At 45.0% G+C, this 230,686-nt stretch carries 192 protein-coding genes, 5 tRNA genes, 1 other RNA gene and 1 riboswitch (2 of these 199 only partly in view); of the genes, 155 read left to right on the top strand and 43 right to left on the bottom strand.

From position 1 onward, the window contains the following. Both EP13_RS04540 and galU read left to right on the top strand, forming a co-directional pair. Nucleotides 1-411: the 3' portion of a glycosyltransferase family 2 protein gene (locus EP13_RS04540; RefSeq protein WP_044056251.1), read on the top strand. It extends 447 nt beyond the left edge of the window; the window shows 411 of its 858 coding nt (coding positions 448-858); the start codon falls outside the window, past its left edge; the stop codon is at nucleotides 409-411. Nucleotides 412-757: 346 nt separating this feature from the next. Further along, on the top strand, nucleotides 758-1,651 hold the full coding sequence (galU, locus tag EP13_RS04545) for a UTP--glucose-1-phosphate uridylyltransferase GalU (RefSeq protein ID WP_044056252.1): 894 nt from the start codon (nucleotides 758-760) through the stop codon (nucleotides 1,649-1,651). 36 nt (nucleotides 1,652-1,687) lie between these two features. On the opposite strand, the gene EP13_RS04550 is transcribed toward galU, so the two are convergent. From EP13_RS04550 to queF, 7 genes are all read right to left on the bottom strand, one after another. After that, complete coding sequence (locus tag EP13_RS04550; protein WP_044056253.1) at nucleotides 1,688-2,002, bottom strand: ComEA family DNA-binding protein; 315 nt, start codon at nucleotides 2,000-2,002, stop codon at nucleotides 1,688-1,690. 162 nt (nucleotides 2,003-2,164) lie between these two features. After that, nucleotides 2,165-3,172: an isocitrate dehydrogenase gene (locus EP13_RS04555; RefSeq protein ID WP_044056254.1), complete on the bottom strand. Its 1,008-nt coding sequence runs from the start codon at nucleotides 3,170-3,172 to the stop codon at nucleotides 2,165-2,167. Between the two features lie 193 nt (nucleotides 3,173-3,365). Next, a complete protein-coding gene (locus tag EP13_RS04560; RefSeq protein ID WP_052364286.1) occupies nucleotides 3,366-5,000 on the bottom strand; it encodes an HDOD domain-containing protein in 1,635 nt (544 codons plus the stop codon). Nucleotides 5,001-5,004: 4 nt separating this feature from the next. Then, nucleotides 5,005-5,379, bottom strand: a complete 375-nt coding sequence (locus EP13_RS04565) for a DUF3192 domain-containing protein (protein WP_044056255.1) — start codon at nucleotides 5,377-5,379, stop codon at nucleotides 5,005-5,007. A gap of 154 nt (nucleotides 5,380-5,533) precedes the next feature. Further along, entirely contained in the window at nucleotides 5,534-6,895 is a 1,362-nt protein-coding gene (ppnN, locus tag EP13_RS04570; RefSeq protein ID WP_044056256.1) for a nucleotide 5'-monophosphate nucleosidase PpnN, read from the bottom strand. Nucleotides 6,896-6,906: 11 nt separating this feature from the next. Then, nucleotides 6,907-8,415 (bottom strand): GGDEF domain-containing protein, encoded by a 1,509-nt coding sequence (locus EP13_RS04575; RefSeq protein WP_044056257.1) that lies wholly within the window; start codon nucleotides 8,413-8,415, stop codon nucleotides 6,907-6,909. 53 nt (nucleotides 8,416-8,468) lie between these two features. Continuing rightward, nucleotides 8,469-9,320: an NADPH-dependent 7-cyano-7-deazaguanine reductase QueF gene (queF, locus tag EP13_RS04580; protein ID WP_044056258.1), complete on the bottom strand. Its 852-nt coding sequence runs from the start codon at nucleotides 9,318-9,320 to the stop codon at nucleotides 8,469-8,471. A 104-nt stretch (nucleotides 9,321-9,424) separates the two neighbouring features. Here queF and syd point away from each other — a divergent pair, with 104 nt between their 5' ends. Then, nucleotides 9,425-9,964, top strand: coding sequence for a SecY-interacting protein (syd, locus tag EP13_RS04585; RefSeq protein WP_044056259.1), 540 nt, complete (start codon nucleotides 9,425-9,427; stop codon nucleotides 9,962-9,964). Between the two features lie 19 nt (nucleotides 9,965-9,983). Here the strand turns inward: syd and EP13_RS04590 are convergent, their stop codons facing one another. Further along, on the bottom strand, nucleotides 9,984-10,274 hold the full coding sequence (locus EP13_RS04590) for a hypothetical protein (protein WP_052364287.1): 291 nt from the start codon (nucleotides 10,272-10,274) through the stop codon (nucleotides 9,984-9,986). Between the two features lie 178 nt (nucleotides 10,275-10,452). Between EP13_RS04590 and EP13_RS04595 the strand changes: the two genes are divergently transcribed. Both EP13_RS04595 and EP13_RS04600 read left to right on the top strand, forming a co-directional pair. Further along, a complete protein-coding gene (locus EP13_RS04595; RefSeq protein WP_044056260.1) occupies nucleotides 10,453-10,818 on the top strand; it encodes a DUF3192 domain-containing protein in 366 nt (121 codons plus the stop codon). Nucleotides 10,819-10,909: 91 nt separating this feature from the next. Next, nucleotides 10,910-11,578 (top strand): hypothetical protein, encoded by a 669-nt coding sequence (locus EP13_RS04600; RefSeq protein ID WP_044056261.1) that lies wholly within the window; start codon nucleotides 10,910-10,912, stop codon nucleotides 11,576-11,578. 195 nt (nucleotides 11,579-11,773) lie between these two features. Here EP13_RS04600 and EP13_RS04605 read toward each other — a convergent pair whose 3' ends face one another. From EP13_RS04605 to EP13_RS04625, 4 genes are all read right to left on the bottom strand, one after another. Continuing rightward, on the bottom strand, nucleotides 11,774-12,250 hold the full coding sequence (locus EP13_RS04605) for a hypothetical protein (RefSeq protein ID WP_044056262.1): 477 nt from the start codon (nucleotides 12,248-12,250) through the stop codon (nucleotides 11,774-11,776). A 238-nt stretch (nucleotides 12,251-12,488) separates the two neighbouring features. After that, nucleotides 12,489-14,633 (bottom strand): TonB-dependent siderophore receptor, encoded by a 2,145-nt coding sequence (locus tag EP13_RS04610; RefSeq protein WP_044056263.1) that lies wholly within the window; start codon nucleotides 14,631-14,633, stop codon nucleotides 12,489-12,491. A gap of 1,183 nt (nucleotides 14,634-15,816) precedes the next feature. Next, on the bottom strand, nucleotides 15,817-16,122 hold the full coding sequence (locus tag EP13_RS04620) for a DUF3301 domain-containing protein (RefSeq protein ID WP_044056265.1): 306 nt from the start codon (nucleotides 16,120-16,122) through the stop codon (nucleotides 15,817-15,819). 5 nt (nucleotides 16,123-16,127) lie between these two features. Continuing rightward, nucleotides 16,128-17,171, bottom strand: a complete 1,044-nt coding sequence (locus EP13_RS04625; RefSeq protein WP_044056266.1) for a DUF3549 family protein — start codon at nucleotides 17,169-17,171, stop codon at nucleotides 16,128-16,130. Between the two features lie 177 nt (nucleotides 17,172-17,348). Between EP13_RS04625 and EP13_RS04630 the strand changes: the two genes are divergently transcribed. The 3 genes from EP13_RS04630 to EP13_RS04640 are packed head-to-tail and all read left to right on the top strand — an operon-like array spanning nucleotide 17,349 to nucleotide 18,943. After that, the gene (locus EP13_RS04630) at nucleotides 17,349-17,681 is read left to right on the top strand and encodes a YqcC family protein (RefSeq protein WP_044056267.1); all 333 of its coding nucleotides are present in this window, start codon (nucleotides 17,349-17,351) and stop codon (nucleotides 17,679-17,681) included. Nucleotide 17,682: 1 nt separating this feature from the next. After that, a complete protein-coding gene (locus tag EP13_RS04635) occupies nucleotides 17,683-18,465 on the top strand; it encodes a pseudouridine synthase (protein WP_081869436.1) in 783 nt (260 codons plus the stop codon). Nucleotides 18,466-18,490: 25 nt separating this feature from the next. Next, nucleotides 18,491-18,943: a flavodoxin domain-containing protein gene (locus EP13_RS04640; RefSeq protein ID WP_044056268.1), complete on the top strand. Its 453-nt coding sequence runs from the start codon at nucleotides 18,491-18,493 to the stop codon at nucleotides 18,941-18,943. Between the two features lie 142 nt (nucleotides 18,944-19,085). Here EP13_RS04640 and dapD read toward each other — a convergent pair whose 3' ends face one another. The 3 genes from dapD to map form a co-directional block, all read right to left on the bottom strand. After that, nucleotides 19,086-19,910 carry a 2,3,4,5-tetrahydropyridine-2,6-dicarboxylate N-succinyltransferase gene (gene dapD, locus EP13_RS04645; RefSeq protein WP_044056269.1) on the bottom strand — a complete coding sequence of 275 codons (825 nt, stop codon included), beginning with the start codon at nucleotides 19,908-19,910 and terminating at the stop codon, nucleotides 19,086-19,088. After that, nucleotides 19,907-22,558 (bottom strand): [protein-PII] uridylyltransferase, encoded by a 2,652-nt coding sequence (gene glnD / locus EP13_RS04650; RefSeq protein ID WP_044056270.1) that lies wholly within the window; start codon nucleotides 22,556-22,558, stop codon nucleotides 19,907-19,909. The genes dapD and glnD overlap by 4 nt, the downstream gene beginning before the upstream one ends. A gap of 260 nt (nucleotides 22,559-22,818) precedes the next feature. Next, on the bottom strand, nucleotides 22,819-23,625 hold the full coding sequence (map, locus tag EP13_RS04655; RefSeq protein WP_081869559.1) for a type I methionyl aminopeptidase: 807 nt from the start codon (nucleotides 23,623-23,625) through the stop codon (nucleotides 22,819-22,821). Nucleotides 23,626-23,994: 369 nt separating this feature from the next. Between map and rpsB the strand changes: the two genes are divergently transcribed. The 17 genes from rpsB to tilS all read left to right on the top strand — a co-directional run bounded on the left by rpsB (nucleotide 23,995) and on the right by tilS (nucleotide 43,547). Beyond that, nucleotides 23,995-24,726, top strand: a complete 732-nt coding sequence (gene rpsB, locus EP13_RS04660) for a 30S ribosomal protein S2 (RefSeq protein WP_044056271.1) — start codon at nucleotides 23,995-23,997, stop codon at nucleotides 24,724-24,726. 123 nt (nucleotides 24,727-24,849) lie between these two features. Continuing rightward, a complete protein-coding gene (gene tsf, locus EP13_RS04665) occupies nucleotides 24,850-25,722 on the top strand; it encodes a translation elongation factor Ts (RefSeq protein ID WP_044056272.1) in 873 nt (290 codons plus the stop codon). A gap of 192 nt (nucleotides 25,723-25,914) precedes the next feature. Next, nucleotides 25,915-26,652 (top strand): UMP kinase, encoded by a 738-nt coding sequence (gene pyrH / locus EP13_RS04670; protein ID WP_044056273.1) that lies wholly within the window; start codon nucleotides 25,915-25,917, stop codon nucleotides 26,650-26,652. A gap of 24 nt (nucleotides 26,653-26,676) precedes the next feature. Then, nucleotides 26,677-27,234, top strand: coding sequence for a ribosome recycling factor (gene frr / locus EP13_RS04675; protein ID WP_044056274.1), 558 nt, complete (start codon nucleotides 26,677-26,679; stop codon nucleotides 27,232-27,234). 8 nt (nucleotides 27,235-27,242) lie between these two features. Further along, a complete protein-coding gene (uppS, locus tag EP13_RS04680) occupies nucleotides 27,243-28,025 on the top strand; it encodes a polyprenyl diphosphate synthase (RefSeq protein ID WP_044056275.1) in 783 nt (260 codons plus the stop codon). 54 nt (nucleotides 28,026-28,079) lie between these two features. Beyond that, nucleotides 28,080-28,943: a phosphatidate cytidylyltransferase gene (locus tag EP13_RS04685; protein WP_044056276.1), complete on the top strand. Its 864-nt coding sequence runs from the start codon at nucleotides 28,080-28,082 to the stop codon at nucleotides 28,941-28,943. Next, complete coding sequence (ispC, locus tag EP13_RS04690) at nucleotides 28,943-30,130, top strand: 1-deoxy-D-xylulose-5-phosphate reductoisomerase (protein WP_044056277.1); 1,188 nt, start codon at nucleotides 28,943-28,945, stop codon at nucleotides 30,128-30,130. Before EP13_RS04685 ends, ispC begins: the two co-directional genes overlap by 1 nt. Further along, on the top strand, nucleotides 30,124-31,476 hold the full coding sequence (rseP, locus tag EP13_RS04695) for a sigma E protease regulator RseP (RefSeq protein ID WP_044056278.1): 1,353 nt from the start codon (nucleotides 30,124-30,126) through the stop codon (nucleotides 31,474-31,476). The genes ispC and rseP overlap by 7 nt, the downstream gene beginning before the upstream one ends. Before the next feature lie 59 nt (nucleotides 31,477-31,535). Next, nucleotides 31,536-34,013: an outer membrane protein assembly factor BamA gene (bamA, locus tag EP13_RS04700; protein WP_044056279.1), complete on the top strand. Its 2,478-nt coding sequence runs from the start codon at nucleotides 31,536-31,538 to the stop codon at nucleotides 34,011-34,013. Between the two features lie 62 nt (nucleotides 34,014-34,075). Continuing rightward, the gene (locus EP13_RS04705; protein ID WP_044056280.1) at nucleotides 34,076-34,591 is read left to right on the top strand and encodes an OmpH family outer membrane protein; all 516 of its coding nucleotides are present in this window, start codon (nucleotides 34,076-34,078) and stop codon (nucleotides 34,589-34,591) included. Nucleotides 34,592-34,766: 175 nt separating this feature from the next. Continuing rightward, nucleotides 34,767-35,216: a 3-hydroxyacyl-ACP dehydratase FabZ gene (fabZ, locus tag EP13_RS04710; RefSeq protein ID WP_044056281.1), complete on the top strand. Its 450-nt coding sequence runs from the start codon at nucleotides 34,767-34,769 to the stop codon at nucleotides 35,214-35,216. Nucleotide 35,217: 1 nt separating this feature from the next. Then, nucleotides 35,218-35,988, top strand: a complete 771-nt coding sequence (lpxA, locus tag EP13_RS04715) for an acyl-ACP--UDP-N-acetylglucosamine O-acyltransferase (protein WP_044056282.1) — start codon at nucleotides 35,218-35,220, stop codon at nucleotides 35,986-35,988. A 1-nt stretch (nucleotide 35,989) separates the two neighbouring features. After that, nucleotides 35,990-37,138, top strand: a complete 1,149-nt coding sequence (gene lpxB, locus EP13_RS04720; protein WP_044056283.1) for a lipid-A-disaccharide synthase — start codon at nucleotides 35,990-35,992, stop codon at nucleotides 37,136-37,138. After that, on the top strand, nucleotides 37,131-37,703 hold the full coding sequence (rnhB, locus tag EP13_RS04725; RefSeq protein WP_044056284.1) for a ribonuclease HII: 573 nt from the start codon (nucleotides 37,131-37,133) through the stop codon (nucleotides 37,701-37,703). The genes lpxB and rnhB overlap by 8 nt, the downstream gene beginning before the upstream one ends. A 3-nt stretch (nucleotides 37,704-37,706) precedes the next feature. Further along, on the top strand, nucleotides 37,707-41,171 hold the full coding sequence (dnaE, locus tag EP13_RS04730) for a DNA polymerase III subunit alpha (RefSeq protein WP_081869437.1): 3,465 nt from the start codon (nucleotides 37,707-37,709) through the stop codon (nucleotides 41,169-41,171). A gap of 68 nt (nucleotides 41,172-41,239) precedes the next feature. Continuing rightward, nucleotides 41,240-42,196: an acetyl-CoA carboxylase carboxyl transferase subunit alpha gene (gene accA, locus EP13_RS04735; RefSeq protein WP_044056286.1), complete on the top strand. Its 957-nt coding sequence runs from the start codon at nucleotides 41,240-41,242 to the stop codon at nucleotides 42,194-42,196. Nucleotides 42,197-42,218: 22 nt separating this feature from the next. Beyond that, a complete protein-coding gene (gene tilS / locus EP13_RS04740) occupies nucleotides 42,219-43,547 on the top strand; it encodes a tRNA lysidine(34) synthetase TilS (protein ID WP_044056287.1) in 1,329 nt (442 codons plus the stop codon). Between the two features lie 125 nt (nucleotides 43,548-43,672). On the opposite strand, the gene EP13_RS04745 is transcribed toward tilS, so the two are convergent. Next, nucleotides 43,673-44,581, bottom strand: a complete 909-nt coding sequence (locus EP13_RS04745) for a GGDEF domain-containing protein (RefSeq protein WP_044056288.1) — start codon at nucleotides 44,579-44,581, stop codon at nucleotides 43,673-43,675. A 193-nt stretch (nucleotides 44,582-44,774) separates the two neighbouring features. Here EP13_RS04745 and EP13_RS04750 point away from each other — a divergent pair, with 193 nt between their 5' ends. Continuing rightward, the gene (locus EP13_RS04750) at nucleotides 44,775-46,709 is read left to right on the top strand and encodes a monovalent cation:proton antiporter family protein (RefSeq protein ID WP_044058749.1); all 1,935 of its coding nucleotides are present in this window, start codon (nucleotides 44,775-44,777) and stop codon (nucleotides 46,707-46,709) included. Nucleotide 46,710: 1 nt separating this feature from the next. Here EP13_RS04750 and EP13_RS04755 read toward each other — a convergent pair whose 3' ends face one another. Next, nucleotides 46,711-46,944, bottom strand: a complete 234-nt coding sequence (locus tag EP13_RS04755; protein ID WP_044056289.1) for a hypothetical protein — start codon at nucleotides 46,942-46,944, stop codon at nucleotides 46,711-46,713. A 347-nt stretch (nucleotides 46,945-47,291) separates the two neighbouring features. On the opposite strand from EP13_RS04755, the gene tadA reads away from it, so the two are divergent. Beyond that, on the top strand, nucleotides 47,292-47,834 hold the full coding sequence (tadA, locus tag EP13_RS04760; protein WP_044056290.1) for a tRNA adenosine(34) deaminase TadA: 543 nt from the start codon (nucleotides 47,292-47,294) through the stop codon (nucleotides 47,832-47,834). 241 nt (nucleotides 47,835-48,075) lie between these two features. On the opposite strand, the gene mltF is transcribed toward tadA, so the two are convergent. Continuing rightward, nucleotides 48,076-49,443 carry a membrane-bound lytic murein transglycosylase MltF gene (gene mltF / locus EP13_RS04765; RefSeq protein WP_044058750.1) on the bottom strand — a complete coding sequence of 456 codons (1,368 nt, stop codon included), beginning with the start codon at nucleotides 49,441-49,443 and terminating at the stop codon, nucleotides 48,076-48,078. A gap of 177 nt (nucleotides 49,444-49,620) precedes the next feature. Between mltF and purL the strand changes: the two genes are divergently transcribed. Together purL and EP13_RS19290 are read left to right on the top strand one after the other, a co-directional pair. After that, the gene (gene purL / locus EP13_RS04770) at nucleotides 49,621-53,508 is read left to right on the top strand and encodes a phosphoribosylformylglycinamidine synthase (protein ID WP_044056291.1); all 3,888 of its coding nucleotides are present in this window, start codon (nucleotides 49,621-49,623) and stop codon (nucleotides 53,506-53,508) included. Nucleotides 53,509-53,730: 222 nt separating this feature from the next. Further along, a complete protein-coding gene (locus tag EP13_RS19290) occupies nucleotides 53,731-53,871 on the top strand; it encodes a hypothetical protein (RefSeq protein WP_172655499.1) in 141 nt (46 codons plus the stop codon). 90 nt (nucleotides 53,872-53,961) lie between these two features. Here EP13_RS19290 and smrA read toward each other — a convergent pair whose 3' ends face one another. The 3 genes from smrA to EP13_RS04785 all read right to left on the bottom strand — a co-directional run bounded on the left by smrA (nucleotide 53,962) and on the right by EP13_RS04785 (nucleotide 70,669). Further along, complete coding sequence (gene smrA, locus EP13_RS04775) at nucleotides 53,962-54,549, bottom strand: DNA endonuclease SmrA (RefSeq protein WP_044056292.1); 588 nt, start codon at nucleotides 54,547-54,549, stop codon at nucleotides 53,962-53,964. Between the two features lie 307 nt (nucleotides 54,550-54,856). Then, a tRNA-Arg gene (locus tag EP13_RS04780) sits at nucleotides 54,857-54,931 on the bottom strand. A gap of 216 nt (nucleotides 54,932-55,147) precedes the next feature. Further along, entirely contained in the window at nucleotides 55,148-70,669 is a 15,522-nt protein-coding gene (locus EP13_RS04785) for a beta strand repeat-containing protein (protein WP_044056293.1), read from the bottom strand. A 248-nt stretch (nucleotides 70,670-70,917) separates the two neighbouring features. Between EP13_RS04785 and EP13_RS04790 the strand changes: the two genes are divergently transcribed. From EP13_RS04790 to EP13_RS04805, 4 genes are read left to right on the top strand one after another with little or no spacing between them, the layout of a single operon-like run. Beyond that, entirely contained in the window at nucleotides 70,918-72,855 is a 1,938-nt protein-coding gene (locus tag EP13_RS04790) for a TolC family outer membrane protein (protein ID WP_156026729.1), read from the top strand. 11 nt (nucleotides 72,856-72,866) lie between these two features. Then, nucleotides 72,867-75,026 carry a type I secretion system permease/ATPase gene (locus EP13_RS04795; RefSeq protein WP_408605300.1) on the top strand — a complete coding sequence of 720 codons (2,160 nt, stop codon included), beginning with the start codon at nucleotides 72,867-72,869 and terminating at the stop codon, nucleotides 75,024-75,026. Then, the gene (locus EP13_RS04800; protein ID WP_044056294.1) at nucleotides 75,026-76,387 is read left to right on the top strand and encodes an HlyD family type I secretion periplasmic adaptor subunit; all 1,362 of its coding nucleotides are present in this window, start codon (nucleotides 75,026-75,028) and stop codon (nucleotides 76,385-76,387) included. The genes EP13_RS04795 and EP13_RS04800 overlap by 1 nt, the downstream gene beginning before the upstream one ends. Continuing rightward, nucleotides 76,388-76,987: a response regulator transcription factor gene (locus tag EP13_RS04805; RefSeq protein WP_044056295.1), complete on the top strand. Its 600-nt coding sequence runs from the start codon at nucleotides 76,388-76,390 to the stop codon at nucleotides 76,985-76,987. Here the strand turns inward: EP13_RS04805 and EP13_RS04810 are convergent. The 3 genes from EP13_RS04810 to EP13_RS04820 form a co-directional block, all read right to left on the bottom strand. Continuing rightward, on the bottom strand, nucleotides 76,962-78,899 hold the full coding sequence (locus tag EP13_RS04810; RefSeq protein WP_044056296.1) for a bifunctional diguanylate cyclase/phosphodiesterase: 1,938 nt from the start codon (nucleotides 78,897-78,899) through the stop codon (nucleotides 76,962-76,964). The two genes, EP13_RS04805 and EP13_RS04810, sit on opposite strands and share 26 nt — an antisense overlap. Before the next feature lie 7 nt (nucleotides 78,900-78,906). Beyond that, nucleotides 78,907-79,419 (bottom strand): transglutaminase-like cysteine peptidase, encoded by a 513-nt coding sequence (locus EP13_RS04815; protein WP_231497921.1) that lies wholly within the window; start codon nucleotides 79,417-79,419, stop codon nucleotides 78,907-78,909. Between the two features lie 323 nt (nucleotides 79,420-79,742). Continuing rightward, nucleotides 79,743-80,876 (bottom strand): flagellar assembly protein T N-terminal domain-containing protein, encoded by a 1,134-nt coding sequence (locus tag EP13_RS04820; protein WP_052364288.1) that lies wholly within the window; start codon nucleotides 80,874-80,876, stop codon nucleotides 79,743-79,745. Between the two features lie 514 nt (nucleotides 80,877-81,390). On the opposite strand from EP13_RS04820, the gene EP13_RS04825 reads away from it, so the two are divergent. Beyond that, nucleotides 81,391-81,846: an LPP20 family lipoprotein gene (locus EP13_RS04825; protein WP_044058753.1), complete on the top strand. Its 456-nt coding sequence runs from the start codon at nucleotides 81,391-81,393 to the stop codon at nucleotides 81,844-81,846. A gap of 92 nt (nucleotides 81,847-81,938) precedes the next feature. On the opposite strand, the gene flgN is transcribed toward EP13_RS04825, so the two are convergent. The 3 genes from flgN to flgA form a co-directional block, all read right to left on the bottom strand. Beyond that, nucleotides 81,939-82,370 carry a flagellar protein FlgN gene (gene flgN / locus EP13_RS04830; RefSeq protein WP_044056299.1) on the bottom strand — a complete coding sequence of 144 codons (432 nt, stop codon included), beginning with the start codon at nucleotides 82,368-82,370 and terminating at the stop codon, nucleotides 81,939-81,941. 32 nt (nucleotides 82,371-82,402) lie between these two features. After that, a complete protein-coding gene (gene flgM, locus EP13_RS04835) occupies nucleotides 82,403-82,732 on the bottom strand; it encodes a flagellar biosynthesis anti-sigma factor FlgM (protein ID WP_044056300.1) in 330 nt (109 codons plus the stop codon). 103 nt (nucleotides 82,733-82,835) lie between these two features. After that, nucleotides 82,836-83,555 (bottom strand): flagellar basal body P-ring formation chaperone FlgA, encoded by a 720-nt coding sequence (flgA, locus tag EP13_RS04840; protein WP_081869439.1) that lies wholly within the window; start codon nucleotides 83,553-83,555, stop codon nucleotides 82,836-82,838. A gap of 207 nt (nucleotides 83,556-83,762) precedes the next feature. Here flgA and EP13_RS04845 point away from each other — a divergent pair, with 207 nt between their 5' ends. The 13 genes from EP13_RS04845 (at nucleotide 83,763) to flgL (ending at nucleotide 96,434) form a co-directional block, all read left to right on the top strand. Beyond that, nucleotides 83,763-84,692, top strand: coding sequence for a chemotaxis protein CheV (locus EP13_RS04845; protein WP_044056301.1), 930 nt, complete (start codon nucleotides 83,763-83,765; stop codon nucleotides 84,690-84,692). A 15-nt stretch (nucleotides 84,693-84,707) separates the two neighbouring features. After that, the gene (locus EP13_RS04850; protein ID WP_044056302.1) at nucleotides 84,708-85,538 is read left to right on the top strand and encodes a CheR family methyltransferase; all 831 of its coding nucleotides are present in this window, start codon (nucleotides 84,708-84,710) and stop codon (nucleotides 85,536-85,538) included. A 172-nt stretch (nucleotides 85,539-85,710) separates the two neighbouring features. Continuing rightward, complete coding sequence (gene flgB / locus EP13_RS04855; protein WP_044056303.1) at nucleotides 85,711-86,142, top strand: flagellar basal body rod protein FlgB; 432 nt, start codon at nucleotides 85,711-85,713, stop codon at nucleotides 86,140-86,142. 2 nt (nucleotides 86,143-86,144) lie between these two features. Beyond that, nucleotides 86,145-86,567: a flagellar basal body rod protein FlgC gene (flgC, locus tag EP13_RS04860; protein WP_044056304.1), complete on the top strand. Its 423-nt coding sequence runs from the start codon at nucleotides 86,145-86,147 to the stop codon at nucleotides 86,565-86,567. A 30-nt stretch (nucleotides 86,568-86,597) separates the two neighbouring features. After that, nucleotides 86,598-87,284, top strand: a complete 687-nt coding sequence (locus EP13_RS04865; protein WP_044056305.1) for a flagellar hook assembly protein FlgD — start codon at nucleotides 86,598-86,600, stop codon at nucleotides 87,282-87,284. 14 nt (nucleotides 87,285-87,298) lie between these two features. Continuing rightward, a complete protein-coding gene (gene flgE / locus EP13_RS04870) occupies nucleotides 87,299-88,678 on the top strand; it encodes a flagellar hook protein FlgE (protein ID WP_044056306.1) in 1,380 nt (459 codons plus the stop codon). A gap of 121 nt (nucleotides 88,679-88,799) precedes the next feature. Further along, the gene (locus EP13_RS04875; RefSeq protein WP_044056307.1) at nucleotides 88,800-89,543 is read left to right on the top strand and encodes a flagellar basal body rod protein FlgF; all 744 of its coding nucleotides are present in this window, start codon (nucleotides 88,800-88,802) and stop codon (nucleotides 89,541-89,543) included. Nucleotides 89,544-89,590: 47 nt separating this feature from the next. Then, nucleotides 89,591-90,379 (top strand): flagellar basal-body rod protein FlgG, encoded by a 789-nt coding sequence (gene flgG / locus EP13_RS04880; protein ID WP_044056308.1) that lies wholly within the window; start codon nucleotides 89,591-89,593, stop codon nucleotides 90,377-90,379. 11 nt (nucleotides 90,380-90,390) lie between these two features. Continuing rightward, entirely contained in the window at nucleotides 90,391-91,074 is a 684-nt protein-coding gene (flgH, locus tag EP13_RS04885; RefSeq protein ID WP_044056309.1) for a flagellar basal body L-ring protein FlgH, read from the top strand. Nucleotides 91,075-91,092: 18 nt separating this feature from the next. Next, nucleotides 91,093-92,205, top strand: a complete 1,113-nt coding sequence (locus EP13_RS04890; RefSeq protein WP_044056310.1) for a flagellar basal body P-ring protein FlgI — start codon at nucleotides 91,093-91,095, stop codon at nucleotides 92,203-92,205. Beyond that, complete coding sequence (flgJ, locus tag EP13_RS04895; protein WP_044056311.1) at nucleotides 92,205-93,155, top strand: flagellar assembly peptidoglycan hydrolase FlgJ; 951 nt, start codon at nucleotides 92,205-92,207, stop codon at nucleotides 93,153-93,155. The genes EP13_RS04890 and flgJ overlap by 1 nt, the downstream gene beginning before the upstream one ends. A 15-nt stretch (nucleotides 93,156-93,170) precedes the next feature. After that, on the top strand, nucleotides 93,171-95,204 hold the full coding sequence (gene flgK, locus EP13_RS04900; RefSeq protein WP_044056312.1) for a flagellar hook-associated protein FlgK: 2,034 nt from the start codon (nucleotides 93,171-93,173) through the stop codon (nucleotides 95,202-95,204). Between the two features lie 6 nt (nucleotides 95,205-95,210). After that, nucleotides 95,211-96,434, top strand: coding sequence for a flagellar hook-associated protein FlgL (flgL, locus tag EP13_RS04905; protein WP_044056313.1), 1,224 nt, complete (start codon nucleotides 95,211-95,213; stop codon nucleotides 96,432-96,434). 32 nt (nucleotides 96,435-96,466) lie between these two features. Here flgL and EP13_RS04910 read toward each other — a convergent pair whose 3' ends face one another. Then, nucleotides 96,467-97,438, bottom strand: a complete 972-nt coding sequence (locus EP13_RS04910) for a hypothetical protein (RefSeq protein ID WP_044056314.1) — start codon at nucleotides 97,436-97,438, stop codon at nucleotides 96,467-96,469. A gap of 227 nt (nucleotides 97,439-97,665) precedes the next feature. On the opposite strand from EP13_RS04910, the gene EP13_RS04915 reads away from it, so the two are divergent. The 67 genes from EP13_RS04915 (at nucleotide 97,666) to ppnP (ending at nucleotide 171,876) form a co-directional block, all read left to right on the top strand. Continuing rightward, a complete protein-coding gene (locus EP13_RS04915) occupies nucleotides 97,666-98,517 on the top strand; it encodes a flagellin N-terminal helical domain-containing protein (RefSeq protein WP_044056315.1) in 852 nt (283 codons plus the stop codon). Between the two features lie 638 nt (nucleotides 98,518-99,155). Further along, nucleotides 99,156-100,001, top strand: coding sequence for a flagellin N-terminal helical domain-containing protein (locus tag EP13_RS04920; RefSeq protein ID WP_044056316.1), 846 nt, complete (start codon nucleotides 99,156-99,158; stop codon nucleotides 99,999-100,001). A gap of 767 nt (nucleotides 100,002-100,768) precedes the next feature. After that, nucleotides 100,769-101,608: a flagellin N-terminal helical domain-containing protein gene (locus EP13_RS04925; protein ID WP_044056317.1), complete on the top strand. Its 840-nt coding sequence runs from the start codon at nucleotides 100,769-100,771 to the stop codon at nucleotides 101,606-101,608. Between the two features lie 92 nt (nucleotides 101,609-101,700). Continuing rightward, entirely contained in the window at nucleotides 101,701-102,192 is a 492-nt protein-coding gene (locus EP13_RS04930; RefSeq protein WP_052364289.1) for a flagellar protein FlaG, read from the top strand. 11 nt (nucleotides 102,193-102,203) lie between these two features. Next, entirely contained in the window at nucleotides 102,204-103,637 is a 1,434-nt protein-coding gene (fliD, locus tag EP13_RS04935; RefSeq protein ID WP_044056318.1) for a flagellar filament capping protein FliD, read from the top strand. A gap of 19 nt (nucleotides 103,638-103,656) precedes the next feature. After that, nucleotides 103,657-104,085, top strand: a complete 429-nt coding sequence (gene fliS, locus EP13_RS04940) for a flagellar export chaperone FliS (protein ID WP_044056319.1) — start codon at nucleotides 103,657-103,659, stop codon at nucleotides 104,083-104,085. Further along, nucleotides 104,082-104,393, top strand: a complete 312-nt coding sequence (locus tag EP13_RS04945; protein ID WP_044056320.1) for a hypothetical protein — start codon at nucleotides 104,082-104,084, stop codon at nucleotides 104,391-104,393. The genes fliS and EP13_RS04945 overlap by 4 nt, the downstream gene beginning before the upstream one ends. A gap of 107 nt (nucleotides 104,394-104,500) precedes the next feature. Then, a complete protein-coding gene (gene pseB / locus EP13_RS04950) occupies nucleotides 104,501-105,505 on the top strand; it encodes a UDP-N-acetylglucosamine 4,6-dehydratase (inverting) (protein ID WP_044056321.1) in 1,005 nt (334 codons plus the stop codon). Then, a complete protein-coding gene (pseC, locus tag EP13_RS04955) occupies nucleotides 105,502-106,647 on the top strand; it encodes a UDP-4-amino-4,6-dideoxy-N-acetyl-beta-L-altrosamine transaminase (protein ID WP_044056322.1) in 1,146 nt (381 codons plus the stop codon). Before pseB ends, pseC begins: the two co-directional genes overlap by 4 nt. Beyond that, complete coding sequence (pseF, locus tag EP13_RS04960) at nucleotides 106,644-107,348, top strand: pseudaminic acid cytidylyltransferase (protein WP_044056323.1); 705 nt, start codon at nucleotides 106,644-106,646, stop codon at nucleotides 107,346-107,348. Before pseC ends, pseF begins: the two co-directional genes overlap by 4 nt. Then, entirely contained in the window at nucleotides 107,341-108,411 is a 1,071-nt protein-coding gene (gene pseI, locus EP13_RS04965; RefSeq protein WP_044058756.1) for a pseudaminic acid synthase, read from the top strand. Before pseF ends, pseI begins: the two co-directional genes overlap by 8 nt. Continuing rightward, nucleotides 108,408-109,421 (top strand): UDP-2,4-diacetamido-2,4,6-trideoxy-beta-L-altropyranose hydrolase, encoded by a 1,014-nt coding sequence (gene pseG, locus EP13_RS04970; protein ID WP_044056324.1) that lies wholly within the window; start codon nucleotides 108,408-108,410, stop codon nucleotides 109,419-109,421. Before pseI ends, pseG begins: the two co-directional genes overlap by 4 nt. Before the next feature lie 26 nt (nucleotides 109,422-109,447). Beyond that, nucleotides 109,448-110,014, top strand: a complete 567-nt coding sequence (locus EP13_RS04975; RefSeq protein WP_044056325.1) for a GNAT family N-acetyltransferase — start codon at nucleotides 109,448-109,450, stop codon at nucleotides 110,012-110,014. Between the two features lie 12 nt (nucleotides 110,015-110,026). Further along, nucleotides 110,027-110,275, top strand: a complete 249-nt coding sequence (locus tag EP13_RS04980) for an acyl carrier protein (RefSeq protein ID WP_044056326.1) — start codon at nucleotides 110,027-110,029, stop codon at nucleotides 110,273-110,275. Then, on the top strand, nucleotides 110,253-111,017 hold the full coding sequence (locus tag EP13_RS04985) for an SDR family NAD(P)-dependent oxidoreductase (RefSeq protein ID WP_052364290.1): 765 nt from the start codon (nucleotides 110,253-110,255) through the stop codon (nucleotides 111,015-111,017). The genes EP13_RS04980 and EP13_RS04985 overlap by 23 nt, the downstream gene beginning before the upstream one ends. Next, the gene (locus tag EP13_RS04990; protein ID WP_052364291.1) at nucleotides 111,014-112,516 is read left to right on the top strand and encodes an AMP-binding protein; all 1,503 of its coding nucleotides are present in this window, start codon (nucleotides 111,014-111,016) and stop codon (nucleotides 112,514-112,516) included. Before EP13_RS04985 ends, EP13_RS04990 begins: the two co-directional genes overlap by 4 nt. 1 nt (nucleotide 112,517) lies before the next feature. After that, the gene (locus EP13_RS04995; RefSeq protein ID WP_044056327.1) at nucleotides 112,518-113,588 is read left to right on the top strand and encodes a LuxE/PaaK family acyltransferase; all 1,071 of its coding nucleotides are present in this window, start codon (nucleotides 112,518-112,520) and stop codon (nucleotides 113,586-113,588) included. After that, nucleotides 113,572-114,750: an acyl-CoA reductase gene (locus EP13_RS05000; protein ID WP_044056328.1), complete on the top strand. Its 1,179-nt coding sequence runs from the start codon at nucleotides 113,572-113,574 to the stop codon at nucleotides 114,748-114,750. The genes EP13_RS04995 and EP13_RS05000 overlap by 17 nt, the downstream gene beginning before the upstream one ends. Before the next feature lie 25 nt (nucleotides 114,751-114,775). Beyond that, nucleotides 114,776-118,381 (top strand): motility associated factor glycosyltransferase family protein, encoded by a 3,606-nt coding sequence (locus EP13_RS05005; RefSeq protein ID WP_052364292.1) that lies wholly within the window; start codon nucleotides 114,776-114,778, stop codon nucleotides 118,379-118,381. A gap of 274 nt (nucleotides 118,382-118,655) precedes the next feature. Then, nucleotides 118,656-120,335: a sulfatase-like hydrolase/transferase gene (locus EP13_RS05010; protein WP_044056329.1), complete on the top strand. Its 1,680-nt coding sequence runs from the start codon at nucleotides 118,656-118,658 to the stop codon at nucleotides 120,333-120,335. Nucleotides 120,336-120,437: 102 nt separating this feature from the next. Continuing rightward, nucleotides 120,438-121,574 carry a glycosyltransferase family 8 protein gene (locus EP13_RS05015; protein WP_044056330.1) on the top strand — a complete coding sequence of 379 codons (1,137 nt, stop codon included), beginning with the start codon at nucleotides 120,438-120,440 and terminating at the stop codon, nucleotides 121,572-121,574. 11 nt (nucleotides 121,575-121,585) lie between these two features. After that, the gene (locus EP13_RS05020) at nucleotides 121,586-122,719 is read left to right on the top strand and encodes a glycosyltransferase family 2 protein (protein ID WP_044056331.1); all 1,134 of its coding nucleotides are present in this window, start codon (nucleotides 121,586-121,588) and stop codon (nucleotides 122,717-122,719) included. Nucleotides 122,720-122,765: 46 nt separating this feature from the next. Next, a complete protein-coding gene (locus tag EP13_RS05025; protein WP_231497923.1) occupies nucleotides 122,766-123,896 on the top strand; it encodes a sulfotransferase family protein in 1,131 nt (376 codons plus the stop codon). A gap of 82 nt (nucleotides 123,897-123,978) precedes the next feature. Beyond that, on the top strand, nucleotides 123,979-126,081 hold the full coding sequence (locus EP13_RS05030; RefSeq protein ID WP_044056332.1) for a DegT/DnrJ/EryC1/StrS family aminotransferase: 2,103 nt from the start codon (nucleotides 123,979-123,981) through the stop codon (nucleotides 126,079-126,081). A gap of 75 nt (nucleotides 126,082-126,156) precedes the next feature. After that, nucleotides 126,157-127,164: an aspartate aminotransferase family protein gene (locus EP13_RS05035; protein ID WP_044056333.1), complete on the top strand. Its 1,008-nt coding sequence runs from the start codon at nucleotides 126,157-126,159 to the stop codon at nucleotides 127,162-127,164. Nucleotides 127,165-127,194: 30 nt separating this feature from the next. Next, nucleotides 127,195-127,893 (top strand): methyltransferase domain-containing protein, encoded by a 699-nt coding sequence (locus EP13_RS05040; protein ID WP_044056334.1) that lies wholly within the window; start codon nucleotides 127,195-127,197, stop codon nucleotides 127,891-127,893. A gap of 6 nt (nucleotides 127,894-127,899) precedes the next feature. After that, nucleotides 127,900-128,715, top strand: a complete 816-nt coding sequence (locus EP13_RS05045) for a sulfotransferase family protein (protein ID WP_044056335.1) — start codon at nucleotides 127,900-127,902, stop codon at nucleotides 128,713-128,715. 9 nt (nucleotides 128,716-128,724) lie between these two features. Next, nucleotides 128,725-129,936 carry an aminotransferase class I/II-fold pyridoxal phosphate-dependent enzyme gene (locus EP13_RS05050; protein WP_044056336.1) on the top strand — a complete coding sequence of 404 codons (1,212 nt, stop codon included), beginning with the start codon at nucleotides 128,725-128,727 and terminating at the stop codon, nucleotides 129,934-129,936. Continuing rightward, nucleotides 129,929-131,095: a DegT/DnrJ/EryC1/StrS family aminotransferase gene (locus EP13_RS05055; protein WP_044056337.1), complete on the top strand. Its 1,167-nt coding sequence runs from the start codon at nucleotides 129,929-129,931 to the stop codon at nucleotides 131,093-131,095. Before EP13_RS05050 ends, EP13_RS05055 begins: the two co-directional genes overlap by 8 nt. Nucleotides 131,096-131,097: 2 nt before the next feature. Then, the gene (locus EP13_RS05060) at nucleotides 131,098-131,841 is read left to right on the top strand and encodes a WbqC family protein (protein WP_231497924.1); all 744 of its coding nucleotides are present in this window, start codon (nucleotides 131,098-131,100) and stop codon (nucleotides 131,839-131,841) included. A gap of 175 nt (nucleotides 131,842-132,016) precedes the next feature. Continuing rightward, complete coding sequence (locus EP13_RS05065) at nucleotides 132,017-132,811, top strand: flagellin N-terminal helical domain-containing protein (RefSeq protein ID WP_081869441.1); 795 nt, start codon at nucleotides 132,017-132,019, stop codon at nucleotides 132,809-132,811. 153 nt (nucleotides 132,812-132,964) lie between these two features. Continuing rightward, complete coding sequence (locus EP13_RS05070; protein ID WP_044056339.1) at nucleotides 132,965-134,419, top strand: sigma-54 dependent transcriptional regulator; 1,455 nt, start codon at nucleotides 132,965-132,967, stop codon at nucleotides 134,417-134,419. A gap of 131 nt (nucleotides 134,420-134,550) precedes the next feature. Then, nucleotides 134,551-135,711: a sensor histidine kinase gene (locus tag EP13_RS05075; protein ID WP_044056340.1), complete on the top strand. Its 1,161-nt coding sequence runs from the start codon at nucleotides 134,551-134,553 to the stop codon at nucleotides 135,709-135,711. Between the two features lie 18 nt (nucleotides 135,712-135,729). Next, the gene (locus EP13_RS05080; RefSeq protein ID WP_044056341.1) at nucleotides 135,730-137,067 is read left to right on the top strand and encodes a sigma-54-dependent transcriptional regulator; all 1,338 of its coding nucleotides are present in this window, start codon (nucleotides 135,730-135,732) and stop codon (nucleotides 137,065-137,067) included. A gap of 319 nt (nucleotides 137,068-137,386) precedes the next feature. Then, a complete protein-coding gene (fliE, locus tag EP13_RS05085) occupies nucleotides 137,387-137,716 on the top strand; it encodes a flagellar hook-basal body complex protein FliE (protein WP_044056342.1) in 330 nt (109 codons plus the stop codon). Between the two features lie 12 nt (nucleotides 137,717-137,728). Beyond that, nucleotides 137,729-139,423 carry a flagellar basal-body MS-ring/collar protein FliF gene (gene fliF, locus EP13_RS05090; RefSeq protein ID WP_044056343.1) on the top strand — a complete coding sequence of 565 codons (1,695 nt, stop codon included), beginning with the start codon at nucleotides 137,729-137,731 and terminating at the stop codon, nucleotides 139,421-139,423. A gap of 13 nt (nucleotides 139,424-139,436) precedes the next feature. Continuing rightward, the gene (gene fliG / locus EP13_RS05095) at nucleotides 139,437-140,477 is read left to right on the top strand and encodes a flagellar motor switch protein FliG (RefSeq protein ID WP_044056344.1); all 1,041 of its coding nucleotides are present in this window, start codon (nucleotides 139,437-139,439) and stop codon (nucleotides 140,475-140,477) included. A 45-nt stretch (nucleotides 140,478-140,522) separates the two neighbouring features. Beyond that, nucleotides 140,523-141,305 (top strand): flagellar assembly protein FliH, encoded by a 783-nt coding sequence (fliH, locus tag EP13_RS05100; RefSeq protein WP_044056345.1) that lies wholly within the window; start codon nucleotides 140,523-140,525, stop codon nucleotides 141,303-141,305. Beyond that, nucleotides 141,298-142,632, top strand: coding sequence for a flagellar protein export ATPase FliI (gene fliI, locus EP13_RS05105; protein WP_044056346.1), 1,335 nt, complete (start codon nucleotides 141,298-141,300; stop codon nucleotides 142,630-142,632). Before fliH ends, fliI begins: the two co-directional genes overlap by 8 nt. A 7-nt stretch (nucleotides 142,633-142,639) precedes the next feature. After that, nucleotides 142,640-143,086 carry a flagellar export protein FliJ gene (gene fliJ, locus EP13_RS05110; protein ID WP_044056347.1) on the top strand — a complete coding sequence of 149 codons (447 nt, stop codon included), beginning with the start codon at nucleotides 142,640-142,642 and terminating at the stop codon, nucleotides 143,084-143,086. Between the two features lie 257 nt (nucleotides 143,087-143,343). Then, nucleotides 143,344-145,584 (top strand): flagellar hook-length control protein FliK, encoded by a 2,241-nt coding sequence (locus EP13_RS18860; protein WP_052364293.1) that lies wholly within the window; start codon nucleotides 143,344-143,346, stop codon nucleotides 145,582-145,584. Between the two features lie 124 nt (nucleotides 145,585-145,708). Next, complete coding sequence (gene fliL / locus EP13_RS05120; protein ID WP_044056348.1) at nucleotides 145,709-146,248, top strand: flagellar basal body-associated protein FliL; 540 nt, start codon at nucleotides 145,709-145,711, stop codon at nucleotides 146,246-146,248. 13 nt (nucleotides 146,249-146,261) lie between these two features. After that, nucleotides 146,262-147,320 (top strand): flagellar motor switch protein FliM, encoded by a 1,059-nt coding sequence (gene fliM / locus EP13_RS05125; protein WP_044056349.1) that lies wholly within the window; start codon nucleotides 146,262-146,264, stop codon nucleotides 147,318-147,320. 17 nt (nucleotides 147,321-147,337) lie between these two features. Beyond that, complete coding sequence (gene fliN / locus EP13_RS05130; protein ID WP_044056350.1) at nucleotides 147,338-147,739, top strand: flagellar motor switch protein FliN; 402 nt, start codon at nucleotides 147,338-147,340, stop codon at nucleotides 147,737-147,739. A gap of 28 nt (nucleotides 147,740-147,767) precedes the next feature. Then, nucleotides 147,768-148,187 carry a flagellar biosynthetic protein FliO gene (gene fliO, locus EP13_RS05135; RefSeq protein ID WP_044056351.1) on the top strand — a complete coding sequence of 140 codons (420 nt, stop codon included), beginning with the start codon at nucleotides 147,768-147,770 and terminating at the stop codon, nucleotides 148,185-148,187. Further along, nucleotides 148,180-148,938 carry a flagellar type III secretion system pore protein FliP gene (gene fliP, locus EP13_RS05140; RefSeq protein ID WP_044056352.1) on the top strand — a complete coding sequence of 253 codons (759 nt, stop codon included), beginning with the start codon at nucleotides 148,180-148,182 and terminating at the stop codon, nucleotides 148,936-148,938. Before fliO ends, fliP begins: the two co-directional genes overlap by 8 nt. 8 nt (nucleotides 148,939-148,946) lie before the next feature. Continuing rightward, a complete protein-coding gene (gene fliQ / locus EP13_RS05145) occupies nucleotides 148,947-149,216 on the top strand; it encodes a flagellar biosynthesis protein FliQ (protein WP_013785095.1) in 270 nt (89 codons plus the stop codon). Nucleotide 149,217: 1 nt separating this feature from the next. Then, a complete protein-coding gene (fliR, locus tag EP13_RS05150) occupies nucleotides 149,218-149,997 on the top strand; it encodes a flagellar biosynthetic protein FliR (protein ID WP_044056353.1) in 780 nt (259 codons plus the stop codon). 50 nt (nucleotides 149,998-150,047) lie between these two features. Then, nucleotides 150,048-151,172 (top strand): flagellar biosynthesis protein FlhB, encoded by a 1,125-nt coding sequence (gene flhB, locus EP13_RS05155; RefSeq protein WP_044056354.1) that lies wholly within the window; start codon nucleotides 150,048-150,050, stop codon nucleotides 151,170-151,172. Between the two features lie 97 nt (nucleotides 151,173-151,269). Further along, the gene (flhA, locus tag EP13_RS05160) at nucleotides 151,270-153,369 is read left to right on the top strand and encodes a flagellar biosynthesis protein FlhA (RefSeq protein ID WP_044056355.1); all 2,100 of its coding nucleotides are present in this window, start codon (nucleotides 151,270-151,272) and stop codon (nucleotides 153,367-153,369) included. A gap of 29 nt (nucleotides 153,370-153,398) precedes the next feature. Next, nucleotides 153,399-154,808, top strand: a complete 1,410-nt coding sequence (gene flhF / locus EP13_RS05165) for a flagellar biosynthesis protein FlhF (RefSeq protein ID WP_044056356.1) — start codon at nucleotides 153,399-153,401, stop codon at nucleotides 154,806-154,808. Next, complete coding sequence (locus EP13_RS05170; protein WP_044056357.1) at nucleotides 154,805-155,671, top strand: MinD/ParA family ATP-binding protein; 867 nt, start codon at nucleotides 154,805-154,807, stop codon at nucleotides 155,669-155,671. Before flhF ends, EP13_RS05170 begins: the two co-directional genes overlap by 4 nt. Next, complete coding sequence (locus EP13_RS05175; protein WP_044056358.1) at nucleotides 155,668-156,399, top strand: RNA polymerase sigma factor FliA; 732 nt, start codon at nucleotides 155,668-155,670, stop codon at nucleotides 156,397-156,399. Before EP13_RS05170 ends, EP13_RS05175 begins: the two co-directional genes overlap by 4 nt. A 36-nt stretch (nucleotides 156,400-156,435) precedes the next feature. Next, a complete protein-coding gene (cheY, locus tag EP13_RS05180) occupies nucleotides 156,436-156,819 on the top strand; it encodes a chemotaxis response regulator CheY (RefSeq protein WP_012517682.1) in 384 nt (127 codons plus the stop codon). 34 nt (nucleotides 156,820-156,853) lie between these two features. After that, nucleotides 156,854-157,609: a protein phosphatase CheZ gene (locus EP13_RS05185; RefSeq protein ID WP_044056359.1), complete on the top strand. Its 756-nt coding sequence runs from the start codon at nucleotides 156,854-156,856 to the stop codon at nucleotides 157,607-157,609. A gap of 12 nt (nucleotides 157,610-157,621) precedes the next feature. Then, nucleotides 157,622-159,844, top strand: a complete 2,223-nt coding sequence (locus tag EP13_RS05190) for a chemotaxis protein CheA (RefSeq protein ID WP_044056360.1) — start codon at nucleotides 157,622-157,624, stop codon at nucleotides 159,842-159,844. A gap of 30 nt (nucleotides 159,845-159,874) precedes the next feature. Then, nucleotides 159,875-161,005: a protein-glutamate methylesterase/protein-glutamine glutaminase gene (locus EP13_RS05195; RefSeq protein ID WP_044056361.1), complete on the top strand. Its 1,131-nt coding sequence runs from the start codon at nucleotides 159,875-159,877 to the stop codon at nucleotides 161,003-161,005. Nucleotides 161,006-161,040: 35 nt separating this feature from the next. Further along, nucleotides 161,041-161,805: a ParA family protein gene (locus tag EP13_RS05200; protein ID WP_044056362.1), complete on the top strand. Its 765-nt coding sequence runs from the start codon at nucleotides 161,041-161,043 to the stop codon at nucleotides 161,803-161,805. A gap of 6 nt (nucleotides 161,806-161,811) precedes the next feature. After that, nucleotides 161,812-162,660 carry a chemotaxis protein CheW gene (locus EP13_RS05205; RefSeq protein ID WP_044056363.1) on the top strand — a complete coding sequence of 283 codons (849 nt, stop codon included), beginning with the start codon at nucleotides 161,812-161,814 and terminating at the stop codon, nucleotides 162,658-162,660. A gap of 16 nt (nucleotides 162,661-162,676) precedes the next feature. Then, nucleotides 162,677-163,168: a chemotaxis protein CheW gene (locus EP13_RS05210; protein ID WP_044056364.1), complete on the top strand. Its 492-nt coding sequence runs from the start codon at nucleotides 162,677-162,679 to the stop codon at nucleotides 163,166-163,168. A gap of 37 nt (nucleotides 163,169-163,205) precedes the next feature. Further along, a complete protein-coding gene (locus EP13_RS05215; protein ID WP_231497925.1) occupies nucleotides 163,206-163,694 on the top strand; it encodes a DUF2802 domain-containing protein in 489 nt (162 codons plus the stop codon). A gap of 88 nt (nucleotides 163,695-163,782) precedes the next feature. Then, nucleotides 163,783-164,721, top strand: a complete 939-nt coding sequence (gene metA / locus EP13_RS05220) for a homoserine O-acetyltransferase MetA (protein WP_044056365.1) — start codon at nucleotides 163,783-163,785, stop codon at nucleotides 164,719-164,721. A gap of 3 nt (nucleotides 164,722-164,724) precedes the next feature. Further along, nucleotides 164,725-165,795 carry a homocysteine S-methyltransferase family protein gene (locus tag EP13_RS19030; RefSeq protein WP_081869442.1) on the top strand — a complete coding sequence of 357 codons (1,071 nt, stop codon included), beginning with the start codon at nucleotides 164,725-164,727 and terminating at the stop codon, nucleotides 165,793-165,795. A gap of 8 nt (nucleotides 165,796-165,803) precedes the next feature. Then, on the top strand, nucleotides 165,804-168,428 hold the full coding sequence (gene metH, locus EP13_RS05225) for a methionine synthase (RefSeq protein WP_081869443.1): 2,625 nt from the start codon (nucleotides 165,804-165,806) through the stop codon (nucleotides 168,426-168,428). Nucleotides 168,429-168,447: 19 nt separating this feature from the next. Then, nucleotides 168,448-169,044 (top strand): DUF938 domain-containing protein, encoded by a 597-nt coding sequence (locus EP13_RS05230; protein WP_044056366.1) that lies wholly within the window; start codon nucleotides 168,448-168,450, stop codon nucleotides 169,042-169,044. A gap of 351 nt (nucleotides 169,045-169,395) precedes the next feature. Further along, a complete protein-coding gene (locus EP13_RS05235; RefSeq protein WP_044056367.1) occupies nucleotides 169,396-171,417 on the top strand; it encodes a methyl-accepting chemotaxis protein in 2,022 nt (673 codons plus the stop codon). Between the two features lie 174 nt (nucleotides 171,418-171,591). Further along, nucleotides 171,592-171,876, top strand: coding sequence for a pyrimidine/purine nucleoside phosphorylase (gene ppnP / locus EP13_RS05240; RefSeq protein WP_044056368.1), 285 nt, complete (start codon nucleotides 171,592-171,594; stop codon nucleotides 171,874-171,876). A gap of 53 nt (nucleotides 171,877-171,929) precedes the next feature. Here ppnP and EP13_RS05245 read toward each other — a convergent pair whose 3' ends face one another. Together EP13_RS05245 and EP13_RS05250 are read right to left on the bottom strand one after the other, a co-directional pair. Further along, nucleotides 171,930-172,811, bottom strand: coding sequence for a LysR family transcriptional regulator (locus EP13_RS05245; RefSeq protein WP_044056369.1), 882 nt, complete (start codon nucleotides 172,809-172,811; stop codon nucleotides 171,930-171,932). A gap of 103 nt (nucleotides 172,812-172,914) precedes the next feature. Next, nucleotides 172,915-173,865 carry a hydrogen peroxide-inducible genes activator gene (locus EP13_RS05250; RefSeq protein ID WP_044056370.1) on the bottom strand — a complete coding sequence of 317 codons (951 nt, stop codon included), beginning with the start codon at nucleotides 173,863-173,865 and terminating at the stop codon, nucleotides 172,915-172,917. A 140-nt stretch (nucleotides 173,866-174,005) separates the two neighbouring features. Between EP13_RS05250 and EP13_RS05255 the strand changes: the two genes are divergently transcribed. Continuing rightward, nucleotides 174,006-174,659, top strand: a complete 654-nt coding sequence (locus EP13_RS05255; RefSeq protein ID WP_044056371.1) for a carbonic anhydrase — start codon at nucleotides 174,006-174,008, stop codon at nucleotides 174,657-174,659. A gap of 11 nt (nucleotides 174,660-174,670) precedes the next feature. After that, on the top strand, nucleotides 174,671-176,308 hold the full coding sequence (locus EP13_RS05260; protein WP_044056372.1) for a SulP family inorganic anion transporter: 1,638 nt from the start codon (nucleotides 174,671-174,673) through the stop codon (nucleotides 176,306-176,308). Nucleotides 176,309-176,417: 109 nt separating this feature from the next. On the opposite strand, the gene EP13_RS05265 is transcribed toward EP13_RS05260, so the two are convergent. Next, nucleotides 176,418-178,508, bottom strand: a complete 2,091-nt coding sequence (locus tag EP13_RS05265; protein WP_044056373.1) for a M13 family metallopeptidase — start codon at nucleotides 178,506-178,508, stop codon at nucleotides 176,418-176,420. Then, entirely contained in the window at nucleotides 178,505-179,740 is a 1,236-nt protein-coding gene (locus EP13_RS05270) for a GNAT family N-acetyltransferase (protein ID WP_231497926.1), read from the bottom strand. Before EP13_RS05270 ends, EP13_RS05265 begins: the two co-directional genes overlap by 4 nt. A 98-nt stretch (nucleotides 179,741-179,838) precedes the next feature. Here EP13_RS05270 and EP13_RS05275 point away from each other — a divergent pair, with 98 nt between their 5' ends. The 9 genes from EP13_RS05275 (at nucleotide 179,839) to EP13_RS05315 (ending at nucleotide 187,532) form a co-directional block, all read left to right on the top strand. Further along, nucleotides 179,839-180,288, top strand: coding sequence for a regulatory protein RecX (locus EP13_RS05275; RefSeq protein ID WP_044056374.1), 450 nt, complete (start codon nucleotides 179,839-179,841; stop codon nucleotides 180,286-180,288). A 184-nt stretch (nucleotides 180,289-180,472) separates the two neighbouring features. Then, entirely contained in the window at nucleotides 180,473-183,070 is a 2,598-nt protein-coding gene (gene alaS, locus EP13_RS05280) for an alanine--tRNA ligase (RefSeq protein ID WP_044056375.1), read from the top strand. 133 nt (nucleotides 183,071-183,203) lie between these two features. Continuing rightward, the gene (gene csrA / locus EP13_RS05285) at nucleotides 183,204-183,395 is read left to right on the top strand and encodes a carbon storage regulator CsrA (protein WP_044056376.1); all 192 of its coding nucleotides are present in this window, start codon (nucleotides 183,204-183,206) and stop codon (nucleotides 183,393-183,395) included. Nucleotides 183,396-183,695: 300 nt separating this feature from the next. Continuing rightward, nucleotides 183,696-183,786 (top strand) — tRNA-Ser (locus EP13_RS05290). A 37-nt stretch (nucleotides 183,787-183,823) separates the two neighbouring features. Beyond that, nucleotides 183,824-183,900 (top strand) — tRNA-Arg (locus tag EP13_RS05295). Between the two features lie 53 nt (nucleotides 183,901-183,953). After that, nucleotides 183,954-184,030: transfer RNA gene (locus EP13_RS05300), tRNA-Arg, on the top strand. 302 nt (nucleotides 184,031-184,332) lie between these two features. Next, nucleotides 184,333-184,593: an OadG family protein gene (locus EP13_RS05305; RefSeq protein ID WP_044056377.1), complete on the top strand. Its 261-nt coding sequence runs from the start codon at nucleotides 184,333-184,335 to the stop codon at nucleotides 184,591-184,593. Nucleotides 184,594-184,607: 14 nt separating this feature from the next. Further along, a complete protein-coding gene (gene oadA, locus EP13_RS05310; protein ID WP_044056378.1) occupies nucleotides 184,608-186,398 on the top strand; it encodes a sodium-extruding oxaloacetate decarboxylase subunit alpha in 1,791 nt (596 codons plus the stop codon). Nucleotides 186,399-186,401: 3 nt separating this feature from the next. Continuing rightward, entirely contained in the window at nucleotides 186,402-187,532 is a 1,131-nt protein-coding gene (locus tag EP13_RS05315; protein WP_044056379.1) for a sodium ion-translocating decarboxylase subunit beta, read from the top strand. Between the two features lie 140 nt (nucleotides 187,533-187,672). On the opposite strand, the gene EP13_RS05320 is transcribed toward EP13_RS05315, so the two are convergent. The 6 genes from EP13_RS05320 to pspF are packed head-to-tail and all read right to left on the bottom strand — an operon-like array spanning nucleotide 187,673 to nucleotide 194,128. Continuing rightward, nucleotides 187,673-188,482 carry an ATP-binding cassette domain-containing protein gene (locus EP13_RS05320; RefSeq protein ID WP_044056380.1) on the bottom strand — a complete coding sequence of 270 codons (810 nt, stop codon included), beginning with the start codon at nucleotides 188,480-188,482 and terminating at the stop codon, nucleotides 187,673-187,675. After that, the gene (locus EP13_RS05325; protein WP_044056381.1) at nucleotides 188,479-189,474 is read right to left on the bottom strand and encodes a peptide ABC transporter ATP-binding protein; all 996 of its coding nucleotides are present in this window, start codon (nucleotides 189,472-189,474) and stop codon (nucleotides 188,479-188,481) included. Before EP13_RS05325 ends, EP13_RS05320 begins: the two co-directional genes overlap by 4 nt. Before the next feature lies 1 nt (nucleotide 189,475). Further along, a complete protein-coding gene (locus EP13_RS05330; protein ID WP_044056382.1) occupies nucleotides 189,476-190,369 on the bottom strand; it encodes an ABC transporter permease subunit in 894 nt (297 codons plus the stop codon). Continuing rightward, a complete protein-coding gene (locus EP13_RS05335; protein ID WP_044056383.1) occupies nucleotides 190,356-191,387 on the bottom strand; it encodes an ABC transporter permease in 1,032 nt (343 codons plus the stop codon). Before EP13_RS05335 ends, EP13_RS05330 begins: the two co-directional genes overlap by 14 nt. Beyond that, complete coding sequence (locus EP13_RS05340; RefSeq protein WP_044056384.1) at nucleotides 191,384-193,006, bottom strand: ABC transporter substrate-binding protein; 1,623 nt, start codon at nucleotides 193,004-193,006, stop codon at nucleotides 191,384-191,386. Before EP13_RS05340 ends, EP13_RS05335 begins: the two co-directional genes overlap by 4 nt. A 3-nt stretch (nucleotides 193,007-193,009) precedes the next feature. Beyond that, nucleotides 193,010-194,128, bottom strand: a complete 1,119-nt coding sequence (gene pspF, locus EP13_RS05345) for a phage shock protein operon transcriptional activator (RefSeq protein ID WP_044056385.1) — start codon at nucleotides 194,126-194,128, stop codon at nucleotides 193,010-193,012. A 199-nt stretch (nucleotides 194,129-194,327) separates the two neighbouring features. Between pspF and pspA the strand changes: the two genes are divergently transcribed. From pspA to maiA, 7 genes are all read left to right on the top strand, one after another. Beyond that, nucleotides 194,328-195,011, top strand: coding sequence for a phage shock protein PspA (gene pspA, locus EP13_RS05350; protein ID WP_044056386.1), 684 nt, complete (start codon nucleotides 194,328-194,330; stop codon nucleotides 195,009-195,011). Nucleotides 195,012-195,084: 73 nt separating this feature from the next. Continuing rightward, nucleotides 195,085-195,324 (top strand): envelope stress response membrane protein PspB, encoded by a 240-nt coding sequence (gene pspB, locus EP13_RS05355; protein ID WP_044056387.1) that lies wholly within the window; start codon nucleotides 195,085-195,087, stop codon nucleotides 195,322-195,324. Continuing rightward, on the top strand, nucleotides 195,321-195,767 hold the full coding sequence (gene pspC / locus EP13_RS05360) for an envelope stress response membrane protein PspC (RefSeq protein ID WP_044056388.1): 447 nt from the start codon (nucleotides 195,321-195,323) through the stop codon (nucleotides 195,765-195,767). Before pspB ends, pspC begins: the two co-directional genes overlap by 4 nt. 185 nt (nucleotides 195,768-195,952) lie before the next feature. Next, the gene (gene phhA, locus EP13_RS05365) at nucleotides 195,953-196,753 is read left to right on the top strand and encodes a phenylalanine 4-monooxygenase (protein ID WP_044056389.1); all 801 of its coding nucleotides are present in this window, start codon (nucleotides 195,953-195,955) and stop codon (nucleotides 196,751-196,753) included. Between the two features lie 183 nt (nucleotides 196,754-196,936). After that, a complete protein-coding gene (gene tyrR, locus EP13_RS05370; protein ID WP_044056390.1) occupies nucleotides 196,937-198,493 on the top strand; it encodes a transcriptional regulator TyrR in 1,557 nt (518 codons plus the stop codon). 259 nt (nucleotides 198,494-198,752) lie between these two features. Beyond that, nucleotides 198,753-199,763, top strand: a complete 1,011-nt coding sequence (locus EP13_RS05375; protein ID WP_044056392.1) for a fumarylacetoacetate hydrolase family protein — start codon at nucleotides 198,753-198,755, stop codon at nucleotides 199,761-199,763. Nucleotides 199,764-199,849: 86 nt separating this feature from the next. After that, nucleotides 199,850-200,506, top strand: a complete 657-nt coding sequence (gene maiA / locus EP13_RS05380) for a maleylacetoacetate isomerase (protein ID WP_044056394.1) — start codon at nucleotides 199,850-199,852, stop codon at nucleotides 200,504-200,506. Nucleotides 200,507-200,558: 52 nt separating this feature from the next. Here the strand turns inward: maiA and EP13_RS05385 are convergent, their stop codons facing one another. Continuing rightward, complete coding sequence (locus EP13_RS05385) at nucleotides 200,559-201,026, bottom strand: Lrp/AsnC family transcriptional regulator (protein ID WP_044056395.1); 468 nt, start codon at nucleotides 201,024-201,026, stop codon at nucleotides 200,559-200,561. A 193-nt stretch (nucleotides 201,027-201,219) separates the two neighbouring features. Between EP13_RS05385 and EP13_RS05390 the strand changes: the two genes are divergently transcribed. Both EP13_RS05390 and ffs read left to right on the top strand, forming a co-directional pair. After that, the gene (locus tag EP13_RS05390) at nucleotides 201,220-202,278 is read left to right on the top strand and encodes a Glu/Leu/Phe/Val dehydrogenase dimerization domain-containing protein (protein WP_044056397.1); all 1,059 of its coding nucleotides are present in this window, start codon (nucleotides 201,220-201,222) and stop codon (nucleotides 202,276-202,278) included. A gap of 114 nt (nucleotides 202,279-202,392) precedes the next feature. Beyond that, nucleotides 202,393-202,489, top strand: an RNA gene (gene ffs / locus EP13_RS19035) — signal recognition particle sRNA small type. A 23-nt stretch (nucleotides 202,490-202,512) separates the two neighbouring features. Here the strand turns inward: ffs and EP13_RS05395 are convergent. Next, complete coding sequence (locus EP13_RS05395; RefSeq protein WP_044056398.1) at nucleotides 202,513-202,806, bottom strand: late competence development ComFB family protein; 294 nt, start codon at nucleotides 202,804-202,806, stop codon at nucleotides 202,513-202,515. Nucleotides 202,807-203,354: 548 nt separating this feature from the next. Here EP13_RS05395 and EP13_RS05400 point away from each other — a divergent pair. From EP13_RS05400 to EP13_RS05435, 8 genes are all read left to right on the top strand, one after another. Further along, a complete protein-coding gene (locus tag EP13_RS05400) occupies nucleotides 203,355-206,300 on the top strand; it encodes a TonB-dependent receptor (RefSeq protein WP_044058765.1) in 2,946 nt (981 codons plus the stop codon). 312 nt (nucleotides 206,301-206,612) lie between these two features. Continuing rightward, nucleotides 206,613-209,684 carry a TonB-dependent receptor domain-containing protein gene (locus tag EP13_RS05405; RefSeq protein WP_044056399.1) on the top strand — a complete coding sequence of 1,024 codons (3,072 nt, stop codon included), beginning with the start codon at nucleotides 206,613-206,615 and terminating at the stop codon, nucleotides 209,682-209,684. A gap of 597 nt (nucleotides 209,685-210,281) precedes the next feature. Further along, on the top strand, nucleotides 210,282-211,043 hold the full coding sequence (locus EP13_RS05410) for a DUF3450 domain-containing protein (protein WP_044056400.1): 762 nt from the start codon (nucleotides 210,282-210,284) through the stop codon (nucleotides 211,041-211,043). A gap of 6 nt (nucleotides 211,044-211,049) precedes the next feature. Then, complete coding sequence (locus tag EP13_RS05415; protein ID WP_044056401.1) at nucleotides 211,050-212,408, top strand: MotA/TolQ/ExbB proton channel family protein; 1,359 nt, start codon at nucleotides 211,050-211,052, stop codon at nucleotides 212,406-212,408. Between the two features lies 1 nt (nucleotide 212,409). Next, nucleotides 212,410-212,934: a MotA/TolQ/ExbB proton channel family protein gene (locus EP13_RS05420; protein WP_044056402.1), complete on the top strand. Its 525-nt coding sequence runs from the start codon at nucleotides 212,410-212,412 to the stop codon at nucleotides 212,932-212,934. 11 nt (nucleotides 212,935-212,945) lie between these two features. Beyond that, complete coding sequence (locus tag EP13_RS05425; protein ID WP_044056403.1) at nucleotides 212,946-213,344, top strand: ExbD/TolR family protein; 399 nt, start codon at nucleotides 212,946-212,948, stop codon at nucleotides 213,342-213,344. 1 nt (nucleotide 213,345) lies between these two features. Then, entirely contained in the window at nucleotides 213,346-213,957 is a 612-nt protein-coding gene (locus EP13_RS05430; protein ID WP_044056404.1) for an energy transducer TonB, read from the top strand. 2 nt (nucleotides 213,958-213,959) lie between these two features. Continuing rightward, the gene (locus EP13_RS05435; protein WP_081869444.1) at nucleotides 213,960-215,225 is read left to right on the top strand and encodes a tetratricopeptide repeat protein; all 1,266 of its coding nucleotides are present in this window, start codon (nucleotides 213,960-213,962) and stop codon (nucleotides 215,223-215,225) included. A 69-nt stretch (nucleotides 215,226-215,294) separates the two neighbouring features. Here the strand turns inward: EP13_RS05435 and EP13_RS05440 are convergent, their stop codons facing one another. Beyond that, complete coding sequence (locus EP13_RS05440; RefSeq protein ID WP_081869445.1) at nucleotides 215,295-217,466, bottom strand: GNAT family N-acetyltransferase; 2,172 nt, start codon at nucleotides 217,464-217,466, stop codon at nucleotides 215,295-215,297. Between the two features lie 59 nt (nucleotides 217,467-217,525). Between EP13_RS05440 and EP13_RS05445 the strand changes: the two genes are divergently transcribed. The 10 genes from EP13_RS05445 (at nucleotide 217,526) to EP13_RS05490 (ending at nucleotide 224,872) form a co-directional block, all read left to right on the top strand. After that, entirely contained in the window at nucleotides 217,526-217,948 is a 423-nt protein-coding gene (locus EP13_RS05445) for an acyl-CoA thioesterase (protein WP_044056406.1), read from the top strand. 160 nt (nucleotides 217,949-218,108) lie between these two features. Further along, nucleotides 218,109-218,214: riboswitch (TPP riboswitch) on the top strand. A 54-nt stretch (nucleotides 218,215-218,268) separates the two neighbouring features. Next, nucleotides 218,269-220,365, top strand: coding sequence for a TonB-dependent receptor (locus EP13_RS05450; RefSeq protein ID WP_044056407.1), 2,097 nt, complete (start codon nucleotides 218,269-218,271; stop codon nucleotides 220,363-220,365). A 19-nt stretch (nucleotides 220,366-220,384) separates the two neighbouring features. Next, nucleotides 220,385-220,648: a hypothetical protein gene (locus tag EP13_RS05455; RefSeq protein WP_044056408.1), complete on the top strand. Its 264-nt coding sequence runs from the start codon at nucleotides 220,385-220,387 to the stop codon at nucleotides 220,646-220,648. Further along, nucleotides 220,648-221,295, top strand: a complete 648-nt coding sequence (pnuC, locus tag EP13_RS05460; protein WP_044056410.1) for a nicotinamide riboside transporter PnuC — start codon at nucleotides 220,648-220,650, stop codon at nucleotides 221,293-221,295. Before EP13_RS05455 ends, pnuC begins: the two co-directional genes overlap by 1 nt. After that, on the top strand, nucleotides 221,252-222,064 hold the full coding sequence (locus EP13_RS05465; protein ID WP_044056411.1) for a phosphotransferase: 813 nt from the start codon (nucleotides 221,252-221,254) through the stop codon (nucleotides 222,062-222,064). Before pnuC ends, EP13_RS05465 begins: the two co-directional genes overlap by 44 nt. Nucleotides 222,065-222,182: 118 nt before the next feature. Further along, nucleotides 222,183-222,259 (top strand) — tRNA-Trp (locus EP13_RS05470). 226 nt (nucleotides 222,260-222,485) lie between these two features. Continuing rightward, complete coding sequence (locus EP13_RS05475) at nucleotides 222,486-222,992, top strand: hypothetical protein (protein WP_044056412.1); 507 nt, start codon at nucleotides 222,486-222,488, stop codon at nucleotides 222,990-222,992. Nucleotides 222,993-222,995: 3 nt separating this feature from the next. After that, nucleotides 222,996-223,460, top strand: coding sequence for a ribosomal protein S18-alanine N-acetyltransferase (gene rimI / locus EP13_RS05480; RefSeq protein ID WP_044056413.1), 465 nt, complete (start codon nucleotides 222,996-222,998; stop codon nucleotides 223,458-223,460). 19 nt (nucleotides 223,461-223,479) lie between these two features. After that, nucleotides 223,480-223,776 (top strand): 2OG-Fe(II) oxygenase family protein, encoded by a 297-nt coding sequence (locus EP13_RS05485; protein WP_044056414.1) that lies wholly within the window; start codon nucleotides 223,480-223,482, stop codon nucleotides 223,774-223,776. 175 nt (nucleotides 223,777-223,951) lie between these two features. Continuing rightward, nucleotides 223,952-224,872, top strand: a complete 921-nt coding sequence (locus tag EP13_RS05490) for a DMT family transporter (protein ID WP_044056415.1) — start codon at nucleotides 223,952-223,954, stop codon at nucleotides 224,870-224,872. An 8-nt stretch (nucleotides 224,873-224,880) separates the two neighbouring features. On the opposite strand, the gene EP13_RS05495 is transcribed toward EP13_RS05490, so the two are convergent. Further along, on the bottom strand, nucleotides 224,881-225,777 hold the full coding sequence (locus EP13_RS05495; protein WP_044056416.1) for a LysR family transcriptional regulator: 897 nt from the start codon (nucleotides 225,775-225,777) through the stop codon (nucleotides 224,881-224,883). 169 nt (nucleotides 225,778-225,946) lie between these two features. Between EP13_RS05495 and EP13_RS05500 the strand changes: the two genes are divergently transcribed. Then, nucleotides 225,947-227,113: an MFS transporter gene (locus EP13_RS05500; RefSeq protein WP_044056417.1), complete on the top strand. Its 1,167-nt coding sequence runs from the start codon at nucleotides 225,947-225,949 to the stop codon at nucleotides 227,111-227,113. A 42-nt stretch (nucleotides 227,114-227,155) separates the two neighbouring features. Next, the gene (locus EP13_RS05505; protein ID WP_332309694.1) at nucleotides 227,156-227,392 is read left to right on the top strand and encodes an aldo/keto reductase; all 237 of its coding nucleotides are present in this window, start codon (nucleotides 227,156-227,158) and stop codon (nucleotides 227,390-227,392) included. Here the strand turns inward: EP13_RS05505 and EP13_RS05510 are convergent. After that, the gene (locus tag EP13_RS05510) at nucleotides 227,389-229,149 is read right to left on the bottom strand and encodes a GGDEF domain-containing protein (protein WP_081869446.1); all 1,761 of its coding nucleotides are present in this window, start codon (nucleotides 229,147-229,149) and stop codon (nucleotides 227,389-227,391) included. The two genes, EP13_RS05505 and EP13_RS05510, sit on opposite strands and share 4 nt — an antisense overlap. A 328-nt stretch (nucleotides 229,150-229,477) precedes the next feature. On the opposite strand from EP13_RS05510, the gene prfC reads away from it, so the two are divergent. Further along, a protein-coding gene (prfC, locus tag EP13_RS05515) for a peptide chain release factor 3 (protein ID WP_044056420.1) crosses the window boundary here: on the top strand, nucleotides 229,478-230,686 show its 5' portion. 381 nt of this gene lie beyond the right edge of the window; 1,209 of the gene's 1,590 nt are visible here — the first part of the coding sequence; its start codon is at nucleotides 229,478-229,480; the stop codon falls past the right edge of the window.

The following is a 230,686-nucleotide window of genomic DNA, read 5'->3' on the forward strand; positions in this document are numbered from 1 at the left end:
TTGCTTTCCCAACAAGCGTTTCATGAGGTAGGAGAAAAAGAAAGCGATTTATTTATTGATGGCGTTGATCACGAGTGGTGCTGGCGCGCCAAAGAGAGAGGCTGGCGCGTTTATCAATCCTTATCGGTATGTATGCCCCATCGGCAAGGCGACGATAGAGTTAGAATTGCAGGTGTAACCTTTAAAAAGGGCGCGCCTATACGCTTGTATTATCAAATGCGGAACCTACTAGTATTATCTCGTCGACCCTATGTTCCATTGTATTGGAAGTTTCGTCATTTAACCGCAATACCGTTGCGATATCTTGTGAACCGCTATTGTTTCGAAAATGGAAAACGTCGCGGGCAATTGATGAGAAAAGGGTTGTACGACGGGATTCGAGCTAAAAAAGGGAAAGTTGTCAGCCCATAATAGTGCTTTGAGGAATAACTGGCGTTTATTCTGGTGCGAGTGTTATAAATTGGTGCAAGTCGCTGTACATGGCTTGTTCAAATTTCCATCAGGTGATAGCGTAGATGTTAGTCAGGTATGTGCAATTCGTCGCTTAGTTGTAGCGTCAAAGTTTGCACAACTAGTTATTAAAGCTTATGTTTTTATAAGTTTGTTATATAAACCCTGTGGTTTACCAAGTAAACCAAACGGAAGTAGAAAACGTATCGGTTAACGCTAAAGCATACAATGGAATATGGATTGCATACTGCATTATTGCATTAAATTGCGATTAGCTGAGGTTATAAGTAAAAAGGACACGATAAATATGAGTCAGGTAAAAAAAGCCGTCATTCCTGTAGCGGGATTAGGAACCCGTATGTTACCCGCCACAAAAGCAATTCCTAAGGAAATGCTTCCTGTGGTAGATAAGCCACTTATTCAGTACGTAGTAAGTGAGTGTGTAGCGGCAGGGCTTAAGGAAATTATACTGGTTACCCACGCAAGTAAAAACAGTATAGAAAACCACTTCGATACCTCGTTTGAGCTAGAAGCTACACTGGAAAAGCGTGTTAAACGTCAATTACTTGAAGAAGTACAATCTATTTGCCCTAAAGATGTGACTATTATGCATATTCGACAGGGCGTCGCGAACGGTTTAGGTCACGCTGTATTGTGTGCTCGCCCACTCATTGGAGATGCACCTTTTGCTGTTGTCCTTCCTGACGTAATCATTGATGACGCTGCCAGCGACCCTAAAAAGGATAACTTGGCAGATATGGTGGCTAAATTTAACACTAGCCGTGTCAGCCAAGTGATGGTTGAACAAGTACCTGAAGAAGACGTGACTAAGTTTGGTATTGCGGATCTTGATGGCGCGGATATTCAACAAGGTGAATCGGCAAAAATTCATAAGATGGTTGAAAAACCAGAACTTGAAGATGCTCCTTCAGATCTTGCTATCGTTGGTCGCTACGTGTTGTCTGAGAAGATTTGGGATCTACTTGAGTTTACCCCTCCTGGAGCAGGTGGTGAGGTTCAATTGACCGATGCTATCGATGCATTAATGAAGATTGAACAGGTTGACGCCTATTACATGAAAGGTAAGAGTCATGATTGTGGTAGTAAACTTGGCTATATGAAAGCCAACGTTGAATACGCACTCAGACATCCTACTCTTTCGGGTGAATTCAAAGAGTACCTTTCTGGTTTAGGCCTTTAAAGTTATAAAGAAAAACGCGCCAACTGGCGCGTTTTTTTATCTAGCGACGACGACACGACTCTCAATCTTCATTAGCATCTTTTCACCAATGCCTTTTACTTGTGTCAGTTCTGCTACTTCAACGAAGGGCCCCTTTTCATTTCGATAAGCAATAATGGCTTCGGCTTTCGCTACACCTACGCCTGGTAGGGTTTGAAGTTCAGATAAACTCGCTGTATTCAGATCAATTCGTTGCTGTGCCGCAGCTGAATTAGATGGGGTTGCTGCAGGCGTGTTTTCATTAGCGCTGGTCATCGCTGGCGTAAGTGTAACAGCAGCAACAAGCGCAATACTGGCTAAGTATTTTTTCATGTCTATTCCTTTTAAAGTTTATGTACACTGTTGTACATATTTGATGTTACGCCTTAGGGAAGAGATGAGTAGTCCAGTTTTTGGCCAGTATTGATATCTACCGTTTTAAATTACACGCACAAAAAAAGCGGGCACTGCCCGCTTTTTAACCCTAACTAAGACTTATAGTCTGTCTAGTAGGGCTTGAGTAAATTCTGTGGTACCAGCTTCACCACCAAGATCGCGAGTAGTGCGGTCACCTGTTTCAATAACATCTTTAAGTGCGGCACGAATTTTTTCAGCTTTGTCACCCATGTTGAGGTATTCAAGCATTTGCGCAGCTGCCAATATAACTGACGTTGGGTTCGCTAAGTTTTTGCCAGCGATATCAGGAGCAGAACCGTGTACCGCTTCAAATATTGCGCAGTCTTCGCCTATGTTTGCACCTGGTGCCATACCTAAGCCACCCACAAGACCAGCACATAAGTCTGACAAGATGTCACCAAACAGATTTGTAGTGACGATTACGTCAAACTGGTGAGGGTTCATCACAAGTTGCATACAGGTGTTATCTACAATCATTTCCGTAGATTCGATGTCAGGGTAACGCTCACCCACTTCACGAGCCACTTTCAAGAACAAACCAGAAGTAGATTTAAGAATGTTTGCTTTGTGAACCGCTGTTACTTTTTTACGACCTTCGCGACGTGCAAGTTCGTAAGCAAAAGTGACGATTTTTTCAGCACCATCACGGGTGATCTTACTCATGGCTTCGGCTTCGTTACCATCTTCAGATACCACTTGACCTAGACCAGAGTACATCCCTTGCGTGTTTTCACGTACAGTAATAATGTCGATATCTTCGTAGCGCGCTTTGGTGCCTTTGAACGACAACACTGGGCGAAGGTTAGCGTAAAGCTTAAATTGTTTACGTAGGCTTACGTTAATTGATGTAAAACCCTCACCTACAGGCGTGGTTAGTGGCCCTTTGAGTGCGACCTTGTTTTTTGCAATAAGATCAAGAGTTTCTTGGGGTAGAAGCTCGCCGTGTTCTTCTAGTGCTACTAAACCTGCATCGGCATAATCATAGGCGAAATCACAGCCAACCTTATCTAGAATTTTTGTGGTTGCATCAATGATGTCCGGGCCAATGCCGTCACCGCGAATGACCGTAATGCGTTGCTGAGTCATGTTGAGGGATCCTCTGGTAATTCTGTTGTCAAAATCGTTAGGTTTTAAAATGTAGTCTGGCGAGGAAAATGCGCCAAAAAATGCGAGCTTCTACCTTAATTATGTGTTTCATAGTAGGGAACGTGCGTTGAAGCGCGCTAAAGCCCGCGTATTTTATACGATAGCAAGCTTAAGTTATAGCCATTCGTTACGATTAATTTAGTTCAGTCAGGGGAAAAGGGCAAAAAAGGTAGTCGCTCAACCTATTCAGTAATAATGTGATATCAGCCTGGCTTAACGATAATGTGCGTAATAACGCCGACTTGGTGTTTTCACTGTCTTCATCGGGATGTGGTAAGGGGAATAGCGCCTCCCTGGCAAGGCCAAACGCCAACTGAATAATAGCATGCTCTTTCTTTAATGAGTTAGGTACATCGTGGTGTCGTTTACCTGCATTATGGATTAACGCTCGCCATGTCGCACCTTGGTGCCAATTTGCGGCCAATTCTCCCGCCACAGTGTGCCAAGGCACCTGAGCTTTCACTTTAAATGTGCGGTGTATTTGAAAGTAATGGCTATCGCTCACGGGCAACTGACTTGCCACTTTTAACCCTGGTAGAGTAAACAATGGCGCGCACACAAATGTCGTGAGTAGGGACGCAGATTGAGGCGTAAGCTTCGTATCGCTTAAGGCTACTAGCTGTGATGCTATGGCACAGCTTAAATGGGTAAACTGTTTGCTAATACTTAATAAAGGGTAGGTGTGTTGCGTGAGCCGTTCCATCAATGCAAACTGAATCAACATGTCTCCCACTCTTTCTAAGCCGTATGTGAGTATGGCTTGTTTAAGGTGGGTAACAGGCAGACGTAAGCGGTTATCTTGGCTAGCCGTAGACATGAGAAAGTGACTAAACGCGGGAGTACGCTCGACTTGTTCGCACAAGGCATTGATATCTATGTCGGCTTTTTGCAAGGTATCGATAATCGTTAAAAGGGCCAATGGCGGCTTCTGAATGGCGTAGGCACCGGCAAAAAAGGGCCCGCCGCCACGCACAGTACGTTCAAGTTCACATGCACGATGTAAGGCGATAAATTGGCTAAAGTCTACGTGCACATGTCGGGGGCGAAGTACTTCTTCTTTAGCTACCCACATTGCTTCTTTTTCTTCAGGAAGGCTGGGTACTGAAATCAGCACATGCGCCTTTTGTAAGTCGACCACGACGGCAGGGTGTGCCTTATAATAAACACGGCTTCCAGGTAATGGGGTATCCATTATCAGCAGTGGCACGTTTAACATATGACGATCATTGGTTGGCAATAACGGCGTTAAATAGCTTATAAGTGTTTGCGCAGTGTGTTTTTCAATTGCGTAGGTAAACACAGATGCTAACAGTGCAAAACGCTGCAAACTGTTTAATTTTACGCTAGCAATATGCTTCAGTGCTTGAGAGTTAAACAATACTTTTTGCAATGACAGAATATGTCGCCATAGCGTGAGATGGTTATCAAATAAAAAGCGTACAAAGGCTTTTTTCTCAGACTTTGATTGGCCACTTTGTTGCCAATAGTAAGCGGCTACATGTGCAGCGACAATGTGTTGTAGAAAATGATCGTTAAAATGGTTAAGTTTTGCAAACGCCGTTAATGTGAATAAGTGCCTAGCGAAGGGTGAAATGTCTAGTTGGGGATACTCAAGCACGGCCAGCGCTAAAGCAGCGTTATTCTCAACAAACGTGAGTAGCGCTTTTGACTTTTTTAAACAAGCATTAACCAGCTCTTGTGGCGTGTGGGCATCATTAACAGGGGAAGCGAGGGTAGCCGCTATATCATGAATTGGCGTGTCATCCATCAATTTAGCTTTGCTGGTAACTTAAGTAAGCGCCTTCGCCCCAAGCGATAAGTTTATCGTTTTCAAATAACAAAGGGGTACATTCATCTTGTGTTGTTAGGCCATCAGCACGAACATGCTGAGTTCTAAAGAACATCACCTGAATAGCGGTATTACCCTGTTTTTTGGCTTCGGTAATATCTGGAGAGCCAAGTAAAGCCAGCACCTCTTCTCGTGTACTTCCTAGTTTTAGCTTTGTAATTTGCACGCGGTTGTATTCTTCGCGGTCTTGCCAATCCATGTTTTCAGGTTTGTCTGGATAAAATGCAATCACGATAAATACAAAGGTAGCGTATAGCGCTACACCTGCGAGAATAAGTCGAATTACTTTGGCGTTCATAACCCTAATTTCTTATATTTAATGCAATTTATTGATGGAGCAACGCAATATTGATACACGATGAGTCGAATTACTATCATACGCCGACGGATGCGGATAGTGTACCGCAAATTAATTAAGAACAATAAATAGTAAACGTAACTAAATGCTTCATTTACTCCGACTTTACCACGTAGCAAGGCTCATAGGCACTGCCCGGTAACTTCATTCTGTGCTGGGCAACAAAAGACTCTAGTAAGGTGTCTATACGCCGCATAAGTTCAGCTTCGCCGGTTAAGGAGAAGGGGCCTTGTGCTTTAATTTGGGCAATGCCCTCTGCTTTTACGTTACCGGCCACTATGCCAGAAAATGCTTGGCGCAACGCCACTGCAAGCTCTCCCGGGCTTTGTTGGTGGTGCAAGGCCAGTTGTGACATGGAAGCATGTGTGGGTATAAATGGGCGTTGAAATGCCGCCTCTATTCTAAGTGACCAGTTAAAGCTAAACGCATCGCCCATGGCGACGCGATATTCTCGAACTTTTTCAAATCCCCCACGCATGCAGCGGGCGACTTCTTCAGGATCATCAATAATGATTTGATATTTAGCCTGCGCCGCCTTCCCTAATGTGGCTCCAACAAAGTCATCAATGGCTTCGAAATATTCCTCAGAGCCTGCAGGGCCGGTAAGAATGAGAGGGAAAGGTTGCTGTGCATTATTTTCATTAAGCAAGATGCCAAGCACATAAAGGAGTTCTTCGGCTGTACCTACGCCTCCAGGAAATATAACAATACCATGGGCAAGACGCACAAATGCTTCCAGTCGCTTCTCTATATCAGGCATGATGATTAGTTCGTTTACAATCGCATTGGGGGGCTCGGCGGCAATAATACTAGGCTCTGAAATACCGATATAACGCCCATTTTTATACCTTTGCTTTGCATGCCCGATTGTGGCACCTTTCATTGGGCCTTTCATTGCGCCTGGGCCACACCCAGTGCATATATTCATTTCCCTTAAACCCAGTTGATAGCCCACCTCTTTTGTATATTTATATTCGGTTTGGTTGATGGAGTGACCTCCCCAGCATACAACGGTATTGAGGTTGTCATTGCCTTCTAGGGCATTTGAATGCCGAAGCATATCGAATACCATATCGGTGATGCTATCGCCATCAGCGGGGGCATTTTGCTTTAAAAAGGCGTACTTATTTCCCATGTAAAGAAGATCACGCAGCACGGCAAAAATATGTTCGTGCACCCCCTGCATTAACTCTCCATCAACAAAAGCCACGTCGGGTGGATTGACTAACTCTATTTTCACCCCCCGCTCTCGGCGAACAAGTTTTATATTGAAATCTTTATAAGGGGCGAAAAGGGCTTCGAAGTTGTCTTCATCAACGCCGCTATTTAGCACGGCTAAGCAGCAATTTTTGAACAAATGAAAAAGTTGACTGTGGGCAGTATCTTGAAGTTGAGATACTTCTATTTGAGAAAGCTGGCTCATCCAGCCAACGGGATTGAGTTGCACTTTTTTCATACGTCTACTTCCTAATCGGTGACAACCTGGTTTCGGCCCTCGCGTTTTGCTTGGTATAAATAGTTGTCGGCACGGTCAAACACCTGCTCTGGGGTATCGCCCTTTTTAAACAGGCTTGCCCCAAAAGAGGCGGTAATGGTGACTTTCTCTTGCTTAAACTTAAATGGGAGCTCTGATAGAGCTTGACGCATCTTCTCAAGCCCATCTTTTACTTCTTTCATGGTGTTTCTTGGCAGGAGTAAAACAAATTCTTCACCGCCCCAGCGCGCAATAAATGCATCTTTTGAAAGGTGCTGCTTCAGATGCCTTCCCACTACTTGCAAGGTTTTATCACCAGCAGCGTGGCCAAATCGGTCATTAATTGATTTGAAATGGTCTATGTCAATAATGGCGACGGCTAAATCTTCACTGGTATCTTGCCATTTTTGAAAGGCTTTACTTAGCTTATCATTATAAGCTTGGCGATTAGGCAACCGGGTTAATGGATCGGTTTGGCTCAAAGAGAGCTGCTCTGCTAACTTCTTTTTATAAATATTGGTTTGCTGCTGCAATTGCTCAATGCGAGATTGCATCGAACCCAGTAAATTCATCAATTGCTCTTGGCCTGCGGTATCGGCCTGAATCTGCTGATTAAGTGTTTGCGCGATATTTTGAACACAGTATTGAGTTTGCTCTTTTAAAGTGTCGAAAGACTCGCTGTGATTAACCGCTTCTTCGATAGTTTCTATGTGAGATTGCAATACCGCGTTACCGGCTTGTCGCTGTTTGAACTGGCTGCGGCTGTCCTCCATACTCACTTGGATTTCATTGCCTACTTTTGCCAACGAGTTGTGTAAGCTTTGAATAACTTTGCCCGTTAAGCTGGCTTCGGACATGGCATCTTGTACTATCATACGAAGCACAATCACACAGCTTTTCAGCAATTCGTCTTCATCCATGCCAGACGATAGCTTATTTTTTATATCTAGCAACTTTACGTCGTTAGGCATTTTTTGCGCATAGCTATCTAGCAGTTGATTTAACTCTTCTAGAATTGATTTGTATAAAGGGTTGGCAGGGTCAGCATTGTCTGCCGTAGTAGGGGTGTTAAGCGCATCAGGAAATTGACCGGTTAACGCACTGTGATGTAAATCTAATGCTTGCTGAAAAAGCGGATAAATACTGAACAAATCGCCCACGGGTTGATGCAAGGTGATCAATTGCTTTGTGGCATTTTGCTTAAGCGCTTCATTTTCAAACACCACTTTTTGTAACACTTTTATGGATTTTTCGAGTCGCGCAATAGCATCCGCATTGTATTTCTTAACCGTAATCTCCTGACTTTGAAGCGCACGGTTTAGCTTGTTTATACTTACAGTTGCCAATGTGAAGTTCGGGGTGCCCGATAGGTGCCCTCGCAAGGTTTGCAATTCTTTATCGAGGTCGTCAGAAAGACCTTCATAAAACGCCGACAATCGAACAATAAATTGTGATAGTAGGGTACTGTGCTGTTTATAGCTTTGTAATTGTTTAGCGTCCATAAGTGCGATTTCACAACCTTAAATGAAAATAACCTTGCGCCGGATTTGTATTTTTACTGACGAGCTTGTCTAAAATTTGGGTATGGTGCTTCAAAGTTAGAGCGAAACGGATTGATATCTAAACCGCCCCGCCGAGTATATCGAGCACATACAGTTAACTTATCTACCTCACAATGGGCGAGAATGTCACAAAATATTCGTTCGACACATTGTTCATGAAATTCATTGTGTTGCCTGAAGCTTATCAGATACTTTAATAAGCCTTCACGGTTTATTGCCTTTCCTTGGTAGCGAATGATGACACTTGCCCAGTCAGGTTGACTTGTAATTAAGCAGTTGGATTTCAATAAGTGAGACACTAAGCTTTCTTCCACATTCTTATCTGACTGTGATAAAAACGCGGTGTTGGGCGAGTACTCATTTATTTCAACATCAAGGTCATCTAATAACTCCCCTTCAAACTCTTTAAATGAGAGAGAAGCAAATTGCGAGGGCAAAACTAGCGCAACATCAACCTCACTGCCAGCACATGCAGATAAATCAGACTGAATGACATCTTTAACTGCATTTGCGTTTTCAAACTTACTTTGATTAAAGCTGTTCAGGTAGAGTTTAAATGACTTCGATTCAATCAGGTTAGGCGAAGTAATAGGTACACGGCATTCAAGTATCGCCACTTGAGGCTTTCCTTTCGGCGTTAGCCAGGAAAGTTCGTAGCCTGTCCAAGTATCATTTCCGCTGAAAGGCAAGTTAAGCGGATTCAACGATAGCGTATCTCTGCTTAGGCTTCTTGGCACACCCTGAAGTAAGTCAGGGTTGTAATGAAATTCGTATTCAACTTGCTTTCCCAAAGACAAGCCATCAGGAGCAGAAACAGTTAAGTTATCTTTTACGTTGTCGGTCATATGAGCCTTGATATGAATAGTTTATACGCATTCGTTGCTTACTTGACTTAAGCAACGATATCTATAGTGTAACGCAAAAATCGCCGTTTAATGTGATAAAGCCAGTGACAATCGATAATCAATTAGACCAATTTATATCTAGCTTCATTTCCTATCATCAGCAAAATAAGGGCGGGCTAACCATTCCTTATGACAGCAGCTGGCCGTCAACCTGCTATCAAGCCACAGGCCGCGAAGGTGAGGCCGTTCCCTGGTTACCGCAAAAGCGCGACACCACTGCTACTTTTGGTAACGTTGAAGAAGCGCTAGGGATCACCCTAAATAAGGCGTATTGCCAATTCTTTAGCCGTTACTTCAGCGACAATTTGCCCGCAGTAGCGCCCCAAGGAAATTGCGAACTACTGCAAGTATGGAATAGCGATGACTTTACGCGCCTACAACAAAATCTAATAGGCCACCTGCTGATGAAACAAAGGTTAAGGCAGGCACCCACGTTATTTTTTGCCCTTACCGATGAAGACGATTTTATACTTAGCCTACTTAACGATACAGGCGAGGTGGTCTTAGAACAGGTAGGTAAACCACCTAAAGAGGTTATTGCAGCTAGCTTAGGTGATTTCTTAGCGTTGTTAACCCCTCGCTAGTAGGTAAGGCATAAGGCAACTATTTTTCTGATAATTGTTGTATTGTCTCAAGTAATTTTTCAACGGTTTTTTCTAAAGCCTGAACTCTTTTCGTTAAGGATGCTATCGTTTCTTTCGGCTTTTCTGTAACTTGTTTAGAGGCTGTTCCATTCGCCGCATTAAAGCGTTTGATGGCTTCGATAGCTTGCGTGACTGACACTTTAAAAGGGGCTCTGGCGCGCAAAAGGCCCACAGAGGGCGGCGTTCCTGATTCAGCCATTTGCTGACACACAATCATGAGTTGTTGAAGGTTGTTTTCTTGCATGTTCATGTATATCCAGTTGTCTAATTTGCTAATTTTTAGTTTTTTTCGCCATAGTGTAGCGCTTTTGAAGGCTGGCTTAAAGTTGAAACTATTTATATATCAGTGCCTTAGAAGTTGGCCTTGAAATTGATTAAGGGCTTACAGTATTTCAAGAATAAGAACCTATCACAAAAAAGGAACACACATGAAATTAATACTACTTTCAGCCATCGTGGCATCATCAGCTTTGTTATCTGGATGCGTAGTCTCTGTAGGAGGAGATAGTGACAGTCACTACGGCGCCAATTGGGAAGATCGCGAGTATAACAATCGCCAGCACATCGCTAAATTAGAAACCGGTACTACCTATGAGCAGGTACTGCGAAAAATGGGCGTGGCTGACTTTACAGAGCTATTTGAAAAACAAGATGGCACGTATCGTGTGCTTTACTACAGAACCCAGAAAACCATGGGAGATGGAATAACAACAAAAGATGAGTGCACGCCCTTGGTCTTCATCAATGGCAGCTTGGCAGGTTGGGGTGACAGTGCGTTTAGCATGATTCATTAAGCTTGTTAAATATTTGTTAACTTTGGCAAGGTAATCCCGTACAGTAGAAAATCAAGTAAAGCGATTTCAATGGTTTTCTCAGGAGGCGGGTATGAATACTGCAACAGCATCATTGGCACCAAAAAAAGAAGAGATTAAAGCAATACATTTATCGGTAGACGATTTAAAAATTGCCGCATCCATTTTATTTAATGCCTATGTAGATGACCCGCTTTTTGTTGATATTTTCCAAGCTGAAAAAGAAGGCTACGAAAGTCGGCTCCGTTCAGCCATTCGTGAAGAGCTCAATGCTTTTTGGGTGGCTGAACAACCAATGATTGGACTATTCCACGAATCACGATTGCTCTCAGTAGCCTGTTTAACTGGGCCAGATGCAGCCTTTGGAGCAGGAAGATACTGGCATTGGCGATTGCGCATGCTGCTTACCGCAGGCCTTTTTGGTACCAAGCAGATGTTAGAAAAAGAAGAGAAAGTACGCAATTTAGTACCCGCCGAAAACTTCCACATGTTGAGCCCCGCCGAAAACGTCCACAGGGGGAGCGGGAGGGCGGGGCATCCTAAGGAGCAGCACGCCGGCGGAGGCCATATTTTGCTTGGCGCCATCGACAGTATTGTGAACGAAGATGTTTCTAGCGAAGGTGTTGCTGTGTTTGTCACCGTACCCAAACATAAGCTTTTCTTTAGCGATGATAACTACAGTGTAGTGGGTGAACTATGTTTGTCGCATGTGAAGGGCGAGGTGATGTTTAGGAAGCGGTGATTTTTAAAAACTGTTCACCACACAATATCATGCATATGGCTCGTTAATACAAAATGAAGCGGTGAAATTTACTGATTAGTGAAACTCTAAAGATAGACGGGGTAAACTGGGCTATTGTCCACTTGCTCTAAATAACACAGGCAAAAAATAAATATGCCTGCCCTATTAGGTTAGTTTAGCTTTTAAAGCGGATAATTAAACCGTGCTTTCTTGGCACAAGCTTAAATCACGGGTAAGTTGAGCGTTAATCGGGCGTTTTAGTTCCGCCGTTTTAACTTCAGAGATAATCTCACTTGAATCTTTTTCTTCAATCCAAACTTTTACAATACCGTCATTAATTTCTCTGTTAATTCGATAGTCTTTCCCTGCGTCTAATTCAAGCTTAAAGTTGACAAGCGCTTCTCGCTCTGTTGAGGGTAATCTGCGCTCATATGATACGGCACGAACCCACAGATTGTGTTCACCGCTGTCATAGTGTCTAGCGGGTTGCCACTCAGTTGGACGCTGTCTAAAACACATTAAATAGGCGTAGTCGTTGTTGAACGCCTTGTCTTGTTCAAAATTCTCGAATCGAAATTGTGAATCTTCTTGCTTAGCCTGTGTTGACATGGTGCTGCAGCCTGACACTGCTATTAATCCGAGCAGCGTACATAATAAATGACTAACTTTCATAAACATCCCTCTTAAATTATCTAGCACTCAAAACACGATATAGTTAACAATTATATCGTCGCTTAAATAAACAATAGCGGGGAACTAAGCTACTTGTCAAAAGATTGTAGGAAAATCCTTTAAAGCAGCCAAAGATTAATTGCTTTCTCCATAATCGAACCGCTTGTATTTCAATAAAACAGCAAAAAAGACAGGCAAAAAATAAACATGCCTGTCTCATTGCGTTTATGAACAATACTTAGAAGTCAACTTTTACCTTCAATGCCACTGTGCGAGGCTCGCCAATACGTAAGTTGCCTCCTCCATAAGAGTCGCCTACAGCCCAATATTCTTCGTCAAGAAGGTTGTCTACTGATCCAATTAAAGTAACGGCGTGATTGTCTATCTGCGTGGCATAACTCACACCACCGTATATAAGCGTATAAGACGGAACTTCCCAAGCATTAGCCGCATTAAGCGCCGCTTCACCATGGAATTTTCCGCCTAAGTTAAGGGTTAGGCCTGGAATCGCTTCTACATTGTAATTGGTCTGTAACGTGAACTGTTGGTCGGGTGCACCCGCTACATCGTTTCCTTGGTTGGATGTGGTTTTATCATATTCGGCGTCTAAGAACATAGCATCACCGTAGATGGAAAGATTTTGCGTAATTTCGTAAGCACCACTAAATTCAATTCCTTGATAAAGTGTCACACCTTCTTGAATAAGGTAGTTTTCTTCGGTGACTAAGGTTGCGCCTTGCTCAATTTCAAAAACCGCGGCGCTGAGTGACCAACCCTCTCCTGATGTTTTTACCCCTAATTCATACTGCGAGCTTTCAAGTGGCTCGAGTAATTCATTGGCATTGGCATATTCTTCGCCAACAGCAGATGTTTGTCCTTCAAAAGACTCTACATAGCTCGCATAGTAGGTTGTGCTGGCGCTAGGTTTGTACATTAATGCATAAGTGGGAGACATGGCTGTATCTTCGTAATCATCTTGTGACGATGAAAAATACTCACTCACTTCATGTTCAATTTCATTTGAACGAATACCTATTAACAATTCCCACTCATTGTTAAGGGCGATGAAATCGCTAATAAATACAGAGCGTTGTGTATCCACCCATGCAAGAGCTAAATCTTTTTGTAATGTAGGTACGTAGGTGGGCACATCCGCTTGTTCGTACAAATTATTGGTGGCGTAGTTGCGGGTAACTATTCGCCCATACTCACCGCCATCATTGCGGTAAGTACTTGCTTCTTGAAATGCCGCGCCCGCTACAATGTTGTGCTCTATAGCGCCGGTAGAAAAACTTCCCGTTAATACACCCTGAATTTGGTCGTAGTCAACATCAAAGTATTGCTCGTAGGTAAGTATGCTAAGGTCACCATCACTATTTAACAGGTAGTTAAGGCTCTTTATCCAACTGGTTTCATTTTTAGAGTAGTCGTAGTCTAGTTTGAGTTGCCAGTTATCATCAATGTTCCACTCTAATCCGGTTATGGCAATCATATTGGTATAGCCGTCGTATGTTCCAGGCACTGCCAAGTTTCTGCTGCCGTCTACGGTATCAGGCAATGGTTCGGCGTTGTCCATGGATACGGTAAATCTGTTCCAGGAATTTTCAACTAAGCGATCGCTGTAAATAACATCAACTGTCCACAATAAATTGTCGGTTAACGCGGCATCTAAAGCGATAGAAGCGGTTTCTCTGTCTATGCCGCCGTCATCAAGATAGGTATCGCCATCTTCTTTAACCAGGTTTACTCGCAAGCCGTAAGCATCTTCATTGCCGAATCGCGTGCTAGCATCAATATGACCACTAAATACACTGTCACTACGCCAACCTACATTGGCGCTTAGTGCATCTGACGTGGCCCTTTTCGTCACATAGTTAACAATGCCACCGGGAGCAGCCATGCCGTACATAAAACCGGTTGCCCCTTTTATTAAGGTCACTTGCTCGAAGGCTTCATAGGGCAATTCACCACTGAAGCTGTTTATCGACATACCGTTTACTTTAAAACTTTGGGTATAATCGAGTGGTAAACCCCGTACCCTTATTGTGTCACCGAACGAGCTATAAGCACTGCCGTCTACTGATACTGAAGCTTCTCGACTGAACAAGCTGTTCAGCGTATTTACTTGTCGAATTTCCATGTCTTCTAGCGAAATGACATCAACAGAAAATGGGGTGTCTTTAATCGCGCGTTTGCCTAATGCGCCACCGTCGTTTTGTTGCTCAAATTCAGTGATTTTATGTCCAACGACCGAAATGACTTCTAGCTCTTTTTCACTGGTTTCCTCTTGCGCAAATACAGTTGAATGGCCAGTGGCAGAGAGGGCGGCACAACAAGCGAGTACAAGTTTTTGCTTGTTGAACAAGGGGGGAGTGGTTTTCATGAATAGTCCTTTTAAAAAATCAAGAAAGGGAAACGAAGAAAGTGTGTCAACGTGTAGCGTAACGTTCCTTTCATGGATAACATATATCAAATGATAATCATTATCAATCGCAGTTGGGTGTGCGCAAGAAAATCCGCATAGCCACTAATTTGGTTTTGATTAGAAAATGCTTTTGAAACCTTACTATTGCTGGGCTTAATGATAATGGCGACGCTTACAGATGCTGTTTTTTGCTGTTTGTAAAGCTTTGGTAAAGGGGGGCGCAAAGGGACTCAGTGTATGTGATACTCATCGTTCCTCATGCTGGGTGAAGTTTATTCTTATCAACTTCCCATCAATCTGCGAAACATCTCCACATTTTCTACTTAATTTGTACGAAATCTCTTACAAGACTGTAAGAAAAGCCTCCTTTTTACCGCAAGACATATTTCTACTAAAGTCTAACGTCTTTGATTTATAACGATTTTTTAATTTTGCTTCATTTGGGTTCATCGATTACTTATTAAATTCCTTTAATTAGCCATAGCGCTAATTATCGAGAGGGATACTATAAACATCGTCACAGGGAAACACGACGAGTCAGGATGATTCAAGGAAGACCCAGGACAACTTAAGGATGAGAATCTCCTCACAGGAGTGAGAGTTTAAGGATAAGCAGGAAGCTACAGGATTACACCAAGGTGTAAACAAATGGAATTGCTCACGGATGATTTAAAGGACGTAATGGAATTGCACGGATGATTTCGACAGGACGTCGACACAGGAAGTAACGTCGCTGGATGCGGCATAAGGACAGTCAGGAAAACACAGGGTGTGTTTTAGGGTACAGGACGTCACCCTCAAGGAAGATAGGATATCACGCGGGATGCGTTTGTAAGGACGGTTCAGGAAGAACCTGCTGCAGCAGGATGTGCAGCGTAGCATGGAGTAAGGGAAAGGATATCAGCGGAGGCTGAAAAGGACGACCTCAGGAAGAGGATCCCTGCATGTTAAGGATAGGCAGGTTTTAAGGGATAAACGGAAAGGAACCTACGCACGGACGGGTAGCTCGCTTAGGAAGAGTGAGAGAAGAAGGAAAGGGGCGTATAAGGATTTTAATCGGGACGATTTTAGTCGCAAGGGAGCGCAGAGAGGGAAGCTCAAAATTCCACAAAAGAGGTAGCTTAGCTACCTCTTTTTTTGTTTAGTTCGCGCGATAGGGAGGCAGCGTCGTGTTTATCACAGTATTACCAACTAATGTAATCTCGCCGGTATATTTGTCTTCTCCATTTCCCGAAAACTCAAAGCGATACAGACTTAACCAATCCGGTTTTTGATATTTAAAAGTGAGTGATGTTTTTGCTCTGGCAACACTCAATAACTGCAATTGATGAGTGTCGCAATATTGCTTTATATATTTGTCAGCGGTTTCTGAAATACTTCGTATACGCCAAAACTGAAATATCACAAAGGCTAAGCACAGCCATACGGTTAATTCTAATAGCGTCATGGCATTTATTGGCCTTTTGTTTGTGTAAAAAGCTTACCTATACAAACAGAAAGTTGCTCACTTCTTTCTGGCTTTCTCAGCATGGAAAGTACCGATGTTCTTAAACTCGGAATTTGTACTAAATCCGAAAAGAAGCCAATAAATAACTCTCCGTTATAATTTTCGTTGTCGTCAGCTTTCGCCACAGCCTCAAAAAATAAATGAAGAAGTTCGTCGTTTAATTGCTGAAAATGCCGAGCAGCAACCACACTTAATATATCAAGACGTACGGAGGTATCGCGCGTAAGTAGTTTACGAAGCAGGTTACCTATTTGCGAAGTCTCATTGCCGCTGGAAAGCCCTCGTAGTGCAGCAATATTGATATCATTTTGTGTTATTACTGCGTCTAAAAAGTGTCGTTCAATTGTCGGCGGTATTGAAACGCTTTCGCACATTTCCATGAAAGACTGTTGAAAGGACACCGCATAGCTGGTGAAACCTTCTTCTATTGTCTTTGCTACCTCAGTTTGCTGCTGCAGCGAAGCTGCTAAATCGGCAATGCCTTGCAGCGGTAAGGTTTGCCAATCCACTACTGATGGCGCTTTAATATAAGCCAAAACTTGTTCATAACTGCTACTTAAAGGTAGCGATAGTTGCTGGCGTACTTTCGCATTAAACTGGGCTAACTGTGATTGTGAGGGGACAAAAGAATAGGGATTGTCGGGCAGCGATTTTGCGTTTTCTGTATCGTCGGCAATAGATTGACCAAGCGCGTCTACAATGATTTGTAAAAAATGGTTTCGGGTAGCGGTAACCACTAAACCTTGTTCATCAATAGGTAATTTTATGAACCATATATAATGTTGATTAGAGGCGCGTTTATTCCAAAAAACAATGCCAAACCAAGCATGCTTTTGGCGAGGGAACGGGGGAATATGTAGGCCATTTTCAATGTTTAGGAAGGTTTGACTCTCAAGGGGTTCTATTCTGCGCCCTAAATCGAACACTAAATATTCAGTGCCAGCCTGCAAGAGGAATTCGCTGATAGAGTTAATTTGCTTTGCATCCATTGGAAGCCTTCTCATTAGTCATTGAAAAAGTAGGGCGCAGAGTTTATCACAGATATTGCACACGCTTACAAGCCCCTTAAAAATTCCGCCAATAGCCTTAATTTGGTATACTTACAACGTTACTTTTACACCGTGTTTAGTAAGTGACACCTTATTATTGTGACATTCGGAGTGTGCATGTCATCTGTTTATGAATTTGAGTTACAACTCGACGCATTAGAACACGCGATCAAACAATGTGGTGTATGGCCCACGGTAAAGCCAAGCCAACTTGCACTAGCAAGTCAGCAGCCGTTCGCTGTGGATACTATGGACTTCGTTAGCTGGCTGGTGTTTATTTTTCTTAAAAAGTGCAGGGCGCTGGTGGCGCAGAAACAGTTGCCACCACCTATGGCAGTAGCGCCAGCAGCCCAGGTGGCGTTATCTTCTTGTGAGAAAGCTATCATTGAAATACTAACATCACTAGACGCACTCACACACGGCCTCTCGCCGACCACCGGAAAAGAATAAAATGAATTCGGATTTATCTGCTCGCCTACATACAGAAGGTGCTTCAGATTTCTTTACGCAGCCCCCGTTATCGGTGCTATATCAAGATGAGCATATCGTCGCAATAGACAAGCCTCCGGGTTTATTGGTGCACCGAAGCCCTATTGATAAAAAGGAAACACGTTTTGCTGTTCAGACTTTGCGTGATCAGTTAGGAAAGCATGTGTTTCCTGCTCACCGGCTAGATCGCCCTACGTCAGGGGTACTGTTGTTTACTTTTGATGGTAAAACGGCTGCAAAACTGGGTGAACAGATGATGTCTAAGCGGGTGTATAAAGAATATCACGCGATTGTGAGAGGCTTTATGTATGGCTGCGGTATGGTGGACTACCCGTTAAAATACCGATTCGACAAGATAGCAGATAAGCATCGTCGGCAGCAGCAAGCGCCACAGCCAGCAAGTACATTCTATCAAGTCAGGAAGAGATTCGAGCTTCCTTATGCGGTAGGTAAATACCAATCGGCGCGCTACTCTTTAATCACATTAAACCCCACCACAGGCAGAAAGCATCAGCTTCGTCGTCACTTAGTGCATTTACGCCACCCTATCATTGGCGACACAACACATGGTGATGGCAAGCAAAATAAATTTGTTCAACGTGAGTTTAATTTTCATAATTTGGCCTTAAGTTGTACTCAAATGGGGTTTTATCACCCCGTAAGTGGGAAGTGGATGACTGTGTCTGCTAATATGCATACCAATATGGTGAATACTTTAAATCGATGGCGCGAATACGAGTTATAAAGCGCTAGTAAAATACGGGGAAGTAATGGCAACATTAAAAATTATCGCGGGTACCGTTTATGGGAACGCGCAACATGTCGCAGAACAGGTTGAAGAAAATCTGGCTGAACAAGGTGTGGATTGTGAGCTAGAAAGCGACCCTTCTGTCAGTGATTTCACCGATGCGGATGCAATTTTAGTGATTACCTCTACCACGGGTCAGGGTGATATTCCACCAAATTTGGAATTCGTATTTTCCGATTTAAAAGATGAGTTCCCAATGCTAACGAACAAACCTTTTGCCGTTGCAGCGTTAGGGGATAGTGGTTATGGTGAAAGTTTTTGTGGTGCTGGCCATCAGATTTTTGACTTACTAAAAGAACTTCAGGGCAAGCCCGCTGCAGATTTGTTAAAAGTAGATGCAATGGAAACCCTCGAGCCAGAAAAAGACGTGGTGGAGTGGGTAAACAGTATTAAAGCCACGCTTGTGGGCGAGTAATTTAAAAATACTGGTTAGCAAGCCACTCTTTTTATAGGCATACGAAGTCAATGTATTAAAAAGGGCGCTTCAATCTTTACGATGAAGCGCCCTTTTCTGTGCTGTAGATATTGCTTCTATGCGAAACAATATTTGTTGTCTTTTATTCTACGCCACGTAGCAAAGCATTGATGCCTACTTTAGCACGGGTTTTAGCGTCAACTTTCTTAACGATGATGGCCGCGTAAAGGCTGTACTTGCCATCAGCGCTAGGTAGGTTACCCGGTACCACAACAGAGCCTGCTGGTACACGGCCATAGTGAACTTCGCCAGTTTCACGGTCGTAAATGCGAGTGCTCTGGCCAATGTAAACGCCCATTGATATTACCGCACCTTCTTCCACAATAACGCCTTCAACAATTTCAGAACGTGCACCGATAAAGCAGTTGTCTTCAATAATTGTTGGGTTTGCTTGAAGAGGTTCTAGTACGCCACCAATGCCGACACCGCCAGATAGGTGAACGTTTTTACCAATTTGTGCACATGAGCCTACGGTAGCCCATGTATCCACCATGGTACCCTCGTCAACAAATGCGCCGATATTGACATAAGAAGGCATGACTACCGCGTTTTTACCTACGAAGGTACCTGTGCGCACTGCGGCAGGAGGAACAATACGTACACCATCAGCGGCAAATTCAGCCGCAGTGTAGTCGGTATATTTCAAAGGAACCTTGTCATAAAACTTGCTTTCGGCACCTTCAATAACGTCGTTATTGTGTAAACGGAAAAACAATAACACCGCTTTTTTTAGCCATTGGTGCACGACCCATTCGCCAGCAATTTTTTCTGCTACGCGGGCTTTACCTGTATTCAGTAAAGCGATGGCGTCGGCCACTGCCTGTTTTACGTCATCTGGCGCGGCAGAAGGGCTGATGCTATCGCGATTTTCGAAGGCGTCTTCAATGATGGCTTTCAATTCATTCATGGTATTGTGATATCTTCAAGTTGGTCGAGTTTAAACAGAAGCCGTTTTTTCAGGCTGACCTGTTGTTCTTGGGTTAATGCTTTGCCAGCGTCGTTGCTGACAATGAAAATGTCTTCGGCACGTTCACCGATTGTAGCAATTTTAGCAAGTTTAAGGGTGACGTTCGTATCTACAAACGCATGCCCAATTTTAGCTAATATGCCGGGGGCGTCCAGTGCTTCTAGCTCAACTAAGGTGGCATCTTCTCCTATACTAAAGAATCGCACCTTAGTTGGCACATCCAATTGTTTCATTTGCCGAGGTAATTTGCGTTTATTTTCATGCGCCCGGCCAGGCTTTTCAAGTTGTTCAGACACGGCAGTTTCAAGAGAGGCAATTCTCGAACTCGATGATAGGCGAGAGCCGTCATTTTCTAAAACAAGCATGCTATCAAACACGTAACCATCACGTGTTACCGTGACGTGGGCATCGTGAATGGAACAGTTACGACTATCTAACACCGAGGCAACCTGTGCAAACAATGCCTTACGATCTTTGCCATAAATAAATATCTCAGTGCCGCCTTTGGCACTGTTATCGTTGGCTTTAACCAACAGCCCTTCATGATCAGGCGTAAGCCATTCATCTTGGGCCTTTATAATTTCATCGGTATGCCAAGCAATCTGTGTTGGCTTAAAGCGAACGAAATAATCATCGTCAAAGCGAGACCACAAGGTGTCGATAGACGTAGGGTTAGTCGCCCGTTCTTGTAAAATTTGCCGCGCTTGATGCTTATGGGTTGCTACCCGTTCATTCAATGTCACCTGACATTGTAGCCCGTTGTCTAAGGCTTTCTGTGTCATAAGATACAGCTCGCGCAACAGTGACGCCTTCCAATCATTCCATAAATTATCATTGGTGGCGCGAATATCTGCCAATGTCAGGGTATATAATAAGTTTAGGTGATTATGACTACGAACAGCACTGGCGAACTCGCTAATCACTTCCGGATCGTAAATATCTCTACGTTGTGCAACAACCGACATAAGCAGGTGGTTCTCAACTAACCAGGCTATCATTGCAGCGTCATCATCCGGCACATTGTGTCGTTTACAGAAGTTAGCAACATCTACAGCGCCCAGCGTAGAGTGGTCGCCATTTCGGCCTTTGGCTATGTCGTGAAAAATGGCCGCAATGTAAAGGACTTCGGGCTTATCTAAATGACGACATATTCTTCCGCACCGTGGAAAGTCTTTATTTTCTTTCGAGAAAAAGTAATTTACGTGCTTAACAAGGCGATGTGTGTGTTCATCAACCGTGTAGGCATGAAATAAATCAAACTGCATCATGCCTACGATGGCATCCCATTCAGGTAAGTACGCCTGTAAAATGCCGTAGTGGTGCATCACATCCCATGCGTAATTGAAGAAGTCGGGTTGCCTGAGCAGGTGCATGAGTTTTTCACGACTTTCTGGTCTGTCTACAAAGTAACTATCTTCAAATGCTCTATGGGCATTACGAAGTTGGCGAATACAGGTAGTAGACAGCCCTTGTACTTCTGGGGTGTTGGTGATCACATTCAAAAAGTCGAGGATGCTCTCTGGCGACGAAAAAACATGTTCGTGCCGAGGGGAAATCATATTATCTAGCAGTTCAAAATCTTCATTGATAATGGCAGAGCGCTGCACGCTCTGATTAAGCATGTCATATTTGAATCGCTGCAAAAGCATCTGATTGAGTTCTGATACGCGAGCAATGGTACGGAAAAAGTCTCGCATCATTTTCTCGACAGACGGTTTTCCTTCCTTACCATAACCTAGCATTTCAGCTACATCGGGCTGGTAATCAAAAAGCAGTCTGTTCTCACTGCGCCCAGCGATTAAATGCAATGCGCAACGCATTTTCCACAAATGCATTCTGCAGGTAATTAATTCACTGTGTTCTTGTTCAGTAAAATAACCATGGCCAACTAAATTCCAGCCGTCATATTCTTTAAAGTGCTTCTTTGCTACCCATCCTATTGACTGGATATCTCTAAGACAGCCGGGGTTTTCTTTAATATTTGGCTCTAAGTTATAGGCGGTACCATTAAACTTAGCATGCCGATTTTTTTGTTCTTCGTATTTCGCGGTGAAAAATGCTTTACTCGTCCAAGAGTTGCGACCGTTAACTTCGTCCCAAAGCTTATCGAATACTTGCTCGCTGCCACAAAGTAATCGGCTTTCTACAAGGTTTGTCGCAATGGAAATATCGTCTTTGGCTAATTTAACGGTTTCTTTGATTGTGCGAACCGACTGACCTACGTCGAGTTTAATGTCCCACAATAGGGTGATAAACATCCCGATTTTTTCTTGGTATTCTGGTTTTAACGGACGCTTGCTAACTATCAGTAAATCGATGTCGGAATAGGGTTGAAGATGTCCACGCCCATATCCTCCCACGGCACATAAGGCCAAATCCCTATTGTTGTCTAACCCATACAATTCCCATAAATGGCATAGCAGGGCGTCAACAAACTGCGCTCGGCCTGTGACTAACTGATTGACCGCCGTGGTATCAAAAGATGCGCGGATCCAGTCGTAACTTTTTTCTACACAAGCTTTAATGGCGGGTAAGTCGTCTACCGTGGTTATGGTTTCAATTGATTTTATCAGGGATTGCAGCGTCAAAATTCACCTTCTATGCGTACGTCGTTTTGAACGCATTGAACCATATCATGAATTGAGTCAGATTCGCAGTGGGTATTTAGTGCATAGCACCGGTTAAAATGTGAATAATTATACAAAAATGTTATAGATGGTGATAATAAGGTTAAGGTGTTGCGAAGGTGTGGTGTTCAAAAGTAAGGTAAAATACGCGGCACAGGGGCGCGTCGTATTTTACCGTATTACTTACCGTATTACTTACCGTATTGCGTCACTACTGAAATTCAGTCGTGTGAGATAACGCGCTCTAGTGTTTCTTCTTCACGTAAGGTAAGCACTTCTACGCCGGTTTCAGTTACCAAAAGCGTGTGTTCCCATTGTGCGCTTAAACTTCTGTCCTTGGTGACTACCGTCCACTGGTCAGGCAATACTTTTGAGTAGCGCTTGCCGGCATTGACCATTGGCTCAATAGTAAAACACATACCGGGAACCAATTCTTCACCTGTACCCGGGCGGCCATAATGCACGATTTGAGGCTCTTCGTGGAAGCTAGCCCCAATACCATGACCACAGTATTCGCGAACAATTGAATAGTTATGCGCTTCCGCATGAGTTTGACAAATATGACCAATGTCACCCAAGCGCATACCAGGCTTCACTTCCCTAATGGCGTTGTATAGACACTCTTGTGTCACTCGCACTAAACGTTCTGCCAAAATAGAGGGTTTGCCCACGATGAACATCTTAGAGGTGTCGCCATGGTAGCCATCTTTGATGACAGTGACATCGATATTAATTATATCGCCGTCTTTTAGCTTTTTGTCAGAAGGAATGCCGTGACAAATACAGTGATTCACCGATGTACAAATAGACTTTGGAAACGGTGGGTGGCCGTAATTGAGCGGAGCTGGAATGGCTTTTTGCTCGTTCACGATATAATCATGACAAATTGTATTTAATTCGTCAGTAGTCACGCCTTTTTTTACATAGGGTGTAATCATGGTTAATACGTCGGCAGCCAGTTTTCCAGCCACACGCATTTTTTCGATTTCTTCAGGGGTTTTGATAATTGCTGACACAGCGCCTCTCAAATCGTTTTTAACTAAAGTAAGTCCCAATTTTTGTTGGGGTAAGTATAACACTAATCAAGCCTTTCTGAGTATCCTACTGAATACATGTGGTTTTTATGCGTTTTTGCTCATTAGGTTATTCGCGTGAAGGTAAGTGTATTGACGTGTTCTGGGCCACTGCTACGTATTAATCTTGGCCTGAAAACTTGAGTATTTTCGGGTGCTATGGTATAAAGCGCGCGCTCCGGCAGATTGCCTGCTAAGTGAGTATATTAATTTACTAAAACACACATATATCGACACTTGTTATCGGGGTGTTCAGGCTAGTTTGATTTAGACTGAATCGATACAAGGGATATATGGAGGCCTAACCCCAAGAGGAAATTAAAAATGGCTAATGTTTCTATGCGTGACATGCTGAAAGCCGGTGTGCATTTCGGTCACCAAACTCGTTACTGGAACCCAAAGATGAAGCCTTATATCTTTGGTGCTCGTAACAAAGTTCATATCATCAACCTTGAAAAAACAGTTCCACTGTTTAACAACGCACTTAACTACATCTCAGGTGTTGCTTCTAAAAAAGGTAAAATCCTTTTCGTAGGTACTAAGCGCGCTGCAGGTGAAGCAGTGAAAGAAGCGGCACTTAAGTGTGACCAATTCTACGTAAACAAGCGTTGGTTAGGTGGTATGTTGACTAACTGGAAAACAGTTCGTCAATCAATCAAGCGTTTGAAAGAACTTGAGCAACAAAGCCAAGACGGTACTTTCGAAAAGCTAACTAAGAAAGAAGCGCTTATGCTTCAACGTGAAATGGATAAGCTTGAAAACAGCCTTGGTGGTATCAAGGATATGGGCGGCCTTCCAGACGTAATCTTTGTTATCGACGCTGATCACGAACACATCGCGATTACTGAAGCTCGTAACCTAGGCATTCCAGTAGTGGGTGTTGTAGATACTAACTCAAACCCAGATGGTGTTGATTACATCATTCCTGGTAACGACGATGCTATCCGCGCAATCCAACTTTACTTGGACGCAGCAGCTAATGCCGTTAATCAAGGTCGCGATAGCAATCTTGAAGCACAAGCTGAGCAAGACGACTTCGTAGAAGCTGCAGAGTAATTTCTGCGAGCATACTGTCATAACACAATAATATGACAGTGCTACAATACGAAACGTATTGAGAGGGGCGGTTCCGCCCCTTTTACCTAACGAATTTTATATTTAATGCTGAGGAATTGAAAAATGGCAGTGACTGCAGCACTAGTTAAAGAACTGCGCGAACGTACTGGCGCAGGTATGCTGGATTGTAAGAAAGCCCTGGTTGAAACGGATGGTGACATTGAGCTAGCCATTGAGAACATGCGTAAATCAGGTCAAGCAAAAGCGGCTAAAAAAGCAGGTCGTATTGCAGCTGAAGGTGTGATCCTAACCAAAGTTGAAGGTGGTCGTGCGACCATGCTTGAACTAAACTGTGAAACTGATTTCGTTGCTCGTGACGAAGGTTTCCTTAAGTTCGGTAACGAATTACTAGAAGTAGCAGCAGCAAACAACATCAACGACATTGATTCTCTAAATGATGCAGAACTTAATGGCGTTAAAGTTAGCGAAGCTCGCGATACCCTAGTGGCTAAAATTGGCGAAAACATCTCTCCTCGTCGTGTTATCAACGTTGAAGGCGACACTTTAGGTGCCTACATCCACGGCGGCCGTATTGGTGTAATCTCTATCCTTTCTGGTGGTGATGAAGCATTAGCAAAAGACATTGCTATGCACGTTGCTGCGGCGAGCCCACAGTTCGTTAAGCCTGAGAACGTGCCGGCTGAAGTTGTTGAGAAAGAGAAAGAAATCCAAATCGAAATCGCTATTCAGTCTGGTAAGCCAGCTGAAATTGCTGAGAAGATGGTAGCAGGCCGCATGAAGAAGTTCACTGGCGAAGTGAGCTTAACGGGTCAGCCTTTCGTTAAAGATCCTTCAATCTCTGTTGCTGAGCTTCTTAAGAGCAACAGTGCTGACGTAATCAACTTCGTACGTTTTGAAGTTGGTGAAGGTATTGAGAAGAAAACTGAAGATTTCGCGGCAGAAGTTGCTGCGCAAATGGAAGCCGCCAAGAAATAATTGGGCGTTTGGCTTTTGCATTCTACGAATGTCAGATAAACTAAGGCACCTCTTCGGAGGTGCTTTTTTATAACTGGCACTTACAGGACCAAGATAATAAAGCATTTTCTCCTATTCTTTTCATTGTTTATTGGGATGAATGAATGATAGAAAGGCCTAGGACAAAATGGGTTTACGAGGACATATCGAATAATGAGTATCACACCTAAATCAGCATACCGACGTATATTACTAAAGCTAAGTGGTGAAGCCCTAATGGGTGAAGAAGGCTTTGGTATCGACCCAAAAGTGCTAGATAGAATGGCACAGGAAATCAAAGAATTAGTTGAACTTGGCGTGCAAGTGGGGCTTGTTATTGGCGGCGGTAATTTATTCCGTGGCGAAGGCCTAGCAAAAGCAGGTATGAATCGCGTAGTTGGCGACCATATGGGTATGCTAGCGACTGTGATGAATGGCCTGGCAATGCGTGACGCGTTGCATCGGGCTTTTGTTAACGCACGTATGATGTCGGCTATCCCACTCAATGGCGTGTGTGATGCCTACAACTGGGCTGAAGCCATAAGCTTACTTAAGTCAGGTCGAGTGGTTATCTTTTCTGCTGGTACAGGTAATCCATTCTTCACCACGGATTCAGCCGCATGTCTACGCGGTATTGAAATAGAAGCGGATGCAGTGCTTAAAGCCACCAAAGTTGACGGTGTATATAGCGACGATCCGGTTAAAAACCCAGATGCTACCTTGTATGATCAGCTTTCATATCAAGAAGTTCTTGAGAGAGAATTGAAAGTCATGGACTTGTCAGCCTTTACTCTCGCCCGTGATCACAGTCTACCCATCCGTGTATTTAACATGAACAAGCCGGGTTGCTTGAAGCGTGTTGTGATGGGAGAGAAAGAAGGCACAATTATTTGTCACGCTGACAACGGTTAATTAAGTACGATAGGATACACAATTGTGATTGATGAAATTGAATTAGATGCGCAAGAGCGCATGGAAAAAAGTCTCGTTGCACTGAAAGGGCAGTTTAGCAAAATTCGCACAGGCCGCGCGCATCCAAGTCTTTTAGATGGCATTATGGTGCCGTACTACGGAGTAGACACGCCCCTTAAGCAAGTCGCGAATGTTATTGCGGAAGACAGCCGCACGTTGGCACTTACTGTATTTGATAAAAGCGCGATTCAAGCCGTTGAAAAAGCCATAATGCAATCTGATTTGGGATTAAACCCGATGAGTGCCGGTGGTTCAATTCGCATCCCTCTTCCGCCGCTTACCGAAGAACGTCGTAAAGACCTCATTCGTGTTGTACGGAATGAAGCTGAAGGCGGGCGAGTGGCTATTCGTAATATTCGTCGCGATGCCAATGGTGACGTGAAAGACCTACTAAAAGAAAAAGAAATCAGCGAGGACGAAAGTCGCGCAGCAGAAGAAAATATTCAGTCGATAACTAACGAATTCATTAAGAAAGTCGACAGCTTGCTTGCTGATAAAGAAAAAGAATTAATGGAAGTGTAGTCAGTATTATGATTGGGAAGCGGTCAAACGCAGCCAAAACGACTGAACCAGTAGGGCCTGCAGATTCGGCAGGCCCTAAACATGTTGCTATTATCATGGATGGCAACGGTCGTTGGGCTCAAAAGAAAGGGAAAATTCGCACTTTTGGACATAAAGCTGGGGTAGAGTCAGTACGTGCAGTGGTGCGTTTTGCACGACAAACCGGCATTGAATCACTTACCTTGTTTGCCTTTTCCAGCGAGAATTGGAAACGTCCAGAAGAAGAAGTTAGCGTGCTTATGGAGCTGTTTAATCTAGTTTTAAACAGTGAAGCTAAACGCCTTCATAAAAATGGCGTACGCCTAAAAGTGATAGGCGATGTCAGCGCTTTTGACGATAAGTTGGTGGAAAAGATCCGCAAAGCGGAAGCCATGACGGCGGACAATAAGGATTTAGTGTTGAATATTGCCGCTAATTACGGTGGCCGTTGGGACATTGTTAATGCCGCTAAAACACTAGCCGAGCAGGTTAAGGCCGGCGAAATAGAGGTCGCGGACATTAACGAGCAAGCTTTTACACGTGAAACCTCCACAGCAGACCTTCCTGAATTAGATCTCCTTATCCGTACCGGCGGTGAACACCGCATCAGCAACTTTTTATTGTGGCAATGTGCCTATGCTGAGTTGTACTTTACCGACGTGCTATGGCCCGACTTCAACGAAGACGTTTTTCAATTAGCCGTAGACGATTTCAATGTTCGCCAACGCCGATTCGGGCTTACCGGTGAGCAAATCCTTACAGCCGGCAGTTAATACTATGCACGCGGGCAATAGGGCCAACCTGCACACAGGAGCCGAGAGCCAATTATGCTAAAACAACGAATAATAACCGCATTAATTTTAGCGCCATCCGCGCTTTTCGCTATTTTATACCTTCCCGTTTTTTGGTTTGAAATTGCCATTTCAGGCGTGGTGGCAATAGGTGCCTATGAATGGGCCAATATGTCAGGTATTTGCGAGCGACCTAAAAAACTCATTTTTATGGCAGTGGCATTTGCCATTTGCATTGCATTGTCACTGGCCGTGGATACCAGTTTAATATGGTATCAAGGGCAACTGCATGGCCTCTACCGACTTATTTTGGGAATAGCAGTGCTGTGGTGGGTGGTGTCTCTGCTTATGGTGCTTGCCTATCCAAAATACACTTCATTTTGGCGTAATAGCCGGGCAATTCGAACCGTTTTTGGTTTGTTAACACTTATTCCTACTTGGGTTGCTGTTATTGCGCTGCGCACCAGCCTTTACGATGTCGATCCCCTCTATGGAGCTTCGTTAATCTTTTATGTTTTAGGCATCGTGTGGGCAGCGGATATTGGCGCGTTCTTTGTAGGCGTGAAGTTTGGCCGACATAAATTGCGCCCTAATGTATCACCTGGCAAAAGCTTAGAGGGCTTGTTAGGTGGTATTGCAGCATCGTTTGCCATTATTGCTTTTGCGGCGTTGCACTATCAGGTGGAGCCTTCTCGCATTGTATTACACCTTGCTATAGGGGGGATTACAGTTGCAGTTTCAGCGCTAGGCGACCTCAACGAAAGTATGTTAAAGCGTTGCGCTGGTATTAAAGACAGCGGCCGTATTTTACCCGGGCACGGTGGGGTTTTAGATCGTATTGATAGCCTCACCGCAGCGTTTCCTGTATTTGCCTTTTGCTATGTAACTTGGATGGCATAATGCAAACCATTACTGTACTAGGTGCAACAGGGTCAATTGGTTGCAGTACGTTAGATGTTGTTAATCGACATCCTGATAAATATCGTGTGTTTGCGATTACCGGCTATGCGCAGGTAGAGTTGCTTATGAAACAAGCGCAAGCATGTGCCCCGCGATTTGTGGTGTTGGCTGATGATAATTACTTAGAACAAGCCAAGCAATACGCACTGCAGTATGGCGTAACTGCTGAAATCTTGTGTGGCGCGAAAGCACTCGAAGACGTAGCCTGCGCGGCTGAAGTTGATGCGGTTATGGCTGCCATTGTCGGGGCCGCAGGATTGCTGCCTACACTTGCGGCAGTGAAAGCGGGTAAAAAAGTACTGTTGGCAAACAAAGAAGCCTTGGTGATGTCAGGAGCGCTCTTTATTGACGCCGCCAAACAAAGCGGTGCGCAAATATTACCAATAGACAGTGAGCACAATGCTATTTTCCAATGCCTTCCAGAGAACTTTCAATATGGAAAGTTATCCGCAGCGGGTATTCAGAAAATCTTGCTTACTGGCTCTGGTGGGCCTTTTAGGCAGCGCAGTTTAGAAAGCTTCTCATCCATTACCATTGATGAGGCGAGTACCCATCCAAACTGGTCAATGGGCAGAAAGATAACCATAGATTCAGCCACAATGATGAATAAAGGGTTAGAGTTCATCGAAGCATGTTGGTTATTTGGGGCTAAGGCCAATGATATTCAGGTGGTTATTCACCCTCAAAGTATTATCCATTCTATGGTTCAATATATTGATGGGTCGGTAATTGCGCAAATGGGTAACCCAGATATGCGCACACCGATAGCTTACGGTTTGGCCCACCCTGAGAGAATTGATGCAGGTGTTGCACCTTTGGATTTTGCCGAAATGGCCAACTTTACTTTTCAGACGCCCTGCTACGAACGTTATCCAAATTTAAAGTTAGCCATACAAGCATGTGAAGAAGGGCAAGCTGCGACCACGCGTCTTAATGCGGCGAACGAGGTAGCGGTTTCTCACTTTTTAGACGGTCATATTGGGTTTTGTGATATTGCCCGTGTAAACGAAGAAACATTGAATCAAATGGAACAGGTATCAGTTTCCTCCATCCAGCAAATACTGGATCAAGACAAAGCAGCCAGAACCGTGGCGGTAGACATTATTAGAGGAAAATTTGCATGCTAAGTTTTTTATGGAGCCTAGGCGCATTCATCGTCGCTTTAGGTATCTTAGTGGCGGTACACGAATGGGGGCACTTTTACGTGGCTCGAAAATGTGGAGTCCACGTAGAACGCTTTTCAATTGGGTTTGGTAAACCGTTATGGCGACGTAAAAGTGCCTCGGGTACCGAGTACGTGATTGCCATGATACCGCTTGGCGGTTACGTGCGCATGCTAGACGGCCGGGTTGATGATGTTCCCCCTCATATGGCGGATAAAGCTTTTAATAACAAGCATGTATTAAAGCGCATGGCGATTATTGCAGCAGGTCCTGGGGTCAATTTTGTGTTTGCCTTTTTGGCGCTTTGGTTAATGTTTTTAGTGGGATTACAAACCGTAAAACCTGTGGTTCAGACAGTAAAAGCAGACACTATTGCTGCACAGGCAGGTGTGAATGATGGTGATACTTTCTTAAAAATAGGGGATCGCGACACGCCTGACTGGGAAGCGGTTAACTTAGAATTGATGTCAAAAATTGGTCATGATACCGCCAAAGTAACCCTGCAAAGTGCCGAAAATAATGAAAAAGTCGTGACATTTACACTTAGCGATTGGAACTTTGACGCAGATAACGAGTCTCCCTTAAGCAGTCTGGGGATTACCCCATTTAGGCCTTCACCAACCCTAGAGGTAGGTTTTATTGGCGAAGGCAGTGCTGCACAAGAAGCTGGAATTAAGGTAGGCGATACGTTAATAGCACTTAACGGTGAATCTTTAACCTCATGGCAAGCATTAGTTGATGTCATTGTTGAAAGTCCTGGTGAAGCAGTCATCTTTACTATTGAAAGGGATGGACAGCAGCAACAACTGCATGCAACCATAGCGCGCCGAGATACTCCGCAAGGTCAAAGTGGGTATTTAGGTGTGAGCCCTACGTTTGAGCCTTGGCCTGAAGGGTATGTGTTTACGCATCAATATGGCATAGTAGAGGCAATAGGGAAGTCACTTGATAAAACGTGGCGTCTAATGACATTGAGTGTCGATATGATAGGCAAGTTGTTAACAGGCGATGTGTCTGTTAAAAACTTAAATGGGCCTATCTCTATTGCTCAGGGAGCGGGAGTCAGTGCCGGTTATGGGTTGGCTTATTTTTTGAGCTTTCTTGCCTTAATTAGCGTGAATTTAGGCATAATTAATTTATTACCCTTGCCCATGCTTGACGGTGGTCATTTGATGTTTTTCACAGCAGAGTGGATCACTGGAAAACCTGTACCAGAAGCGGTGCAAGAATGGGGTTACAGAATAGGTGGCGTGCTTCTGTTTATGATAATGGGTATCGCTATTATGAACGATATTGCTCGCATAGCCTGATGAAAATCAGGCATTTCAAAACAGCTAATATAAAAACGCGGCCAGGAAAAGAAAAATAGATGAAGTTAAAACAGTTAGTAGCAGCCGGAGCCATTTTTTCCAGTGCTAGCTTTGCCAATGCTGCGGCGCAAAACAGTGAATTCGTCGTTGAAGATATTCGTGTAGAAGGGCTTCAACGGGTGGCACTCGGTGCAGCACTTACTTATCTGCCCGTTCAGGTAGGCGACGAGCTAAACACATTTCGGGTAACCCAACTTATCCGTTCTTTATATTCTTCAACGCATTTCGAATATGTCGAAATTGCCCGTGACGGAAATACGCTTGTTGTTCGTGTTGCTGAACGTCCAACCATCAGTAACATTATTTTTGATGGTAACGACGATATCAAAGATGAACAACTTCAAGAAAGTTTGGACGGCAATGGCGTACGCATAGGCGAGCCTCTCGATAAAACGGTTTTAACCTCAATCGAGAATGGCCTGAAAGATTTCTTCTACAGTATTGGTAAATATAATGCAGATGTCACGGCCATTATTACGCCTTTACCTCGTAACCGCGTAGATTTGAAATTGCTTTTCGAAGAAGGCGATGCTGCGAAAATTGAACAAATTAACATCGTTGGTAACGAAGTTTTCTCTGATGCAGAGTTAATGGAGCAATTCGAGTTACAGTTTGATACGCCATGGTGGGATTTCTTGTCAGAAACCCGCTATCAGCAGCAAACCTTGCAAGGAGATATGGAAACCTTGCGTAACCATTACCTCGACCGTGGTTATTTGCGTTTTAACGTAGATTCTACTCAGGTGTCAATGACGCCCGAAAAGTCAGGTATTTACGTTGCCATGAACGTCAGTGAAGGCGAGCAATATACTATTTCAGAAGTGGAATTGGTGGGTGACGTACTTGGTCACGAAGAGTATATAGAGCGAGTGTTGCCGTTAACACCCGGTGAGCTCTATAACCAAGCTGAAGTTACCTACACTGAAGAATTTATCAGTAAGTATTTAGGTCGCTTTGGTTATGCTTACCCAACTGTGACCACTGTACCTGATATAAACGACGAAGATAAAACCGTTAAGCTCACCTTATCCGTTGACCCAGGTAAGCGTATTTACGTTAACCGTATTAAATTTAATGGTAACGTGGTAACCGCTGATAGCGTGTTGCGTCAAAACGTAAGCCAAATGGAAGGTACCTGGTTATCTAATAACTTGCTTGAATCTTCTAAAAATCAGCTTTCTCGTTTAACGTACATGGAAGAAGTGGAGTTTGAAACCATTCGACTGCCCGGTGAAGAAGATTTAGTGGATGTTGACTTTAACGTGAAGGAACAGCCTTCAGGTTCATTCAACGCCGGTATTGGTTATGGTGACCGCACCAAGCTAAGCTTACAAGCGGGAATTCAACAAGATAACTTCCTAGGTACAGGTAAACGTGTGGGGTTAAACCTAAGCACTGTATCTTATCAGCGCTCTGCGCAAATCACCTATAACGACCCGTACTTCACCATTGACGGAATCAGTTTAGGTGGCTCGGTAGGTTACAGTGAATTCGACGGTTCAGACTTCAACGTTATCCAGTATAACTCTAAGCAGTGGTCTGTTGGTGCCAACATTGGTTACCCTATTAACGAATTCAACCGTATTAACTTCGGTTTAACTTACAGCAATGTAGAACTCTATAACCGTGGATACTACGAGCAAACTGAACAGTTTTATAATCAATTCTTAGATGGCGATGATCCAGATGCGGCAATTAAGTATCACAGCTATCTTGCCAGTGTAAGTTGGAGCAGAAGTACGCTAAACCGTGGCTTGTTCCCTACGGCAGGGTCTTCGCAACGTGCGTCTTTCAGTATTACTACGCCTAACTCAGACGTTAATTACTTTAAAACCTTGTTTGACGGTAAGTGGTATTTCCCGCTATCGCGCAATCAGCGTTGGTCTTTCTTAGCCCGCGTACGCTTGGGTTATGGTAACGGCTATGGTGACATTAACGGTAATGAGCAAATTCTACCGTTCACCGAGAACTTCACTGCAGGTGGTGCCGATTCACTGCGTGGGTTTGAAAACAACACAGTGGGACCTCGTGGTGTCATTCGTTCTACAAGCGGTACAATCAGTGGGCCGAATGGTGAAGTTTATCCAAACGATCCTGATGATGATTACATCACGTTGTCTAGCCGAAGCTTAGGTGGTAACGCGATGGCGCTGGGCGGCATCGAACTTATTGTACCTACGCCGTTTGTTGAAGCGGATATGGATAACTCAGTAAGAACCAGTTTGTTTGTAGATGTGGGGAACGTGTGGGATACTGAGTTCGATTACGACACGTATAAAAATTTCGAGCAAGCTTCAACGCAAAACGGAACCTTGTTGGACTATTCTGACTGGAGCCTGTATCGTAGTTCCGCCGGTATTTCGGTACAATGGATTTCACCGATGGGGCCGATGGTGTTCAGTTTCTCGAAAGCAATACAACAACGTGATGGTGACGATGCTAAATTCTTCACCTTCAATATCGGTCAGACATTCTAAATACTAAACGGGGGCCGCTTGCGGTGCGCCCAGATAAAAAGATGCATAAAAAGGAGTTCCTTTTGAAACAGTTGGTTAAACATATTGTTGCAGGCGCAATGTTGGGTAGCGCATTGGTAAGTACATCAGTTATGGCAGAGCAAAAACTTGCTGTCGTTGATGTTCAGGGCGTATTCCAAGCAATGCCTCAAGCTGCAGAGATTCAAAACGCAATTCAGGTTGAATTTAAAGATCAAATTGAAGAAGTTAATCAGCTTCAACGGGATGGTCAGTTCTACGCAGAGCGTCTACAACGTGACGCAGCAACGATGAGTGAGCAAGAGAAAAAAGATCTTGAGCAAAAGATCTTAAACGTTCGTGAAGAGCTCGCTAAAAAAGGCCAGCCTTTACAACAAAATATCCAGCGTCGTAGCAACGAAGAACGTAACAAGCTACTTGGTCTTATTAAGCAAGCTATCGATTCTGTTGCGGCTAAGCAAGGTTACGATTTAGTGCTTAATGCTGGTGCGGTTGCATTTGCAAAAGAAGAGCACGACCTATCTGAGCAAGTACTCGAGCAAGTTAGCAAAGTTAATTAATGCGCGACTACGTCGAGTAGCACACAGCTAATTTATCAGACCAACACCCGAAAGGGGTTGGTCTGATTTGTTTTTCGCGCTTAAAAGCGTATGGTTGCCGCCGTTTTAGTTTTTTAACGGTGAGCGTGATCATAAAACTGCAATTGGGTCATGCTTGCATTATAGGAGAAAGTTTTTGGCCAATTCACTCAATACCATTGAAATTCAGGAAATCATGTCGCTGTTACCACACAGATATCCTTTCCTGTTGGTTGATCGAGTTACAGATTATGTTCTGGGTGAATCAATCAAAGCGTATAAAAATATCACCATCAATGAACCTTGCTTTACGGGGCATTTCCCTGAGCAGCCAATTTTTCCTGGCGTGCTTATTTTAGAGGCTATGGCACAGGCGGCAGGTATTCTTGGTTTTAAAACCATGGGGAATAATGATCAGTTATACTTATACGCAGGAATCGATAACGCTAGGTTCAAGCGCCCTGTGGTACCCGGTGATAAACTGGAGTTTGATATTTGCTTATTGAAAGAGCGCAGAGGGATTTGGAAATTTAAAGGCACTGCAACCGTGAATAACGAATTAGCGTGCAGTGCAGAGTTTATGTGTGCAATGAGAGAGATAGCATAAGGTGATCCATCCTACTGCAGTAATTTCTGAAAACGCGAACATTGGTGACAATGTCACCATTGGGCCTTTTTGCGTCGTTGACGATAATGTCACTATAGGCGATGGCTGTATTTTAAAGTCTCATGTCGTGGTTCGTGGTCCAACTCGTATTGGCAAAAATAACAAATTTTTCCAATTTTCTTCCATTGGTGAAGATTGCCAAGACAAGAAGTATGCTGGCGAACCTACCGAACTGGTTATTGGTGACGATAATGAGTTTCGAGAAGGCGTTACGGTTCACCGTGGCACCATTCAAGATAACAGCATAACGATTATTGGCTCGCGCTGTTTGTTGATGGCAAACGCTCACGTAGCTCATGATTGCGTGTTAGGTGACGACATAATATTAGCGAACAATGTTGCTGTAGCAGGGCACGTGCACATCGACGATTTTGTTATTGTTGGCGGAGCCGTTGGTATTCATCAGTTTTGTAAAATAGGTGCTCACGCGTTCCTGGGAGCCGGTGGCATTATTTTACGCGACGTTCCGCCCTTTGTGATGGTAAGTGGTCAGAAGAACATACCGCAGGGTATTAATTCAGAAGGGCTAAAACGTCGTGGTTTTGATAAAGCCGATATTATGGCAATAAAGCGCGCTTATAAAACAATCTACCGTGAAGGCAACACGTTAGAAGATGCCATCAGTAAACTCTCCGCTCAGGAAGATAATGTTGAGGGCGTCACTGTCATGACGGCGTTTCTAAAGACAGCTGAACGCGGCATTATTCGCTAATATGGCAGGCCCATTTCGAATTGCAATGGTGGCAGGAGAGCCATCAGGTGATGTTTTGGCCGCTGGCATGGTGGCGCAGCTGAAGCGCCAGTACCCAGATGCGATTATTGAAGGTATTGGCGGTGCCCACATGCAGGCGCAAGGTTTTCATAGCTTATTTGATATGGAAACCTTGTCGGTCATGGGACTGGTCGAGGTACTGGCTCATTTACCCGCTATTTTGAAAGTCAAAAAGCAGCTGTTAGCCCACTTTGATAAGTACCCTCCTGATATTTTTGTCGGCATTGATGCGCCCGATTTTAATTTGCGCGTAGAAAAAGCGTTAAAAGCGAAAGGCATAAAAACCATACACTATGTAAGCCCTACTGTTTGGGCTTGGCGAGAAAAGCGCATTCACAAGATAGCCAAAGCCGCTAATCGTGTACTTGGCCTTTTTCCTTTCGAGCAACAGGTTTACGATAAATACCAAGTGCCCTATACCTTTGTCGGTCACACTATGGCTGATGCTATTGCCATCACGCCTAACCAGGCAGACGCTAGACACGCATTATCGTTGCCGGTTACTGGTCCACTATTAGCGGTGTTGCCGGGGTCTAGAAGAGGGGAAGTAGACACACTATTGCCGGTGTTTCTTGGGACCATCGAAGCGATTCATCGCGCACGTCCAGACATTTCGTTTGTCATACCCGCTGCAAATTCACACCGCTTTTTGCAAATTAAAGCGGCCTTACAAGAGGCTGACGACGCGCTAAATCGACTACCTATACATCTTACCGAAGGCACCTCTCGGGACGCCATGATAGCCAGTGACGTCATATTACTGGCTTCCGGTACCGCCACTCTAGAGGCCATGTTATGTAAGCGCCCCATGGTGGCTGCCTATAAACTCGCGCCGCTTACTTATAAAATAATGCAGCGCATTTATAAAGCGCCCTTTTTTACACTGCCTAACCTCTTGGCCAATGAAGCAATTATCCCAGAGTTATTACAAGACGATGTTAATGCCCACAATATGAGCGAACACCTTCTGTCTTATTTTGAAAGTGACAATAGCGCGTTGATTTCCCGTTTCACCGAACTCCACCATACGTTAAAATGTAATGCAGATAAGACAGCAGCACATGCCGTAGTGGAGGAATTACTTGCATAACCTAATTGCCGGTGTAGACGAAGTGGGACGAGGTCCTCTCGTTGGGGATGTAGTAACAGCAGCGGTAGTGTTAGACCCTGCAAAGCCTATTGAAGGGCTAACCGACTCCAAAAAGCTCAGTGAAAAAAAACGAAACGCCTTGAGTGAAGAGATTAAGGCTAAAGCGTTATATTGGAGCATTGGGCGAGCCAGTCCAGAAGAGATTGATAAATTAAACATCTTACATGCTACCATGTTAGCCATGACCAGAGCGGTAGACGCTTTAGGGGTAACACCTAACTTTGTTCGCGTGGATGGGAATCGTTTACCAGCGTGGAATTATCCTTCTGAGGCTGTAGTAAAAGGAGATAGCTTACACGCAGAAATCTCCGCCGCCTCTATCATTGCCAAAGTTGAGCGTGATAACGATATGTTGGTATTGCACGAAGCCTACCCCCAATATAATTTTGCAGGCCATAAGGGGTACCCCACAAAGGCCCATTTTGCGGCCTTAGCTGAATTTGGTGTGTTAGATTGTTATCGTAAAAGTTTTAAACCCGTTAGGGCACTAATAGAAGAGATATAAATCATGTCCTCGCCATTTATTCATTTACGTGTACATAGCGATTTTTCGATGATGGATGGGCTTAACAAAGTTAAGCCCATTTTGAATAAGGTTGCCGAGCTAAATATGCCGGCAGTCGCCATTACCGATCAAATGAATATGTGCGGGTTGGTAAAGTTTTATTCTACGGCTCATGATTTAGGTATTAAGCCCATCATTGGTACAGACTTTTGGGTCACCAATGACATCTTCGGCGATGAGCCATTTCGACTAACGTTATTAGCCATGAACAATGAAGGGTATAAGAATATCACTATTCTTATCTCTAAAGCCTATTTACGTGGCCACGTAGCGCATAAAGCGGTTATCGACCAAGCCTGGTTAGCTGAACACTCAGAAGGGGTTATTATACTTTCTGGCGGTTTACATGGCGACTTAGGTGTTGGGCTAACTAAAAATAACAAATCGATCCTCGACGCTGCATTGCAGTTTTACCAAACACACTTTGAAGACCGTTTTTATCTAGAGCTCACTCGAACCGGGCGTAATGGAGAAGAAGAGTATCTTCATCGAGCGGTGGCTTTAGCTGAACAAGAAGGTTTGCCCGTGGTGGCCACTAATGAAGTGTGCTTCATTGATAAGGCAGGCTTCGACGCCCATGAAATACGCGTGTGTATTCATGATGGTTACACACTTGACGATAATCGTCGGCCTAAGCGTTATAGCGAACAGCAGTATTTACGCAGTGCTGAGGAAATGCTTGCGCTCTTCAGTGATATTCCAGAAGCCATTGAAAATACGGTAGAAATTGCCAAGCGGTGTAATGTAACCGTACGTCTCGGAGAATACTTCTTGCCACAGTTCCCTACTGGCGGCATGACCACAGAAGACTTTTTAGTCAAAGTCTCTGAAGAAGGGCTGGAAGATAGGCTCGAATTTTTATTTCCTGATGAAAATGAAAGGAAGGAAAAGCGCCCAGCCTACGACGACCGATTACGGATAGAGCTAGAAGTTATCAACCAAATGGGATTCCCTGGCTACTTCCTCATCGTGATGGAGTTTATTCAGTGGAGTAAAGACAACGGCATTCCCGTAGGACCGGGCCGAGGCTCTGGTGCGGGCTCGCTCGTGGCCTATGCACTGAAAATTACCGACTTAGACCCACTAGAGTTTGACCTACTTTTCGAACGTTTCTTGAACCCAGAACGTGTTTCCATGCCAGATTTCGACGTAGATTTCTGTATGGACAGACGTGATGAAGTGATAGATCACGTGGCAGAATTGTATGGGCGTCAGGCGGTATCTCAAATCATTACGTTTGGTACCATGGCGGCTAAGGCTGTGGTGCGCGATGTGGGGCGGGTATTAGGTCACCCCTATGGTTTTGTTGACAGAATATCGAAACTTATCCCGCCTGACCCTGGCATGACGCTAGAAAAGGCCTTCGCGGCTGAACCCCAACTTCCCGAAGTATACGAGCAAGATGAAGAGGTTAAAGATCTCATCGATATGGCGCGTATTCTTGAAGGGGTTACACGTAATGCTGGTAAGCATGCTGGTGGGGTGGTTATTGCACCTACCACGATTACCGACTTTTCTCCGTTGTACTGCGACGATGAAGGGAAAAACCCTGTCACCCAATTTGACAAAAATGATGTTGAAACGGCTGGCTTGGTAAAATTTGACTTCTTAGGCCTTAGAACACTGACCATTATTCAGTGGGCGATCGATATGATCAAAGAAGGCAAAAATATCGATGTAGATATTGCAGCCATTCCCCTTGAAGATAAGCGAAGTTTTAAAACACTACAAAATGCAGAAACTACTGCGGTATTCCAGCTAGAATCCCGAGGGATGAAGGAGCTTATTAAGCGCCTTAAACCAGATTGCTTTGAAGATATAATCGCATTGGTAGCCCTGTTTAGACCCGGCCCACTTCAATCGGGTATGGTCGATAACTTTATCGATCGAAAGCACGGTAGAGAAGAAATTTCCTATCCTGATGCTGAATATCAGCACGAGTGCTTAAAAGAAATCCTTGAGCCCACCTACGGCATCATCTTGTATCAGGAACAGGTGATGCAGATTGCGCAGGAAATGGCTGGGTATTCCCTTGGTGGCGCTGATTTGCTGCGTCGAGCAATGGGTAAGAAAAAACCTGAAGAAATGGCGAAGCAGCGAGGGGCGTTCGCAGAAGGCTCGAAGAACAATAATATCGACCCAGATCTCGCCATGAAAATATTCGACCTAGTAGAGAAATTTGCGGGTTACGGCTTTAACAAATCTCACTCTGCCGCGTATGCGTTGGTGTCTTACCAAACGTTATGGTTGAAAGTGCATTACCCTGCGGAATTTATGGCCGCAGTAATGTCTGCCGATATGGATAACACAGACAAAATTGTTACCTTGGTGGATGAATGCGATCGTATGGGATTAGAGATCTTGCCGCCTGATTTGAATGCTGGGAAATATAAATTTACGGTAGATAGCGAAGGCCGTATTGTTTATGGCATTGGTGCAATCAAAGGGGTGGGTGAAGGCCCTATTGAAGCCATTATTGAAGCGCGTGAAACCCAAGGCGCGTTTAAGGATTTATTCGATTTTTGCGCAAAAATTGATGTTAAGCGCGTCAATAAGCGCGTATTAGAAAAGCTAGTTTTATCAGGGGCCATGGACAACTTGGGCCCTCATAGGGCAGCGCTTATGGCCACGTTACCCGAAGCGATAGCGGCGGCTGGTCAGCATGCAAAAGCAGAGTCGTTTGGTCAATCAGATATGTTTGGTTTATTAACCACCGAACCAGAAGACGTACTGCAAGCGTTTGCGGATGTACCTCAGTGGCCTGAAAAAGTGTGGCTTGAAGGGGAGAAAGACACCCTAGGTTTGTACCTTACGGGGCACCCAATCAACCAATACGCCGATGAAATTCGATATTATACCGAAGGTCGGCTGGTGGATTTAAAGCCTACGGGTAAAGATCAAATGGCCAGTGCTGTGGGTTTGGTATTGGGCGTTAGAGTAATGACCAACAAACGGGGTCGCCGCTGGGCTATTGTTACGTTAGACGATAAAAGCGCTAGAATAGACGTACGATTCTTTCCAGATATGTACGAACAGTTTGAAAGTGTACTGGAAACTGACAAAATATTGCTCATAAAGGGACAGGTCAGCTTTGATGATTTCTCTGGGGGCAATACAATCACCGCCCGTGATGTAATGGACATAGTTCAAGCACGGGAGAAAAACGCGAGAGCACTGGCCTTATATGTAGATACCCAGGTGCTTGAACAACAGAAAATGAGCCAGTTGCAATCTATTTTGCAGGCTTTTAACGGGGGTAGTTGTCCTGTTCAGTTAGCCATAACACACCCAGATGTTGAGGCAACATTGGCGTGTAGTGCTAAGTGGTATGTAACACCAGAAGATCAACTACTTCACGACCTTAAACAGTGTTTAGGGGAAAAAGCCGTATCAATCCTCTACCATTAAGGGTCAGAGTTCGATAGATTGACTATCTCGCGTTGGCACTGATGAGCGTAGTACGAATAGGACATAAAATGAGTATACAGTTTTTGGACTTTGAACAGCCAATAGCCGAACTAGAAGCAAAAATCGAAGAGCTAAGGTTGGTAAATCAAGGCGGTGAGTTTGACGTAGGCATTGAAGAAGAAATCAATAAGCTTCGCGGTAAGAGTGCTGAGCTATCAAAGAAGATTTTTTCTGACCTAGGTGCATGGCAAGTGTCTCAGCTTGCTCGTCATCCCATGCGGCCTTATACACTGGATTATATTCCGCGTATCTTCACTGAATTTGATGAATTAGCTGGCGATCGTGCATTTGCCGATGACAAGGCTATCGTCGGTGGTCCCGCCATGCTAGATGACCAGCCAGTGATGATCATAGGCCACCAAAAAGGTCGCGATACCAACGAAAAAATAAAACGTAACTTTGGTATGCCAAAGCCTGAAGGCTATCGAAAAGCGTTGAGACTCATGAAAATGGCTGAGCGTTTCAATCTACCGATTATCACCTTTATTGATACGCCTGGGGCGTATCCAGGCGTGGGTGCAGAAGAACGTGGTCAAAGTGAAGCTATTGCAAAAAATCTTTTTGAAATGGCAGAGCTAAAGGTGCCTATCATCTGTACCGTAATCGGTGAAGGTGGCTCAGGCGGCGCGTTAGCTATAGGGGTGGGCGATCGCGTGAACATGCTGCAGTACTCTACTTATTCAGTTATTTCGCCAGAAGGCTGTGCTTCAATTCTTTGGAAAAGCGCAGAAAAGGCACCTTTGGCGGCGGAAGCGATGGGGGTAAGTGCACCACAAATTAAAGAGTTAGGCTTAATCAACAGTATTGTTGAGGAGCCTCTTGGGGGTGCCCACCGTGACCACAACGGTATGGCAGCAAACCTGAAAGCGGTGCTTAAGCAGCAATTGAGTCAACTTAAAACACTTGATAATGCTTCTCTCATGGAAGAGCGTTATCAGCGACTTATGTCGTTTGGTTACTGCTAGGTATTAAGCCTTATGGCCGCCCGTGAGTAATATCGTTAATCGTATCTGCGATACGCTTCATCATCTTCTTGAGAGCGTTGAGGTAGACCCATCTCCAATTTTGACGGTGGCTTACAGTGGCGGCGTAGATTCTACGCTATTACTCCATGCGCTCGCGCACTATCGGGATCGTCACGATCTCGACGTCCACGCGGTACATGTTCACCATGGCTTAAGCGACAATGCTGATTCCTGGCTAGCGCATTGTGAACGTGAATGTCGATTTCTTGATATTCCTTTTACGGCTAACAAGGTGGATATTGAACAAACTACCCGCACCAGCTTAGAAGCCCTTGCGCGTAATGCGCGTTATGCGGCGTTGCATGATTACTGTAAGCAACACAACAGTATTTTATGCCTAGGGCAACATAGCGAAGATCAATTAGAAACGGTATTACTTCAACTTAAGCGCGGTGCTGGCCCTCAGGGATTAGCCGGTATGGGCGCGTTTCAGTGGCGTAATAAAGTGCTCACACTGCGACCCATGTTACAAGAGAGCAAACAAGACATTCTTAGTGCGGCCCAGCAGCTCAACTTAAATTGGGTAGAAGATGAATCTAACGCTGATACCCGATTCGATAGAAACTTTTTACGCAATGAAGTGTTACCTCTGTTAACTGCGCGTTGGCCTCAAATGGCAAAAACCACAGGCAGAAGTGCGGCGCTTTGTGCCGAGCAGTCGGCCTTGTTGGAAACAGAGGCGAAAACCCACCTTTCTCGCTGTGAAAGCGTTTCTGCATTTGGAACTAGTATGCTTAGTGGTAAGTACATACTATCGCTATCTGACAGCTGGAAAAGAGCCGTGATTAGGCAATGGTTCGCCTCTAAGGGCGCGCTGGCACCCAGCCAAGCTCAGTTAGTACAAGTGCTTAATATGCTAAATGCGAGAGAGGATGCTACTCCCAAAGTCACTTTTTCCTGGGGGTACGTGGCGCGCTATCAGGGAAGTCTTTACTGGGTGAATAATGCCGACGAGCGGGTTAAACGGGAATTAACTTTACCAGAAGGCAGCACACTAACGCTTGCATGGCTTAACTTACAATTACGGTTTGAAAGCAATTTTGAGGAAGAGAAGCCTTTACAGCTAGTGGTAAAAACGGATGTTAAGGGATTAAAAATCAAACCGGCAAACGCTCAGGTAAGTAAACCGCTTAAGGACTGGTACAAGTATTGGAAAATTCCTGTTTGGGAAAGAGCAAAAATTCCGGTGGTGTTCTTTAAAGAAGACGCTATTGCCTTATTGATTAACGGCGACGTGGTTCGCCTTCATCGTTGCCCAGCGTCTTTTCAACTCACTGTGGTCTCTAGTTAAACCCGTGATATAGGGTGATGCGATTCAACGCTCTTTCCAGATAAAACCGCAACAAATACGGCAAGCCATTGCCAGGTGGCAATGTCTGAACGATTCAAATGGTCGTGAGTAGTACTGAGTCCTGGTTAAGCCGCTTGATAGCTGTTTTTACCAGAATGTTTAACTTTGTATAGCGCAGTATCAGCCCGATCGAAAATTGACGCTAGGTCGTCTCCTTCTCGAAACACTGCACCACCTAAACTACAAGACACATTCATTCTCGAAAGATAGGCAGATTGATTTATTGAAAGCTGAATTCGAGACGCCGCACAGGCCAATTGTTGCTGAGTTTGGCAATCTAATACCACACAAAATTCGTCTCCACCAAAGCGGAATGCTTCGTCTTCATCACGCAGCACATTGAGTAATTGATTCGCCACCGTGACCAAGACTGTGTCTCCCTCGCGGTGACCGAAGTTATCGTTAACTTGCTTAAAGTTATCCAGGTCAATAATCAATAACGCAAACGCTTCTTCATGACGCTGTGCCCAGCCTAACTGGCGAGTAAGCGCTTCATCGAAACCGCTGCGGTTGCCTAGCCCTGTTAGCATGTCTTTCGTTGCCATTTTTCGCATTCTACGAAAGCTAAGGGCGTGAGCGAGTTGTTGATTAAATATGCTATGTAACTGTGCTAATACGTTTTGCTGTGATAATGACAGGGAGCGAGTCATATAGTAATAGGCGCTGTGTTTCTCATCTGAGGATGAATCTGTCAGCGTGTCAGTATGCAAGGGGAGTTCAATCAGCACCGCTGAAATAGGAGCGTTACCGAACACCCAGCGAGAATCAAAATCCGACAGGCTAAAACCAGTGATAGGCATAAGCCCCGATAACTGGTTAAAGTAGAGGTTACTTAACTCATCAATCTCTAACGTTGACAATAATTGACTAACGAAGTTGGATAGTTCACTAATAGATAACCCTTGCCCTGCGCTAGCCGACGGGTAAAAGTTGTCATGTTGTGTGCTATCGTAGATAGTAGTTGAGAAATCCACAGGTTCGCCCCTTGTTGCAAAACGCTTTTAAAATGCAAAATTAATTTTGCGTCAAAGCCCTGACGGTTCTGTGTTAAAACAGTGGCAATCATTGCCGTTTTTGCACTAATTAAAGGGTGATTTGCAATCTGGATGCCAAGTATTCTTCGGGAGTGTAAATTTGGGTCACGGCTTCTTAAATATAATTGCGTTAATGCTTATTGCAGTATGCAGTGTGGCAGTGTTCAAACGTATGCAGCTCCCTCCCATTCTTGCTTATTTGTTTGCAGGCGTACTTGCCGGCCCCCAATTACTTGGCCTGTACTCCCATCCGCAAGAGATGCATCTTCTCGCAGAAGTGGGCATCGTCTTTTTACTTTTTTCTCTTGGTTTGGAATTTTCCCTCCCTAAGCTACTTGCCATGCGGTCATTGGTGTTTGGAGTTGGGTTTGGGCAAATGGCTTTAACCACAGGCGTGTTCACCCTAATCCCTTACTTATTTGGCATTCCCCTTAGTGCTGCTGTCATTATTGGCGGCGCGTTAGCATTAAGCTCTACCGCGATTGTGATTAAGCAAGCCAATGAAATGGGAATATTGAATAACCGTCGAACTCAGCTCGCTATCAGTATTCTATTGTTCCAAGATTTAGCCGTGGTGCCTTTTCTCATCGCCATTCCTTTACTCGCCCAAAGTGGCGAGAACAGTATTGCGCTGGCGCTAGGCGGCGCGCTACTTAAAGGTATTTTTGTGGTGGCCTTACTTATGTCTATTGGCAAATGGGTGTTGCCCTGGGTATTTCGAGAGGTGGCGAAAACGAGAACTGACGAGCTGTTTGTCCTAACCACTATTTTGATTGCGTTGCTGGCTGGCGGGCTCACCTACTACTTTGGCTTGTCTATGGCTTTGGGGGCTTTTTTAGCAGGTATGATGTTAGGCGAAAGCCAATACAAGTATCAATTGGAAGCTGATATACGGCCTTTTAGGGATATTCTCATGGGGCTGTTCTTTATTACCGTTGGTATGCAGCTTGACCTTACTGTGCTTTGGGATGAGCTCTTCACTATTGTCTTCGGCGTTATTGGGTTAATGGCGTGTAAGGTGGTACTGGTGCGAATTTGTGCCGCCATGGTAAAGAGCGATAGTTTAGATGCATGGTCGGCAGGGTTTAAACTGTGTCAGATAGGTGAATTTAGTTTTGTTATTGCTGCGCTTGCTACTACCCATGAAGTGCTTTCCAATCAACAGTCTTCACTCATCGTCAGTATGGGGGTCATTAGTATGGCGTTAACCCCTTGGTTAATGACGAACAGTTTAGCCCTTGCTAAGAAAATCGTAACGAAACCCCTGTCTCCTGACGCTACATCGCAATTTAGCCAGCAAACGAGGTTGCAACAACACGTGGTGATCTGTGGCTTTGGTCGGGTAGGGCAGTCGGTTGCGCGTATGCTAAAAATGGAAGGCATTCCTTTTGTTGCCATCGATATCGACCCTGTGCGGGTGCAAGAAAGCCGAAATGCGGGGGAACCTGTTATTTTTGGTGACGCCAGTCAAAAAGACATTTTAACAAACGCCTCAGTGACAAGCGCGAAATTGGTACTGGTGACCTTTGACGAAGCCATAAAAGCAAAACAAGTCATTAGTGCTACTCACCAGATTTCCGCAGACTGTGACGTGATGGTGAGAACCAAACGAGATTATCAGCTAGAGAGTCTTTACAACGCGGGGGCAAATCAAGTGGTGCCTGAGCTACAAGAGGGAAGCCTAATGTTGATTTCTCAAGTATTGCATTATGCAGGCGTGCCCATGTCTCGAATTTTGAAGCGGGTACGCGCCGAACGCAAAGGGCGCTACGATCATTTGCATGGCTTTTATCCAGGGGAGACCACAGAAATCTCCTACGGAACAGAGGATAAGTTAGAATTTATTCATGCGGTTGTCGTGGCTGAAGACGCAGCCTGCATAGGGAAACGTCTTAGTGAAATTGATTTTTCACGCATGCGGGTGAAAGTAAAAGGGCTTAGACGCAGTGGAACCGAGCTGATCGATCCTAGCGGAGAGGCTGAGTTACAGCCCCACGATGTCTTGGTGATAGCAGGCAAGCCCCGACGAGTAGAACGTGCAGAAAGAAAGTTGTTAGAAGACGTTTAACTTAAGCAACTTTGTCTTTTTTCAGCGCATCAAACTGTTTGTTGAGATCATATTTTTCGTCAGTCACAATTTTCTCTAACACAGACACTCGCTCTTTTAATGCCGTAATTTCAGCCTCGTAGGCTTCATTCTGTTCGCCTTTCTTTTGCTCGTGACTTTTGCCTTTGGCGGTTTGAATAATGGCAACAATTGACCAACATACAATGCCTACAATAAAGATGGCTGTTAAATTCATAATAATCCCCTTCTATTTTGTAGCGATTGCATCGGAATCGCTACGCCCTTTATGATTTTTTCGTTACTATGACACCTAATACTACAATAGCAGGTTATCTGTGCTTGTCAGTACATTAAATGTACTGTTATTACACGCCGAAGCCTCATCGGTCAGATAAACCACCTAGTAGCCGCTGTTTACGTGATAACAGCGTAAACAACAGTGATGCATTACATTACCTTTATCCTAGAGCAAATTGTTTGCCATAAATTAAAAGTTTTATTATTCAATATCTTAGGGTTTTTTTAATAGAGTGGCGTGCATCATGTATATGAACAAAAACCAAATGATAGTTAAATTGACGAATGATTGATGAAATTAGTCACTCTTTGAGTTCAGAGGAAGATGTAAAGTGGATGACCCACGCGTTATCGCTGGCAGATAAGGCGGCGCAGATGGGGGAGGTTCCTGTGGGCGCTTGTGTGGTACAAGAAGGTATATTGGTCGGAGAGGGCTGGAATACACCAATTACTGACCATGACCCTTCAGCTCATGCAGAAATGGCCGCAATCCGCGCCGCTGCCAAGCAGGTTAAAAATTACCGTACAGTGGGTACTACCTTGTACGTGACGCTAGAGCCCTGTTCCATGTGTGCCGGTATGTTGGTTCACGCGCGTGTAGATAGAGTGGTTTTCGGTGCTTGGGATGCTAAAACTGGCGCGGCTGGCTCTGTGATGAACCTATTGCAACACCCAGCACTGAATCACCAAATTGAGGTTGTACCGGGTGTGCTTGCTGAAATGTGTGCTGAAAAACTGTCTTCATTTTTCAAACAACGTAGAGCGCAGATAAAGTTAGCTAAAAAGAATAAACAGGCGTTAGCTAAGGGTTGCGGTTCAGCTGAGTGAACATGTCACTGGTTACGTATTGCTTGCGACGTTGAAGCACCTTTTGATGTACCCGCTTCAGCATCAGGCGGCGTCTATTATTATTTTTCAATGTTATTCCTTTCTTCATAAATCTACTTCTTTTCATTAACCCTCCTTGCATCACCAATTAGGGAAAATATCGTGGCAGCATTAGCACCAACTTGCTGCGATGTTACTAAGCTTAAATGACACCAAAATGACAAGTTTCAATACGCAAGAATTAAATTTTTCCCTGTTCGTCTAACCACACCAAGCTGTCATAATATCGCCGGATGTTATCAACATACTGCAGGGCTTCATCACCTCTAGCATAGCCGTAATTGGTGGTTCTGTAGTATTTCTTCTGTTTAAGTTGTGGCAGTCGTTGCTTAACGTCTACCCACAGGTCGGGGTTACCCCCTTGGCGTTCGGTTAAAACCCTCGCATCTTCCAAGTGCCCCATCCCAATATTATACGCGGCCATGGCCATCCAGGTTCTATCAGGGTTGCCAATTCGAGCAGGAATACGGCTAAGTAAGCTGGCAAAGTAACGGGCCCCGCCCCGAATGCTTTGTTCTGGGTCTGTTCTATCCTCTACATCCCAGTCGTTCGCGGTATCCATGGTTAACATCATAAGCCCACGAACACCAGTACGTGACACAGCGTCAGGTTTCCAATGGCTTTCTTGGTAACTCATGGCTGCCAATAACCGCCAATCCAAATCTCCCGCGTATTGTTGAAACATGCTTTTGTAGCGTTTCAGTGTGGTTTCTGCCGACTTGTTAAACGCGCGGCTATCGACATAGTCAAAGGTACGGATGTGACCAAAGTATTTATCTTCTAAAACAGTGAACCATCCTGACTGGTGTACGGTGCCAAAATATTCCACCATAGCCGCTTTAATGGAATCGTCTTGTGAGCGATCTAAAGCCCATGCCATAGGCATACTGTCTTCTATCGTCATAGCTACGGCTAAGTTAGGATAACGACGACGTTGTAAGGCGAGTCGGTTACTATCGGCAAGGGTGTAGTCTAATTCGCCCTCAGCCACCTTTTGTAATAATTCTTCAGAGTCTGAATCTTCCGTTGTAATCAAGGTGGGCGCGGCGTCATCGCTCAGGCTTGTTAATAGTTGAGCTTGACTGCTGCCAGTTACCGTAACCACAGGCGCATCGAGTTCAGCCATGTCTCTAGGGCGAGAGGTGCCCGCTTGAAACACTAAGTGCTGGGAAACCGTTTGATAGGCGGGCCCATAGCTAAACCGAGACTGCAACACGTCGGTGACGGCGTCACCGGTGGCAACAATATCCAGATTGCCTTCTTCTAATTGTTCTAGCATAGCTTCGTAGCTATAAAAGGGATATAGGTCGAGGGTTACGCCTAAATAGTCGGCAAAGCCGGCGAGTAATTCATATTCAAAGCCTTGAGGACCTTCTGCACCATTATAATAAGTAGCAGGACCATAGAGGGTTCCTACTTTCACCGATCCTCTTTCTAATAATGAGGACAGCGCGTTAGGAATTTTCGGTGCTCCGCAGCTGGTAGCAAATAAACACAAAGCGATAAAAAATGTAATTTTTAATCGGTTTTTTAAGTCTTGTGACAGCATAGACCTTTTCTTGTTGTTGTTAATTGGGTGATTTTTAAAAAAAACTGCAACATACCCCGAGATGTAGGTTACCAATTCATCATATTTCATCTATAATCCGCGCCGAAATCCTCATCAATTACAGAGACAACGCGTAGCATTGATGGTCGTTGTTTCCAAACAACCAGGTAAAGCAATATGTTGGTCCTTCGAGGCGCTCCCGCACTATCCGAGTTTAACCAAACTAAACTGATTGCAAAGCTGGGTCAATCCGGCATTAAGGTGAAAAGCCTTTATAGTGAATATATTCACCTTGTAGATTCTGTAGGTGACTTGTCGTCGCAGCAAAGAGATATTCTCGATAAACTGCTGACATATGGCCCTGCTAGACAAGCGCAAACCCCATCAGGAACCTTATTTTTTGTTACTCCTCGCCCCGGCACCATCTCTCCGTGGTCTTCAAAAGCTACCGATATCGCTCACAACTGTAAATTAGATTGTATTAATCGTATTGAACGAGGTTGTGCATACTATTTAACGTTTGAGGGAAGCATTAGCGAGAGTGAGTATCAGCAAGTCGCAAGTTTCCTGCATGATCGCATGACTGAAACAGTGTTTGCACAAACACAAGATGCGCAAGCATTGTTCCTACAAGCAACGGCACAAACGTTCACATCAGTAGATGTATTGGCCAATGGTAAAGCCGCCTTGGTTGAAGCAAACCTTAAGCTAGGATTAGCCCTGGCGGATGATGAGGTAGAGTATTTGTTTGAAAGCTTTACTAAGTTGGGAAGAAATCCAACCGACGTAGAGCTTTACATGTTTGCTCAAGCAAACTCTGAGCATTGTCGTCATAAAATATTCAACGCAAGTTGGACAATAGATGGGGAAGCGCAAGAAAAATCCCTGTTCAAAATGATTAAAAACACCTACGAGTTACTGCCTGATCACGTGTACTCAGCGTACAAAGACAACGCGGCGGTAATGGAAGGGTGGCAAGCGGGAAGATTTTTCCCAAACCCGCAATCACACCAATACGAATACCATCATGAGAATATTGATATTCTTATGAAAGTTGAAACCCACAATCACCCTACTGCCATTTCTCCTTTCCCAGGTGCCGCAACAGGCTCAGGTGGTGAAATTCGCGATGAAGGCGCAACTGGACGTGGTTCGAAACCAAAAGCCGGTTTGGTAGGGTTCACGGTATCAAACTTAAGGATCCCTGGTGCAGAGCAGCCTTGGGAAAAAGAGTACGGTAAGCCTCAGCGCATTGTAAGTGCATTGGACATAATGACCGACGGACCACTTGGTGGCGCAGCCTTTAATAACGAGTTTGGTCGCCCAGCATTATTAGGTTACTTCCGTACTTATGAGCAAGAAGTCAATAGCTTTAATGGCGTTGAAGTGCGCGGTTACCATAAGCCAATTATGCTTGCTGGTGGTTTAGGGAATATTCGCCGTGATCACATCGAGAAAGGCGAAATCACCGTTGGTGCTAAGCTGATTGTGCTTGGCGGCCCTGCCATGAATATTGGTCTTGGTGGCGGTGCAGCGTCGTCTATGGCCTCTGGACAATCAAACGAAGATTTAGATTTTGCCTCGGTTCAACGTGATAACCCTGAAATGGAACGTCGTTGCCAAGAAGTCATTGATGCATGTTGGCAGTTAGGTGACAACAATCCTATTCAATTTATTCACGATGTGGGCGCGGGTGGTTTATCAAACGCCTTGCCTGAATTGGTGAATGATGGCGGTCGGGGCGGTAACTTTGAACTTCGCAAGGTGTTATCTGATGAGCCGGGCATGACGCCTCTTGAGCTTTGGTGTAACGAATCGCAAGAACGCTATGTGATGTCGGTCGCACCAGAAAATATGCCGGTTTTCGAAGCCATCTGTGCCCGTGAACGCGCGCCCTTCGCCGTAGTGGGTGAAGCGACCGCTGAGCAGCATTTAAACTTGAATGACAGCCAATTCGATAACAAACCTATCGATATGCCCCTTGATGTTTTGCTTGGCAAGCCGCCTAAAATGCATCGTGATGTGAGCTCGAGAAAAGTCAGCTCCCCCGCATTAGATGACGCAGGCATTACCCTTAGCGACGCCGCAAATCGCATATTGTCGCTACCTACGGTGGCGGAAAAAACCTTCCTGATTACCATTGGCGATCGCTCTGTAACGGGCCTTGTAAGTCGTGACCAAATGGTGGGGCCATGGCAGATACCTGTTGCTGATGTGGCGGTTACTGCTAGCGCCTTTGATACCTATCATGGTGAAGCAATGGCGATGGGGGAGCGTACTCCAGTAGCACTGCTTTCCCATGGTGCCTCGGCTCGCTTAGCGGTAGGTGAAGCGTTAACGAATATTGCGGCGGCTAATATTGGTGATATTCAGCGTATTAAGCTTTCAGCTAACTGGATGTCGGCAGCGGGACACCCTGGCGAAGATGCAGGTTTGTATGAAGCAGTTAAAGCGGTAGGTGAAGAGCTTTGTCCTGAACTTGGGCTGACGATCCCAGTGGGTAAAGATTCTATGTCAATGAAAACCGCATGGAATGAAAATGGTGAAAACAAAGCCGTAACTTCCCCCTTGTCTTTAGTTATTTCAGCATTTGGCGCGGTAAAAGATATTCGCAAAACCGTGACGCCGCAGTTACGTACCGACAAAGGCGACAGTACCTTAATACTTATCGACTTAGGTGAGGGTAAGAATCGCTTAGGGGCGAGTTGTTTAGCGCAAGTTTATTCTCAGTTAGGTGACAGCCCAGCCGATGTGGTATCGGCCACTCGCCTAAAACAGTTCTTTAATGCCATGCAGGCGCTTATCGAAAAAGGCTTGGTTCAAGCCTACCACGATCGCTCAGACGGTGGCTTATTCACCACTGTTGCAGAGATGGCATTTGCAGGTAAAACTGGCGTGAGTATCACTCTTGATACTTTAACGGGCAATGATGTCGACGTTCTGTTCAATGAAGAACTAGGCGGTGTGGTACAAGTATTAAACCAAGATATTGACGCTGTTAACGACCTTCTTACTGCCTTTGATATTGCAGATATTGCGCATGTTATAGGTACAGTAAATAGTACGGATATGATTGAATTTAGCCGGGATGGCGTGGCTGTGTTAGCAGACAGCCGGGTTGCAATGCGAACGACCTGGGCACAAACGACCTATGAAATGCAAAAGCGTCGTGATAACCCAGCTTGCGCTGAGCAAGAACACTTGGCTAAACAGGACGCGGCAGATCCAGGCTTACACGTGGCACTGACGTATGATGTTAATGAAGACATTGCGGCACCTTACATTGCCAAAGGTATAAAGCCTAAAGTTGCAATATTGCGGGAGCAAGGTGTTAACTCTCACTTAGAAATGGCGGCGGCATTTAATCGCGCAGGATTCGATGCTATCGACGTGCATATGAGTGATGTACTGGCGGGCCGAACCACCTTAGCGCAATTTGCTGGCTTGGCCGCCTGTGGCGGGTTCTCGTATGGTGATGTATTGGGTGCGGGTGAAGGTTGGGCGAAGTCTATATTGTTTAATGGTATAGCCAGAGACCAGTTTGAAGCTTTCTTTAATCGCGATGATACTTTCAGCCTCGGTGTGTGTAACGGCTGCCAAATGTTGTCGAATTTGAAGTCGCTTATCCCTGGTACCGAACATTGGCCACACTTTGTTACTAACCAGTCAGCACGCTTCGAAGCACGGGTGGCGATGGTAGAAGTGATGGAGTCAAAATCTGTCTTGTTAGCTGGAATGGCTGGCTCGCGTATGCCAATTGCGGTGTCTCATGGAGAAGGGCAAGCGGAATTTGCCAATCAGGACGCCCTCGCGCAGGTGTCTCATCAAGTGGCACTGCGTTATGTTGATAACTATGGTGCACCTACCATGCAATACCCAGCTAACCCGAATGGTTCTGTGCAGGGGATTACGGGCCTTACCTCGGCCGATGGACGCAGCACTATTATGATGCCTCACCCTGAAAGGGTGTTCAGAGCCGTGGCAAATTCTTGGCGTCCTGACGAATGGCAAGAAGATGGTGCGTGGATGCGTATATTTAGAAACGCGAGAAAATTCGTAGGCTAAAAATGAGTGATCGTTAAGGGGCGGTAAAATCGCTCCTTTTACGCATAAAACGGCGCATCTGTGTCAACTAATTGGCAAGTTGTCAAAAAAATGAACAGAGGGGCTTGTCATCTCTAAGTCACTGATCTATTGTAGTGCATGCAGGGATTGCAGATTGGTTACAGGAGGTTTTGTTGCGGGTTTATCTGGCAAAACGTCAGTATCGATAATAAGAGACGACTAATGAATCGTTCTTCAAAAGGGTTTGGCTTAACCGGAGTGGCTGTGGCTGTTGTGCTGATGTTTGTAACTGCTGTTTTTAGCACTTCAGCAAAATCTGACGAAGCTCCTTCAACGCTAAGTGTGCAGTCTTCAGTTAAGTAGTCTGAAAGTAAAATTCTAAGGGCAGTTTTCGCAAGGAAACTGCCCTTAATCAATTCTGTATCATCATGTATTCTTTACATGACAAAATCATTACCTTTTCCGGTTTTTTTCTCTATTAATCAATTTTTGTTGAGGATGTTTCTTCAGCAATACATAAGTAGCACCAAAACCACCGTGCATGGGTTGTGCGGTATGAAAGGCAATGACTTCCTCGAGTTCCCGAAGCCAATGATTAACATAGCTTTTCTTTAAGGCAGGAAATGGCTTGCTGTTTTCTCCAGTACCGTGCTGGATTAATAGCGCTCTTACCCCTTTTTCGTGGCTTGATATTATCGATTGGTAGAGTGCATCACGGCTTTGCTCAATGTTTAAAGCTTTAAGTGATAAAGTGTATTCCAACGGGTATTTTCCCATACGCAGCTTCTTAAATACCCCATCTTGGATCCCTGGTTGCTGAAAACATATAAAGTCACTCGGCGGGACAGGTTTAACCCCTTCTAAACTTAACGGGTTGGTTAGCTTTTCACGGGTTTTATTTTGCAAAGCTGCACGCTTTTGCTTTTCTGCGAGCGCTTTTTCTGGATCATGTAATAAAGCCTTATCGCCTGATGCAATAGGTTTAACATCCTGCATTTCTGCAAAAAACGAGTCGATATCGTCATTTTCGAATTGGTTCATTTGAATCCCCATACAAGCAACTACCCTTATTAATCTTGGCTAAGGCAAAAAAATCAAAAATTCCTAAATAATGTAGAGCATGTTTGCTTAGTAACCGCTGTCATTGAGTCACTGCTCTTTATACGTGAATAAGCGCGGGTTGATCTATATGAAATGAAACCCCGCTTTAAAAATATCTTTAGACCTATCAGATTATAGAGTATGCCAATTTTTGTGATGTATTTCTCTGTGGCCAGTGTGTTTCCTGGAGCACGCGGCTATTACGCCAGTATTTTTTGACTTAGCAGGGATAAAGCGAGTGTGCCTATGGCGTCCCCAGCTGGAATCGAACCAACATCTAAGCCTTAGGAGGGCCTTGTTTTATCCATTAAACTATGGGGACGTTCTGATTGTGCCCTTATTATACTGAGTTGAATGAAATACGAAACCCTTGAGGTATCAATAAGCTGGTTGGTTTCAGTGAGTTAAATGGGAATAGTACCCCCCTTGTTGGGCGCGTAAATTAACGAGATAAGCAAGCCTTCCATCTTCAAATGAGCATAAAAAAGCCCCGAAACGAAATCGTTTTGGGGCTTTTGGTTTTTCAGATGCGTCTGGATTAGATATCCGTTGGCGGAAGTTTATCAATCGCAGTTCTTAGTATTTCACTCTCAGTGCTAGAGGCTGCTCCTACATCGACGCTGCTAGATGTGGATGAGTCACTTCCCACTTCGCCGGTTCCTGATACTGACGCTAATTCGCTACTTGTGTCGAGTGTAGAAGGTTCAATTGTAGGTAGTACAAGCTCTTCCGCAGTTAGTTCAATATCTATAGCATCGATAGTGACTTCGGTGACTGGCGAGGTTTTAACGAGATCTTCTTCTGCAGGAAGGGTAATAGTATCTTCCGTTAACTTGACGATATCGGGTGTACTCTCTACCGGCTCACCGGTCATCACCAGAGAGATTGCTTCTGTTTCTGGTGTCACTAATTGTGTTTCGGTGCTTAATTCCACAGATTGAAGTGGTTGTGTAGACATATCGACCATAGTTACCGCTGCAGGTTCGTCGGTCACAGCGGCTTCTAATGTAACTGACGCTTCTATTGTTGCTGACGCGCTCACGGTTTCTGTCGATTCGCTAGACACCACTTCAGGTACGCCTTCTCCTGACGCTGTAACAAACACGTTGAATTCTGCTGTTTCAACGGTGCCGTTACCATAATCTATTCGGTAAGTGAAGGTGTCTGTTAAGGTTCCCCCAAACACTTCAAGTGTATCGTCTGGTGTGTAGGTGTACGCACCGGTCTCATCAATCTGCAATGTACCGTACTGACCAACAACGGTAGTGCCGTTGTTTGCGTTTGAGAAAGTTACTCCATCCGCTGAAACTTCGAGAGTATAGCTTGGGTCAAACAGCACGTCGTTCTGTAGCAGGTTTCCAGTTGCCGCTTGCAAGCTATCGAATACATATTGATCTAAGAAATGGACAGTGGAGCTTACGTCAACGCTCACGCCGCCGCCGATACTTACTGCACCGGTATCTACATCCATGGTTACCCGATATTCACCTGCGGTGAGGCCATAGGACGTAAAGGAGCCATTGCCATCTATGCCCAGTAAGCCGATTAGCTGATCGCTGCTAAAGGTTTCAACGGCTTCCCATGTGCCATTATTATCTCGCTCAATGGTGAGTTCGATACCAGAACCTAGAGACAGTAAGTCACCGCCATTGACATCGAGCGTAATATCCTGAACGGTATTTTCAGCAACGACTATGGTATTGCTAACGGTGTCTTCATTCGAAGGTACAACAATAGTAGCACCTAAAGCACCTACTCCTAGCGCCCACTCATACGTCAGTGCCTCTGGTTCAGATACTCCAGCTGCGGTAGCAAAATCATAAGTGAGTTCCGCGCGAGCTGTATCTCCTGATACCCCTTGTCCTGATAAGTTAAAGTCTAAGGTTGCACTAGATGTATTATAGCCGTCGGAAATCGTGTAGCTGAAGCTATCAGAGTTACCTAAACCTTGACGTACGCCGTTGGCAACATAGGTGTAGCTGCCGTCTTCGAAGATGGTTAAGTCACCATAGTCACCTTCAATGGTCACGCCGCCAGTCCCGGTACCTAGCACGGTAACGGTGCTACCATTGGTTGGCGTAACCTCAGTGACTACACCCCCTTGGGCGATACTGTCACTTACATCACCACTATTGTTGGCATCGATCACATTCCCTGATGTTGAGGTACTACCTTCAAACGCATATTCAGTCAGTGTTGATGTGACATCGGTACGTTGAAGTAACGTTAATGTATTACTCAGAAGCGCCGCTGCAAGGGCGTCGAGGACGTCGTTGGCGAATGTGGTAAGCCCTAATCCGTTTAGGCCATTGTTAATGGTATGTACTAAATCGCCTGCGCCAATAAAATCTGATGCTGCTAGCGCTGGTTCAAGAATGAAGTTACGTACAACAGAGCCTAATCCCAGCCCATTTAATACGCTGGCTTCGGTTCCATTAAGTGAAGTCTCTAGTGCATTTAGCACAGCGTCTTGGTTATTTTCACCTAGTACAACACCTTCGTTGCCTAGTTCGGATAAAGTAATTGAATTGTCGTTGTCGGTATCAAAAAGGTTCTCAAGTTTGCTTTCATCATTTCGTACCACAATAGTGTAATCACCAGCCGCAAGCCCTGAGAAGGTGGCAACTAAGGTGTCATCACCGGTTACGCCGACAAGGTTTATTGCTGCCACGTCGCCCGCTAGCGAGTTATCAGGTGTTACTGCAAAGGCAACAACGTTGCCATCAGCATCGATAACTTCAACGATGTAAGCATCAGCGACGGCAAGCAGTGCTTTTTGACTGACTTCAACCACCACTTCACCAAAGTAACCTTCGCTGACGGTGAGGGTTGTTCCCGCCATCGGCGACCCTGCTGCAGGCGAACCTTCTAGTAAGCCAAGCACTTGCTTATCGCTGTCGGTCACTGGAGCATTAACAATGGCGGTCTGTGCGCCTAACGCCATGTCGTTGCTGTCATTCTGCGCTTGTACCGTAGGGAAGTCGCTACCAGAAATAGTAATGGTGAGTGCAGCATTATCCGACGTTTCACCGTCTGACAATGTATAAGTAAACACCTCATCTTGGCCAACAGCATTGCGATTGCCATTAGCGGTATAGGTGTAGGTTCCGTCAGCGGCAATTTCTAATACACCATAGTTACCCTGTAGGGTTGTGGTACCCGTTGCGGGAACGTTTACGCTATCACCCGCCGCATTAGTAATAATGGTAACTTGAGCACCATCAAGAATGGTGTCAGCGCCAACGCCACTTAAATCACCGTCGATAAGATTGCCTTGTGCTACAGTTTCGCCAGAATAGGTGTATTCTGCCACCGTCGTGGTAATCTCGGTATCCTGCAATACCGTAAGGGTATTACTGAGTAACACATCGGCAATAACACTTAAGATATCATCAAGGAATCCCGTTAAACCAATATCGTCAAGTGGGGCGGTAAGCAAGTTAACAAGTTGACCGGCTCCTATTACCGTTGTTGTGTCGAGAAGTGTTTCTAGCACACCGGCTACCTGCGTCCCTACAGAGCCTAGAGGAATGCCCAAGATGCCGTCGTTTAGGGTGGTTTCAACCGTATTGAGTACTACCTCTTGGTTGTTTGGCCCTAGTACCACACCTGCACTGCCTAGTTCAACAAGGCTGATGTCGCCGTTTCCGTCACCATCAAGCAGTTCTTCTAGTTTGTTTTCATCATTGCGTACAACCACCGTATAGTTGCCCGCATCTACGCCAGTAAGAGAGAAAGAAATGGTTTCGTCGTTTGAAACATTGAATATTTCTAAACCGCCTACATCGACCAGTTCAGAGTCTGCACTCACACCTTGATAGACGAGTTGGCCATTTTCATCGTAAATCTCAACGATATAAGCGTCTGCAACGGCGGCAAGTGCAATTTGGTTTACCTCAATGTCTACATCGCCTACATGGTTGGGTAACACTGTGAAGGAAGCGCTGGCATCAACGCCGCCCGTGGATTCCAATAACCCAATAACTTTTACATCGCTGGTGGTTTCTGATGGGTTAACCGTCACCACAGGTTCGCCCATATCAATGTTGTTGCCATCGTTAATGGCATCAAGCGCTTGAATAACCACATTTTGGCTAGCGGTACTCGCCGTGTTACCTGCTTCGTCAGTGACGGTTGCCACTACGGCATAGGTACCCACAGGTAGCGTTGTGCCTGTTAAATCGAGGCTCCAATTGCCGCTACCATCAATGGTGAGTTCAGACGCAGTACCGAAGGTGTAGTCAGTTCCGTTAAAAGTAACCGTTAATGTAGTATCGTCTGCAAGATCAACGGTACCATTTAACGTTAGCGTGGTATCGCTGGTAATAAAGTCTCCGGACGTGCCTGAATCGTTAGAAATGCTGTCGAAAGTCACGGTTTGTCCGTCGTTATTACCATCAATGGTGGTATCCACTATCACCGAGCCTGTGTTAGTGCCAACATTATCGTCAGGATCCGTGGCGGTTACGGTGGCGGTATAAGTACCTTCGGCGAGTGCGGCTACTGCGTCGTCAGCCAGCGTCCAGGTGCCATTTTCATTGTTGGTGGCGGTGTAGTCATTCCCGTTGATGGTAACGACTACCGTAGCGGTATCATCGTCCACTGTGCCTGTCAGTGCTGGCGTTGTATCGTTGGTGGTCAAATCATTGAAGGCGACCACAGGTGCCACAGCGTCAACGGTATCAGATGCGGGGTTACTGATATTGCCAGCTTGATCAGTTGCCGTGACAGTGACTACAACTCCATCTGCTAATGGTGTATCTGGCGTTACGCTCCAATTGCCGTCGCCATCAGCGACAACGGTGAAATCTGGCGTGCCGTCTCCGTTTACATCCACATTTACCGTTGCGCCCGCTTCGGCTGTGCCGGTAATTTCAGTGCCGTTGCCCGCTTCAACGGTAGGCGCTGCTGGTGCTGTGGTATCAATTACCACTGTACCTGTGTTTGTGCCAACATTACCGTCAGGATCCGTGGCGGTTACGGTGGCTGTATAAGTACCTTCGGCGAGTGCGGCCACTGCATCATCAGCCAGCGTCCAGGTGCCATTTTCATTGTTGTTGGCGGTGTAATTTATCCCGTTGATGGTAATGACTACCGTAGCGGTATCATCGTCCACAGTGCCTGTCAGCGCTGGCGTTGTGTCGTTGGTGGTCAAATCATTAATTGCCGCTACCGGTGCTATAGCGTCAACCGTATCAGACGCAGGTGCGCTGGTATTGCCAGCGTCATCTGTGGCTGTTGCTGAAACTACAACGCCATCTGCAAGCGGGATATCTGGCGTAACGCTCCAGTTGCCATCGCCATCGGCGACAACGGTGAAGTCAGGCGTGCCGTCGCCGTCTACATCGACATTTACAGTAGCGCCTGCTTCAGCTGTGCCTGTGATCTCAGTGCCGTTACCTGCATCAACAGTGGGGGCTGTTGGTGCTGTAGTATCAATAATGCCGCCATTTTCGTTTGCGGTTGCGGTATTGCCGGCACCATCGGTCGCAGTAGCGGTAACGGAATAATTACCTTCAGACAAGGCTGCTGGCACATCAACAGTGAAGGTTCCGTTGGCTTGAACGGTTGCATCGAAGGTTTGCGTGTTGCCCGCATTGTCCGTAACGCTGATGGATACCGTACTACCTGGTGCAATATCCGTCGTCCCAGAAATCGTGGGTGTTGTGTCATTTCCTGTTCCAAGCGCGTCCAAGGTAAGGTTGGGCACCGCCGTATTAATAGTACCGCTGGTGGTATCAGACGCTGAGTTTCCTGCTGCATCGGTGGCATTAGCGGTAACATCGAAGTTACCGTCAGCCATGGCATTGGGAACGTCTGCGCTGAAATCGCCGTTGTTATCGACAATAGCCGTAAATGTCTGCTCTGCTCCTACGCTGTCAGTAACGGTAATGGTCACTGAACTTCCGGGGCTTAAATCGGTGCTGCCGGTAATGGTTGGCGTGGTGTCGTTACCTGTGCCTTGTGCATCTAGGGTGATAGTTGGTGCAGTAGTATCTACGCTGCCGTTTGTTTCAGTGGCGGTGCTTTGGTTGCCAGCGGGGTCTTGGGCAACCGCCGTGACGGTATAGCCGCCCTCAGCCATAGCGTTTGGTACATCGGCCGAGAAACTGCCATCTATTTGAACAGTGGCATCGAAGGTCTGGCTTACACCTGCGTTATCGGTAACCGTGATGGTTACCGTAGCACCTTCAGGCAGGTCAGTATTGCCTGATATGGTCGGCGTTGTATCGCTATCTGGGGCTAGTGTATCTATCGATAGTACAGGTGCTGTAGTATCAATAATGCCCGTATTATCTACGGCAGTGGTGCTGTTGTTTGCTTCATCTGTGGCTGTAGCCTCAACGCTGTAAGGCCCTTCGGCAAGCGGTGAAGGTACATCCACGGTAAAGTTTCCGTTTGCATCTACAGTGGCAGTAATCGTTTGCGCATTCCCTGCGTTGTCAGTGACGACAAGGATAACGTCGCTACCTTCTGGAAGGTTGGTGGTGCCAGATAGCGTAGGCGTAGTGTCGTTACCTTCTTCTAGCGGCGTTATGGTTAATGACGGCGCTGTGGTATCTATGACGCCTGTGTCACTGGCTGACGCTGTGTTACCCGCATTATCACTGATTGTTGCAGTTACCGTAACGTCACCCTCGGCGAGTGCGGTACCTGGCGCTATAGAGAAGGTTCCGTCTGACTGCACAATAGCACTTAACGTTTGTACATCACCTGCGCTGTCGGTCACTGTCACGGTAACTACCGACCCAGCTGGCTCGTCAGTGGTACCAGTAATAAGCGGTGTTGTGTCATTGGTTGTGTCTGCGACATCTACCGTTAGTAACGGTGAAACGGTGTCGATAATACCTGCTTCGTTATCTGTTGCACTATTGCCTGCATCATCTGTTGCAGTGACAGATACGGTGAAGCTACCTTCAGCCATTGCCGCTGGCACATCTACTGAGAATAAACCGCCTGCAGCAACAATCGCTGAAAAGACTTGGGTATTCCCTGCGCTATCGACCACGGTTAGCTGTACCGTTGCGCCTTCCGGTAAATTTGAAGTGCCCGTAATGGTAGGCGTTGCATCGTTCACACTATCAATTTCATCCAGTGTGACCACTGGCGATAGTGTATCGATAACACCTGTCTCAGTATCCGATGCCGTATTGCCAGCGCCATCAATTACCGTGGCTTCAACCGTATAATTTCCATCAGCGAGTGTAGCAGGCACTTCTACACTGAAGGTACCATCAGATTGAACCGTTGCCGATAACGTTTGTGCGTTACCCGCGCTATCGGTCACCGTGATAGATACGGTGCTTCCTTGCGGCTGGTCTGTGACCCCTGTAATAAGCGGTGTTGCATCGTTTCCTATTCCTGGGTCAGCGACGTCCACCGTAGGTGATGTGGTATCAATAACGCCGCCGGTTTCGGAGTCTGAGCCGGTATTGCCATCAGCATCTGTCACCTCTGCTTGCACTGTGTAACTGCCTTCGGCTAAATCGGAAGGAACATTTGCACTGAATGAACCGTCGTTTTGTACGGCAGCAGTAAAGGTTTGCACTGCACCTGCACTGTCAGTCACTGTTATCGTAACCGTGCTGCCAACAGGCGCGTTAGTGTTGCCCGAAATAAGAGGCGTTGCATCGTTGGTTTGACCAAGCGTATCTAGAGTGATAGTTGGCGCATTGGTGTTTATATTGCCGCTGTCACTCACTGTTGTGCTGTTTCCTGCAGCATCTGTGGCACTCACATCAACGCTATAGTTTCCATCAGCAAGTGCATCAGGCACTTCAACCGAGAAAGCGCCATCCGCATTGACTGTGGCAGTCAGGGTTTGCACATTACCACCCGCGTCGGTAACCACTAAAGTAACCGATGTACCTTCAGGTAAGTCCGTGGTACCGCTAAGTAGGGGCGTATTATCGTTGCCACTGGCTACCGGATCTAAGTTAATGGCTGGTGGTGTCGTATCCACAGTACCGTTACCATCGGCGATGATAGATTGGTTTCCAGCGTTGTCGGTCGCTGTGACCTCAACTAAATAATCACCTTCTGCTAAGTCGGCGGGGACATCAGCACTATAACCTCCACCAGCTTGTACCGTTGCGGTGAAGCTCTGGGTATTACCTTCGCTATCAGTAACGCTAATGCTAACCGTATCCCCTGGAGCGAGATCGGTGGTACCTGAAATAGTAGGCGTTGCATCGTTAGTGATATTTTGCGCATCTATTGTTAATGTGGGGGCCGCTGTATCTACATTACCATTATTGTCTGCGACCGTTGCTGAGTTACCTGCGTCGTCAGTCGCAGAGACGCTAACACTGTATGCGCCTTCAGCTAAATCTGCGGGTACATCAGCAGTATACGTACCGTCTCCTTGTACTGTCGCAGTGAAGGTTTGGGTATTACCGTCACTATCAGTAACGCTAATGCTAACCGTATCCCCTGGGGCGAGATCGGTGGTACCTGAAATAGTAGGCGTTGCATCATTAGTTAAACCCTGAGCATCAATCGTTAATACGGGGTCGGTAGTATCGATACTGCCACCGTTTTCAGTAACGGTGGCACTGTTGCCAGCGCCATCTGTTGCTGTTGCCGTAACGGTATAATCGCCTTCAGGTAACGCCACAGGCACGTCAACAGAGAAGCTTCCGCCAGGTTGAACCGTAGCATTAAAGCTTTGCGTATTGCCCGCACTATCTGTCACCGTAATCGATACCGTACGTCCCGGCGCTAAATCGGTAGTGCCAGAAATAGTCGGCGTGGTGTCGTTACCTGAAGCAAGAGGATCAAGCGATAAACTAGGTGCTGCTGAGTTTATTTCTCCATTGTTGGTATCTGTGGTTGTATTGCCCGCTGTATCAGTAGCGGTCGCCGTTACATCAAAATTACCGTCGGCAACAGGGTCGGGGACATCTGCGCTAAAGTCGCCATTAGCATCAACCGTAGCCGTGAAGGTTTGCTGTGAACCCGTGCTGTCGGTAACCGTTATCGAAACCGTGCTACCGGCAATTAGGTCGGTACTACCACTGATGGTTGGCGTGTTATCGTTGCTGATGCCTTGTGGATCTAGCGTGATTAGTGGTGCAGTAGTATCCACACTGCCGCCGTTTTCTGTGTCTGAGCCTTCATTGCCCGCTGTATCTTGCGCCGTCGCCGTGACCGTATAGTCACCCTCAGCCAATGGTGCTGGTACATTAGCTGAGAAGCTGCCGTCAGATTGTACTGTTGCTGCAAAGGTTTGCGTATTGCCTGCACTGTCTGTGACGGTCAATGTAATGATAGACCCCGCAGGTAAGTCAGCCGTACCAGTGATGGCCGGCGTGGTATTATTTTCAGGCGTTAGCTCATCAAGGGTTAATTCGGGAGCGGTGGTGTCGATAACGCCTGTGTTATCGTTTATTGTAGTACTGTTGCCCGCTTCATCAGTGGCAATGGCTTCAACGGTGTAGCCACCTTCAGGAAGTGGGTCAGTCACATCAATAGAGAAGTTTCCACTGGCGTCTACCGTAGCGTTAAGCGTTTGAATGTTGCCCGTACTGTCGGTGACAAATAGAGTCACTACGCTGCCTTCAGCTAAATCTGTCGTTCCTGTAAGCGTAGGCGTGGTGTCGTTACCTTCTCCTTGAGGCGTTAGCGTTAACGAAGGTGCCGTTGTATCGATAGTGCCTGTCTCATTCGCCGCTGCACTATTACCTGCTTCATCGGTGGCTGTTGCCGTTACATCGTAATCACCTTCTGCAAGTGCCCCGGGAACGTCTACCGTGAAATTGCCGTTTGCATCAACAAGGGCGGTAAAGGTTTGGGTATTCCCCACGCTGTCTGTGACAGAGATAGACACCACCTCACCTTGGGCCAGATCTGTGCTGCCTGTTATAGTCGGTGTGGTATCGTTATCAGAGCCTAGTGCATCAAGTGAAATAACTGGTGCAACGGTATCTACCGCGCCATTGTTGTCGCTTACCGTGGCGCTGTTTCCGTTCTCATCTGTGGCAGTAGCGGACACTGTATACTCGCCTTCTGCAAGGGAAGCAGGAACATCCGCGGTGAAATTGCCGTTGCCATCAACGAGGGCGGTGAAGCTTTGAACGTTACCTTCACTATCAGTTACCGTTAACGTGACGGTAGCACCAGTTGGAAGGTCAGTCGTCCCCGAAATGGTAGGCGTAGCGTCGCTAATTGTGCCTTGCGCGTCTAGTGTAAGCGATGGCGCGCTGGTATCTAAAGTTCCAGTGTCTGTGGTACTTGTAGTATTGCCAGCGTCATCAGTGGCGCTAACGGTAACGGTATAGCTTCCGTCTACCATGTCGTTTGGAACGTCGGCGCTGAAGTTACCGTTTATATCGACCGTGGCATTGAACGTTTGGCTGTTGCCTGCGCTATCGGTCACTGTGATCGCAATGGTACTTCCTGGGGCTAAGTCCGTATTACCTGACACGGTTGGCGTTGCATCATTACCCGTACCTTGAGGATCTAGGTTGAGTACGGGAGCCGTGGTATCTATGTTGCCGCCCGCTTCCGTTTCTGTAGTGGTGTTGCCAGCTTCGTCAGTGGCGGTAACGTCTACCGTGTAGTCGCCCTCTGGCAGTGGAGACAAGACGTCGGTGGCAAAATTACCGTCTGCATCAACAAGCGCATTAATGGTTTGTGTATCACCATTACTGTCGGTCACGGTAATAACCACAATAGCGCCTTCAGGTAAATCCGTGCTACCTGAAATCGTCGGTGTAGTGTCATTGCCTGAATCTAATGGATTGATACTAATAACAGGCGCTTGTGTATCCACGTTGCCGCCTGTTTCATTTGCGGTAGCTGAGTTGCCTTGGGCATCAGTTACCGTAGCCGAAACGGTGAAATCTCCTTCGCTAAGCGCACTAGGCACATCTGCGCTGAATGTACCGTCGTTTTGAACTGCCGCTTGGAAGCTCTGTGAGTTACCGTTTGCATCGACAACCGTGATGGTAACGAGTGTGCCAGGCGCAACGTCTGTTGTCCCTGAAATTGTTGGCGTCTCATCACTGGTTGAGCCTTGGGCACCAAGGGTTAGTAGCGGTGCTTCACTGTCTACATTGCCTGTGGTATCAACAATAGCTGTATTACCTGCACTGTCGGTTGCAGTAGCGCTAACCGTAAAGTCACCATCTTCAAGTGCGTTTGGTACGTCAACGCTAAAGTTTCCATTTGCATCGACAAGCGCATTTACCGTTTGAGAATTCCCCGCACTGTCGGTCACGACCAAGTTGACCGTGCTACCTTCAGGAAGATCAGTGGTGCCTGAAAGGGTTGGGGTGGTATCACCTGTACTTCCCGGGTTATCTAGTGTTAAAGATGGCGCGGTGGTATCGATAGTTCCACCATTATCAGAAACGGTTGTGGTATTTCCATCACCGTCGGTGGCGGTAGCGGTTACCGTGTAAGGGCCGTCTGCAAGCGGTGTTGTCACCTCGGCATTGAAGGTACTATCTGCGCCCACTGTCGCTTCAATGGTTTGCGTGTTACCCGCGTTGTCAGTCACAGTAAGTGTTACTGTGCTGCCTTCGGGCAAACTCGTAGTACCAGAAAGCGCTGGCGTGCTGTCGTTGGTTTCACCCTGTGCGTCAATCGTTAATGCAGGCGCATTAGTATTAATGTTGCCTGTTTCATTGGCAGATGCTTCATTGCCCGCTTCATCTTGTGCTGTAGCAGTGACGGTAAAGTCACCGTCTGCAAGCGCCTGTGGAACCTCTACCGTGAAGTTACCGTTTGCATCCACTAGCGTATTAATGGTTTGGGCGTTACTTGCGCTATCAACAATCGTTAGCGACACAACACTCCCTTCAGCTAAATCGCTACTTCCGGATAGGGTCGGTGTCGCATCGTTGCCTGAACCAATAGGGTCGAGAGCAAGAGATGGCGCAGTGGTATCAATGCTCCCACCGGTTTCTGTGGTGCTTGCTGTATTGCCGTTTTCATCGGTTGCTGTCGCTGTAACACTATAGTCACCTTCAGCCAAAGCACTTGGCACTTCAGCACTGAAGTTGCCGTTTTCATCTACGGTTGTTTCAAAAGTTTGTTGATTGCCCAAGCTATCGGTCACCACAATGGTTACCGTGCTACCTTGGGGTAAATCAGTGGTGCCGCTTAATGTTGGTGTAGCATCATTACTCACATCTAGTGGGTCTAGCGTTAAACTAGGTGCAGCGGTATCAATGTTACCTTGTTCCGACGCTGTATCTTGGTTACCAGCGTCGTCGGTTACCGTAGCAGTAACCGTAAAGTTACCGTCAGCAAGGTCTGCTGGCACGTCTACTGAGAAAGTTCCGTCGTTTGCGACAATTGCCTCAAAAGTTTGTGTGTTGCCAGCGCTATCAGTTACGGCTATCGAAACCGCGCTACCCGGTGCTTGATCGGTGTTACCTGAGATAGTTGGCGTGGCATCGTTAGTACTGCCTTGAGCGTCTAAGTTAACTAGGGGCGACGTTATATCAATATTTCCGCCAGTTTCTGTGGCAGTAGCGGTATTACCGCTGGCATCGGTTGCAGTGGCTGTGACGCTGTATTCGCCTTCCGCTAATGGATTGGGCACATCGACACTGAAATTACCAGAACTGTCTACCGTTGCCGTAAATGTTTGCGTATTGGCAAGCGCATCGGTTACAGAGAGTGTGACAGTGCTGCCAGTGGGTAAATCGGTAGTACCAGAAATAGTAGGCGTTGTGTCGTTGTCATCGCCTAAAGGATTCAGAGTTAGGCTTGGCGCATTACTGTCCACAGTGCCACTTTGAGACGCTGACGCACTATTGTCAGCTACGTCTGTGACGGTTGCTTCAACGGTATAGTCGCCGTCGGCGAGCGCATCAGGCACATCGGCAGTAAATTCACCGTTGGCATCCACCGTTGCGGTGAATGTTTGACTATTACCTGCGCTGTCGGTAACGGTTAGCGTAACGGTACTTCCTGCTTCCAAATCAGTAGAGCCACTTACCGTCGGCGTTGCATCGTTGCCAGCTCCAAGCGGGTCAAGCGCAATGGTGGGCGCTTGTGTATCTATGTTGCCGCCATTCTCAGTTACGGTTGCCGTGTTGCCCGCATCATCTGTCGCACTTGCTTCTACCGTATATTCGCCTTCGGTTAACGGTATGGTGACGTCAACGTTAAAGTTACCATCGTTATCAACAACCGCTTCAAGCGTTTGCGTGTTTCCGGCGCTGTCGGTGACCACCACAGACACCGTTGAACCTGGCGCTAAATCAGTAGAACCTGAAATAGTCGGTGTGGTGTCATTGCCGTCCGTTTGCGGGTTAATCGACAGAGTGGGGGCCGTAGTATCAATATTCCCACCGTTTTCTGTTACTGTAGTCGTGTTACCTGCTTCATCGGTTGCTTCTACCGTTACTTCGTAATCACCTTCAGGCAGGGCTACTTCAACATCCACAGCAAAATTGCCATTTTCATCAATAGTGGCAGTAAGAGCTTGTTCATTACCTTGGCTATCCACAATGGTAATGACCACTTCACTCCCCTCTGGTAAATCAGACGAACCTGATATAGTGGGGGTTGTATCATTGCCGGTGGTTTGCGGGTCTACAGTAATGATTGGAGGCGTAGTATCAAGCACAGTGGTTGCGCTGACGGTTGAGCTATTGCCATCACTATCTGTAACAGTAATCTCTATTTCATATTCGCCTTCTTCACTACCGGCTGGAAAATCAACGTTAAAGTTACCATTTTCGTCAGTGGTGCCTGTGATAGTCTGGCTGTTTCCGTCGCTGTCTGTAATAACAACAACAACCTCAGAATTAGGCGCGTCGCTAGAGCCGCCAATACCTTCACTACCGTTCGTCGGCGACCCCGTTTCAATAACAACCGTTGGGGCTTCGGAATTGATAACCGCGTCGATGGTAGTGGATGATGTATTTCCAGCTTCATCGGAAACGGTGGCTGTTACTGTAAAGTCTCCGTTCGCAAGTGCTTGTGGGACCTCTGCGCTGAAACTGCCATCTTCTTGAACGATTGCGGTAATTGACTGTGTGCTGCCATCGCTATGAATAATAGCTAACGTGACCTCCGAACCCGGTTCAGCATCGGTATCGCCGTTAATAACAGGCGTTTCATCGTTAGTAGAGCCGATAGGATCGAGGCTAATGATTGGCGCTGTTGTGTCTACTTCACCTGTGACTGTCGTTGTTGAGCTATTACCGGCTGGAGTGGTTACAGTAACATCTACGGTATACTCACCTTCACTGAGTTCTGCGGGCACATCTTCATTAAAGGTACCGTCTGCACCTACCGTTGTGGTAATCGTTTGTTCATTACCTTCACTGTCGGTGACAACAATGATGACCTCACTACCAGGAGGGGCATCGGTTTCACCAGATACATTTGGTGTAGTGTCGTTTGTTGGCGCAGGTTGATTTACCGTAGTTGAGGGACTGGTAGAGTCATAATCACCGCTTGTCTCGGCTTGTGCGGTATTGCCAGCGCCATCAGTAACTTCAGCGGTTACGTTGTAGGTGCCTTCGGCTACAGGGTCAGGTACTTCTACGCTAAATGTACCGTCAGCAGCTACCGTGGTGGTGAAGGTCTGCGTTACTCCCGCACTATCTGTCACCGTAAAGGTGATTGTGCTGCCTGGTACTGCATTCGTTAAACCAGAAAGTGTTGGCGTAGCATCACCGTTTATACCAGGGTCGTTTAGTGAGATCGTAGGTGCAGTAACGTCGATAGTGCCTTGCGCTTCGGTGCTTGCAGTATTGCCGGCTTCATCGGTCACACTGGCATTAACCGTAAACTCGCCTTCGGCCAATTCAGCCGGTACGTCTGCACTGTAAGTTCCGTCAGCCTGCACAATGGCGGTCACCGTTTGCGTGTTGCCCGCGCTGTCGGTAATGGTAAGGGTAACGGTACTGCCCGGCGTGGCATCGGTGGTACCGGTAAGGGTTGGCGTGGTGTCGTTATCCGAACCTGGCACATTAATAGTGATTGTTGGTACGGTGGTATCAATAACGCCGGTGGTGTCGGCGGTAGCCGTGTTGCCGGCTTCATCGGTCACACTGGCGTTAACGGTAAACTCGCCTTCGGCCAATTCAGCCGGTACGTCTGCACTGTAAGTTCCGTCAGCCTGCACAATGGCGGTCACCGTTTGCGTGTTGCCCGCGCTGTCGGTAATGGTAAGGGTAACGGTACTGCCCGGTGTGGCATCGGTGGTACCTGAAAGAGTAGGCGTGGTGTCGTTATCCGAACCTGGCGCATTGATAGTGATTGTTGGCGCGGTAGCATCAATGGTACCGGTCGTCGTATCGCTTGCGGTGTTGCCCGCGGCATCAGTCACATTGGCTTCTACGGTGAAGTCGCCATCAGCCAGTGCTTCTGGCACATCAACGGTAAAGCTACCATCATTCTCGACTAAAGCGGTGAGCGTTTGTACGTTACCCGCACTGTCGGTGATGGTAAGGATTACTGTAGAACCGGTATCGGCAGTGGTAGTTCCTGTGATAACGGGTGTATTGTCATTCGATAAGGCAAGCGTATCTAACTGTATCTCAATATCTGTGGCGAGGTCTCCACCATCAGAAAATTCACTGTTGTTGTCTACTGAAGTATTGTTCGCTGAAGCAGGTTCATAGTCGAAAGAAACGGGATCAACAGATTCGCTAATTCTATCTACTCGAACAAAATCGCTGCCACCATCAGCTCCAGTGCCACCGTCTAAACCCGCCGCCGTAGATTCTAATGATTCTAAAATGTCATCATCGCCTGCTAGGGCTTCCAGAAAGTCTTGATCTAAGCTTTCATCTTCGCCAGCATCTGCAAGCAAGGTACTGAGGTCATCGACACTGTCGTCGAATAACGCGAATTCATCGTCGCTATTCGCATTGGTGAAATCAAGCTGAAGGGGAAAGGTGACGTTCTGGCCCGACGGAATAGTATGAAGCGTGCCGTCTACACTTACAACAACCGTACTATCATCTGCAACAAGAATAGCATCACCCTCGTTGACGATAGTGCCAACTTCAAGAGGGGCGGACACGTTTGACTCGGCAGCACTGAGGGTGGCGTCGCCATTCACTTCAATAATAATTACATCGGCCATAAAACACCTATTTAAAAAATCTATTTAAAAAATCTATTTAAAAGGCTAGTTCATCACTTCAAAACCGTTACCGGACCATAGTACGGGTAGGCTTTATATTTTCGTTGTGTCCCTTTAATTGCATCCTTCTACCTTTAATATTTTCAGATAAAAAGGAATAAATCGTTTTGCGAAAGTCACTTTCTACGACTACTTTTTGTTGTATTGCCAGGCATAAATGTCGCAGAAGTCGTTTTATTAGGAGTTTTATGAGCAGCATTAGGAAGGTAGTATTAGGTGCGGGTTTTATTTTTTATTGTGGCGTAGCTGATGCACAGCAGTACGCCGTTGATACGACAACAACTGAGGCTACACTAAAAGACTATATTCAAAAGGTGGTGAATGCTAACCCTGAAGTTCAGGCTAGTTTTCGCCAACTTCAATTGGCCATTTCTGATGTGGATATTGCACGTTCTGGCTATAGGCCATCGGTGGACATCGCTGCGTCGAGTGCTTACACCACGCGTAATTACGGTCTTGATCAAGAATATGTGGGGCATACCGCAGAGATTTCTGTTACTCAAATGCTTTATGATGGCTTTTTAACAAGCAGCCAAGTAAAACGTTTTAAACAGGCGCAAGTAGTACGCTATTTTGAGCTACTTGGTGAAGTTGAACAAAAGTCCCTTGAAACCGCTTTGGCCTACATGGATGTGCAATTATTTAGAGAGTTACTCTCACTTGCTGAGCAAAATTTAATTACTCATGTGGACGTTTTCAAGCAAATAGAAGAAAGCGTCGAAGCAGGGGTTGGGCGCCGTGCCGATTTAGAGCAAATCAGTGGTCGCTTGTCGCTTGCAGAGTCTAATGTGCTGACTGAACTTTCTAATTTGCATGACGTTACTGCTCGATTTCTTCGCCTCGTGGGGGAAAAGCCAGTAGAACAATTGGCCTCTGTTTCTATTGATGGCTACGCCATGGAAGATTTATCCAGCGACATTGAGCAAACACTCCTAAATGCGTATCAAACAAATCCAAGTTTCAATGCGGCAATTTACAATATTGACGCACAAAAGTTTGCTGTAGACTCGGCAAAGAGCCGTTACCATCCGCTAGTGAATTTAACGGCGAGTTATGGTGCACAAACGCGCGATGAGGCAGCCCTTAACAACACGATCAGTGAAGCCAACATAGGCGTAAATGTTACCTATAATCTGTACAATGGTGGCGCAGATCGTGCTGCTATTCGACAAGCGTTATCTCAGGTAGATTTAGCCAGAGATTTACGTGACAAAGCCTGTATTGATATGCGCCAAACCATACAGATCGCGAAAAATGATATTGAGAACGTGTCTGAACAACTTCCCTCGTTAAATGCGCATCGGTTGTCTTCAAGCCGTGTTAAGTCAGCCTATATGGATCAATTTACTATTGGGGAGCGTTCACTCCTTGATTTGCTCGATTCCGAAAATGAGTATTATGAATCCAGTCGAGCCTATGTAGAGGCGCAGTTTACCTTAGAAAAAGCAAAAGTAAGACTGCTAGCTGCAAAAGGAAAGCTGGCTCAATCTCTCGGTGTCACAAAGGATGGCGTGCCTGATGTCATGGAAATGGCAGAACAAGAAATTCAGTATGATCCTGCCCATGTCTGCCCAGCAGTTCGCACGTCGTTAGTGGACGATCGAAACATTCTAAAACGAGACTCTGATTTAGATGGCATTATCGATTTGTGGGACGATTGCGTTAACTCATCACCTGGCGCCTTGGTTGACGATTTTGGTTGTGAAGCTTCGCAACCTGCTCCTAGCGCGGCAGATTATACATTGGAAGATGCCGAGGTGGTTGAAACCTTTAAGGTGAATATAGAGTTCGCCTCTAATTCCTCTGAAATATTACCGAATTACCAAGATGCCTTAACGAGTGTGATCGATGCGCTAGAAGCAGACGAACACACAGGGGTAATTATTCATGGACACGCTTCATTAGATGGTGATGCGGCCTACAATCAGAAACTGTCAGAAGCAAGAGCTAACGCGGTTGCGACTATGCTGATGCAAATGACAGATATTGATAATAGGCGCATAACTGCTGTGGGGTATGGAGAAACACGCCCGCTATTGAACGAAGAGTCTGATACAGCTAATGCGAGAAATCGCCGTATTGAAGCAGCCATTATTCAACTTCCCGTTGCTAGCTCGTTCAATTAATAAGGCGTTTTATGTCCCCAGATTTTGAGGAGAACAAGAACCTCGCGTATCTAGAACAGCAAGGTGGTGTGTTGATGGATTGTCTTATCACAATCTGTCAGAGCCACAATTTACAGGTTTCGCGGGTAAGTTTACTAAGTGGATTGCCTCTAGATGATGGCGCTCTGTCACCTTCAGGGTTTGAAAGAGCAGCGAAACGGGCCGGATTAGCGAGTCGTACGGTCAAGCGTGATTTAGAGGAAATCAATAGCGCGCTTTTACCCGCGGTGCTTATTTTGAAAGGCAAGCAGGCATGCGTGCTTCACGACTTCGACGGCAGGCAGGCAAAGGTTTCCTATCCTGAACTTGAGTCTGCTGCGGTTAGTGTGAGTGCCGATGACTTAAGGGCACAACATACCGGATATGTTATTTTTGCTCGGCCCACGATGGATACGTCACTCAATGCCAGTGAAATTAACAAGGCCTCGGTAGGGCACTGGCTTTGGTCGTCTATTCATTCTGCTAAGGGCTTGTATCGTGACGTTATTGTCGCGTCAATTTTCATCAGCTTACTGTCCATTGCCTTACCCTTATTTGTCATGAATGTGTATGACAGGGTTGTTCCCAATGCTGCCATGGAAACCCTTTGGGCGTTAGCGATAGGGGTACTATTTGTATTAGCCGCAGATTTATTATTAAGAATGTTGCGCCAGTACTTTGTGGAGCTCGCGGCAAGTCGGCTAGATGTCACGCTCAGTGCCAAAATAATGGAAAAAGTCCTTTCTATCGATTTAGTGAATCGGCCGGCAAAAAGCGGTGCATTCATCAATAGTTTGCAATCGTTCGAGAGCATTCGTCAGTTCTTTGGCTCGTTAACGTTAGTGGCGTTAGTGGATTTACCGTTCGCATTTATCTTCGTGGTGATTATCGCCATGATTGATTTTTATCTTATCATTCCCATTCTCTTGGGCGCGTCGGCTCTCTTAATTTATGCGCTTAAGGCGCAAAAACTGATGCGCAGTTTATCTGATGAATCTATGGAGATAAGCTCTCGCAAGAGTTCATTAGTGACTGAAAGTGTGATGGGGCTTGAAGATGTAAAAGCCTTTGGTTATCAAAGCAAAACCCAAGCTCTTTGGGAGAAGCAAACTATCTTTTTAGCCAAGGTAAATGCCAAGCTTCGCCTAGTCTCTATGTCGGTGAATAATGCAGCGCTGTGGATTCAGCAAAGTGTTGGTGTGGTTATTATTCTCACCGGTGTTTACCTTATTCTCGATGGTGCCATCACCCAAGGTGGCTTGATTGCAGCGTATCTACTATCAAGTCGTGCCATGGGACCCATTTCCCAAGCTGCTGGACTTCTCGCACAATACCACCATGCAGAAACCGCGAAAAACTCCCTCGACGATATTATGTCACTCACTAGCGAAAGTGGCGGTGATAAAGTCCGAAAGAATAGCGGTGAGCTGAAAGGGAATATCACGTTCAAGCAACTGTGTTTTCGTTATCCGGATGACAATGTGCTGGCGCTTAAAGATATTAATTTCAGCATTAAAAAGGGGGAGCGCGTTGCTATTTTAGGCAAAAATGGCTGTGGTAAATCCACGCTTAATCGAATGCTCATGGCGTTATATAAGCCTGAGTCTGGGCAAATTCTTTTAGATGGAATCGAAATACAGCAATACGATCCTATTCTTTTACGTAAAAACATGGGGTATGTCCCCCAAGATGTCAGCTTGTTCTCAGGCTCTTTGAGAGACAACATTGTACCGTCAGGTTTAAACATTGATGAAGAACGCCTTTGGGAGGTCGCTAAGCAGTGTGGTTTAGCGCAGTTAATTAATAACAGTTCAGATGGCTATAACTTGCATGTGGGGGAACGGGGAAAGTTTCTCTCTGGCGGTCAGCGACAAGCGGTGGCATTAGCACGCGCTTTGGTGCATTCCCCTGCTATTTATATTATGGATGAGCCAACATCTGCGATGGACTCTGCCATTGAAGGCCATGTGAAAGCCTCAATAGCAGAATCGGTCAAGGGGAAAACCTTCATTTTAAATACCCATAGAATGACGCTTTTAGACTTGGTTGAACGGGTTATTGTTATTGAAAACGGTAAGGTCATTGCCGACGGTAAAAAAGAAGAGGTGTTACCTCAATTTAAACCAGCAGCCATGCAGCGGAGGGCAAAATAATGTTCTCTCGTTGGAATAAGCAAATTGCGCTGCAAAAACTGGTTCGCAATTGGCTTGCCCCACCGGCGGGCCAAGATTGGGTGCTAGAAGCAGAATGGGCGCGCATCATGCAAACCCCTGTCAAAGCACGAGGATTACTCTATTGTGTTGTTGGGGTTTTGTTTTTACTTGTCGTGTGGGCGTATTTTGCCGAAATTGACGAGGTCGCCAAGGGCGACGGCAAGGTCATTCCTTCACAACAGTTACAAGTTTTGCAGTCTTATGATGGTGGGATTGTGCAGGATATTTTGGTCTCTGAAGGGCAGCAGGTTAAGCGCGGACAAGTTTTATTGCGGGTGGATCCTACTCGTTATATATCTAGCCTTGAAGAAAACACCACGCAGTTTGGGGCGTTAGCGGCGAAGGTGCAACGCCTGCGCGCATTAACCCAGGGGAGTAATCTGCGGTTTGAAGAATCACTCGCAGAGCAAGCGCCAAACATCGTTGAAAACGAGCGTAAGCTTTACAACTCAAACCTGGCTGAGTTAGATGAAGTGGCGGCAGGGTCGGACAGTCGAATTTTACAACGCCAGCAAGACGTTCAAGAAGAGCGCGCAAACTTATCTCAATATCAAAGTGTTCTTGAATTATCAAAAAAGGAACTGGCAGTTACCAAGCCTCTTCTTGCATCGGGCGCAGTGTCAGAAATAGAAATACTGCGGCTGGAGCGCCAAATTATTGAGTTGGAAGGGTCTATCGCCAAGTCAAAAGTCGCTATTGAGCGTGGACTATCGGCTATCGAAGAAGAGGTCATAAAAAAAGAAGAAAGCCGTCTTCGTCTTATCAACAAATGGAATCAAGAGCTCACCGATGCGGTGGGTGAAATGGCCACGCTTCAACAATCTCAAACCAGTCTTGAAGATGTTGTTTCTCAAGCTGAACTGCGTTCGCCCATCAATGGCACAGTTCAGCGGTTACTGATTAATACGGTGGGAGGCGTTATTACCCCTGGCAGCGCAGTGGTTGAGTTAATTCCCCAGGACGATCAATTAATTGTGGAAGCGAAAGTATCACCCAAAGATATCGCATTTATTCGTGAAGGGCAGCCCGCCATTTTAAAGTTTAGCGCCTACGATTTTACCATTTATGGTGGTATGTCTGCTGAAGTGCAACACATTAGTGCTGATGCCATCACCAACGAAAAAGATGAAACCTACTACTTGGTGCGACTAGAAACGAAGCGCAGCATTGCCGATGAAGGCTTAGAAATTTTGCCTGGTATGATCGTACAAGTTGATATCCTTACTGGAAAGAAAACAGTTTTAAACTATATTTTGTCTCCGCTTTCCAACGTCACGTCTTCAGCATTAAGGGAACGATAAATGAAGCATTTCTTATTAGGGCCTACCGAACAAAATATATCGTCTCATTACTCAGACTGGGTCACGTGTCAGCGTATTCAAGATGTTCACGCAACGCAAGGCGACATGATTTGGATTAGCACGCAGATTAACGAGTGGAAACTAGCGCTTAACCAACTTCGAGAAAAAACGTCAAATTTAGTATTAATGACCTATCGTTACCATCGCCCAGAAATGCAAACCGCACTTCTTCTGGGGGCTAGAGCATACTGCCACGCGCTAAGTAGTGCGTCGTTACTAGAGTCGGTTAGACGGGTACTAGGAGAAGGAGGTTTGTGGCTACCTAGTGAAATGTACGCCACAACACTTTCAGGCGTTTCTAAAACACTGAGCGTACATTCGGAAAACGTCCCTTTAGACACGCTGACAGCCAGGGAAAGAGATACCCTAAATGGTATTTTGAGCGGGTTGAGCAACAAAGAAATAGCGCGTCAATTGGCAATTTCTGAGCGCACAGTAAAGGAACATGTGGGTACACTATTAAATAAGATGGAGGCCAAAGATAGAATTGGCCTCTTACTGAAGTTAGGGGAGTTTAGTCATCTAAAAGATGTTCTATAATTTCAATGTGAGACACTACGCCGTCGATCCCCAATTCCACGAATAATTCTTGTGTATCTGAGCGCTTAATACCGTCCACATAAACCTTGATACCAAAGGTGTGAGCAAGCGAACAAAAGCCTCTAAGAAACGCATGGTTGGCAGAGTTTTCGTCAATGTCAGCCATGAAAGCCGAATCGATTTTAACGTAATTGAGCCCCATCTCTTGAACACGCTTAAGCTGTGAAAAGGATTCTCCCACACGCTTGAGCCCAATTTGGCAACCTATTGCTTTGAGTGTAGAACTTAATAACTCGAATTCTCGGGGGTATCGCGTTGCGGTAGATTCTCGCACCTCAATGCATAATTGCTTCGCCGCGTCGCGGTTCATATTTAATTGAAAATACAACTGCGCCAATGTTTCCTGGTTTAATAAGAACTGTTCTGAACATAAAAATGCGAATTTTGACGGTGTCTTACTGTTATTTATAGTGTTTAACAAGTGCACAAGCGTGGTAAGTTCTAGCTGGGGTAACAACCCTAAATAGCGCGCCCAGTGCGTGTAGTAACCACTTTTTCTTTGCTCCCCATCTATCTCGATACCTGCCCAGCTTTGGTAATGCACCAAGTGTCTGTCGACATCCAGCACTGGATAATTAAATGTTTCTACATCAGCGTGGTCAATCACGCTTTGCAGCATTTTTTGCCACCTCATTTCTTCTACATGGGAGGTATACACGCTAAGTGCCGATTCAATGAACGGTTCCTCCTCATCCTCAAGTTCAGCTTCATCCACCATAGCGTCAAGTCGCATCAATGCGGTGGAATAGTCATCGTCCTCACGTAATTTCACAACCGCTTGATACACTTTAGGGTCGCCTTTTTGGCATAGTTCACTAAGGCATGCACCATGAAGGGCTTCGGCAACCGTTTCAGCGTCATGTGTTTCAGTTAAAAGCACAGCTATTTCATTTTTCTGCAATCGAGCTACTCGGCTGTCGGTGAAGTGGTGGTGATGAAGATTTAAGCTCTCATTAATTTCTTTGATTAAGGACTGAAGACGTTTTTTCCGAGTTTCTGGCTTAGAGCGAAGAAACGCGTCTTTACCTCCAGAAAAGCGAATGAGAAATACGCAGTTAACGCCATCTGTATCCCGAAAGGCCAGCTGCCCTTTTAAAATAGAAATAAAGTACTCGCGATTGGCGAGCCCAGACTCTTCATCAAACTGTGTTCTAAAGCGCATCAGATCTAAACGGGAATTTTCTTCGTTCATGATACGCTCGGAATTACGAGCAAGTTGGTTCATCGCTTTAACAACCCGCTTCAATTCAAGTGTACGAGGAATGCTAAGTTGCACAAAGCGCATCTTGCTAAACAGTTCAGCTTGTTCAACCACCCCGTCGAGGGGGCGCATAATAAGTCGAAGCGCCCAAGCCCCAATAAGTCCAGCGATAAAGCCGACTATAGACAGCCCAACAATTAGGCGTAACGTCGCCCGCCACATCGCTGCTAGTGCAAATGAAGTATCTGTTTGTACAAATACGGAACCGTACTGCCCCCAACCTTCACTCACTTGCGCCATACCTACATCTACTTCCGGGGTGAATAAACGGGCAAACCATCGGGGTGTATTTTCATCTAATTGCACGGGGTGAGTATACTGCGACACAATTTTCCCGTCGCTTTTCACGAGATATATCGACGCGTAATGCCCAATATCGAACTGGGACATAATAAAAAGGTCGAGGGTGTCGTGGTCTTTTTCTAGGTTACTTAGTGTCAACGCGAGCATGCTCGCATTGTCTAAATTTTTGGCGTAAAGTTGCTCTTCGACATAACGTTTAGTGGTAAAGCCGTGAATGGTTACACTGCCTGCAATGGCAACAAAGATAACGACTATAACAGCAAGCCATAACTCTTTTGTTATTGACATAGACTCCTCAGGACGGTCTTCTAATTCCTTCTTTCTTCATGCGCTCAATCACGTTGCGCCACCTGGATAGTCTACTGGTAGAAGTTGATACTTGTTTAGATTTCCCCGGTGCCCATATACCCGCGTCATTAAAACTAAATACGGGTATTAAATCGGTACGTTCGGCACCAGGTAAAATATCGGAAACAAGGCTGTCTAACACTAAAGGGTCTGATTCGGGTGTATCGTAATAACCCAACACCATATGCGCTTGCGTCACTCGGCTTCTACCAATCTTCGCTTTAACATAGATAAGACGAAGTTTAGTACTATCGATACCTAAGTGTAGCAGAGCTACGTATTTTGCAATGGCATAATCCTCACAATCTCCGCGAGAATGACCAATTAATTCGGCTGGGGTTGCCCAATAGTCTTTTTGTTTGAATACAACGTCATCCGTTGCATATTGGATATGGGTGTCAAAAAATTGGTTGATACCTTCCAGTTGTGCGTTGACTGGCAGTCCATTTAGATTGCTCAATACAGTCTGCAACTGTTCTACGTGATTAGCTCTTTGGGCGCCGAATCTTTTTTCTACTTCCTGTTTTAAGATCGGAAACTCTATGGACAAGTGTTCCTTCACGTTTTGCCCAGTCACCATAAGAGCCAAAAATATTAATATATTTGACGCTATTACTGAAAAGGTCATGTGATTTGTTGTTTATTATTATACGAAAGTATAAGTACCATACCGAGAGTATCTACTTAAATATGTATAAATCTTTATACTTATGTATAGGTATACCACGGCCTGCTGATTAAACCAACCGTGAAATACGAAAGGGGCATGTGTTGAGTTCGGCGTTATTTTTTTATAACGAAGTCGTTCTCTTGAATGTTAATGATGACGTTAGCGTCTTTATGGCGAACTTGTGCAGAATTGCTATACGCCGATTCAACGATAAAAACTCCCGGATAAATATTATATTGTAAGTAGGTTTCGCCACGACCATCTGTAAATTGCCGTGTTTGATAAATATATAGCTCATCATTTGGCATTACGCCATTATCTCTGCCTAAAGAAACGGTGACATTTGTATTATTGGCTTGTAGCACCCTACCGGTAAGAGGTTGGCAAGAGGTGGTTTCTTCAAGGTCGACAATGAATTTTGCCACTTGCTTATCAATCGCTTTTCCGTAGGCGGTTGACCAAAACGATTGTGAGTATTCGTCTAATTCAGCAAAGCGATCAAAGGGCCAAGTATCTTGTGTTTGGTATGTTCGTTGGAATAGCTTACCGCCGTTAAGGCCATCGTAAACGGCGACATCAAAAGCGAAATAGCGGGTAGCGTCTTCATCGGCCCAAAAGGCCAACCGAGAAGGGGGTTCTCGGGTCACGCTCAGGTCGGTAATTTCCCCTACTAAAACAAATTGAGCGTCAGCCACTTTTGCTAGCTCTCTAACATTGGCGGGCAACGTAGATGGAGACCAGTAGGTAGTATAAGGTGCAATATAGGACAATTTGGCGTAAGTGCCATGAGTGTCCATCAGCGTAGCTAAGTGACGGGTAAACGCAGCAGGAAAGTCGGCGATTTGTCCATCTAAAAGGTGCTCTCTATTGGCAACAGAGAAATAGCTACTAGCAACGTGCTTGGTGTATTCACTGGCTTTACATATTTGTTCTTTTGGAAATATGTCAGCACGAATGGTAACGGTAACATAGTCGCTATGCCACACTTCATCCACAAGCTCTACTTGGTTTACTTCACCTGTGCTACTAATAGTTATATCTTCGCTTTCTAATAAGCCGTTGGTTAATTGCTGAACACTGTTTATCGATGCGCCAGCAAACAACAGGGCCTGTTTAAGCGCTTCCTCAGTGGCGGCTTTGCGGGCGCTATGTTTATCGCCCTTCATTATAATTGCCTGGCCTTTAGCTTCGTACCAAACGGCATTTACTTGCCCTACATATAATGCCAGTAGGCAAATAAGCGCCATGAATATGCAATGCGAAGACTTATTTTTCTGTGCGAACACAAGCGCCCCTCAGCTTAGTTTTATGTTGCTCTAAAGCATTTTACCTTGCGCTATTGCTCTACCCAGGCAGGGTGGTTGTTGTCCGCACGCACTGGGTGTCAAAAAAGCTTCACCACACAAGGTTACTTTCATATATAGATGAGTGTAAGCGAATAGAGTGCCAAAAATACAAAATGTGATGAAGACAGCGGTCACCATCGGTGGTTTGGTCTCATTTATTAAGTGTCAATTCACTGACTTTCACATTTAGGCGCAAACTTTGCTTTCAGTTTTAGTCACACGTGATAAAGCACGTCAACCGCTTGGCTGTCACCTTGGGTTTAACCTTATCGATGCAGTCAAACTAACTCAGTTCAGTCTATTGCGTTAGCGAGAGTGTGTCAGCGTGAATAATAGCGGTTTATCAGTCAAGTAGGACGGTCATTTTAAGGTTACCAATATGAAAATGGTGAAAAGGCGTATTAAGCATTCGGTGATGTTGCTGACATCAGTCTTGGTTAGCGCCAGTATTTTGTCTGGATGCAGCCTGTTTGTAGACAAACATGTTGAATGGGAAACCGTGGAACCGGAATCTTACCCTACACTGACGGCGGTGGGGTATGCGCCCATTGCTTCTCAGCGTGGAGAAAGCGAAACCGTTAAAATGTTGATGGCAATTAAAGCGTCAAAGTTAGAGGCGTATCGAGAGCTTGCTGAGCAAGTGTATGGGCAACGTATCGAGGGAAGTCAATCACTCTCAAGCCTTGTTGTATCAAATGAAACCTTAAAGGCGTCAGTAGAAGGCGTCATTCGCGGGGCAAAAATTATAAAAAGCTATCCGGTTGGTGAAGATACCTACGCCACAGAATTAGAATTAGACATGCAGCGGGTATACGACATTTACCTTTCAACGGCAAAACCTCGGCGAATTAAAGACATTAAATATTACTAGCCGTTAGCTTCAAGCGTCATGAGAAGAAATAGAAAAAGGGTGCAATATCAATTGCACCCTTTTTCTTTAAAGATCGAGGAGGGTGAAAAATACTAGGCGCTTACACCTGAACCTAAACGCCCACCGTTGGGCTTGCCTTTTTTGTCATAGGTTAGGGATTCTTTTGCGCGCACTTCTAACATAAGATTACGTAAGTGAGTCAGACGAAGCTGACCTTGCTCCACTGCCTTTTGGTTGACACTGGTTTTATACTTACATTCATCTAATATCTGAGCCGCCGATTGCATTAAGCTTTCTGCCTCTTCAGGCAAACTACCCGATTTTTTCTCTGCTTGATAAACGGGCTCAATTTGCCTATCTGCAGCTTGAATCGCTTCAAGTAGCTCGGCTTTTTGTTCCAGCAAACTCGTTAGTGCTTCAGCATCACGGGCACTTATCAAGTGAAGTTCCTGCTCAAGTAGTTGCGCTAATTGAGACAAGTTTTCAACTTGTTGCTGTAATGCTGAGGTAAGTGTGCTGGTCATAATCACCTAACTAAATGTTAATGCAACTGTGGTTAATCGGCGCCAAAAATCTCTGATTCAGCCTTGGCGATTTTATTGGCTAACACTTCAGGGTTAACCTTGTACTCGCCGCTTTGAATCGCTTTTTTAAGACGATCTACTTTTTCCTGATTAACAGGCGCTTCAGTACCTTTTTTCTGTACTTGATTCAATTGTTGCGCAGATTGCGTCAGCGACACCGAATCTTGACGGGGCGCACTTTGCGTCTTTGCAGCGACATCTGACGCTTGCTGTTGAGACTGTTGCGTCTGATTCTGCTGCGAAATTTTTGTATTATCAACGGGTGTTTTTGGTAACCCATTGTTTACATTGTTAATTGCCATAGTCTTTCTCCACTACCTATTCACCTCAGTATATATTATCGGCCCTTCATGCTTTTTCTTTAGGCTTTTTTGAGATGAAAATGCAGTCTTTTAAATCGCTATTTTACAAGTGTACCACGACTTCTTTCGCACTGGCGACTTCGGCTATTACCGTATTTTGACTGCTCGTGTTTGTCACCCTAATTGTATCACCAATGACACCATCTTGTTCGGCGATTCCAGCAGTCTTCACCGCCATAGTGCCAATATGGGCTTTAATGGTTATTCTGTCACCTTTACATACAAAACACAGCATATTTGATTGTATGGCTTGACCATCGACCACTCTACGTTTCATGCGGGCGCCAATTAAACTGTTCAGGTCTGTGAAGGCCGTATATCTTAGGCGCCGAATATCCACATCGGCGAGGGTTAAGTTATCGGCACCTAAAACGGTTCCTGGACTCACTGCACCAGACGTGACAACAATTTGTTTTGTTCTACTAACTTGCGCACTGGTAAAGAGATACCAATCGTTATTTTGACAACTAACACGAACAGAAATATACGACTGTTTGAGTGCTTCGTCTGATGCATAGTACTGAAACCCTGTGGGGCACTGAGGAATACTTATCCTATCGTCTATCTTCACAATACGTATGTCGATGTTAGTATCTTCGTCGCTAGGACTAAGTACTGACATTAAATATTTTTGCGCACCTTGTTGAACTTTTTCATGTAAGTCAGCAGCATTACAAGGGAATGTTGCAATGGAAAACATCATGACAAAAAGTGCATATTGCCATTGTTCTATCGTAAAAAATTTGTGTTTTAAAATATTCATGGCTACTTTTCGTGTTCAGTTACTTAGATATTGTCTATGCTTATCAGATAAGAATGCATGCAATGTTCATTCAAACGGCACAGTAAGGATAACGAAATGGCAATAAGTGTCATTTTTCTGTCGTTTGAACGGCTATTATTTAGTGATATTGTCTATTTTCAATAAGAGAAGGCAATGATCATGCCCAGAATTAAAAAGAGGTGACACATGTCGGGTATTTTGGATTCAGTTAACCAACGCACGCAGCTCGTTGGGCAAAACCGGCTAGAGTTATTATTGTTTAGGTTAAATGGCCGACAGCGCTTTGGTATCAACGTTTTTAAAGTTCGTGAAGTACTTCAGTGCCCACCTTTAACGTCGATGCCAAAGTTGAACACTTTAGTTCGTGGTGTGGCGCATATTCGTGGGCAAACTATTTCTGTCATCGACTTGAGTATGGCGACAGGGGGTCGTCGTATAGAAGACTTGTCAAACGCGTTTATTGTCATTGCAGAATATAATCGCTCCGTACAAGGTTTTTTGGTGGGGGCCGTTGAACGTATCATCAACACAAATTGGGATGCGATTATGCCACCGCCCCAAGGTACCGGCAGAGCAAGTTATCTTACTGCGGTGACAGAAGTAGAAAACGAATTGATTGAAATTCTTGATGTTGAAAAAATCTTGAATGAAATCTCACCACTGAATGCCGATGTAAGTGCTGACGTCGCCGAAGGGCTTACTACCGAAGGTAAAGAAGACAAGATTATCTTTATTGCTGACGATTCTGCCGTGGCGAGAAATCAGGTGAAGAAAGCACTGACAACCCTTGGCCTGGAAATCGAGTTAGCTAAAAATGGACTAGAAGCCTTGAACCGTTTGAAGGAAATTGCCGAAGAGTACGGTGATGTAACAAACCGAGTTGGCGTACTTGTATCGGACATTGAAATGCCAGAAATGGATGGTTACACGCTTACCGCTGAAATAAAAAATACGCCACAGTTACAGAAACTTCATGTGGTTTTGCATACGTCACTGAGTGGGGTATTCAACCAAGCTATGGTACAGAAGGTGGGAGCCGATGATTTCATTGCGAAATTCCACCCCGATGAACTGGCTACGGCAGTTCAGAAATGGCTTATGAAAGATTGTGAATAACGGAGCGGTCAGGGATTGAACAGTAAAGATGTATCCCCGGAGAGTTATCTCAAGTTTAGGCAATTCTTAGAGCAACAATGTGGCATCGTGTTAGGTGAGAACAAACAATACCTAGTTCGAAGCCGCCTTGCCTCGCTTCTCTATAAATTTAATTACCCTAGTACAGATGCACTTATTGACGTTGTGGTAAAAGGCTATGACCGGACGTTATTGCAAAGTGTTATCGATGCGATGACCACAAATGAAACGCTGTGGTTTAGAGACAGTTATCCTTTCGATCTTTTAATCAAAGATCTGTTGCCTAAATTAGCCGAAAAGTCACAAAGAATAAGAATTTGGAGTGCGGCCTGTTCGTCTGGACAAGAGCCTTATTCCATTGCCATGTCTATACTAGAGTATCAAAAACAGCGTCCAGGTGCGTTACGAGGAGGGGTAGAAATTATTGCCACTGACCTGTCCTCGGAAATGCTAGAAAAGAGCGAGCAAGGGATTTATGATGAACTGTCATTGGCGCGTGGTTTATCTCCTCAACGTCGCCAAGCTTTCTTTCAAACTCACGCAAGCGGGCAAATGCAGCTTCGCCCTGAAGTTCGCAGAATGGTGTCATTTAAAAGCTTAAACCTGCTCAGTAGCTATGCCTCATTGGGCAGATTTGATGTGGTATTTTGCCGTAACGTACTGATTTATTTCTCAGCGGAAGTAAAACAAAAGATACTGCAACAAATTGCCGCTCAATTGCAGCCAAGCGGTGTACTATTCCTTGGCGCTTCCGAATCTATCAGTGCCGCCAGTGATTTTTATGCCATGGTTAAATGCCATCCGGGGTTATATTATCAAAAGAAATAATGCCTTTAAGTTTATGATTTAAAGGTGTTTGTTTCTCTAATTTCTTGCCAGTTCCGTATCTTACCTCTCGCTCATTCTTTGAACTGGCATTTACCTTGCTAGTAAATCTTCGTTAATAGCTAATTTTGTTGTATGCGGTATACAACAGCATTTTGCAGTTAGGAGTTTTATCATGGCAATTAATCTCGACAAGCTCGTTGGGTTCCATCAATCAGCCCTGTCTATTCGTACGGATAGAATGGAAGTGATTGCTGGCAACTTAGCGAATGCGAATACGCCGGGTTACAAAGCCAAAGACATTGATTTTAATAAAGCAATGGAATCCGCCATGCAACGGTCGGAAGGCACACGTACCTTAGGCGGCAATAGCCTGCTTAAAACTCATGAAAATCACTTAGGTGGAAGCAGCACCTCTGTTGCATCAAATTTTGAAATGCAATACCGCGTACCTACGCAGCCTGATACCGGCGATGGAAATACAGTAGAAGTGCAAGCCGAAAGAAATCGCTTTCTTGACAACGGCCTTCGCTACCAAGCTAGCCTTGAGTTTCTCAACGGTAAAATCAAAGGCATGAAAAAAGCCCTTAGTTCTGGAGGCCAGTAGCCATGAGCTTATTTAATGTAATGTCAATTTCTAGCACAGGAATGGAAGCTGAAAATGTTCGCCTTAATACCACGGCAAGTAACATCGCCAACGCGAATACGGTAAGCAGCAGTTATGACCAAACCTACCGAGCACGCCACCCAGTATTTGCCACAGAGTTGCAGCAGGCTATGCAAGATCAGTCGAAGGGAGCAGGGGTATCTGTGCGTGGTATCGTTGAGAGTGATGCGCCATTGCAGGTGGAATATGCCCCTCATAATCCCATGGCGGATGCAGATGGGTATATCTACAAGCCAAATGTGAATATTGTAGAAGAAATGGCAAACATGATGTCAGCGTCTAAAGCTTATGAAACCAATGTTCAGGTTGCCGATACCACTAAACGAATCTTTCGTCGTGTATTGCAATTAGGCCAAGGGCAATAACTTGCCGGTTAGGTAATTGAGGAATCAAACGTGGATACGATTAATAACAGCGGGCTCGACACCGACCTTTATTGGCAGGAAGAAACCGTCAAGATTGCAGATGGCACTGAACAACAGTTATCGCAAGAAGACTTCTTTGCAATGCTTACAGAACAGTTAGCGAACCAAGATCCCACTGCACCCGTGGATAACGATCAAATGGTTGCGCAGATGACATCATTCACTATGGCGGATGGTATTTCGCAATTAAACGATAAGTTCGAATCGTTTGCCGCCTCCATGACGTCTAATCAGGCGCTACAAGCATCCAGCCTTATAGGACAGAACGTATTGGTTCAGGGCAATATTGGACACATGGCAGCGCAAGGTGATGGGCTTTCAGGCGTAGTTGTGAATGAGCAAACCGTTCAAAACATGAAAATAAATATTGAGAACCAGTATGGAGAGGTGATTAAAACCATAGATGCTGGAACCCAAGCCGCAGGCAATATCGCATTTGAGTGGGACGGGAAAGACACTCAGGGGAATGATATGCCTGAAGGGGATTATGTCATTACCGCAACCGGTGAAGTGGATGGTGAAAACACCCAATTGTCTACAGCAGTTAATCGTCATGTAGGCAGCGTAAGCCTGGCCGGTAGCGGACAGGGCGTCATTTTAAATTTGGCTGGTGATGTCAGTATCAATCTTGATGACGTCATTCAGATAGGCAGTTAGTAGGAGAACAACCCATGTCTTTTAATATCGCACTTAGCGGCGTAGCTGCTGCTCAAAAAGATTTAGATGTAACCGCAAACAACATTGCTAACGTTAATACCGTTGGCTTTAAAGAATCACGGGCAGAGTTCGGTGACGTGTACGCCACTTCGTTGCTCGCAGGAAGTAAAACAAAAGTGGGCGACGGTGTGTTAACCCAAGATGTTGCCCAGCAATTTTCTCAAGGTAGCTTACAGTTCACCAATACTGCACTTGATTTAGCGATAACAGGTAACGGCTTTTTTGCCACAGTGCCAGATGAAACATCCCGTGATTTCTCTTTCACACGGGCAGGTCAATTCAAATTGAATGATGACAACTATGTGGTAAACAGCAACGGTGATTTACTACTAGGCTTCCCCGTTAATTCTGATGGTACCAGCTCATCAGTGGCACTAAGTACCACTGAGCCGGTATTGATCCCAGACTCATCAGGCTCACCTGCACAAACTTCCGAAGTTGATATAAGAATGAATCTTCCGGCGAGTGATGCGGGTGTGGAAGCTGCCCAGTTTGATCCGGAAGACCCGTCTACTTACAACGCCGCGACATCAGTCACCGTGTATGATTCACTGGGTGACTCACATGTTATGACTTACTATTTTGTGAAAGATGATTCTGCCACCAACGAATGGTATGTCGCGACAGCTGTAGATGATCAACTCGTTAATTTACAAAATGAAGATGGCACCACGTCAACACCTGGTGATGTGGGTGTGCATTCATTAGGGACAGCGACGGGTAACGATGTGACTGCCGCGAAGTTAATCTTTTCTGATGGCGGTGATTTCGTTGGCATCGAAAACCCAGATGGCAGCACCAATCCTGATTACACGTTAAATACTGAAGCACTTGCCAGCGTATTATCAAACGGTGCCGATCCTACTCAAGAAATTACCATCGACTTCAACCTTGACCCCGATGAAGCCACCGTAAATGAGCCTACACAGTATGCGTCAGCGTTTGAAGTGACTTCATTAGAGCAAGATGGTTTACCAGTAGGGCGACTGACGGGGATTGATATTGGTCCGGATGGATTAGTACGTGCCACATTCTCAAACGGGACTTCAGAGCCCATTACACGTGTTGCTCTCGTGCGTTTTGCCAATGAACAAGGGTTAACTCAGCAAAGCAGCACAGAATGGAAAGAGAGTATTCTATCGGGTGAAGCACTTGCTGGGGAAGCCACAACAGGTACCTATGGTGAAATTAACTCATCAGCGCTAGAGCAGGCCAATGTTAACTTAACCACCGAGTTGATTGATATGATTATTGCCCAGCGTAATTTCCAAGCCAATTCTCGTGCCCTTGAAGTGAATAACTCTCTGAATCAAACTATCTTGAATATTCGATAAATAGTCACTCTTCAAAAAAGCCGCAGATTACTGCGGCTTTTTTATATCTTTCATTTTTTGTACATATTGGCATCGGCCTTGCAAAACCTGTGTATGGTTTAACCAGAGTCAAAAGTCAGTCATGGACAAACTTCTCTACATAGCAGCAAGCGGTGCCTCTCAAGACCTTTTAGGGACTGGGATTAGGGCAAATAACTTAGCCAATGCACAAACCACGGGTTTCCGTGCTCAGCTAGAGCAGGCAAGAGCAATGCCGGCGTACGGCGAAGGTTTGCCGACCCGCGTTTTTTCTATGACAGAAAGCCCTTCTAATAACTACGAATCAGGCCCCATGATACAAACGGGGCGTGACCTTGATGTAGCGATTCAAGGTGATGGTTGGTTTGCCGTTCAAGATGAAAATGGCCAAGAAGCCTATTCTCGTGATGGTAACTTCAAACTGGGCGACGACGGAATTTTGACAGATATCCATGACCGCGTGGTTTTGGGTGACAATGGTCCAATATTTTTGCCCGTTCCTCTAGATAATCTCAACATTGCCGCCGATGGCACTTTGTCTATGCGCCAGCTAGGCGCCCCAGCAAATGTTATTGAAGATATTGGTCGGTTGAAGCTAGTCAGCCCCAATTATGCGGATATGGAACGGGGTACCGACGGTTTATTTAGAATGGAAGACGGCACACTGGCACCCGCCAATGCGAATGTAAAAGTGATGTCGGGCATGCTTGAAGGTTCGAATGTAAACGCTGTGGAAGAGATGGTCGATATGATCAATTTACAGCGTCACTACGAGTTACAGGTAAAGGTTATGAAGCAAGCCGAGGAGTTGGATACTCGCGGCAATACCCTGCTTCGCATTTTATAATTGTTTTTTAGTGACGTTGTGGATAACTGCAACGACGGGAGGTTTATATGCACCCAGCATTGTGGATTAGTAAAACAGGTTTAGATGCTGCACAGACTGATGTTGCCGTTGTCTCTAACAACCTGGCCAACGCATCAACGGTGGGCTTTAAAAAGGACCGTGCCGTATTTGAAGATCTACTTTATCAAAACATAAACCAGCCGGGTGGTCGCTCTTCGGCGGATACTGAGCTCCCGTCAGGTTTAATGTTAGGTTCGGGCTCTAAAGTAGTGGCAACCCAAAAAGCCCATACTCAAGGGAATTTGTTGACCACCGAAAATGCCTTGGATATGTCTATCCAAGGGCGCGGGTATTTTGAAATATTACAACCTGACGGCACCATTGCATATTCTCGAAATGGTCAATTCTCATTGAATGATCAAGGTCAAATTGTGACATCGGGTGCTGGCTTCCTTTTGCAACCAGAAGTGGCTGTTCCCGAAGATGCGCAACAAATCACGATTTCACAAGATGGCGAAATTAGCGTGTCTGTGCGTGGCGAGGCTGAACCTCAAGTTCTTGGGCAAATGAATATTTCGGATTTTGTTAACCCCACAGGGTTACAGCCTATTGGTCAAAACCTGTTTGTAGAAACCGCTTCCAGTGGTGCACCTATCCAAGGCGTACCTGGCTTGCAAGGGCTGGGTTACATTTCTCAAGGTACGTTAGAAACGTCGAACGTTAACGTCACAGAAGAACTGGTAAACCTTATCGAAAGCCAGCGTTTGTACGAGATGAACTCCAAAGTGATTTCATCGGTTGACCAGATGCTTGGTCAAGTCATTCAGCAGCTATAGCAGGTAACGTGATGAAACGTATTCTGGCACTTTCTGTGGCGATAATAACTTTAGGGGGCTGTGCAAGTACAAGCCAACCTCCTGTTGAAGCGAATGATCCTTCTTTCGCTCCAGTGGTACCGGATTACCCCCGTGAGACGATTGTAGAAGACGGCTCTTTGTTTCGCTCTTATATGGCAAACAGCCTTTATTCTGATGTAACAGCGCGCAGAGTGGGTGACATCATTACCGTGGCGCTCAGCGAAAGTACGTCAGCGAGTAAATCGGCTGACACCACTACCGCGAAAGACTCTTCCGTGAATCTAGACACCATTACAGGGTTAGGCGGTCAAGCGGTGAATATTGGCGGGCAATCTATTCAATTAGGCATCGGTTCTTCCAGTGATTTTTCTGGTGATTCGGCGGCGAATCAAAGCAATAGTTTGTCGGGGGCCATTTCTGTCACCGTGGTTGATGTACTGCCGAACAATAACCTCGTTATTCGAGGCGAGAAGTGGTTAACCCTTAATCATGGTGATGAATACATTCGTCTGACTGGCATTATTCGTCCGGCGGACATTAGTCCGGAAAACGAGATCGTTTCAACCAAAGTGGCTAATGCACGGATTCAGTATTCTGGTACAGGTTCCTTTGCGCGCGCGCAAGAAAGAGGCTGGTTAACCAAGTTTTTCGATTCAACTTGGTGGCCGTTGTAAGCCAATTGGAGAGTGAGTATGCGTTTATTTATTGTTGTTCTTACCGCATTAAGCCTTTTTACGCCGCACCTAGCGAGTGGTCAGCGCATAAAAGATTTAGCCAGTATTCAAGGTGTACGAAGTAACCAATTGGTGGGTTACGGCCTGGTGGTGGGGTTACCGGGAACGGGTGAGCAAAGCCCGTTTACCGAGCAAAGCTTTCGAACCATGTTAAGTAATTTCGGTATCAGCTTAGATGCCAACACCAAACCAAAAATTAAAAATGTGGCTGCGGTTGCGGTTCACGCTGAGCTTCCGGCCTTTTCGAAACCCGGGCAAACCATTGACGTTACAGTGTCATCTGTGGGTGAAGCCAATAGTTTGCAAGGCGGAACGCTTCTTCAAACCTTCTTAAAAGGTGTGGATGGAAAAGTATATGCCGTGGCACAAGGCAGTTTGGTGGTGAGTGGTTTTGGAGCACAAGGCGGTGACGGATCACGGATTGTGGTTAATACCCCTACTGTTGGGCGTATTCCCAACGGCGCGATGGTGGAGCAATCTGTACCAAGCGGTTTCGCGAATGGCGATTCGCTTACGCTGAATTTACACCGCCCCGACTTTTCTACAGCAAAGGCTCTCGCAGATACGATCAATGAACGTTTAGGTGCACAGCCGGATAAAGGGTATGTAATAGCAACCCCCATTGATGCAGCGTCTGTACGTGTTTCTGCGCCCCGTGATGTTGGGCAGCGCGTGGGCTTTTTAGCGACACTGGAAAATTTTGAATTTACGCCGGCTGATGCGCCTGCGCGGGTAGTGATAAACAGCCGAACAGGCACTATCGTTATTGGCAGTCAAGTGCGATTACTGCCTGCTGCCATTACCCACGGTGGGTTAACCGTTACCATTGCTGAAAATCAGCAAGTTTCTCAACCCAATGCCTTTGCTGACGGAGAAACTGTGGTTACAACTCAGTCAATTATCGATGTGGATTTGGCCGATAGCCGCATGTTCAAGTTTGAGCCCGGCGTGACATTAGATCAACTGGTTAGAGCGGTGAACGAAGTGGGCGCAGCGCCGGGAGATCTTATGGCAATTTTAGAAGCCCTTAGACAAGCTGGCGCATTGCGCGGTGAATTGGTGATTATCTAATGGACGGGTTAGGGTCTAAGTCACAGCTAGACATGGCAAGAAACGTTCATGATCTCGGCAGTATTAATAAGATGCGAGAAGCTATCGCGTCAGGTGACGAGGATGTGTTGCAAGAAGCAGCACAGCAGTTTGAAGCTATTTTTGTGCAAATGATGCTGAAATCCATGCGTAAAGCGCAAGATGCACTAGCGGATGAAAACAGCCCATTTAACTCTGAACAAGTGAAGTTCTATCGTGATATGCACGATCAGCAATTGGCGGCAGACTTAACGTCAAACGGCGGCATGGGATTAGCCGATATTATTGTAAAGCAGATGGGGCATTCTGAGGACAGTTACCAGCCAGCCAGTACCATTCGAAGCGACGGTAATTTGAGTTCACTAAACAGAGGTCGAGTTGAGCAGACTGAACACGCTCAGGAAAGCGTACTTGTATCAGAGTCTAAAGGCACTCGCGCCGCAATTAAAGACAGTATGTTTGAGAGCCCAGAGGATTTTGTCAGCACTTTACAGCCCTATGCTCAAGAGGTAGCCGAAAAATATGGCTTAGACGCCAAAGCCATTATTGCACAGGCGGCGGTGGAAACAGGGTGGGGGCAGTTTGTCATACACAATTCAGATGGCACGAGTTCACATAACTTATTCGGTATTAAAGCGAATTCACAGTGGCAAGGTGATCAGGCTGTTGTTAGTACACTGGAATTTAACGGGCATATACCTGAAAAACAGAAAGCCGCGTTCCGTTCGTATTCCTCACTGGCCCATGCCATGGATGATTATGGCAAATTCATTGCTACTCAACCTCGATATAAGCAAGCGGTAGCGCACGCACAAGATGCCGGTAAATATACCCAAGCGTTGCAAGATGCGGGTTATGCCACCGACCCAGAATACGCAAACAAAATTATGTCTGTTTACCACAGTGACAGGCTCAATGGCTTAATGCCCTAAGGCGGAGGAATTCAGATGAGCGTTGATTTATTTTCTCTCGCCACCAGTGGCGTTAATGCTAGCAGTAAACTGCTTCAAACCACCAGTAACAACATAGCAAATGTTAATACGGACGGGTATGTACGCGAGCGTACAGAACTTAATAATAGCCAGGTGTTTGGCGTAGAAATTGGTAATACAGAGCGAATTATTAACGTGTTTGCGCAAAACCAATTGCGTCGTGATATCACCTTGGTAGGTGAGTTAGAATCTTACTCCTCAAAAACAACGGCCATCGACAATCTACTTGCCAGTGAAGCTAACTCTCTCTCACAAGGAATAAGTGACTATTTTGCAGCACTCCAAACCGCCGCGGATGATCCTACAAACCTAGCCTCTCGCGAACAAGTTTTGGGTAAAAGCGAATCTTTATATCAGCGAATGAAGACCATTTCTGATTACATGATAGAAAAAGAGGAAGAGCTCAATTTAGAGTTTACTTCTATGGTCAACCGAGCGAATAGCCTTATTGCTAATATTGGCGAGTTAAATAAAAATATTGTTATCGCTAAAGGAAACAGTACCAGCGATGAGCCCAGTGCATTATTAAATGAGCGTGATCAAGCTATCGATGAGTTGGCGTCGATTATGGCCATTAACGTCAATGATAGCCAAAGTCAAAATGGCGCTGTGACGATCAACCTCATTACCGGTGAATCTCTGGTCTTGGATAATGGCGCATTTAATTTATTTGAATTAAATAGCAACGGTGATGTGACATCAAAAGAGCTTAAATTAGAAACTGATTTTGGTTCAGACACCAAAGGAGATGCCTCTGTACCTGTGGTGGAAAATGATCTAGGTGGTGCGCTGGGAGGGCTATTTAGGTATAGGAATGATGTGCTTGGTCCAGCAATGCGTGACGTAGGGCAGTTATCAGTGGCATTTGCAGATGCCATGAATACCCAAAACAAATTAGGCATGGACCTAGATGGCCAGCTCGGTACTAATATTTTTGATATTCCTAGCTTCACGGCGCTTACAACGGAAACCGGCGACTTCCAAGTGACAGGGCAGCTCATTGAAGGCAAAGGCAGCGAGTTAACCGACGCAGATTATCTTATTGAAATTGATGCCGTGGACGCATCTGGCGTACCGACTTCCATTATCGTATCAATGATCAACCCAGATGGCACCGTGCAAACCGATGGTGCGGGTAATGATCTTGTCAGCACAATGGCGGTGAGTGCTGGTTACAATGAATTGCCGGGTGGAATTGAGGTGGAGTTTTCTGGCACGAGTAATTACGAAGAAGGGTTTCAGTTTTTACTTCAGCCGACGAAGAATATAGCGTCTTCAATAACGCTTGCGACTCAGCGCCCTGAAGATTTAGCGTTTGCATCACCAATACGCGCCCAGGCCGATGCAACAAATTTAGGTAGTGCAAATGTCTCAGGGGTAGAAGTGACCAATACCACGGTGGGGGACTCAGGATTTGATGGGTCGGGAGGCCTAATCAGCTCTGCGCCAGCGCAAGTTTATTTTACCGCTGAAGATACCTATGAAGTATTAGATGCAAGCGGCACAACGTTGGCAACGGTCACGGGGACAACTAACCTAAATAATTTGCTCGCTCAGGCTGGATTGACTTCGGATCCTGGCTACGACTTTAGCCTTGATGGTGTCCCAAAAGCCGGAGATAGTTTTTCTATAAGCTACAATACCGATGGTTTTAACGACAACACTAATACCCTTGCGTTGGCTTCGTTGCAAAACGACCCTCTCGTGCAAGTGAGCAGTGAGTCATCAAATACACCACGCACTTTTCAAGATGCTTATGCGTCTATGGTTGGACGAATTGGCGAAGACGCCGCCATGGCTAATGTTTCATTGGAATCTGCCGAAGCTATGAAAGTGCAATCTGAAAACTGGTTTGAATCTGTATCTGGCGTAAGCTTAGACGAGGAAGCGGCGAATTTGATTAAGTACCAGCAAAGTTATGCAGCGGCTGCGAGAATTTTATCTACGGCGCAAGAACTGTTCAACACCATATTACAGTCGGCGAGGTAAGCATTTATGCGTATATCAACAAGTCAAATCTACGATCAGAATATTCGTTCTATCATGAATAACCAAGAAGACTTGGTTAAAACTCAAGAGCAACTTGCTACCGGTAAACGCATTATTACCCCGTCAGATGATCCTGTAGGCGCTGCGAAAGTGTTGCGACTGACAGAAGAAATAGATGAGCTGGAACAATTTCAGCGTAACAACGATTTGGTGACCGGCTCTCTTGAGCAACAAGAAGCTGTACTTACAAATATAACCAACTCAATAAACCGTGCCAGAACCTTAGTTGTGCAAGCTGGGTCGGGAATATTGTCAGATCCTGATAAACGTGCGATTGGGGCTGAATTGGAACAGATTAAGCTCGAAATTTTCGATTTAATGAACACGCAAGACGCTGATGGCAATTACATCTATGCGGGTTACCAGTCTGCCAACCAGGCATTTACCTACAACCCCGCTGCGACGGGTAACGCAATAAGCTTTTCTGGGGATGCGGGAGTGAGCTTTATTCAGCTTTCCAACAGTTCCACTATACAATCTACCAGTAACGGTTATGAAGTATTTGAAAATGTATTATCCCGCTTTAAGTTCTCGGTAACCAGTGACACGGTTTCTAGTTTATCAAATGCGACTGTCTCAGAGCAGGGCACTTTCGATACTTTCTTTAACAAAAACTATGACCCTGTTACCAGTGCGAATAATGATTACCAAATTACGTTTTTAGCTTCTGGGGAAGCCCAGTTGACTAACGTAGGTACAGGTGCCGTCGTTGATACAGTGGGTTTCGAGTCTGGGAAAGCGTTTACCGTAAAAGGAATGCAGTTTACCGCTTCTGCTGTCGCTGGCGACACCATAGAGTTTTCCTTAGATGCGCCAGAGAAAAAGAGCATGGCGCAAACGCTTCATGAAGTGCAAGAAATACTCATGGATAGCACCATTGATAATAGTGCGTTACAAGAAGCTATTGCTGACTCTCTCGTCGGTTTAGACAACGGCTTAGAGAAGATTTCACTTGAGCGGGCATCCATTGGTAGTCGGCTAAATATTGCCGAGTCTACCTACGAAAGTAACTTAGACATGGAAATCGCAGCTAAATCGTCCCGTAGTGCGATTCAAGATGTGGATTATGCAGAAGCGTCCAGTGAATTTGCTAAACAAGAAACGGCACTAGAAGCCGCATTGGCGTCTTTTCCTCAAGTGTCAAACCTGTCGCTATTCAATTATATTTAATCATCCACGCTGATGCCCTGACCTGTTTTCGCTTAACAGTGCAGGGCGTTTAGACCTGATATTTCAGCTAAATAAACTCGGGTTGATTTGTCAATATGTGAGGAATAATACGACAAATAAAGGGTGTCGCCATCTATAACCATGCCGGGGTAACTGTTATCTCCACCACTTGGTAAGGTAAGCAAAACAGACAGTTGAGCCGACCCTTTTTCTAGCGACCAAATTTTCGTCGTTGAAACTTCACCATCCCAATCTCTTCCTGCCACTAGATAATGCGTTTCTGATAGTGCATACATAACTGGCCCGCCAATGTAACAACCTAAATCTTTCCAAGTCCAAGAAGTATAAGGCGGGGAGGATTCACCGAGCATCGCGGAATAAGAGTCAGCATCACGTCTCACTACTGCGGTGGCGCTGCCATTTTGAGAAAATAAAATATGACTCTCGTTGGGGTAGCCTAATTGATGGGTTGCAAGTGATAGCGCATGATCTGTGACTAAATCCATTTGTTTATTAGGGTGCCCAGCGTATAAATCTATTCTGTTTTTGCCTCGGTTATAGGCAAAGCCGTAAGCTGTGTGATTGAAAAACGTTAGGTTCCATAGCCACCAGCCCGGTTTTCCAAAAGAATGTGGGCCAGACCACGACATGCCCGTCGTAGTATGAAAACTCACCATATCCGTTGAAATACTGCCGGTAGTCGGACACTTTCGTTTCGCATAAGCGGTTAAATATAATACCTCACCATCGAAACTGAATTTAGGATCTCTTAAATCCGTGTCTGGCACCTGTAAGTGTTGATAGTGCTTTTCTTTGCTCAATAGCGAGTATTTAACAATGACGATTTGCCCATCAAGGCTGACATGATCGCATGCTTGACGATAACAACAGAAAACGGCAGTTAAATGTTTCTCGAAGGGCGACGCAATAAGATCGGTAAAGGCACAGTGCGGTGCCGGGGCGGAAATACGTTCTACACTGTTTAGAGTTAGTTTATTTTTCACTCAATATCCTTTTAAAAACGGATGCTTAGAAGATAGTAGGTGGCAAATATCATCCGCGCTACGGCAATTTTCGTAAATTTTTCTAAAGGCTTTGCTATTTACGTCGATACAAACACTGAGAGAGCCAGTTCATCAATTACCCCTCAGGTGTTGGTGACTACTAAAATGAAACGCCGGTTCACGCCGGCAGCCAGCACACGCTGGACTGAGAGTGTAGGAGAGACTTTATGTCTATGTTCGTAAATACCAATGTTTCCTCATTGAATGCCCAGCGTCAATTATTTGATGTAAGCAACTCTTTGAGCACGTCATTTGAACGTCTGTCTTCAGGCTTCCGTATCAACAGCGCTGCTGATGATGCTGCTGGTCTTCAGATTACCGATAGAATGACATCGCAAGTTCAAGGCTTAAACCAAGCCGTTCGTAACGCAAATGACGCAATATCACTGTCACAAACTGCTGAAGGTGCATTGTCTGAAACGACCACTGCGCTACAGCGTATTCGTACGTTAGCGGTACAATCACAAAACGGTATCAACAGTGATTCAGACCGTGAAGCGCTACAAAAAGAAGTGGATGCACTTCGCACAGAAATTTCACGTATCGCCACCACTACCCAATTTGCAGGTGTAGAGGTACTTTCTGGTGAATTCTCGGCGAAATTCCTGGTCGGTGCAAACTCAGGTCAAACCATATCTGTGAACCTTTCAACTCAAGCGCTAACCCGAGCAAATGTTCAGGGTTTTAGTGCAACAGGTTTAGGCCTTACTGGTACAGGTAATGACGTGTTAACCAGTGAAAATGCGTCATCAATGATGGCGTCAATTGACAACGCAATTTCTGCAATTGGTGGTTTACGCGCTGATTTAGGTGCACTACAAAACCGTTTTCAGTCAACAATTCGTAACTTAAGCAACATATCTGAGAACGTGGCAGCTGCACGCTCGCAAATCAAAGATACTGATTTTGCAACTGAGACGGCAAACTTGACTCGTAACCAGATCATTCAGCAAGCAAGTACTACTATCCTTTCTCAAGCGAATCAGCGTCCGCAATCGGCTCTCTCGCTATTAGGTTAATGCTTCAACCATGATGAGTCAGGAGGTAGTGAAATTTCCGGCTTAATTTGGCAAAAAGACCAAACTTCGTTTGGTCTTTTTTTTGTTTAAATACCTCATCTCCCCACCTTTTTTAGACTCGCCGAAAAAAATGACTAAAAATGCTAAAGGAATTCTCTTTTCTTGACGATAACAAGTACAAAGGGGAAGAACACAGTGTTTTAAACCTTTAGTGACGAAAAATTGGCATTAATTCATTGTAAAGAATATTAAAGCGTTATCTTTGTTGTGATTTTTGTCTACATAATACTATGAAATACAAAAGGTTAATTTTTAAAAATTATTTCTAAAAAGTTCTAAAGGAATAATTAGTCTTAGCCGATAAAAAGATAAGTTTGCAGGAAGTTGGTAGAGCTGCTGACAGGCGAGAATGAAGCCAGGAGGTAGTGAGAGGTTTGAGGTCTGGAACAACAAACCCACCGGCCAGCAAACGAGAAGGTAACTTCTCGGTGTAGCAATACTTTGAAGGGGGTGACCCCGCAAAGCGTCAGAAAAACATCTGACTCAATTGTTACAGCAAAACTTATACCAAAATATTTTAAAACACGCGCAAATAATAAAACCAATAGCGCAACACTCTAATCTGTTAGGAGAGTCTCATGAGTTTATTCGTAAATACCAATGTGTCATCACTGAATGCGCAAAGACAATTGTTTACTACTGGTAACAACCTTAATACCGCTTTTGAGCGTTTGTCATCTGGCTTTAGAATTAATAGTGCTGCAGACGATGCTGCTGGTCTTCAAATTACCGACCGTATGACATCGCAAATTCAGGGACTAGATCAAGCTGTTAGAAATGCAAACGACGGTATTTCACTTGCGCAAACCGCAGAAGGTGCAATGTCTGAAACGACTACCGCGCTACAACGTATTCGTACCCTAGCTATTCAATCTCAAAACGGCATTAATTCTGATGCTGACCGTGAAGCACTGCAAAAAGAAGTTGATGCGCTTCGTACTGAGATTTCACGTATAGCAACGACTACGCAGTTTGCTGGCGTTGAAGTTTTATCAGGTGCTTTCTCAGCGCGTTTCTTAGTGGGCGCAAACTCAGGTCAAACGATTTCGGTTAATCTTTCATCTCAGGCATTAGTGCGCGCTGGTGTTGATGGGTTCAGTGCGACAGGTCTTGGAATAACGACTTCTGACGTGTTAACTGAAACTAATGCCTCTGCATTGCTAACTTCCGTAGATAATGCCATCTCGGCAATTGGTGGCCTGCGTGCAGATTTAGGTGCTTTACAGAATCGTTTCCAATCAACAATCAGAAACTTAAGTAACATTTCTGAGAACGTATCAGCGGCAAGATCGCGCATTAAAGATACGGATTTTGCCACCGAAACGGCAGAGTTGAGCCGTAACCAAATCCTTCAACAGGCGAGTACAACTATACTTGCTCAGGCGAACCAGCGTCCACAAGCTGCGCTATCGCTACTAGGTTAATTTCTATTAGGCGTTTAATGGGAAGGAGTTGAGAGGCCATCCCCCAAGAAAGGTTGGCGGCCAATAAGGCCGCCCCTTTTAAGAAAATGCCGACTAACAGGACTAAGAGTGTAGAAGTGTTGGTTGAGAGGCCAGTTTATCCTACTAAGTACGCTGCCAGCCGACAGAAACTGAATTTGCTCAATCTCCTAACGTGAGCAAATTGGCCGAGATTTATGTCTCGGCCTTTTTTTGTTTTTCACCGAAACATCCCGCCAATTTCAAGCTTTCCACTGAGCAATATCGAAAGCTCAATTTTTAAATGCATGATAAATGCCAATATTAAACATATGCATTAATCACAACGCTACCAACCCCTGGGCTTTTTCTGATGACAGCCTGCCGATATTCATGAAAATTCATCATGGCCGTACCACACATGCCGAACATCAGCATAATAATAGGGTTTTCTCGTGGAATAGAAAAGACTGTGTCTATGGCTTTTACTCACCAGCAAGCCGTTTCTTGCGCCTTTTCCAACTAAAGTTTATTAAATTTTTATTGATTTAAATTATTTTAAATCAATGGGTTATGCATGCTCTTTGTTTTTCTTTCAAAAAAAATCAAAAAAAAGCTAAAGAAGTTAAAGTGTTGGCCGATACCTTTAGTTGAGGGGTAATTTAATTTACTTATTGAGAGGGATTGGTAGGGAGTAGTGACCCAGCCAATTTGAACTGGTTGGATTTAATGGTAGCACTGTCTCCATCGAATCCCTAGGAGGTAATCTAATGTCTTTATTTGTTAATACTAATGTATCAGCGCTAAACGCTCAACGTCAGCTTTTTGACGTGAATGATCGTTTAAATACATCTTTTGAAAGATTGTCATCTGGGTTTAGGATCAACAGTGCAGCAGACGATGCAGCAGGTCTTCAAATTTCAGATCGTCTTACGTCACAAGTACAGGGCTTGAACCAAGCTGTACGTAACGCGAATGACGCCATTTCTCTAACACAAACTGCCGAAGGCGCACTGGGTGAGGTAACCACAAGCCTACAACGCATTCGCCAGTTAGCGGTACAATCTCAAAACGGGATCAACAGTGACTCAGACCGTGAAGCGCTTCAAAAAGAAGTGACTGCACTACGTACTGAAATTTCTCGTATTGCGACCACCACACAGTTCGGTAACGTGAATGTACTCGACGGCAACTTCTCTGCAAAGTTTTTAGTAGGTGCTAACGAAGGCCAAACTATCTCTGTGAATTTATCGTCGACTAACCTTGGTCAAATTGGTGGTTTTAGTGCCACCGGCTTGGGAATTGTCAGTAACGATATCTCAACTGCCGACGGTGCTTCGGCGCTGCTAGGTGATGTTGATGCGGCAATTTCGGGTATTGGTGCGGTTCGTGCGGATTTAGGTGCGCTTCAAAACCGTTTCCAGTCTACCATTCGCAACTTGAGTAACATCAGCGAAAACCTATCTGCTGCACGTTCGCAAATTATGGATACAGACTTTGCCTCTGAAACGGCCGAGTTAACGCGAAATCAGATTGTTCAGCAGGCATCAATATCTGTACTAAGTCAGGCAAACCAGCGTCCACAAGCTGCGCTATCTTTGCTTGGATAAGCTATAATACAAACTAACCTTAGTTGAGATGTAACGGGTGCTTGCTGAATGGCGGGGGCCCGTTTTGTCGTTTCATAAGGGGGAATATACGTATGGATATAGTCAATAATCAAAGTGGCCAAGATTTTGCTATTAAAAGTAGTTTAAGTAATAGCAATAAAAACATATCTGTTGCGGCTGATGACGAGTCTCAAGTAAGCAAAGCTGAGCGTGACAAGCAGGCATCAGGGTCAACAGATGTTAATGAGCAGGCGTTCCAAGACAGCAAAGAATCTGAAAAAGCGGTTAAAATTCTTCAAGCTAATGGTGACACTGCCGATAACGTCACTGTAGAGAGGAATGAAATTGCCCTTGAGACGGCAATTGAAGATGTCGAATCATTCATACAAATGCAAAATCGCAATTTAGCGTTTTCCATTGATGAAGATACGGATCGCGCGGTAGTAACAGTAAGAGACTCTGATTCTGGCGACGTTATCAGACAAATACCTTCTGAAGAAGTTTTGGCGCTCGCTGAGCGTATTCAAGATTTACAGCAGGATGTTGGTACTAGTGTAGGCGTATTCATCGACAACCAGGTTTAATGAGGTGACGTATGACAATTCAGTCGTTAGGCGTAGGTTCAGGTTTAGCATTAGATGACCTAGTTCAACAGTTGCTAGAGGCCGAACGTGCGCCCAAAGATGCAAGGTTGAATGAAAAAGAAGAGCGGATTGAAGCTGAGATTTCTGGCCTAGGTCAAATCAAATCGAAGCTATCGGCGTTTGAAGACTCTGTAGATGAGTTGAGAAGTGATGCCGATATAAATGGTCGTGAGCCTACTATTAGCAACCCCTCTGAAGACGATGATGTTTTGTCAGCGGAAGCCTCAAATTCTGCACTACGGGGTAGCTACGAAATCACCGTAGAACAACTTGCCTCTGGTAGCCGAATTACAACTGATGACGGTGCGTTCACATCGTCCACCGACGCAGTCTTAAGCACAGGCGCGGGTTCGTTAACGTTTGATGTGGGTGGCAGCGATAGCTTCACTATCGACGTCACCGCAGGAATGACGCTTACCGAGCTTCGCGAAGCGATTAATAACGCAGACGACAATTTTGGTGTTACCGCGAATATTATTGATACCGGCACAAGTGCTGGCCCACGTCTTGTGTATTCTTCAAGTGAAACTGGTGAAGGTAACGACCTTGTTATTACCAACGATACAGGTGCGGCTGAACTAGACAGGCTTTCTACCACTGGCGGTACCGGAAATATTAGTGCAGCTAACATACAGTCTGCGCAAAATGCCATTGCTTACATTGATGGCATCGAAGTTCAAAGTGAATCAAACGAGTTCGAAAACACCATTCAAAACGTGTCATTTGAAGTTAATGAAGTTTCACCCAAAGATGCCAATGGTGACTTACTGGCGACCACGTTGGATATTGGCTACGACAAAGAAGGGTTAGAAGAAAAAATTCGCGCCTTTGTCGAGAATTACAATTCGTTGATTGATGAAATAGACACGCTCACTCGTTATGGTGAATCTGAACTTGAAGAAGATGGTGCGCTTGCCGGTGATTCATTGCTACGGGGTATTCAAACAACCATGGCCAATATTGTCGGGGGGAATGTTAGCGCCTCTGCTCTAGGTGGGCTATTTCAAGTGGGCATTGAATTCAACGACGATGGCAAACTTGAAATAGGCACAACCGACTTCGGCCTTGGTACTGGTGAAGACCGATTAGAAGACGCGCTAGAAGACAATTTTGATGAAATTGCGAAATTATTTACCGACGAAAACGAAGGTATAGCAACGCGATTGTATGAATTTGCTGATGAATACACTTCCTATGGAGGCCTTATCAGCTTGCGAGAGCAAACGGCCAAAGATAATCGAGAAGAGCTTTACGACGAACGAGAAACCTTAGAGCTTAGAATGCAAAGTTACGAAGATACGCTTCGTGGTAAATATTTGAATCTCGACCAAACCGTTGCGCAATTAAATCAAACGAGCTCAGCCTTGCTGGCATCGTTAGGTTAAGAATATACTGGAGTATCTTATGTCACTAAAAGGTATTAATGCCTACAAGAAGGGGAACATCAAACAGGATGTGGCAACAGCCGATCCTCACAAGTTAACCTTAATGTTATTGCAAGGCGCATTGGACCGTATAGCGTACGCTAAAGGGGCCACAGAGCGAAAAGAGTTTGCGACGAAAGCTGACTATATTTCTAAGGCCAGCGCAATTATCATGCATTTAAGAGACACCTTGGACATTAAAATTGGTGGTGAAGTGGCCGAAAATATGTTCGCTTTGTATAATTATATGCTTGAGCGGTTAGGGGATGCTCACGTCAAGAACGACTTGAAAATACTTGACGAAGTGTCTAGCCTGTTATCACCCATTCGAGACGCTTGGGTTCAAATTCCTGAAGAAGCGAAGCAGGAAGCCTTTGAAGCTCAGCGTCAAAAACGACAAGCTGTGTGAATAATTCCGTTTTAAACCATCCCTACACGCCAGCGGCGCTGCGTGATATTAATGATAAAATTACAGCGCAGCTGGCAGACATTTCAACTGCTGATTTTTCTGAAATAAACCGTCTTATAAAGGAACGTGATACGTTGATAAGGGCACACCTTAGTCAAGTGCATGGTGGCGCGAAAGAAGCGTTTGCAAATCACGAATTAGATGTAAATAATAAACTAAGGGATTTGGCGCAAAATTTGCGTGACTCAACTAAGGATGAGGTGACGCGAATAGTTCGAGGCAAGGCTGCAATAAAGAAATATAAGTAAGCTTTAACGCCCACTCGCGCAGCCATTTTTGGATTATTTTTGCGCAAGACTTAAACGTGGCGTTCTTAGATACGCTATAAAAATTAAAAGATAGTGAGAGCCTCGAAATGGCAGATTTTAATAATAAATCTATTTTAATTACTGGAGGGACTGGCTCTTTCGGTAACCAATTCGTTCGTTATTTATTAGACAATTATTCCCCCAAAAAAATTATCATTTATTCGCGCGACGAGCTTAAACAGTTTGAAATGCAACAGCGTTTTTCCCAACCATGCATGCGTTATTTTATTGGTGACGTGAGAGACAAAGAACGAATTAAAACAGCCATGAAGGACGTGGATTACGTTGTTCATGCTGCCGCACTAAAGCAAGTCCCTGCAGCAGAATATAACCCTAACGAATGTATTAAAACCAATATTAATGGTGCGCAAAACGTTATTGACGCTGCCATTTTCAATAATGTTTCTCGTATTGTGGCATTATCTACAGACAAAGCGGCAAATCCTGTGAACTTATACGGTGCGACAAAGTTAGCTTCCGATAAGTTGTTTGTCGCAGCGAATAACATCTCTGGTGCAACAGGACCGCGGTTTTCAGTAGTTCGATACGGCAACGTGGTAGGCTCAAGAGGCTCAGTGGTGCCTTTTTACAGGAAGCTGTTGCAAGAGGGGGAAAGCTCCTTGCCCGTCACACACCCTGAAATGACACGGTTTTGGATCACGCTAGACGAGGGGGTTCAGTTTGTCGTGAAAAGCTTCTCTCGTATGCAAGGTGGCGAAGTATTTGTGCCCAAAATTCCCTCAGTTCGAATCGTTGATTTGGTTGAGGCAATGAGTGGAAAGAAAGACTACCACGTCATTGGTATTCGCCCAGGTGAAAAGCTGCACGAGATCATGGTTCCAGAGGAAATGGCACATCATACTGTAGAATTTGATGACCATTTTGTTATCGCGCCTGCCATTACTTTCTTTGATAAAAATTTGGACTATTTTCACAATAAGTTAGGTGAAAAGGGCGTGCCTTCTAAAAGTAAATTTGAGTACCACTCTGGTACTAATTCACATTTCCTCAGTGTCGATGAATTAAAGGAACTCGACAAGGTAACGCTATGATACCGTATGGAAAGCATTCGATATTTCCTGAGGATATAGAGGCGGTTACAAAAGTTCTTCAAGATGGATTCTTGACCCAGGGCGAACAAACTCCCTTATTTGAAAAAGCGGTGAGCAACTATACTGGCGCGCGCTACGGGGTGGCTTGTAATAGCGGTACCTCGGGTTTACACATCGCGTGTTTAGCTGCGGGGGTAAGTAGAGGGGATTTAGTCTGGACTGTACCTAATTCATTTGCTGCGTCAGCGAACTGCGCTCGCTACTGCGGCGCCGATGTGGATTTCGTCGATATCGATCCCCTTACACGTAACCTTAGTGTTAGTGCCCTTGAGGATAAGCTTAAAGTCGCGATAAAGAACAGGCGACTCCCTAAATTACTCATCGTCGTCCACTTTGCTGGTAGCAGTTGTGATATGGCGGCCATTGCGAAGCTTACTACACCACTAGGCATTGCCTTAATTGAAGATGCGGCGCATGCTCTTGGTGGAAAAGACAGTGAAGGCAATAAGGTGGGTGCATGTAAGTACTCACTAATGAGTGTGTTAAGCTTTCATCCGGTAAAATCTATCACTAGCGCTGAAGGGGGCATGGTGGTGACGAACGATGAAAAAGTCGCTACCCTTTTATGTCGATATAGAAGCCACGGTATTTCAAGAGGCCCTCACCTTTTTGAAGAGGCACACTTGGATGAGCCTTGGTTTTATGCGCAATACGAATTAGGTTTTAATTACAGATTAAGTGATCTTCATGCGGTACTTGGGTTATCTCAGTTAAATCGTTTAGACGAATTTGTTTCGTTACGACGAGGCTTAGCGCAGCGCTACAATACGCTACTTGATTCTTTGCCTGTGAAAAAGCCAATTTTCGACGAAAACAGTGCATGGCACCTGTACATGATTGAAGTGCCAGAGCATGACCGAAAGCGGGTATTTAACCAAATGCGTGAACGGGGAGTGGGGGTTAACGTACATTATATTCCCATTCACTTACACCCTTACTATCGCAATCTAGGTTTCAAAGTCGGCCAGTTTCCAAATGCAGAGCAATACTATAGCCATGCTTTAACGCTTCCACTCTATCCTAGCCTTAAGCAGGAAGAACAACATTTTGTGGTATCCCAGTTAGAAGAGATATTACTGTGATCGTAGCCGTTATTCCCGCTAGAGGCGGCAGTAAACGCATTAAAAACAAAAATATTCGCCCGTTTGCGGGTAAACCGCTTATCTCCTATTCCTTAACCGCTGCGCAACAGGCTGCTATTTTCGATGATATTATCGTTTCCACTGATTCGGATGATATTGCAGAGGTTGCCCGTGATCACGGTGCGACCTGTATCATTAAGCGTTCCCCCACGTTGTCTGATGACTATACAGGCACAACACCCGTTGTTCGTGATGCCATTGAGCAGTATGAAAAATTGTCAGGCAGTAAGGTGACGTATGTTTGCTGCATCTATGCCACGGCGCCCTTTTTATCTTCTGATGCGCTGCTTGCTGGTTATCATCAGTTAACACAAGCTCCTGCTGCAAAATTCGCATTCTCTGTGACATCGTATGCTTTTCCTATACAGCGCGCGATAAAAATAGTCGGAGAAGGAGTTGAACCCGTGTCGCCCGAAAATATGGGCGCGCGTTCACAAGATTTAGATGAGTGCTATCATGATGCGGGTCAATTTTACTGGGGAACGAAGAGAGCCTGGTTAGACCAAGCCGGTATGTTTAAAGCGCATAGCTGCCCTGTAGTCATACCTCGCTACTTAGTTCAAGATATTGATACACATGAAGATTGGATAAGAGCCGAGCTTATGTATCGCGCTTATATAAAAGACAATGAAAATGACTAATTGGCAACACGAATCGATTAACATTGGTGGTCGGCTTGTTGGCGCAGACCACCCTCCCTTTATTATTGCTGAGTTAAGCGGCAATCATAGCCAGTCACTTGCTACTGCAAGAGAGATGGTGAAAGCAGCCGCCCAAAGTGGAGCCCATGCAATAAAGTTACAGACTTATACTGCCGACAGTATGACGCTTGATGTCACTAGCGAAGGGTTTGTCATAGAAGAGGAAGACAGCTTATGGCATGGGGAAAACCTGTACAGTCTTTACCAGAAGGCGGCGACACCCTATGCGTGGCATAAGGAGCTTTTCGACTACGCAAATTCATTAGGTATGCTCGCGTTTAGTTCCCCCTTTGATGAAGAGGCTGTAGATTTTCTTGAAGGGCTTAACGTCCCCTGTTTTAAAATTGCATCCTTTGAATTGACCGATATTCCCTTAGTAAGAAAGGCAGCGAGTACAGGCAAGCCTCTTATCATGTCTACCGGAATGGCAAGTTTAAGTGACATTGAGCTTGCAGTGAGTACCGCTAAACGCGCGGGCTGTGATGACATTGTTTTACTGAAATGTACCAGTACTTATCCAGCAGAGCCGGCGAATACCAATTTGACGACTATTGCGCATATGTCTGACGCATTTCAATGTCCTGTGGGATTAAGCGATCACACCGCTGGCGTTGGCGCTGCGGTAGCTGCAGTGGCGTTTGGCGCGCCCGTTGTTGAAAAACATTTCGTGTTAGATAGAAACGCCGGCGGCGTAGACGCCGCGTTTTCGCTAGAGCCCCATGAATTAGAGACGTTAGTTATAGAAACACACCGTGCATGGCAAGCGCTTGGGCAGGTAACGTATGGAGGTAGCCAAGCTGAAGAAAAAGCCAAGCAATATCGACGTTCCATCTACGTGAGTGAAGACATTTTACCCGGCGATAAGCTCGGCGCACATAATTTAAAAATAGTGCGTCCAGCCTTTGGCCTTGCCCCCAAACATTGGGACACTATACAAGGAAAGTGCGCAACTAAAGCACTTGCAAAAGGTACAGCTCTCGCGTGGGAGCATATAGCGGTATGAGCGAACTTTTGTTCGTGGTGGAGGCATCTCATTCCTCTGGAATAGGCCATTTGATGCGTTGTTTAGCGCTTGCTCAAGCCGCCGAGGAGCGTGGGCTCAATAGCGTTTTTTTTGTGCCAGAATATGCGAAAAATGTCTGTAAGGCGAGACATGACTGGTGCGGTGGAATCATTATTGCCGAGCCTAATGATGACGCCACAGTGGCGCAAATAAAAGAAAAGATTGCCACTCAAAATGCGGTGGCGCTAATACTTGATGGGTACCATTTTAGTGACCAGTTTGTATCGCAATTGGCCTTATTACCTGTTCCACTTGTATTATTGGATGATATTGAGAATGGCATCTGTAAATACGCCGATGTTATTGTTAACGCCGCAGGTGAAAACCTAAAAAATCACTATCGTGTCCTCAATACGAATGCGCAATTATGTTTGGGGTCGCAATACCGATTACTTCGCAGAGAGTTTAGGCAAACGCCCGTTTTGCCTGTTTCTCAGCGAAAAAGCCTTACCATCAATTTCGGGGGTAGCGATCCTAAGCATTTTACCTTGCCGGTACTAAAAGCGATATCCGAAAGCTTAGCCAATACGCCTATTCGTGTTGTCACCGGACCAGGCTTTATACCACTAGCGTCACTTCAACACTTTATTCAGCAGAGTCCTTCGCCTATTCAGCACATTCATAATTGCCAAGATATGGCAGACGTTTGGGGTCATTCCCGCCTTACTATTGCCGCCGCAGGTGGCGCTCAATTCGAGCTGGCAGCGTGCCAGAGTCCTTCAGTTTTGGTGGTAGTCGCCGATAACCAATTGAATGCGACACGTGAAGCATCGCAACAAGGTTGGTGTGATATGTGGGATGCGCGGAAAAGTCTAGCTATCCCTCAGTTGGTTGATAAAGTGGTGACGCTTTGGAACGATGAAGCGCGTCTAGAAAAGATGCACATGTGTGCTGCGCAGTTCTCGTTCGTGACAGGTGCAGATACCTTATTAGATACGCTTAATCATTAGGTGCGATAAAGGTAAGGAGAAGCTCAATGAACAATACTATTGTCACCGGATACCAAGTCACCTTGCTGCCTATTGCGCTAGAACATCAGTCATTGCTTCGCCAATGGCGTAATAGCCCAGAAATTAAACAATGCATGTTTTCCGATGAAACCATTAGTGATGCGCAACAATTAACATGGTTTGAGCAAGTAAAAGAATGTGAAAACCAGTGGCATTGGATAGTGTCCTACAGGGGCACTTTTATCGGCTCGACAAACATTAAGGCCACGGAAGAGGGCGCCTCGGTGAATGAATCTCCTGAATTGGAGGCGGGTTTGTATATTGGCGAGGGTCGTTACAAAAATAACATACTGGCCTTCGCACCAACACTCGCCATGTATGATTATTGCTTCGAGCAATTTAATACTCAACATTTTAAAGCGAGGGTAAAAGCGACAAATTCTGCGGCAATTCATTATAATCAAAAATTAGGTTACAAGACCATTCGTACCGAAGAGCAAGGCTCTGTGTTAGAGATGTTACTGACATACAATGATTATCAAAGCAGTACAAAAATGTTAAAACAGTTTTTGTCACGCTCGAGTAAAAAATAAAAAGAGGGTAAGGTGGAAAATAAAGAGAAGCTTACTAAGGCATTTACCGAATCACTAGGCATTGAACCACAACTGGTTACTGATGAACTCACTTACAACACCATTCCTCAATGGGACTCTACGGCTCACATGGTGTTGATTGCCGAGTTGGAAAATGTGTTTGATGTGATGTTAGATACCGACGATATTATTGATTTAAGTTCGGTAGCACAGGCAAAAATCATTTTACAAAAGTACGATGACAACATTGAGTTCGCCTAACTTAGCTGACGGTTCGGTATTGATTACAGGGGCAACCGGAGGTATCGGAGAAGCCACGGTCACCCGAGCTATTACAGACGGGGCATTTGTCATCGCTTGCGGTCGCGATGCGAATAAGCTAGAGCAACTTTCCTCACAGTTTGAGGGGAACATTCACACCCTTTGTTATGATGTGACTGATGAAAAAGCCATAAGCAACGCCTTTAGAGAAGTTCAAAAAGGGGTATCCGCAAAGAAATGGCCAGCGTTGTACGGTTTAGTGAATGGTGCTGGCGTAATGTCAGAGACAGTACTCGCAATGACAAGTGCCGACGCGTTAAAGCAGCAAATGGCGGTTAATTTTTATGCGCCTTACCAACACATGCAGTTGGCCAGTCGACTGATGAGCCGACAAAAGGCGGGAAGTATCGTCAACATAGTGTCGCAGGTCGGAGAGTTAGGAAGCAGCGGTATGAGCGCCTATGCAGCAAGCAAAGCGGCGCTAACAGGGGCAACAAAATCTCTTGCTAAAGAGTTAGCGCCCATGGGAATTCGAGTAAATGCAGTGGCGCCCGGCTTTATTGATACCGCTTTAACTGCCCACTACGATGAAAAAGCGAAACAGAAAGTTTATGAGCGTGTCGTACTTCAACGAGAAGGTACAGCAAAAGAGGTAGCTAATGCAGCTATATATTTACTTTCTCATCACGCAAGCTATACCACGGGGCATGTATTACCAGTGGACGGACTATTTTGCCCGTGAAAACCCTTGAACCAGATGACAGCCCTGAGCGCGTAAACAGCCCTGAGCGCGTAAACAGCCCTGAGCGTAGAAACAGCCCTGAGCTAAAAAACAGCCCTGAGCTAAATATTCCATTCATTACTTCCCACAAAGACAGTGATGCAATTGCGCTAATGGATGACAGTGGGAGGCTCTCTTACCGTGAGTTATCGAAAGCGGTTCAACGACGGGCTCATGATTGGCAACGCATCATAAATTGCGATTCGCGACAACGCCCCCTTGTCATGTTGTTTATTGACAATAGCATGACGAGCGTCATTGATTATTTAGCCGCGTTGACTCTCGATTACGTCGTATTGTTGCTTAATCCAAATTGTACACCTGCGACAAAAGCTGAATACTCAAGTAGGTTGAGGCCTAACGTCATTATTGATGACGGTCAGTTCTCACTGCTTCATCACGAATTCCAGCAAATAGATCCCCGCCTGAGTTTACTTTTATCTACTTCCGGTAGTACGGGGGCTGGCAAATGCGTGGCCTTATCTCACCACAACATAACTGCCAATTGCGATGCAATTTTAACCTACTTGCCGATAGAGGCAGAAGATATAACGCTCGCAACACTGCCACTTAGTTATTCTTACGGATTGTCAGTGTTGCATACCCATTTAAGCATGGGGGCTACTGTATGCTTTACCCGCCATAGTGTGTTCGACAAAGGCTTTTGGAATATCGTCAAGCACCATCCCATTAGCTCGCTTTCTGGGGTGCCATCGTTTTATGAAATGTTACTACGATTACGCTTTACTACCATGGCACTGCCTCATTTACGCTACTTCACCCAAGCAGGGGGGAAACTGGCAGAATCTTGCGTAACACGTTTGGCAAAGTACGCGCACCAAATGGATAAAGCGTTTTATGTAATGTATGGCCAAACTGAAGCCACAGCACGAATGGCATATTTGTCTCCCGATAAGGTTATGTCCAAGCCCAATGCCGTAGGAAAAGCCATTGCAGGGGGGGAATTTAAGCTAGTAGGCAATACCGCCCGTCCCGGTGAAGGCGAACTTTACTATCGAGGCGACAACGTCATGTTAGGCTATGTCTCGGATGCAGCTGATTTAGATAGTTTCTTGACAGATGAGTGGCTAGCGACGGGGGATTTGGCTATACAAGATGCTGACGGCGACTATATTATTACCGGCCGTATAAAACGTATGGTTAAAGTGGCTGGCGAACGGACTAATCTTGATGTCATCGAACAGGTTTTCCTCGATACACTAGAGCAACATAGTTTACTTTCACCGGCGTGTGTTATCGGCGAAGACGATAAGCTTATTGCGGTTTATGCAGGTGAACTGTCGGGAGAACAGCGCAGTTGCGTGATTGAAAGTTTATCGACGTCTCTGTCTTTACCGAAACGTATCATCGCGCTTAATGAAGTTGAATCTTTGCCACTACTGAGCAATGGTAAAGTTGATTATGCAGGTGTTTCACAGTTGGTGATGGGAGTTATTTAGCGTGTTTTCTTACCCGCCAGAGTTATTTGACCTACCCGTATACGGTTTACCCAGTACGCAAAAGCAAGCCATGCTAAATCGTGTGATGTCGCAGCTTAGTCAGCACCATTATCAGCATTGTGAAGCGTATAGGCGATTGCTAGATAGCAGGCCTTTTGATTTTGCTTCTGCTGCACATACTGAGCAATTCCCCGTTGCAGCAAGATTGTTCAAAGATTTAGCGTTAACCAGTATTCAATCGAATGACGTCTTTCGTCAAATGCGATCTTCAGGTACCAGCGGACAGGCGTCAAAGATTACTCTTGATGGAGAGTCAGCCAAACGGCAAAGCCAAGTATTAGTGAAAATCCTGCAAAGCTGGTTGGGCAAACAGCGCCGCCCCATGTTGTTAATTGATGCACCATCGACGGTAAAAAAAGCAGGCGCGATGACAGCGAGAGCGGCGGGTCTTCAAGGTTTATCGTTTTTTGGGCGACACCACTGTTATGCATTAAACGAAAATATGGAACTGGATATTGAAAAGGTTCGCGACTTTTTTTCTAAGTACGGCAAACAGCCTGTTTTGATTTTTGGTTTTACCTTTATTGTTTGGCAGACATTTATTCAAGCATTAGCACAGCTGAACATAAATTTTGACTTTGCGGATGCTATTCTCATTCACGGCGGTGGTTGGAAGAAGATGCAAGACCAGGCGGTAACTGACGAGATATTTAAAGCATCTATTTATAAAACCTTAGGCAACGTGAGTGTTCATGATTACTATGGAATGGTAGAGCAAACTGGTACCATATACATGCAATGTGAGAAGGGGTTTCTCCATACACCCGTTTGGTCGGACGTTCTTATTCGTAGCCCACAAGACTTAAGCCTTCTCGAACACGGCGAAGCAGGGTTAATTCAAGTCAATTCTGTGTTACCTACCAGCTATCCTGGACATTGCATTTTAACAGAAGATCTGGGCACTGTTTTCGGTGAAGATGACTGTGAATGTGGACGGTTAGGAAAGTACTTCAAAGTCCATGGGCGGGTACCAAAAGCGCAAGTGAAGGGTTGCAGTGATACATTTCGTTAACTTAAATCAAGCGCAGGTTGATTGGCATATTCAACCTAGCAACAGGTTTTTCGAGGAAGCCCCGGTTTCACATGAAGATATATTTGATTCTGTTTCGGGTTTTTCTGCTTATCTTTTTAAACAAGTCGAAAGTAAACAATACCCCGAAATTGTGTCGCTAGCATTTTGGTTTCGTCACGCTCACCTCAAGCAGGTTTTGGGCGAATCTAAGAGCGACATCAGTCAAAAAAACGTGAATAGGGTATTTCATATCGCACCGGCCAACGTCGATACAGTATTTATGTATTCTTTACTGTTATCAGTGCTATGTGGCAATAAGAATATCGTCCGTATTAGTCAACGGAGTGGCGATGTCACAAAGTTTTTGGTGGCGCATCTTAGTCAATACATGAGATCGCCAAAAGGCGCTGCACTTGTCTCACTCATCAGTGTCATTGAGTATGATGCGCAACACCAACATGTCACAGAGCAACTTAGTCACTGGTGTGGCTTACGGGTGGTTTGGGGAGGAGATAGCGCGATAGCTTCCGTTTCCAAGATTGCACCCAAAACGCCACAGATATGTTTTCCAGATCGCTATTCCGTCGCCGTATTGCAATTGGACAACGAGTCTAACGTTGCTAGTATCGCCAATGCATTTTTAGCTGATTTACTGCCTTTTACCCAACAGGCGTGTTCGTCGCCTAAGGCACTTTATTGGCTTAACACGAGTAATATCAATCAAGAAAAATTTTGGCAGCAGATTGAGTTATCTTTAGCATCTGCGACACATCAATTTGGCATCAGTCACAAGGTAGAACAACATCTTCTTCTTCAGCGGTTAATCAGCAGCTTTGGAATAGCACTGGTCGACGGTTCTGGCAATAAACTTGCTACGTTTGCTCGACCAATGAATATAGGGCCCATCGCTCGGTGTAAGGTCAAAACCTTGACACCTAATGTGCTAGCGAACCATAGCGGATATGGCTTGGTGATAGAAAAAGAAATTGAATCTGTGGATGAAATTGATTGTTCGTCAAAGTTGCAAACCATAAGTTATAGAACATTGAATGAGTGGCATAGCCCGCGAGGCGAATTTAAGCGGGCGGTACCTATGGGCAAGGCGCTAGAATTTGCGCCAGTGTGGGACGGCGTGGATTTACTTCAATCCTTTAGTCAATAATAGTGTTACAAATCGAGGTAATAGGATGTTAAAGGATATCCGTATTCATCTGGCGGCAGAGGATACTGCGCAAGAGCAACTAGAACAAGCACTCTCCAAACATATTGTGGGTAATCATCGCAATAGTATTTTAGCTTTTGCTCGCCACATTCCTTCACTATTGCCTGAGGTGCAAAAGGTATCAACACAGAATATTTCACTGTTTGCGAATAAAGAGGGTGAGTTTAATATTGTCGACTATGCTACTGGAAGAACTGTCTACGGCTTACATCCACAATCTGAGATCCTCAATCAATACCAAGCAATTAAACAACACGCGCCTTTCATGGCGTTAAGTCGTGATGAAAATGACAGTGAACAAATTACGGACGAAGAGCTAGCATCAATATCAGAATTAAAGAAATTACCAAGTTATAAACAGCATATGCGTTATGCACCTCTACCTAATGATATCAATGTTATGGTCGTTATGGGTCTGGGACTTGGGTACCACATTGAAGCGCTAGTAGAGCACCATTGTATTCGTCACTTAGTTATATATGAACCAGAGTTGCAATACTTTCAATGTTCTATTCTTGCTCTCAACTGGCAGCGGCTATTGCAAACAATGGAGTCTAAGGGAACCGCTGTATATTTGCTTATTGAAAAGGATGGCCGAGACTTAGTCGAAAATATAAACGAACTGTGCCAGCAATTTGATATTGATGGTTTTTACTTCTACAAACATTACAACCACGCGATATTCGACCGAATAGATGCTAGCTTGAAGCGTAAATCCTGGTGTGACTTGTCTAAAGAGGGAATGAGTTTAGCGCCAGATAGTAACCCTAACCTCTTTCTACCAATATGGACAGAAAGTCTCGAACTGCAAAATATGCGGTCAGTAGATAAGTCGAATTTACTGTTCAAACAAAACTTAATTGCATTTAAAGAGTATTTTCCAGATATTTATCAAAAGTTCTCGGATTATACGCCCGTCTCATGGCTGCCTATAGTCGACCAACATGATGATGTTCATCTTATCCAGAAACATTCATTGATTCCTTTTGCCGGGCAATCGCCAAAATATGACGCTACAGAAAATTTCAAGCACTTTGAAAAATTTCCCCAGAAAGACGGACTCATTCTTGGATATAAAGGCAAAAAGTTAAAGCATTATAAGCATTATCAGTTTGTTGAAGAGTCTGAATCTCTGCTTCAGGGTATTTCAGAAGAAGTCGGTCAGCTACCAGAAACCGTAAAATCGTTAATTATGTTCGGCGTCGGTTTAGGTTATCAACTCGATGCACTGTATCGAGAAAAAAATGTCGGGAAGTTGTTTTTATGTGAACCGAACAAGGACTTTTTTTACGCCTCGTTATATGCCATCGATTGGCAGGCCATTTTAACGAAGGTAGATCGTGATAACTGTCGAATTTATATTAATATTGGCGATGATGGCTCGCATTTGTTTAGAGATTTATTAGATCAGTTTTACTCAGTAGGGCCCTACATACTCGCGAGTACTTATTTTTACCAGTCATACTACAATGCGCACTTAGTTGAATCGCTAGCTCAACTTCGTGAGCAGTTACAAATCGTCATTTCAATGGGCGAATATTTTGATCATTCACTCTATGGGATTTCTCATACCATTGAAGCGATAAGCCGCGGTTACCCATTATTAACACGTAACCCAGATAAAAAACTGAGTATAAGTAACAAGGAAACGCCAGTTTTCATTGTTGGCAATGGCCCATCACTGGACGATTGCATCGACGCTATTAAGGCGTCGCAAGGAAAGGCGATTGTGGTTTCATGTGGTACTGCACTTATGACGTTGTACAAAAACGACATCATTCCAGATTTTCATGCAGAAATAGAGCAGAATCGGTCCACATTTGACTGGGTGAGTCGGATTGGTGATTTTGAATTCTTACAACAAGTCAGCCTTATCAGTTGTAACGGAATTCATCCAGATACCTGTCGTTTGTTCAAAGATGTGTTTATTGCATTTAAAGCAGGCGAATCGTCGACCATCGCATCATTAAACCTCTTTGGTAGTGAGAACTATGAAGAGTTAGAATACGCGTTTCCTACGGTTTCCAACTTTGCGCTCAACCTTTTCACCGCAATGGGTTTTAACCAAATCTACTTACTGGGTGTTGACCTCGGCTTTGCCGAAAAAAACAAGCATCATTCAGTTCAATCTGGCTACTATGGGAATGATGGAAAAGAAATATATGATTACAACGAAAGGAATAACACTTCGTTTGTCGTACCGGGTAATTTCCAACAGACTGTATTTACAAAGCATGAATTTAAGGTGTCTAAAGATATATTAGAACAAACCTTATCGAGTACATCCATTGATTGTTTTAACTGTAGTAACGGAGCGCGAATCAATGGAGCGATGCCACTCAAAGTTGATGACATATTGTTAGTTAACCCTGACAATAGTGCCTTAGAAGTACTTGAAACAATCAAAAATAGAGTGTTTATTCCTATTTCTAATCATGAGACTTGTATCACACGCTTCTTCTCAAAGTTTAGGCAAGAGTTGTTATCCACAGAGTTTGATAATTTGATTGCATTGATTAACGAGCCTGTCACTTCGATTGAAGATATTAATGCACTAATTGAAAAGCAGAAGAACTTGGTTTTTCAATCCTATGGCAGTGGTTCTTCATTACTTTTCTATCTTCTTTTTGGAAGTATGAACTACTGTAATGTCATGCTGAGTAAATGCGAATTTATTAGAGATGAAAAGGCTTCTCTAACTTATGCAGAGCAGTTACTGAAACGTTGGGTGGCTTTTCTAGAGAGAGCAAACTTCGCTGGGTTAAATTTGCGTTCTAGCATGGATACAGCAGCATCGCTTGCAGGTGACAGGCAAAGAAAATATTTGAAGCTGTTCAACAGAAAAACTCTCTATGTAACCAACCTTCATCAGGATGTTGTCTTCAATCGATTAAATGCTCAGCTTTTTAGTCAAAATATTATCGATATTAAAGCCTTTGATATTAACGACGTCGAGTACTGTACGAACTACACAGACGTAAGGTTCGCGTTTTGGGTTGAGAGTCAACAGCAGGTAGACGACCTAATTGCAGCACTGAATAAAAGTACAATATCCCAAAGTCATGTGTTTTGGTTCGGAAGGGATGTAGCTCACTTAGACATCACCGCTCTGCGCTATACTAGTAGTCTTGTCTTACACCCTGAATTTATCTACGGCCGCAGTGGCGTGGAGCAAATAATAGAAGGGGAAGCGCCATTTTGGGTAGAAGAAAGGTTAGCTCATGTAGCTTTGAAATTTGATTTTACTGTCACCTATTCTCGAATTGTCGTGCCAAAATTAGGGCTTAGGAACCGAAATAGTTGTGAGCATACTCTGACAGCGTTTTATAATAAGGTAATAAGCGGAACAAGGGCGTTTACGAGCTTTCTCGACTTTGGCAGTTACTTGGTCTTTGCAACTGATGAAGAGTTAAAAGCGAATTTGATTGATATGGCTGGCAATCGAGGTGGCTTTTACAGAAAATCTGATTTGTCTATCGACCTACTATCCACTGAAATTAACGATGAGCTTATGGCATCGCTAAATCAAGCCAGCTTACTCGGCAAGATAGGTCAGCGTTATCTTCCCTAGCGTATGAGTCATTCTATGTAGAATGCAGAAGGAAAAGTAAAGTTTTTTTCACCGGCGTCGATAGCTTGTTAGATCTCGGTACGCATTCAGGCGCTGCCTTTTTTCCGTGTGTTCAGACGAACTTACAATAGCTGTTAAACTGGAGAACATGAGTTTGCTATCTCTATCGGATATATTTGGTATGAGTGTTACGTTTATCTTGTATATCGTTTTGGCGAGTAGCCTCCTTACTTTGAATAAAAGAGTCCGTGCCCGCCGCGGAGCTTTGTCCAGTGTGCTTAACTTTAACGATATAAAAATTCTTATTCTGTCGTCGCTTATTGTGAGTTGTGTTTTGGCCGCATTGCCTTGGTTTGCTGTCAAAGTAGTGATCTGTACTTTCTTCTTCCTGTATGGTGTTTTAATTTGGTTGGATGCGCTGCTATTCGTGCAATATCGTATTGAAATCAATAGGCAAAGCATGGCGTGGTTCTTCACCGGAAGTAAGGGGATTGCCAAGGGACTACCACACCTCTTTTCGTTGGTTAAGCATGCACCATGGATTATGTTGATACCGCTCTTGTGGGCAGCTACACAAGCTTTAGTGCTATCTAATCTATCGTTGTCATCAAGCGCTGTTTCAGTTGGGACTGCGCTCAATGTAACAGTAATCGCGAGTGCGATTGTTGTCGCAGTGTTGGCGCTAAGTATTTGGCAAGCAATGTGTTGCCCCACCAATCAGTTTTTCACTGCGCCCAGCCTATTGCTAAATATAGTCTCAGATGACAAGTTTGAGGGCAACGAAGATTTAGTATTGGATAAATGCCATCAGCCTTTTGTTCATCCCACTACCGATGTGGGCTATGCAAGTGACATAGCTGGGATATGTGAAGGAGCCAATATTATTTTAATCACTCTTGAGTCATTGGGAAATTACCTTCAAGACGAGGGAAAAGAAGGTATACGCTCAAGGTTGAGAGAGCGATTTAAACATCATAGTTGGAACGGGAAAAAACATTTTTGTTTATGCCCTAATACCACAGTCTCAACCAACCAAATATATACAGGGGCTTATTCTAATAACCCTTACAATAAGTTAGACAGTCTCTACCCTGGTGTAGAGCCTAAGCACTTGAAAAACCTAAAGCAACATGGTTATACGACGATGTTTTTAGACAGTGCTGATATTGAGTTATATGATTACTATAAATTGCTCGATAGGATTGGTTTTGACTATGTATGGGGAACAAATGACATGCATGGGAATGACCGAAAAGCTGATTATCGACTATGGAATATGGTCGACGCCGTCGCTGATGCCGCCCAAGATGGACCTTTCTTCCTTCATATTATTAATGACCAATCTCATATGCCCTACGAAACGGTGGATAATAAAAGGTTTAATCGTCACAAAGGTAAAGACGCAAAGTCGCAGTATATGAATGCTGTTGAGGAAGCAGACTATATTATTGATGAATTCTTGAATCGGCTTGCTGAAAAAGTAGATATGTCAAACACCCTATTAGTATTTACTGGCGATCATGGTGAATCGTTTGGTGAATATGGCTATAGTTTTCATAGTAATTCGGTTATTTATCCTCAAATGCAAGTCCCCTTTTTTCTTACTCACCCACATCTAACCTCTAAAGAAATTGAGCACTCATGTCATTTCGACCTGTTTCCCACTTTCTTTGATTTACTCGGTATTTCAACCGATTACCCACATTTAGGGGCAACGTTGGCTGATGACTCAAGAGCGTTTGCGTACTTATTTCATTCGGCAACGTTGAAAGGGAATACTCCTGCGAATTTCGGTTTCTTATTTAATGACGAGTTATTCTGGGTCGATCGCCTGTTTAATCAGGTAAAACGTGTGCAAGATGGAAAGTGCTCCTCTATCACATTGGACGAAGAACGAGAATATATTTGTTCTCTACTTCAACAGATGTTGAAACAGCGAGCGATAATGCAGTGAATGGCACAAGAGTAGATGACAATTTATTCAAGGGTTGCAGTGCGATTTTAACTAAGGTGTTGCGTTACGTCAGCAATGCCAATTTAAGGTGATGGGCATTTAATGAACTCTCCTCAAACTTTACCCATGGTATTTTGCATCGATGATAATTTTGCCCCTCATCTTGCCGCGCTATTAACGAGTATTATTGCCAATACTCAATCCGGTAACTCATTTATCTTTTATGTGTTTTCTGCTGAGTTATCTGAAGAAAATAAGATGAAACTCAAACACACCGTGGGAGAAAATCATCACATCGCGTTTAACCACATAAACGCTAAACAATTTGAAAATTCCCAAGTCAGCCAGTGTTTCTCTAGTCGTCTATCTATCGTTACGTACTTCAGAATATTAATTCCTGAAGTCCTTAAAGAGCTTCAAACAAAAGTGCTTTTCATGGATGCGGATATGATAGTGAACACTGATTTAGCGGAGTTATTTGCTATCGATCTAAATGGTCAAGTCGCAGGTGTCGTGAAAGATTCTTTGGTTGAAAAATCCACCCATGCACAAAGTTTAGGTATTGCGGCAGAATCCTATTTTAACGCGGGTCTAATCATGATGGACTTGCCTGCTTGGCGTCAAAAAGAAATTAGCCGAAAAGCCATGGAGCTGATCAATCTAGGGAAGAACTTTAAATTTAACGACCAAGATATTCTTAATATTACGTTAGAACGTAATTTGCATTTTTTTGATGATGCTTGGAATGTCCAGCAATCTAGCTTAGAACGCTTTACAGTTGTTAAAGATGCCAAGGCTATTCATTACAATGGTGCGGAAAAGCCTTGGCAATTTGCGAGTATTCATCCGTTTACGCAATTGTACCTCCATTACAAAGGGCTATCACCTTATGCAGATACACCTCTTGTCCATTTCTTGGATGAACATGACAAAAGGTTAATTGAACGTATTTTTCAAACACAGTCTACCCATATTTACATTTATGGCGCGGGACAAAAGGGGCGTAGGTTGGCCAGTTACCTGCAAACAGAAGCTCCTGAAATTAGCCTTGTTGGCATGATTGATAGCTCCCCTCAAATGACTGTTTTTAATGGGGTTCAGGTGTCTAGTACTTTACCTCGGTTGAAAAATGAAGTTATCGTCGTGGCATCTTTTGCGTATGCAGATGAAATCGTAGAGCAACTCATGCAACGTTCAGTTCCACTTAATAGAATCATTGCCTTATGTGACAGGGTGTAGGGGAAGTTTCTATGTCAAAAGCTCCCACATTATCCATCATAGTCCCTTGTTATAATCACGCACGTTTCTTACCAGAACGGCTTAAATCGATTTCTGAGCAAAGCTTTAGAGATTTCGAAATTATTCTGCTTGATGATGCTAGCACTGATAATAGTCAAAATGTGTTACGAGCTTATGCAGGTCAAGAAATGCGGGTTTCTGCAACCTTGTTTAATGACGAGAACGGTGGTTGTGTTAACGAGCAGTGGCGAAAAGGCGTTCGTATTGCTAAAGGCGACTTTATTTGGATAGCTGAGAGTGATGATGTAGCGGCCCCAGACTTTTTACAGGTGCTTTTAAAGCAATTCAAATCCTTTCCGGAAGTAGGGATGGCTTACTGCGACTCTATGATTATTGATGATTCAGGTAAACAACACGGAGGTTATGACTATTCCCACTCTGAATACCAAAATCGTTGGCAGGGGGATTTTGTACTCGACGGTAAAACCTTTATTAAAGAGCATTTGGTATTTAGAAATGTCATTCCGAATGCAAGTGCTGTTGTGTTTAAAAAGGAAAACTTAAAAGCTGCATTAAAGCAGAGCAATATGAAATATTGTGCAGACTACTATTGCTATACACGGTTGTTATCTACCTCTGCCATTGCTTATGTGTCGAAGCCGTTAAACTTTTTTCGGGCGCATATTCATACTACCCGATGGCATAGCCAACAAAGTTACGCCACGGCGGTTAGAGAAAAGAGTACTATTCTTAAAGAAATAAAGCAGTTAAATATACCGCAAAGTACTGAAAATTTAGTAAAGTCATACCGCTGGCTATTTAAGCATCGTCATAAGTTTAAACGCCTAGGCAATTTGTTTACTGAATTACGCGCGAGAGTCGACTCCACCGATAAGGTTGCGCTGTATGGGTTTAATGATATTAGTGAATACGTATTAGAGACGTTTTCTCCCCATATACAATTTTCTGTGATTATTGATAAAAAAAGATCAGTTGCTGATAAAAAGGGAATTCCTATCAAGACCCTCTCTACGTCACTACTTGCCGATATTGATGTTGTTGTTGTCTGTTCGTTTAATTTCAAAGAAGAGATGTGTTCAAACCTAAATGCACAAGGGTTCAAAGGGCGAGTTATAACGGTTTAATGCTCGTTTACCACTATAAAAATGTCCACATTTTCAAAGGTCCTGTATGTCTGAAAATCAATTAGTTGTGGTGTTAGGAATGCATAGGTCAGGGACAAGCTTAGTGGCCAGCCTCGTTGAGACCATGGGCTTTTCCTGTGGAGAACATCCCATGCAGCCGAGTAAGGACAATCCTAACGGGTATTGGGAAGATGAGTTAATCGTCGATATTAATGAAAAACTACTTCATTCTTTAGGTTATCAATGGTGTTCTCTAACTTGGCTGAATTTAGCTGACCTTAGGCAAAGCAAACTGTATGAGGTTTTGAGACGAAAAGCAGTGAGTTATCTTCAACAGTTGCTCGCTAAAAATAAAAAGGTTTCTCTTAAAGATCCCAGAATGTGTATTTTGCTGCCTTTCTGGCTGGAAGTTTTCAAAGAGCTTGATGCTGATATAAAAGTGGTGCTGGTAAAACGTCACGCACACTCCATCGCTAAGTCCCTACTGACAAGAGATCAATTTGATAACGAATATGCATCACAACTCATCTATTTGCACTGGGCGGCCGTAGCCCGCTTTTTACCTAAAACTTACCCACGTATTTTAATTAATTATGAAGAGGTTCGACGGGATGAAAATGGCATTCGAAAGTCCTTAATGTCGTTTCTTGATGTTGAATCTAGTGTGCCTTCAAATTTATTTGAAGAAAAATTGGAGCACCATGCAACTTCGTTTAATGAAGCTAGCGCCTCCGGTTTTACATGGCAACAAGATATGCTGATGGATTTTCCTAACGCCAACGTTGATGAATATAGAATCAAGTCACTGGCTACTTTTTATTACGCGTTAAATGCCGCCTATGGTAGACGCAATCATCGTCAGCACGTGATTAATGAAATTAAAAACTTTGCCGATAACTATAAAACGAAAAAAGTTATCTTGTACGGTGCGAGTGAGCTTGCCTCTATTTTGATAGGGCAGCTATCGGATGCCATTGTGTTAGCTGTGGACCATGCTGCGTCTGAAGACCATCGAATAGCGCGCTTTGGTAAGCACTTTTATGCTCCTCACTTAATTAAAGAAACAGAACATGATGTGATTGTTGTCGCAGTGACGGGGCGAAAAGACGAGCTTATTCATTTTTTGTCTGGCTACACCAGTCAACCGATTACTTTTGCAGAAGAGTGTTTGTTTTAAGTTACGGTTTAAGACTGAGTTGGTTGGAGCTAGGTTGTAAAACGTCATGTGTTCAACGCAGTCGTCAAGGCATTAATATAATATGGTGAATCCACTAATGAATTTTGAGCCTAAGTTAGAACGTTCCAATCCTGGGTATGACTGGATCCTCAAAGAAATCGCCACATTAAAACCCTTTTACTTTCTAAAGCTGAATCATGGCTTTTGGGAGAGACTCGTACAAATTCAAAAGTTAGGTTATGAGTTGGCGGATATTGACGCATTGAATTCTGAACAAATCGCTGAGATAGAGAAAGTTACTGGTGTTTCCGGCTCATATTTTGTTGAAGATGGTTTTCTTAACGAATTGTTGTACCTTTTCAAAGCATACAGACCCCAAGAAAATTCGTTTGTTTTCGTTAGCTCATTACAGCCTTGGCCTCTCTCTGACCGAGTGGAAGGGACACCAATGCAATCTTCATCTCAATGTCTCAAGCTCATTTCCGATTATGTATTTCCTGACCTAATTAGATTCTCACATAGCAATGGTTTTACGGGATATGAATTTAAAAAAGCCCTTATAGACAATGATTTGTCACGATTTTTTCAAGGAATAAATGACCGAAAAGTGATTGTGTTATGTAATCAACGCAATCGAAAAATATTTGACCATTTATCAATACAAAATTTAACGTTTATCATTGCTCATGAACGACAAGCAAGATTAAAGAGATTAGAGATATTTGACGATCTTATTGAAGAAATAGCGAATAGTGAGGGTAATCTCCCAATTGTTATTTCAATGGTGGGAGGAGCACTCGCAACCTGGCTAGGTTTTAAGTTAAATGAGCACCAAGCCAACTGCCAATATATAGACGTAGGTGCTGCTTTTTATGCGTTTGTGGAAGGTGATGCGGGTAAGCGGGGTTGGATGAAGGCCTATGCGGCGCAGCTGTCTAGTGCAATAAGTAGCATGAACCTACCACATGAGATTACGCGTCTATACGCACCAGATGGAGGCTCGTTAACTACGCAACTTATAGAACTTGCCAATTCAACTGGGGTTAACGAACCACGTAACCTCTCCCTTAACAGCGAAGACGCTAAATTTAATGGGGAGCAAGTCGGTTTCACGGAAAATAAAGCCTACGATTTTAATAGACTTAAAGACTATATCGATTTTTCGGGAAAGGCCAATTATCGAGCAAAGTGTAGGCCAGTAGTACGTTTGCTGGAAAAAGCAGTTCATTTAATGTTGAGTCTATCGCCTAGCAGATGTGTTATCGCGCTGAATAGCGAAATCTCAGCACGCTATATTGCAGCAGCGGTTAATCAGGTCGTTGCAGGTAAGCCACACATTAAATGGTTATCGTCTGAATTTAGCAATCTCTCAATGGGTTGCGGTATACCGGGGTACCCAGTCATCGCGCCCTGTGATAGCGAAGGGCGGTTAGACTTGCAGGCGTTAGGGAATATACCTACTGACACATTCGATGGTGTTATCTATACAAATGTCTTTGCTCAGCATTCAAACTGGACTGATGTATTTTCTTGGTGCAAAGCGAATGGAAAAGCCATGTTTGTGGACAATTCTACAGGTCTGTTTGACCGACCTGCCGTTAATCTGCAAGAAGATGCTCCCATTGAGGTGATATCATGTGATCACACCCAACCATGGGGGGGGAGTGAGGGTGGTTTTTTAATTTGCAACGAAGAAGAAGCATACATCGCCCGAACTCTTATTAACGATGGCGTGGGTGTTGGTGAAAATAACTTTACGATGGCTCATGTAGGCGCAAATTATCAGTTAAGTGATCTGGCGGCCAGTTCAATTCTATGTCGGTTAGAGACACTGGAGAACTGGACTTTCTTTTATCAGTCACAAGAACGCAGGGTGAAGTCTTTAATCATTGATTCAGGGCTTTCCCTTGCGCCATTGACAGGGCAAACACAGCCTCGTTCAAGTCGCGCTTTTACGCCATTTATTAGTCCAGCGCCGGTATCGATAATTGATAGCGATATGAATGCGCTTTGTCGTAAGAGTTACAAGCCGTTCAAGGCTCAGCAATCGCATTATTTTGGAAATAATAGAGCGCAGAAATTATATGATAATTTAATCTGTATTTCTAACAATCCATTTAACCGTCACATTAGCAATGAGGAATACGTGGAATTGTTAAGGTCGTCTCTAGTATTTTCACGTTGATGAGGGTGGTGTTTTTCTGAGGTTGACATATTTAATGATTTTACTTTTTTTAATTATCTTTAAGGCTATTTAATAGTGGAAAAATCACACGCTGAATTGCAAGAAATTGGAGGTTATTTTGGCTTGGATATGCCGAATTACCTCAATTTTTTTGAAGATGATTTTTTAGTTCAATCTGCAAGAGCAGCAATTAGACTAATTGTCCAAAATTCTAATAAAAACGAGGTTTATGCTCCCGCCTATGTATGTAAGTCAGTTATTGATGCACTTAACTCCACAGGATGTAACGTCAATATTTATAAGTTGAATTCAGAATTTTATCCGTTGGTAGATTATTCCCAGTCTTTTAGCAATAGTGTATTTCTATATGTTAATTACTTTGGGTTATGTCAACGTAACATTCTTCGGTTGTGCGAAAGTGTAGGTAAAGAAAATTTATTAATAGATAACAGTCAAGCTTTGTTCGCCGAAAATATGGCTAAAGCATCTGTTTATTCGCCACGGAAGTTTGTAGGATTGCCGGATGGTGGTGTCATTAAAAGTTCAACTAAGCCACGGTTTGGTGAGTTAGCGAAAGATAAGGGTTCTATGAATAGGATGCCTTATCTTTTAAAACGTTTTAGTGAATCTGCGAAATCTGGATATGAGTATTTTAATTCAGCAAGACTGTCGTTAAGTGATAGTTCACCTTTGTTAATGTCTGATCTAACGAAAGCGTTAATGAGCACATTAAATTGGTGCGAAATTAAGAAAACCCGTAAGCGTAACTTCAAAATAATGGACGATTACTTCTCTTCTTGTAATGAAATTGAACTAGATTTGAATGGGGAGTCAGCGCTGTGTTATCCACTACACATTTCGGGCGTTAACGTCAATGAAGTTAGGAATGAATTGAACCGTTTAAACGTATTCAATCCGATATATTGGCTGGATGCTAAGCCTCTGCTCAATGATGGTGATTTCGAATTTCAGTTTATGGCGCAAACTCTCTTTTTACCGATAGATCAAAGAATGGACGAAGCTCAAGTTAACTATGTTTGCAACCTTGTTAGCTTATTAATAGATAACCACAAATTTGATTAGTTCTATGTGCATGCATGAAGTTGGGTTCCAATGAAGAAAACAGAATACACCACGTTTAGTTTTGACGAGCACGCAAAGAAATGCGATGTCGATGATTTTTTGAAGCAAATGCTCAGAACCGTGAAAGGTGAGCCTATTGAGCAAGAGCAAATTTCCCTTATCATCGAAGTTATCTCAGGATCATTATCTATTGATCAGTCTGATGCACTGCTCGATTTAGCCTGTGGTAATGGTTCCTTAGCTTCCCTTCTTTTCAATGAATGTTCTTCATATAAAGGTATCGATATTTCAGCATACTTAATAGAGATAGCACGCAGCAATTTTCAAATTAGCGATTCGATAGCTTTTGAGGCGAGTCCTGCAGACGTTTATGTGAAAAATGAATCTCAACCAGAACGCTTTACTAAAGTTAACTGCTTTGGTTCCCTCCAATATCTTACAAACGAAGAGGTATCGATAGTCTTATGTAACCTATTTACGCGTTTTAGCAACGTTGAAAAGGTCTTTCTAGGTAATATGCCAGATAAAAACAGCTACCTTTCGTTTTACAAAGACAGAGAGCCAACTGAAACAGAGCTGAATGACAATAACACAGCCATCGGTAAGTGGCGGACGAAATCAGAACTAGGTCGTTTGGCAAATGAAGCAGGTTGGCAGGTAGAATTTACCGCCATGCCGGCGGATTTCTATGCTAAACATTACCGTTTTAACGCAGTTTTAACTAGGTAGTCGAGAATGGAACATGTTATTTGGATTTCTGGCATGCCACGGTCAGGAACCACTTGGTTATCGCAAATTTTTGCATCGTCACCTGACGTTAGACTCAAATTTTGCCCTTTGTTTTCTTACGAATTTAAAAATGCGCTTACAGAGCAGAGCACTGCAGAGGAGTGGCGTGAACTTTTCGCTGCTGTGTATACGAAAAAATCCGAATATCTTGATCAACATTACCTCCGGCGAGACGGCCTCGTACCTGAATTTAAAGACAAGAACCAATTTCCTTCTCACTTAGTCATCAAGTCGACGAGGTTTCATCATTTAACCGAAAAAATATTAACGCTCAATCCGGATTTACGGTTTATCCATATTGTCAGAGACCCGAGAGCCAGTATCTATTCTTGGATAAGTAACCCGTATGAGTTTCCATCTGATGCAGATGTCAGTGTTGAATGGAAAACAGGGCGATGCAGAAAGCAAGGGGTCGGTGAGTTTTGGGGCTTCGAAGATTGGTACGATACAACAAAACAGGCATTGGAAATGCAAATTAAATTCAAAGAGCGATTTGTTGTCGTCAAATATGAAGAATTAAAAAGCTCACCATTAAAGACTATCGAACAGCTTTTCAGCTTTAGTGGGCTTGAAGTAACAGAGCAAACCAGAGATTTTATCCGACTGTCACAGTCCCGAACAGCACATAATAGTAATAAAAGGTCTGTGTACAAAGATCCACAAAAAGTTGAAAGTTGGCGATCTGCATTAGATAGGAACATAGCCAATACGATTGCAGCGCAAGTTAAGAAAAGTGAACTTTCACAATTTCTTGATGGTTAAAGGTGGCGCATGAATAAAAAAACTAGCGAAGAATTAGCAGTATTTGGTGGTAGACCGATTTTTGAAGAATTTAAATCTACATCAAACTTACTCAAACCTGATGTTGAGAAGTTTTTGAACTACTCGAAAACCTTCTATGCAAAGAAGCATTACACAAATAATGGGCCTAATGTACGTTTACTAGAGTCGCGTTTGGCAAGTTTTCACAATACAAAGCATTGTGTTTCATTTTCAAGTGGTTTTTGGGCGTTAGCACTCGCGATAAAGGTACTTGCTAAACGGGGTAAAACTGAAGTTATTTTGCCATCGCTCACGTACAGACGAATGACTGATATGATTGCTTGGCTAGGCTTAACGCCACACTTTTGTGAGGTTAATGAAGAGACGCTCGCTATGTGTCCTTCCTCGGTAAAATCCTGTGTGAACGAAAATACTGCGGTTATTTTGGGAGTACATCCCATTGTTAATTGCAGTGACGTCGAATCATTAGAATTAATCGCGAATGAATGTGAGCTACCCTTGGTTTTTGATTCTGTAGAATCGGTATATGAGAGTATCGATGCTGGGAAAATAGGCGCCTTTGGGGAGGCAGAGTGCTTTTCACTGCATGCATGCAAACTATTTAACGGATTTGGCGGAGGCTATTTAACAACAAATAATAGCGAGCTAGCCAAGCAATTAAGTTCAATGAGAACGTTTGGTTTTGTGGGCCCAGATAATATTGAATATAGCCACGGTGTTAATGCAAAGCTCAATGAGATGCACGCTTGTATGGCGCTAGCAAGCTTAGATGATATAGACGCGCAAGTAGCAGATAACAAGGCAAGGTACTATCAATATCGTAAGGGCTTGGCGTCGCTTAAAGGCTTTTCGCTGCTAGAATTTGACGAGGTATTCGATTCAGGCTTTAAAAATATCGTTGCACGAATCAATGATGCTTGGCCTTTCACACGGGATGAAACTGTACGTATATTAAATGCAGAAGGCGTGTTGGCCAGAGCACATTACGACCCTCCACTACACACTAAACTCAACGACAATGAATATATTGCTTGTGACCTTTCGCTAACAGAATCTCTTGCAACACAATTTATAAATTTACCCTGTGGCCAGAAAGTAAGTTGTGATGACATTGACCAAATCGTCGATTTACTTAGTTTTATTGAAAAACATGCCGATCAGATTAAACAATTAATGCCTAGGATGACCGAACATGACTAAAGTTGAGGAGATCGTAAGCCATTTACCCATACAACCATTAGACGAACCTATCCCTGTAGGGCAATTGTACTTCCCAGACTGGTGTGATTATGAACAGGCGATGAGAGGAATCTTTGAGCGTGAGTATTATAATAATAATGGCCCGCTCGTTACGGCATTAGAAAGCCAGCTTGAAAATTTCCTCAATGTAAAACACGCTATCTGCGTTAGCAATGCAACACATGGCTTGATGATTGCGGCTCAAGCAATGGAGCTTACAGGGAAAGTGATTTTACCTGCCCATACTTTTATTGCCAGTGCACAGTCTCTGTTGTGGTGTGGCCTAACGCCCGTTTTTTGCGATGTGCAAAAAGATGGTCATCATATAGATTCTACTAAGTTAGAAGCTCTCATTACTGATGACGTTTCTGCGATTATGGCTGTGAACTTATGGGGTGGAGCCGCTGATATTGATGCATTAGAAAAAATTGCGTCCAAGCATGATATAAAGCTTTATTTCGATTCTGCACAGGCATTTGGTTGCGAGTACCAAGGCAAGAAAGTGGGTGGATTTGGAGACCTAGAAGTATTTTCACTGCACGCAACGAAAGTTTTGAGTGCCGGTGAAGGTGGGTTAATTTGCACCAATAATGATGAACTCGCAAACAAGATCCGTTCAATACGCCCTAGTTATGGCAATTTTGAGAAAGTAGCAATAGAAAAGGTGGCGAACTCAAGAATGTCTGAAGCCCAAGCTGCTGTGGCATTGTTGAATCTTAAAAGCTATAAAGATTATCAACGTAATAATGAAAACATATACAACCTCTATTCCAAACGGTTGTCTAGCATTCCTGGTATATCCATTGTTAACCCTGAAGGCGTGACCCTCTCAAATTTTCAAAGTTTAGTCTGCAGTGTGGATGAAGAAAAATTTGGATGTTCACGAGATGATTTATTGAACATTTTAAAACATTTCAGTGTGTTGGCTCGACGTTACTTTTACCCTGGGGTGCATAAAACGGTAGATTTCGAGCATTACGGTTATAAACTCCCTAATACTGATCGTTTAAGCAATGTTGCAATACAATTACCAATTGGTGCCCAAGTAGAGAAAGATGTGGTGAATTTTATTTGCGATGTCATAGCACAAACACATGAGAAGTCTCTTTGTCACGGGTAGTTATGAAAATTGGAATAATGCAGCCTTATTTTTTTCCTTACTTGGGGCATTTCGCATTAATTGATGCGGTTGACAAGTGGGTTGTTTTTGATGTTACTCAATATACTCCGAAAAGTTGGATGAATAGAAATCGGATTTTACATCCGAAATCTGGATGGAATTATGTCACCTTGCCGCTAGAAAAGTCGTCTATCAGTCTTAGTAGCTGTGACGTGTACGTGAGAGATATTGACAAGGTTAAAGCAACTATTTTGGGAAAAATTTCTCACTACAAGAAACAAGCACCATTTTATTGGCAAGTGGTTGATATCATCACGCGAACTTTTGAAAACGCTACTTCCAGTAAGCTGGTCGACATTAATGTGTCGTCATTGAAGGAGACTTGCGACTATTTAGGGGTAACGTTTGATTGGGATATTTGTTCCGAGCTCGGATTATCCTTTCCGCAAAATATGGGGCCTGGTGATTGGGCGCCGTATATCTCTGAGCAGTTAAAAGCAACAGTCTATATTAATCCAAGTAATGGGATCCCCTTGTTTGATACACATGATTTCACACAGAAGCATATTGAGCTACACGCAATGTCTTTTTCATCCTTTGAATATGAAACTGGCTCAATGGACTTTGAGAAAAACTTATCGATATTAGATGTCATGATGTGGAACTCGCCATCAACAATAAGGCAAAAGATGAAAGAACTTTCTTTAATAACGCGTATTCCTTGCTCGTCTTCATCATCTGTGTAAAGGCGAAAGGACATTTGGGTAGACTAGAGAAAAACTTAATTGGTTTATATTAGGGTTACTATAACCACAGAAATTCAATTTTCGTTGTGAGTATCACTTCTCATACTTAATATTGATTAGATGTTGTACAGCGATGTGCTATATTTACTCATAGAGTTATAAGAGGGTTGCTATTATGCAAGTCAACAACGAATCAACGTCGCTTATTGGGCAAATTCAAGAAAGGCAAAACAGTCTTTTTGAAAAACTTGCCTCTGGAAAACAAGTTAATGACGCGACTGACGGCGCGGCAGCGCAGCAGATAATCGACCGTTTAACATCGGAAGTAGAAGGCAGCCGACAAGCCGTAAGCAACGTATATGATGGTATTTCATTGGCGCAAGTAGCGGAAGGCGGCTTGAGCATCATAAACGACGATGTAAACCGTATTAGAGAGCTAACGTTGCAGTCGGGTAGTGGCATATTAAGCGATGGCGATCGTCAAGCGCTTCAATCTGAAATATCGCAACTTCAAGATAATATCAGTCAAACCATAGAGCAAACTAACTTTGCAGGTAAGCCATTATTGTCTGAAGACGGCGCACTAAGCTTTCAAGTAGGGGCAAATGCTGGCAACAGTGTTGATATCGAAACTCAGGATTTTGCGAGCCAGCTATCCAGTGTACTTTCAATCGATTTAACCTCTGGAACCAGTATTAACGACGCGTTAAGCGCGGCGGATGACGCTATTGAGTTAGTCGGTGGTGCACAAGGTGAACTAGGTGCAACACAAAACGCATTACAAAGCACTGCTCGAAATTTAACCCAAGCCAATGTTAATGCGGCGGAATCGAGAAGTCGAATTCAAGATTTAGATTTTGCACAAGCAACATCGCAACAAGCTGCTAATGATGTATTAAGTCAGTCAGCACTTACCATTCAAGCCCAAGCTAATCAGCAGGAAGGGCAGGTTTTAGCTTTGCTTAGCTAAGCGCGAGTTAATGATTTTAATCGAAAGAAGCAGGGTAACCTGCTTTTTTTATTGCTATATTTCCGAAAACACCAGTTGCGCTGTGATCTTTTGTCGTTACAATTTGCAAATGCGCTAAACTGTAAATAATAACAAAGCGTTCTCGGGGAATTAATGAAGGATATTCTGCTGGTTAGCGATAACCAGGAACTAATTCATAGTTTAGAAACCATAGTGACGTTTCTAGGTGAGTCGTGTCAGTCGCGAGGCTTTCATGAATGCGAAGATTATTTGCAAGACAGTGGCGCAGATGCTGTCTTGATTGATTACACATTGCCATCTGCGGTAAAAGCGCTTATTGCGCGCTTCCCACATATTCCTTTTGTTGTGCTTCAAAAACAAAATGGCGAGACAACTGCTGAGTGTAATTTGGTAAGTGTAGTGACGCTTCCGCTTACCTATCCTGTCTTGACGCAAGCCATTCATCGTTGCCAAGAATATTCACGCCGAAAGCCGGGGAATACACGGTCGGGTGGAGCAAAAACTCGCTTATTTCGAAGCCTCGTGGGTCAAAGCGATCAGATACAAATTGTTCGACGGTTAGTCGAGCAAGTAGCGCCCACTGAAGCCACTGTTTTGATCCTCGGGGAATCGGGGACCGGTAAAGAGGTCGTGGCGCGTAACGTTCACTTTTTGTCTGAACGAAAAGATGGGCCATTCATTCCTGTAAATTGTGGCGCAATTCCAGGCGAATTGCTGGAAAGCGAACTTTTCGGTCATGAAAAAGGCGCGTTTACTGGCGCCATCAGTGCTCGAAAGGGCCGCTTTGAGCTTGCGGAAAATGGCACGCTGTTTCTTGATGAGATTGGCGATATGCCGCTGCAAATGCAGGTAAAGTTACTTCGGGTGCTTCAAGAAAGAATGTTCGAGCGAGTGGGTGGCAGCAAACCCTTAAAGTGTAATGTTCGTATTATCGCCGCCACCCACCGAAACTTAGAAACCATGATAAAGGAAGATAAGTTTCGAGAAGACTTGTATTACAGGCTGAACGTCTTTCCCATAGACAGTCCTGCACTGCGTCAACGAAAAGACGATATCCCGCTACTCCTGCAAGAACTTAATAGTCGCATTCAAGGCGACGGTGTCGAAGGCGTACACTTTACAGAACGAGCGATTGCATCCCTGATGGAACACGATTGGGCCGGGAACGTTAGAGAGCTTTCAAACCTGGTGGAGCGCCTCAGTATTCTTTATCCCTCTCAAGTGGTTGATGTGGCAGATTTACCCGATAAATATCAATACGGCGATGTTCAAGCTTACGAACCTGATTACCCAGAAGAATTGCTTGAAAGAGACGCATTCAATGCATTATTTGCCGAGGCGGCCGCACAGGAAGTAGAAGAAGACCTTGATGAAGATGACAGTGGCTTATTGATGCGCTCTTCACTGCCCGAAGAGGGGGTGAATTTGAAAGAGTATTTATCTGAGTTAGAAATTAACTTAATTCGACAAGCATTGGAGCAACAAGATTGGGTTGTTGCCAGGGCGGCTGACAAGTTGGGTATGCGAAGAACCACCTTGGTTGAAAAGATGCGAAAGTACGATATTCAACGTGTGGAGGAAGTCTAACGTCAGGGAATTGACGTGATAAAATCAGAATAAATCAAGCTAACGTGTTGATATTTAAGGTTATAAATATTGGCACGTGTCCTGCTAAGTAAAGTCATAGAGTAAAACGTCTGCTATTTGACGAGGGCGATATGACTTACGACAGCAATATATCTACAACAGACTCATTTTTATCTTCATATGATCTAGCCCCCGTGGGCGGTACTCTTGAAGAAAGTTTTAATTCCGCCCCTGTTTCTGTGGTAAGCGCTGATGAGGTGGCATCGCTTCGTCGCCAAGCAAGTCAACTAGAACATTTACTAAAGGTTATGCCTGCTGGTGTTATTGTGCTTGATGGTAAAGGCGTAGTGAAGCAAGCCAATGATCAAGCAAAGGCATTACTGGGCGAGCCTCTCGAAGAGCAGGTTTGGCGAAATATTATCGCACGTTCATTTAAACCGAGAGCGGACGATGGCCACGAGGTATCCTTGGTGGATGGGCGTCGTGTGAAGCTGTCTATTACGCCATTGGAGAAAGAGCCGGGCCAGCTTATTGTGATAACGGACTTAACGGAAACCCGTGAGCTCCAAGCACGAGTGAGTCATATGCAGCGTTTGTCTTCACTTGGCAAAATGGTGGCCTCACTCGCACATCAGATAAGAACGCCGCTATCTGCAGCTATGCTTTATGCCTCTAACTTAACGCGTAAAAATTTACCAGAAAATGCCGGCGAACAATTTGCTCATAAACTGACAGACCGTTTAAAAGAGCTAGAAAGTCAGGTCAACGATATGTTGCTATTCGCGAAGTCGGGTGAAGAGCAAGTGGTTGCGTCTATTTCATCACAAGAACTTGAAGAGGCTATTTTGCCTACGTCGCAAACCATGGCCAGTCAGGCGGCTCAATCAATATCGGTAGAGGGGTTTAACGCTAACGTATCGGTTACCGGAAACCTTACGGCCTTGCAGGGCGCCATATTGAACCTGGTACATAATGCAAGTCAGGTGACGCCTAAAGGCCAAGCTATCTGTGTTAAAGCGCACGTTGTCAGCAACAAACTTGCTATTTCCGTTTGTGACCAGGGCCCTGGCGTTCCAGCACACTTGCAAAACAAAATTTTTGAACCCTTCTATACCACGAAAACCCATGGTACAGGTTTAGGGCTTGCCGTTGTGAAATCAGTAGTGAATGCGCATAACGGTCAACTCACGGTGTCAAATCTTGCCCATGGTGGCGCGTGTTTCACCATAGCAATCCCTTGTTCAGCCTCACAGGCGGTTCATTCTTCTGAGCACAAAACTAAGGTCGCATAAAGGCAGGAGTACTTTCTTATGGCTAAAACAACCATTCTTATCGTGGAAGACGATGCAGGCTTACGTGAAGCCTTATACGATACCTTGTTACTCGGCGATTATGATGTCGTTGATGCCGACTGCGCAGAATCGGCGTTGATGGTGCTCTCTGGGAGAAAAATAGACTTAGTGGTGAGCGATATTCAAATGGGCGAAATGAGCGGCCTCGCTTTGCTTAAAAGCATTAAAGCGAAATACCCGCAAATGCCAGTGTTACTCATGACAGCGTTTGCCACAATCAATGATGCGGTTCAAGCCATGCGAGATGGCGCGACAGATTACTTATCTAAGCCGTTCGCGCCGGAAGTGTTACTCAATTTAGTTGGGCGATATGCGCCAGCACAAAAAATTGAGTCACGCACGCCCATCGTGGCAGACCCTTCCAGTTTGCAACTACTCGCCTTATCGCGAAAAGTCGCGAAGTCTGACGCTACTGTGATGGTCATGGGGCCGAGTGGTTCGGGTAAAGAGGTGCTCTCACGCTATATTCATGACCAGTCACAGCGTGCTGATGCGCCTTTTGTGGCCATTAATTGCGCCGCTATTCCTGAAAATATGTTGGAAGCCACTTTGTTTGGCTATGAGAAAGGCGCGTTTACCGGCGCGGTTCAAGCCTGTCCTGGTAAATTCGAACAAGCGCAAAGCGGGACTTTATTGTTAGACGAGATTACAGAAATGGATTTGGCGTTGCAGGCAAAGTTGCTTCGTGTGTTGCAAGAAAGGGAAGTGGAACGCTTGGGCGGCAGAAAAAACATCAAGCTCGATGTACGGGTTATTGCTACTAGCAACCGAGACTTACGCAAAGCCGTTGAACGAGGGGAGTTTAGAGAAGATTTATATTATCGTCTTAATGTATTTCCTATTACATGGCGTCCCTTGTCTGAGCGTCCCGGTGATATTGTCCCCTTAGCCGAACATCTTATTTCGCGACATGCGGCAAATCAGAATTTGGGTACAGTAAAATTAAGTGCCGCGGCGAGAAACAAACTGTCTCAATATACGTGGCCGGGCAACGTTCGCGAATTAGAAAACGTAGTGCAAAGGGCGCTAATTCTTTGTGAAGGGGGCCTTGTTGATTCAGGCGACTTGATGATAGATATGGCGGTGCACAGCGAAATGGAAATGCAGGTTGAACCTGATGACAATAGCAAACTGGGTTCTGAACTTCGCCAGCAAGAACATCAAATTATTTTAGATACGTTAGCGCTGTGCAATGGCAAGCGTAAAGATGTGGCCGAGAAGTTGGGGATTAGCCCTAGAACCTTGCGTTACAAGCTCGCTAGAATGCGCGAAGATGGTATTGAAGTGCCTGCATAGTTAACTTCAGATATAAAAAGTTGTTTGTCAACAAGCAACTGCTTAAATGTACGACGACTGAGGTCTCGTTAGGTATTAGCCGCCTAGCGAGACTTATTCATTTCCAATCTGGCTGAGCACGACAAGCGCCACCATGAATGCGCGCTGTTGTGAAATTGGCTTCACCCTGTCATAAAATTGGCTTTCCTCTAAATTTTATATTCAATTATCTGATTTTAAATGATTTTTAAAGTTGGCTTGTTGATTGCATTTGTACTGGGCAACAGCAACATTTCGCCGCATAGCGGCAATTTTTCGACGAAATCGTGTAGGAGTGGTTATGGACGTCAAAGCCAACAGTTTGTATCAAGAAATGCAAAATATGATTGGGCAGTCTCGTCTTCAGGTTAATGAGCCCCAAACATTACCAGACATTAATCCCACAAAAGATGATTTTTCTAACATGCTTAAGCAAGCGGTAGATGGTGTAAATGGTATGCAGTTAGAATCGAAAAATGCGCAACAACGGTTCGAAATGGGCGACAACTCATTAAGTTTAGCTGAAGTTATGCTCACCAAAGAGAAAGCGGGTATTGCGTTTGAGGCAACCGTGCAAGTGAGAAATAAAGTGCTTGAAGCGTACAAGCAAATCATGAACATGCCAGTGTAGTTGGAGTAGATCATGGCTGAGGCAACAGGCACAAATTTAACCGTACCCGATCAAAGCACGGCAGGCGATGTGGAACCAGAAAATAAATCTGGATTCATGGATACCTTAGGCAACACAGACATGATGCGACAAATGGCACTTGTGGTAGTGCTTGTTATCTGTGTGGCCATTGCGGTGTTTATTTTAATTTGGGCACAAGAACCTGATTTTCGTCCTCTAGCCAAAATGGAGACCCAAGAGCTCATCGAAACGCTAGATTACATGGATGCCAACCAAATAGAGTACCGCTTAGAAGGAAACACGGTTTATGTAAGAAGCGATGAGTTTCAAAATATCCGTTTAGGTATGACGCGCCAAGGCTTAACCAATAGCAGCGATAGCGGAACCGACATTATCATGCAAGACATGGGGTTCGGTGTCAGTCAGCGGGTGGAAATGGAAAGATTAAAACACGCCCGTGAACAGCAAATTGCATCCACTATTGAAGATATGACAAGTATTCAAAAAGCCCGGGTACTTCTGGCTATGCCGAAAGAAAACGTTTTTGCGAGACGTGAAAAAAAGGCCTCAGCTACGGTAGTATTAACCGCAAAACGCGGGTCGGTTATAGCAGGTGAAGAAGTTGATGCTGTGATTGATATCGTGGCATCTGCTGTGCAGAATATGGAACCATCAAAAGTAACGGTCACCGACAGCAACGGCCGCTTACTCAACTCAGGCTCGCAAGATTCATTAAGTGCTAGAGCCCGTAAAGAATACGAAATAGAGCGTCAACGGGAACAAGAATACCTGGAAAAAATAGATGCTATTTTGATCCCCGTACTTGGCATTGGTAACTATACGGCTCAGGCAGACGTGAGCATGGACTTTACTGCCATGGAGCAAACCCAGCGCAGTTATAACCCTGACTTACCCGCCGTGCGTAGTGAAATGATTGTTGAGGAAAACAGTGTGGGCGGCGGCGTTGGCGGCATTCCTGGCGCGCTTTCCAATCAACCTCCTCTTGATTCTAATATTCCAGAGCAAGCCGGAGCTGGCAACCAACCAACCTTGCCAGGCAGAACGGCGAAAGAGTCTACCCGCAACTATGAATTAGATACCACCATTAGCCACACGAAAAAGCAAAGTGGCGTTATTCGACGTTTAAGTGTGTCGGTGGCTGTAGATTATACACAGCTGACTGGCGAAGACGGCAGTACAACCAGTGAGCCCAGAAAACAAGAAGAGCTACTCAATATTCGCCGTTTGTTGCAAGGTGGTATTGGCTTTGACGTTACCCGAGGCGACTCTCTTGAAGTAGTCAGTGTCCCGTTCACACGAATGGACAGCGGCGTTATGGAAGAGGTTCCACTATGGGAACAGCCCGGATTTTTGCCTATACTTAAGCTGGTGGTGGGTGGCCTCGTCATTATCGTGCTCATCATCTTTGTTATTCGACCCATGCTGCGTCGTTTGATTAACCCTGATGACACCAAAGAGGCAGAAGATTTTGATGCAGATGAAGGTCTAGACCTTGGTGATGAAACCATCAGCATGCTGTCTTCCGATTTCGACGAAGGTCAAGTGGGCTTCGCTGCCGACGGGTCTTTGATGCTGCCAGATTTACATAAAGATGAAGACGTATTAAAAGCGGTGCGTGCACTCGTGGCCAATGAACCAGAATTGTCAGCCCAAGTCGTTAAAGGCTGGCTGATGCAAGATGAGTAAGTGAGAGCGTATTATGGCTGAAGAACTCGCCAATGTTGAAGAACAGTCTTACGATGTAAGTAAGTTAGAGGGCGTCGAGAAGGCTGCCATATTGCTACTGAGTCTTTCAGAAGAAGACGCCGCTCAAATATTAAAGCACCTTGAACCCAAACAGGTCCAGAAGCTGGGCTCAGAGATGGCCAAGGTCGATGATATGACACAGACCAAAATTACGGCTGTGCATAAACACTTTATTGAAGAAATTCAAAACTACAGCACCATAGGCTTTCAAAGCCAAGACTTTGTGAAACGTGCCCTTACAGCGGCATTAGGTGAGGACAAAGCGGCTAATCTTATTGACCAAATTCTAATGGGCAGTGGGGCTAAAGGCTTGGATTCACTTAAATGGATGGATTCTAAGCAAGTGGCTAGCATTATTCGTAATGAGCACCCGCAAATTCAAACCATTGTGTTGTCTTATCTTGAACCTGAACAAAGCGCCGAAATTTTGGCACAGTTCCCAGAGAAAGTGCGTCTTGATTTATTAATGCGTATTGCCAACCTTGAAGAAGTTCAGCCAGCTGCACTGCAAGAATTGAACGAAATTATGGAGAAACAGTTTGCAGGTCAAGCGGGTACGCAAGCGGCCAAAATGGGCGGCTTGAAGTCTGCAGCCAATATCATGAACTACCTCGATACGGCTATTGAGGGGCAGTTAATGGATGCGATCAGAGAGCAAGACGAAGAGATGAGTCAGCAAATTCAAGACCTCATGTTTGTCTTTGATAACCTGATTGATGTTGATGACAAAGGTATTCAAGCTATCCTTCGAGAAGTTCAGCAAGATGCGCTACTTAAATCGATAAAAGGTGCTGATGAAGAGCTGAAGAATAAGATCATGAAAAATATGTCTAAACGCGCGGCAGAAATGCTTAACGATGATCTTGAGGCCTTGGGGCCAGTGCGTATTTCTGAAGTGGAAACTGCACAAAAAGAAATTCTATCGGTGGCACGTAGACTGTCTGATTCTGGCGAAATTATGCTAGGTGGCGGCGGTGGTGAAGAATTCTTGTAATACTCCCCAGTTTACGCCAATGAAGCAAACAATTTAGGTAGTCAAATGTCATCAAATAAAGGCTTTAGCGACGAGGAACTTCACGAAGCAAAGGCATGGGATTTGCCTTTTGTGGAGGATGCGCGACAGCAGCAAGACGACGGAAAAACCAACGCCCTTAACTTTCGTTCCGATTGGAAGTACGAACCCCCGGAAGAGGAAGAAGAGATTCTCCCTCCTACCGCCGATGAGATTGAGGCTATTCGCCAAGCCGCTTACGATGAAGGTTATGCAGAAGGCAAAGCCACAGGGTTTGAAGAAGGAAAGCAAGAAGGCCTTGAACAAGGCTTATCAGAAGGGCGTGAAACCGGTCACGCAGAAGGCCTTGAACAAGGCTTAGATGAGGGGCGTAGCCAAGCGCTAGCGCAAGCCGAGGTATGGCAACAGCTGGCTGAAAAGTTACATCAACCTTTGTCACAAGCGAATGATGAAACCCGCGACCAATTGGTTAAACTTGCCGTTTCGCTCGCCCGAGCTGTGTTGAAGGTAGAGGTGAGTACAAATGAGCAAGTTATTCTTCAGGCGCTGTCTGAAGGCATGAAGGCCTTACCTATCAATCAAACACGCTATCAATTGCATATGCATCCTGACGATATTGAGCTTGTTAAAGTCCATTTTGGTGATGAAACCATTGAGGATAAGGGGTGGCAGTTTTTTGAAGCGCCAGCAATGGAGCGTGGAGGCTGTGATATTACCTCTGAACATAATGCGGTTGATGTGTCTATCGAACGCCGCTGTCGTGATGTCATCGACAAATTCTTACTTAACCAAGGTTTATCTGATGACTAGCCCTTGGCATTCACACTTTGAGTCACTCGCAAAACAAGTGACTTCTCCCCCCGTTGTGGCTGCAGGTAAACTCGTAAGAGGCATAGGCTTAACTCTGGAAGCCATTGGTTGCCAACTGCCCGTTGGAAGCCAATGTTTAGTTCAAACCGTTGAAGGTGAAATTGAAGCTGAAGTTGTTGGGTTTGGGGATGACATTACTTACCTGATGCCAACAGAAGCCGTGCGTGGCATCGTGCCAGGTAGCCGTGTTATGCCGCTCAACAGGCAAAGCGGATTGCCGGTTGGAATGGAATTACTGGGGAGAGTGGTAGACGGAAACGGGCAACCTTTAGATGGCTTAGGAGAAATTCAGGCTGAAACACGGGCGCCTACGACTCGAGCGCCGATGAATCCGTTGATTCGACGGCCTATTACCCAGCCCATGGATGTGGGCGTGCGTGCCATCAATGCATTAAATACGGTGGGTGTTGGACAGCGAATGGGCTTGTTTGCAGGCAGTGGTGTGGGAAAAAGTGTGTTACTTGGCATGATGACCCGTGGTTGTGAAGCCGATGTGGTTGTGGTGGGTTTAGTCGGGGAACGGGGCCGTGAAGTTAAAGAGTTTATTCACGACATTCTGACAGAAGAAGAGCGTGCTCGGGCTGTGGTTGTCGCCGCTCCAGCGGACACTTCTCCGCTGATGCGCTTAAAAGGTTGTGAAACTGCAGTCACTATTGCCGAATATTTTCGGGATAAAGGCATGAAGGTACTGTTGCTTATCGATTCACTCACACGTTACGCCATGGCACAACGTGAAATTGCGTTAGCAGTAGGTGAGCCTCCTGCGACCAAAGGCTACCCACCTTCGGTATTTGCACGCTTGCCGGCACTGGTAGAACGTGCCGGCAATGGTAGCGAGAAACAAGGCTCTATTACGGCATTTTATACTGTGTTGACTGAAGGGGATGACCTACAAGATCCTATCGCAGATGCTGCACGGGCTATTTTAGATGGCCATGTGGTTCTATCCAGAACCCTGGCTGACAGCGGCCATTACCCCGCTATCGATATTGAAGCGTCTATTAGCCGCGTAATGCCTATGGTGACCAGTGACGAACACCAAATGATGGCGCGCCGCATTCGTCAGGTATATTCTAATTTTAAGCAGAACCAAGATTTGATCTCCATCGGTGCTTATGCGAAGGGGTCAGACCCTCGTATAGACCTCGCCATTCGTGCAGAACCCGCCATCAACGCCTTTTTGCAGCAAGGAATGAAAAATATTTTACCCTACGACGAATGCTTAGAAGGCATGAGTGCGCTAGCGAAAGGTTTGGGTAAGGGGTAGGTGATCCATGTCTAAGCAGTTAGAGCGAGTGGCTGAATTTGAGCGAGAGAAAGAGCAGCAGGCCGCGCAATTGTTTCAACAGGCACAATTGAATGTTAATCAGCAAAAGCAAAAACTCACAAGTTTAGAGCAATACCGGTTCGACTATATTAGAAATATCCAGCAAACAGGGCAAGGCGGCGTGACGGCTCAGCATTATCAGCAGCACCTCTCTTTTGTAGGAAAATTAGACAAAGCCTGTGAGCAGCAAATGAACGTGATTGCGCAGGCGAATTTAGCCGCAGATCAACGCAAGCAAGTGTGGCTGAAACAACAACAAAAAGTAAAAGCGGTAACCCTTTTGCTTGAAAAGCAGCAACGGGCTAAACAACAGAAAGAGGCCAAAGCCGAACAAGCCATGATGGATGAGTTTGCCACTCAGCGATTTTTTCGCGCCAAAAAACAAGGCTTCTAACGCTCAGTATTCCGTTGAATTCTTACTTTCTTTAACGACTTCCGCTACCTTGGAACACCCTTTGCAATAACCCTATATTAGTTAATGTCACCGATTGCATAGGTGATAATTATTCACCTTGTTACGCTATTCGCTTGCTCAGGAAGGACACAATTTAAAATTTCTATGTTGCTGATTTTATAGAAATTGTAGAAGCTTGTAATCGTGTGAGAAGGCATAGCCATTGGCATGCAATGCCAGCGTAGGATGTAAATATTATGATGCAACAAGTTGCCGCACAAAATACAGACTCTGCCGCTTTACCTTTTGCCACTAGTAAACCGGCAAAAGCCGTAGAGGCAGGTATTAGCGCTGAGTCGCGCTCGCAAAATAACCAGGCGTTCCAACAAGCTTTTGATGATGCTCGCCTCAAACGAGAAGACTTGGCACAGGAAAAAAAGCTAGCGCGAAGAGACAGCCTTGAGCAAGAACAAAACCTTGAGCGAGAAGAGAGCCTTCAGCGACAAGAAAGCCTTCAGCGAGAAGAAAACCTTCAGCGAAAAGAAAATCGCGAGCTTCAAGCGTCAACGAAAAACAATGCAGAAAACGCCAGCAAATCAAGTGCGAAACCCGAGCAAGACAAAGCTGCTAGTCATCAAGTTTCCGACGACGAAACAAAAGGCGCTCAGCAAGCAGCACTCGATGACCAAGATAACCTAGCGCAAAGCGAAAAGAGTGATGCTGCAAACCAGCCGCTTATTGACAGCACAGATGAGAGCTCTTTAATCGGCGAATTAGACAATAGCGATGTGACTCAAGACGCTAGCGAAGACTCACTTTTTTCGGGTGAAAGCGAACTCTCACCCGAAAAACCTACACCCGACGCATTGAAAGAACGGCTTCATGCACTATTAAATGGTGAAAAGCAGGAAGACACTTTCATTCGCGCAGACTTACCTGTTAAAAGTCACCTCGTCACTGATGACGAGGTGAATACCGAAAACGAGAATGCAACCCGCTGGATTGACTACGTAGACGCAGTATTAGCGGCTAAAGGCGAAGGTAAATCGGCAAACGCAGAAACAGGCGAAACTAACCCCCAGGTTGCTACTTTCGACGAGCTCCTTAACGAAGACGGCGCGATGGCAGATAACGCCTATCTCGCAGAAATGCTAGAGGCCTTGAACGCTGAAGCCTCCGCCTCGATGGCCGACGGCGATAAGCCTCATCTTTTAGGGGAAGAGGTGCTATCGATTACTCAGCAATTAATGGGTGAATTAACGCAAGACAATGATGAGGTTTCCGATGAGGCGCTTGCCACTTTAAAAGCTTTAACCGCGGTCATTCAAGACACGTCTAGTGAAAATGCCACGTGGAATACGGAACTGGACGCCTTACTTGCTCAGTTTTCCAGCGTATCAACGGATTTGAATGGCGACCCCGCTTTAACCGATGCCGAAACCCTTTCGTTGGCGTCGTTGTCTGAAGACGAAGTGTTAGTCCTTAGTTTGATGAAAGATGCCTTAGCCCAACTTCAACAGACCGATGGCGTAAAAATACCAGAATCGGCAACGGCGGATCCTAAGGCAATGGGGTCTGAGAACGAAGTGCTAACGCCAAATTTAGCGGAGTTAGAAGGAACGTGGGCCGATGAACTAACAAATATGCTCGCAAGCATGTCACCAGAAAGTGCGCAGAAAGCCACGGAAGCTATTGCGCAACGCTTGGCAGCCAGTGTACCTTCCGCCACTCAAGCGCAACAAGAAGCGATTAAAACCAGTATTGCAGCTGGTATTAATGAGTACCAACAACAAATCGCTCAGGGCAGAGAGCCAGGTATCGACTTGCAATCAATTATAGATGGTGCCGCTAACGAAGCGGGGCTCTCCAGTGCTCAAATGCAGCAGCTAAACGCACAAACAGAGGCGCAAGTTGGGCAGTTTATGCAACTGGTTAATCAAACCCAAGGCGCAGCGCATCAAGCTTTACAAAGCCAAATGATGAATGTTGACACCCAGTTGGTGGAAAATGGTCAGCTTAAAAGTGAAGCGTCAAAACAACAGCAACAATTTGAAGGGTTTGATAAGGCCGTAAACATTCACAAGCCGGAAGGGCAGCAGCAACTTAACGAAAAAATTCGTTGGATGGTTAATGCCAGAAATACCATGGCCGAAATTCGTCTTGACCCCCCAGAACTCGGTAGTATGCAAGTAAGGGTGAATGTTAGCGGAGACGCGGCAAGCGTAAGTTTTGTGGTTCAATCCCAGCAGGCAAAAGACGCGCTTGCTGATGCCATGCCACGATTAAAAGAAATGTTAGCAGAGCAAGGGCTTGAGTTGGGCGATGCCGAGGTGCGAAAAGATAATTCGTCGCAATCTGGAGAGTCTGGCCAGCAACTTGCAGGTTCAGGCAATGGTCAGCAAAATGGCGATGAAATGTCGGATGGCGCAGATGACACTCACGTGGTGGAGCAAGCGGTGACCCGGCAAGCAAAAGGTGGAATTGATTACTATGCTTAGTGTTTATAACCCGCTAATTAACGGGGAAATGCATTAAGTCCGAGAAATATACTACGAATTGGCATTGCCATTTCCGGGTGAAACTTGATAATACAAAGCCTCTTGCATTTATGACGGATTAGACATGGCTGAAGAAGAACTACAAATAGAAGAAGGTGGCAAAAAGAAAGGCAAAATGATGTTAATCATTATTGTTGCAGTTGTGCTACTTGGTGGTGGAGCGGCGGCGTACTTTCTTCTATTTTCAGGCAGTGATGAACCTGCTGCGGAGCAATTAGCTGAAGCCGATGCCCAAGCCGCACAAGCGGCTGGCGAAGCAGCGCCTTCAACGAAGGCTGAAGTGGGCACGGCATTGTATGTTGCTATGCCTCGTCCTTTCGTGTTTAACGTGCCCGGCTCAGGTCGAGATAGGTTGGTGCAAATTAAAGTGCAGTTATTAGTGCGTGGTAGCGACAACGAAGAGTTGGCAAAAACCCATATACCACTCATTGAGGGCACCTTGTTGCAAGTGTTTAGTTCGGCTAATGCAGACGACCTTGTGACGGAAGCGGGTAAAATTGAACTGCGTGAACAAGCTGTTAATGAGGTACAGAAAGTCCTCAAAGATATTGCAGGGCATGACGTTGTAGAACGTGTCTTGTTTACTGGCTTTGTCATGCAATAACAGGTAGAAGACGGTGAGTGATTTATTATCTCAAGATGAAATCGATGCCCTATTACATGGGGTAGATGATGTAGAGGAAGATGAGGTAGGCGGTACAGACGCCGACGCCTCTACCCTCGAATATGACTTCTCCTCACAGGATAGGATTGTCCGTGGGCGAATGCCTACGCTTGAGATTGTAAATGAGCGCTTTGCCCGGCATATGCGGGTGAGCTTGTTTAACATGATGCGCCGCTCCGCAGAAGTGTCGATTAACGGCATTCAAATGATAAAGTTTGGTGAGTATATACATACCTTGTTTGTACCCACCAGTTTAAACATGGTGCGTTTCCGCCCCCTGAAAGGGACCGGGCTTATCACCATGGAAGCCCGTTTAGTTTTCATTTTGGTTGATAACTTTTTTGGCGGGGATGGACGCTATCACGCCAAAATTGAGGGGCGAGAATTCACCCCTACAGAGCGCCGTATTATTCAGATGCTGCTTAAAATCATCTTTGAAGATTACAAAGAAGCATGGGCGCCCGTTATGGATGTGTCGTTTGAATATCTCGACTCTGAAGTTAACCCTGCCATGGCAAATATTGTCAGCCCCACGGAAGTCGTGGTGATTAGCTCATTTCATATTGAGTTAGACGGCGGCGGGGGAGACTTTCATGTCTCTTTGCCTTACTCCATGCTAGAGCCCATTCGAGAGCTTCTAGATGCAGGGGTACAAAGCGACAAAGAAGATACCGATTTACGTTGGAGCAAAGCGCTTCGCGATGAAATTATGGACGTAAAAGTTGCACTTACCACACACATGCTAGATGTGGATGTGCCGTTACGGGATATTATGGAATTTAAACCGGGGGATATCATTCCGGTGGAAATGCCAGAAACCATTACCGTGCTAATTGAAGACCTTCCTACTTTTAGAGCAAAGCTTGGGCGTTCACGTGACAGCTTGGCGTTGAAAATAGTGGAAAAAATTGCGCGGCCGACTTCTGTGAAGTCTGAATTACAGTTATTAACCCGCGGCGGGCGTATTATCGATAATGACGCTGAGCTGCAAGTACTCGAAGAAGACCTTTAAGGTAAGGGGAGAGTCCCATGAGTGAAGATGGTATGGACGATTGGGCTGCCGCTATGGCGGAGCAGGCTGAGTCTGAGGACGCAGAGCAGGAAAATGATGATGTTCAAGTTGCTGAACTTGACGAACTCACTGATGATGCACCCATAACTCAGGAAGAAAAAAAGAAACTCGATACGATACTGGATATTCCGGTTACCATATCGATGGAAGTCGGTCGTAGTCAAATAAGTATCCGAAATCTGCTACAGTTGAATCAGGGCTCTGTGGTGGAACTGGATCGTGTTGCCGGTGAACCATTAGATGTATTGGTAAATGGCACGTTGATTGCTCATGGTGAAGTAGTAGTGGTCAACGATAAATTCGGTATTCGATTAACGGATGTTATTAGTCAAATTGAGAGAATTAAGAAGCTCAGATAAAACTTCTTTTACATTAAGGGGTTGCGCTTTGCTGCCCCTTGTTTTTATTCAGTCAGTGGGTGCGCAAGAAACCCAATCAATCACAAATCCTACCTCGGTACTGTCAATTTTCCTCTCTTTATTAGTGGTTGTGGCGATGATATTCGCACTCGCTTACGTGGCGCGACGGTTTAATGTCGCCAGCATAGGTAACCAACATGTGAAGGTAGTGGCCAGTATGGTGGCGGGTGCGCGAGAAAAAATAATGGTGATTGAAGTAGGCGATGAGCAGCACCTGATTGGGGTGACGAGTCATACGATTACGCATTTAAGTAAACTCGACACGCCGATACCTGCCAAAGACAATATAAAAGCAGATGGCGCCGCGCGATTTAAACAAAAACTCATTGCAGCAATGGCAGGAAAAATAAATCCTGAGATTAAAAAAGGAGATAACAGGGATGCGTAGGTTATTTGCTTTATGCTTCGCGTTAGTAGGTTTAGTGGCATGGAGTGAGCCCGCTTTTGCTCAGCAGGGGATATCCGCGGTAAAAGTGGTGACAAACGCGGATGGGTCTCAAGACTACACAATGACCCTACAGGCATTATTCATCATGACGGCGCTGAGTTTAATTCCAGCCTTTATCATGATGATGACGTCGTTCACCCGCATTATTGTTGTGCTGTCTATATTGCGTCAAGCCATTGGGCTTCAACAATCACCTTCTAACCAAATACTTATCGGGGTGAGCCTTTTTTTGTCCATGTTTATTATGGCGCCGGTATTTGAGCAAGTGAATGAAAGGGCCTTGCAGCCCTATCTCAACGAAGAACTCACTAGCCTAGATGCTCTTGAACAGGCCAAGGGCCCCATGCGCGCATTTATGCTTTCGCAGACTCGGGTGAAAGATTTGGAGACCTTCGTACGCATTGCTGGGGATGAAGGTAAATATGCCGATACCAATGAAGTCCCTATGACGATTCTGATCCCCGCATTCGTAACCAGTGAACTGAAAACTGCCTTTCAAATTGGCTTTATGTTGTTCATTCCCTTTTTGATCATCGATTTAGTCGTGGCGTCAATTCTTATGGCAATGGGGATGATGATGCTATCACCTATGATCGTTTCTTTACCATTTAAGCTTATGTTGTTCGTATTGGTCGACGGCTGGAACCTAATATTCGGAACCCTTGCCACGAGTTTTGGTATGGGTGTTTAGGAGGGCTTATGTCTCCCGAGGTGTTTGTAGAGATTCTCAGAGAAGCCATGTTCATGGTAATCGTACTGGTATCGGCGGTCATTGTGCCTAGCTTAATAGTGGGGTTAGTCGTGGCGGTATTCCAAGCTGCGACTTCAATCAACGAGCAAACCATGAGCTTCCTGCCGCGTTTGTTGGTCACCCTTTTAGCATTGAGTTGGGGCGGTAACTGGCTCGTACAGAAGTTGATGGATTTTACCTTTCATATGGTAGAAATGATCCCTCAGGTTGTTGGCTAATATGGTTTTTGAGCTGTCTACCATAAACCAGTTTTTAGCGGACATGTTAATGCCCTTTATGCGCATTAGCGGGCTATTTGCCGCTATGATTGGTTTCAGTGGTAAGTCAATCCCTACGCCAGTGAAAGCTCTTTTGTCTATCATGCTCACGCTGATTATCATGCCCGTTGTTCCTCCTTCGCCAATCACCCAATTGGTGGATGTGGGCACTTTTGTGCTGGGTATTCAGCAATTAGTGATTGGATTAGCCATTGGCTTTGTTTCCATGATGGTACTGAATACATTTGTATTGGCTGGGCAGGTTATTGCGATGCAAACCGGTTTGGGGTTTGCATCAATTGTTGACCCGGTAAACGGCATTAACGTGCCGGCGGTGGGCCAGTTTTATTTGATTTTAGCCACCTTGTTGTTTTGGACCTTAGATGGCCATCTTTCTATGATTCAAATGATTGTGATGAGCTTTCATGCGTTTCCAGTGGGCGAGGCATGGTGGTCGGCAGAACAATTCCAATCTATCGCGCATTGGGGCGGGTGGATGTTTGTGTCAGCGCTCACCTTGTCGCTGGCGCCCATTGTATCGTTACTCATTGTGAACCTTGCTTTCGGTGTGATGACCAAAGCAGCCCCTCAGCTGAACATTTTCAGTATTGGCTTTTCAATTGCGCAAGTGATGGGCTTATTCATCATTTGGATTACCCTGGACAATTTCACTGCCCATTTTGAAACACAATGGTACCGTGCCGAACAGTTTATGTGTCAGCTATTGCGCATATGCCCCTAGTTGAGGGAAGTAGCATGAGTAATAAAGTAGAACAGTAGAGCTTATAGAGAATGGCAGATTCAAGCGAAAAAACAGAAGACCCCACGGGGAAAAAGCTCGAGAAAGCGCGACAGAAAGGCCAAGTGGCTCGCTCTCGCGAGCTTTCAACCACGCTTGTTCTTATTGTCAGTGCATTCATGTTCATCTTTATGGGCGGTTGGATTGCGGAAAGTTTGTTTGCGCTGACGAAACGCATGTTTGTGTTATCACGAGACGAAACATACGACACCACTCACATGTTTGCTGCGTGGGGCGAAGCCTTTACGTCCATCTCATCACCGGTGTTGCTTTATATGATAGTGGCAATGATTGCAGGCATTTATGGCTCTATCGCTCTGGGGGGCTACAACTTTACCTGGGAAGGGACCAAGCCTAAAGGTTCTAAAATGAACCCCTTAAGTGGCTTTAAGCGCATGTTTGGTACCAATGGCTTGGTTGAATTGCTGAAATCTATTGCGAAGGTGGTGGTGGTGATAGGCATGGCAATAGGTGCACTTCTTTATTTTCAAGATGAGGCACTTCATTTAGATATGGAGCTTTACCCCAGAAACATTTTTCACGCGCTTGATATGTTGCAATGGGCGTTTCTAATCCTAGCCTGCGCCATGATCCCCATCGCTATTATTGATGTGCCGTACCAGATGTATAAGCACAACGAAGAAATGAAAATGACCAAGCAGGAAGTGAAGGACGAGCACAAAAATGCGGAAGGTAACCCAATGGTGAAAAACCGCATTCGTCGTCTTCAATATCAGGCGGCAACAAGGCGGATGATGCAAGAAGTGCCTAATGCCGACGTTGTGGTCACCAACCCCACACATTATTCTGTGGCTATCAAGTATGATGAAAGTGGTTCAAGAGCCCCCGTAGTGGTTGCTAAAGGAGCGGATGAACTGGCTATGCATATCAGAAAAATTGCAACGGCCAACGATGTTCCTTTGATACCCAGCCCCATACTGACTCGCGCTATTTATTACTCCACAGAAGTGGATGATGAAGTGCCCAACGGTTTATTTATGGCGGTGGCGCAAGTGCTTGCCCATGTTTACCAGCTAAAAGCCCATCGTTCGGGCAAAGGCAAGCGACCAAAACCCCTCAATCGAGACTTACCGATTCCGCCAGAATTACGCCGATAAACGGCTAAAACCTGTGCAACAAAGATGGCACGGTAGTTGAAGTAGCTCTATTAGAAAGCAATTAAGCGTCAATTTTCTGATAGAGAGACACCACGAAATGCAGTTATCCGGTTATCTTCAGCGATTCGATAAAAATCAGCTGCAGCAATTTACCAGCGGTTTGGGCGCCCCCATTGTATTACTCGCTATCATGGGCATGGTTATTCTTCCCATGCCACCGTTTCTTCTTGACGTCTTATTTAGCTTCAATATTGCCCTTTCACTCGTCATTATCTTGGTGGCTGTACTTACCCAGAAGCCAGTAGATTTCGGCATTTTCCCTTTGGTCTTGCTTATCGCCACAGTATTGCGCTTGGCACTAAATGTAGCGTCCACGCGGGTGGTGTTGCTATATGGTCATGAAGGTGGCGATGCGGCAGGGAAGGTGATTGAAGCGTTTGGCGCTGTGGTGATTGGCGGAAATTATGCAGTGGGTGTCGTGGTCTTCGCGATTCTTCTTATCATTAACTTTAAAGTGGTGACAGCAGGGGCTGGCCGTATATCTGAAGTTAGTGCTCGCTTTACGTTAGATGCAATGCCAGGTAAGCAGATGGCAATAGATGCTGATCTAAATGCTGGGTACATCGATCAAGATCAAGCAAGACAAAGACGAGAGGAAATTACCGCTGAAGCCGACTTCTACGGTTCAATGGATGGTGCATCAAAATTCGTAAAAGGGGATGCGGTAGCCGGCCTCTTTATCATGCTTATTAATATTGTTGGTGGCTTATTTATTGGCATGATTCAACATGGTTTAAGTTTTGGAACGGCTATTGAAGTTTACACCATCCTCACTATTGGTGACGGATTAGTGGCGCAAATTCCGTCTTTATTATTGTCTGTCGCCACTGCCATTATCGTTACCCGTGAAAATGAAACCCAAGAAATGGGTAAAGAAATCCGCAGCCAGCTAGGCAACAATCAAGCGCTATATATTGCGGCGGGCGTATTGTTCGTGATGGGGATTATTCCTGGTATGCCGCATGTCGCGTTTTTAGGCTTTGCCGCCATCATAGCGGGCTTCGCCTACTGGCAAGGTGTTGTGGCGAAACGAAAAGCTGAAGAACCCAAAGTGCCAGCCAACACGAATACCGAGCAAACCGTAGCGCCTGAGGTGAAGGAACTGGGGTGGGATGATGTTCAACAGGTCGACACCATTGGTTTAGAGGTCGGCTATCGATTAATTCCTTTGGTTGATAAATCTCAAGGTGGTGAGTTACTTACCCGGATTAAAGGGGTTCGTAAAAAGTTATCTCAAGAACTGGGCTTTCTTATTCCGCCTGTGCACATTAGAGATAATCTAGACCTTGAGCCGAATACCTACACTATTGCTATGCTTGGCGTAAATATTGGCGATGCGCAAATTAGCCATGATGAAGAGCTCGCTATTAACCCAGGTCAAGTATTTGGCAAACTCGACGGTCGGGCAACGAAAGACCCTGCGTTTGGGCTTGATGCGGTTTGGATTAAACCTACTAAGCGAGAGCATGCACAAACATTGGGATATACCGTGGTTGACGCAGCCACGGTAGTCGCCACACATTTAAGCCAATTGCTGACCAACAATGCCTATCAATTATTAGGACATGAAGAGGCGCAACAGCTACTGGATATGCTCGCTAAACAACACCCTAAATTGGTTGAAGGGCTGGTGCCGGAGGTATTGCCATTAAGCACGGTAGTTAAAATTCTTCAGACCTTGTTGTTTGAAGGCGTGCCCATCCGCGATATGCGTACCATAGTGCAAACCCTCAGTGAGTATGGCCCTAGAAGCCAAGACCCAGACGTGTTGGTGTCTGCGGTGCGTATCGCGCTTAAGCGTTTAATTGTTCAAGAGATAACGCAAGGGGCGAAAGAGATACCTGTCATAACCTTGGCGCCAGAGTTGGAACAGATGTTGCACCAGTCTCTACAAGCGGGTGGTGAAGATGGCGCTGGAATTGAACCAGGACTAGCCGATAAGTTGCAGAAATCGTTGCAACAAGCTAGTCAGCAACAAGAGCTTGAGGGTGAGCCAGCAGTATTACTCACGTCAGGCATGTTGCGTCCAGTACTGTCTCGCTTCTTAAAATATTCGGTTGCAGGCCTACATGTACTTTCGTATCAAGAAGTGCCTGACGATAAACAGATAAAAATAGTCAGTTCGGTAGGTCAATAATCTGACGCTGGGTGATTGGAGAGGGTGCAATGAAAATCAGACGTTTTTTTGGCAAAGATATGCGTGAAGCATTAAGTCAGGTTAAGGCTGAGTTAGGCAGCGATGCTGTTATCATGTCTAACCGTAAAGTCGCCGATGGTATTGAGCTGGTTGCAGCCTATGACAAAGAGCCTGAAGCGAAACTGTCTGTGTCTAAACCAGCGCAAAAGGCGGCATCCACACCCCAGCAACAGCCAATGCCTAGTTTAAGCGAAATCATTGGAGATGATGGTCCAGATAGCCTAAAAGCCTTATTGGAAAAGCAGCATGGTGGAAAAAACCAGTCTGCGACTAAAGCCAGTGCTTACAAGGATGAGGCACGGCCAGTCGGCGGAAATCCACAACACGCTAACGATATAGCCTCTCACCTTGATTTTTCTGAAGCCTTTATTGATGAAGTTGAATCTACGCCAGCCGCTGATTCTTTTCCCTCCCATCAAGCGGCAAGTATTGACGACAGCAACACGCAATCTAGCGGTGAACTGGCTCAAATTAAAGAAGAGTTGGCATCGCTGCGCAATGTGTTGCAGCACCAAGTGGCCGACTTGATGGAAGCCAAGCAGCGCCGTCAGCAGCCGGTTCATCATTATTTAATACAGCGTCTTACTGATATGGGGCTAAGTCATTCTTTAGCTTCACAATTGATTAGTTATACACCAGCTCACTATAATGAACGTGATGCTTGGGTGTATCTTCTAAACCTATTGGCTAATCGCATTAATGTCACAGGTAACGATATACTTACCCAACAAGGTGCGGTTGCGTTAGTTGGGCCAACCGGTACAGGTAAGACAACCACCGTTGCTAAACTTGCTGCTCGCTATGCGCAAAAGTACGGCGCAGATTCAGTAGCAATGATTACAATAGATACCTATCGTATTGCCGCGTTCGAGCAGTTGGCGACATACGGAAAGATTATTGGTTGTACCGTGAGAAAAGCACAAAGTAGCGAAGAATTAGCGGATTTGCTTTTCCAATTACGCCACAAGCGACTAGTCTTAATTGACACCGCCGGTTTTAGTCAGCGAGATAGCCGATTAATTAAGCAAATTCAGCAATTTGAAAACGGTCAAATGCAGCCGGTGAAAAAATACTTAGTGGCGCAAGCGAATACGCAATACCCTGCTTTACAGCGTATTATTGAAGCGTACGATGGCATTGAGTTAAATGGGTGTATCTTCACGAAGCTAGATGAGTGCTACTCTTTAGGGGAAGTGCTTAGTGCTGCGGTAGAGTATCAGCTTCCAGTAAGCTATGTTACCGATGGACAGAAAGTACCAGAAGATATTAAGGTTGCTGAAGCAAAATCTTTAGTATCTGCTGCAGCAAAGCTTTATAAAAAGTATGGTTTGAATCATACTAGTAGCAATAATGTGATCAGAACAGCACGAGCAGTATGATTGACGATCAAGCGAGTAGCTTACGAAAAATGAAGCAATCACGGTTAATCAAGGTTATCGCAGTCACCGGTGGTAAAGGTGGCGTCGGTAAAACAAATATAACGCTTAACACCGCTATTGCGATGGCAAAGCAAGGAAAGCGTGTCATGGTATTGGATGCAGACTTAGGTTTGGCCAATGTTGATGTCATGCTTGGGCTTAGGGTAGAAAAGAACTTATCCCATGTGCTGTCTGGCGAATGCACCTTAGATGAGGTGTTAGTCACTGGACCACACGGAATAAAGATTGCGCCAGCCACTTCAGGTACGCAGTCTATGGCTGAGTTGTCTCCTACTGAACATGCCGGGTTAATCCGCGCGTTCAGTGAGTTACGCTCGCAAATTGATGTGCTTATTGTCGATACCGCCGCCGGTATTTCAGATATGGTGCTCAGTTTTTCAAAAGCCTCACAAGACATCATGGTGGTAGTTTGTGATGAACCAACATCACTGACCGACGCTTACGCGCTGATAAAAATACTCAACCGAGAGCACGGTGTGTTTCGCTTCAAAATTGTGGCAAACATGGTGCGTGACGTGCGCGAAGGGCAAGAGTTATTTAGTAAGTTATCAAAAGTAACCGGGCGCTTTCTTGATGTTGCCTTAGAATTAGTGGCGACAGTTCCCTTTGATGAGAACATCCGTAAAGCGGTGAGAAAGCAAACTTCTATTGTAGATGCGTACCCAAGCTCGCCCGCAGCGGTAGCTATTGGTCAGTTGGCGAATAAAGCATTGTCATGGCCTATTCCCGCGCAACCAGGTGGCCATTTAGAGTTCTTTATAGAGCAGTTGGTGTCGGATAAAGCAGTAGGAAATCAGCGTTGAATAGCAAGGCAGCCGCTTATCAACAACAAACAGATAGGTCGCAACTCGTAGAGCGTCACGCTCCACTAGTAAAACGAATAGCCCATCACTTGATGGCCCGGCTCCCTGCCAGCGTGTTGGTAGATGATCTTATCCAGTCGGGAATGATTGGCTTATTAGAAGCAGCACGAAATTTCGATGGCTCGAAAGGCGCAAGTTTTGAGACATTTGCCGGTATTCGTATTCGCGGCGCCATGCTAGATGAAATACGCAAGGGTGATTGGACACCACGTTCGGTACATAAAAATGGTCGTGCCATCACCGAGGCCATTTCATTAGTCGAAAGTGAAACAGGCAGAGACGCGCGGGATGTAGATATTGCTGCTAAGCTAAATGTCAGCATGCAAGACTATCATCAAATGCTGAATGAAGTGAATGCAGGCAAGTTGGTAGGCATTGAAGATTTAGGTGTTTCGGAAGATGTGATTTCTACCGAGCAAAATCGTGGTTCCGACGCGCCCCTAGAGGATTTGATGCAAGGTGCGTTTCAAAAAGCGTTAGCGCATGCGATTACTACCTTGCCAGAGCGAGAAGCGATAGTGCTGTCTTTATACTATGATGAAGAACTGAACCTCAGAGAAATAGGTGAAGTTCTTGATGTGAGTGAGTCAAGAGTCAGTCAAATTCACAGTCAGGCCATGTTAAAACTCAAATCACGAATGAAGTCGTGGCAAGCTGACGAAGAATAGATATTAATAACAATTAACCCCTCAGCGGAGGCTATTTTGGATAAAAGTATGAAAATTCTTGTGGTTGATGATTTTTCTACCATGAGACGTATCATAAAAAACCTGCTTAAAGATTTGGGTTTCTCCAATATCCAGGAAGCGGATGACGGCAGTACCGCCTTACCTATGCTACAGCAAGGCGATTTCGATTTTGTAGTAACCGATTGGAACATGCCAGGCATGCAAGGCATCGATCTGTTACGCGCAATTCGCGCTGACGATAAGCTTAAGCATTTGCCTGTGTTAATGGTAACAGCAGAAGCGAAAAAAGAGCAGATTGTTGCGGCAGCGCAAGCCGGTGTAAACGGTTACGTTGTTAAGCCATTCACTGCTGCTACGTTAAAAGAGAAGCTCGATAAAATTTTCGAACGTTTAGGTTGATCCAGACGCTCACCAGAGATATGAGGTTTACTGGATGTCAACACAAGTAAATGTTCCTATTACCCTTGAAGAAGCCAAACAATTGGTTGCCTATTTGGAAGAGGGTGATTCTGCTTCAGCTAATGCCATCTTAGAAGCGGCGTCAATGAAAGAGTCTATTGAGCTCTTCGCCGAGGTTGGAAAATTGACGCGCCAACTTCACGACGCGTTAAACAACTTCCAAATTGATGATCGCATCAAAAACTTGGCCAATGATGATATTCCCGATGCGCAATCGCGTCTTACCTATGTCATTGAAGAAACAGAAAAAGCCGCAAATACCACTATGGATGCCGTTGAGGCCAGCATGCCAATTGCTGAACTATTAAGTTCACGCATAAGCAGCGTGATGCCAGAGTGGAAAAAACTAATGAGCCGTCAAATCGAACTAGGCGAATTCAAAGCTTTATGTGCAGATTTAGACGAATTGTTGGAAGACGGCGCTGAACAATCAGCTAAACTTACACAGTTACTGACCGAAGTGTTAATGGCACAAGGTTATCAGGACCTGACCGGGCAAGTGATTCGCCGGGTTATAGATTTGGTTAAGGAAGTTGAAGATAGCTTAGTAAACATGCTTACTATGTTTGGTGAGCCTGAGACATCTGAACAGACGAAAACACCGGTCGAAACGGTCAAGAAGATCGATGGTGTAGAGGCGGAAGGCCCCATTATCGATGCCGACACGCGAGATGACGTTGTGTCTGGCCAAGATGATGTTGATGACCTTTTGTCTAGCTTAGGTTTTTAGGGGAGCGGGCGCATGTCGTTTGATGTTGACGAGGATATATTACAGGACTTTCTGGTTGAGGCCGGGGAGATACTTGAACAATTACAAGAACAGCTCGTTGATCTTGAAAACAATCCAGAGGATGCAGATTTATTAAATGCAATCTTTCGGGGTTACCATACTGTCAAAGGTGGAGCAGGATTTTTATCACTCACTGAGTTGGTTGAAATTTGCCACGGCGCAGAAAATGTTTTTGACGTCATGCGCAACGGTCAAAGAACCTTAACACCAGAGCTTATGGACATCATATTACAAGCCACCGATGTGGTTGTAGAGATGTTCGAAAATGTAAAATCGCGCGAGCCTCTTGTACCCGCAGACGCGAAGTTAGTCGATACACTGCATAAGTTAAGTCATCCTGAAACGCCAGGGGAGAATATCTTCGGTGACGATGACGCGTCTGCCCCGCCAGCGCCGAGTAGTGAGGCACCAGAAGAAGAGTTTGCCATTGAAGAGCCAGCGGCTCAGGAAGCTGCATCTGACGGTGGTATTGACGATATAAGCGAAGACGAATTTGAAGCACTTCTTGATGAGCTTCACGGCTCTAGTGCACCTGGCGCAGCGTCCAAAGCGGCACCAGCGCCTGCAGCGCCAACGCCAACGCCTCCAGCCGGGGGTGACGATATTACAGACGATGAATTTGAAGCACTGCTCGATGAGCTTCATGGAAAAGGTCAATTCAGTAATGAAGAGGCCGCCGAGCCGGCAAAACCCGCAGCGCAACAACCTACTGCACCAGCAGGTTCAGACGACGAAATATCTGATGATGAGTTTGAAGCACTGCTAGATCAACTTCATGGCTCAGGACAAGGGCCATCGAAGAAAGAGGAAGCTCCCTCTAAACCGGCCCCAGCGCCTGTGGACGAGAAGGCGACTCAAGCGGTACAAAAGGCGAAGCAACAGCAAGCGGCTGCATCTGCACCGAAGGCCGCGCCAGCGCCCAAAGCGCCGGCAGCTAAGGCTCCAGCAGCGAAAGAAGCCGCTAAGAAAGACGATAAAAAAGCCGCGCAAGCTCCGCCGCAAGCAGAGACAACGGTTCGGGTTGACACCAAACGCCTTGATCAAATCATGAATATGGTGGGTGAACTGGTATTGGTACGTAACCGATTGCTAAGTCTTGGTATTAATACCAATGACGAAAGCATGACAAAGGCCATCGCCAATCTCGACGTGGTTACCGGTGACTTGCAAGGTGCGGTGATGAAAACGCGCATGCAGCCCATCAAGAAAGTGTTTGGGCGTTTCCCTCGCGTTGTACGAGATTTGGCGCGAAGCCTGAAAAAAGAAATTACGCTGCAACTAGAAGGTGAAGAGACCGATTTAGATAAGAACTTAGTAGAAGCATTGGCTGATCCATTGGTTCACTTAGTTCGAAACTCGGTAGACCATGGTGTCGAAATGCCAGATGACCGTGCTGCGGCTGGTAAGCCTCGCATGGGAACAGTCAAATTGTCGGCCTCTCAAGAAGGGGACCATATCCTACTGACTATCGAAGATGATGGTAAGGGGATGGATCCTGACAAGCTAAAAGACATTGCGATAAGTCGTGGTGTACTCGACGCCGATGCCGCAGCGAGAATGTCTGACGTTGAAGCGTTTAACTTAATATTTGCGCCAGGCTTCTCCACGAAAACAGAAATCAGTGACATTTCTGGGCGTGGTGTAGGCATGGACGTAGTGAAAACCAAGATTAATCAACTGAATGGTACGGTTAACATCGACTCACAGTTGGGCAAAGGTACGCGCCTTGATATCAAGGTTCCGTTAACCTTAGCTATCCTGCCCACACTGATGATTGTCGTTGGCAAGCAAACTTTTGCTTTACCCTTAGGCGCGGTTAACGAAATCATTAATATGGACATCAAAAAGACCAATACCGTTGATGGCCAGTTAACAATGATTGTGCGCTCTAAAGCGATACCGTTGTTCTTCTTGGGTGAATGGTTAATTCGTGGCCCTAAAAATATTCATAAAGAAAAAGGTCACGTTGTCGTCGTTCAAATAGGCACGCAGCAAGTTGGTTTTGTAGTAGATGCATTGATTGGACAGGAAGAAGTCGTCATTAAACCGCTAGATGCCTTGTTACAGGGAACGCCTGGCATGGCTGGCGCTACAATCACTTCTGATGGCGGTATCGCCCTCATCCTAGACATTCCAAGTTTACTTAAACGGTACGCGCGTAAACCTTTAAAGTAGAACGACGAAACAAATAGGAAATATACATCCATGGTCTTTAAAGTCCTGGTGGTGGACGATTCGTCTTTTTATCGTCGTCGGGTTCGCGAGATACTTGACGATGATAGAGAGCTAGAAGTTGTTGGCGAAGCCAAGAATGGTCGAGAAGCCCTAGAGAAAATTGACGCGTTAGCGCCAGATGTTGTGACAATGGACGTAGAAATGCCCGTGATGGACGGGATTTCTGCCGTTAAAGCAATTATGGCCAAGCGACCACTGCCTATTTTAATGTTTTCATCTCTTACACATCATGGCGCGCAGGCGACCTTAGACGCACTTGAAGCAGGTGCTTTAGACTTTCTTCCTAAAAAGTTTGAAGATATCGCTAAGGATAGAAAAGACGCAGCTCGCATGTTATGTACTAAGGTGCGGTTAATTGCACGGCGAAGTGGGGGCTTAAGTCGGCCTTTACTCAAGCGGATAGAAACTCGCAAGCTGCCCGCCAATGCACCTAGGCAACCCTTTTTAAAGTCGTCCAGTTTATTGTCGGGTAGAAAAGAGGCTGTCACTCAGCCCACAGTATCGTCGGTAAAGGCGTCAGGTAAAAAGTACCAGTGTCTTGCTATAGGTGCCTCTACAGGCGGACCCGTAGCGCTTCAGAAAGTACTCACGCCACTGCCCGCAGATTTTCCGTACCCGATATTATTGGTTCAGCATATGCCTGGCACGTTTACTCACGCATTTGCGCAGCGGCTTAATACTCACTGCCATATTGGGGTGAAAGAGGCTGAGCATGGCGATGTGCTAAAACCTGGTGTTGCTTATTTGGCGCCAGGGGGCAAGCAGATGCTTATTGAAGGGCAAGGTGTTAAAAAGACGATTGCCATTACAGATGCGAATCCCTCTGACAAAATTAGCTACAAACCCAGCGTTGATTTAACGTTTGGAACGCTAGCAAAAGCCTATGGCGGAGACGTACTAGGTGTAATCCTGACCGGAATGGGGGCTGATGGCCGAGAGGGCTGTCGTGTATTGAAAGACAAAGGGGCGACAATATGGGCACAAGATCAAGCTTCTTGTGTGGTATATGGAATGCCGCAAGCCGTTGCAGTGGCGGGTGTCTCGGAAAAAAGTATCAATATTGACGATATGAGTACCTGTATCCAAACTGAAATGAAGTAAGTCGCGCGTTTATTAATTTTGCTAGGAATATCGTAATGAAGGTGTGGACAGTTGCAAACCAAAAAGGCGGGGTAGGGAAAACCACGACAACCGTTTCACTGGGTGGATTATTGGCACAGGCGGGGAAGCGTGTGCTTATGGTCGATACTGATCCCCACGCGTCTTTAAGTTATTATTTTGGAATCGATGCAGAAGCGCTAAGTCATTCGGTTTACGATATTTTTATTCAATCTCCAGACATATCTGCCGATAAAGTGATGGACTGTTTGTGTCCTACCAAGTTGGACAACCTATACGTATTGCCCGCGACAATGGCATTAGCTACCCTAGATAGAACCATGGGGAGCGAACAAGGTATGGGTTTAGTGCTGAAAAAGGCACTGGCCAAGGTAGAGCACGAGTTTGATGTAGTCATTATTGATTGTCCGCCTGTACTTGGGGTATTAATGGTTAACGCACTTGCAGCGTGCCATAAAGTGATTGTGCCAACGCAAACCGAGTACTTAGCATTAAAAGGTCTCGATCGCATGATTCGAACCATGGAAATTATGGGGCGCTCATTACAAAAGTCGTTTGATACTGTCATTATTCCGACCATGTTTGACAAACGTACTAATGCCGCATTGGCGTCTCGTGAACGACTCATGACCGATTACGGCGAGCGGGTTTGGACAGGTGTTGTGCCCGTTGATACTCACTTTAGAGATGCAAGTCTTGTACAGTTACCTATTTCAGTCGCGTACCCGAAAACACGTGGTGTCACGGCCTATGCAAAATTATTAGAGGTTTTGGAGAAATAACCTAGCATGAGTAAGCAGTCTCCCTTCGCGCGAGAAGACGTTATGGAAGCCTATCTAGATAGCCTTCTAAAAGAGCCTGAGGAAGATCCAGGCGATGTGACTGCGCGTACCTCTAGGTTATTAGAGCAAGCTGCTCAGCAACTCGCAGAGAGCGGGTTAAGTGCAGATGAAACATTCAGTATTGAAGAGACAACGATTAAACCAGAGGTACCGGTGGAAACCCCGCTTCCTCCTGTTGTCGAAAAAAGGGATATACCCTCTTCAGTGGAAGCCGAGGAAGGTGAAAATAGCGACGCTCAACTGATTGAAGATATCAATGAGCAGGCTTTTTCAGAGGTTTCGGCGGGTCAAGAAGGCGGAAATATACCGCCAGAGCAAAAAATTCCACTAAAGGATACTCTCGATTCTCGCTTTCAAGCGTTATTCTTTGAGGTAGCGGGTTTGACCCTCGCGGTTCCACTGACTACGCTTGGTGGAATACATCAACTTGATAAAGTGGGGCCTCTTTTTGGTAAGCCTGATTGGTTTATGGGTGTGATGATCCATCGAGAGGAAAAAATTAATGTGGTTGACAGTGCAAAGTGGGTTATGCCAGAAAAATATGACGAAAACCTCGCACAATCTCTAAACTACCGATATCTTATTATGTTAGGAGATAGCTGGTGGGGGATGGCTTGCGAAAAGCTCGTCAATACTGTCACTTTAACGAAAGCTGACGTCAAATGGCGTGAGTCTGTAGGTAAGCGTCCTTGGTTAGCGGGGATGGTAAAAGAAAAAATGTGCGCGTTAATTGACGTTAGCGAATTAATATCTATGCTTAACAAAGGCTTAGGCAGTAACGACCAGACGCCATAGTATTGGGAGCCGGTTCATGAGCGATGAAAGAACAAACAGTAATGCCACCGACAGCAACGATGAAATCCTTCAATGGGTTACTTATCGCCTAGGTGAAGAAACTTACGGTATTAACGTAATGCAAGTTCAAGAAGTATTACGTTATACCGAAATAGCGCCAGTGCCCGGCGCGCCTGATTATGTATTAGGGATCATAAACCTACGCGGAAACGTGGTTACGGTTATTGATACCCGAGCGCGTTTTGGGTTACCCCCTACGGAAATTACCGACAATACGCGGATCGTTATCATCGAGTCAGATGAGCAAGTGGTAGGTATCCTGGTCGATAGCGTGGCAGAAGTGGTTTATTTACGCTCTTCTGAAATAGATAGTGCGCCGAACGTGGGTACTGAGGAAAGTGCTAAATTTATCCAAGGTGTGAGTAACCGAGATGGTGAACTTCTCATTTTGGTAGATTTGAACAAACTCCTTAGTGATGATGAATGGGATGAGCTAAGTAGCTTATAAGCCTGTCACATTCTGCAAAGGCAGGTAACCTAGTTACTTGCCTTTTTTGTTTAATGACTTCACCAAGTTAAAAGGCCTAGCGCAAATGGAAATGCAGTTCATCGCACCGACACTTTATGAAAGTATATTGCTGGTGCTCGTTGTTGTGCTTTCATTATTAATAGTTTGGCTGTTTAAGCAAATAAGATCACTCCAGCAAGGGATCAAAAACCTAGAAGCCAAGTATGATAGCCGTTTAGAAGAAACGGTCTCTTCGGTTCGCAACTTTGCCCATCAGCAAAATGAAGAGCAAGCTCGCAACCTCGTGGTGACGCGACACATCCAAGCGTTACAAGGTAAGTTTGACGATCTTGAAAACCAACTGCGCGAAGTCAAACTACAAGATCCTTCCCTTCGCCTTTATCAACGCGCAGCTGAATTGGTGAAGCAAGGCGCCTCTATTGAAGAAATAATGGAGGCATGCGATATACCGCGTGCAGAGGCCGAAATGTTGAGTATGGTACACCGTCAACCCGCTGGCTCTTAAATTCATTTAGACGTCTAGACGTAAAGATGTTGACATCTTCCCGTGAATTGCCACAATACAGTCATTGTAAAAATGACTGGAGCTTTTCATGCCAATTCGTATTCCCGATCAACTGCCCGCTCAGGATGTGTTGCTGGGCGAAAACATTTTCACGATGGAGAGTGACAGGGCTGCAAACCAAGATATTCGCCCCCTTGAGGTAGGTATCTTGAATCTGATGCCGAATAAAATTGAAACCGAAGTGCAATTACTTCGACTGCTTTCAAATACGCCTTTGCAAATCAACGTTGATTTGATTCGAATTGATAACCAAGCCCCTAAGAATACGCCTCAATCGCACATGGATGCGTTCTACCATGACTTTTCACAAGTTGCAGATAAAAAGTATGATGGGCTTATTGTGACAGGCGCACCTCTTGCACTTTTAAACTACGAAGACGTTAACTATTGGGCGTCTATGACCACCATTTTGGAATGGGCGCAACGTCATGTTAACTCAACCTTGTATCTTTGTTGGGCAGCACACGCCGCCATGTATCATTTTCATGGGGTGATGAGGGAGCTTAAAAAAGAAAAGTTCTCTGGGGTATTTGAACATCAAGTGTTAGATCCCAATAATGAATTACTCAGAGGTTTCGACCCCACGTTTTTTGCACCGCACTCTCGTTACGGGCATATCGACACGTCAGTTTATAACAGTATTGATGGGTTAAACGTGGTGGCTTCATCTCAAGAAGTGGGGGCATACGTTGTGGCCTCTGAAGATAAGCGTATGGTATTTGTGACCGGGCATCCCGAGTACGACCCAGATACGTTGAAGGATGAGTACCTAAGAGACTTACAATCAGGGCAAACGCCGAAAGTGCCTGCGAACTATTTTCAACACGATAACCCGAATGAGCCGCCAATGGTTCGTTGGCGTTCTCACGGCAGCCTTTTATTTACAAATTGGTTAAACTATTTTGTTTATCAAACCACACCGTACGATTTAAATCAGCTTGCTGAAAAACCACAGCCAAAGAGGTAACGCGTGAGCTTACAATCTATCTCAAACAAGAAACGAGCTTTGTTAACGCAAGCAGCAGAAAAACGAATCCTTATTCTCGATGGTGCTATGGGTACCATGATTCAAGAGCATAAACTTGAAGAAGAAGACTATTGCGGAACACAATTTGCCGACTGGCATTGTGACGTGAAAGGTAACAATGATTTACTCGCAATCACTCAGCCCGACATTATTTACAACATACACTGTGCGTATTTTGAGGCGGGTGCCGACATTATTGAAACCAATACCTTTAACGCCACCACTATCGCTATGGCAGATTACGATATGCAAGCGTATTCACGTGATATTAATATTGCTGCTGCAAAAGTGGCGCGTAAAGCGGCTGACGCGTATACCGAGAAAACACCAGATAAACCACGTTTTGTTGCAGGCGTGCTTGGCCCAACTAACCGCACCGCGTCTATTTCGCCAGATGTAAACGACCCAGGCAAACGTAACGTCACGTTTGATGAATTAGTGGAGGCCTATAGTGAATCCACAGAGGCCTTAATTGAAGGTGGGGTCGACCTTATCATGCTTGAAACCATCTTTGATACGCTGAATGCGAAGGCAGCTGCCTATGCAGTAGATAGTGTATTTGAAAAGCTGAATGTCACCTTACCTGTCATGGTGTCAGGCACCATTACAGATGCATCAGGTCGAACTTTGTCGGGTCAAACTGCAGAAGCCTTTTATTATTCTATGCGACATGTAGCGCCCTTTTCCTTCGGACTAAACTGTGCTTTAGGGCCGGATTTATTGCGCCAATATGTAGACGAAATTGCTGGCGTTAGTGAGTGCTTAGTGTCGGCTCACCCGAATGCAGGTCTTCCAAACGAGTTTGGTGAATACGATATGGAAGGGGAAGAAATGGCCGCGCATATTAAAGAGTGGGCGGAATCTGGCCTAGTGAACATTGTGGGGGGCTGTTGTGGCAGCACACCAAAACATATTGCAGATATCGCCAACGCCGTTGCAGGTATAAAACCCCGAGCCGTGCCCAATATTGCGCCCAAAATGCGCCTATCAGGCCTTGAGCCATTCGTACACTAGGAGGTAATGTGAGCGCAGAATTTTCAACCTTTATTAATATTGGTGAGCGAACCAATGTGACCGGTTCAGCTCGATTTAAACGGTTAATTTTAGAAGGCGACTATGAAGTTGCTTTAGATGTCGCACGCCAGCAAGTAGAAAACGGTGCACAAATCATCGATATTAATATGGATGAGGCAATGCTCGATTCGAAGCAAGCCATGGTCACCTTCTTAAACCTCATTGCTTCTGAGCCGGATATTAGCCGTGTTCCTATTATGATTGACTCTTCGAAGTGGGAAGTCATTGAGGCGGGATTAAAATGCGTGCAGGGCAAAGCTATTGTCAACTCCATTAGTTTAAAAGAAGGTGAAGAAAGTTTCTTAGCACAGGCCAAGAAAATTAAACGATATGGCGCTGCAACAGTAGTCATGGCGTTTGATGAAAAAGGGCAAGCCGACACCCAAGCCCGTAAAATTGAAATTTGCCAACGCAGTTACAGGCTGCTTACAGAAGACATTGGCTTTCCACCTGAGGACATTATCTTCGACCCCAATATCTTTGCTGTGGCTACAGGTATAGAAGAACATGATAATTACGCAGTAGACTTTATTGAAGCCACACGTGTCATTCGCCAAACCTGTCCCCATTCTCACATTTCTGGTGGGCTATCGAATATTTCCTTCTCATTTAGAGGCAATAACCCTGTTCGAGAAGCCATGCATTCAGTATTTCTCTACCATGCCATTCGTGCAGGTATGGATATGGCTATTGTGAATGCGGGCCAATTGGAAGTTTATGATGAAATTCCAGCTGAGTTACGCGATGCGGTAGAAGACGTGATACTCAATCGAAGAAGCGACTCTACTGAAAGATTGCTTGATATTGCCCCTAATTATCAAGGTGACGGAAAAGCCGCTGCGAAAGAAGATTTAAGCTGGCGCGAACAGGATGTAAACAAACGTTTAGAGCATGCGTTAGTTAAAGGTATTACCGACTTTATTATTGATGATACCGAAGAGGCACGACAAAAAGCCGAGCGACCATTGCATGTTATTGAAGGGCCGTTGATGGACGGCATGAACGTGGTGGGTGACTTATTCGGTGAAGGTAAGATGTTTTTGCCGCAGGTGGTGAAATCAGCCCGTGTGATGAAAAAGGCCGTGGCTCATTTACAGCCCTACATTGAGGCAGAAAAATCAGATGACGCTAAAAGCAACGGCAAAATATTGCTAGCAACGGTAAAAGGGGATGTTCACGATATTGGCAAAAATATAGTGGGCGTGGTACTTCAGTGTAATAACTTTGAAGTGATCGATCTTGGCGTCATGGTCCCTGCGGCAAAAATTTTACAGGTTGCCAAAGACGAAAATGTCGACATGATAGGCCTTTCAGGGTTAATCACGCCTTCCCTCGATGAAATGGTGCATGTAGCGAAAGAAATGGAACGCCAAGGGTATGAAATTCCCCTGTTAATTGGTGGGGCTACCACCTCAAAAGCCCATACTGCGGTGAAAATCGAGCAGAACTATCATTCGCCAGTGGCTTATGTACCTAATGCCAGCCGCGCGGTAGGGGTCTGTCAAAAGCTATTGAATAAAGGCTCTCGTGATATTTACGCGAAAGAATTGGCTGCGGAATACGACAAAGTTCGGGAGCAGCACGCACGGAAAAAACCACGGAGTAAGCCGGTGACGTTAGCGCAGGCACGTGACAATGCCTATCAGCCCGATTTCTCAGTGCTGCCCGTTGCGCCTAACAAGCTAGGGGTAACACCTGTAACGGCGTCCCTATCGGTACTTAGGCACTATATTGACTGGACGCCTTTCTTCTTAACATGGTCATTGGCAGGCAAGTATCCTCGCATATTAGAAGACGAGGTTGTGGGCGAACAAGCACAGTCGTTATTTGCCGATGCTAACGCGATGCTCGATACTATTATTGCAGACAATAGCTTAGAAGCAAAAGGTGTGATAGGCCTATTTCCAGCAAACCGTGTAGGCGACGATATCGAGATTTATGCCAATGAGGAACGCGGTGAAATCAAAGCTGTGGGGCACCACCTTCGTCAGCAAACCCTTAAAGATAAGTTTGCCAATTATTGCTTAAGTGATTTTGTTGCACCTAAGTCCTCAGGTATTCGTGATTATGTGGGCGCATTTGCGGTCACGGGCGGCATTGGCGAAGACGAACTCGCGAACCAGTTTATACAAGCCGGTGACGACTACAACGGTATTATGGTAAAAGCGGTGGCCGATCGGTTGGCAGAAGCCTTTGCTGAATATCTTCATGAACGTGTTCGCAAAGAATACTGGGGGTATGCAAAGGATGAAGACTTATCTAATGAAGAGCTTATTAGAGAAAAGTATCAAGGCATACGTCCTGCGCCAGGCTATGCTGCGTGTCCAGAGCATACTGAAAAGCAAGTTATCTGGGATTTACTCGATGCTGAAAAACATACCGGCATGAAGCTCACAGAAAGTTATGCCATGTGGCCAGGGGCTTCGGTATCTGGTTGGTACTTTGCCCACCCAGAGTCAAAATATTTTGCCGTGGCAAAGATTCAGTCTGACCAAGTTGAAGACTATGCTTCCCGTAAAGGGTGGACACTGGAAGAGGCAGAAAAATGGCTGTCTCCTAATTTAAGCGATTAATCACAACAAGACATACCCAATGGAAAAACCGTTTAGCCAAGCTTGCGAAAATAATAAACGCCCAATTTTGCACGTGCTAGAACGTGCCTTTGCCAATACGAAACGCGTATTGGAAGTGGGCAGTGGGACCGGCCAGCATGCGGTTTTTTTTGCTGAGCATTTGCCACATTTGCATTGGCATTGTAGTGATCAAGCCGTTAACCATGCCGGTATCGCCGCTTGGTTAATGGCCTCTTCTGTGGATAATATTGAACCGCCAGTGTCCTTTACCGTGGGCGTGGATCACTTCCCTCAGACGGCAGGAGCCGGTTCGTTTGACGGTGTCTTTAGCGCTAATACTGCTCATATCATGCAAAAAGCAGAGATTCAGTCACTTATGTCAATGATTGCTGAAAACCTGCCCCACAAGGGCGTATTTTGCCAATATGGGCCCTTTACCCAAAACGGTGAATTCTCCTCGCAAAGTAACCTCGATTTTCATCAGTCATTATTGGCGCGAGGCTATGGGGGATATCGGGATATTGATGAGCTAAAAACGTGGGCACCTTCTCTACAACTGCAGAAAGTACATACCATGCCGGCCAATAACCTACTATTGGAATGGCACAAGAATTAGTTAACCCAGAAAAGTTACTCTATTTTTACACTTTTGTATAATTGCAAATTTTTTCTATCTATAGTTGTAAACAACGCCAATCTATTAGACAGTAGTAGATTCCAATTATTTGTGAATATTTAAGTAATTGATAACTTCATGATTAATGGATGTGGTCACGTTCGCTTTTACTCGTCATTTTATTCACCTGACAGTTTAAACGTACGACATGGCGCAATGCTGTGACGCTGTCCTCCATTCATTATCTCGCGTATAGCCGAAGAAGTTAGTTGTATTGCAGTTGGCGCCCATCTCAATGGTTTTATTCTCCTCCACTGCAAATAGTCATAAAAATAACAATGAGAAGTCGCTATGAAATCACTCTCGCTACAGAAAAAGTTTATGCTGATCGTAGGCGGTAGTATTGCCGTCATGCTGTCTATCGCCGCTACCATCTTGGTAAATATCGTTGCTGATAACACCCGTGAGCGCGTCCAACAAGACGTCAGCGCACTGGTTGCGCGAGAAGCAAATGAGGTGGAAGGTTTTTTTAACAAGTACGGAGGGGTAGCAGAAACCTTTCTTAGCAGCCCCTTTCTTAAAACCTTCTTCTATGAACATACCCAACGAGGCGGCGAAGATGGCCGCGTGAAAAACAGCGCTAAAATCTATCAACTTTTCACTAACATTAGTCATGATGACCCTGTGATTAAATCGGCGTTTTTTGGCTCAGCCCTAACCGGGGAGTACTTTTACGAAGAGGGAAGAGTTGGCGTAGATACCAGCGGACCTAATGCAGGAAATCCTGATTATGGGTATTTCACTACCAAACGACCTTGGTTCAACGCCGCCGTTGATGCTGGTCAACTTTACGTTACCCCGCCTGCCGTTGATTCACAAGATGGCAGTATCTCAGCGGTAGTACAAAAACCTGTCTACGAAAAAGGAAGGCTGATTGGGGTGGGAGGCGTCGATATTTTGATCAGCACAATAGGCAAGGTCATTGATAGCATCAGATACCAGGGGCAAGGTACGGCCTTCCTGTTAGATGAAAATCAAAATATCGTCTATTTCCCAAAACAGGGTAAAGAGTTGCCACTCAGTTCTTCGTTGGCTAACTTTGACACACTGTTTGATGAAACATCGGCATTTTCAGCTCTGGCAGGAAAAATCTCTACCGCCAGTGATGGTATGGTTGAAGTCACCTGGAAAGGGAAAGAATACGTGGCCTTTTTCCGCCATGCTAATTTAACCTCGCCTCAAATGGATTGGTCGCTGGGTATTTTGATACCGGCCAGTATCATCGATGGCCCCATTGAGGGTGCAATCACTACCGCGATTATTATTGCACTTATCATCATTGTACTGATTGCTCTGATTACTTTTATTGCTAGTGCAAAAATAACCACGCCTTTAGTCAACATGCGTTACGCAATGGCAGAAATTGCCAGAGGGGAAGGGGATTTAACCAAGCGACTCACCGTTCATAGCAATGATGAAATTGGTGCCCTTGCCCAAGAATTTAATACTTTCACAGACAAACTTCGCCATTTACTGAAAGAAACCGCGCTAAATACGCAAGCGGTGGCGGAGGCAGCGGCGCATCTACGTGATGTGTCACAAAATACCAGCGACGAAATTAATCAAGAACGCAATCAAGTTGATAACGTCTCATCTGCGGTCACCCAAATGGCGCAAACGGTGGTGGAAATTTCAAATAATGCATCACAATCAAGTATTGCCGCAACAGAAGCCGATGAGTTGGTGCAGTTAGGCAGTAATCAGGCAAAAGAGGCCATGGCGGAAATCCGTTCGTTGGCGGTATCGGTCAGTGACGGTGTTGAAGTTGTTAGTGGGTTGAGCAAGGAGTCAGATAACATTGGTGCGGTCATCGATGTGATTAACAGCATTGCAGAGCAAACAAATTTACTGGCATTAAATGCTGCCATTGAAGCGGCTAGAGCGGGTGAACAAGGCAGAGGCTTTGCCGTGGTGGCTGATGAAGTGAGGTCGTTAGCTAGTCGAACCCAAGAATCAACCACGGATATTCGCCGTATGGTGGAACGTCTGCAGAATATGGCGGAACAAACGGATGCAGTGATGAATAGTGGCAAGGCCCGTTCTGAATCTGGCGTGGAAAAAACAGAAAGAGTGGTGAATACGCTTATTGAAATTAATAGTGCAATTGGCAAGGTGCATGAGCAAAGTACTTATATTGCGCAAGCCACAGAACAACAAACGCAAGCGGCGCAAGATATTAACTCGTCGTTAGTGGCCATTACGGATTTAAGCGATAGAACCAGTGTTCACGCCCAAGAGTTAGCGGTGGAAGCGACCCAACTTAGCGGTGTATCAAGCGATTTAAAAGATTTGGTAGGGCAATTTAAAATATAGCACTGAAAAAATACCGCCCGTACCACACGTTTTTGGGAACGCCAAATAGGGAGTGCAAGGGGGAGAGGTAGTCGAATTCGCACTAAGTTAGTCTAACTTGATTTTTATAACCCCATGCACAGTAGCCTCAACTAGGTTACTGTAAAATAAAGTTTTAAAGATAAAGGATACAAGATGTCATTTTCAGTGAATCATTATTTCGATAACAAAGTTACCTCAATCGCGTTTGAATCTGCTCAGGGGCCTTGTACTTCTGGTGTCATGTCACCAGGTGAATATACCTTCGGTACCACGCAACATGAGCTAATGAAAGTGGTTGAGGGTGAGTTGGTAGTGAAGCTACCCAACAGTGATGAGTGGACGTCTTATCCTGCGGGCACAGAATTTGAGGTTGAAGCAAATGTTTCTTTTGACGTCAAAGTCTCAGTAGCGACAGCCTATTTGTGTTTTTATAGCTAGTCATTTTGCCAAGGGTACCAAGGGTACCCTTGGTTTTCCTGTTTTCACCTTGTTTATGGCTGACTTGCCAGCTGTATAAAGGCATCCACCAACTGAAAAGGATCGTCTTCTTTCCGATACCCCAAATAGAGGGTTTTTTGAACCCCCTGCTTTCCTAAAGAACGATAGGCTAAATTAGCGTAGTCCTTAGATTCCTCTATCAACCATTTAGGCAGTGCCGTTACACCACGCCCTGCGGCGACCATTTGCAAAATGATTTCTGTTGTTTCTATTTGTCTATGTTGCTTCACTGTGCGATTGGCGGGGTGTAAAAAGTGCGAAAAAATATCCAGCCGGCTTTCTTCCACAGGGTAAGTAATGAGGGTTTCATGCGCCAAATATTCTGGCTCTATTATGTCGTATTGCGTTAACGGGTGCTGGGCGTTCATGACCAACACTTGTTCGTAATCAAATACCCCTTTATAGCTAATTGAAGGAAGTTCTAATGGATCGGGAGTCAGCAAAATATCTATGTCGTACCCATGTAACGCCTGTAATCCCCCAAATGTCACCGCACGCTTTACATCCACATCGACATCAGGGTAGGCCTTTAAAAAAGGTGCCACTACTTTGAGTAACCATTCAAAACAAGGGTTACACTCCATACCAATTCGAAGTGTGCCTTGCTTTCCTTCTGCCATACGGCGTAACTGCGCCTCTGTGTGCTCAAACTGAGGCAAAACTCGCTGAGCTAAATTCAGCAAGCTTTTCCCTGCCTGCGTGAGTACAAGGCGTCTACCTTCTTTTCGCCACAAGGGCACGCCAAAATCTTTTTCTACCTTTTTCATGGCATGGCTTAATGCCGACTGTGTTAAAAACAAAGCGTTAGCCGCTTCAGTCATGGTGCCGTGTGTTTCAATTGCGCGAACAATTTTTAGGTGGTGACGGTCAATCATACATTATGAATTCTATTCATGATTTTGAGGTAAAGTTACCATCTTTTTCATTTATATAAAATGGCAAGGATACACAACCTACGGCGTGTTCTGCGCTAAGAGCCTAATCGTCTAAACCTACTATCTTTACGGCGCCCGAGAGGCGTGTCGCGATAATATGGCGAATAATTTCGCTAATTTCTCGAAAGGTTTGGCGATCGGGAGCTGTATTTCGCCAAGTTAACGCGTGTTGCCTTTCAATGGGCATACTATCAATTTCGCATACGTGTAAAGCTTCAGGGTGATGTAACTCTGAATGAATATACAAGCCAGGTAAAAAGGCCACGCCCATCCCCATCACCACCATTTGCCTTAAGGTATCTAAGCTGGTGCCTTCGTAGTCTCGTTGTAAGCTAGCCCCTATTTTGTCGCAAATGTGTTGTACCTGATGGTGAAAGTGATGACGGTCTTCAAGGGTGAGTACTTTTTCACCCCGTAATTGATGCGGCTTAACAAACGCGTTGCCTGCAAGGGGGTGATCGGAAGGAATAACAAACTTAAGGGGCTCTTTAAATAGAGGCCGGTTAATTAACTGAGAATGCTCACCCACCAGTGGCGAAAGAATAAGGTCATATTCGCCATGTAAAAGCCCATGTTGCAGTGCTTGGGGCGCGGCTTCTCGTACGTAAAATCGTAACCCAGGCTTTTGCTTGTGGAGTTCAGGCAACACGTGAGGCAGCAAGTAAGGGCCAAGAGTGGGAGGAATACCCAGACGGTACGTCACCACTTCTCCTTCGGCTAAGTCTCTTGCTGTTTCACTAAAACGCTGACTTGCCGCGAGTACTTCTTCCGCTGCGTTAAAGAGAAGCTTGCCTTGTGCTGATAACAAGGTGCCTGTGCGAGATCGCTCGAACAGCACTAAACCCAAATGGCTTTCCAGCGCATTTATTTGACTGGTGAGCGTGGGTTGGCTTATACCTAAGAAAGTAGCGGCTTGACGAAAACTTAGGTATTTCGCAACGGTTACAAAATAGCGAATTTGGTTAATTGACGGATTCTTCCCGTTAAGTTGCATGGCGGCCCTACTCTACATTCGTATACAATTGTTGGGTGATAGTATATGTCTATCACGAGTTGGTATATTAAACTATTAATCTATCAGGTGACACTGGCATGTACTTAAAATCACAATAATTACAAATATTGGAGAATATTATGGATCACGTTATATCTGGTGTGGCAAAGTTCCAAAAGGAAGTGTACCCGAACAAAAAGGCGACATTCCAAAAATTAGCAAACGGTCAGAACCCCGAAGTGCTATTTATTACGTGTTCTGACTCGCGTATCGATCCTAACCTTGTCACGCAAACCGACCCAGGTGAGCTATTTATCTGCCGAAATGCAGGTAACATTGTGCCTCCTCACAGTAATCAAACCGGTGGCATGACAGCTTCAATTGAATTCGCTGTCGCAGCACTTGGCGTATCTCACATTGTGGTTTGTGGCCATACAGACTGCGGCGCAATGAAGGGCGCTATTAAGCCTGAAGGCCTTGATGCATTACCTCACGTGAAAGAGTGGCTAGGTCATTGCCGCGTGGCAACTGACGTAGTGAAAGAGCGTTGTGGCACCCACGACTTGTCAATTGACCATCTAGAAGCGGTCACAAAAGAAAACGTTGTTCAACAGATTCAGCACCTTAGAACACATCCAGCGGTAGCGGCAAAACTGGCCACTGGGCAAGTAAAGCTGCACGGATGGGTGTACAACATTGGTAGCGGCGACGTGCTTTGTTATAACGATGAGACTGGTGAGTTCAAAGCCATGGATCAAACCGCTGCAGAAGCGCAACTTGCGCGCACTGAGTAGGAACTGATCTTATGGTTAACTTGAATTTTTCTAATTTACGCGGCGACATTACTGGCGGTTTAACCGCCGGTATTGTTGCTTTGCCTCTGGCGTTAGCCCTAGGTGTTGCATCTGGTCTTGGTCCTATTGCGGGGCTGTATGGTGCAATAGCTGTGGGTTTCTTTGCTGCCCTTTTTGGCGGCACGCCCTCTCAAATATCTGGCCCTACAGGCCCAATGGTGGTTGTATTAGCAGGCTTATTCGCCAGCTTATCGGGTGATGCTGCGCTTATTTTTACCGCGGTAATGCTCGCCGGCCTTATGCAAATTGCATTTGGCTTTTTAGGTGTGGGTCAATACATTCGATTAGTGCCTTACCCGGTCATCTCCGGCTTTATGTCAGGCATTGGTGCCATCATTATTATTCTGCAACTTGGTCGTTTACTGGGGCATGAGCCTCCGGGCGGAACAATAGGCGCGTTGAGCTACCTACCGACGGCACTTGCAGATATCAATTTTGCCACCCTTGCACTGGGCTTGGGTACCCTTGTAATTGCTTATAAATGGCCGCCTTCATTAGGTAAATATGTACCAGGCGCACTCGCTGCACTGATCATTGGTACTCTTGTTAGCCTAGTCTTGAGTGTGCCTGTTTTAGGCGCAATTCCTACGGGCTTACCTAGCTTGCATCTTCCTGTGTTTGATCAAAGCAAAGCACTACTTATATTAGAAGCCGCATTTATTCTTGCCGTGCTAGGGGCAATTGATAGCTTGCTTACCTCGTTGGTAGCAGACAACATGACGCGTACCCGTCACGACAGCAATAAAGAGCTTATTGGCCAAGGTATTGGTAATACATTTGCCGGTTTAATCGGTGGTATTGCGGGGGCTGGCGCCACAATGCGTACGGTGGTGAACATTCGTAGTGGTGGTAAATATAACCTTTCTGGCATGATACACGCACTTGTATTGCTAGCGATTGTTCTTGGGTTGAGTCCTCTTGCGGCGCAAATTCCTCATGCTGTACTGGCTGGTATCTTGGTGAAAGTTGGATTAGATATCATCGATTGGAGTTACTTAAAACGTGCCCACAAAGGTCCACGTTGGGACTTCGCACTTATGCTTACGGTTCTGGGTTTAACGGTTTTTGTTGACCTTATTACCGCTGTAGGTGTGGGGGTTGTGTTTGCTGCGTTAGCGTATGTTAAACAAATTGCGCAGTTGCAAATTGAAGAACTTAAAAAGATCCCAGAAGCGTTGAATGATCCTGAGGAAAATGCATTGCTTGAAAAGCTAAAAGATAAAGTGTCTATCTTTAGTTTTGGCGGTCCATTAAGTTTCGGTGCAGCCGCAGATGTAGGTCACCATGTTCGTGAACAAGTTAAGCCAGGTTCTAAAGTGACTATTTTAGATTTTAGTCGCGTTCCGACTATGGACGTCTCAGCTGCTATGGCGGTAGAAACCGTGACCTCTGATGCATTAGCCGCTGGCAGAAAATTGGTTATCTGTGGTGCGAATGTGGATGTGAACAAGGTACTTGAAAGCATCAATGCACACCATCCAGAAATTGTTGCTTTTGAAACGCTACACGAAGCTCTCGTATATGCAGAAAAGCAAGTAGCCGGAACTGATAGCGCTAATCACCGCTTTCAAGCCGCTACGCAATCGTAATTAATTGACGCGTTCCCTTTTTAGCCCTCGCAAGAGGGCTTTTTTATAGCATCTAAAAAAACCGCCTCTAGGGCGGTTTCTTAGTTTTACTCATGTCAATGCCATGAAGTTACCAAATACGAACACGTTCTTCTGGCGCTAAGTAAAGTGCGTCACCAGGTTGAACATTAAACGCGTCGTACCATGCATCATGGTTACGTGGTGCAAGTGCGCGATAGCGACTTGGCGCGTGAGTACCTGAGCGTAGACGATTAAGCATGCTCTGCTCGGTTTGTTTTTCACGCCAAACCTGTGCCCATGCTAAAAAGAATCGCTGGTCGCCAGTAAGGCCATCTATAACCGGTGCTTCTTCTCCATTTAGGCTGAGTTTGTAAGCGTGATAAGCCATGGCTAAACCGCCTACATCGCCAATATTCTCGCCTAGGCTATTGCGCCCATTAACAAAGTTACCTTCAATCGGTGAATACGCATTGTACTGAGCAACCAGTTTATCTGCTTTAGCTTCAAATGCGGCACGATCTGCGTCTGTCCACCAGTTACGCTGAATACCGTGGGCATCCGATTTAGAGCCTTGGTCATCAAAACCATGACCCATTTCATGCCCAATGACTGCGCCAATAGCACCGTAATTCACCGCTGGATCCGCATTTGGATCGAAAAATGGGGGTTGTAAGATAGCGGCAGGGAAAACAATTTCGTTAAATGAACTGTTGTAATACGCGTTAACACGCTGTGGAGTCATACTCCAACGTTCTCTATCAGTTTTCTCTAACTCTTTCTCAATCGATTGTTGGTGGAAGAATTCACGTAGATTTCTGACATTGCCAATAACATCATCACTTTCGATGGTCAGACCCTCAAAAGATTGCCACGTATCGGGGTAACCAATTTTAGGACGAAATGCCATTAATTTTTCTTTTGCGTTAACCTTGGTTTCTTCACTCATCCAATCTAAGTTGTCGATGCGTTGACCCAGTGCGGTACGCAGGTTTTCAACTAACTCAGCCATTTGGGTTTTAGAGCTTTCCGGGAAATACTCGTTGACGTAAATCTTACCAATAGCAAACCCTAAAGATTGCGTCCCCGACATTTGGCTTACAGCGCGTTTCCAACGAGGGCGGGGCTCTTGTTGCCCGCTTAATGTTGTGCCGTAAAAGTCAAAATTGGCGAGATAAATATCTTCTGATAACAAGCCCGCGTTATTTTTTATCGTATGGTAAGTTAAGTATGACTTCCACTTATCTAAGGCCGTGTCATTAATAATTTCAATCACCGCCTTAACAGGCTCAGGTTGGCTAATATTCAGCTCGGGGACTTTATAGCCTGTTTGAGCAAAGTAGGTATCCCAGTCAAAATTAGGATAATCATCAGACAGTTTTGCGCGCTCAATTTGATTTAGGGTTAAATCTCTGTCACGACGTTTTTCCCGTGGCCATTGCACGTTTGCAATTTCAGTTTCTAAGGCCAAGATTTCCGCTGCTTTTTTTTCCGGATTCTCAACTTTCGCAAACCCTAGCATTTGTGCGATATGCGCCTCATAGGCTTCGCGAATCTTCACAAAGCGCTCATCGTCACTTAAATAGTAGTCTCTGTCAGGAAGGCCTAAACCGCCCACACCCACACTTAATTGGTATTCATTGGGGTCTAGACGGTTGTACCACATACCGCTATTAATAGGGGAACTGGCACCAGTGAGCCAAGCATTCCCGAACACTTCAGTTAGGTCTTTTTGCGTAGAAATGTTATCAATGGTGGCAAGGACATCTGAAATTGGGCTTAAGCCTTTTTCGTTAATGGCGTCCGTGTCCATGTAGGAAACGAAAAAGTCGTGAACAAGCTTTTCTTCGTCATTCAGGGTTTCTTTTTCAAGTAGACCATCAACAATATTCTTCACCCGTTCCTCGCTTCGTTCAGCGAGCGCTGTAAAGGCACCGTAGCGGGTTTTGTCTGCAGGGAGTTCATAATTATCGTACCAAGTACCACTGGCATACATGAAGAATTCATCACCAGGTTTTATGGCTTCGTTGCGCGCACTTAAATCTACACCGAAGGAGCCGAGCTCAGCTTGATTCAACTCGGCATTTTGCGCGTCCATCATTGCCGCTTTGTCAGCAGCGCTTTTTTCTGTGTTTTCAGGTTGGCTACAACCTATTAGCCCAAGAGACGCCGCAATGGTGGCGGCAAGTAAGGTTTTCTTCATTTTATTTTCTCATTGTTGTTGTGGGTATCTGCTTCCACCGTGGTGGAAGGCGAAGACACCATTGTCGTTTTAAGTTTTGGTGCAAAATGACTGTTAAAAGGTAAAACATTTTTAGCTTGATTGAAATAATCTATGATTTGAGGTGTTTCTTGGCGTAAAAATTGTGCTACAGCGTCATGAAACGCAGGGTGAAAAAGTTGATGTGCAGACTGACAATAGATGGGTTCGAAACCTCTTAAAATTTTGTGCTCGCCTTGGGTTCCAGGATTAAATAAAGGGAGTTTTCGGTTAATGGCAAACGCAATGCCCTCAAAGTAACAGGTGGCGAAGTGTAACCCGTCTACGTCTTCTAGTGCTCCCCAATATCTGCCATACAGCCCAGTTTCATCGTAAAAAAACAATGCACTCGCGATGGGGCGCTCATGGCTACGCGCTGTGACAATCAGCATATTGTCAGCCATGCTATTGAAAAGGGCATAAAAGAAGGCTTTGTTTAAGTAGCCAAGATGGCCGCTTCTTTTCAAATAGGTCGCCTGATAGCACGCGATAAAGCAGTCAAGAATGACTGAGGATATCTCCGTGCCTGTGGCATGGGTAAAGGTAATGCCACTTTGTTGGTGGCGTTTTTGCGTTTTCCTAATTTCTTTTCTTTTTCTAGCTGTGAGCGCCGACAAAAATGCGTCGAAATTCTCATAATCATAGTTATGCCATTGAAACTGTACACTGTATCTCGTTAAAAGCTGCTGCCCGTTATCCAGTAACGGCGTGCATGCGTCATTCGGGAAAAGCCAGTGCACAGAAGATAGGCATTCGTGATGATAACCTTTAAGTGTATCTATCACTTGCTGTATTAATTGTGATGAAACTGCCACGCCCTGTTTAACGAGCACGCGAGAACCCGTCACGGGGGTAAAAGGAACGGCTGATACCCACTTGGGGTAATACTCCATTCCGTGTTGATGGTAAGCATTCGCCCAACCTTGGTCGAACACGTATTCACCATAACTATGGGTTTTTACGTAACCGGGGATAAGCGCAATAATGTCGTGGCCATCTCTAACCACAACATGAAGTGGTTGCCAACCGGTGTCAGCGGTGCAGCTTTCGCTGTTTTCCAAAGCATGTAAAAAGGCATAGCGAAGAAACGGGCCGTGGTTACTCGCCAAGGCATCCCATTGTAATTGACCTATGTCAGCTATATTTTCAACAAAACGAATATCGTAGCTCATCATTATATATATGTTTTACGCTTAATTGCGCTTCACCCTAGTGTTGAGGGTACAATACTACCAAGCTAATAAAGAAATAGAGTAGGGACATTATTAAGAAAATGTCAGACTTCGATAGAAAGTTCATTACAGACGCGATTACTCGCATGCTTGCAAGACGAGAACATAGTTTTGATGAAATTTGTCGTAAACTTTCGCAAAAGGGAATAGAAAGTGACGCCTTCATCCCCATATTGGAAGAATTCAGAGAGGCCAACATTCAATGTGATAAGCGCTTTGCCGAAAGTAGAGCAAGGGCGCTTTATCACAAAGGCGCGGGGCCGAGAAAAATTAAACTCGATTTACAACAATATGGGGTAAACGAGTATGACGCACAAAGAGCAATACAAGAGATAGAGGCCGATTGGTTTGAAGCCGCGCTTAAGGTGAAAGTGAAAAAATTTGGCGCAGGTAGAGAAACTGACTTTAAATACGCAATGAAGCAAAAGCAGTTCTTACAATACCGAGGCTTTTACAGTGAACACATAGAATTTGCTGTGAAAGGGGAGTAATTCCTATTTTCGATGTTAGCAATCGTGCTTTTATCGGGCTTTTTATGCGTGCTCTCGGTCTCTTAGGCTTAACAAAAAAGCGACAATTATGCTATTGTTGCGCACACCCGCGAGGGCAATGAATGTGATTTCTATTTGCCGATACGCATTTCTATTTAATTGAATTAAGGAAGTTAGGTTTTCAATGACATTATCAACTGCTGACTTACGCCAAAAGTTTATCGATTATTTTAAAAGTCATGGTCACCAGGCGGTGGCAAGCTCGTCTCTGGTGCCGGCAGATGATCCAACGCTTCTCTTTACTAACGCAGGCATGAACCAATTTAAAGACACGTTTTTGGGTACAGAGCAACGAAGCTACACCCGAGCGGTTTCTTCTCAGCGTTGCGTTCGGGCTGGTGGTAAACACAACGATTTAGAAAATGTAGGTTACACCGCCCGTCACCACACTTTCTTTGAAATGCTTGGTAATTTTAGTTTCGGCGATTACTTCAAAAAAGAAGCCATTGAATTTGCGTGGAATTTCCTCACTAAAGAGATTCAATTACCTAAAGAAAAGCTGCTTGTTACCGTGTATTCAGAAGATGATGAGGCGTTTGATATTTGGGAAAACCACATTGGCGTACCGAAAGAAAAAATCATTCGTATCAGTACATCTGATAACTTCTGGTCTATGGGAGATACCGGCCCATGTGGACCTTGCTCCGAGATATTTTATGATCACGGCGCGCATATTTGGGGTGGCCCTCCTGGAACACCAGAAGAAGATGGCGATCGGTTCATAGAAATATGGAACCTGGTTTTCATGCAGTATAATAAGCAAGCCGATGGCACTATGGAGCCACTGCCTAAGCCATCCATTGATACGGGGATGGGGCTAGAGCGTATATCGGCTATCTTGCAAAATGTGCACAGCAACTATGAAATTGACCTTTTCCAAAACTTAATTAAAGCCTCTGCTGATATTGTTGGAACTCAAGATTTAGAAAATAAATCTTTGCGCGTTATTGCTGACCATATTCGTTCTTGCAGCTTCCTTATTTGCGATGGTGTTATGCCGTCAAATGAAGGGCGAGGTTACGTCCTTCGCCGTATTATTCGCCGTGCCGTACGTCATGGTTATAAGATGGGTGCGCAAGATATTTTCTTCTACAAATTAGTTGAGGCGCTAAGCAAAGAAATGGGGGCAGCTTATCCTGAACTGGTTGATCAGCGACCCGTTGTTGAAAAAGTACTACGTGTAGAAGAAGAGCAGTTTAGTAAGACCTTAGCACGGGGTATGGCGATGCTTAATGATACCCTTGACGCCCTTGAAGGTGACACCATTCCTGGTGATGTGGTCTTTAAGCTTTACGATACCTATGGCTTCCCTACCGATTTAACCAATGACGTTGCCCGCGAACACGATCTTAAAATAGATGAAGCTGGTTTTGAGGCTGCAATGCAGGCTCAACGAGAACGTGCACAACAAGCCAGTAGCTTTGGTGCAGATTACAACAGCAAGTTAGCGGTTGAACATCAAACCTCATTTACGGGCTACACCGAGGTAGAAGGTGAAGCGAACGTCGTTGAGCTCATTGCCGACAACGCATTTTGTGATTCACTTGCCGATGGGCAAGAAGGCGTCGTCGTACTAGATCAAACGCCTTTTTACGCAGAAAGCGGTGGTCAATCTGGCGATAAAGGCGTGTTGCGCGTAGCGAAGGGTGAATTCATTGTCACCGACACTCAAAAAATGGGTAACGCCTTTGCTCACAAAGGAAAAGTCAAGGGCGTCATTAATAAAGGTGATAAGGCATCGGCGGCTATCGATAATAGCAACCGCGAGGCGGTGAAGAAAAATCACAGTGCCACACACCTTTTGCATGCCGCGCTAAGAGAGATCTTGGGTGAGCACGTGACGCAAAAAGGCTCGTTAGTAGAAGCGCAACGTATGCGTTTTGATTTCTCGCATTTTGAAGCCATGACCACAGAGCAAATAGCGCAAGTCGAGCGCCGTGTGAACGAAGAAGTTCGCGCGAATCATGTACTCAAAACAGAGCTTATGGAACTTGATGAGGCAAAAGCGTCGGGTGCAATGGCGTTGTTTGGTGAAAAGTATGATGAGAAAGTTCGGGTCGTGACGATGGGGCCTTTCTCTGTAGAGTTATGTGGGGGCACCCACGTGAAGAGCACCGGCGAGATTGGCTTATTTAAAATTGTCACAGAAGCGGGCATCGCATCAGGGGTTCGCCGAATAGAAGCTGTCACCGGAGAACATGCTATTGCTTATGTTCAGAAACAGCAATCTATGCTGTCTGAAGTCTCAGGGTTGCTAAAATCGGATGTACAAAATGTAGTCGAACGTATAATTTCCCTACAAAATCATACTAAAGAACTAGAAAAAGCCCTGAATTCTGCGAAACAAAAACTGGCGAGTCAGCAAGGTGCTGATATGCTTAATAGTGTGATAGAGATAAAGGGCACCAAGGTACTGATTGCCAATTTAGAAGGGGTGGAGTCTAAATCGCTGCGAAGCATGATGGACGACATAAAGAACCGAATTGGTGAAGGTATCGTAGTGTTAGGTGTGGCTGGTGATAATAAAGTCAACCTTATTGCCGGTGTAACAAAAGGGCTTACGAGCAAAGTTAAAGCTGGAGAATTGGTTAACTTTGTTGCTGCGCAAGTAGGTGGTAAAGGCGGTGGCCGTCCTGACATGGCTCAGGCTGGCGGTTCACAACCAGAGAACTTAAGTGCGGCGTTAGATTCGATTAACGCTTGGTTAGAAGATAAGCTATAATCAACGCGTAATCTGCAGTGAGTTTTTGAAGTGACACAGAAACACGGAATCACTGTTGCCCTCATCGGGTCGTGCCGATGTGTTGGCGAAGTGTTTATGGATAGGTTTAGAATTAAGGATCAGGAGCAAGCGAATGCTTATTTTGACTCGTCGAGTTGGTGAAACACTGATGGTTGGTGACGATGTGACCGTGACTGTCTTAGGTGTAAAAGGGAATCAGGTTCGAATTGGTGTGAATGCACCAAAAGAAGTTTCTGTGCACCGTGAAGAGATATATATGCGAATTCAAGCAGAAAAGGGCGGTCAGTCTGACGCTGCTGAATAAGTCATATCTTGGAACGAAAAAGGCCAGCAATGCTGGCCTTTTTTGTGTCTAACACGCTTCGCCTTATACTCGGCAAACCAAAGCATTTACGTGGGTTATTCAATTATCCTTATACGGAGGCATTTAATTAGCCATGGATTACCTATCGCCCTAAGCGCATAGGACGAATAATTCGTTTGTTCTTCGTACAAAAAATGTGTTTTTTAAACAAATCGTTTAAAATGCCAGCGTACAGTCATTTTCTTTCTAAAAAAGGTTTGACTCCGGCCAATGAATCCGTAAAATGCACCCCGCACTCAAGGAGAGGTGGGTGAGTGGCTGAAACCAGTTCCCTGCTAAGGAACCATACGCATTACGCGTATCGAGGGTTCGAATCCCTCCCTCTCCGCCATTATTCGTTGGTAGTGGCGATCAACAATTTGTTTTGCGCGTGTGTAGCTCAGCTGGATAGAGTACCTGGCTACGAACCAGGCGGTCGGAGGTTCGAATCCTTCCACACGCGCCACTTATTTTAAAGCGTCACCTTTTGGTGTAAAATCCAAAAGTATACAAGTTAACGCGTGTGTAGCTCAGCTGGATAGAGTACCTGGCTACGAACCAGGCGGTCGGAGGTTCGAATCCTTCCACACGCGCCATATAAGAAAGCCCACCTCATTGAGGTGGGTTTTTTTATATCTGCCTCTTCGTGCTTATCTTCCCTTTCTTGCTAACTTTTTACTGTCGCCCTGTATTTCTGCGTACTCAGCTGGGTCAATAGGGTGTGCTTAGTACATACCTATCAATACGGGTCTTTATTAATTCATATCGCATAAAAATATATTTAATCTATAGAAATGTGCATAAATGCCGTTAATTATTCAGTTAATTATCTTAGGGAGTTGTGTTTATTTTCTCACCATGGTACTTATTCTGCACTATTCATTAAAAGGGTTTACCCATGGATTCAGGATCAGTTTCTAACTTGCTCATAGAAGCAGGCTCACTGATGCTTATTGGAATGCTTTTTGTGTTCGCATTTTTAGGCCTACTTATCGTTGGTGTTCACCTGATTGCAAAATTTTGTGAAGCCTTTCCTGGCGAATCCGTTCAGGAATTAAAACCGCAACCTCGTCGCGCAGTACAACCTGGCGTGGATGGGAATGTTATTGCCGCTATTACTGCGGCCGTCCACACACATCGTCAAGCGAATAAAAAATAATATCAGGAGTTCTCATGTCTAAGCCACTGGCCTTAACCGAGCTAGTATTGCGTGACGCCCATCAATCGCTACTTGCCACACGTATGCGTATTGAGGATATGTTACCTATTGCTGAAAAATTAGATAAAGCTGGCTTCTGGTCAGTTGAATCGTGGGGAGGCGCAACTTTTGACGCGTGTATTCGTTATTTAGGAGAAGATCCTTGGGAGCGAATCAGGCAGTTAAAGGCGGCCATGCCCAATACCAAGCAACAAATGCTTTTACGCGGGCAAAATCTATTGGGGTATCGTCATTATGCTGACGACGTGGTGACTCGCTTTGTTGAGCGCGCTCACGAAAATGGGGTAGATGTTTTTCGAATTTTCGATGCCATGAATGACATGCGAAATCTCGAAACAGCAATAAAGGCAACAGTAGACTGCGGTGCCCATGCACAAGGAACGATTTCCTACACGGTAAGCCCTGTTCACAATCTGCAACTTTGGCTCGATATGGCTAAACAGCTGGAAGACATGGGGGTTCACTCTATTTGTGTGAAAGACATGGCTGGCCTTCTTAAGCCTTACGATTGTGAAGCCCTAATTAGTGGCCTAAAGGAAACGGTGAAGGTGCCTATTGCTATGCAGTGTCATGCAACCACCGGATTAAGTACAGCCACTTACCAGAAAGCCATTGATGCTGGTATAGATATGCTGGATACCGCTATCTCATCGATGAGTATGACCTATGGTCATACGGCAACAGAAACCATGGTGTCTATAGTAGAAGGTACCGAAAGAGATACAGGTCTCTCTTTGCCTCACCTTGAAGAAATCGCTAGTTACTTTAGGGAAGTGCGCAAAAAATACAGTAAATTTGAAGGCAGCCTCAAAGGGGTTGATGCTCGAATTTTATTGGCGCAAGTGCCAGGTGGCATGTTAACCAATATGGAAAGCCAGCTAAAAGAGCAGGGCGCTGAAGACAAGTTTGAAGAAGTATTGAAAGAAATTCCCCGTGTAAGAGAAGATCTCGGCTTTATTCCTCTGGTAACACCGACGTCGCAAATTGTGGGTACACAATCAGTATTAAATGTACTCACTGGTGAGCGCTATAAGAGTATTACGAAAGAAACGGCTGGGGTCCTTAAAGGTGAATACGGTGCGACAGCAGCGCCAGTCAATGCTGAACTTCAAGCCCGCGTGTTAGATGGCAACAGCCCAATAACATGTCGTCCAGCCGATAATATTGCGCCTGAATTAGACAGTTTAGAGAAAGAACTTACCGCACTAGCCAGTACAAAATCTATCTCATTAAGCAACGAAAAAATTGACGATATTCTCACCTATGCTCTGTTTCCTCAAATAGGCTTAAAATTTTTGGAAAACAGGGGCAATCCAGACGCCTTTGAGCCAGCGCCAGGGCAAGACGCGCCAACGCAAGTGACAGATACTTCAGCGGCCTCTCAACCTACTTCTGGTTCAGCCGCAGCGTACGACGTCAGTGTGGACGGAAAGCGTTATCATGTCCAAGTGGCACCGTCTGGTGAACTCACTCATGTTGCTCCAGCACCGGCTGCGCCACAAAATGCGTCTGCAGCAGCGCCAGCAGGTAACGAGCAGTCAATTAATGCACCGCTAGCAGGAAACGTGTTTAAAGTTCTTGTGCGTGCCGGAGACGCGGTGTCAGAAGGCGATGTGGTCATGATTATCGAAGCGATGAAAATGGAAACTGAAATTCGTTCAGCCTTTACAGGCACTGTCAGTGATGTGTGTGTGGGTGAAGGCGATAGCATCACCAGTGGTCAGCCTTTGATAATGTTGGGGTAGTGCATGGATAAGTTTTCGGTGCTGTGGGACAGCACAGCGTTAGCCCACTTTGAAAGCGGCCAGTTAATCATGATGGCGGTGGGCTTTGTACTCCTGTATTTAGCCATAGTGAAAAAATTTGAGCCTTTGCTATTAATTCCAATTGGTTTTGGTGCCTTGCTGACCAATATTCCTCTAGCCGGTTTTTCGGAAGCGGGAGGCTTGTTGCACTACATCTATAAAATAGGCATAGATACGGGGGTCTTCCCGTTGCTTATTTTTATGGGAGTGGGTGCAATGACGGACTTTGGCGCCCTCATTGCCAACCCTCGTATGTTGCTACTCGGGGCGGCCGCCCAATTTGGGATTTTTGCTACCTTGTTTGGTGCTATTGCACTTAATCTTGTCCCTGGGTTTGAATTTACCCTTAAAGATGCCAGTGCCATTGCTATAATCGGCGGCGCCGACGGGCCCACTGCGATATTTTTAGCGTCTAGGCTGGCGCCAGACCTACTCGGAGCCATTGCCGTGGCAGCCTATTCATACATGGCGCTAGTCCCCATTATTCAGCCTCCTATTATGAAGGCGCTAACGAATAAAGAAGAACGAAAAATAGAAATGGCGCAACTTCGCCCAGTGTCAAAGCGAGAGAAAATTATTTTTCCCCTTGCCGTACTGTTTCTCACTATTTTGTTTTTGCCGTCAGCGACGCCTCTCGTAGGGATGTTTTGCTTTGGTAACCTAATGAAGGAGTGTGGTGTTGTTGATAGGTTAAGCAATACCGCTCAAAACGAACTGATTAATACGGTGACCATATTTCTTGGTTTGGCTGTGGGGTCAAAACTTTCAGCCGACAAGTTTTTAACGGTAGAAACGCTCGGTATTTTGGGGTTAGGTGCGGTGGCATTCGCCATCGGAACGGCCGCAGGGGTACTGATGGCGAAACTCATGGCTAAACTAAGTAAGGAAGCCATTAACCCCCTTATTGGTGCTGCGGGCGTATCCGCTGTGCCTATGGCTGCACGAGTGGTGAATAAAGTAGGGCTAGAATCTAACCCGCATAACTTCCTTTTGATGCACGCTATGGGGCCGAATGTGGCGGGCGTACTGGGCTCGGCTGTCGCCGCGGGTATTTTACTCGCGCTAGTGGGGTAAACGAGCCAAACTTAGCACCACAGTCAGTTGGTTTTTAATGCGCACACCTAATGCGGTTTGAGTTTCTCAAACCGCATTTTTATTGCGTATATTTCGAATATTGTGTGTTCCGTTGAATTAAAGCCTAGTGCGTTAATCAGTTACTCACTGATGGTCTGTTGGGGAACCAGCGATTGATAAGCAAGCACCATTTTTTTTGTTGTAGGGTGCTTGGGCCAGCGAAATAAGGTTTCAGTTTTACCTTCTTCTACGATATTCCCGTTTTCCATGACAATCACTCTATCGGCAATATGGCGCACAATCCCTAAATTGTGACTGATAAAGATAAACGCCAATCCTAATTCTTGTTGAAGTTGCAAAATAAGATTGACCGTTTGTGAGCGAATAGATGGATCTAGCGCCGCAAAGGGTTCATCGGCGACCAGCACTTTGGGTTTAAGCATAATAGCTCGCGCCAAGGAAACGCGCTGCTGTTGGCCATCAGAAAGCATATGTCTGTAAAAGTAATAGTGTTCCCGCAGCAAACCCACTTTGGTTAAGGTTTCTTCAATTAAAGCTTTACGCTGCGTTTCAGTTAATGACGTGTTTAAACGCAAGGGTTCATCTAAGATCTTGCCCACGGGAATAGCAGGGTTCATAGACTCGCTGCTATGTTGTAATATCATTCGAATATCGTGAGTACGTTTTTTTTGCGTTTCTTGTTTATTGTACTTGGCTAAGTATTTATGACTATTAAGCACGATTTCACCAGCATCTGCGGGTATTGCTCCAACTAATAATTTAGCCAGTAACGATTTTCCCGCGCGGTTTTCACCAATAATAGCAATGGTTTCTCCACGTTTAACGGTTAACGATACCGGCCCTAATTGAAATATCTCCGGTTTTTTTAACCAGCGCTTTTTATCGTTGTGATAAAAGGTTAACCCTCTTACATCCATAATGTCTGTCATAACTTTTCCATATGTAGTGGGAAGTGACAACTGTAAGTATGGTCGTGAATCCGTCTTACACTGGGTGTAGACACACACGCCCGTTGTGCGCGTGGGCAACGTGGACCCAAACGACATCCAATCGGCAAATGCTGTAACGTAGGAATAGACCCTTCTAACGTGGGAAGCTCTGATTTGGGCGGCAAGTCTTTTCTAAAACTAGGGGCACTGTCTAAAAGCGCTTTGGTATACGGGTGCAGTGGCCGCTTTTTTAAATGTTTCATTTTTCCGGCTTCCACTGTTTGCCCAGCGTAGAGTACCGTCATTGAATGAGACATGCTTGCGATGGCTAATAAGTCATGACTCACAAATAAAATACTTAAAGAGCGGGTTTGATTTAATCGTGTGAGTAACTTCAGAATCTGTGTTTTGGTAGTGGGCTCCATGCCGCGAGTGGGATCATCTGCAATCAACAATTGAGGTTGAGACACCAACGCCATAGCAATCATGAACTTCTGCCCAATATCGCTCGGAATTTGGTGGGGGTAAGCATTGAGATAATGCTTGTGGTGTTTTATGCCCACCTTGTGCACGGTGCTAATCGCAATTTTCTTTCTGTGCTGTGCCCGTTGCCAAAACCAACTTCCTTTAACAAATTCGCTAGGAATACTTTCTTCTAGCTGTTCGCCGAGGGTGGCTGAGGGGTCTAAACTGGCTTGGGGGTTCTGGAAAACCACGGCAATTTCACGACGCATCACTTCTCGACGCTGCTGCTTAGACATACCCAGCAGGTTTTCCCCTTTCCAGCTCATTCTATCCGCTGTCAGTTGCCACTGAGCGGGAAGGGCTCCGCATATTGCCGATACAATTAAACTCTTACCAGAGCCCGACTCCCCAACAAGCGCGCGAATTTCGCCACTGCTTACTGATAAGTTTACTTTGTCTAACGCTTTGATACTGGTATCGCCACTGACCATCTCCAACGTGAGATTTTTTATATCAAGCACTGGCATATTAGTGACTCACTCTTTTTCTAAGGGCTGAGCGAAGGCCGTCACCCACGATATTTATCGACAGAACTAATAAGAATATGGTTAATCCCGGTAACGCCACGTTCCATGGCGCCAGGTAGGTTACATCAAGACCATCGGCAAGTATGGCACCCAGTTCGGGTAACGGTGACTGGGCACCTAGGTTCAAAAAACCTAGCGCTGAAATATCAATAACGGCTACCGACAATGCCAAAGTACCTTGTACAACAAGCATTTCCGTCATGTTCGGTAAAATAGAATGGACAAACAATTGCCATTTGTTTGCGCCATCTAAGCGAGACGCCAGAATATATTCTTTTTTCATTTCGGCGCGCACAAAGCTTCGTGTGCGATGAACAAACTGGGGTATCAGCGCCAATGTAATTGCCCACATGCTATTCACCAAGCCAGTTCCTAATATCGCCACAATAATAATCGCGATGAGCAACGTGGGAATGGCCATTAAGGCGTCTAAAAGGTGATTCACAATACTTGAGCGTACTCCGCGAAGCATACCGGCGAAGGTGCCAATACTCACCCCAATTAACATCGCCAATACTACCATTAAAAAGCCAGAACCTAGGGTTACTCTGCATCCATACATAATACGAGAAAATAAGTCTCTACCCAGGGCATCGGTACCGAACAAATAGGAGATAGAGCCATTGGGTTGCCAGCTTGGCGGGATCAGTAACCCATCAATGTTCTGTGCAATAGGGTCGTAGGGCGTTAGCAAAGGGGCGAATAGCGAAAAAATAACGAAAATGGCCAAGACAAATAAACCCACAATAGCGATGTGGCTTTCACGAAAGGCCAACCAGGTGCGATGCCAAGGTGACGGATGAAAGGCTTCTTCATATAAACTAAACTGAGGCACGTTCGTACTTTTCTCTGCTAGGGTCGATTATTCGGTTAAATAAATCGATTAATATAGTAAGCGATATGACAAGCGTAGATACGGCTAACATCCCTACCCGTAACGCGGGGTAATCTCTTTGGTAAATGGCTTGAATCAACCAGCTGCCAATACCCGGCCAAGAAAAGAGCGTTTCCACAATCATCGCGTTTGTTATTAAGGTGGTTATTTGAATAACCATTAAAGGAAGTATGGGAAGCAGCGCATTACGAAGCACGTGCTGGGAAAAGATTCGCCACCCAGATAATCCCCTGGAGCGCGCCGCCGCAATGTATGCCCTGTGCTTAACGTCAATCACGGAACGTCGGGTAATTCTCACCATAGAGGCTGTGGTAATGGCACCAATCGCAAAGGTTGGGATGACTAAATGAGAAAATGCATCACGAAGTGCTACACCTCTATCAATACCCTCGGCCAACAAGATATCGATAAGAATAAAACCCGTCACGGGCTCTATATCAAACAGAAGGCTGATCCTACCTGAGATAGGCGCCACTTCCAGATTTAAGCTAAAAATCAAAATTAGGATAAGTGCAAACCAATACACAGGAATGCTATAGGTTGTGATACTCAACGCATTAATGGCGTGATCTGAGGTTGAATAGCTGCGAATTCCGGCATAGTAACCAAGGGGTATACCGATAAACATTGCCATCAGTATAGCGTATGTACTTAGCTCAATTGTGGCAGGCAGGGCAATGCCAATTTCTTCTCGAAGAGAAAGGCCTGACGCTGAGCTATAGCCCCAATCACCTTGAAGAAGATTACCGAGGTAATGAACAAACTGAAAGACAATAGGCTGGTCTAAACGATATTGGCGCATCAGCGCCTCTCGTTGGATTTCATTTGCAGGCACAATGCCTGTCAGATTTTGTAGAACATCGCCAGGGAATAGGTAGGCTAGGGCAAACGACAATATTGCCAACACAAGTAGCGTTAAAATAAAGAGAATGCTGTATCGAGATAAAATTCGAATCACAGTGTTTTACTCACTCCACCAAAGCGTACACCACCAAAGGGGTTAATCTCCATTCCTTGTAGTTCCTCGCGGTACGCCTGATATCTAAAGGCGTGAGCAATGGGGACAAGAGGAAGACGTTCGTACAATAAACGATTAACTTGTTGATATATAGCACGCCTTTCTTCTATGTTGTCTGTGGCCAGTGCTTCGTCTAACAGCCTATCATAATCTTGGTTACACCACATGGCGCGATTTGTTCCTGAAGGGATGGCGCCACAACTTAAAAGGGGACGATAAAAATTATCAGGGTCGCCATTGTCTGCTGACCAACCGATAAGCACAGAGTCGTGCAAGCCCTCTCGCAAATGTCGACGGAATGTTGCCCAATCGTAACTCACAATAGTGGCCGTGACGCCCACCTCTGCGAGATAACGCTGGATAAGCTCTGCCATTTTAGCCGCGTTGGGATTGTAGGCGCGTTCAACGGGCATGGCCCAGATAGTCATGCTAAAGCCATTGGGAAACCCGGCATCAGACAGGAGTTTTCGGGCAAGTACGGGGTTATAAGCGGTATCGTCCGCGTCGCTTTGAAACGCCCAGCTTGCAGCAGGAAGCAATGTTTTTGCGCGGGTGGCACTGTCAAAATAAACCGCTTCTAACAAGGTGTTTTTATCAATGGCTGCCGCCAAGGCCCTTCTAACATCTTGATTGTCAAAGGGAGGGCGCTGGGTGTTGAAGGCCCAAAAACCAATATTAAGGCCAGGTTTTTCAGCAAGAACGAGATCTTCTTTTGCACGGATCACTTCAAGTTCGGTTTGTGCCGGAAACGCCGTTGCATCGCATTCGCCCGTCATAAGCTTTGCCAGCCTAAGTGAGCTTCTAGGCGTAATATCGTATATCAATCGCTTTGCCACAGCCTGCTCAATCCAATAATCGGGGTTTTGTTTAAAGCGAATAAAGTGGTCTTTGCGATAACTCTCGAATAAAAAAGGGCCGGTACCTATGGGATATTGGTCAATGCGATTGGGGAAGCCTTGGGCTTGTAATTGTTGGCCGTATTCGGCAGACAGAATGACTGAGAAGTCGGTGGCCAGATTGGCGAGGAAAGAGCTGTCTCTGCGTTTTAACGTAATCTCAACGCGATACCCATTTATCCTAGCCACATCCACGATATTATCGGCTAAACCTAAGCTTTCGAAATAGGGGTGCCGGCCGCCGGATACATAGTGGAAGGGATGGTTTTTATCCCGCCATCTATCAATACTAAAAATAACATCGTCTGCATTGAAATTACGTGAAGGTGTAAAATAGTCGGTAGTATGAAACTGAACATCTCTGCGTAACTGAAAAGCGTAAGTTAAGCCGTCGTCTGACACCAGCCAGCTGCTGGCTAAACTCGGAACAATGCGCCCGGTTTCTGGGTCAAAGTCGAGCAATCTATCGTAGATTTGATGGGCGGTAGCATCCGCTGTCGTACTCGATGTATCCAGTTGTGGGTTAAACGTAACGGGGTTACTTTCAGAGCAATAAATCAGACCGCTATTATAAAAGGCTTGTTCATCACGTTTGGTGCAGGCACTCAGCACCGCTAGCAAAGTGGCGATAAACGCAACGTAACCTAATGAACTAATGCGCATTGACTAACACTCCGCACTTTCTGCCGACGAATCTAATAAATTGTATTTTTTCAAATAGCCCCTTAGCTGATGGTAAGTCAAACTGAGCTTTTCCGCTGTTTTTTTCTGATTATACTGACTATCTGCCAATGCACGTTTAATCATGTCTATTTCGTGTTGTTGAGAAAGCTCTTTTAGATCTATGGGGTAGTTTGGCGCGCTTTCTCCCACATTGGTTACAGGCAGAGATGTCGTATCCTGCGTATCTGCATCGTCATTGGCAGGGGGTTGATGAGTGATTCTGGGCGCTTCATCAATGCTGCTAATTCGATCATGGGTTTTAACGCGAGATTTAGGACGGTATATAGACTCAAAAGGATCCAGAACAATTTCATGAACAGGCAGGTGAGGGTTGTTTGTGCGGTATACGGCTCGTTCTACCACATTTTTAAGTTCCCTAATATTGCCGGGCCAGTCGTACTCCATGAGTATTCGTTTGGCGCGCTCAGTAAAGCCACTAAATAATTCCATTTCGAGCTCCCTTGCCATATTGATAGCAAAGTTTTCCGCCAGCATCATAATGTCTTCTGGTCGCTCTCTTAAAGGGGGGATGGTGATAACATCGAAGGCTAAGCGGTCGAGGAGGTCAGCTCGAAATTCACCTGCGTCAGCTAACGCAGGAAGATCTTCGTTGGTTGCTGCAACTAAGCGAACATCGGTTTTCACTGTTTTGTTGCCGCCAACCCGTTCAAATTCACCATACTCCACCACGCGGAGTAGCTTTTCCTGAATTAACCCAGACGTATTTGCCAGTTCATCTAAAAACAAGGTGCCGTTATGAGCCAGCTCAAAGCGCCCTTCACGGCGTTTCGCTGCGCCGGTAAAAGCCCCCGCTTCATAGCCGAACAATTCACTTTCCAATAAGCTTTCGTTAAGTGCTGCACAGTTAAGCTTAACGTAGTTTTGATCCCAACGTTTTGACAGGAAGTGTAAACGGGCGGCCACTAGCTCTTTACCTGTCCCCCGCTCACCAATAACCAACACGGGTTTATCCAGGGGCGCTATCTGAGAAATTTGCTCTAGCACTTCTAAAAAGCTGTTGGCTTGGCCCAGCAAATTGTCTTGTTGGCGGTACCTACTCATTAATTTCCTCAATATTTAGTCATTTCGACCAATAAATAGTGTAGAGCAAAAAAAGCTGTTGTTCGAGCATTATTTAATCTGATTGAAAATTCAATTAAATTAGGGTGTTATAGTAATGACTCACATTGGCAAGCAAATTGAATACTCTTCTATAACCTATTGTTTGGTACAACCAGTTTTCGAGTAAGAGGTAATTATTATGGGTATCTTCTCGCGTTTCACTGATATTGTGAATTCAAATATTAATGCGCTGTTAGACAAAGCCGAAGATCCAGAAAAAATGGTTCGGTTGATTATTCAAGAAATGGAAGACACATTAGTTGAGGTACGTTCTGCTTCTGCTAAAACGCTGGCGAACAAAAAAGAAATTGTCAGTCAGATTAATAAGTATGAAAGTGACGTTGCCGAGTGGCAAGGAAAAGCTGAACTTGCATTAAGTAAAGATAGGGAAGATCTTGCTAGAGCGGCATTACAGGAAAAGAAAAAGTCAGCAGAAGCGGCGGAAAGTTTAAGTAAAGAGCTGTCTGTTGTTGATGAGCAAATCAGTAAGCTTCAAGATGAGATTGGTCAATTGCAAGATAAACTGGCTGATGCGAAAACGCGTCAGAAAGCTATTATTATGCGTCAGAAAACGGCCAGCTCTCGTTTAGATGTGAAGCGTACCTTGGACAGCACAAAAGTTGATAATGCCATGGGACGTTTTGAGCAATACGAGCGCAAAATTGACGATTTAGAATCGCAAGTAGACGCTTATGACCTAGGCAAAAAGACGTTAAATGATGAATTTGCGGAACTTGAGTCTGGCGATAAGATTGATGAAGAATTGGCGGCATTGAAAGCCAAAGTAAAAGGCGACAACACGTCGTCGAGTCAGTCAGAGTAAATAAAAATAAGAAAGTTAATGGTGTCTGCCCACATGATGGGCAGACCTAGATGGGTTTGTTGGAGGTTTGACAATGGATGAAGGTATCATTGCTATGCTAGTAATGCCCTTAGTCATATTTATGATTTTTGTGGCACCTATTTGGCTAATTTTACATTACCGAAGCAAAAAACAGGTTAATCAGGGGTTGAGTGCCGAAGAGCAAGCGTCGTTGCAATCGTTGGCTGAACAGGCCGAGAAAATGAGCGACCGCATTCAGACTCTTGAGGCAATTCTTGATAGTGAGGCACCTGAATGGAGGAACCGCGCATGAGACAAGGTAAACAGTTATACCGCGACACCGACAATGCGAGGATCGCAGGGGTGTGTGCCGGAATAGCGCATTATTTTGGCTTAGAAACGTGGCTGGTCAGAATTCTAACGGTTACCGGTTTCTTTTTGCTCGCTGGACCCTTTGTATTTGTTGCCTATATTGCGGGATGGTTTATTTTAGATAAGAAACCTTTGGGTGATGTAAAACATGATGAGCCGCCCACGTTTCAAGCAAGAGGCAAGGGCTGGCGTAATCAAAGCAGCAATCACGGAAGTCAAAAAGTAGAGGTGAAAACGAAGGTGTGGCAAGCAGGCGAGCCCCCTAAGCAGGCCTTTCATGATATCCGTAACCGATTCGATAGAGCGGAACAGCGCTTACGCAAAATGGAAACCTACGTAACGTCGAAAGAGTACCAATTGAATCGCGAGATAAGCCGACTGTAATCCACCCCATCATATAAAAACCACATCATTTGATGTGGTTTTTTTATGTCTTTTCAAGGGGGTATCTTGTTTTGTAAACGTAATGTTACACGTTTTGCCTTTCATTCCCGTTTCCAAAAGCTTCACCTCAAGGCCAATGTGTTTAGACTAATTGGCCTAACGTTCATGAGTGCATCGAAGTGAGTATGACAAAAGAAACGAATTACCAGTCGCGTCAACCTGACGATAAAGGCTTGATAGCCTGGTCACCAGAAGAGAACCTTGTCTGGACAGAGCTTTATGCGCGCCAACGCCCCCTAATTGAAAAGCGGGCGTGCGAGCAATATTTAAAGGGTATGGAGTTACTCAAGCTTCCCAAAGATGGCATTCCACAATTACCCGATATTGACAAGGTACTTATGGCGAACACGGGGTGGAAAACAGCCGCCGTTCCCGCGTTGATTAATTTTGGCGAGTTTTTTCGTTTGCTAGCCAATAAGCAATTTCCGGTAGCGACTTTTATTCGTACCCGGGAACAGTTTGATTATTTGCAAGAACCCGACATCTTTCATGAAGTATTTGGCCATTGCCCACTTTTAACCAACCCTGCCTTTGCTCACTTTACTCACACTTACGGCAAGCTAGGGCTAAAAGCCAGTAAAGAAGACCGCGTGTTCTTGGCGAGGTTATATTGGTTCACCGTAGAATTTGGGTTAGTGAAGTCTGGCAACGACCTGAAAATTTATGGTGGAGGCATTCTCTCATCGCCGGGAGAAACCGTGTATTCACTGGACAGTGATGTACCATTAAGACAGCCATTTACGGTTTTAGATGCGCTGAGAACACCCTATCGCATCGATATCATGCAGCCGTTATATTACATTTTGCCTTCGTTTGATCATTTGTTTGACATCGCCGAGATGGACATTATGACGTGGGTTGAAAAAGCTAAATCCCATGGGCTTTTCCCTGCGTTATTTGACACGAAAGCACGACAAGCCAGCTAGTCTTCGCACGCGGTAGTGGGGAGCCACTGCCGCTAACTTCACCTATGCTTTTATTGAGGCGGTATTGCCACTGCGGCTGTGCGCCGTATAACCGCTTTTGATTTTGCCGATTCTATTGTTATTTTTTTGTAAAAGTGTGATAGTCTGTACATATATGTTTACAATAATGATATGAATACACATATGCGCTTAGAAATTACCTGCCAAGACAGACTCGGTATTGCACAAGATGTACTGGATATACTCGTGACTCATGAGATTGACCTGCGAGGGATCGAAATAGACCCCACAGGAAAGATCTTTCTCAACTTTCCCAATATCGAATTTGCTGATTTTCAACATTTAATGCCGAAAATCAGACGTATTGATGGAATTGACGACGTTAAAACAACCTTATTCATGCCTGGGGAAAGAGAGAAAAATCAGCTTTCCGCAATTTTGAGAACCCTACCTGACCCCGTGTTTTCCATAGATGCAAAGGGGCAAATTCTGCTCTGCAATGAGGCAGTAACCTCGGGGCTAGAAATGCCAGATATCGAGGTGGTAGGCAGTGATATTGCTGACGTGGTCAAAGGCTTTAACTTTCATCGCTGGATGGAAGGAAGTGCGCCGCGCCCTCAATCTGCAAAAGTGAAGTTTATCCAGCAAGATTACCTGGCCGATATGTTACCTATTACGGTCAGTGATGGAGACAGCGGAAATATCGTGGCTGGCGCGGTTATTTTACTAAAATCTGAAATGCGGTTAGGGCAGCAATTCAGTGCTTTCCACCAATCGCCCACCGACAGTTTTGACCGTTTCGTTGTTGAGTCAGCAGTGATGCACAAGGTGGTTAATGAAGCAAAACGCATCGCCGATCTTGATGCGCCTGTCCTCATATTTGGGGAAACAGGCACAGGCAAAGAGATGATAGCCCGAGCGTGTCACCAATCTAGCCGCCGCAGTGAAGGGGCGTTTCTTGCACTTAACTGCGCCTCTTTGCCTGACAGTGTGGCAGAAACTGAACTTTTCGGGTATGCCGAAGGGGCCTTCAACCAACCTTCAGCAAAAGTTGGGCTACTTGAGCAGGCACGTGGAGGCACCTTGCTGCTCGATGAAATAGCGGATATGTCTCACCAGCTTCAAGCAAAATTATTGCGCGTATTAGAAGATGGAGAATTTCGGCGGGTAGGCGACACTCAACCGGTAAACGTAGACGTTCGCTTTATTTGTACCACATGTCGTGATTTAGGTCAGTTAGTGGAAGAAGGGCGTTTTAGAAAAGAACTGTATTACCGGCTGAACGTACTGTCGTTGGTTATGCCATCGTTAAAAGAAAGGCGACAGGATATTGTGCCACTAGCCGAGGCATTTATCGCTCAACACAGCACAAAGTTGGGGCGACGACCGGCCAAATTAAGCAAGTCGTGTGTGGAATTTCTGCAGAACTACCCGTGGCTAGGAAACGTCAGGCAATTGCAAAACGCGCTTTTTAGAGCACTATCTTTGTTAGATGGGAAAGAGATAACTAAAGAAGATATTCAGTTGCCAAGTTGCGCGCCTAGCATGACATATATTGATGAGAACTTTGATGGCAGCTTAGATGATGAAGTGAAGAAGTTCGAAAAGGACTTACTAAAACGGCTATATCCGTTTTATCCCAGTACTCGCCAGTTAGCGAAAAAGCTGGGGTTAAGCCATACTGCTATTGCAAACAAACTTAGAGAGTACGGCATCAACAAAGCGACGATTAAGCTTTGAAGGTGTCTGTTTCGTAAAGTTGACAATGCTCTCCCTCGCCTCAGCACACCCGCCTTACAGGGGGGTGTGAAGGCCAGTACGAAAGGCATCTTGTAAATCTACAGTTACGTTGTGTTTTCATTTTATTAACTCTCGTCTTCCCCTGTCTTGCCAATTAGTGGCATAAATACGCAGTAGCGGATCGCCATCACGATTGCAGCGCGTTTAGTTATCGCCAGTATTGAATGAAGCGTGAGTTAAGGTAACAGGAGAACGTAATATGAAATTAGCCAGCTATAAGAATGGGCAAAGAGACGGGGAGCTTATGATAGTGTCTCGTGATTTAGCCACTGCCTATTCTGCTGCGGGTATTGCCGACACAATGCAACAAGCACTTGATAATTGGCAACATCTCGCCCCGCAATTAGAACAACGATATGTGCAATTAAACCAAGGTGAGCTGGAGGCTTCAGCGTTCGACGAATCAAGATGTTGTTCACCTTTGCCACGCGCCTATCAGTGGGCAGACGGCAGTGCCTATGTTAACCATGTAGAGCTTGTGCGACGAGCGCGTGATGCTGAGATGCCTGAGAGTTTTTGGACCGACCCTTTAATGTATCAAGGCGGTTCAGATGATTTCATAGGGCCACGAGACGACATTATTCTCCCTAGTGACGAATGGGGAATAGACTTTGAAGGTGAAGTCGCGGTGATCACCGATGATGTTCCTATGCAATGCTCCTTGCAACAAGCGGCGGAACGTATACGCCTAGTCATGTTGGTCAATGATGTCTCGCTTCGAGGGCTTATTCCCGGTGAATTATCAAAGGGCTTCGGCTTTTTTCAATCAAAGCCGGCGTCAAGTTTCTCGCCGGTGGCTGTCACACCCGATGAACTTGAAGGGGCATGGCAAGACACCAAAGTTCACTTACCTCTGCGAACCACCTATAACGGCACTCTTTTTGGGAAACCCGATGCGGGGTCAGACATGACATTTAACTTTGCGCAGCTAGTTGCTCATGCTGCAAAAAGTAGGAACCTAGGTGCGGGGTGTATTATTGGTTCAGGGACGGTGTCTAACAAACAAGGTACTGCCCATGGGTCATCCATTGTGGAAGGAGGGCTAGGGTATTCGTGTATCGCAGAAGTGCGCATGATTGAGACCATTAGAGACGGTAAACCAAGTACCCCGTTTATGCAATTTGGCGACTTAATTCGTATAGAAATGCTCGATGGGGCAGGAAACAGCGTGTTTGGTGCCATTGAACAACAGGTAAAGCCACTGTACTAGTATTAAGTAAAACGTGGTTGGACATTCTTCATCGAATTATTGACGCACACTACGTGCAATTCCATTTTTTGCAAGGGGACCAGAGCATGAGTTTTAAGTTATATGGTTATTGGCGCTCTACCGCCACATACAGAGTTAGAATTGCACTCAATTTAAAAGGTGTTGATTATGAATATATACCGGTGCACCTTACAAGCGACGGGGGTGAGCAACATAGTGAGCGTTATAAAAAGCTTAACCCTTCGGCGTTAGTTCCTACCTTCGTTGACGATGATGAAGACATTATTCTTAACCAGTCATTGGCCATCATTGAATACCTTGATGAACGATTTCCTTCTCCCTACCCACTTATCCCTACACATAAAACAGAGCGCGCACGGGTAAGGGCGCTTGCCCAGGATATTGCTAGTGATATTCAGCCTCTTGGTAACTTGCGTGTACTTAATGCGCTAAAAGAGCATTTTAGCGCCTCGCAGGGTGACGTTTCTGAGTGGGCGGCACAATGGATAGTAAAAGGCTTTGAGGCCATTGAAGCGCGCTTACAAACTCAAGCTGGAAAGTATTGCTTTGATTTTGATATCACTATGGCCGATGTTTGCTTGGTGCCACAAGTATTTAACGCGAAGCGATTCGGCGTGGATATGAGTGCTTTTCCGTTAATCAGTAAAATTGTGAACAACTGTAATGCGTTGGACGAGTTTAAACGGGCATTGCCCGAAAACCAATCTGATAGGGTGGGGTAAGTGCTTTTGTAGCGAGGGTAACCAGCATGTATGTCGGCTTCCCCTGCTACATTTATTGCCGTTTTATGGGTAATTCCGTGGTGTTCTTAACCTGTTTTAAGGCAAAGGTAGAACTCAAGTGGTCAACAAGTGGAAGATGGGTCAGCTTGTTTTTTAACAAGTATTCATATTCTTCAATACTTTCCACGATGACTTTCAATAAGTAGTCTTTTTCACCACTGGTCGTATGACACTCGACGATTTCATCTATACCCTGTACAGCATTTTCAAAGTCGGTCAGTGAGTCTCCGTCATGATTTTTAAGTGTGACGTAGATAAATACTGAGACACCTAAATTCAGTTTTTTGCTGTTTAGTAGGGTTACCTTACCGATAATGATCCCATCAGCTTCCATGCGTTTAACCCTGCGCCAACAAGGGGTGTGAGATAATCCAACACGCTGACTCAAATCAGCCATTGAGACGGTGGCATCCTGCTGCAATACTCGCAGTATTTCACGGTCAAACTTATCTAATTTCATGCACATTTATTCCATCGTTTTTATGATAATTATTATATCGCAAAATAAATTCTAGGATAAGCATCCTAGTAAAATAGTCATCGGTATTTTTGAATTTCAGTTTATAAATGGCTTCAGTGAACATAGCAAGGCTTGTCCTCACATTGATCCGTTACACTTGGCCAATTCACCACACTAAAGTAAAAGGGACCCAATGTCAGTTTTCGATCACGCTGAATTCGATAATCACGAACATGTAGCATTTTATCATGATGAAGCATCAGGGCTCAGTGCAATTATTGCTGTACATAATACTCACTTTGGGCCTGCGTTAGGCGGCTGTCGAATGTGGCCCTATATTAATAGTACGGAAGCACTTACCGACGTGCTGAGACTATCAAAAGGCATGACCTACAAAGCCGCCATGGCAAATATTGCATTGGGCGGTGGAAAATCTGTGATCATTGGGGACCCAAGACGACAAAAGACACCCGAAATGATGGAAGCCATGGGCAAGTTTGTCGACTCACTAGGCGGGAAATATTTTACCGCCGAAGATTCAGGTATCGCGGTCACCGATTTGAAATCGATGGCAAAACATTCCGAATATATTGCTGGGGTAGATGCGCAGTATCATTATGCGGGGGAAACACCAGATGGTAATCCTGCTCCCTCTACGGCTTATGGCGTGTTTGTTGGCGTGAAAGCATCGGTAGAGCATGGTTTAAATAGAAGCCTAGAAGGCGTTACCGTAGCCATACAAGGCATGGGGCACGTAGGCTATCGCTTAGCTCAGCATCTACGCAATGCCGGAGCAAAACTCTTTGTGGCAGATATCTATCCAGAAGGGGTTGAGAAAGCGGTGAAAGAATTGGGCGCAACTGCCGTTGCACCAGAAGACATATTAAGCCTAGATGTAGATGTATTAGCACCTTGTGCGCTTGGTTCAGCAATTAATGATCAGACATTACCATTAATTAAAGCAAAAGTGATTGCGGGAGCGGCTAATAACCAGCTTGCCAGAGAAGAAATAGGCGACCTTTTGGTAGAACGCGGCATACTTTACGCCCCTGACTACGTGATAAATGCCGGTGGTATCATCGATATTTATCATCAGCGTATGGGCGCTAGTAGCAACAATGCATTGAAAACACACATCGAAGAGATTGGCGCTACGTTAAAGCTGATTTATCAGCGGGCTGAACAGGAAAATTGTGCGACGAGTCGTGTGGCAAATGCGATGGCAGAAGAACGATTTTCGAATAAGGGTTGAAAGTTACGGAGCAAATCGTCATAATGCGCCCCGCGCTTCAGACAGCAAGAATTTGCTGATTTGAATCAGGTTTCGTTTTTAATCGAAAATCCGTTTTGCGCTTCTATGGTGGGCTTTTGGTCCTCCCGCAATGATACTCTGTGAATCCGGTCAGGCCTGGAAGGGAGCAGCCGCAGCAGACGACTCATGTGCCGGGATGTGGCTGGAGGCCTGCCACCCAATACCCCCACATTATCACACCGCTGCTTTTTCTTTATCTTGTGGCTTTGTTTCCGAATTATTTAAAAACTTAATCGCTTTATCCACGGCATGGGCAACGTTCATTTCCATTTGATTGCGTTCACTTTGTGGTAGATAGAAAGCCATATCTACCTCGTAACGGATATAGCGAGGCGGTACTTGGTTTAGCGCTAAGCAGCATACATCAGCAAGGTAATCTGGGCTCTTTTCAGTATCTAAGCCTAGCTCAGTTAACCGTTCTAATACGAGATGTTCGTAATAGTTATGAATATCATCATCTAACTTCATGTTAATAGCCTTCAAAAATAGTTAGTTTTTGCTGCTACGGCTCAATGTGCCTAAACAGTCATCTCCCATATAAATGTATAGACGGTATTTCATTGATGTCGAATCGCTTTCATTAGAATTTGTATAAAAGTCACAAAATGAACCCATCCTAAAAGAAGGAAGTGACCCTTCGTATATTGATACAACGTGAAAGTCGTGACTTAATCTTACTTTTTTACTGGTCACTTAGCCCCATTGCCATGGAAATAGACTAAAAAAAGCGCAAGATGCGTCATTTTTAAAATGTCATTCATCGCAAATAGGGAACTTTTAGTCCTTATGCTTAAGTCTTATATATCATGCATTTATTGAATTATTGGTTGTTTTGTCGCCGTCATTCAACGTAAATTGTGCACTAAAAAGTTGCAAAGTGCTGTGGGTTTATGGCATTTATACTTTCGGATGAAAAGCTAAGTCCATATAAAAATCAATCGTTTAGATTATCTTTCAAAACTTTTAATAAAAAGTTAATACCTAACGAAAACACACATATATCCAGGGAGTTAAACATGCTTCAATATAAGAGAAGTGCCGCGGCATTAGCTGTAGCGCTGAGTCTTGGTGTTGCAACGCCAGCATTAGCGAATGATACTAACGGCGCCATTCAAGGTAGTGCTATCGAAATCGGTGGTGAAATCCTTTCAGGTGTTACTGTCACAATCAAAAATGTAGATACAGGCTTGACCCGTACTGCAACTACTGATGCTAACGGTAATTTCCGTTTCCCTCTTTTACCACCAGGTACGTATAACGTAGTGGCTGAAAAAGATGGTTTCCGTGAAACAATCCAAGAAAACGTGCGTGTAAGCATCAGTGGTAAAACCAACCTTGACATGAAACTGTCTAGCACTGATGTTGAGCGCATCGAAGTGACTGGTTCTACTATTGCAATGGTAGATGTAACAAGTTCAAGCACAGGTATCGTCGTAGACGCAGTAACGCTAGACCGCGTTCCTGTTCCTCGTAACCTTACTTCAGTAGCATTACTTGCTCCAGGTACAACACAAGGTGACTCGGCGTTCGGTAACCTTCCTTCAATTGGTGGTGCATCGGTTGGTGAGAATGCTTACTACATCAATGGTTTGAACATCACAAACTTCCGTACTGGTGTAGGTTCAAGCAACCCTCCATTCGACATGTATGAAACATTCGAAGTTAAGACAGGTGGTTACTCTGCAGAGTACGGTCGTGTTACTGGTGGTGTTATCAATGCTAAAACGAAAAGTGGTAGCAACGAATTTAAAGCCGGTGTAAACGTTTATTGGGAGCCAGATGCGCTTCGCGAACAGCGTAATTCTTCTCGTCGTACAACAGACGGTTTATACCGTATTGATAATACGCAAGATGAAGCCGACGTATTTGATGCTAACATTTGGGCAAGTGGTGCACTTATCGAAGACAAATTGTTCTTCTACGCACTATTTAACCCACGCTCAACTGAGCAAACTTATGCTGGTTCACAAACAAGCACTACCGGTGGTGTATTCCAAAACGTTTATGAAGAAACAGATGATGATGCGTTCTGGGTAGCAAAAATTGATTGGTACGTGACAGAAAACAACATCCTAGAAGTGACAGCGTTTTCAGATGAAGCTTCAACAGAAATCCGTCGTTACGACTCTACTGATGGCGCGTTAAGTGATACCTTTACCACAAGTTACGAAGATGAAGGTGGTTTAAACTATACGGCTAAGTGGACAAGTATCATCAATGATGACTTCTCTATCTCTGCACAGTACGGTGTAAACCAAACCGACCGTACGACACGCAGTTCATTAGATGCTAACCCAGCTGTTTACTTCCGTTATGACAGCACTGGCTCGTTCATTCCAACTAGCACCTTTGCTAACTTCTCTGTAGACCAAGGCGATGATGAACGTGAAGTATTCCGTATCGACGCTGACTGGTACTTAGACGATCACTCAATCCGCTTTGGTATCGATTCTGAGAAGCTAACGGCTTCTAACGTAACGATTAACTCAGGTGGCGCTTACTACCTTTACTATGTAGACGATAGCGATCCAGCAAACGAAGAAATCTACCAAGTTCGTCATAGAACTTATGAGGTAGGTGGTGATTTCGAATCTGAAAACTTCGCATACTACATTCAAGACCAATGGCAAGTGACTGATAACCTAGTTATCAATATGGGTGTTCGTAATGATTCATTCGAAAACTTCAATGCTAATGGCGACACTTTCGTTAAGTTAGATAACCAATGGGCACTTCGTTTAGGTGCTGTATGGGATATTAACGGCGACGGCGAGTCAAAAGCATGGGCAAGCTATGGTCGTTATTACCTACCAGTTGCGGCTAACACTAACATCCGTCTTGCGGGTGCTGAGACCTATATCCAAGAATACTATGAGTTTGAAGGCTACGCTGACGAATCTCTATTTATTCCAAACTTAACTGGCGCACAAACTCAGCCAGACGACGTATTCGCTAATGGTGAAGCTAAGTCTCCTGAAGAGCTAGTTGATAAGAACATGGATTCAATGTACTCAGATGAGTTCATCGCGGGTTACCAGTTCCAGCTTACCGACGAGTGGAGCATGGCTATCCAAGGTACTTATCGTGAACTTGCCACTACTATCGAAGACGTTGCAATCGATGCGGCGGTAATCGATTGGGCTGAAGAAAATGGTTACGGTGATGTTTCTGATATCTGGACTGGTTTCCACCAGTACGTATTAACTAACCCAGGTTCTGACATGGTTATCGGTACTACCGAATTACCAGGCACTGACGGTGAGTTAGTATACATGGACCTTTCTGCAGAGCAGCTAGGATACCCAGAGTCTGTGCGTAAATACGCTGCGGTTGACTTTACTTGGGAACGTGCTTGGGACGGTGTTTGGATGTTAAACGCAGCCTACACATGGTCACACAGCTGGGGTAACAACGAAGGTTATGTACGTTCAGATAACGGTCAGGACGATGCGGGTCTAACAACATTGTTTGACCAACCAGGGCTTCTTGATGGCGCATACGGTGACCTACCTAACGATCGTCGTCACCAAGTTAAACTATATGGTGCATACGCAGTTACAGAAGACCTAACACTTGGTGCTAACTTCCAGTTCTGGACTGGTCGACCAATTAACGCTTTTGGTTACCACCCAACAGATATTTTTGCACAAGCGTATGACTCTGAGTCATTCTACGCAGGTGGTGAGCTAGCTCCACGTGGTTCACGTGGCCGCACAAGCAGCTACTACTCACTTGATTTATCAGCATCTTACAACATCGATATTGGTGATGACCAAACTCTGATTGTACGTGCTGACATCTTTAACGTGCTTAACAACGACAAGGTCACTGAAGTTTATGAGATCTACGATGATGAATCATCGCTTGATCCATTAAACCCTGATGTAGATCCTAACTACGGTTTGCCAACGGCTTGGCAGACTCCACGTTACGTTCGTTTCAGCGTAAACTATACGTTCTAATTATTTAGAACTCCTAACAAGGAAGTGCACTCATCGCACTTCCTTGTTTTTTCATCTCAATTTGTACAAAAAAACACCTCCTCCTCCCCTTCTTTTGTTACTTCCTCGTTAATTGTAAGTAAAGATTTACAAAAAACAGAAAAAATTTGCAAAAAAATTGAACTTTTTGGGCTTGCTTTCCCCATCTCAGTTGACCGTATTCTTTTCTTGTGGTTATTATCTTAAAGAGGCTTTAAGCCTTGCTAATAATAATGTCGCTAAAAAGCGATGAATACACACACTAATACGATTAGTGGTCCAGGGAGACAATACATGTTTAATAATTCTAAACTGGCTACGTCAGTGAAGCTTGCTTGTGCATTTGGTTCAGTGATGGCCATTTCTGCTAGCAACTACGCGCTAGCTCAAGAAGAAGCAACGACAGAAAAAGATGCAGAAGAAGTAGTTGAGAAAATCCAGGTCACTGGTTCTCGTATTTCTCGCGTAGATTTAGAAGCCACCCAACCCATTAGTTACATTGACGATAGCTACATTAAAGATCGCGGTATGACTAACGCTATCACCGCGGTATTAGATTTACCGGGTGTGATTGCAGGTGTGACCCCTGAAATTGGTGGAAATACTGCTGCGAATGGCCAAGCCCTTGGCCAAAACACCATTAGCTTATACGGCTTAGGTTCACAACGTACACTTACGCTTATTAACGGTAGTCGTTTTATTTCGAGTAACTCACCAGTAGGCGGGGGCGGTGCGCCAGGTGGCCAGGTTGATGTTAACAACATTCCTGTTGCTTTGATCGACCGCGTTGAGGTAATGAAAGTGGGTGGTGCGCCAGTTTACGGTGCCGATGCCGTAGCCGGTGTGGTTAACTACATTCTGAAAAAAGACTATGAAGGCGCTGAGTTTTCATATGACTATACTTCGTTCAATGGAATAGCGGCTGACAATTCATTCCGCGCGCTTATCGGCGGTAATTTCGCTGAAGACAAAGGTAATATTGTTGTTGCCCTTGAGTACAATGAAACAGAAAATATCGCTGCTCGCGATGTGCCTGGACTCGCAAACGACTGGGGTAGCTTCACGCCAGCAGACGGTAACGGTGTTGAGAACGATGATGGCGAAGTACCAGCAAACCAAGTGTTATTGGTACCAGACCCACGTGCCGGTATCTTGTCATTCAGTGGCCTAGTAACGCCAGGTTCAACGGCAATTACTAACTTTGGTTTAGGAGCTTGGGGCGACGGTAACTTTTATCAATTCGACCCAGCCGGCTCTGGTAGCTTGGTATCTTACGATCCAGGTGTTGCTACAGGTAACGCAGTTTGGGCGTCAGGTGGTGACGGCTTAAACCTGCTAGAAACCAATACAGCGCGTGAAGGCTATGAACGTTATAACTTATCTGTTATTGCCAACTATGAGCTGGCAGAAGATTTAAACCTAGAAGTGACGGTTTTCTCAAACCGCTCTGATGCAGGAAACCAAGGTTACCAAGCACTTCAGTACAATTCAGGTGTATTCGGTGGTTCGGGTGCAGCGCTTAGCTTCAATACCTCAAACCCTTACTTAACAACTGACACTCGCACGCAACTGGAAGGTTTGCTAGGCGGAGAAGGCGATTTCTATTATCACCGTGGTTGGGTAAACTTAGGTCAACGTGAAATTATCAACGAATCGTCGGTAAACAGCTACCGTGCTGAATTAACCAGCTTCTTTGATGTGGGCGACAGAACCTTCGATTGGGCACTTTCATACCAGAAAGGTATCAGTAGTGTTTATTCACAAGATCAGGGCCTAAACATTCCTAAGTTCTTTGCTGCGTTAGATGTGGGTGTTAACCCAGAAACTGGCCAGATTGACTGCTTGTACAACTACACGGATGACTACGAAGGTGGCTTCGTTGCAGAAAATCATGGTTTGACTGATTCTGAGAACATTTTAGGTGCTCAAGGCACCTGTTCTCCGCTAAATCCGTTTGGTACTCCAACAGACGCGTCACTTGATTACATCAAATACAACGACCAAGGCCAAACGCGTATAGAGCAGTCTATTTTGGCGGGTTATTTAAGTGGTGAAATCTTCGACCTACCGGCGGGTGGTGTCGGTTTTGCAACAGGCTTCGAGCGTCGTGAAGAATACGCAGAGTTCCGTCCAGACGGCTCAGCCGAATTAGTCGGTCTATCTGATAACTCCACAGCGGGTGGTTATACAACGCAAGACGTTTATGCTGAAGCGATTATCCCTATCATTTCTAGTGACATGGATATTCCAGGGTTGCATACGTTAAGTGTTGATACGTCTTATCGTTATATTGATAACGATCGTTCAGGCGAAGATAGCATTTGGGCTGTTGGTCTAAACTATCGTCCAATTGAAGAAGTGATGGTGCGTTACAACATTACCGAAACGGTACGTGCGCCGGCAATCACAGAGCTATTCTTGCCTGTGGTTGAGTCTTCTCAGTTTGCTACCGACCCTTGTGATGCGCGTAATCTAGAAAGTGGACCTAACCCAGATGTTCGTCAAGCGAACTGTGCGGCTGAAGGTTTACCGACAGACTTTGCAAGTATTGCACAAAATGCATCTCGTCGTGGTTTCACAGGTGGTAACGATTCACTTGCGAACGAAGAAGCGAAAAGCATGAACGTGGGTATTATCTATACGCCGGGTTGGGCTGAAGGGTTAGACTTCTCATTCGACTATATCGATATTGAACTAACCAATGCAATTGTATCTTTCACGCTAACTGACATTATGAACGCGTGTTACGATGCAACAGATTATCCTAACCGTTTTTGTGACCAGTTCGAACGTGAAGCAGATGGCCAGTTACCTGCGCTTAACGCCTTTACATCTGGTTACGTGAATGCTGCACTTCGTAACTTTAAAGCGGCTGAATATACAGCAAACTACAAGAACGATTTAACAGATTACCCACTCATTGGTGACTACTTTGACGGCGATGACGGTTCGTTATCGTTCCGCTTTAGCTTCTTCAAGCTCATTCAGGACGAAATTTCGAATACGGGCTTCGATTTTACCGACGACCATGGTGAATTCGACAATCCAGACCTTATCGCAAACGGGCAAATTACTTACTCTGTAGGTGATTTAATTACCTTCTTGGATATCAATTATACTGACCGTACTTCGCGTAACGTAAATCAAACGCCGTACCAGTATATTGACCAAAATGGTAACCCGTACACGGAAATTCCATCTCGTACATTGTTCGATTTTGGTGCAGTCTATTACGTATCTGAAGAAGTTTCAGTTCGTGCATCAGTACAGAACCTGTTCGATTGGTCAGCAAGTCCTAAAGAAACTGCTGTCGGTCTGTGGTCATACGGACGTACATACAATGTTGGTTTAACCGCGCGTTTCTAATACCGCGAAATAAGCTGATTAAAAAGCCTGCATATGCAGGCTTTTTTTTTAATATTAATTTCGTTAACACAGACTTCACTTATCACATTTTGGTGCAAGTAATATAAGCCTGCTCTATTTTGGCGCGTATTAAGCCTAAAAATAAGTAATTTCTTCTTAATGGGTTTTGCATACTTATTCGCCAGTGCCGCTATTATAGAAACTCGTAGTAAAGATAACTTCGAGTCTTTTAAGCACATTTGCAAGAATGATGAGGGGTTTTTAGCGCTTTTTATTGAAAACGTTTACCTATATAAAAATGGATGAATAACGACAAAAATTGAATCGTTTAAGACACTTTTTGCCATAGTGAAAGACATTGGAATGAAAACTGCACGCTTATTGACCAAGCGGAGCAAAATCTATGTGGTGTAAACAGGCTGTTACTTGACTCCACGTTACATTCCATGTGAGTATACTACGTTCGTAGTACTGGCGATTGTCGTCGGTGCTGCATTCCTGAAACAAAATTGTAAAAGTTTTATAAGCCCCTTGCCGAGTGGTTATCATTATCGGCGAGGATTCAAATAAGAAATTTGGTTGGGAACTATGTCCAAAATGAGCAAGAGAACTCTTATTGCTTCTACTGTTATGGGTGCATTCGCACTAACAGGTAGCGCAGTCTCTGCAGATACGCTTGACGAACTTCATAAAGAAGAAGCGAAAATCCACGCGGCTGCAGCGAAATCTCAAGAAAAAATCAACACGTTGTTTGAGCAATCTCAAGAATTACTTGTTGAGTATCGTCAAACAGTAGATGAGACAGAAAACCTTAAAATCTACAATGACTATATCGCAAGCCTAGTTGCAGATCAGCAACGCGGTATTGATTCATTACAACGTCAAATCGACAGCATCGAGCAAACTAAGCAGGGCATCGTTCCTCTTATGTTCCGCATGATTGACAGCCTAGAGCAGTTTATCAAGCTTGATCGTCCTATTCATTTAGAAGAGCGTCTAGAGCGTGTTAACCGTCTTCGCGACGTTATGGCAAACTCTAACGTAACTGTATCTGAGCAGTTCCGCCAAGTTATCGAAGCATATCTTGTGGAAGTTGAATACGGCACTAAGATCGACTCATATCAAGGGACGATTGATGACGCAGGTACAGAGGTTACTGTTGACTTCTTTAACCTTGGTCGTTCAGCACTTGTCGCTCTATCTCTAGACCAATCTCATGCATGGGTTTGGAATAATGAGAGCCGCGCTTGGGAAAAACTAGGTGATGAGTATCTTTCATCAGTTGTTGATGCAGTTAAAATGGCCAATGGCGTCATTCCTGCAGACCTAATCAAACTACCTATTAGTGCAGCGGAGTAATAGTTAATGAAACCAGTATTCAAATCTCTTTTAGCCGCTGCTACGTTCGCAGTTGCAGCAACCGGAGCTCAAGCTCAGGAAGCAAAGAGCCTGAAAGAACTGCTTGAACAGGTTCAGGATAACCGTGTTTCTGAAACACGTATTAATAAACAACGTGAAGCTGAGTTCCAAGCAGCACGTGCTGATAAGCAAGCGCTTCTTCGCAAAGCGCAAAGCGAACTTAAAGCAGAGCAAGGTCGTGGTGACCGTCTTCAAAAGCAATTTTCTGACAACGAAGTCACGTTGAACGAAAAATCTGCTGAGCTAGACCAAGCTACTGGTACGCTAGGCGAAATGTTCGGTGTTGTTCGTCAAGCCGCTTCTGAAGCTTATGGCCGTGTATCAACCTCTATCGTTAGTGCACAATTCCCAGGTCGTAGCCAGTTCCTAGCTGAAATGTCTGAAGATTCTAAAGGTCTTCCAAACATTCAAGAACTTGAAGATCTATGGTTTGCGTTACAGAAAGAAATGACAGAAGGCGGTGAAGTAGTTCGCTTCACAACTGAAGTTGTTAACCTTGACGGCGGTTCATCACAGCAAGAAGTTGTTCGTATTGGTACTTTCAACCTTGTTGGTGCAGACGGTTACCTAACGTACGATGCTGAAAACGAAATTGTTCAGCCTCTAGGTCGTCAGCCAGATGGTCACTTCGTAGCGTCTGCTGAAGATCTTGTTGATGCGACGTCTGGTCTTGTTCCTTTCTATGCTGACCCTTCTCAAGGTGCAATCCTTGGTCTATTGAAGCAGAAAGCAACAATGTCTGAGCGTTATCATGCAGGTGGTCCAGTAGGTTACACCATCACTGCTATGCTAATCATCGGTCTACTTATTGGTCTTTATAAGCTAATTACGTTAACCATCGTTGGTGGCAAAATGCGTTCACAGCTTAAGAACCCAGGTAGCCCATCTGAAGGTAACCCTCTAGGTCGTATCCTAAAAGTTTACCAAGAAAACAAAACTGCTGATGCAGAAAACCTTGAGCTTAAGCTTGATGAAGCGATTCTTCGTGAACTTCCACGTATTGAAAGCGGCATTAACGTAATCAAGATTTTCGCTGCTATCGCGCCTCTACTTGGTCTACTAGGTACAGTACTTGGTATGATTGCCACCTTCCAAACAATCACATTGTTCGGTACAGGTGACCCTCGTATGATGGCAGGAAGTATCTCTATGGCTCTTGTAACTACTGCTCAGGGTATCATCGCGGCATTGCCACTGATTCTTACTCACAGCATCGTAGCTTCTCGTAGCAAGTCAATCATCCACATTCTTGATGAGCAAACTGCGGGTATCGTAGCTGCTCACTCAGAGTCGGAGAAAGCGTAATATGAATTACCTGATTGGATTATTTGAATCGGTCAGGGACTTTATCGCTACCGGCGGTGACGTGCTGTATTTCGTTGCTGCCGCGCTCTTTCTCATGTGGGTTTTAATGATTGAGCGTTACTGGTATTTAACCTCGGTCTTTCCAAAGGTGAAGAAATCTATCATCCAAAATTGGGATGCCCGAGCTGATACCACATCATGGTATGCGCATAGAATCCGTGACGCGTGGATTTCTCAAGCGTCAGATGCACTGAACGCGCGAATGCTGATTATACGTACCATTATTGCAATGTGTCCGTTAATCGGGTTACTAGGAACAGTAACCGGTATGATCGGTGTATTCGAGACAATGGCAACACAGGGCACCAGTAACGCCCGTCTAATGGCAGCTGGTATCTCTATGGCAACAATTCCTACAATGGCAGGAATGGTCGCCGCGCTATCTGGGCTGTTTATCAGTTCTCGTCTTGAAGCGAAAGTGAAGCTGGCACGAGAAGGGCTAGTTGATAGCCTGCCACATCATTAGAGAGAGAGATTATGGCTCGAAAAGTCAGAACCGAGGAAGAAGATGCACAGATCGACATGACGCCCATGTTGGACATCGTGTTTATCATGCTTATCTTCTTTATCGTTACCACTGTTTTCGTTAAAGAAGCAGGGATTGAAGTTAATAAGCCAGATGCGAGCCAGGCGATCCTTCATAAAAATGCGAATATCTTCATAGCAGTTACAGAAGATGGCAGCGTTTGGTTGGATAAACGTGAAGTGTCGCCGGACAGCGTTAGAGCGAATATTGAACGACTGCTTACCGAGCAGCCAACAGACTATGTAATCATTCAAGCTGATGTTAAAGCGAAGCATGGTTTGGTAGTTGAAATTATGGACCAAGTTAAAGCCGCTGGCGTTAACCGAGTCTCGGTAGCAGCAAGGGGTTAAGATGTTACGTATAATTGTATCTATATTGCTAGGTGCTGGTGTTGCATTTGCCCTTTTCGTATTGATGGCTAAGCTGATTGAAAACTCAGCGCGGCCAGCAGACGAAGTACCTGAAGCACCGGTAATCGATATTGTGATGCAGGAACCAGACGACCAGACGCAAACGCGTCAACGTGTTCCGCCTCCACCTCCGCCTCCGCCGCAACAGCCTCCTAAAATGGAACCTGTTGAGCCAGAAGCGGCTGAACCAGATGCAGATGGATTTAGCTTAGCTATTCCAGCTGTAGACACGGGTGGTGTTGGCGTAAACATTGGTGGTGTTGGTGCCATGCAGCGTGACGGTGACGCCACGCCTATCGTTCGTATCGATCCTAAGTATCCACCTCAAGCTGCCCGTGACGGTAGAGAAGGTTGGGTAAGATTGTCTTTCACTATCAACGAGGTTGGTGGTGTTGAAGATATCGAAGTAATCGAAGCAGAACCTAAGCGTATATTCGACCGTGAAGCACGTCGTGCTCTACGTAAGTGGAAATATAAGCCTAAGATCGTAGATGGCAAGCCGGTTAAACAGCCAGGCATGTTTGTTCAGCTAGACTTTAAACTGGAGCAATGATCATGATGAAACGTAAATTCAAAATGTCAGCCGTTGCTTTGGTGCTAGGTGCAGGTGCTGTATTCAGTGCACCTGCGGCACTAGCCCAGTCATCACCTGTTGTTTGTCCGGGTTACGAGAAGGGCAAAACAACGTTAGTGGGTGAGCGTACTGGTAAAAAAGTACAAAAAGCGTTTGAAGCTTATAATGAAGATCGCATCGATGAAGCATTAAATATTCTTTATGAAATCGATCCTTCTGAAGACTTCGACAAAGCCTATGTTGACCGTTTCATTGGTAACCTTCTTGCATCGCAAGAAGGCCAAGGCGGTAAAGCAATGGGTTACTTAGTTAGCTCAGTTGAAAACAAAGTACTTAATGACACAGAGCATTCTCAAACACTAAAATTAATTGGTGATTTGAGCATGCAGGAAACGAAGTATACTGATGCGATTAAGTGGTATAACGCATGGATGGACTTTACGTGTAAAGAAGATCCAGACGTTTATACTCGTTTAGCTCAGGCGTACTATGAGTCTGGTCAATTAGACAAAATGGTAGAGCCTGCTGATAAAGCGATTGCGCTTTATGAAAAGCCGAACAAAAACCCTTATGTGCTTAAGCTCACCTCATTCTATGAACGTAAGATGTTTGCTCAAACGGTAGAAGTTGCAGAAGAGTTAGTGCGTAACTTCCCTGAAGAGCCACGTTGGTGGACGCAGTTAGGATTTTTCTACCTTACGGTAGAGGATTACAAAAAAGGTTTATCAACCTTTGAAATTGCGTACAACGAAGGTTTTCTTAAGAAAGCGAACGAGATTAAAACACTTGCTCAGTTGTTCCAAACAAACGGTATGCCTTACAAGGCAGCTAAAATTTTGGAAAAACACGTAGCGTCAGGTTTGCTTGAAGATGATGCTGATATGATTGCTAACATTGCGAATGCATATCACCAGGCGAAGAACTACGACGACGCCGCTAGCCTATACGGAAAAGCAGCAGCGAAAAGTTCAGATCCTGAGCATTACAGAAAACAAGGCACGCTTTTGCTAGTAGCTGAAGATTATAAAGGTGCAATCAAGGCCTTAAATCAAGCGCTAGAACGTGGTGCTGAAGACCCTGAAAAGATTCACTTCACTCTAATGGAAGCGAATTTCTACGCGGGTAACTTCAAAGCGGCTTATAACCACGTGCAACAAGCTAAAAAGGATCGCTCGCTACGTCGTAACGCGTCAGCTTGGGAGCCGTACATTAAAGAAAAAGCGAAAAACCGCGGTATTAATATCTAGTTTTTGCTTTGATAGTGTCGTTAAAAGCCTCCTTAGTGGAGGCTTTTTTGTGTCTGCGGCTTAGCGTGTTTACCCGTTTGCAAATGTGGCTTCAAACAGAAGGTGCTTAGTATACTCCCTCAGCGTTTGAACAAGGGCTTTATTATTCGTACATCCAAAAATGTTCCTTAGTGATGGTTTATCTAAAGGATGTAAGTGAAATGCTAGTTGAAGAGATAACGGCAGAGCTTGCGGTGTACCTTCAGCGGAATAGGGTACAAATCTATTAAGACTGTTTTCTAGGTGCTGGAACTCAAGTGTGTTGTGTAAGCACGCCAGCGCATAAGCGCTTTGTTCAAGGCTTTTTATGCCCCGAGTAAATCCGTTTAACCGCTTTGTATATAGCGCCTTTAGCGACGTGGGGAGTTCATCTAGCGAGGTTGGGGGAACATAGTTTTCTTGCTGAAAGATACACGCAAGTAAATCAGCTAGCTTCTCAAAGCTTTTTGACACAGGTTTTATAATTAACGCACTTCTTTCGCCACTGGCTTTATTCACTTTGTCGCCCTTTTCTACACAGGTAAAACCATTGGCCTTCCAAAATTTATTGAGCCTCGTTGATTGCCCGTAGGAAGAGGTTAAGCAATCCACGTGGTGTGCGTTTGCGGCTTGTGACAACGCGCTAACCATGTGTGAGCCCAGTCCTTTGTTTTGAAAGTCGGGGTGAACTGCAATGCGATTAATACGCCAATATAGGTGGGTAGCAACATGAGCAAGGCCTGTTATTGTGGCAAGCTTTTGAGCACTTAAATGGCCTTGTGGGCGTCTTAGCCCATTGGCAATATCGACAGCCAAGGGCGCTAAACATTCGCCTCCTTCAATATGAATTACCGCTACACCCACAATAACCTTTTCCGCAAACGCTAAAAAGCAACGGGATTCGTGGCTGTCTAATAGACGCATTTGGTCATCTGGTGTGGTTTGGTAGTGTGCTAAAGAAAGTAGCTGCATTACTTGCTGTAGCGCGGGTTCCGATAATGTATGCAGCGGCTTTTCAATTACCTGAATGGCGTTAACCATGGCGCTTGTATTATGCGTATGCAAACTTTGCGCATGGCTGTTACCACTGTCAAACAAGCATAGGGTATTTGTTATTGTCTCTAAGCTATCATCTGGCACCCAACGTAGAGGTTCATTTAAGTGGTAAACAGGTACCTCCCTCTGTTGCAACTTGGGTAACAGCCTTAATACAAATCCTCTTCCACTGCCTTCATAGCCATGCAAAGTGGTGCCTAACAGCCAGTTTTCCTGGGCTGCTACACACTTTGTGAGTATAGGTATAGGGAGTGAAGCGGCTTCGTCTACCACTAATAGGTCGCAATGGTGGTTAATAAGTTTGGGGTTGTCCGTTGCCATCCACTTAAGCACCCCTCCCGTTTGTTTATCCACAAAGGTGTGCTTTTCTGTCTGCTCTAGGTGGCTATTCGCTGCTTTACAGTGCTTGAATAAGTTAGCGACATTTTGATGTACGGTACTCGTTACAAAGACGGTTTGTCCGCGTTTAAGGGTGTCAGCACATATTATGCCCATTAATGCTGATTTACCTCTCCCCCTAGGCGCAGTAATCACGGCCTTATTTTCTGTATTTTGTGACCATGCACCATAGGCCGTATGTTGCGAAGGCGTCATTACCTTGAAGAAGGCAGAATGAGGGACGTCGCTCATTTTGCTATTGTTGCCCCCGCATTGCTGTTTAATGGGGGCGAGGTATGTTTTGTTGGGACCCCATAGGGAAATGTCTTTGCTGTGGTTGATGTAGTTTATCCACCGAGAAATACCGTGGCTTACCGTGCATTCAAATCCAAAAGACACTTTTTGTGCTGGCGGGGCTAAGTGCCACGTATCGAAATTGGGGCAGCACAGAATCAGGCACCCCCCGTATCGCAGTGTACCGCTGAGAGCAAGCACATCACTGGGAGAAAAACCATGGTGGCAGTACATCACCGCCACGTCGTACTCGTTACCTAAAAGGTGCTTTCTTAAGTTACTGTTCGCTTGAGCGCTGTCGGCAAGTTCATTATAGATGATGAAGGAAATGTCGAGGTCACTCTGTGCTTTTGTCGGCCGTTGCTCGAGTTGTTTCACTTTTTCTTGGCATGCCTCAAGGGTCCCCGTAATGACCAACATCCTACGATGGGTCATTTGCCATTGTTCAGTTAGGTAAGGGGAATATAGCCAGTCGTAAACAGAATTGTACGCCATAAAGAGCTTTTTTCGGTATAATCTGCGTCTATAGTAACGATTAATGCTAAGGAATTCGAATGCGCTTTCTGTCAAGACGCTTAGTTATGCCCAATGATTTAAATTATGCTAATTCTCTGTTTGGGGGGCGAGCGCTAGAATGGATTGATGAAGAAGCGGCGATATGGGCCATTTGTCAGCTAGAGACAAACTGCCTCGTCACTAAGCATATTGGCGAAATCAGTTTTGAGTCTCCTGCATTGCAAGGGGATATTGTTGAATTTGGATTAGAAACAAAAGCCGTAGGTAGAACGTCCATTACGGTAAGCTGTTTAGTTCGCAACAAAGCCACCAAGAAAACCATTTGTTTTGCAGATGATGTGGTTTTTGTCAAAGTTGATCCTGAAACTCGCCAGCCTACAGCACATGGTAAAACGCTAGAAGGGCTTAAGGCGCAAACCGACGATGAAGTTCGTCGCCTCAATTTAAATCTCGACGAATAAAAAAGGGCGATTAAAAAGAATGTAACTTGCTTAACGTGTTTGTCGACATGATGGGACATACCGTTGTTCAACGAGTTACTGGTTAATTTTTCTGGTTGACCGAGTCTATTGAACTGGTAGACTCCCAATCATTAACGTTCCTAAGTTTTAGGTGCGTTTGTTTTATACCAAGGGGTGTCCGTTTTACGGTCTGAGATCCACATCAAGTGGGAACCCTTACACCTGATCCGGATAATACCGGCGTAGGGATGGTCGACAATACAGCCGTATCCTCTTTCGCTGAGCCCGGATCTTTTTTCTTACAAAGAACAAGAGATCCTATGTACAAGAACCTTTTTACTCTTACTCTCATTGCTAGTTCACTTTCTGCATATGCACAATCTACCGATGTGCAAAATATTGATGACGCTGACGCAAGTACTCATGACATAGAGCGCATCCTAGTAAGCGGCGATTTCAGGGAGGTAACGCTCGATCAACTCAGCGCTAGCGCAACCATATTGAATCAAGCACGTTTAAGTAGCCGTCAACCGTCTCATATTGACAGCGTATTAAATAGTGTGCCTAACGTTAACTTCAGCGCAGGGGCGTCCCGAGGCCGGTTTATTCAAATTCGGGGAATTGGTGAGCGAAGTCAGTTTGCAGAGCCTATCAACCCATCTGTCAGTTTTATTGTTGATGAGTTTGATTTCTCAGGCTTAGCGGCAGCCGGCCTTATTTTTGATACCCAGCAATTAGATGTTTACCGTGGGCCACAAGCTACACTGTATGGTACGGGCGCCTTAGCGGGTGCGGTGAAGTTATCTAGTAATAAAGTAGGTAGTGAGTCGCCCAAGTATGTTGAGGCGCGGCTAGGCAGCAAAGACAGTTATCGGGTGGAAGCGGCGGCCGGCGATGATATTAACACCGATTGGGGATATCGGGTTGCGCTGGTTCACAACCGTAGCGATGGTTTCGTAGAAAACATCTATTTAAACAGAGACGATACAAACAATATCGATGAAACTGCCATGCGCTTAAGTGTGGAGGGTAATGCCGATGAGCGAACCACACTTGCGTTCACTTACCGTTGGTACGATATCGACAATGGCTATGATGCATTTTCACTTGATAATGATAATAAGACCTTATCGGACGAACCAGGTTTTGATGAACACCAAACCCATGCGGTCAGCGCGCGCTCTACCACTCGCACTCATGCAGGTGATTTCATTCTTATTGCCACTCATGCTTCTCACAATATTGCCTATGGGTATGATGAAGATTGGACTTACACCGGTTTTCATCCGTGGGGATATACTTCGTTTGACGCCTACTACAGAGAAGTCGAAACGCAAACCGGAGAAGTGCGTTTTGTATCTTCAGAAAACGCAGCGTTATTGAATGGCAAAACCGATTGGACGATAGGCGCTTTCTACAAAGGCTCGGAAGAAGCGTTATTGCGTCAATACACCTATTTAGACGGTGACTTCAGGAGTGAATATACGCCCACCACGACCGCAATATACGGGCAGACCGACACGCGCTTAAGCGATAACTTGACACTAGTTGCTGGGTTAAGACTAGAAAACTATGACTTTGATTACGCAGATAACGACGGTTTAACGCGCGCATTCGATACCACCATGGTGGGAGGCAAGCTAGCGCTTCAATACACGCAAAATGATCATTTTTATTATGCGAGTGTTTCTAGAGGCTTTAAAGGTGCAGGCTTTAATACCGACAGCAGAGTAAGCGACGAACAACGGTTTTATGATGAGGAATATAACTGGAACTATGAAGTTGGGGTGAAAGGTCCGCTATTGAGTGATGTGTTAAGTGCCCGCGCCGCTATTTTCTATATGGACAGAACAGATACACAGATCAGTGATTTTGATGTCATTACTCGTGACGACGGTACTGCAGGCTTCGTGGATATTATCGATAATGCAGATTTAGGCACAAATAAAGGGGCAGAACTTGAACTCGTTTGGTTAGCTCTAGAAAACTGGCAACTCAATGCAAGTGTTGGATATTTGAGTGCCACCTTCGAAGGTTATACGTTGGCTGATGGCACACAAGTAAACGAGCAACGTCAAGCTCAATCTCCAAAATGGACTGCTAACCTTTATAGTGAGTATTTACTAACGGATAGTATTACTTGGCGCGTCGATGTTGATTACAAAGACACGTATCGTTTCTCTGATGGTCATGACGTCATGGCGCCATCTACCACCTTGGTCAACTCAGAACTGTTAATTGAAAACGGACCATGGCAAACATCGTTGTGGATTCAAAACGCATTCGATAGAACCTACTACACCCGAGGTTTTGGTGGATTCAGCAATGATCCAAGAGATGAGTACGCGTTTAACGAACCATACTACCAACTGGGTAATGGGCGCCAATATGGTGTCACTGTGAAATATGAATTTTAAGGTATAAAGGAGAACGAATATGCAAGTTATGGTTGAATTGTCGTTGTACCCATTAGTCAATGAGTACATACCTCCTATTCAAGCCTTTATTGACAGGCTTAATGCCTATACAGAACTTAGCGTGACCACCTGCTCAACGAGCACGCAAGTCACGGGTGAGTATAATGATGTACTGCCAATTCTAGGTAAGGAAATGCAACGTACTCATGAAGAAGTAGGGCAAGCTATTTTTGTGGCTAAGTTTCTCAACTTTGATGCCATGCAAGCAAGAAAGTCATCCTAGTGAGTGACTTTACTTCCCACTTTTTAAGTCAAATAGCCGCGACTTCACCACTAGAGTGGGTCGCTGTTCTATTAGCCATCGGGTATGTGCTGTTGGCAGCAAAACAAAATAGCTGGTGCTGGCTTTGTGCGTTTGTTAGTACCGCGATTTATACGTGGCTGTTTTGGCAAGTGACTTTACCTTTTCAATCGGCCCTCAACTTCTTCTATATGATAATGGCGGGATATGGCTATTATCAGTGGTCTAAGGGCGGTACCGACAGTTCAGAAACCAAGCCTGTGCGTTCTTGGCCGCTATGGATTCATGTCACCATTGTGCCTAGTTTACTGATAGGCGCTTGGTTGTTAACCCAGGCTGCAGCTTCGCAGTTTAACAGTGATTATTTATTGCTAGATGCGTGTATTAATGTATTAAGCGTTGTGACGACGTTTATGGTTGCGCACAAAGTGTTACAGAATTGGGTGTATTGGTTTTTCATCAATCTTGCTTCTGCCTATTTGTACTTACAAGTTGGGTATGCACTATCAGCGTGTCTGTTTTTAGGCTATGTCGGGTTTTCATTATTTGGTTACTATCAATGGCTGTTGCAATGGAAAGGGCAAAATGAACGAGAGAGACATACTGCTTCGCTTACAGAAACCACTTAAGCTTTCTACTGCCGCGACCTTACAGCGCCATCCTGCAGGGGAAGTTAACCACGTATTCCAATTGCAAGATGTTCATTTAAACGCAGCGGTAAAGTGGTTAGGTGAAGATAGCTTTAGTGGCGTTAATCGCCGCAGCCAATTTGACCTTCAACAGCAGCTAGCTGCATTGGGCGTGGCGCCTTTACCACTGTGGCTAAGTCACGACGAAACCCTGTGGGTAGAAGCCTGGGTAGAAGATACGCCGAGTACTCACAGCGCTGAACAAAGCAATCAAAATAAGGGTGAGGTTAGCCCAGCGACATTGGCCTCTGTATTGGCTTATATTCATGGCGTGTCTGTAGAGGCTGAGCCGCTTCATTTAGTGAATCGTTGGCGGCACTATATCAATGTGGCTCAACTTCCAGAAGGTAGCGAACTATTAAAGCGTGCCCAAGGGTTAGAAGCACAGGTCATCGAAAGCGAAGCTCGCCCTGGTGACAAGGTGCTATGTCATAATGATTTATTAAAAGGGCATGTGCTTTTTGCGCGTTGTCAGCCTCCCTTATTAATTGATTGGGAATATGCCGCAATGGGGAATCGGTATTTTGATCTGGCGTCCTGTTGCAGCATCAATCAGCTTTCTGAGAAAGAGAGTAAAACCCTTGTGACAGGTTATGCAAATATCCTAGGTATTAACCCTGACTATGCATTTGCACAGTACCAAACGCATCTTGCTATTGTGCACGTCACCGACAGCTTGTGGCGGTGCGCGATGAATAGAACTCGCTAGGTTTTTACTGATATAGATTGAAAAATCAACGCATTGATGGTTAATTAAGCATGAAGACAGTGAAGGCAATAAAAAGGCTTTACCTTTTTAATGCCATCCGTATAATGCACAGCGCGCTAGGGGTGTAGTTCGAATTGGTAGAACAGCGGTCTCCAAAACCGATGGTTGGGGGTTCGAGTCCCTCCACCCCTGCCACTTTTCCTTACGGTTATTTTCCATCATTCTGAAACGCCTGAAGTTATCTACTTTAATGCCGTTATCATCTTCTTTTTATCCTAGTGTTTGTTTTTATTGTCATTGCTAACTCTATTAGTGAATCAAGAAATTCCTACGTGTCATGAATAGCCATTCAACATTGCAGGTGATTCAAGTACACTTACTCGCTCACGAATAGGTTAGTCATTTTTAGTTAGGCATTTTTATGGCGTTTACTCAGTATCAACAGGCTGTGTTACAAGAAATGGGCATTCAAGTTTGGATTTCCAAAGACGCCTATTTGGATAAGTCCGCCACCGATGAGAGAAAAGCGGCAAACTCCATTTTTGGTGCTAACCCTGTAGGACCGATAGACGCGAAACCTGTTTCTCAACAGGAGAAGCAAAGTCGTTTAGCACAGCTTCGCGCGCAAGTGGAAAGCAAAGAAACGAGCCCTAAGCCCAAACCGTCTGTGACAGATTCGCCGCAACAGGGTATTCCACTTAGCGCAGAGCAAAAGCGTGATAGTGCCCAGTGGCTATCAGATCTTACCCTTGCGTGTGTGCAAATAGGCTTGTCTTCATCTCTAGTGAACATTGTCATTGATACATCATTGCGTGTTGACGCTAACGCAATTAGGTTACCTGCCTTGCCCCACAAATTAAGCGCGGCGCAAAAAAAAGCACTGTGGCACGCTTTAGTTAGCGCGAGTCAATCAAAGGGCCATGCTTAAGTAATGTCTCTTTGTCTTGTTAACGATGATACCTTAAAGCGCGATTTTGAAGCTGCGTATCACATCCACAAAAGCGTACAGGTCACTCCGTGGTCTTTTGCCACCTTTGCTGATAGCTTTAAAACGCCTTACTACGGTGTATTCGCATACGAAGATGGGCAAGTTATTGGTTATGCCATTATGCTTGAAGTCCTCGACGAAGCGACATTAATGGATATTGCTGTCGCGCAAAGTACGCGAGGAAAAGGTGTAGGAAAAGCGTTGCTAGACCTTGTAATTCGTACTTCCTGTCACCACCTAATGCGTGAAATCTGGCTGGATGTCAGAGAAAGTAATCACACCGCTATCGGGCTTTATTTATCCCGTGGTTTCGAACATATTGATATACGTAAGAACTATTACACCACCGCAACAGGTAAAGAAAACGCGTTGGTGATGAAACATCAGTGTTCGCCTAGCGCTCGTTAGCGGTTATCGAAGAGGATTTATGCAAAAGGTATTCAATAAAGCGATAGTGTCGTTTAAACGGTTTTCCATTAATGTGGTGACCTACCGTGAAGGGCATCATGTGTTGAAGCACAACGACCCCATGGGTGAAGGCCGCTACTTTAAATTCAATGTTGTGCTTAAGAAACCGCAGAAAGGCGGGCATTTTTTCGCTGAAAAAGTGATTTTTAATCTCTTTAATCGTGTCTATTTCTTCCGCCCCGATAAATACATGCATAGCGTCAGTAAAATTGAAAAAGGGCAGCGAACCTTACTGTCTATCGCCGTTTTAGTGTAGCTTGCTATAGGTGTAATGAAAAGTTGACCATTTGGTCTATAAAAAAGCATTAACTTATCGTTACACCGTTTTATTTCCTCTTAAATTCGCTTATATTGCGCCCGCTGTAACCTGGGTCTCCCGACACTGGGTTAATCCATCTTGTCTTGTTATTTTAGTTTTTCAGGTTTACACCATGTCTATCGTGTTATCAGAAGATAAAACGCAATCTACCGGCATTAAAATGCTACTAGTTGCCGTACTGTGTTTAGGGTTAAATTGGCCAGGCATGAAGGTGGGGCTGGAGATCGTGGGGCCAATATGGATGGTGTGTCTGCGGTTTTTGTTAAGCTTGCCTGTCATTGCCCTGTTTGTGCTTATCACAAAAAAACGCCTACCCCGATTGAATCGTCGCGATCGCGCTGTGGTGCTAATGGTCGCTTTCTTCCAATTTACCTTGTCTATGGGGCTGATCACCGTTTCTTTGCAGTTTATCCCAGCAGGGACAGCCAGCATTCTTATCTATACAACACCGCTTTGGATGTTGCTGATTGATACTGTTTGGTATCGTCACAAACCGCCGGCTAAACGCCTTTTATTAACCGGCGTATCTACTATAGGGTGCGGCATGATTTTAATGGCTTCTGGTCAACCTGGCGCTTGGTTGCCATTATCAGGAATGTTATTGGCATCGGCGCTTTGGGCGGTAGCTATACGCCGAGTGTCATTCCACAAATGGCAGGGCAGTGTTATTGAAGCCGTCTTTTGGCAGTTTACTTTCGCAGGCGCCCTTATGTTAGCGTTAGCGTTTGCCTTTGAGCCTATGCCTAAGTTTACGGAATATCACTGGCAAGACTGGTTATTGTTAACCTATATTGGCCCAGTGGCGACCGGTTTGGGATTTGGTTTAATGGTGGCCGCGGGGCCCAAACTTCCCCCAGACAGAATTGCACTTATTTCAACCTTAACGCCCATAGTGGGGTACGTAAGCTCAGTGGTAATACTAGGTGAAACGCTCTTATTTAGTGTTGTTGCTGGCGCAGTACTTATGATTGCGGCGCTTGTGGTCAACGGTGTGTCGCAAAAAACACTCAAAAAGGTGTTTAAGCTGAAATAGCCAGTGGCTTATAAGATTAGCCTTGGGGTTATGAAGTCTAGAAACGCGGTAATTCGCGACGACACTGCACTGTTCCTGTAATAAACCGCTTGTATCTGCTCTCTAGGGTTGGGTGAAATAATATCGTTTTCAAAAACCGGTACAAGTGCACCTTGCTGAATGTCTTTATGTATCATGAAGTGGGATAAAAAGGCGATACCTTGGCCCGCTAAACAAAGGTGGCGAATGGTTTCGCCACTGGATGCCCGCAACGCATAGTGAAGCGATTGAAGCGGTATCTTTTGCTTCAACGGCAGCTTATTCAAATTCGCTCCGTCACTAAACCCAATTAACATATGATCCGTTAAGGTAGTCGCATCACCGTTAATGGGGTGAGCGCGCAGGTAGTCGGGGCTTGCCACTAAATGTAAGCGGCTTCGACCTAATTGCTTCGCATGTAAGTTAGAGTCGTCTAATTCGCCAATGCGTATGGCAATATCGGTTTTATGTTCAAGTAGGTCGATAATACTATCGTGGCTGGTCATATCTAAGGTTATCTCGGGATACGCTTGTCGAAACTCGCCGACCAAAGGCGCAAGCTGATGCAAAACAAACGGGCTCGCTGCATCTACCCGAAGTTTGCCAGAAGGCGAATGCTTTAATAGCCGCAGCGCTTCTTCACCTTTCTCTAAAGTGTTTAGGCCATCACGGGTGTATTGAAGAAATAACTGGCCTTCTTCGGTTAATTCCAGTCTTCGAGTGGTACGATTTAGCAGGGTGACTCCCAATGTATCTTCCAATCTAGACACTGCACGACTGACCTTTGCAACTTGCTGCTCAAGTAAATTTGCAGCGCCGGAAAAGCTGCCAGTGTCTACCACGGTAACAAATGCTTCTAAATCTTCTGATTTCGTCGATACTGGCATTCCATGAACTCTTCTTTTTCATTTTCTACAAAAGTATTTTGTCATTAATGCTGTTTTTTGCAAAAGAAAATATCGTCAAACTGTGCGCACTTAATCACTAACCCTTGTCTCTGCCCGCCTATTTGCCACTTTGTGCAGGTGGAAACATTAACTTTTATGAGGAAAAACAATGCCTATTGCATTATTTGCGTTAACATTAAGTGCGTTTGCTATTGGCACGACCGAATTTGTTATTGTGGGGCTTGTCCCTACGATTGCCGCTGATCTTGGTGTGACTTTACCTAGCGCTGGTTTATTAGTGAGTCTTTATGCCGTGGGTGTGGCGGTTGGCGCCCCTGTGTTGACAGCATTAACTGGAAAATGGAACAGAAAGCACGTTCTGTTAAGCCTCATGGCACTCTTTGTAGCGGGTAATCTGCTTGCTTGGCAAGCGCCAAGCTACGAGAGTTTAATACTCGCTCGCATTCTTACCGGCCTTGCCCACGGTGTGTTCTTTTCAATTGGCTCTACCATTGCCACTAGCTTGGTCGCGAAAGAAAAAGAAGCCAGCGCCATAGCAATTATGTTTACCGGGCTTACTGTTGCCTTAGTAACAGGCGTCCCTCTTGGTACATGGATTGGTCAGAGCTTCGGCTGGCGCGCGACCTTCTTAGTGGTATCTGCTCTTGGCACGCTTGCGCTTATCGGCAGTGCATTATTAGTACCCAACAACTTAAAGCAAAGTAAACCCGCCACACTTGGTGAGCAAATGAAGGTATTGGTTCAACCTCGCTTGGTGCTGGTTTATCTCATGACAATTTTAGGGTATGGCGGTACGTTTACCGCGTTCACTTACCTCGCGCCTATATTGCAGGAAGAAGCAGGGTTTGCGCCATCAGCGATAAGCTTAATCATGTTGGTTTACGGAGCTTCGGTTGCTGTAGGAAACATTTATGGCGGTAAATTGGCCGACAAGAAGGGCCCAATCCGCGCACTAACCATTATTTTCTCAGCGCTCGCTGTCATCTTATTTGCGCTGACGTTTACCATGGGCAGTAAAGTGGCCGCAGTGATCACCGTGTTGGTATGGGGCGCCTTCGCTTTCGGAAACGTACCTGGCCTTCAAGTGTATGTAGTACAACTAGCTGAGAAGTTTACCCCCAATGCGGTTGATGTTGCCTCTGGTTTAAATATAGCGGCGTTTAACATTGGCATTGCTCTTGGCTCAATTATCGGTGGTGCTATTGTTGACGGCATGCAGTTATCTGATACCGCATGGGTCGGTGCACTTATCTCTGTCGCCGCGCTGGTGGTAACTCGCTTTAGCGGTCATTTAGACAAGCGCGCGCTGGCGTAAGCGATGAAGCGCCGATAAAATGCCACCGCTTCGGGGTTGAAACTGGTGCAAACGGGCTTATCAAAGAAGGCGACTATAAAAACGTTTGCAATAGCGCCGCTGAAGTGGGAACTGGCACACGGTTTAGTCACTATCCCATCGTCGACTAAGCGCAAGAACTTGGAAACCAATTTCAAAGCCCTTGGACTGACCCTAGACGCAGAAGATGTTGCATACATTGACGCGCTTGACTGTGGCGACCGTCAAGCTACGCCTGATTTTGCGCCCGAGTGGGACTAAAAAGCCTTTATTATCACGTTTCGCCCTTTATCCTTGGCGGTATAAAGGGCTTTATCAGCTCGCCGAAAGGCGCAAACAATATCACTGGAGCTTTCACAGAGTGTCCAGCCGAAACTTGCCCCTATTGTTCGACCTTGAAGTGCTTCAATACGTAGGGCATTAATATTCGCATGTACATCATTAAGCTGTGCTGCAAATGCATCGAGGTCATCATTAAGTGTCTTTTGATAAGCTGGATACCGTTGAACAATAGCAAACTCTTCACCACCATACCGGGCCGCAACCTGCTTATCATTATTTAAAGGGGAGAGAAGTTCAGCAATTGTTTTTAATACTTCATCGCCAATATCATGCCCGAACGTGTCATTAATGCTTTTGAAATGATCTAAGTCGATTAACGCCACGGCAAGAACCTCGTCTTCTTCATTGCCATGAGTAAACGTATTATCGACAAACAAGTCTAGTGTTCGTCGGTTCGGTAGGTTGGTAAGGCTGTCTTTTGATGCAATGTCTGCAAGTGTCTTGTTCGTGTCTTCAAGGGCTTTAGTGCGCTCTTTTACCAATGCCTCTAATTTCGATGTTTGTTCGCTCCTAAGTTTAGCCGCCCGCTTTTGTGTATCCCGTTCCCGTTGAACCACTTTCACCATGTAGTTAGCAGTTAGCGAAACCATGAACAAGCAAGTAAGTACAATGCCGGTCATAAAGGTGGCGATAGGTTCAAGATATAAATCAACGTTGAACAGGGCAATAATAGTGAGTACCAGTGTACTAAAGGTAACAGGCGCCATAGCAGCAGCAAGCCATTTTGCCCGGTCTGAGCCCCGCTTGTGCTCTACATAAATAACAATGCCCGCAGTAATAATAAAAGGGAAAAAGAGCAATACAGGTAGTCTAAGGGCTAGGTCTAACCCCAGTGTTTGCCATAGTAAAAGCCCTGCAAATGGCACGAGTAAACAGAACCGCTTAATATGTTTTGCGCCATAAACGGAGTGCCCTTCTTTTGCCAAACTTTGAAGCAAAACCCAAAAAGCACTCAGTAAGACAGCGTAAATGCTGAGGGCGTAGGAAATGTCATTAAGGTAGGGGGATGAAGGCCAAAGTATTTCAAACGCATAGCCAAAAACTCTGAAAAACCAAAAGGTCGTAGAGAAAATAAATGCCGCAAAACTTAAAAATACCCAATTTCGGCTAGTAATAAAGCCCACAAGACACAAGGCAGTAAGCAGCGCCATCGCACCGAAAAAAGCCATATCTCGCTGCAAGGTTTTTACATAGCGTTGATTAAAATACTCAGGCGTCCCTAACGTAAAGGTATACCGCAATATTTCCCCCTGCATATACCCGCGGAATTCGGTTTCACTTGATGGCGATAAAATGGAGGGGAAGTGGTAGTTAGGTGCATTCACCGGGCGTGTTGAATATGGCGAATCGTCACCGGTTTCCCACACTGACACGCCATCGGTGACCACTAAAACCTTCATAGCTGGGAAGCCAATAGAAAACCAAACCGGAACAAGCTTTTCTAATTCATTGTGAACGCTAACTTTAAAGTGAAGGTATTGGTGAGTTTGCCTTGGCAAGCGGCTAGGGTCGTCTACCCATAGTTCTTCGCCGGTTAACGTTGGTTTGTCGCTGATGGTGTAAAGTACATTGCTGTCTAGGGCAAGCTCCACTTTGGGATTTTTAAAAAATGCAGCTGCTTCTACACAATGGCTTGTAATAAGTATCATAAACATCGATACAACAACTCTCAGCATACACCTTCCCTGTACTTCGCAATTCTATTTTATTATCGGATGAATATAGCACAGTATTTACATTTTTAAGTATGAGAAAAGTACAATATGGCGATAGTACTTTATCAACGTGAGACTGGCCAAGTCGCCGACAAAGTGTCTAATTTCTTGTGGTTCGCTCTACTGTTACGCCCAGTAAAATGCTAAAATCCGCGCAATTATTTGCCAAGCCGAATCAAGCGTTTTGCTGCAACATCTTATTTGCGCGGAAAAGCATTGCTTATCCGTTATAAAACGCGCCCGTAAACCAAGCGTGAACGGGGATAATAGATAACGAAGATAAGTATTAATGTCAGATCAAAAGCTTTTAGAAGAGATTAAAAAGCGACGTACGTTCGCCATCATATCGCACCCGGATGCGGGTAAAACCACCATTACTGAAAAAGTATTGTTGTTTGGACGCGCGCTACAAACCGCCGGTACCGTGAAAGGTAAAAAGTCAGGCCAGCATGCAAAGTCAGACTGGATGGAAATGGAAAAAGAGCGTGGTATCTCGGTCACCACCTCGGTTATGCAGTTTCCCTACAGCGACCATTTGGTAAACCTGCTAGATACCCCAGGGCACGAAGATTTTTCAGAAGATACTTATCGTACGCTAACGGCCGTTGACTCCTGTTTAATGGTTATCGATGCCGCCAAAGGGGTAGAAGATAGAACCCGTAAGTTGATGGAAGTCACTCGCTTGCGCGATACCCCAATCATCACTTTTATGAACAAGCTTGACCGCGATATTCGCGACCCAATGGAGCTGCTTGATGAAGTAGAAACCGAGCTTGATATCTTGTGTGCGCCAATCACGTGGCCTATTGGCTGTGGTAAAAGCTTTAAAGGGGTTTATCACCTTCATAGGGACGAAACTATTCTGTATCAAAGTGGCCACGGCCACACCATTCAAGATGTGCGCATTATTAAGGGGCTAGACAACCCAGAGCTGGAAACGGCAGTGGGTAGCGACCTTGCCGAAACCTTGCGCGACGAGCTTGAGCTGGTGCGCGGCGCATCGAATGAGTTTGATCAAGAGCTATTCCGTGAAGGTCAGTTAACACCGGTATTCTTCGGTACAGCATTGGGGAACTTTGGTGTTGACCACATGCTTGACGGCTTGGTTGAGTGGGCGCCAGCACCACTTGGCCGCGAAACTGAAGAAGGCACTATCGAGAGCTCCGACGGCAAGTTCAGCGGTTTCGTGTTTAAGATTCAGGCTAACATGGACCCGAAACACCGTGACCGTATTGCGTTTTGTCGTATCGTGTCAGGCAAATACGAAAAGGGCATGAAAATGCGCAACAGCCGCTTAGGCAAAGACGTGCGTATTTCTGATGCATTAACCTTTTTAGCAGGTGACCGTTCTCTGCTGGAAGAAGCGTATGCTGGCGATATTATCGGCCTGCATAACCACGGTACTATCCGTATTGGCGATACTTTCACGTCAGGGGATAACTACCGCTTTACCGGTATTCCAAACTTTGCGCCCGAGCTATTTAAGCGAATTCGCTTA

This window comes from Alteromonas australica (assembly GCF_000730385.1).
GTDB lineage: Bacteria > Pseudomonadota > Gammaproteobacteria > Enterobacterales > Alteromonadaceae > Alteromonas > Alteromonas australica.

What these genes read in the sequence shown, in the direction of transcription:
- galU (WP_044056252.1), top strand. Translation starts at nt 758, where the DNA reads ATGAGTCAGGTAAAAAAAGCCGTCATTCCTGTAGCGGGATTAGGAACC.
- EP13_RS04550 (WP_044056253.1), bottom strand. Translation starts at nt 2,002, where the DNA reads ATGAAAAAATACTTAGCCAGTATTGCGCTTGTTGCTGCTGTTACACTT.
- EP13_RS04555 (WP_044056254.1), bottom strand. Translation starts at nt 3,172, where the DNA reads ATGACTCAGCAACGCATTACGGTCATTCGCGGTGACGGCATTGGCCCG.
- EP13_RS04560 (WP_052364286.1), bottom strand. Translation starts at nt 5,000, where the DNA reads ATGGATGACACGCCAATTCATGATATAGCGGCTACCCTCGCTTCCCCT.
- EP13_RS04565 (WP_044056255.1), bottom strand. Translation starts at nt 5,379, where the DNA reads ATGAACGCCAAAGTAATTCGACTTATTCTCGCAGGTGTAGCGCTATAC.
- ppnN (WP_044056256.1), bottom strand. Translation starts at nt 6,895, where the DNA reads ATGAAAAAAGTGCAACTCAATCCCGTTGGCTGGATGAGCCAGCTTTCT.
- EP13_RS04575 (WP_044056257.1), bottom strand. Translation starts at nt 8,415, where the DNA reads ATGGACGCTAAACAATTACAAAGCTATAAACAGCACAGTACCCTACTA.
- queF (WP_044056258.1), bottom strand. Translation starts at nt 9,320, where the DNA reads ATGACCGACAACGTAAAAGATAACTTAACTGTTTCTGCTCCTGATGGC.
- EP13_RS04590 (WP_052364287.1), bottom strand. Translation starts at nt 10,274, where the DNA reads ATGAACATGCAAGAAAACAACCTTCAACAACTCATGATTGTGTGTCAG.
- EP13_RS04595 (WP_044056260.1), top strand. Translation starts at nt 10,453, where the DNA reads ATGAAATTAATACTACTTTCAGCCATCGTGGCATCATCAGCTTTGTTA.
- EP13_RS04600 (WP_044056261.1), top strand. Translation starts at nt 10,910, where the DNA reads ATGAATACTGCAACAGCATCATTGGCACCAAAAAAAGAAGAGATTAAA.
- EP13_RS04605 (WP_044056262.1), bottom strand. Translation starts at nt 12,250, where the DNA reads ATGAAAGTTAGTCATTTATTATGTACGCTGCTCGGATTAATAGCAGTG.
- EP13_RS04610 (WP_044056263.1), bottom strand. Translation starts at nt 14,633, where the DNA reads ATGAAAACCACTCCCCCCTTGTTCAACAAGCAAAAACTTGTACTCGCT.
- EP13_RS04620 (WP_044056265.1), bottom strand. Translation starts at nt 16,122, where the DNA reads ATGACGCTATTAGAATTAACCGTATGGCTGTGCTTAGCCTTTGTGATA.
- EP13_RS04625 (WP_044056266.1), bottom strand. Translation starts at nt 17,171, where the DNA reads ATGGATGCAAAGCAAATTAACTCTATCAGCGAATTCCTCTTGCAGGCT.
- EP13_RS04630 (WP_044056267.1), top strand. Translation starts at nt 17,349, where the DNA reads ATGTCATCTGTTTATGAATTTGAGTTACAACTCGACGCATTAGAACAC.
- EP13_RS04635 (WP_081869436.1), top strand. Translation starts at nt 17,683, where the DNA reads ATGAATTCGGATTTATCTGCTCGCCTACATACAGAAGGTGCTTCAGAT.
- EP13_RS04640 (WP_044056268.1), top strand. Translation starts at nt 18,491, where the DNA reads ATGGCAACATTAAAAATTATCGCGGGTACCGTTTATGGGAACGCGCAA.
- dapD (WP_044056269.1), bottom strand. Translation starts at nt 19,910, where the DNA reads ATGAATGAATTGAAAGCCATCATTGAAGACGCCTTCGAAAATCGCGAT.
- rpsB (WP_044056271.1), top strand. Translation starts at nt 23,995, where the DNA reads ATGGCTAATGTTTCTATGCGTGACATGCTGAAAGCCGGTGTGCATTTC.
- tsf (WP_044056272.1), top strand. Translation starts at nt 24,850, where the DNA reads ATGGCAGTGACTGCAGCACTAGTTAAAGAACTGCGCGAACGTACTGGC.
- pyrH (WP_044056273.1), top strand. Translation starts at nt 25,915, where the DNA reads ATGAGTATCACACCTAAATCAGCATACCGACGTATATTACTAAAGCTA.
- uppS (WP_044056275.1), top strand. Translation starts at nt 27,243, where the DNA reads ATGATTGGGAAGCGGTCAAACGCAGCCAAAACGACTGAACCAGTAGGG.
- EP13_RS04685 (WP_044056276.1), top strand. Translation starts at nt 28,080, where the DNA reads ATGCTAAAACAACGAATAATAACCGCATTAATTTTAGCGCCATCCGCG.
- ispC (WP_044056277.1), top strand. Translation starts at nt 28,943, where the DNA reads ATGCAAACCATTACTGTACTAGGTGCAACAGGGTCAATTGGTTGCAGT.
- rseP (WP_044056278.1), top strand. Translation starts at nt 30,124, where the DNA reads ATGCTAAGTTTTTTATGGAGCCTAGGCGCATTCATCGTCGCTTTAGGT.
- bamA (WP_044056279.1), top strand. Translation starts at nt 31,536, where the DNA reads ATGAAGTTAAAACAGTTAGTAGCAGCCGGAGCCATTTTTTCCAGTGCT.
- lpxB (WP_044056283.1), top strand. Translation starts at nt 35,990, where the DNA reads ATGGCAGGCCCATTTCGAATTGCAATGGTGGCAGGAGAGCCATCAGGT.
- dnaE (WP_081869437.1), top strand. Translation starts at nt 37,707, where the DNA reads ATGTCCTCGCCATTTATTCATTTACGTGTACATAGCGATTTTTCGATG.
- accA (WP_044056286.1), top strand. Translation starts at nt 41,240, where the DNA reads ATGAGTATACAGTTTTTGGACTTTGAACAGCCAATAGCCGAACTAGAA.
- EP13_RS04750 (WP_044058749.1), top strand. Translation starts at nt 44,775, where the DNA reads ATGCTTATTGCAGTATGCAGTGTGGCAGTGTTCAAACGTATGCAGCTC.
- EP13_RS04755 (WP_044056289.1), bottom strand. Translation starts at nt 46,944, where the DNA reads ATGAATTTAACAGCCATCTTTATTGTAGGCATTGTATGTTGGTCAATT.
- tadA (WP_044056290.1), top strand. Translation starts at nt 47,292, where the DNA reads ATGATTGATGAAATTAGTCACTCTTTGAGTTCAGAGGAAGATGTAAAG.
- mltF (WP_044058750.1), bottom strand. Translation starts at nt 49,443, where the DNA reads ATGCTGTCACAAGACTTAAAAAACCGATTAAAAATTACATTTTTTATC.
- purL (WP_044056291.1), top strand. Translation starts at nt 49,621, where the DNA reads ATGTTGGTCCTTCGAGGCGCTCCCGCACTATCCGAGTTTAACCAAACT.
- EP13_RS19290 (WP_172655499.1), top strand. Translation starts at nt 53,731, where the DNA reads ATGAATCGTTCTTCAAAAGGGTTTGGCTTAACCGGAGTGGCTGTGGCT.
- smrA (WP_044056292.1), bottom strand. Translation starts at nt 54,549, where the DNA reads ATGAACCAATTCGAAAATGACGATATCGACTCGTTTTTTGCAGAAATG.
- EP13_RS04785 (WP_044056293.1), bottom strand. Translation starts at nt 70,669, where the DNA reads ATGGCCGATGTAATTATTATTGAAGTGAATGGCGACGCCACCCTCAGT.
- EP13_RS04790 (WP_156026729.1), top strand. Translation starts at nt 70,918, where the DNA reads ATGAGCAGCATTAGGAAGGTAGTATTAGGTGCGGGTTTTATTTTTTAT.
- EP13_RS04795 (WP_408605300.1), top strand. Translation starts at nt 72,867, where the DNA reads ATGTCCCCAGATTTTGAGGAGAACAAGAACCTCGCGTATCTAGAACAG.
- EP13_RS04800 (WP_044056294.1), top strand. Translation starts at nt 75,026, where the DNA reads ATGTTCTCTCGTTGGAATAAGCAAATTGCGCTGCAAAAACTGGTTCGC.
- EP13_RS04805 (WP_044056295.1), top strand. Translation starts at nt 76,388, where the DNA reads ATGAAGCATTTCTTATTAGGGCCTACCGAACAAAATATATCGTCTCAT.
- EP13_RS04810 (WP_044056296.1), bottom strand. Translation starts at nt 78,899, where the DNA reads ATGTCAATAACAAAAGAGTTATGGCTTGCTGTTATAGTCGTTATCTTT.
- EP13_RS04820 (WP_052364288.1), bottom strand. Translation starts at nt 80,876, where the DNA reads ATGGCGCTTATTTGCCTACTGGCATTATATGTAGGGCAAGTAAATGCC.
- EP13_RS04825 (WP_044058753.1), top strand. Translation starts at nt 81,391, where the DNA reads ATGTTGCTGACATCAGTCTTGGTTAGCGCCAGTATTTTGTCTGGATGC.
- flgN (WP_044056299.1), bottom strand. Translation starts at nt 82,370, where the DNA reads ATGACCAGCACACTTACCTCAGCATTACAGCAACAAGTTGAAAACTTG.
- flgM (WP_044056300.1), bottom strand. Translation starts at nt 82,732, where the DNA reads ATGGCAATTAACAATGTAAACAATGGGTTACCAAAAACACCCGTTGAT.
- flgA (WP_081869439.1), bottom strand. Translation starts at nt 83,555, where the DNA reads ATGAATATTTTAAAACACAAATTTTTTACGATAGAACAATGGCAATAT.
- EP13_RS04845 (WP_044056301.1), top strand. Translation starts at nt 83,763, where the DNA reads ATGTCGGGTATTTTGGATTCAGTTAACCAACGCACGCAGCTCGTTGGG.
- flgB (WP_044056303.1), top strand. Translation starts at nt 85,711, where the DNA reads ATGGCAATTAATCTCGACAAGCTCGTTGGGTTCCATCAATCAGCCCTG.
- flgC (WP_044056304.1), top strand. Translation starts at nt 86,145, where the DNA reads ATGAGCTTATTTAATGTAATGTCAATTTCTAGCACAGGAATGGAAGCT.
- flgE (WP_044056306.1), top strand. Translation starts at nt 87,299, where the DNA reads ATGTCTTTTAATATCGCACTTAGCGGCGTAGCTGCTGCTCAAAAAGAT.
- EP13_RS04875 (WP_044056307.1), top strand. Translation starts at nt 88,800, where the DNA reads ATGGACAAACTTCTCTACATAGCAGCAAGCGGTGCCTCTCAAGACCTT.
- flgG (WP_044056308.1), top strand. Translation starts at nt 89,591, where the DNA reads ATGCACCCAGCATTGTGGATTAGTAAAACAGGTTTAGATGCTGCACAG.
- flgH (WP_044056309.1), top strand. Translation starts at nt 90,391, where the DNA reads ATGAAACGTATTCTGGCACTTTCTGTGGCGATAATAACTTTAGGGGGC.
- EP13_RS04890 (WP_044056310.1), top strand. Translation starts at nt 91,093, where the DNA reads ATGCGTTTATTTATTGTTGTTCTTACCGCATTAAGCCTTTTTACGCCG.
- flgJ (WP_044056311.1), top strand. Translation starts at nt 92,205, where the DNA reads ATGGACGGGTTAGGGTCTAAGTCACAGCTAGACATGGCAAGAAACGTT.
- flgK (WP_044056312.1), top strand. Translation starts at nt 93,171, where the DNA reads ATGAGCGTTGATTTATTTTCTCTCGCCACCAGTGGCGTTAATGCTAGC.
- flgL (WP_044056313.1), top strand. Translation starts at nt 95,211, where the DNA reads ATGCGTATATCAACAAGTCAAATCTACGATCAGAATATTCGTTCTATC.
- EP13_RS04915 (WP_044056315.1), top strand. Translation starts at nt 97,666, where the DNA reads ATGTCTATGTTCGTAAATACCAATGTTTCCTCATTGAATGCCCAGCGT.
- EP13_RS04920 (WP_044056316.1), top strand. Translation starts at nt 99,156, where the DNA reads ATGAGTTTATTCGTAAATACCAATGTGTCATCACTGAATGCGCAAAGA.
- EP13_RS04925 (WP_044056317.1), top strand. Translation starts at nt 100,769, where the DNA reads ATGTCTTTATTTGTTAATACTAATGTATCAGCGCTAAACGCTCAACGT.
- EP13_RS04930 (WP_052364289.1), top strand. Translation starts at nt 101,701, where the DNA reads ATGGATATAGTCAATAATCAAAGTGGCCAAGATTTTGCTATTAAAAGT.
- fliD (WP_044056318.1), top strand. Translation starts at nt 102,204, where the DNA reads ATGACAATTCAGTCGTTAGGCGTAGGTTCAGGTTTAGCATTAGATGAC.
- fliS (WP_044056319.1), top strand. Translation starts at nt 103,657, where the DNA reads ATGTCACTAAAAGGTATTAATGCCTACAAGAAGGGGAACATCAAACAG.
- pseB (WP_044056321.1), top strand. Translation starts at nt 104,501, where the DNA reads ATGGCAGATTTTAATAATAAATCTATTTTAATTACTGGAGGGACTGGC.
- pseC (WP_044056322.1), top strand. Translation starts at nt 105,502, where the DNA reads ATGATACCGTATGGAAAGCATTCGATATTTCCTGAGGATATAGAGGCG.
- pseI (WP_044058756.1), top strand. Translation starts at nt 107,341, where the DNA reads ATGACTAATTGGCAACACGAATCGATTAACATTGGTGGTCGGCTTGTT.
- pseG (WP_044056324.1), top strand. Translation starts at nt 108,408, where the DNA reads ATGAGCGAACTTTTGTTCGTGGTGGAGGCATCTCATTCCTCTGGAATA.
- EP13_RS04975 (WP_044056325.1), top strand. Translation starts at nt 109,448, where the DNA reads ATGAACAATACTATTGTCACCGGATACCAAGTCACCTTGCTGCCTATT.
- EP13_RS04985 (WP_052364290.1), top strand. Translation starts at nt 110,253, where the DNA reads ATGACAACATTGAGTTCGCCTAACTTAGCTGACGGTTCGGTATTGATT.
- EP13_RS05005 (WP_052364292.1), top strand. Translation starts at nt 114,776, where the DNA reads ATGTTAAAGGATATCCGTATTCATCTGGCGGCAGAGGATACTGCGCAA.
- EP13_RS05015 (WP_044056330.1), top strand. Translation starts at nt 120,438, where the DNA reads ATGAACTCTCCTCAAACTTTACCCATGGTATTTTGCATCGATGATAAT.
- EP13_RS05020 (WP_044056331.1), top strand. Translation starts at nt 121,586, where the DNA reads ATGTCAAAAGCTCCCACATTATCCATCATAGTCCCTTGTTATAATCAC.
- EP13_RS05025 (WP_231497923.1), top strand. Translation starts at nt 122,766, where the DNA reads ATGTCTGAAAATCAATTAGTTGTGGTGTTAGGAATGCATAGGTCAGGG.
- EP13_RS05030 (WP_044056332.1), top strand. Translation starts at nt 123,979, where the DNA reads ATGGTGAATCCACTAATGAATTTTGAGCCTAAGTTAGAACGTTCCAAT.
- EP13_RS05040 (WP_044056334.1), top strand. Translation starts at nt 127,195, where the DNA reads ATGAAGAAAACAGAATACACCACGTTTAGTTTTGACGAGCACGCAAAG.
- EP13_RS05045 (WP_044056335.1), top strand. Translation starts at nt 127,900, where the DNA reads ATGGAACATGTTATTTGGATTTCTGGCATGCCACGGTCAGGAACCACT.
- EP13_RS05050 (WP_044056336.1), top strand. Translation starts at nt 128,725, where the DNA reads ATGAATAAAAAAACTAGCGAAGAATTAGCAGTATTTGGTGGTAGACCG.
- EP13_RS05055 (WP_044056337.1), top strand. Translation starts at nt 129,929, where the DNA reads ATGACTAAAGTTGAGGAGATCGTAAGCCATTTACCCATACAACCATTA.
- EP13_RS05060 (WP_231497924.1), top strand. Translation starts at nt 131,098, where the DNA reads ATGAAAATTGGAATAATGCAGCCTTATTTTTTTCCTTACTTGGGGCAT.
- EP13_RS05065 (WP_081869441.1), top strand. Translation starts at nt 132,017, where the DNA reads ATGCAAGTCAACAACGAATCAACGTCGCTTATTGGGCAAATTCAAGAA.
- EP13_RS05070 (WP_044056339.1), top strand. Translation starts at nt 132,965, where the DNA reads ATGAAGGATATTCTGCTGGTTAGCGATAACCAGGAACTAATTCATAGT.
- EP13_RS05075 (WP_044056340.1), top strand. Translation starts at nt 134,551, where the DNA reads ATGACTTACGACAGCAATATATCTACAACAGACTCATTTTTATCTTCA.
- EP13_RS05080 (WP_044056341.1), top strand. Translation starts at nt 135,730, where the DNA reads ATGGCTAAAACAACCATTCTTATCGTGGAAGACGATGCAGGCTTACGT.
- fliE (WP_044056342.1), top strand. Translation starts at nt 137,387, where the DNA reads ATGGACGTCAAAGCCAACAGTTTGTATCAAGAAATGCAAAATATGATT.
- fliF (WP_044056343.1), top strand. Translation starts at nt 137,729, where the DNA reads ATGGCTGAGGCAACAGGCACAAATTTAACCGTACCCGATCAAAGCACG.
- fliG (WP_044056344.1), top strand. Translation starts at nt 139,437, where the DNA reads ATGGCTGAAGAACTCGCCAATGTTGAAGAACAGTCTTACGATGTAAGT.
- fliH (WP_044056345.1), top strand. Translation starts at nt 140,523, where the DNA reads ATGTCATCAAATAAAGGCTTTAGCGACGAGGAACTTCACGAAGCAAAG.
- fliI (WP_044056346.1), top strand. Translation starts at nt 141,298, where the DNA reads ATGACTAGCCCTTGGCATTCACACTTTGAGTCACTCGCAAAACAAGTG.
- fliJ (WP_044056347.1), top strand. Translation starts at nt 142,640, where the DNA reads ATGTCTAAGCAGTTAGAGCGAGTGGCTGAATTTGAGCGAGAGAAAGAG.
- EP13_RS18860 (WP_052364293.1), top strand. Translation starts at nt 143,344, where the DNA reads ATGATGCAACAAGTTGCCGCACAAAATACAGACTCTGCCGCTTTACCT.
- fliL (WP_044056348.1), top strand. Translation starts at nt 145,709, where the DNA reads ATGGCTGAAGAAGAACTACAAATAGAAGAAGGTGGCAAAAAGAAAGGC.
- fliN (WP_044056350.1), top strand. Translation starts at nt 147,338, where the DNA reads ATGAGTGAAGATGGTATGGACGATTGGGCTGCCGCTATGGCGGAGCAG.
- fliP (WP_044056352.1), top strand. Translation starts at nt 148,180, where the DNA reads ATGCGTAGGTTATTTGCTTTATGCTTCGCGTTAGTAGGTTTAGTGGCA.
- fliQ (WP_013785095.1), top strand. Translation starts at nt 148,947, where the DNA reads ATGTCTCCCGAGGTGTTTGTAGAGATTCTCAGAGAAGCCATGTTCATG.
- fliR (WP_044056353.1), top strand. Translation starts at nt 149,218, where the DNA reads ATGGTTTTTGAGCTGTCTACCATAAACCAGTTTTTAGCGGACATGTTA.
- flhB (WP_044056354.1), top strand. Translation starts at nt 150,048, where the DNA reads ATGGCAGATTCAAGCGAAAAAACAGAAGACCCCACGGGGAAAAAGCTC.
- flhA (WP_044056355.1), top strand. Translation starts at nt 151,270, where the DNA reads ATGCAGTTATCCGGTTATCTTCAGCGATTCGATAAAAATCAGCTGCAG.
- flhF (WP_044056356.1), top strand. Translation starts at nt 153,399, where the DNA reads ATGAAAATCAGACGTTTTTTTGGCAAAGATATGCGTGAAGCATTAAGT.
- EP13_RS05170 (WP_044056357.1), top strand. Translation starts at nt 154,805, where the DNA reads ATGATTGACGATCAAGCGAGTAGCTTACGAAAAATGAAGCAATCACGG.
- EP13_RS05185 (WP_044056359.1), top strand. Translation starts at nt 156,854, where the DNA reads ATGTCAACACAAGTAAATGTTCCTATTACCCTTGAAGAAGCCAAACAA.
- EP13_RS05190 (WP_044056360.1), top strand. Translation starts at nt 157,622, where the DNA reads ATGTCGTTTGATGTTGACGAGGATATATTACAGGACTTTCTGGTTGAG.
- EP13_RS05195 (WP_044056361.1), top strand. Translation starts at nt 159,875, where the DNA reads ATGGTCTTTAAAGTCCTGGTGGTGGACGATTCGTCTTTTTATCGTCGT.
- EP13_RS05200 (WP_044056362.1), top strand. Translation starts at nt 161,041, where the DNA reads ATGAAGGTGTGGACAGTTGCAAACCAAAAAGGCGGGGTAGGGAAAACC.
- EP13_RS05205 (WP_044056363.1), top strand. Translation starts at nt 161,812, where the DNA reads ATGAGTAAGCAGTCTCCCTTCGCGCGAGAAGACGTTATGGAAGCCTAT.
- EP13_RS05210 (WP_044056364.1), top strand. Translation starts at nt 162,677, where the DNA reads ATGAGCGATGAAAGAACAAACAGTAATGCCACCGACAGCAACGATGAA.
- metA (WP_044056365.1), top strand. Translation starts at nt 163,783, where the DNA reads ATGCCAATTCGTATTCCCGATCAACTGCCCGCTCAGGATGTGTTGCTG.
- EP13_RS05230 (WP_044056366.1), top strand. Translation starts at nt 168,448, where the DNA reads ATGGAAAAACCGTTTAGCCAAGCTTGCGAAAATAATAAACGCCCAATT.
- EP13_RS05235 (WP_044056367.1), top strand. Translation starts at nt 169,396, where the DNA reads ATGAAATCACTCTCGCTACAGAAAAAGTTTATGCTGATCGTAGGCGGT.
- ppnP (WP_044056368.1), top strand. Translation starts at nt 171,592, where the DNA reads ATGTCATTTTCAGTGAATCATTATTTCGATAACAAAGTTACCTCAATC.
- EP13_RS05245 (WP_044056369.1), bottom strand. Translation starts at nt 172,811, where the DNA reads ATGATTGACCGTCACCACCTAAAAATTGTTCGCGCAATTGAAACACAC.
- EP13_RS05250 (WP_044056370.1), bottom strand. Translation starts at nt 173,865, where the DNA reads ATGCAACTTAACGGGAAGAATCCGTCAATTAACCAAATTCGCTATTTT.
- EP13_RS05255 (WP_044056371.1), top strand. Translation starts at nt 174,006, where the DNA reads ATGGATCACGTTATATCTGGTGTGGCAAAGTTCCAAAAGGAAGTGTAC.
- EP13_RS05260 (WP_044056372.1), top strand. Translation starts at nt 174,671, where the DNA reads ATGGTTAACTTGAATTTTTCTAATTTACGCGGCGACATTACTGGCGGT.
- EP13_RS05265 (WP_044056373.1), bottom strand. Translation starts at nt 178,508, where the DNA reads ATGAAGAAAACCTTACTTGCCGCCACCATTGCGGCGTCTCTTGGGCTA.
- EP13_RS05270 (WP_231497926.1), bottom strand. Translation starts at nt 179,740, where the DNA reads ATGATGAGCTACGATATTCGTTTTGTTGAAAATATAGCTGACATAGGT.
- EP13_RS05275 (WP_044056374.1), top strand. Translation starts at nt 179,839, where the DNA reads ATGTCAGACTTCGATAGAAAGTTCATTACAGACGCGATTACTCGCATG.
- alaS (WP_044056375.1), top strand. Translation starts at nt 180,473, where the DNA reads ATGACATTATCAACTGCTGACTTACGCCAAAAGTTTATCGATTATTTT.
- csrA (WP_044056376.1), top strand. Translation starts at nt 183,204, where the DNA reads ATGCTTATTTTGACTCGTCGAGTTGGTGAAACACTGATGGTTGGTGAC.
- EP13_RS05305 (WP_044056377.1), top strand. Translation starts at nt 184,333, where the DNA reads ATGGATTCAGGATCAGTTTCTAACTTGCTCATAGAAGCAGGCTCACTG.
- oadA (WP_044056378.1), top strand. Translation starts at nt 184,608, where the DNA reads ATGTCTAAGCCACTGGCCTTAACCGAGCTAGTATTGCGTGACGCCCAT.
- EP13_RS05315 (WP_044056379.1), top strand. Translation starts at nt 186,402, where the DNA reads ATGGATAAGTTTTCGGTGCTGTGGGACAGCACAGCGTTAGCCCACTTT.
- EP13_RS05320 (WP_044056380.1), bottom strand. Translation starts at nt 188,482, where the DNA reads ATGACAGACATTATGGATGTAAGAGGGTTAACCTTTTATCACAACGAT.
- EP13_RS05325 (WP_044056381.1), bottom strand. Translation starts at nt 189,474, where the DNA reads ATGCCAGTGCTTGATATAAAAAATCTCACGTTGGAGATGGTCAGTGGC.
- EP13_RS05340 (WP_044056384.1), bottom strand. Translation starts at nt 193,006, where the DNA reads ATGCGCATTAGTTCATTAGGTTACGTTGCGTTTATCGCCACTTTGCTA.
- pspF (WP_044056385.1), bottom strand. Translation starts at nt 194,128, where the DNA reads ATGAGTAGGTACCGCCAACAAGACAATTTGCTGGGCCAAGCCAACAGC.
- pspA (WP_044056386.1), top strand. Translation starts at nt 194,328, where the DNA reads ATGGGTATCTTCTCGCGTTTCACTGATATTGTGAATTCAAATATTAAT.
- pspB (WP_044056387.1), top strand. Translation starts at nt 195,085, where the DNA reads ATGGATGAAGGTATCATTGCTATGCTAGTAATGCCCTTAGTCATATTT.
- pspC (WP_044056388.1), top strand. Translation starts at nt 195,321, where the DNA reads ATGAGACAAGGTAAACAGTTATACCGCGACACCGACAATGCGAGGATC.
- phhA (WP_044056389.1), top strand. Translation starts at nt 195,953, where the DNA reads ATGACAAAAGAAACGAATTACCAGTCGCGTCAACCTGACGATAAAGGC.
- tyrR (WP_044056390.1), top strand. Translation starts at nt 196,937, where the DNA reads ATGCGCTTAGAAATTACCTGCCAAGACAGACTCGGTATTGCACAAGAT.
- EP13_RS05375 (WP_044056392.1), top strand. Translation starts at nt 198,753, where the DNA reads ATGAAATTAGCCAGCTATAAGAATGGGCAAAGAGACGGGGAGCTTATG.
- maiA (WP_044056394.1), top strand. Translation starts at nt 199,850, where the DNA reads ATGAGTTTTAAGTTATATGGTTATTGGCGCTCTACCGCCACATACAGA.
- EP13_RS05385 (WP_044056395.1), bottom strand. Translation starts at nt 201,026, where the DNA reads ATGAAATTAGATAAGTTTGACCGTGAAATACTGCGAGTATTGCAGCAG.
- EP13_RS05390 (WP_044056397.1), top strand. Translation starts at nt 201,220, where the DNA reads ATGTCAGTTTTCGATCACGCTGAATTCGATAATCACGAACATGTAGCA.
- EP13_RS05395 (WP_044056398.1), bottom strand. Translation starts at nt 202,806, where the DNA reads ATGAAGTTAGATGATGATATTCATAACTATTACGAACATCTCGTATTA.
- EP13_RS05400 (WP_044058765.1), top strand. Translation starts at nt 203,355, where the DNA reads ATGCTTCAATATAAGAGAAGTGCCGCGGCATTAGCTGTAGCGCTGAGT.
- EP13_RS05405 (WP_044056399.1), top strand. Translation starts at nt 206,613, where the DNA reads ATGTTTAATAATTCTAAACTGGCTACGTCAGTGAAGCTTGCTTGTGCA.
- EP13_RS05410 (WP_044056400.1), top strand. Translation starts at nt 210,282, where the DNA reads ATGAGCAAGAGAACTCTTATTGCTTCTACTGTTATGGGTGCATTCGCA.
- EP13_RS05415 (WP_044056401.1), top strand. Translation starts at nt 211,050, where the DNA reads ATGAAACCAGTATTCAAATCTCTTTTAGCCGCTGCTACGTTCGCAGTT.
- EP13_RS05420 (WP_044056402.1), top strand. Translation starts at nt 212,410, where the DNA reads ATGAATTACCTGATTGGATTATTTGAATCGGTCAGGGACTTTATCGCT.
- EP13_RS05425 (WP_044056403.1), top strand. Translation starts at nt 212,946, where the DNA reads ATGGCTCGAAAAGTCAGAACCGAGGAAGAAGATGCACAGATCGACATG.
- EP13_RS05430 (WP_044056404.1), top strand. Translation starts at nt 213,346, where the DNA reads ATGTTACGTATAATTGTATCTATATTGCTAGGTGCTGGTGTTGCATTT.
- EP13_RS05435 (WP_081869444.1), top strand. Translation starts at nt 213,960, where the DNA reads ATGATGAAACGTAAATTCAAAATGTCAGCCGTTGCTTTGGTGCTAGGT.
- EP13_RS05440 (WP_081869445.1), bottom strand. Translation starts at nt 217,466, where the DNA reads ATGGCGTACAATTCTGTTTACGACTGGCTATATTCCCCTTACCTAACT.
- EP13_RS05445 (WP_044056406.1), top strand. Translation starts at nt 217,526, where the DNA reads ATGCGCTTTCTGTCAAGACGCTTAGTTATGCCCAATGATTTAAATTAT.
- EP13_RS05450 (WP_044056407.1), top strand. Translation starts at nt 218,269, where the DNA reads ATGTACAAGAACCTTTTTACTCTTACTCTCATTGCTAGTTCACTTTCT.
- EP13_RS05455 (WP_044056408.1), top strand. Translation starts at nt 220,385, where the DNA reads ATGCAAGTTATGGTTGAATTGTCGTTGTACCCATTAGTCAATGAGTAC.
- EP13_RS05465 (WP_044056411.1), top strand. Translation starts at nt 221,252, where the DNA reads ATGAACGAGAGAGACATACTGCTTCGCTTACAGAAACCACTTAAGCTT.
- EP13_RS05475 (WP_044056412.1), top strand. Translation starts at nt 222,486, where the DNA reads ATGGCGTTTACTCAGTATCAACAGGCTGTGTTACAAGAAATGGGCATT.
- rimI (WP_044056413.1), top strand. Translation starts at nt 222,996, where the DNA reads ATGTCTCTTTGTCTTGTTAACGATGATACCTTAAAGCGCGATTTTGAA.
- EP13_RS05485 (WP_044056414.1), top strand. Translation starts at nt 223,480, where the DNA reads ATGCAAAAGGTATTCAATAAAGCGATAGTGTCGTTTAAACGGTTTTCC.
- EP13_RS05490 (WP_044056415.1), top strand. Translation starts at nt 223,952, where the DNA reads ATGTCTATCGTGTTATCAGAAGATAAAACGCAATCTACCGGCATTAAA.
- EP13_RS05495 (WP_044056416.1), bottom strand. Translation starts at nt 225,777, where the DNA reads ATGCCAGTATCGACGAAATCAGAAGATTTAGAAGCATTTGTTACCGTG.
- EP13_RS05500 (WP_044056417.1), top strand. Translation starts at nt 225,947, where the DNA reads ATGCCTATTGCATTATTTGCGTTAACATTAAGTGCGTTTGCTATTGGC.
- EP13_RS05510 (WP_081869446.1), bottom strand. Translation starts at nt 229,149, where the DNA reads ATGCTGAGAGTTGTTGTATCGATGTTTATGATACTTATTACAAGCCAT.